This window comes from Pseudomonas sp. S30_BP2TU TE3576, from assembly GCF_050436025.1.
In the GTDB taxonomy this organism is placed as follows: Bacteria; Pseudomonadota; Gammaproteobacteria; order Pseudomonadales; family Pseudomonadaceae; genus Aquipseudomonas.
On record NZ_JBNDLK010000001.1, the window covers coordinates 4,393,365 to 4,624,050 of the forward strand.

A 230,686-nucleotide genomic window follows, 5' to 3' on the forward strand; every position below is an offset into this window, starting at 1 on the left:
ATCCACCAGGGTCTTGGTCTTCTCGCGGGCGTCGTCTTCCGGCAGGTCCTCGCTTTCGACGAAGTCACTGAAGGCCTTGAGCAGGGTGCGGGTTTCACCCGGGCCGTCGACGCCTTCCTGACAGCCGATGAAGTCGCGGAAATACTCCGAAACCTTTTTGCCGTTCTTGCCTTTGATGAACGATATGTACTGCTTGGACTGCTTGTTGTTCTGCCACTCGGAAACATTGATCCGCGCGGCCAGGTGCAACTGGCCAAGGTCGAGGTGGCGGGACGGGGTCACGTCCAGTTCGTCGGTCACTGCCACGCCTTCGCTGTGGTGCAACAGGGCGATGGCCAGGTAGTCGGTCATGCCTTGCTGATAGTGCGCGAACAGTACGTGGCCGCCGACCGACAGGTTCGACTCTTCCATCAGTTTCTGCAGATGTTCGACCGCCACACGGCTGAATGCGGTGAAGTCCTGGCCGCCATCGAGGTACTCCTTCAGCCAGCCGCTGAACGGGAATGCGCCGGACTCCGGATGGAACAGGCCCCAGGCTTTACCCTGTTTGGCGTTATAGCTTTCGTTGAGGTCGGCGAGCATGTTCTCGATGGCCGCGGACTCAGGCAGTTCTTCGTTGCGGGCATGCAGAACTGCGGGTGTGCCGTCGGGTTTTTTGTCGATCAGGTGGACGATGCAATGACGGATCGGCATGGGCTTCTCGGCTGAATGAGGAGAGGAGGGCGTGCTCCCCCGAAAAAGCGCTCAGTGTACCGCAACCACTGGTTTTGGCGCGGTGCGAAGGGCAATTGACGGGCGACCGACGGCGCTTATGCGTTTTTTTCCTGTTTTAGTGCAATAAAGCTGACCAAATGGGTAGCTAGAGGCGGATATTTCCACGTCTGTGTGCTAGCTTTGCCCGGTCTTGCGCGACGTCACTGCGTTAAGCGTGCAGTCAGCATTTGTCAGGTCGAACCAAACCCTGATTTCGGTATCTATAACCCCGATCCCGAGGTTATTTGGCCGAGGGTGCCAGATCCAGAAGATCGGGCTCGATAGCTGACATTGCACTCTGCAATCCATATGAATTTGATAGGGAAGGAACACTAAATGGCTCTTACTAAAGACCAACTGATCGCCGACATCGCTGAAGCTATCGACGCGCCGAAAACCACCGCGCGTAACGCTCTGGACCAACTGGGCCAAATCGTTGCCGATCAGCTGGAAAACGGCGGCGAAATCACTTTGCCAGGTATCGGCAAACTGAAAGTGACTGAGCGCCCTGCCCGTACTGGCCGTAACCCTTCGACTGGCGCTGCCATCGAAATCGCTGCCAAGAAAGTGATCAAGCTGGTTGTGGCCAAAGGCCTGACCGACGCTGTCAACAAGTAAGACTTGTTAAAAAAACCGTGCACCGGAGCGATCCGGGCACGGTTTTTTTGTGCCTGCGATTTAGCGCAAATAACCTGCCGTTCACTGACTCAGCTGCTGCGCGCCCAACGCTCACGCCAGACGTGTTGCTGCGCCTTGGTCTGGAACGTCCAGGCGACGAAGCGGCTCTGTTTCTGGCCCTGACCCATTTCCACCACCTGACTGTCCAGCGCGCCGGCCTTGTTCAGGGCTGCCTGGATTGCCGGCAGGTTCGACGCCTTTGACACCAGCGTGCTGAACCACAGCACTTGTTGTGCCACCTGCACGCTCTCGCTGACCAGTTGCGTGACGAAACGCACCTCCCCGCCCTCACACCACAACTCCGCCGCTTGTCCGCCGAAGTTCAGCACCGGCAGCTTGCGTTTCGGATCCGCTTTGCCCAGCGCGCGCCATTTGCGCGTGCTGCCCCGTGTGGCCTCGTCCAGTGACGCGTGGAACGGCGGGTTGCACATCGTCAGGTCAAAGCGTTCGGCACTCTCCAGCAGGCCTGTGAGGATCTGCTTGGGGTTGCTCTGCTGACGGACCTGTATGGCTTTGTTCAGACCGTTTGACGCAATGATTGCCTTGGCGGCGGCGATGGCGGTCGCATCGATCTCGGAACCGAGAAACTGCCAGCGGTAATCGCTATAACCGATCAGCGGATACACGCAGTTGGCGCCCATGCCGATGTCCAGCACCTTCACGGCGGCGCCACGCGGGATCACACCGTCATTGCCACTGGCCAGCAGGTCGGCGAGGAAGTGCACGTAATCGGCGCGGCCTGGCACCGGCGGGCACAGGTAGTCGGCCGGAATGTCCCAGTGAGCGATGCCATAGAACGACTTGAGCAGCGCCCTGTTGAACACTCGCACGGCTTCCGGGCTGGCGAAGTCGATGCTTTCCTTGCCGTACGGGTTGATGATTACGAATTTCTTCAGTTCCGGGGCGCTTTTGATCAGCGCCGGAAAGTCGTAGCGGCCCTGATGGCGATTGCGCGGGTGCAGGCTGGCCTTCTCACGCGGTGCCGCGGCTTTGGCCGCAGGCGCGGATTCAGGCTTTTTGCGCGCAGGTTTCGGTGTACGGGGGGCGGTCATGGCGGTGGTCGATTCGGGTATGGCTAAAAGTGGCGGGCATTGTCCCACATCTGAGAGTCACACTAATCAACTGTGGGAGCGGGCTTGCTCGCGAAAGCGGACTTTCAGTCGATATTTCTATCGAATGTCATGGCCTCTTCGCGAGCAAGCCCGCTCCCACAGGGGATCTTCATTGGATGTAAGAAAGTGGCAGGCACAAAAAAGGGAGGCCATTACTGGCCTCCCTCTTTCATTGCGAATGGCCGTTACAGGCTGGCAATCCGCGCATGCTGCTCGGCCAGTTTGCCCAAGGCCTGTTCGGCCTCGGCCAGTTTGGCGCGTTCTTTCTCGATGACCTCAGCCGGGGCCTTGTCAACGAAGCCGGCGTTGGACAGCTTGCCGCCGACGCGTTGCACTTCGCCTTGCAGGCGCTGGATTTCCTTGTCCAGGCGCGCCAGTTCCGCACCTTTGTCGATCAAACCGGCCATCGGCACCAGCACTTCCATCTCGCCGACCAGTGCGGTGGCGGACAACGGTGCTTCTTCGCCGGCAGCCAGGACGGTGATCGATTCGAGGCGCGCCAGCTTCTTCAGCAGGGCTTCGTTCTCGCTCAGGCGACGCTGATCCTCGGCGCTGACGTTCTTCAGGAACAGCGGCAGCGGCTTGCCCGGGCCGATGTTCATTTCGCCACGGATGTTACGGGTGCCGAGCATCAGGCCCTTGAGCCATTCGATGTCGTCTTCGGCAGCCTGATCGATGCGTGTTTCGTTGGCCACTGGCCACGGTTGCAGCATGATCGTCTTGCCGTCGATACCGGCCAGCGGCGCGATGCGCTGCCAGATTTCTTCGGTGATGAACGGCATGAACGGGTGCGCCAGGCGCAGGGCGACTTCCAGCACGCGAACCAGGGTGCGACGGGTGCCGCGCTGGCGCTCGACCGGTGCGTTTTCGTCCCACAGCACAGGTTTGGACAGTTCCAGGTACCAGTCGCAATACTGGTTCCAGATGAACTCGTACAGGGCTTGCGCGGCCAGGTCGAAACGGAACTGGTCAAGCTGGCGGGTCACTTCGGCTTCGGTGCGTTGCAGCTGCGAAATAATCCAGCGATCAGCCAGGGACAGTTCATAGGCTTCGCCGTTCTGGCCGCAGTCTTCGCCCTTGTCCAGCACGTAGCGCGCCGCGTTCCAGATCTTGTTGCAGAAGTTGCGGTAGCCTTCGACGCGGCCCATGTCGAACTTGATGTCGCGGCCGGTGGACGCCAGCGAGCAGAAAGTGAAGCGCAGGGCGTCGGTGCCGTAGCTGGCGATGCCTTCGGCGAACTCGTCGCGGGTCTGCTTCTCGATCTTCTTCGCCAGTTTCGGCTGCATCATGCCGGAGGTGCGTTTCTGCACCAGCGCTTCGAGTTCGATGCCGTCGATGATGTCCAGCGGGTCCAGGACGTTGCCCTTGGACTTGGACATTTTCTGGCCCTGGCCATCACGCACCAGGCCGTGAACGTACACAGTCTTGAACGGAACCTGCGGCGTGCCGTCTTCGTTTTTCACCAAGTGCATGGTGAGCATGATCATCCGGGCAACCCAGAAGAAAATGATGTCGAAGCCCGTCACCAGAACGTCGGTGGAGTGGAATTTCTTCAGGAATTCGGTTTTCTCCGGCCAGCCGAGGGTGGAGAACGTCCACAGGCCCGAGCTGAACCAGGTGTCGAGAACGTCGTTGTCCTGTTGCAGGGCAATGTCCGGGCCGAGGTTGTGCCTGGCCCGTACTTCGGCTTCGTCGCGACCGACGTAGACCTTGCCCGACTCGTCGTACCAGGCCGGAATCCGGTGACCCCACCACAGCTGACGGCTGATGCACCAGTCCTGGATGTCGCGCATCCACGAGAAGTACATGTTTTCGTATTGTTTCGGCACGAACTGGATGCGGCCGTCTTCAACGGCAGCAATCGCAGGCTCGGCCAAAGGCTTGGTGGACACATACCACTGGTCGGTCAGCCACGGCTCGATGACGGTACCGGAACGGTCGCCTTTCGGCACTTTCAGGGCGTGGTCGTCAACGCTGACCAACAGACCGGCAGCATCGAACGCGGCCACGATCTGCTTGCGCGCTTCGAAGCGGTCCAGGCCGGCGTATTCGGCCGGGATCTTGCCGTCGATGCTTTCGTTCAGTGTGCCGTCGAGATTGAACACCTGGCACGCAGGAAGAACGGTGGCATTCTTGTCGAAGATGTTCAGCAGCGGCAGGTTGTGGCGCTTGCCGACTTCGTAGTCGTTGAAATCGTGGGCCGGGGTGATTTTCACGCAGCCGGTGCCGAATTCAGGGTCGCAGTAATCGTCGGCGATGATCGGGATGCGGCGGCCAACCAGCGGCAGCTCGACAAATTTGCCGATCAGGGCTTTGTAGCGATCATCGTTCGGGTTCACCGCGACGGCGGAGTCGCCGAGCATGGTTTCCGGGCGAGTGGTCGCGACGATCAGGAAATCGTTGCCTTCAGCAGTCTTGGCGCCGTCGGCCAGCGGGTATTTCAGGTTCCACAGGAAACCTTTCTCGTCGTGGTTTTCCACTTCGAGGTCGGAAATTGCCGTGTGCAGCTTGGTGTCCCAGTTGACCAGGCGCTTGCCACGGTAGATCAGGCCGTCTTCGTGCAGGCGTACGAAGGCTTCTTTCACGGCTTCCGAGAGACCGTCGTCCATGGTGAAGCGCTCGCGGCTCCAATCTACGGACGAACCGAGGCGACGGATCTGGCGGCTGATGTTGCCACCGGACTCATCCTTCCACTCCCAGACTTTCTCGAGAAATTTCTCGCGGCCCAGGTCGTGGCGGCTCTGCCCCTTGGCTTCGAGCTGACGCTCTACCAGCATCTGCGTGGCGATACCGGCGTGGTCGGTGCCCGGCTGCCACAGGGTGTTGCGACCCTGCATGCGGCGGAAACGGATCAGGGCGTCCATGATCGCGTTGTTGAAGCCGTGACCCATGTGCAGGCTGCCGGTGACGTTCGGCGGCGGGATCATGATGGTGTAGGACTCGCCCGCGCCTTGCGGGGCGAAGTAATTCTCTGACTCCCAGGTGTTGTACCAGGAAGTTTCAATGGCGTGCGGCTGGTAGGTCTTATCCATGCGCGGCGGGACCCTATTGGCATTTATTCAGGAAAAGCCGGGAAGTATAGCGGGGATGTGCCGATGCGCGTAGAGCGAGGTGACAATGGGTGGGGGGAAAATTGTGGTTGGTGTTTTGTCAGAGAGGTCCCCTTCGCGGGCAAGCCCGCTCCCACAGGATCAGTGCCGATCACAAAATAGTGGTTCGACAAAAGTCCTGTGGGAGCGGGCTTGCCCGCGAAAGCGATCTGTCAGGCGATCTGATTCAAATCGTTATGCCGCGTCTCTTTCAGGCACAGCACCGCAATCAAACTCAGCACCGCCGCCCCGGACACATACCCGCCGACGTAACTCAAACCACCCATCGCCACCAGTTTCTGTGCAAAGAACGGCGCCGCGGAAGCGCCGACAATACCGCCCAGGTTGTAGGCTGCCGACGCGCCGGTGTAGCGCACGCGGGTCGGAAACAGTTCCGGCAGCAGCGCACCCATTGGCGCAAATGTCACACCCATCAGGAACAGCTCAATGCACAAGAACAGCGCCACGCCCCAGGTCGAGCCTTGGGTCAGCAGCGGTTCCATGACGAAGCCGGACAGGACCGCCAACACGCCACCGATGATCAGCACCGGCTTGCGCCCGTAACGGTCGCTGGCCCAGGCCGACAGCGGGGTGGCGGCCGCCATGAACAGCACGGCGAAGCACAACAGGCCGAGGAAGGTTTCGCGGCTGTAGCCGAGCGTGGTCACACCGTAACTCAGGGAAAACACGGTGGAGATGTAAAACAGCGCGTAGCACACGACCATTGCGCCGGCTCCCAGCAATACGGGCGCCCAGTATTGGCTGAACAGTTCGACCAGCGGGATCTTCACGGGCTCCTGGCGAGCCACGGCGTTGGCAAATACCGGGGTCTCGTGCAGCTTGAGGCGCACATACAGGCCGACTATCACCAGTACGGCGCTGAGCAGGAACGGAATACGCCAGCCCCATGAGCGGAACTGTTCATCGTCCAGCACCACGGCCAGTGTCAGGAACAGGCCGTTCGCAGCCAGGAAGCCAATGGATGGGCCCAACTGCGGGAACATGCCGAACCACGCGCGCTTGCCTTTTGGCGCGTTCTCCGTGGCCAGCAATGCCGCGCCACCCCATTCGCCGCCTAACCCCAGGCCTTGGCCGAAGCGCAGGACGCAAAGCAGGATCGGTGCCCAGGCGCCAATGCTGTCATAACCCGGCAGCACGCCGATCAGCGTGGTGCACACGCCCATCAGCAGTAGCGAGGCGACCAGGGTTGATTTACGACCGATACGGTCGCCAAAGTGGCCGAAAAGGGCCGAACCCAAGGGGCGAGCAAGGAAGGCGATGCCGAACGTGAGAAACGCCGAAAGCATCTGTGCGGTGCCGGATGTCTGTGGAAAGAACACCGGGCCGATCACCAGCGCAGCGGCGGTGGCATAGACATAGAAGTCGTAGAACTCGATGGCGGTACCGATGAAGCTCGCAGTAGCCACGCGGGTGGCGGAGTTTGTCGGTTGCGCAGATGTGGAGTCGCTGTAAGTCGTGCTGGTCGTCATGCGGTTATCCCTGACAGTCATGTGCTCCAGTGGAGCGAATTATTATGGTCGAGAACCCAGGGATGTGGGTGGGGGCACGGTCGCTGTTTCAGGTAGGAACAGTCGTCGGTTTACTGCGGATGTTGCTGATGATCGGGCCGGAAGCTGCGAAGTGCGGGATAAGCACGGGGCCGGCGAGGCTTGGGTAAGCGGTTCGATTATAGGAAGGTGGCTAACGATCGAACAAGTAGCTGGATTGGGCTGTGGCTTTATGTAGCGTCGAATCCTAGATAACCACAGGCATCGAGTTGGTCTGCCAGATCAATACTCGCGTGACACGGTTGTCTTCGGTCTCGAGAATTTCCAGGCGATACCGACCGATCTTCAGGCATACCGCGCTTTCGGGAATGGTTTCCAGCGCCTCGGTGACCAAACCGTTCAGGGTTTTCGGGCCATCGCTTGGCAGGTGCCAGCCGAGGCTCTTGTTCAACTCGCGAATGGACGCGGCGCCGTCGATCACCAGGCGTCCGTCGGCTTGCGGATGAATGTGCGGATTGTCCAGGCTGTGCTGGCTTTCGAACTCGCCGACGATCTCTTCAAGAATGTCTTCCAGCGTGACGATGCCCAGCACTTCGCCGTATTCGTCGACCACCATGCCCAGGCGCCGCTGCTGCTTGTGGAAGTTGAGCAGTTGCAACTGCAGCGGGGTACTTTCCGGCACGAAGTACGGCTCGTGGCTGGCCGCCAGCAACGCTTCCCTGGTCAGGCTTGCATCGGGCAGCAAGTGCAGGATGTGCCGGGTGTTGAGGACGGCTTCGACCTGGTTGATGTCACTGTGGAACACCGGCAGGCGAGTGCGTTTGTTGTGGCGCAATTGTTCGATGATTTCTTCGAGGGGGTCATCGAGATTGATGCCGTCCACATCACTGCGCGGTACCAGGATGTCATTAACCGTGATGTTGTCGAGTGCGTGGATGCCAGGCAGCGGGTGAGGGCGGCTTACGGTTTCCGGCGTATCCTGCCGCTCCGTCAGTGTTTCGTCCTCACTTCGTTGCACCACTTTGGCTTTACGGGCGAACGGTCGTATCACCAACTGACTGATGCTGTTGAGCAGCCATGCCGCGGGATAGATGATTTTCAGCGGCACGCGCAGCAGATTGTTGCCTTGGGCCAGGATCGCATCCGGATAGCGGGCGGCGAGCGCGCGTGGCAAGTAGTCGGAAAACACCAGCAGTATGGCGCCCGCCCCGAGGCAAGCGACCCACGGACCGTTCTCGGCCCAGGTGAAAATTGCCAGCAAAGTGCCGATGACCACCACGAGTGCACGGCAGAGGGTGTTGCAAAAGATCAGGCTGACCAGGGGAAAGCTCAATTTGGCCGGCGGTTTGTCGCTGGAGCGCGTAGCAATGCGCTTGGCCAGTAAATGCTGGTGCGCCGCTTCAATGGCGGTAAACAGGCCCGACCATAAAATCAGCAGGGTCACTACCGCGAGCATTGGCCCTATGGGCAAATCGTCCATTAATGCCGCCCGTCAGATATGCAGGATGTATTCACGTACCAGTTTGCTGCCGAAATACGCCAGCATCAGCAGGCAAAAACCGACCAGGGTCCAGCGAATGGCTTTGTGCCCGCGCCAGCCGAGGCGATTGCGGCCCAAAAGCAGCACGCTGAAAACGACCCAGGCCACGCAGGCCAGCAGGGTTTTGTGCACCAGGTGCTGGGCGAACAGGTTTTCGACGAACAGCCAGCCGGAAATCAGCGACAGCGACAACAGCGACCAGCCGGCCCAGAGGAAGCCGAACAGCAGGCTTTCCATGGTTTGCAGCGGCGGGAAGTTCTTGATCAGCCCGGATGGGTGCTTGTGCTTGAGCTGGTGGTCTTGAACCAGCAGCAGCAAGGCCTGGAACACCGCGATGGTGAACATGCCGTAGGCAAGAATCGAGAGCAGGATGTGGGCGAGGATGCCCGGCTCCTCATCGATGACCTGTACCGTGCCGGCGGGGGCAAAATGCGCCAGCATCACGGTCAAGGCCCCAAGCGGGAACAGCAGGACCAGCAGGTTCTCTACCGGAATCCGCGAGCAGGCCAGCAGGGTCAGTGCGATGACCGCCACGGCAATCAGGCTGGCGGCACTGAAGAAGTCCAGGGCCAGGCCGGTCGGGGTCAGCAGGTGGGTGAGCAGGCTGACGCTGTGGGCCAATACGGCGAGCACGCCGAGCATGACCAGCAGGCGTTTGTTGACCTTGGCGCCGGACGCCAGGCGAATGCCCTGGTAAATGGTCGCAGCGGCATACAAGCAGGCGGCGGCGAGGGTAGTTAGCAAGCTGGGTGACAAGGGGAGCATAAATCCTGTTAGGCAAGCCCGAAAGTCGCTGAGTTTGGCATAGAACCCCCACGACACGAAAGACCACACAACCCGACGGCGAGGTGTCCGCCAGCCACAGTCTTCGCTATAATCCGCGACCTGCCCACGCCGCAGGCTCGCCGAGCACACGTTTAGTCCGGTCCGGGCCGCCATTATCCCGGTCTACACAGGGCCTGAAAGGATCGCGCAATGTTTGAAAACTTAACCGACCGTCTCTCGCAGACGCTGCGCCATGTCACCGGCAAGGCCAAGCTGACTGAAGACAACATCAAAGACACCCTGCGCGAAGTGCGCATGGCGTTGCTCGAAGCCGACGTCGCCCTGCCGGTGGTCAAGGACTTCGTCAATTCGGTCAAGGAACGCGCCGTCGGCACCGAGGTGTCGCGCAGCCTGACGCCGGGCCAGGCCTTCGTGAAGATCGTCCAGGCCGAGCTCGAAAGCCTGATGGGCGCGGCCAACGAAGACCTGAACCTGAGCGCAGTGCCGCCAGCGGTCATCCTTATGGCCGGTTTGCAGGGCGCTGGTAAAACCACCACCGCCGGCAAGCTCGCGCGCTTCCTTAAAGAGCGCAAGAAGAAGTCGGTCATGGTTGTGTCCGCCGACGTGTATCGTCCGGCGGCGATCAAGCAGCTGGAAACCCTGGCCAACGACATCGGTGTGACGTTCTTCCCGTCGGACCTGAGCCAGAAGCCGGTCGACATCGCCAACGCGGCTATTAGGGAAGCAAAACTCAAATTCATCGACGTGGTCATCGTCGATACCGCTGGTCGCCTGCACATCGATGAAGAGATGATGGGCGAGATCAAGGCGCTGCATGCCGCGATCAAACCGGTCGAAACCCTGTTCGTGGTCGACGCCATGACTGGCCAGGACGCCGCCAACACGGCCAAGGCCTTCGGCGATGCATTACCGCTGACCGGTGTGATCCTGACCAAGGTCGACGGCGACGCCCGTGGCGGTGCGGCACTGTCGGTGCGTGCCATCACCGGCAAGCCGATCAAGTTCATCGGTATGGGCGAGAAGAGCGAAGCGCTCGATCCGTTCCACCCTGAACGTATCGCCTCACGCATCCTTGGCATGGGCGATGTGCTCAGCCTGATCGAGCAGGCGGAAGCGACTCTCGACAAGGACAAGGCCGACAAACTGGCCAAGAAGCTGAAGAAGGGCAAGGGCTTCGACCTCGAAGACTTCCGCGATCAGCTGCAACAAATGAAGAACATGGGCGGCCTCGGCGGGCTCATGGACAAGCTGCCGAATATCGGTGGTGTGAATCTGGCGCAGATGGGCAACGCCCAGGGGGCGGCAGAAAAGCAATTCAAGCAGATGGAAGCCATCATCAACTCCATGACCCCGGCCGAGCGCCGTGACCCTGAGATGATCAGCGGTTCGCGCAAACGCCGGATCGCCATGGGTTCCGGCACTCAGGTGCAGGATATCGGTCGCTTGATCAAGCAACACAAGCAGATGCAGAAGATGATGAAGAAATTCTCCGCGAAAGGCGGAATGGCCAAAATGATGCGCGGCATGGGCGGTATGTTGCCCGGCGGCGGCATGCCGAAGATGTAAAGAATCCGCGCAAGAGCTGGCTCTTGCGCCGCCCCACAAGGAAGTGGGATCAACAGCAAACCCGCATCAGGCGGGAGCTGACCGGCCGTTTTCAACGACGGCTCTATAGCAAATCTGCATGGCGGCCGATAGGCGCCGGAAAAAGTCATTTGCAAAAGTCCGGATATTCCTTAGAATATGCGGCCTTTCGGGCACCCATGCCCGCTGTGCATTTAGATTTGCAGCACCGACTACAGGAACGATGTTCACATGCTAACAATCCGTCTTGCCCTTGGCGGCTCCAAAAAGCGCCCGTTTTACCACTTGACCGTAACCGACAGCCGCAACCCGCGCGACGGTTCGCACAAGGAACAGGTTGGCTACTTCAACCCTGTTGCTCGTGGTCAGGAAGTTCGTCTGTCCGTGAACCAAGAGCGCGTAGCCTACTGGCTGAGCGTTGGTGCACAACCTTCTGAGCGCGTTGCTCAGTTGTTGAAGGAATCTGCTAAGGCTGCGGCCTGAGCAATATGAACGCGACGCCAGCTATTGCTGATGATTTGATCGTTATCGGCAAGATTTATTCTGTTCACGGCGTTCGCGGCGAAGTGAAGGTGTACTCCTTTACTGATCCGATTAAAAACCTGCTGGACTACAAAACCTGGACGCTCAAGCGTGACGGTAATGTAAAGCAGGTAGAGCTGGTTAGCGGACGCGGGAATGACAAGTTCCTGGTCGCAAAGCTCAAGGGTCTCGATGATCGCGAAGAAGCTCGTCTTCTGGCCGGTTATGAGATCTGCGTGCCGCGCAACCTGTTCCCTGAACTCACCGACGGCGAGTACTACTGGTACCAGCTGGAAGGTCTCAAGGTCATCGACACGCTCGGACAACTGTTCGGGAAGATCGATCACCTGCTGGAGACCGGCTCGAACGATGTCATGGTGGTCAAGCCTTGCGCTGGCAGCCTGGATGATCGCGAACGCCTGTTGCCCTATACCGAGCAATGCGTGTTGGCTGTCGACCTGGCCGCAGGCGAGATGAAGGTGGACTGGGACGCGGATTTCTAAGCGTGGCTAACTTGCGCGTAGAAGTGATCAGTCTGTTTCCCGAGATGTTCGCCGCCATCAGCGAGTACGGCATCACCAGTCGTGCGGTGAAACAGGGGCTCTTGCAGCTCACCTGTTGGAATCCGCGAGACTACACGACGGATCGACATCACACTGTGGACGATCGCCCGTTTGGCGGTGGTCCGGGCATGGTGATGAAGATCAAGCCCCTGGAAGATGCTCTGGTTCAGGCCAAGGCAGCCGCCGGGGAGGGAGCGAAGGTGATTTACCTGTCCCCCCAAGGCCGTCAGCTGACTCAGTCGGCGGTACGCGAGTTGGCGAATCTGGATGCATTGATCCTGATTGCCGGCCGCTATGAAGGCATTGACGAGCGTTTTATTGATGCTCATGTCGATGAAGAGTGGTCGATTGGCGACTATGTACTGTCTGGCGGCGAGCTGCCGGCGATGGTCCTGATCGATGCGGTTACACGACTGCTGCCTGGAGCTTTAGGGCATGCGGACTCCGCCGAGGAAGATTCCTTTACGGATGGTTTGCTGGATTGCCCGCACTACACCCGCCCGGAGGTGTATGCGGATCAGCGTGTTCCCGACGTATTGCTAAGTGGCAATCACGCGCACATCCGGCGTTGGCGTTTACAGCAGTCCCTTGGTCGGACCTATGAACGACGCGCCGATCTTCTGGAAAGCCGCTCGCTTTCTGGAGAAGAGAAGAAGCTGCTCGAGGAATACATCCGCGAGCGGGACGATAGTTAACAACGTATCGATGGTAGATCAGACGATTTACCTTAGGAGCACAGCATGACTAACAAAATCATCCTTGCACTCGAAGCAGAGCAGATGACCAAAGAGATCCCTACCTTTGCCCCGGGCGACACCATTGTCGTTCAGGTGAAAGTGAAGGAAGGCGACCGTTCGCGTCTGCAAGCGTTCGAAGGTGTTGTTATCGCCAAGCGTAACCGCGGCGTAAACAGTGCATTCACCGTTCGTAAAATCTCCAACGGTGTTGGCGTAGAGCGTACTTTCCAGACCTACTCCCCGCAAATCGACAGCATGGCTGTCAAGCGTCGCGGTGACGTACGTAAAGCCAAGCTGTACTACCTGCGTGACCTGTCGGGTAAAGCAGCTCGCATCAAGGAAAAACTGGCTTAAGTCCAGCTTCCGATGCAGAAAAAAGCAGCCTACGGGCTGCTTTTTTGTTGCTTGCGATTTATGCGTGCGATGGTTTCGCGGGCGTGCGGGCTATGAAAGACTTGCGGTCAGTCTTTCCGCTGCCTGAGTCTTTATGCCCGCCATCGATCATCCCCTGATAGATCAATTCCTCGACGCCCTGTGGCTAGAGAAAGGTCTCTCCGACAATACCCGCGATGCCTATCGCAGCGACCTGGCCCTGTTCAACGGCTGGCTGCAGGAAAAAGGCCTGGAACTGATCAACGCCGGCCGCGAGCTGATCCTCGATCACCTGGCCTGGCGTCTGGAGCAAAACTACAAGCCCCGCTCAACCGCACGGTTTCTTTCCGGCGTACGTGGCTTCTATCGTTATTTGCTGCGGGAAAAGTTGATCGCTGTTGATCCAACGTTACGGGTTGATATGCCGCAGCTCGGCAGGCCATTACCCAAATCCTTGTCTGAGGCAGATGTAGAAGCCTTGCTAAAGGCACCGGACTTGAGTGAAGCCATCGGTCAGCGCGACCGGGCCATGCTTGAAGTGCTGTATGCCTGCGGCTTGCGGGTGACCGAGCTGATCAGCCTCACCCTTGAACAAGTCAATCTGCGTCAAGGCGTGTTGCGCGTGATGGGCAAGGGCAGCAAAGAGCGGCTGGTGCCGATGGGCGAGGAAGCAATTGTCTGGGTCGAGCGCTATATGCGCGATGGGCGTGGTGAGCTGCTTGGTGGGCGTCCCAGCGATGTGCTGTTTCCCAGTCAGCGCGGCGAGCAGATGACCCGCCAGACGTTCTGGCACCGGATCAAGCACCAGGCCAAGGTCGCGGGGATCGGCAAGTCACTGTCGCCGCATACCCTGCGTCATGCGTTCGCCACGCACCTGCTCAACCACGGCGCGGATCTGCGGGTTGTGCAGATGCTGCTGGGGCACAGCGATTTGTCGACCACCCAGATTTATACCCACGTGGCACGCGCACGCTTGCAGGACCTGCACGCCAAACACCATCCACGGGGGTGATTCAGTGCTTCAAATGGAATACGAGCCTGTGGCGAGGGGGCTTGCCCCCGTTGGGTTGCGAAGCAGCCCCCTGCAATCGTTCAGAATCACCGAGTTGTCCGGATTTACGACTGCTGCGCAGCCGAACGGGGGCAAGCCCCCTCGCCACAGGGACCTTATGTGATAGGCTTGGCCAGTTTGCACGATGGGCGATTATGACCCGGTGTTTCGGCACGGGCGTTCTGATCGTCCCATATGTTCGCCTTCAGGAGTTCTCATGCGTCTGACCCAGATTTTCGCCGCCGCAGCCATTGCGTTGGTCAGCACCTTTGCCGTCGCCGATGACGCGGCTGACAAAGCCATTCGTAAAAGCCTGGAAAACCTCCAGCTCGAAGTCCCGGTGGAAAGCATCACCGCCAGCCCGTTGCCAGGTCTGTACGAAGTCAAGCTCAAGGGCAGTCGCGTTCTTTACGCCAGTGCCGACGGTCAGTACGTGGTTCAGGGCTACCTGTTCGACCTCAAGGACGGCAAGCCGGTCAATCTGACCGAGAAGACCGAGCGCCTGGGCATTTCCAAGTTGATCAACGATATTCCGGTCGCTGAAACCGTGGTGTACCCGGCCATTGGCGAAACCAAGTCGCACATCACCGTATTCACCGACACCACCTGCCCGTACTGCCACAAGCTGCACGCCGAAGTGCCTGAGTTGAACAAGCGCGGCATCGAAGTGCGTTACGTGGCGTTCCCGCGTCAGGGCCTGGGTTCGCCGGGTGACGAGCAGCTGCAAGCGGTGTGGTGCTCGAAAGACAAGAAAGCGGCCATGGACAAAATGGTCGACGGCAAGGAAATCAAGGCCGCCAAGTGCGATAACCCGGTTTCCAGGCAGTTCGCTCTCGGCCAGTCGATTGGCGTGAACGGCACACCGGCCATCGTTTTGGCCGACGGTCAGGTCATTCCGGGCTACCAGCCTGCGCCACAAGTCGCCAAACTGGCGCTGGGCGCGAAGTAAATTCGCATCGTCACGGCAAGCCTTGACGATCATGGTCCGGCAGCGACATCGCCGGGTCATTAATAGAGAGCCGCGAGCATGCGGCTGTTTTCACGGCCGGCCTTGAGTCGGCCGTTTTATGGGGAGTTCACAGTGAAACCGGTCAAAGTAGGCATCTGTGGGTTAGGGACCGTCGGTGGCGGTACCTTCAACGTACTTCAGCGCAACGCCGAGGAAATTGCTCGTCGTGCCGGGCGTGGGATCGAAGTGGCACAAATTGCCATGCGCACGCCAAAGCCTCAGTTCCAAACGACCGGTATTGCGATTACCAACGATGTCTTCGAAGTGGCCACGAACCCTGAGATCGACATCGTCATAGAGCTGATGGGCGGCTACACCGTTGCCCGCGAGCTGGTACTCAAGGCCATCGAGAATGGCAAGCATGTGGTCACCGCGAACAAGGCGCTTATTGCTGTTCACGGTAATGAAATTTTCGCCAAGGCACGCGAGAAAGGCGTGATCGTTGCGTTCGAAGCGGCGGTGGCCGGTGGCATTCCGGTGATTAAGGCGATCCGCGAGGGCCTGTCCGCCAACCGCATCAACTGGGTGGCCGGGATCATCAACGGCACCGGCAACTTCATCCTGACGGAAATGCGTGAGAAGGGTCGCACCTTCGAAGACGTGTTGGCCGAAGCCCAGGCTCTGGGTTACGCCGAAGCCGACCCGACCTTCGACGTTGAGGGGATCGACGCTGCTCACAAGCTGACGATCCTGGCGTCCATCGCATTCGGCATCCCGCTGCAATTCGACAAGGCTTATACCGAAGGCATCACCAAGCTGACGACGGCCGACGTAAACTACGCCGAAGCGCTGGGCTACCGCATCAAGCACCTGGGTGTGGCGCGCAGCACCGCGGCCGGTATCGAACTGCGCGTGCACCCGACGCTGATCCCGGCCGACCGCCTGATCGCCAACGTCAACGGCGTGATGAACGCAGTGATGGTCAATGGCGATGCCGCCGGTTCGACCCTGTTCTACGGTGCCGGTGCCGGCATGGAGCCGACCGCTTCGTCGGTGATCGCCGACCTGGTGGACGTGGTCCGTGCCATGACTTCCGACCCGGAAAACCGCGTACCGCACCTGGCGTTCCAGCCGGATTCGCTGTCGGCTCACCCGATCCTGCCGATCGAAGCCTGCGAAAGCGCCTACTACCTGCGTATTCAGGCCAAGGACCATCCGGGCGTATTGGCTCAGGTCGCGAGCATCCTCTCGGAGCGTGGCATCAACATCGAGTCGATCATGCAGAAGGAAGCCGAGGAACACGACGGCCTGGTGCCGATGATCCTGCTGACCCACCGCGTGCTGGAACAGCACATCAACGATGCCATCGCCGCTTTGGAAGCCTTGGCGGGTGTGGTCGGTCCGGTTGTTCGGATCCGTGTCGAGCACCTTAACTAAAACAGCTGCAAGCTATCAGCTCCAAGCGGCAAGCCAGAAGCCAGTGACGCTCAGCTTGCAGCTTGAAGCTTGAAGCTTGAAGCTCAAACCGAAGGTTTGAAAACATGCGCTACATCAGTACCCGCGGCCAGGCACCGGCCCTGAATTTCGAAGACGTCCTGCTGGCAGGTCTTGCCACCGACGGCGGTCTGTACGTCCCGGAAAACCTGCCACGTTTCACCCAGGAAGAAATCGCTTCCTGGGCCGGCCTGCCCTATCACGAGCTGGCTTTCCGCGTTATGCGCCCGTTTGTCACCGGCAGCATTCCAGACGCTGATTTCAAGAAAATCCTCGAAGAAACCTACGGCGTGTTTGCCCACAGTGCCGTTGCGCCGCTGCGTCAGCTGAACGGCAACGAATGGGTGCTGGAGCTGTTCCACGGCCCGACCCTGGCGTTCAAGGACTTCGCCCTGCAATTGCTCGGCCGTCTGCTTGACTACGTGCTGGAAAAGCGCGGCGAGCGCGTGGTGATCGTCGGTGCCACCTCCGGTGACACCGGTTCGGCCGCCATCGAAGGCTGCAAGCATTGCGAAAACGTCGACATCTTCATCCTCCACCCGCACAACCGCGTGTCCGAGGTGCAGCGTCGGCAGATGACCACCATTTTCGGTGAGAACATCCACAACATCGCCATCGAAGGCAACTTCGATGACTGCCAGGAAATGGTCAAGGCGAGCTTCGCCGACCAGGGTTTCCTCAAGGGCACCCGTCTGGTCGCCGTGAACTCGATCAACTGGGCGCGGATCATGGCCCAGATCGTTTACTACTTCCACGCGGCCCTGCAACTGGGCGGCCCGGCACGCTCGGTGTCGTTCTCGGTGCCGACCGGCAACTTTGGCGACATCTTCGCCGGTTACCTGGCGCGCAACATGGGCCTGCCGATCAACCAGTTGATCGTCGCCACCAACCGCAACGACATCCTGCACCGCTTCATGAGCGGCAACCAGTACGTCAAGGAAACCCTGCACGCGACGCTGTCGCCGTCCATGGACATCATGGTGTCGTCGAACTTCGAACGCCTGTTGTTCGACCTGCATGGTCGCAACGGCGCGGCGATTGCCGGCCTGATGGACAGCTTCAAGCAAGGTGGCGGTTTCAGCGTCGAGCAAGAGCGCTGGACCGAAGCCCGCAAGCTGTTCGACTCGCTGGCCGTGGATGACGCGCAAACCTGCGAAACCATCGCTGAAGTCTATGAACAGACCGGTGAAGTGCTGGATCCGCACACGGCCATCGGCGTGAAAGCAGCGCGGGAATGCCGCCGCAGCCTGGACATTCCAATGGTGATTCTGGGCACCGCCCATCCGGTCAAATTCCCGGACGCCGTGGAAAAAGCCGGTGTAGGAAAAGCTCTCGAACTGCCTGCACATCTTTCTGATTTGTTTGAACGAGACGAGCGTTGCACCGTATTGCCAAATGACTTGAAGGCCGTACAGGCCTTTGTCAGTCAGCATGGCAACCGCGGCAAGCCGCTTTAATCGCTCAGAGCTGTCACATTTTGAAGCCCGTCTCCTGACGGGCTTTTTCATTTCTGCATGCACACTTGTCGTGTTATCGCCGCGAAAGGACAGGCGAGTGAATCACCAAGGACGTGGGAATGCTGTTTACAAGTGTGTTCAAACCGGCCATGCGCTGGCTGTTTTTGCTCGGCATCATGGGCATCGCCCAATGGGGCGGCGCGAGTCCTCCAACCATTCAGGAGCGCGGGAAGTCTGTCGCCCGTTCAATGGTCGTGCTGGATGAACAGGAGTTACGCTGGATGGCCAGCCATCCACGGGTCGTTGTCACGGCACTGGAGTATCCGTTGTACCTGTTCAAGGATGAACATGGTCATTGGACGGGTCTGAACAGCGATCTGCTCAAGCGCATCAGTGACATGACGGGCTTGCAGTTCGTTTACCAGGAGTCGTTCTCCACCGATCAGATGCTCGCACACCTGGAAAGAGGCACGGCGGATTTAAGTACCACGCTTTCGATGAATGAAGAACGCAGGGCGCTTCTCGATTTCAGCCATGCGTTCGGCGGTGCAGGCTGGGTCTTTGTCGGGCAGTCGGGGGCGCCGCCGGTGCAGTCGCTGGAGGATCTGGCGAAACGGGTGCTGGTGCTGCCGACCCGACATGCACTGGAAGCGGTGATACGTCGCGATTATCCGTCCATCGAATTGCGCTCGGTTAAAACCTACGCCGAAGCCCGTGCCTGGGTTGAAAGCGGTGAAGCCTACGCCACCATCGAAAACGAAATCGGCGCCCAGCTGTTTCCGTCAGGCCGGCTACAGCTCGGGGCTGTGGTGCCGGGCAAATGGGATGGGGATTATCTGGCGGTGCGCAAAGGCCAGCCGCAGTTGCTGAGCATCCTCAACAAGGCGCTCGAGGCGTTTCCTGAGCAGGAACTGCGCGCCATGCGCCTGAAGTGGCTCGGTGGCACCAGCACGTCACAGGCACATGGCTTCTGGCAGCGATTTGACCAATGGGTTTGCTGGGGCATGTTTGTGGTCAGCCTGTTTGGTCTGTTGTCCCTGCTCTGGAACCGGCGATTGGCGGTGGTGGTCAGGCAACGGGTCGAGGCCCAAAGAAGCCTGCGTGATCAGCTGGCATTCCAGCATGCCCTGATGGATGCCATGCCTGACCCGATGTTTGTTCGTGATCTGCAAGGGCGTTTGATCATGTGCAACAAGAGTTATGAGGACGCCTTGTCGACGCATTTTGACCGGATGCAGGGGCGGCAGTTGATCGAGGTTGATGTCATGCCCAGACAAACCGCGGAACTGCTGCATGCCGAACTCATGGCGCAGTTGAGTACGCGCAGAACGCGCTTTTTCGAGCGTCAGTTGGTGTTCAAGGACGGCGTCAGGGATATCTACCAGTGGACGGTGCCGTTTTACACGGCGGATGGCCAACTACGAGGATTGCTGGGGGGCTGGGCCGATATCGCCCGGCGTACCCGACAAACGTGACGGTTGCGTTTTTTCTCTGTCATGTTCGCCGTGCATGCTCTCTTGACTGACCTGCAGTTTCAGCTGCGGTCAGTATCCAGAACTTTCTTCTCGGGCCAGCGGTCATCTGTTGTAGGCATGCCCCAGGCACGTTGTTTCGGACTATTGAGTGGTGATCGGGATGGAAAGTATCAGTCTGTTGCTCGGTGAGGCGCTGAGCCCGTATCAGGTCACATTGACCCCGTCAGGCAATCGTGGCGAATGCCGGGTGACTCTGAAGAATGCTATCGGCGCGACGGTGGTCGAGCGCGCGTTCAATCAGGCCCAGTTGAATGACAAACGCCTGCTGACGGATGTGGTCGACGGTTTGCATCGCGACGTGCTGATCGCTGAAGGACGCCTGGAGCCTTGTGTCATCGCGGCATTGCGCAATGCTGCCCAGGACAAGCTTCTGGCCAGCCGCAATTGAATGGATTTTTGTGGGAACCTTCCCGCGCCCAGGTCAGTCAGACTTTTTAACAGCAGGATCAAGCATTGTGCTCCGGTGCTTGTAGCTTGCTGCTACTGGTCTCCAAGCAGGCCACGTTTAACCCCGGGTCGTCTCCCCACTTCCCGGGGTTTCTTTTTGCCCGGGATTTGTCATGGTTGCGCCAGATTGTCGAAAAAAGCCTTGGTGTCTTTCAGGTAATCGCTGCGACTCTCCGGATCCAGCCAGGCGGCGTAGGCCTCGTCAAGCGGCTCGCGGGGAAGGGCGCGCAGCACCTGGTTGATCTCGACGATGGCCTGCCGGCCCTTTGGCGTGTCGGTGCAACCGATGTAACCGGACAGGTATTTGCCCGTGCCGCGAATTGGATAGAACTGCAATTCATCCTCGGCGATGCCTTGCAGCGAGGCCTGATAGCGAATTTCCGGGCGATAGCCCAGCAGCAGGTGCAAGCGTCCCAGGCGCTGCATTTGCAACAGGCTGCCCAAGGCGTCGTTGCCGTAATGAGCGGTCAGTGTGTTGGATGGTGCTTGCCTGAGCAGCCCGTCCAGGTATTCGCCGTAATTGCGCTCGGCAATAATCCCCAGTTTTTCGCGGCCGCTGGCGAGCAGCGCTGCCAGGTCGACTTCGCCATCCTTGATAAAGGGTGCCAGCACGTTCTGGTCAATGCGCCGCACGGCCAGGCCATTGCTCATGGCGCGGAAGACTGGAATGGAAAAGGCGATCCACTGTGCCCGTTCCTTGCTCCAGTTCAGCGCCGCGTCGCAGACGAGGGCCGGTTCGTGGAGCATTTGCAGTCCACGCGCGCGATTGACCCTCATCACGCTGTGCTGGTACTGCGGCATGCCGGCAATCAACAGTGGAAGCAGTTGATCGATGACACCCTGGCCCTTTTTCGGCCCGTCGAAAATCGTCAGTGGCGGCAGATCACGCTTGAGCCAGATCAGGTTTTCCTTGGGCTGTGCCAGGGCTGACGGGAGCGGTTCAAGGAGCAAGAGTAAAATCGCCAGCATGCACAGCGGCCATCCGCCGTGCGACGGGTGGTGCCGAATGGGCCATGCAGGCAGGCGCCTCAGTTCAGATGGCTCCATCTTTGCGCAACTGTGCGATCTGCGACGCGTCATAGCCAAGTTCCTGGAGTACCTGCGCGTTGTGCTCACCCAGTTGTGGCCCGACCCATTCACATTCACCGGGGGTCTCTGAGAGTTTCGGCACAATGCCCGGCATCTTGAAGTCCTTGCCATCCGGCAGTTTGGCTTGCAGGAACATTTCTCGCGCCAGGTACTGAGGGTCATTGAACATGTCTTCGGCGCTGAAGATCCGGCTGGCCGGTACCTCGGCCTGATTGAGCTGCGCCAGCACCGTGTCCAGCGGCAACGAGTTGACCCAGCGATCGATGACGCCATAAATCTCGTCGCGTCGGGCATCGCGGCCATCGTTGCTGGCAAGCTGAGGGTCGTTGGCCAGGTCTTCCCGACCAATGATCAGCATGAAGCGTTTGAAAATCGCGTCGCCATTGGCGCCGATCTGCACATGTTTGCCATCGGCACTGGTGTGGATCGAGGACGGGGTGATGCCCGGCATGATATTGCCCGTGCGTTCGCGGATGAAGCCGAACACGTCGAACTCCGGGACCATGCTTTCCATCATCGCGAAGATGGCTTCGTACAGCGCCACGTCCACCACTTGCCCCAGGCCGCCGTTGACCTCGCGATGACGCAGGGCCATCAACGCGCCGATCACGCCCCAGAGCGCGGCAATCGAGTCACCGATGGAAATGCCGGTGCGCACCGGCGGCCGGTCTTCGAAACCGGTGATGTAGCGCAGGCCTCCCATGGATTCACCGACCGCGCCAAAGCCGGGCTGATCTTTCATCGGGCCGGTCTGGCCGAAACCCGACAGCCGCACCATGACCAGTTTCGGGTTCAAGGCGTGCAGGACATCCCAGCCCAGGCCGAGTTTTTCCAGGACGCCGGGGCGAAAGTTTTCGATCAGAATGTCTGCTTCGCCCAGCAGCTGTTTCAGGATCGCCTGACCTTCGGGGTGTTTGAGATTGAGGGTCAGGGATTTTTTATTACGCGCCTGGACGAACCACCACAACGAAGTGCCTTCATACAACTTGCGCCATTTGCGCAATGGATCACCGCCGTCCGGGGATTCGACCTTGATTACGTCGGCACCGAATTCAGCGCAAATGCGCGAGGCAAACGGGCCGGCAATCAAGGTGCCCAATTCAATGACTTTCAGACCGGAAAGCGGTTTGGCGGTGATCGGCATGCGGGATCCTGCAGGACAAGGGTTGAGAGGATAGAGCGTTTTAACATAGCCGACTGTCCGACGCTCCAGCTTGATTGTGTTCTATTCGTGGATTGCCCGTCGCATCGGGTAGACTTGCCGCCTTTCCTCGTATCAAGAAGCCCGTTCATGGCCCAGCCGTCCACGACCTACAAGTTTGAACTGAACCTCACCGACCTCGACCGCAGTGTCTATGAGAGCGTGAAGCAGACCATCGCCCGTCACCCTTCGGAAACCGAAGAACGCATGACCGTACGCCTGCTGGCCTACGCTCTTTGGTACAACGAGCAGCTGTCGTTTGGCCGTGGTCTGTCGGAAGTGGATGAGCCGGCCTTGTGGGAAAAAAGCCTGGATGACCGTGTCCTGCACTGGATCGAAGTCGGCCAGCCCGATGCCGAGCGCCTGACCTGGTGTTCGCGCCGCACTGAACGCACCAGTCTGCTGGCCTATGGCAGCCTGCGCGTGTGGGAAGGCAAAGTGGTGCCGGCGGTGAAAAACCTGAAGAACGTCAACATCGCTGCCGTGCCTCAGGAAGTCCTGGAAACCCTGGCCAAGGACATGCCGCGCGTCATCAAGTGGGACGTGATGATCAGCGAAGGGACGATCTTCGTCACCGACGACCGTGGTCAGCATGAAGTCCAGTTGCAATGGCTGGCCGGTGAGCGCGGCTGATTTTTCGCCGCTCTAGCGCGTCACCCGGTTTTATCCTACGTATTCAAGAGAAGCTCCTGTCACCCCATGCGCATCGAACCTCGCCTGCTGCCCGACACCCCTGCCATTCCTCGGTGATATTCCGCCACTGCTGACCCGCCTGTACGCGGCGCGGGGCGTGCAATCCGAGGCAGAACTGGACAAGAGCCTGGCGCGGCTGATTCCGTTCCAGCAGCTCAAGGGCATTGATGCCGCCGTGGATTTACTGGTGACGGCGCTCGAACAGCGCCAGCGCATTCTGATCGTCGGCGACTTCGATGCCGACGGTGCGACGGCCAGCACCGTGGGCACCCTGGGTTTGCGCCTGTTGGGTGCTGCGCATGTCGATTATCTGGTGCCAAACCGTTTCGACTACGGCTACGGTCTGACCCCGGAAATCGTCGCGGTGGCGCTTGAGCGCCAGCCTCATCTGCTGATCACCGTGGACAATGGCATCTCCAGCGTCGACGGCGTGGTGGCGGCGAAAAAGGCCGGGCTCAAGGTGCTGGTTACCGATCACCACTTGCCCGGCGACGAACTGCCGTTGGCCGATGCCATCGTCAATCCGAACCAGCCGGGTTGCGAGTTCCCGAGCAAGGCGCTGGCCGGTGTCGGGGTGATTTTCTATGTGCTGATGGCCCTGCGCGCACGATTGCGTGAACTGGGCTGGTACGCGAGCAAGCCGCAGCCGAATATCGGCGAACTGCTTGACCTGGTGGCCCTGGGCAGCGTGGCCGACGTGGTGCCGCTGGATGCCAACAACCGGATTCTGGTGCATCAGGGCCTTGAGCGGATTCGCGCCGGACGTGCCCGGCCGGGGATCAAGGCGATCCTCGAAGTGGCCAAGCGCGATCATGCGCGCATCACCTCCACCGACCTGGGCTTCATTGTTGGCCCGCGTCTGAACGCGGCAGGGCGCCTGGATGACATGAGCCTGGGCATCGAGTGTCTGCTCACCGACGATGCGGCGACTGCCCGTGAAATGGCGGCGCAACTGGATGGCATGAACCAGGATCGCAAATCCATCGAGCAAGGCATGCAGCGCGAAGCGCTGGCGCAGCTCAAGGATTTGCCGGTGGAGTCGATGCCGTTCGGCTTGTGCCTGTTCGATCCGGAGTGGCATCAGGGCGTCATCGGTATTCTTGCGTCGCGGATGAAAGAGCGCTATTTCCGCCCGACCATCGCCTTTGCCGATGCCGGAGATGGCCTGCTCAAAGGCTCGGGGCGTTCGGTCCAGGGCTTTCACATCCGCGACGCCTTGAGTGTGGTGGCGGCGCAGCATCCGAACCTGATCACCAAGTACGGTGGTCACGCGATGGCGGCCGGCCTGACGCTGCCGGAAGCGAATTTCCCGTTGTTCGCCGAAGCCTTTGACGCTGAAGTGCGCCGGCAACTGCGCGAAGAAGACCTGACAGGCCGCCTGCTGTCGGACGGCACCCTGGCGGTGGAAGAGTTTCACCTGGAACTGGCCCGTGCCCTGCGGCATGCCGGCCCATGGGGGCAGCACTTCCCGGAGCCGTTGTTTCATGGGGTGTTCCAGTTGGTCGAGCAGCGCGTCGTTGGCGAACGGCACCTTAAAGTCGTGCTGAGAAGTGAGTGTGGTTCGGTGAAACTCGACGGCATTGCCTTCGGGATTGACCGCGACATCTGGCCGAATCCGACCATCAAATGGGTGGAACTGGCCTACAAACTCGATCTCAACGAGTTTCGTGGCAACGAGACGGTTCAACTGATGATTGCCCACATCGAACCGCGATAAGTCAGCTCACTGTATTGCTTTTGTGGCGAGGGGGCTTGCCCCCGTTGGGCTGCGAAGCGGCCCCAAATCTGGTTTAGAATTCCGCAAGGCCAACTGTGCCGAATGGCTTTGTTGCGGCTGCTGCGCAGCCGAACGGGGGCAAGCCCCCTCGCCACAGGTCCTTCATTAACCTGCCATTGAGGTGTTTCAATTCTTGAACCCTCCCTCATTCCCGGTTGTCGACTAGGCTCTAAACACTGCTTGATTGGCCTTGTGACGTCTTGTCGAATTTTTTGCCCGCGGGGGCGGGTGTTGTACCTTTTTCCTGTCACTCGTCGACTTTTCAAACAGAACCTGGAGCCTGCCCACTGATACGAGAGGTGCCCCATGAGTCTGCTGCTTGAACCCTTTACCATTCGCCAATTGACCCTGCCCAACCGCATCGCGGTATCGCCGATGTGCCAGTACTCCTGCGCCGATGGCCTGGCCAATGACTGGCACCTGGTCCACCTCGGCAGCCGCGCTGTCGGCGGGGCAGGGCTGGTGTTTACCGAAGCCACGGCGGTCACCGCCGACGGGCGTATCACCGCTCAAGACCTCGGTCTGTGGAATGATGAGCAGATCGAACCCCTGCAACGCATCACCCGCTTCATCAGCGCCCAGGGCGCCGTTGCCGGCATTCAGCTGGCCCATGCCGGGCGCAAGGCCAGTACCTACCGGCCATGGCTTGGCAAACACGGCAGCGTCAAACCCGACGATGGCGGCTGGGTGCCGGTCGGACCTTCGCCGATTGCGTTCGACCCACAGCACACACAACCCAGACAACTGGATGAGGGCGAGATCGCCAAGGTGATCCAGGCGTTTGTCGATGCGGCAAAGCGCTCTCTGATTGCCGGTTTCAAGGTGGTCGAAGTGCACGCGGCCCATGGTTACCTGCTGCACCAGTTCCTGTCGCCGTTGAGTAACCAGCGTCGCGATCAATATGGCGGTTCGTTCGAAAATCGTATTCGGCTGGTGCTGCAGGTCACCGAAGCGGTGCGTGCGGTATGGCCTGAAGAGTTACCGGTGTTTGTCCGGGTCTCGGCCACCGACTGGGTGGAAGACGGCTGGAACCCTGATGAAACCGTGGAACTGGCGCGCAGCCTGAAAGACCTGGGCGTGGACCTGATCGACGTCTCGTCGGGCGGGACTGCGGCGAATGCCGAGATTCCCACAGGGCCGGGTTATCAGACCCGCTTCGCCGAGCGTGTGCGCAAGGAGTCGGGCATGGCCACCGGCACGGTTGGCATGATCACCGAGCCGGCCCAGGCCGAGCACATCCTGCGTACCTGCCAGGCCGACATTATCTTCCTGGCCCGTGAGTTGTTGCGCGATCCATATTGGGCGCTGCATGCAGATGACGATCTGGGCGGGCACAAGGCCGTGTGGCCGGCGCAATATCAGCGGGCGACCCACCGTGAGCAGCCGATTCACGAATCGGATTTGCGCGACTGAAATCCATCGATACGAAAAAGCCCCTGAATCGTGAGATTCAGGGGCTTTTGTTTATGCCGGTGATCGATCAGGCCGCTTCGATCTTGCTGCGGTTCTGTTCGACCTTGTTCAGGTAATCCTTGAGCTTTTCCTGTTCGGCCAGCGTCGTGAACAAACCGAGCTTGCTACGACGCCAGAGGATGTCGTGGGCGCTGGTGGCCCATTCTTCGCTGCACAAATAGTCGACTTCACGGGTGTAGAGACCGCCGCCGATGTGTTCGCCCAGATCACTGAGGTCCTGTACGCCTTCGAGCATGCGCCAGGTACGGCTGCCGTAGGTGGTGGCCCAACGGCGAGCGATCTCGCTCGGTACCCAGTCGAATCTGTCGCGGATACGCGAGGTCAAGGCTTGCGGGGTGGTCATGTCTTCACCGCCCGGCAGCGTGGCGCTGGCGGTCCAGCTTGGCTTGATGTGCTTGAAGTACGGTGCCAGTTGCGCCAGCGCCGACTCGGCCAGTTTGCGATAGGTGGTGAGTTTGCCGCCGAATACGGACAGCAATGGAGCTTCTTCGCCAGAGCCCGACAGCGCCAGGGTGTAATCGCGGGTCACGGCCGACGGGTTGTCGGATTCGTCGTTGCACAGCGGGCGCACGCCGGAATAGCTGTGCAGGATGTCGTCGCGGCTGATTTGCTTTTTGAAGTGGGCGTTGACCACGTTCAACAGGTAATCGGTTTCGCCGTCGGTAATTGCAACGGCAGCCGGATCGCCGGTGTACTCGCGGTCGGTGGTGCCGATCAGGGTGAAGCGGTTCAGGTACGGAATGGTGAACACGATGCGCTGATCTTCGTTTTGCAGGATGTGCGCGTGTTCGCCTTCGTACAGCTTCGGCACGATCAGGTGGCTGCCCTGGATCAGGCGGATGCCATAAGGCGATTCCATCTTCAGGTCATCGCGAATGAACTTGGCGACCCAAGGCCCGGCCGCGTTGACCAATGCCTTGGCGCGGATCGAAAACAGGCTGCCATCGGCACGTTCCAGATGCAGGTGCCACAGGCCTTTGTTGCGACGGGCGCTGACGCAGCGGGTCTGGGTGTGAACGTGGGCGCCCTTTTCCCGGGCGGCCATGGCGTTCAATACCACCAGGCGTGCGTCGTCGACCCAGCAATCGGAGTATTCGAAACCCTTGGTGATCTCGCTTTTGAGCGCGCTGTCGGGGCCGAACTTCAGGCTCTTCGAACCTTTCAGTTGCTCGCGCTTGCCAAGGTTGTCATAGAGGAACAACCCGGCGCGGATCATCCACGCCGGGCGCAGGTGCGGGCGGTGTGGCAGTACGAAGCGCATTTGCTTGACGATGTGCGGTGCCTTGGCCAACAGCACTTCACGTTCGGCCAGGGCTTCACGCACCAGGCGGAATTCGTAATGTTCGAGGTAGCGCAGGCCACCGTGAATCAGCTTGCTGCTGGCCGACGAGGTATGGCTGGCCAGGTCATCCTTTTCACAAAGGAACACCGATAGGCCGCGACCGGCAGCATCCGCTGCGATCCCCACGCCATTGATCCCGCCACCGATGACGGCGATATCGTAAACCTCGGCGAGAGGGGGCGTAGGCAAGGTGGAAGTGGGCATCGGCTTGGCCTCGGAGTTCTTTGATGTTCTGTATTTGAAATCGAACATTGATGTTCATTTGCGAAAATACTAGCCCATAAAGACGCGCGCAGCCAGTCAGCTTCGATTGAAAATACTCATCGAAGGGCCGTTAAAGGAAAATTTACGAACATTTTGAGAGATGACTGACTTGAGAAGAGCGGAGTTTGAGCGACCGCCATCGCGAGCAAGCTCGCTCCCACAGTGATTGATGGCATACACAAGTTTTGTGACCGACTCAATTCCTTGTGGGAGCGAGCTTGCTCGCGATGGCGGCAGTGCAGGCGCCGTAGATATAGCGGTGAGGTTAAACAACCTCCAGCCGAACCTTGTGCTGGTTCAACAGCTGCGCCAGCGCCGGCGAAGGCTGCTGATCGGTGACCAGGCAATCGACCAGGCTGATGGGCCCCAGGCGAATCATGGCGTTGCGCCCGAACTTGCTGGAGTCGGCCGCGAGGATCACTTGTCGGGCATTGGCGATAATTGCCTGGGATACCCGCACTTCCTGATAATCGAAGTCCAGCAGGCTGCCGTCCTCATCGATACCGCTGATGCCGACCAACGCGAAATCGACCTTGAACTGGTTGATGAAGTCGACGCTGGCCTGACCGACCACGCCACCGTCGCGCCGTACGTTGCCACCGGTCAGCAGCACGTCGAAGTCGTCCTTGGCGCTGAGCATCGAAGCCACATGCAGGTTGTTGGTGATGATCTTCAGGTGACTGTGGTTGAGCAGTGCCCTGGCGATGGATTCGGTCGTGGTGCCGATGTTGATGAACAACGAGGCATGGTCGGGAATCTGCGCGGCAATGGCTTCGCCGATACGCTGTTTTTCATCGCGCATCTGATCGGCGCGCATGGCGTAGGCGGTGTTTTCGACACTGGAGTCATAGGCGGCGCCACCGTGGTAGCGACGCAATAAATTGGCTTCCGCGAGCTGATTGATGTCGCGGCGGATGGTCTGCGGGGTAACAACGAACAGCGTGGCCATTTCCTCGATGCTGACATAGCCGCGTTCGCGGACCAGTTCGAGGATTTGCTGCTGACGGGGAGGCAGATTCATGGGGCGTCCTTTGGGCTGCCGTGCAAAATTTGCCCATGATGCCGCAGGAATCTGCTCCCTACCAGTTACATCCGGATACGAGCCCGTATCCCGGATTATTCAGCCTCGTCTTCAGCCGCCCAATCGCGGGTGCGGCTGACCGCTTTTTTCCACCCTGCGTAGAGTTTTTCCTTCGCCGCTTCATCCAGCGTCGGCTCGAACCGGCGCTCGATCACGGCCTTGCCACGCAACTCTTCCAGGCTGCCCCAGAAGCCACAGGCCAGGCCTGCCAGGTAAGCGGCGCCGAGTGCCGTGGTTTCGCGCATTTGCGGGCGTTCGACCTGGGTGCCGAGGATGTCGGCCTGGAACTGCATGAGGAAGTTATTGGCCACCGCGCCGCCATCCACGCGCAGGGCCTTGAGGCGTTCGCCGGAGTCCTGCTGCATGGCGTCCAGCACGTCGCGGGTCTGGTAGGCAATCGACTCCAGCGCGGCACGAATGATGTGATCCACGCGTACGCCGCGGGTCAGGCCGAACAATGCGCCACGGGCATACGGGTCCCAGTACGGTGCGCCCAGGCCGGTGAAGGCCGGCACCAGGTACACGCCGTTGCTGTCCTTGACCTTGTTGGCGAAGTATTCGGTGTCGTGGGCGTCGTTGATGATTTTCAGCTCGTCACGCAGCCATTGCACAGTGGAGCCGCCGTTGAACACCGCACCTTCCAGCGCGTAGGCCACTTCGCCGCGAGGGCCGCAAGCGATGGTGGTCAGCATGCCATGCTTGGATTTCACCGCTTTGTCACCGGTGTTCATCAGCAGGAAGCAGCCTGTGCCGTAAGTGTTTTTCGCCTGGCCTGGCTCGACGCACATCTGGCCGAACAGAGCGGCTTGCTGGTCACCGGCGATACCGCCGATGGCGATGCCGCTTTTGGTGTGGCCGTAGATTTGCGAGGACGATTTAACTTCCGGGAGCATTTCGCGCGGAATATCCAGCACCTCCAGCATCTTCGCGTCCCACTCCAGGGTGTGGATGTTGAAGAGCATGGTGCGCGAGGCGTTGGTGTAGTCGGTGACGTGGACCTTGCCGCCGGTAAATTTCCAGATCAGCCAGCTGTCGACGGTGCCGAACAGCAGCTCGCCGTTGCGCGCTCGCTCGCGGCTGCCTTCGACGTTATCGAGAATCCACTTGAGCTTGGTGCCGGAGAAGTAGGGGTCGGTGACCAGGCCGGTGGTTTCGCTGATGTATTGCTCGTGACCATCGCGTTTGAGCTGCTGGCAGATCTCGGTGCTGCGTCGGCATTGCCAGACGATGGCGTTATAGATTGGGCGGCCGGTGTTCTTGTCCCACACCACGGTGGTTTCGCGCTGGTTGGTGATACCGATGGCTGCCACCTGGTCGTGGTGCAGGCCGGCTTGTGCCAGGGCCTCGACCATCACGGCGCTTTGGGTGGCGAAGATTTCCATCGGGTCATGCTCGACCCAGCCGGCTTGCGGGTAATGCTGAGCGAACTCCCGTTGGGCGGTGCAGACCACGTTCGCGTCGCGGTCGAAAATGATCGCGCGGGAGCTGGTCGTACCCTGATCGAGGGCAATGATGTAGTTCTTATTCTGTGTGTCGGTCATGTCGATTGCCTTGGCGTGAATAAGGGAGTGAGGTCTGGCGCGCGATCAAAGGGCAGGGGCACGCGCCAACGGTATCAAGAAGTTCTGGGTTTGCCGTCAATAGCAGGTAGTGCGTCCTTTGTAGCAGGTACGGCGCAGGGCAGATGGCGGGCAATCAGCCCGCGATAGGCGGCAGCACCGAGGCAGGCACCGACAATCGGTGCAAAAACAGGAATCAGGAAATACGGAATATCGCGTCCGCCAGTGACGGAAATTTCACCCCAGCCAGCGAAGAAAGTCATCAGTTTAGGGCCGAAGTCCCGCGCCGGGTTCATAGCAAAGCCGGTCAGCGGCCCCATCGAGCTGCCGATCACTGCAATCAGCAGGCCGATCAGCAGCGGTGCCAACGGGCCTTTTGGCAAACCATTGTTGTCGTCGGTCAGGGACATGATCACGCCCATCAGGATGGCCGTAATGATCACCTCGACCAGAAACGCCTGGGCGGTGGTCAGCACAGGATTCGGGAAGGTGGAGAACACGGAGGCCAATTCAAGGCTGGCCTGGGTTCCGCGAACCATATGGTGCGTTTGTTCGAATTCGAAGAATAGATTGCTGTAAAGCGTGTAAACCAACAATGCTCCACAGAAAGCACCTGCCACCTGAGCGAGCATGTAGAAAGGCAATTTACGCTTTTCGAAGTCCGCGAAAATACTCAGGGCAATGCTGACGGCAGGGTTCAGATGTGCCCCGGAAACTCCGGCGGTCAGGTAGATCGCCATGCTGACGCCGACACCCCAGATAATGCTGATTTCCCACAAGCCAAAACTGGCACCCGCGACTTTGAGCGCGGCAACGCAACCCGTACCAAAAAAGATCAGCAGCGCCGTACCCAGAAATTCGGCCATGCATTGGCTCGAGAGCGATGGTTGTTGTAAAGCAGTTGTCATTGAAACCTCGGTTTTTTTTTGTTGTCTGGCGCTTTTTCCATCATGGTCGGAGCGCGTTTTTCAGCGAGGCAGGATCCCCATCCTGATCGCGGTTTACTGCTGGGTGCTACGGTAGGACATTTCGTATAGTTTCAGAAACGAAAAAATATAGACAAGAAACACTACTGTCAAAGGTCGAAAGTGAACCATCGGTCATAAATAAACTATTCGTCGCATGAATGAACGAGTCTTTGGGTGTTGGGAAGGTTGGGTTATGGCGTCATGGATGCGCTGCCCTGGAGCCTTTTAACGATCAATGTCCTAGAATCCGCCGCAGTATTTTTCTTCTGCCGCCCAATCTGGAGCTGCCATGACCCCCGCATTGGATTTGTTGAAAAAGGTTCGAGCCGAACATCGCGTACACAGTTACGAACATGACCCGAAGGCCGCCTCCTACGGGTTGGAAGCCGCGGAGAAACTGGGGCTCGACCCGGCTCAGGTGTTCAAGACCTTGCTGGCGGCCAGCGAAAAGGGCGAGTTGTTGGTGGCGGTGGTGCCGGTTGTCGGCAGCCTGGATTTGAAAGGGCTGGCCCACGCCGCTGGCGTGAAAAAGGTCGAAATGGCCGACCCGGCGGCGGCGCAGCGCTCCACTGGCTATCTGTTGGGCGGGATCAGTCCGCTGGGGCAGAAAAAGCGTTTGCGAACCTTCATTGATAATTCAGCCCAGCCCTTCGCCAGTATTTTTGTCAGTGCGGGCCGGCGCGGACTGGAAGTCGAACTGGCGCCGGCCGTGCTGGCCGAACACACCCAGGCGAAGTTTGCCGATATCGGCCGTACGTGAGCGTCGAAGTGAACGCAGATCTGTATGGTGAAAATCAGCCTGCTCTGTCACTGGTGCCGGTGCGGCCAGCGCGGCATGCTCGGCGGTCTGACAAAGGGAGAAGGTTATGCAGCTGGAGTTTCATCAGGTCGACGCGTTCAGCAATCAGCCATTCAGTGGCAACCCGGCGATGGTCTATCGGCTCGATAGCTGGCTCGCCGATGAGTTGATGCAAAAGATTGCCGCCGAACACAACCTCGCCGAAACGGCGTTTGTCGTACGCGAAGGGCGGGGCTGGCACATCCGCTGGTTTACGCCGACCACCGAGGTGCCATTGTGTGGTCACGCGACGCTGGCCAGTGCCTATGTGTTGTTTGAAATCTATAAAGAACCAGTCGAACGACTGGACTTCACCTGCAAATCCGGACCGCTGAGCGTGACCCGTGAAGGTGGGCGCCTGTGGCTGAATTTCCCGGCGATCATTCCCTCGGAAATCGACGTGACCCTGGATGTCGAGCGTGCCCTCGGCGTTGAAGCTGTCGATGTGCTGGGTTCCAATGAACTGTTTGTGGTGCTGGAGTCCGAGCAAGCGGTGCTCGACTGCAAGCCGGACATGGTCGCCCTGGCGAAACTGCCGTGGTTGGGCGCAATCGTGACGGCGCGTGGCAGCCAGCACGATTTCGTGTCCCGCTATTTCGCGCCAGCGATCGGCATCAACGAAGATCCGGTAACCGGATCGACCCATTGCCTTCTGATTCCGTACTGGTCGCAGCGTTTGGGCAAGTCGAGCTTGACGGCCTGTCAGCGTTCGGCCCGGGGTGGGGAATTGTTCTGCCGACTGGAAGGGGAGCGGGTGAAGATTGGCGGGAATGCGACGCTGGTTGCGCGTGGAACGCTGATGCTGGGCTAACGCAAACCCAATGTGGGAGCGAGCTTGCTCGCGATAGCGGTATTACATTCAACAAGTTTGTTGACTGATCCGACGCCATCGCGAGCAAGCTCGCTCCCACAGGGATTGTGTTGTTTAGTTCGCCGCGCTGTAACGCCGGACACCCGATTCAACCACCGGAATCTGCGCAGCCGTGCTGCCGGACGCCTGGAACAGCACCAGGTGTTCAGCCGCGACACGAATGCCCACATCCGCCCCGACCTGACGATCGACATGGCTGGGGAAGATCGACTCCAGCTGGGCGCCTGTCGGCAGCTGCAAGCGATACAGGGTCGATGCCCCCAGGAACGTCTTGCCGGCGATTCGCGCCTTCAGTGCGCTGTCCGGTGCATAGACGATATCGTCCGGGCGCAACAGCACGTCTACGGCACCGCCTACCGGCCAGGTGTAGGCCCGATTACCGCGCAACTCACCCAGCTCGGTTTGTACCGACTCCGGGCTGCTCAACTGACCACGAATGAAATAGCCCTGGCCGATGAAGCTGGCCACAAACGGTGTCAGTGGTTCGTGGTAGAGGTTGTAGGGCGTATCCCACTGTTCCAGGCGACCTTCCTTGAACACGCCAACGTGGTCGCTGACCGCGAAGGCTTCTTCCTGGTCGTGAGTCACCAGAATCGCGCTGGTGCCACGGGCCTTGAGGATGTCGCGCACTTCATGGCTGAGCTTGCGGCGCAGTTCGCCATCGAGGTTGGAGAACGGCTCGTCGAGCAGCAGCAGTTGTGGTTCCGGCGCCAGTGCGCGGGCCAGGGCGACACGTTGCTGCTGCCCACCTGAAAGCTCGTGAGGAAAGCGCTTGCCGAGGTTCTTCAGGTTGACCAGTTCCAGCAGCTCTTCGGTCACCCGATCCTTTTGCGGATGCTTGCGAATACCGAAGGCGATGTTGTCGGCCACGCTCAAATGCGGAAATAGCGCGTAATCCTGGAACACCATGCCGATACGGCGTTTCTCTGGTGCGAGGGTGAAGCCGGCGCTGGAGATCGTCTCGCCAGCCAACTGGATTTCACCTTCATGCACCGGCTCGAAACCGGCAATCGCCCGCAGCGTTGTGGTTTTACCGCAACCCGAGGAGCCCAGCAGGCAACCGATGTCGCCCGCGTTCAGGTGCAGGTTGAGGTTTTGAACCACTCGCTGGTCCTGATAACCACAAGCGAGGTTGCGCAGGTTAAGCAGTAATGGCTGGCTCATGCGTGGTGGTACGAAGGCGGAACGAGGAATTCGAGCAAGGCCTTTTGCGCGTGCAGACGGTTTTCGGCTTGATCCCAGGCAACCGAGCGTTTGTCATCGAGCAGGTCGACGCTGATTTCTTCGCCGCGGTGCGCCGGCAGGCAGTGCATGAACAATACGTCTTCAGCAGCCAGGTCGAGCAGGGCGCAGTTGACCTGATACGGTGCGAACAGCTGCAGGCGCTTGGCGGTTTCCTCTTCCTGACCCATGGAGGTCCAGACGTCGGTGCTCACCAGGTGTGCACCGCGCACGGCATCTTTCGGGTCGCGAACGATGGTGACCCGATCGCCGGCCTTGGCCAGGAACACCGGGTTGGGTTCGTAGCCTTCCGGGCAGGCTACGCGCAACTGGAAGTCGAACTGGATCGCCGCTTCTATATAGCTGTTGCACATGTTGTTGCCGTCGCCGATCCAGGCCACGGTCTTGCCCTGGATGGAGCCGCGGTGTTCGAGGAAGGTCTGCATGTCTGCCAGCAACTGGCACGGGTGCAGGTCATCGGACAGGCCGTTGATCACCGGCACGCGGGAGTTGGCGGCGAATTCGGTCAGGTTGCTGTGGGCAAAGGTACGAATCATCACCGCGTCGAGCATGCTCGACATGACAATGGCGCAGTCGCCGATCGGTTCGCCACGGCCCAGTTGGGTGTCACGTGGCGACAGGAAGATCGCCTGGCCGCCGAGCTGGATCATGCCGGCCTCGAAAGAGATCCGGGTGCGGGTCGAGGATTTCTCGAAAATCATCCCCAGGACGCGGTTTTTCAGAGGCTCGAACAGTACGCCGCGGTTACGCAGGTCCTTGAGCTCAACGCCTCGACGGATCACGCTGACCAGCTCTTCGGGCGTGCAATCCATCAGGGAGAGAAAGTGCCTTGCGCTCATCATTGACTACCTTTTTGCTACAAACCGCAGATGCTCAAAGCCTTGTTTAACGGAACAACGGGCGAGACCTGCGGCGTAAGCCGCACGGGGCGACGAAATAGGGGAAGGCGCGATCTTATAATTAAATGTCGCGTCTTACCAATAGGGCTACAGTTTTTAGGGAGTTTCAGAGGTGCTACGGGTTTACCGTGGTAGCGCTTTTGAAGCCTGTTTCCTGATAGCAGCGGCTCATTTGTACACCGGCCTCTCGGGGCTTGGCAATCGGGCGGGGCGGCAATGGTGCGCTGACAGTCGGTTTCTGACTTGTCGTTCCAGGTCTTGAGCAGCGTGTCGCCAGCTTGAAATAATCCAGTTACAGGCACCACCCAGGCCGCCTTCGAATTGAACTCCGATATCCATCGGCTGGCCTGATAACCATCGATTCACAAGACGAACATCGCTGGCGCGGTGGCGGGTCTGGCGCCATAGTTTTGTTTCCGCGGCCAACGTTGCCCCGCCCATAACAAGACAGAGACTGGCCATGACCAAGACTCTCCATCATCGTGCGTGCCATTTGTGCGAAGCCATCTGTGGCCTGACCATCGAAACCACCGAGGTCGAAGGCGGTAACGTCCAGATCACATCGATCAAGGGCGACCCCCAGGATACGTTCAGCCGTGGGCACATCTGTCCCAAGGCCGTTGCGTTGCAAGACATTCAGAACGATCCGGATCGCCTGCATCAGCCCATGCAGCGGGTGGGTAATGAGTGGCAGCCCATCGAGTGGGAAGCGGCATTCAATCTGGTCGCCGAACGCCTCGCCGCCATTCAGGAGCATCACGGACAAAATGCCGTGGCGGTCTATCAAGGCAACCCGAGCGTGCACAATTACGGGCTGATGACCCACAGCAATTACTTCCTCGGCCTGCTGAAAACCCGCAACCGGTTTTCCGCCACCTCGGTTGATCAATTGCCCCATCACCTGACCAGTCATTTGATGTACGGCCACGGTTTGCTGCTGCCAATCCCGGACATCGATCACACCGATTTCATGCTGATCCTGGGCGGCAACCCACTGGCTTCAAACGGCAGCATCATGACCGTGCCGGATGTGGAAAAACGCTTGAAGGCGATACAGGCTCGAGGTGGCAAAGTGGTGGTGGTCGATCCGCGCCGTAGTGAAACGGCGGCGATTGCCGATCAGCATCTGTTCGTGCGCCCTGGCGGCGATGCGGCATTGTTGTTCGGCCTGCTCAACACGTTGTTCGCTGAAGGTCTGACTTGCGACAGCCATCTGCCGGTCGACGGTCTGGAGGACGTGCGGGAGGCCGTCGCGCCGTTCACCGCGGAGGCCATGAGCGCCTTGTGCGCCGTACCAGCGGAACAGATCCGCCAATTGGCGCGGGACTTCGCCGCGGCACCGAGTGCAGTCTGCTATGGCCGCATGGGCGTCTCGACCCAGGCCTTCGGTACGCTGTGCCACTGGGTGGTGCAGTTGATCAACCTGGTCACCGGCAACCTCGATCGCGTTGGCGGGGCCTTGTGCACTGAACCGGCGGTGGACCTGGTGGCGACGACTTCGGGCGGGCATTTCAACTTGTGGCAGAGCCGGGTTTCCGGGCGTCCGGAATATGCCGGAGAGCTGCCGGTGTCGGCGCTGGCCGAAGAGATGCTCACCGAAGGGGACGGGCAGGTACGGGCGTTGATCACCGTGGCAGGCAATCCGGTGCTGTCCACGCCCAATGGCCGAAAACTCGAGCAGGCGCTGGACGGGCTGGAGTTCATGGTCAGTATCGACTTGTACATCAATGAAACCACGCGTTACGCCGACCTGATCCTGCCGTCCACGTCGGCGCTGGAAAACGACCATTACGACACGACGTTCAACCTGTTTGCGGTGCGCAACGTCAGTCGTTTCAACCGCGCAATCCTCGCCAAACCCAAGGGGGCACTGCACGACTGGGAGATCTTCGTCGGGCTGGCCAAGGCATTTGCCGCCAGGACCGGCAAAGAGTTGAAGCCGACCATCGCCCCGGCGCAAATGATCGATCGCGGCCTGCGCATGGGGATGTACGGCGACACTTCAGAGCATAAGCTGTCGCTGGCGACTTTGTTCGATCATCCCCATGGTGTCGATCTGGGAGCGCTCAAGCCCAACCTGGCACCACGCCTGAAGACTGCCAATCAACGTATCCAGGCCGCGCCGGCCGCGATTCTCGCTGACCTGACGCGCTTCGCAGCCTTGCAGGCGCCGGCCGCCGACGAGTTGTTGATGATTGGCCGCCGACATGTGCGCAGCAACAACTCATGGATGCATAACTATCATCGGTTGGTGAAGGGCAAGCCACGTCACCAGTTGCTGATGCATCCGGACGATCTGGCCAGTCGCGGACTCAGCGACGGGCAACGTGTGCGGGTCAGTTCACGGGTGGGTGAGATTGAGGTTGAGGTGCTTGGCAGTCTGGATATGATGAAGGGAGTGGTCAGCCTGCCACACGGCTGGGGCCATGCGCGGCCAGGCGTGCAAATGACGATTGCCAGCAGCCAGCCGGGGTCCAGCGCCAACGACCTGACCGACGAATGCCGGATTGACGAGTTGTCGGGAAATGCTGCGCTCAATGGCGTGCCGGTGACCGTGGCGGCGGCTTGAATCAGTCTGACGGAGAGACCGAGCAGGGCGCTCGGCTTTCCGTTACAATGCGCCACCGTGCCGACCCATGAGTCGGAAAGTTCAGCCGAGGTGCTCCATGGATATCATCGAAACGATTAAAGAGCAGATTGCCAACAACACCATTCTGCTTTACATGAAAGGCTCGCCGAATGCCCCGCAGTGCGGCTTCTCCGCGAAAGCCGCGCAGGCCGTGATGGCGTGTGGCGAAAAGTTTGCGTACGTGGACATCCTGCAGAACCCGGAAATCCGCGCCAACCTGCCAAAATACGCCAACTGGCCAACCTTCCCACAGCTGTGGGTTGCCGGTGAGCTGGTCGGCGGTAGCGACATCATGACTGAAATGGCTGCTGACGGTTCGCTGCAGACTCTGATCAAGGACGCCGCCGCCAAGGCCGCTGCTGCCAAGACCGAAGCCTGATTCGCCGTGTGTGGGAGCGGGCTTGCTCGCGAAGAACGATAACGCGGTTTCCAGATAAATCGTGTCGCCTGCTTCGCGAGCAAGCCCGCTCCCACATCAGGATTTCAGGGTAAACCTGAATTCCGGATAACAAAAAGCCCCGCCACTCGAAAGAGGGCGGGGCTTTTTTATTATTGCATCGAGATTGATCGCGTAGACCTTACTCGTCTTCGCCCATCTGCGATTGCAGATAGTTTTCGATACCGATTTTGTCGATCAGGCCCAATTGGGTTTCCAGCCAGTCGATATGTTCTTCTTCGGATTCAAGGATATCTTCAAGCAGTTCACGGCTACCGAAGTCGCCAACGGTTTCGCAATGCGCGATAGCCACTTTCAGGTCGGCATGGCCGGTTTTCTCGATGCGCAGGTCGCACTCGAGCATTTCCTTGGTGTGTTCGCCGATGTGCAGCTTGCCCAGATCCTGGACGTTCGGCAGGCCTTCAAGGAACAGAATGCGCTTGATCAGCTTGTCCGCGTGCTTCATCTCGTCGATGGATTCGTGGTACTCGTGCTTGCCGAGCTTGTTCAGGCCCCAATCTTCATACATGCGTGCATGCAGGAAGTATTGATTGATCGCGACCAGTTCATTGGCGAGGATCTTGTTGAGATGCTGGATGACTGTAACGTCGCCTTTCATGATGGGGTCCTGCCCTGTATTAGCTGTCAATAGAACAGAGTTTGAGCCGGGTATTTAAGGGTGTCAAACCTAAGTTATTGAAACTTAAATGAAAATTAATCGGAATAAGAATGTTTGTGTTCCGCGTCTAGAGCATAACTAGTTGATTTTCAGACATAAAAAAACCGGACATATGTCCGGTTTTTTGAAATTCGATATTTAAGCCGCTGTAAATTCTGCTGGATAAGGAATCGCAGCCTGGGCTGTTTGCAGTTTTGTCAGGGTCTCACGGACTACTTCCTTGGCGAGGCAGGCACATTTACCGCATTGACTGGCAACGCCGGTGGCTACACGGACTTCCTTGTAGCTGCAGCATCCTTCATAGATCGCATCGCGGATTTGACCGTCGGTGACGCCAGTGCAGAGGCAAACATACATAAGGAAGACCGTCGCTGATTGTGACTCAATTGCGATGGATCTTAATGTTAACGAGAATGATTGTCAAAGTGCTTTCGGAGCACTTTTCGTCATAAGGGTGTGTGGCTGACGAACGGTCTGGCGCACAAAGTCAGTGAAGAAAGCCGAGTGCCGATTTTGCCGTCCCGGGAAAAAACAGCTAAGACAGCTCAAACGCGCGGTGTATGATGGCCGGTCTTTTGCGACCGGGGATCGTGTCACAGGGCTGTCGCCTCAGGGTGGCAGGCTGATGCGAACCCTGTTTCTCACGCTATTACACCAGGAGATATCCAATGAGCGTACTCGTAGGCAAACAAGCCCCTGACTTCACCGTACCGGCCGTACTAGGCAATGGCGAGATCGTTGACAGCTTCACCCTGTCTTCGGCGATCAAAGGTAAATATGGCCTGGTGTTCTTCTACCCACTGGACTTCACCTTCGTTTGCCCGTCCGAGCTGATCGCTCTGGACAACCGCATGTCTGAATTCAAGGCACGCAACGTTGAAGTGATCGCTGTTTCGATCGACTCGCACTTTACCCACAACGCATGGCGCAACACTCCAGTGAACAATGGCGGTATCGGCCAGGTTCGCTACACCATGGCTGCCGACATCAAGCAGGACATCATGAAGGCCTACGACGTTCAGTCCGCTGACGGCGTGGCTTTCCGTGGCGCGTTCCTGATCGACGACAAAGGCGTTGTCCGTTCGCAGATCATCAACGACCTGCCGCTGGGTCGTAACATGGAAGAGCTGATCCGTCTGGTCGACGCTCTGCAATTCCACGAAGCGCACGGCGAAGTCTGCCCTGCCAACTGGAAGAAAGGCGACAAAGGCATGAACGCTTCGCCAGAAGGCGTTGCGGCTTACCTGACCGAGCACGCTGCCGCTCTGTAAGGTACGTTCCAGGAATAAAAAAACCGGCCTTCGAGGCCGGTTTTTTATGGGTGGAAATAAATCTGTGACTGAAATCCCTGTAGGAGCGAGCCCGCTCGCGATGGACTCAAGAACACCGCGGGGAACCAGACTGCCCGCGTTATCGTTCACGACCATCGCGAGCAGGCTCGCTCCTACAGAAAGCCATCAGTCGTTGAAATCTTCCCAGCCGCCCATTTGTTTCCAGCGATTGACGATGCCGCAGAACAGGTCTGCCGTCTTCTCGGTGTCATAGCGCGCCGAGTGAGCCTCACGACCGTCGAAGTCGATGTCCGCTGCCTGGCAAGCCTTGGCCAGTACGGTCTGGCCGTACGCGAGGCCTGCGAGCGTTGCGGTATCGAAACTGGAGAACGGATGGAACGGATTGCGCTTCATGTCCAGGCGCGCAACCGCCGCATTCAGGAAACCCAGGTCGAAGCTGCTGTTATGCCCGACCAGGATCGCCCGTTTGCAGCCATTGGCCTTGAGAGCCTTGCGCACGCCACGGAAGATATCGTTCAGGGCGGACTCTTCACTCACGGCCATGCGCAGCGGGTGATCGAGCTTGATCCCGGTGAATTCCAGGGCGGCCGGTTCGATGTTCGCGCCTTCAAACGGCTCGACACGGAAGAAGTAGGTGTGATCCGGGTAGACAAAACCTTTTTCATCCATGGCGATGGTGGTCGCGGCGATTTCCAGCAGGGCATCGGTGGCCGAGTTGAAGCCACCGGTTTCTACGTCGACGACAACCGGCAGGTAACCACGGAACCTGGCAGCCATTGGATGACGAGGGCCGCCTCCGCCGCCATTGCCTTCCAGTTCGTCGTCGAAATGGTCTTCACTCACGCGTGTTCCTCCAGCAGGCGCCAGCGCAGTTTTTCACCGGCGCGCAGCGGGATAACGGTCAGCTCGCCAAATGGCAGGCTGGCAGGGGCGGTCCATTCTTCGCGGACCAGGGTGATGCGATCGGTGTTGGCCGGCAGACCATAGAACCGCGGGCCGTTGAGGCTGGCGAAGGCTTCGAGCTTGTCCAGCGCATTGCGCTGTTCGAAGGCTTCGGCATACATCTCGATGGCCGCATAAGCGGTGTAGCAACCGGCGCAACCGCAGGCCGCTTCCTTGGCGTGCTGGGCGTGGGGCGCCGAGTCGGTGCCGAGGAAGAATTTTTCGCTGCCGCTGGTGGCGGCGTCGAGCAGGGCTTCCTGGTGCGTATTGCGTTTGAGGATCGGCAGGCAATAGAAGTGCGGCCGAATCCCGCCCACCAGCATGTGGTTGCGGTTGTACAGCAGGTGGTGAGCAGTGATGGTCGCGCCTACGTTGGCCGGAGCCGAGTTGACGAACTGCACGGCGTCCGCCGTGGTGATGTGTTCGAAAACCACTTTGAGGGACGGGAAGCGCTCGACCACACGGCGCAGGTGTTCATCGATGAAGATTTTTTCGCGGTCGAACACGTCGACATCGCCACGGGTGACTTCACCGTGAACCAACAACGGCATCCCGACTTCGGCCATGGCCTCGAGTGCAGGGAAGATCTTGTCGATGCTGGTGACGCCAGAATCCGAGTTGGTGGTCGCGCCAGCCGGGTACAGTTTGGCGGCGTGAATGAATCCGCTGGCCTTGGCCTCGCGAATTTCTTCAGGCTGGGTGCGGTCGGTCAGGTACAGAACCATCAGCGGCTGGAACGGGCTGCCGGCCGGGCGGGCAGCGAGAATCCGCTGGCGATAGCCGTCGGCTTCGGCCGCATTGCGCACCGGTGGAACCAGGTTGGGCATGATGATGGCGCGGCCAAAGGTGCGCGCGACATCCGCGACGGTATTGGTCAACACGGCACCATCGCGAAGATGAATATGCCAGTCGTCGGGACGCAGCAGGGTCAGGCGGTCGGACATGAGGGGATTCCAGGCGGGTCAAACTCAAGGGAATGCTACCGGAAAAGACTCTTGCAGGCACTCGCTATCAAGTTTTGCAGGAAGCTTCCGATATCCAACAGGTATGCCGTAAACATGTGTGTGTCGGTCTTTTTGTTGTAGAAGCCAGTGGAGCCTCCCGTGCGCCAGCGTTATTTAGCCTTGCTCAGTGTGTTTGCCAGCCTTCCGGCAATGGCGCTCACTTTCCAGACCCGTCTGGAGAACATTGAGTGGACGGTCGAAGGTGACAAGTTCGAATGCCGTCTGACGCAGCCGATTACCGACTTCGGTTCGGGCGAGTTCGTGCGTCGTGCCGGCGAGCAGGCGACTTTTCGTCTGAAAAGCTACAACCCGATGATCGGCGGCGGTTCGGCGACCTTGCTGGCGGCTGCGGCACCGTGGCAACCGGGGCGTGACGATATCAATCTGGGCACGGTGAGAGTCGGCAGCGGCAACGTGTTGTTCAACAGTTCACAGGTTCAGGCCGGACGCCTGATCAACGGTCTGATGGACGGTCGCAGCCCGGTGGTTCGCCATTCCTCGGGGGATGGCCGGGTCTCGGAAGTGCGCTTGTTGCCGGTCAGGTTCAACAAGGCCTTTGCCGATTACCAGGGTTGCGTGGCCAAATTGTTGCCGCAGAACTTCGAGCAGGTGAAGCAATCCGAAATCGGCTTCCCCGGCGGCGGAATCGAACTCGACAGTGCGGCGAAGGCCAGGCTGCAGGTGATGCTGGAGTACATGAAGGCGGATCCGACGGTCAATCACATCGAGCTCGACGGTCACTCCGACAACAGCGGCAACCGCCTGACCAACCGCGACCTGTCGCGGCGCCGGGCGCTGGCAGTGATGGAGTTCTTCAAGGCCAACGGCATCCAGGAATCGCAAATCACCGTGCGTTTCCATGGCGAGCGTTATCCGTTGGCGCCTAATACCAACAACGTCAACCGCGCGAAGAACCGTCGTGTAGCGGTACGCCTGGAGCGGGGAGCGCCGGCGGAACAAGTCGCCCCGCAAGCGACAAAAGCAGCCGTATCGGCAACTTCCTGACTCTTCGGTCATCGTCGCGCTCTCGACAGAATCTGTCGCTTCGTCGTCATAAGCTGTCGCGCCACTGTAAATTGTTCTGCATGAGCGGTAGACTTCACGGCTTTCCGTAGAACCCCGTGGAGTGATGGCATGGCGGACGTAAACAAGGTCGTTCTGGCGTATTCCGGCGGCCTGGACACTTCGGTGATCCTCAAGTGGCTGCAGGATACTTATAACTGTGAAGTGGTGACCTTCACCGCTGACCTGGGTCAGGGCGAAGAGGTCGAACCTGCACGCGCCAAGGCTCAGGCCATGGGCGTCAAAGAGATCTACATCGACGACTTGCGCGAAGAGTTCGTGCGCGATTTCGTTTTCCCGATGTTCCGCGCCAACACCGTTTACGAAGGCGAGTACCTGCTGGGTACTTCCATCGCTCGTCCGTTGATCGCCAAGCGCCTGATCGAAATCGCCAACGAAACCGGCGCTGACGCCATTTCCCATGGCGCCACCGGTAAAGGCAACGACCAGGTTCGCTTCGAACTCGGTGCGTACGCATTGAAGCCAGGTGTGAAAGTGATTGCTCCGTGGCGTGAATGGGACCTGCTGTCCCGTGAAAAGCTGATGGATTACGCCGATAAGCACGCGATCCCGATCGAGCGTCACGGCAAGAAGAAATCCCCGTACTCCATGGATGCCAACCTGCTGCACATCTCCTATGAAGGCGGCGTGCTGGAAGACACCTGGACCGAGCACGAAGAAGACATGTGGCGCTGGACCGTTTCCCCGGAAAACGCTCCAGACAAGCCGCAGTACCTGGAGCTGACCTACCGCAACGGCGACATCGTCGCGCTGGACGGCGTCGAAATGACTCCGGCCACCGTACTGGCGACCCTGAACCGTATCGGTGGCGAACACGGTATCGGCCGTCTCGACATCGTCGAGAACCGCTACGTGGGCATGAAGTCCCGTGGCTGCTACGAAACCCCAGGCGGCACCATCATGCTGCGTGCCCACCGTGCGATCGAATCGATCACCCTGGACCGCGAAGTGGCTCACCTCAAAGACGAGCTGATGCCCAAGTACGCCAGCCTGATCTACACCGGCTACTGGTGGAGCCCTGAGCGTCTGATGCTGCAACAGATGATCGATGCGTCCCAGGTCAACGTGAACGGCGTTGTGCGCCTGAAGCTGTACAAGGGCAATGTGATCGTCACTGGCCGCAAGTCCGACGACTCGCTGTTCGACGCCAACATCGCTACCTTCGAAGAAGATGGTGGCGCGTACAACCAGGCGGATGCAGCGGGCTTCATCAAGCTCAACGCCCTGCGCATGCGCATTGCGGCGAACAAAGGCCGGAAGCTGTTCTGAGACCTTTGACATCGTGATGGGTGCCTGACCTCGTCCTCGACGAGGTCAGGCACCTGAAAACGGAGTGTGACGCCAGTTACTGCGTTGTCGCGTGATTTCGATTGCGCTGATGATTTCCTGTTTTTCTCCTTCCAATGGTCTGTCCTGGACTACGCATTGTTGTTTGCCGGTTGTCCGGCCTGATCAATGACCGACAACCTGTGCGAGTCCAGATTGTAGGCTACATGAAAGGCGGCACTGCGCTTTCTGGTCTGCCTTGAATGTTTAAGCGCGCTGGCTTTCAGTAAAGTCTCCGAAACGGCACAAGTGACAAACAGAATCACGTACGCCGTTTTTTCCCGTGGCCTCTGGATTTTTTCCAGCAGCGCTCCAAATTCGATCTCCTTGTTCATCCAGCGTGCATCAATGATGTACAGGTCTTTTACAAGTTCCGGTAACTGAAGTCGGTGCTGAACGGAGACGCTGGTTTGCAGACCAATCCCGGTTGGCGGGTCCTGTGCGCCACAGGGCGTCCGGGTTGACTGCCAGTCATTCGTTGACGTTTCCAGTGCGGGGTTTTCAGACGACTTCCCGGAGGCTTTTTTTTCCGACCGCCCTGCATCATCCATGACCTTCATGAAGTGCTTTCCCTTTTCAAAATCGGAAGGCGCATAAAGTGATTTGTAGTTGAAGTTGAGTGTCGCGAAAAAAAGTAAAAGTAAATAAAACGGGAAGCTGATCAGAAACCAGACATAGAGTTCTCTTTCCTCCTGACCAAGGAAGGGTAGGGAAACGGCTGCCGAAGTTTCAGAGAGTGCGGCGAATATCGCGATAATTGTCATTGGGTTGGTAATTCGTTTTCTTATCATGTTCTGTACTCATGCTGGATTATCTTTTCTCGAATGGTTTATGTGGCTGGTTTGGTGTGGTGATTATTGTAGTGATTTTATTGTCTGTTGGTTTCTATAGGTATTTTTATTTGTTTGTTGGGGGGCTTCGATGCTTTGAGTGTTGATGATGTTTTAATGATTGCTCAAAAAATATTATTTGCTGTAAGAGTAGTCGGATACCTTGTGTGTGATATTTCTGGTGTGAATGTTGAGTGCGTAAATATCAGTTACGCTTTAACGGAGTAGAGGCTGATGTTTATCGGGTTACGACTGTTCAGGCGGGCTCTCGGAAAATTTTGGTCGTAAATCGATAGCGGCGACTGCTGGAAGATGCGACACCATGACGCTGATACCGTTTTCAGCTCATTCCGTTCGAGGGTTTTTTGTAGGAGGAATCCGTGTTGTTTGTAAGGAATGTCTCTCGGTGCGGGTGGCTGGAAGGGCCGACATGCCATGGGTGAAACGACTAGGCTATTGTGCGGGCTCTAAAAATTCGAACAGCGAAAATTGGACTTGCCCATGAATAAAGTGCTGATCGTGGATGATCACCCCGTCATTCGTCTTGCGGTACGTATGCTAATGGAGCGTCATGGCTACGAAGTTGTTGCAGAAACCGATAATGGTGTGGATGCACTGCAACTGGCCCGTGAACTTATGCCGGATATTGTTATTCTGGATATCGGGATTCCGAAGCTGGACGGGTTGGAAGTCATCGCGCGTTTGTCTTCGACCTCAATGCCAATGAAAGTGCTGATATTGACTTCCCAGGCGCCGGGGCATTTTTCCATGCGTTGCATGCAATCCGGTGCGGCCGGTTATGTTTGCAAGCAACAAGACCTGACGGAGTTGCTTAGTGCAATAAAGGCCGTGTTGTCAGGCTACAGTTACTTTCCGAATCAAGCCTTGCATACTGTACGTTCCAGTTTGGGGAACGCCAGCGAGGCCGATATGGTTGATCGATTGTCGGGACGGGAAATGATGGTCCTGCAACAGTTGGCCAGAGGTAAGACCAACAAAGAGATTGCCGATGGAATGTTTCTCAGCAATAAAACAGTCAGTACTTACAAGACCCGTCTGTTGCTAAAGCTGAATGCGCGGTCTCTGGTCGATCTGATCGAGCTGGCACAACGCAATGGTCTGGTGTGATGACGTAACTGCTCGACAAGGGGGCATCTACCGGGGTATGGCACTTAGTAAAAAGCCTCCGTTTCGGGAGGCTTTCAGGTGTCATAAGTCAAAATCGTAATCGGCCAATTGCTTTTGCAGTCGGCGCTCCTCCAGCAGGTTGTCGATGGTGCGGCGTTTGCTCAGATTAGTTTTCGCTACTTCAACCACCGGCTCAGCGTCATCGGTTTCGGCGGTGGTGAAGTCGTCTTCTACGTCCAATTGCTCTTTGCCAGTACTCATTTAATTGCTCCAGGCTAAGAAGGCCTTTGGCGCTCCTTATATCGATAATCTCCCGGCGGGTAAAAAAGATTTTTTCAATCGACAATTCAATAAATCCAATAGCGGCTCAATCGTCGGAGGTTTTGTGCTTGTATTCGCACAAGTCCTCGATCCGGCAGCTCCCGCAACGGGGCTTGCGGGCCAGGCAAACGTAGCGGCCGTGAAGGATCAGCCAGTGATGGGAGTCGAGCAGATACTCCTTGGGCACGAACTTCATCAGCTTTTTCTCGACTTCCAGCACATTCTTGCCGGGGGCAATGCCGGTCCGGTTGCTGACCCTGAAAATATGCGTGTCGACGGCCATGGTCAGCTGACGGAATGCCGTATTGAGTACCACATTGGCGGTTTTGCGGCCGACGCCGGGCAGCGCTTCCAGCTCCTCGCGGGTTTGTGGCACTTCACCGGCGTGACGCTCGACCAGCAAGCGGCACGTTTCGATCACGTTTTTCGCTTTGCTGTTGTACAGGCCGATGGTCTTGATGTACTCCGACAATCCTTCCACACCCAAGGCATGGATCGCCGCCGGGGTATTGGCGACCGGGAACAGCCTGGCTGTGGCCTTGTTGACGCCGACATCGGTCGATTGCGCCGAGAGAATCACCGCAATCAGCAATTCGAACGGTGAGGAATAGGCCAGCTCGGTCTTGGGCTCCGGGTTGTCCTCGTGCAGTCTGCGGAAAATTTCCAGACGTTTTGCGGCATTCATGGGCAGTGCGTTTCCTCGAAGGCAATCATTGTGTGGGCGTGGGGTGCCAGGCTTGCCAGGCGGCGATCAGCAGTCCGAGCAGAATGAACCCGCCAGGGACCAATGTGGTCAGGCGCAGGCCGCCATCAGCCATCAGCACCCAGCCTTGCCAGTCAGTTTGCGTTGCGCCGATCAGCCACGATAGGTGATTTGCGAGTGTCCCGTTGCCGATGAGTTCGCGCAGCAGGCCCAGCGTAATCATCAGTGTGGCAAACAGGCTATTGAGTCGCAGGCGTTGGCGCCAACCGTTCTGAAAGAACCCGGTGTGCTCCAGTACGACGCATTGCAGGGCGATCAAGGCGCCATAAAACCCCAGATGCTGCTGCCATTGCAGCGACCAGGCCTGTGCCATGAATTCCGCGCAACTGGTGAGCGTGGCTGCCAACAGCAGGCTGGCCAGCAAGCGGGTCGCCGGGACCAGTCGCGATCGCAGGGCGCCCATGACCAGGCTGAACAACTGGGTCACCACCACGAACATCAGGCACAGGCCAAGGGCACTCACCAGTGAGTGGGTGGCGCCGATCAGCGGCGTCAGCATCAAGGCGTTGCGCAGAGTCGATGAATTATCCATGGGCAGGGTTTCCCAGCAGTTGTTGCCGGTGTTCATCGAAGTAGCGCAAGGCATCGTGGACGGCATTGATCACCGCTCTTGAGGTGATGGTAGCGCCAGCAATCTGATCGAACTGCCCCTGATCCTTTTTCAGCGCCCAGCCACTGTCGCCCGGTTCTGTTCGAGACTTGCCGGAAAAAACCTGAAGCCAGGCATTGGGCCAGTCGGCGATCCGTGCACCCAGTCCTGGTGTTTCCGACTGTTTGAGGGTTTTGACGCCCAGCAACCGGCCATTGGCGTCGATAGCGATCATCAGGTCGATGGCACCGGCGTAGCCAAGGGTTTGACTGCGCAGCAACACTGCGACGGGTTGATCGGCCCGGGTCGCCAGATAACCACCGAGCAAGGTGCTGTTGGTCAGGGCGTTTGATTCGATCGTGATGGGGCGTTCGAGTGGTTGATTGTCGTAGCTGTCTGACGCGATCAGGTCTAGCAGGTTACGGCTGTCGATCAGGCGTTGTTCGGCTGCAATGCGCGGCGCGCTGCCGAGCTGCACGAAGTACGTCATGCCAAGGCCAAGTGCGGCCAAAAGCACCAGAAGCGCGATACTTGATGTCCGGCTCATGGCGCCTCCGGCTGTTGTCTGGCCACCACGAATCGCTCCAGCGCCGGAACGCACAGGTTCATCAACAGCACGGCAAAGGCGATGCCGTCAGGATACCCGCCCCAGGTGCGAATCAGATAAGTCAGGAGCCCGACGCCGACGCCGAACAGCAGCCGCGCGCCAGGGCTTCTGGGGCCGGACACTGGTTCGGTGATGATGAAGAACGCCCCCAACATGGTCGCGCCGGTCAGCAGGTGAAACAACGGCGAGCCATGGGAGTCGGAGCCCGACCCGTTCCAGCACAGCAGGCTGATGATGAACAGGCTGGCCAGCATGCCGACCGGTGCATGCCAGCTGATCACCCTTCGTTGCAGGAGAAACATTCCGCCCGCCAGAAACGCCAGGTTCACCCATTCCATCCCCCGGCCGCCGAAGTGGCCGAATGCCGGGTTGCCGGCAAACAGTTCATCCATGGTCAGGCTTTTGTTGATCCGCAGACTGTCCAGCGCCGTGGCCTGTACCCATGCATCCGGCGTGTTGCCGACACCGAACACTTGGTGCAAGCCACCGAGCAGGTCCATGCCATGGGACGATGGCCAATGGGTCATGGGTTGGGGAAAGGTCACCAGCACCAAGGCAAAGCCGAGCATCGCCGGGTTGAAGGGGTTCGAACCGACGCCGCCATACAGGTGCTTGCCGAAAATCATCGCAAAAGCGGCTGCACTGAGGGTCAGCCACCATGGGCAGTAAGGCGGCAGCGCCAGAGCCAGCAATGTGGCACTGACCAATGCGCTACCGTCACTCAAGGTCGGCCTCAACGGTCGCTTGCGCCATTGCACGACGCTGGCCTCAATGACCAGGGCCGCAGTGGCTGCCAGAGCCAGATTGATCAACACGCCCCAGCCGTACAGCCAGAACGCGGCAAGCACTCCCGGCAGCGTGGCCAGCAGCACCAGCTTCATCGCCTGCTGTAGGCGCTCATCAACTGTTTCAAGGGCTGGCATGGGCGTTCACCTGGCGTTCGGCTTCGCCGAGTGCGCGCTCCAGGGCTTCGATGTGTTCCGCCGGTGCTTCGTTGGCCTGAGCCTTCTTGAGTTCGGCGCGGCGCATGGCCAACTGGATCTTGGCCCGTTTCAGATCGGCATCATTTGACGACACGGCTGCGACCGTCGGTGCGGGAGCGGGTGGGGCAGCGCTTTCCATTTGCGCCAGATTTTGTTCGGCGGCTTCAAACTGTTGTTGCAGGACGATCAACTGCGATTGCTGTTCGAAGGTCGGCGGATGCCCGAAGGCTTTCAGCGATTTGTGCAGTTGCGCGCGACTCATCGCCACATCGATTTTGGCCTTTTTCAGCGCGGCATCGGCATTGGCGGCTTTCTGGGCGCGGACGCGCTCAAGGGCGGCCTGCACCGGGTCGGCGGCCGCCGCAGCAGCAGGCTGTGCGGCACGCTGTCGGGCCTGACGCTCGGCGATTTTCTGTTGCTCCTCGCGCTGCAAGCGGGCATTGCGCTGCTCGAAACGGCGCCGTGCGTGGTCGCGCTTGAGGGTGCGGGCCTGCCGCGCCTGTGGTGTGAGGGCCAGGTCGCCGACAACGGGCAGTACCGTGTCCGGTGGCAGCGGGCGCATTTCGATGCAGTCCACCGGGCACGGTGCCACGCAGAGATCACAACCGGTGCACTCATCAATGATCACCGTGTGCATCAGTTTGGCTGCGCCGACGATGGCATCGACCGGACAGGCCTGAATGCACTTGGTGCAACCAATACACTCGGCTTCGCGGATATAGGCGATCTGTGCAGGTGCCGAGCCGCGAGTGATGTCCGGCTCCAGCACCGGCACCTTCAGCAACTCAGCCAGGGCGGCGATGGTTTCGTTGCCGCCGGGCGGGCACTTGTTGATTGGCTCGCCGTTGGCGATGCCCTCGGCGTATGGCTTGCACCCGGGGTGGCCGCACTTGCCGCATTGGGTTTGCGGCAAGAGTGCGTCGATGAGTTGAATCAGACTCATGTTTTGATCAGTCCGCTGAATCCGAGAAAGGCCACTGCGATCAGACCGGCACCGATCAGGTCGATCGGCAAGCCGCGAAAGGGCAGGGGAACATCGCTGTCGGCCGTGCGTTCACGCAAATCAGTGAACAGGCTCAACACCAGCCAGAAGCCCAGCCCTGCACCGAGGCTCAAGGCTGTGGCGTGAAAGAAGCCCTTGTCATCCTGAGTGTTGAGCAAGGTCACGCCGAGCACGCCTGCATTGCCCAGCAGCAATGGCCAGAGGCCTTCGAACGACAGTGTCGAAAATATCCGCGCCAGTAGCTTCAGCAACGGGTCGATCAGCAGCACGCTCAATGGCAGAAACACAAACAGGCGCAGCGCCGTCAATTGCAGCGGTACCAGCAGCCAGTGGTAGAGCGCATAGCCAAGCATGCCCACGAGCAGCATCAGGCATGTCGTCGCAATGCCCAGGGCATGGACCTGACGGCGCTGGCCAGCCAACAGCGGATCGACGGCCAACGGACAGTGCAACACGAGGTTGTTGATCAGGGCGGCGCTGATAAGCGTAAGCAGGATTTCGGTCATTGATCGTGCCGGCAAGTACAGGGCTTTTTAGTGCAGTTGTCTAAAAAGAGTAGGCATTATCCGGCAAGGCGGGAGGGGGGGCCAGACATGAAAATCCCACAGCCGCACCAGGCACGACTATGGGATCGATTTGCCGCAGGCCTTACTTGATGCGCTGACCCGGCTTGGCGCCGCTGTCAGGGCTGAGCAAGTAGATTTCTGTTCCGCCAGGGCCGGCGGCCATCACCATGCCTTCGGAGACGCCGAACTTCATTTTCCGTGGCTTGAGGTTGGCGATCATCATGGTCAGGCGGCCATTGAGCTTGGACGGATCCGGGTAGGCGCTCTTGATTCCCGAGAACACGTTGCGTTGCTCGTCACCGATGTCCAGGGTCAGGCGCAACAGCTTGTCGGCGCCTTCCACGTGTTCGGCCTTGACGATCAGCGCGACGCGCAAATCGACCGCCGCAAAGGTGTCGAACTCGATTTCCGGCGACAGCGGATCCTTGGCCAGTTCACCGTTGCCGGCAGGTACGGTTTCGCCAGTGTCGGTCTGGCTGGCGGTCAGGTCTTCTTTCGAAGCGTCGGTCATGGCTTGCACTTTGACCGGGTCGATACGGGTCATCAGCGGCTTGAACTCGTTCAACTGGTGGTTGGCGAGCAAGGTCGCGTGGTCGTTCCAGGTCAGCGGCGCGACGTTCAGGAACGCCTCGGCGTCAGCAGCCAGCAATGGCAGGACGGGTTTGAGGAAGATCACCAACTGGCGGAACAGGTTGACGCCGGTGGCGCAGATGGCCTGGACTTCATCCTGCTTGCCTTCCTGTTTGTTCAACGACCACGGAGCCTTGTCGGCGATCCAGGCGTTGGCGCGGTCGGCCAGGCCCATGATCTCGCGCATGGCGCGGGCGAAGTCGCGGGCTTCATAGGCGTCGGCGATGCCTGGCGCGGCGGCCAGGAAGGCTTCGGTCAGCTCGGGCGCGGCGTTGACGTCCACCATCACGCCGGCATTGCCTTTGTGGATGAAGCCGGCGCAACGGCTGGCGATATTGACGACTTTGCCCACCAGGTCGGAGTTGACCTTCTGCACGAAGTCTTCGAGGTTCAGGTCCAGATCGTCGACACCACGGCTCAACTTGGCCGCGTAGTAGTAGCGCAGGTATTCCGGCGACAGGTGATCCAGGTAAGTGCGGGCCTTGATGAACGTGCCGCGGGACTTGGACATTTTCTGGCCGTTGACGGTCAGGTAGCCGTGCACGTTGATCCCGGTCGGCTTGCGGTAGCCGGCGCCTTCGAGCATGGCTGGCCAGAACAGGGCGTGGAAATTGACGATGTCCTTGCCGATGAAGTGGTACAGCTCAGCGGTGGAGTCCTTGCCCCAGAACGCATCGAAGTCCAGCTCCGGCGTGCGGTTACACAGGTTCTTGAAGCTCGCCATGTAGCCGATCGGCGCATCCAGCCACACGTAGAAGTACTTGCCCGGCTCGTCGGGAATTTCGAAACCGAAGTACGGCGCATCGCGGGAGATGTCCCACTGTTGCAGGCCGGCGTCCAGCCATTCGGCAATCTTGTTGGCGACGGCGTCCTGCAGGGTGCCGCTGCGGGTCCAGGTTTGCAGCATTGCCTGGAAGTCCGGCAGCTTGAAGAAGAAGTGCTGGGAATCCTTGAGCACCGGAGTGGCACCGGAGATCGCCGACTTCGGATCTTTCAGGTCGGTTGGCGCGTAGGTCGCGCCGCATTTTTCGCAGTTGTCGCCGTACTGGTCTTCGGTGCCGCATTTCGGGCAGGTGCCCTTGATGAAGCGGTCGGCCAGGAACATTTTCTTTTCCGGGTCGAAATACTGGGTGATCGAGCGCGTGGCGATGTGCCCGGCGTCACGCAGCTTCAGGTAGATCTGGCTCGACAGCTCACGGTTTTCTTCGGCGTGAGTGGAGTGGAAGTTGTCGAAGTCCACCAGGAACTCGGCAAAGTCGGCGCTGTGTTCAGCCTGGACGTTGGCGATCAGTTGTTCCGGGGTGATGCCTTCTTTTTCCGCGCGCAGCATGATCGCCGAACCGTGGGCGTCGTCAGCGCAGACATAGATGCATTGATTGCCGCGGTGCTTCTGGAAGCGCACCCACATATCGGTCTGGATATATTCCAGCATATGGCCGAGGTGAATCGAACCATTGGCATAGGGCAGGGCGCTGGTGACGAGGATCTTGCGTGGCTCGGACATGGGGCTCGGCTACTTGATGAAACGGAGGTCGGCCACTATAAAGCGCTGGCGCATATTTTTCACCCCTGTGGCGAGGGGGCTTGCCCCCGTTGGGCTGCGGAGCGGCCCCTAAACCGGCGAATGTGGTGCATCAGACTCACCGCATTCTCCGGTTTTACGACTGCTACGCAGCCGAACGGGGGCAAGCCCCCTCGCCACAGCAACAAATGATCTGTAAGCATGCCGACTTGGGCGTGGAACAGGTACGATACCCGCTATCTTTTCCAGTCCTGTTTTCGGAGTTGCCCATGAGCGCCGTCAATCGCGCAGCGGTGGAAGCCGTCCTTCGCCAATACACCGACCCTTACCTGAACCAGGACCCGGTCAGCGCCGGGTGCGTGCGCAACATCGACATCCAGGGTGACCGCGTCAGCGTTCAGCTTGAACTGGGTTATGCCGCCGGTCTGTTCAAGAGTGGCTGGGCGCAGATGCTGGAAATGGCCATTCAAGGTCTGGATGGCGTGGCCAGTGCCCGAGTCGAGATCACCAGTGTGATCGCCGCGCACAAGGCCCAGGCGCAGATTCCGGGGCTGGCCAACGTCAAGAACGTGGTGGCCGTGGCGTCCGGCAAGGGCGGCGTGGGCAAATCCACCACGGCGGCCAACCTGGCCCTGGCCCTGGCCCGCGAAGGCGCCAAGGTCGGGATTCTTGATGCGGATATCTATGGCCCGAGCCAGGGCATCATGTTCGGCATCCCGGAGCGCACCCGTCCCGAGGTCAAGGATCAGAAATGGTTCGTGCCGCTCAAGTCCCATGGTGTCGAAGTGATGTCCATGGCGTTCCTCACTGATGACAACACGCCGATGGTCTGGCGTGGTCCGATGGTCTCCGGCGCCTTGCTGCAGCTGGTGACCCAAACCGCGTGGGGCGACCTGGACTACCTGGTCATCGACATGCCGCCAGGCACCGGTGACATCCAGCTGACCCTGGCGCAGAAAGTGCCGGTGGCCGGTGCAGTCATCGTGACCACCCCGCAGGACCTGGCATTGCTGGACGCGCGCAAGGGCGTGGAAATGTTCCGCAAGGTCAACATTCCGGTGCTGGGCGTGGTGGAGAACATGGCCGTGCACATCTGCTCCAACTGCGGGCATGCCGAGCATCTGTTCGGTGAGGGCGGTGGCGTGAAACTGGCCAACCAGTATGGCGTCGAGTTGCTGGCCTCGTTGCCGCTGTCGATGGTCATCCGCGAACAGGCCGATGGCGGCAAGCCAACGGTGATCGCCGAGCCTGACAGCCAGATCGCCATGGTCTACCAGGAACTGGCCCGCCATGTCGGTGCGCGGATTGTGTTGCAGGAAGCTTTGACGCCGGCGATGCCGAACATCAGCATCAGCGACGATTGATGTTCTGAAATGCAATCCCCTGTGGGAGCGGGCTTGCTCGCGAATGCGGTGTGTCATTCAACAGATGGTTGACTGATCTATCGCATTCGCGAGCAAGCCCGCTCCCACAGTTGTTTTGTGTCGGACCTTAGAGGCGCAACCCGCCATCCATTTCCAGAATCCGGCCGGTGTAGTAGTCGTTCTCGAAGATGTAAGCCGCCGAATGGGCGATCTCCTCCGGCTTGCCCATGCGCTTGAGCGGGATCCCGGAGGTCATCTTCTCCAGCGCTTCAGGCTTCATGCCCAGGGTCATTTCGGTTTCGATGAAGCCCGGTGCAATGCCGGCGACACGAATGCCGTAGCGCGCCAGTTCCTTGGCCCAGGTCACGGTCGCCGCCGCGACACCGGCCTTGGCGGCGGAGTAGTTGGTCTGACCGACGTTGCCGGCGCGGGAAATCGAGGAGATATTGATGATCGCGCCGGTGTTTTTCAACTCGACCATTTTCGCCGCGACTTCACGGGTACACAGGAACACGCCGGTCAGGTTGACGTCGATGACTGCCTGCCACTGGGCCAGGCTCATCTTGGTCATTTCGCCATCCTTGACCTTGAGCAGCAGGCCGTCGCGCAGAATCCCGGCATTGTTGATCAATCCATGGATCGCGCCGAAGTCTTCAGCGACCCGGGCAACCATGTGGGTCACTTGCTCTTCGTTGGCCACGTTGCACAGGTAGGCACGGGCTTCTACGCCGTTGGCCTTGCACGCCGCTACGGCGGCGTCGAGTTTTTCCTGGTTCAGGTCCACCAGCGCCAGTTTCGCGCCCTTGCTGGCGAGATACTCAGCCATGGAACGGCCTAAACCCTGGCAACCGCCAGTGATAATGATTACTTTGTCAGTGAGTTGCATTCGCATGCCCCCGGCAGCAGGTCTGAGTGGTTTCCTTGTAGAGAGCCTCTCGATCTGCGCCTGACGTGGTCCGGCTGCACATGAGAACTGCCCCGATGGCGTGCTGGAACTTTCACCAGCAGCTCGTCCGTTTTTATGACGGATTCTATTTAAGGAGTCATAAATTGAGCGTTGAAGCGGCTAAGCATGCACGAGAATTGCTTCTCAAGGAATACCGTGGGGTGCTCTCGACGCACTCCAAATCGATGCCCGGTTTTCCGTTCGGCTCCGTGGTTCCTTACTGTCTGGACGAGCTGGGCCGGCCGCTGATCCTGATCAGCCGCATCGCCCAGCACACTCATAATCTGCAAAAAGATCCGAAGTGCTCGCTTTTTGTCGGCGAGCGTGGCGCCGAAGATGTTCAAGCCGTTGGTCGGCTGACTTACCTGGCGCAAGCGCAGCAGCTCGAAGACGAGGCCGCCATCGAAGCCGCCTCCGAGCGTTATTACCGCTACTTCCCGGAGTCGCAGGGTTATCACAAGGCCCACGATTTCGATTTCTGGGTGCTCAAGCCAGTACGTCACCGTTACATCGGCGGTTTTGGGGCGATTCACTGGGTCAACGACCTGACTCTGGCCAACCCGTTCGCCGGCAAGGCTGAGGTGAGCATGGTCGAGCACATGAACGCCGATCACGCCAAGGCCATCGCCCATTACGTCGATTTGGCCGGGCTGCCGAAAAACGTGCCGGCGCAAATGGCCGGTATCGATGCCGAAGGCATGCACCTGCGGATCGGTCAAAGCCTGTATTGGTTGCCGTTTCAAGCGCCTTGTAATACGCCGACACAAGTCCGGGAAGCCTTGGTTTCTCTGGCCCACGCCGATCATTGGCCGAAAAATGAAGTGGCCGACGCTTGAATTCACGAAACGGCGACGTCATCTAAGGTGAACTGGCAAGGCATTCTTGCGTTGAGGAACCATTTGATGCGCCCTTTTTTGTTGCTCTTTCTGCTGTTCCCGGTGTTGGAGCTGTTCGTATTCGTCAAGGTGGCAGGGTCTATCGGGTTTTTCCCGGCCCTGCTGCTGATCATTCTCGGCTCGATGTTCGGCGTGTTCGTGCTGCGCATCGCCGGCCTGGCCACGGCCCTGCGTGCCCGTGAAAGCCTGAGCCGCGGTGAATTGCCGGCCCAGACCATGCTCGAAGGCCTGATGCTGGCATTGGCCGGTGGCCTGTTGATTCTTCCGGGTTTCATCAGCGATGTGGTCGGCCTGTTCATGCTGCTGCCGTTCAGTCGCCGTCTGCTGGCGGGTAAAATGCGCCAGCGTGCCGAAGAGCAGGCCATGCGTCAGCGAGCGTTCGCCGACGACCTGCAAGCACGCGGCGGTCCTGCCCCGCGCGAGCCACTGGGTCGTGAACCGACCGTGATCGAAGGCGAGTTCGAACATCGCGATACCAAGTAAAACGCACATCCACACGGCACCTTCGGGTGCCGTGTTCGTTTGCGGGGCATCGACCTGAAAATTTTTTCATCGCCGCCCTTGTAATCAGCTTATGCGCCCTTATGTAACGGTCACCGCAAGGTTTCTGGCGAACACGCCAGACAGACTTCCGCGGTTCGCTTGACGAGCCGCAACCGGCGCCGCCGGACTTTGTTAAACCCGCCGGGACTACACCGGCCGATGAAAACCACAATTAGGAGAGATCGACAATGAAGCTTCGTCCTCTGCATGACCGCGTCGTCATCCGTCGCAGCGAAGAAGAAAAGAAAACCGCTGGCGGTATCGTCCTGCCAGGTTCGGCTGCTGAAAAAGCCAACAGCGGCGAAATCCTCGCTGTAGGCACCGGCCGCGTACTGGAAAACGGTGAAGTGCGTGCACTGTCCGTAAAAGTGGGCGACAAGGTTGTGTTCGGTCCTTACTCCGGCAGCAACACTGTGAAAGTCGACGGCGAAGACCTGCTGGTAATGAGCGAGAACGAAATCCTCGCTGTTATCGAAGGCTGATACCCCCGTTCATTTTCCGCTACTACAAAGTATTTAAGGAATATCGATCATGGCTGCTAAAGAAGTTCTGTTTGGCGATTCCGCCCGCAAGAAAATGCTCAAAGGCGTCAACGTCCTGGCTGACGCGGTAAAAGCGACCCTGGGCCCGAAAGGCCGTAACGTGATCATCGAGAAGAGCTTCGGCGCTCCGACCATCACCAAGGACGGCGTTTCCGTCGCCAAAGAAATCGAACTGGAAGACCGTTTCGAAAACATGGGCGCGCAGCTGGTCAAAGACGTTGCCTCCCGTGCCAACGATGACGCTGGTGACGGTACTACCACCGCTACCGTTCTGGCTCAGTCGATCGTCAACGAAGGCCTGAAAGCCGTCGCTGCCGGCATGAACCCGATGGACCTCAAGCGCGGCATCGACAAGGCGACCATCGCCATCGTCAAAGAGCTGAAAAACCTGTCCAAGCCATGCGCTGACACCAAGGCCATCGCTCAGGTTGGTACCATCTCGGCCAACTCCGACAACTCCATCGGCGACATCATTGCCGAAGCCATGGAAAAAGTCGGTAAAGAAGGCGTGATCACCGTTGAAGAAGGCTCGGGCCTGGAAAACGAACTGTCGGTTGTTGAAGGCATGCAGTTCGACCGTGGTTACCTGTCCCCGTACTTCGTCAACAAGCCAGAGACCATGGTCGCTGAGCTGGACGGCCCGCTGATCCTGCTGGTCGACAAAAAGATCTCGAACATCCGCGAAATGCTGCCAGTGCTGGAAGCTGTTGCCAAAGCCGGCCGTCCACTGCTGATCGTGGCCGAAGACGTTGAAGGCGAAGCCCTGGCGACTCTGGTTGTGAACAACATGCGTGGCATCGTCAAAGTCGCAGCCGTCAAGGCTCCAGGCTTCGGCGACCGTCGCAAGGCCATGCTGCAGGACATCGCCGTTCTGACCGGCGGTACCGTTATCTCCGAAGAGATCGGCCTGAGCCTGGAAAGCGCAACCCTGGAAAACCTGGGCAGCGCCAAGCGCGTGACCCTGTCCAAGGAAAACACCATCATCGTTGACGGTGCTGGCGTACACGGCGACATCGAAGCACGCATCACTCAGATCCGTGCTCAGGTTGCCGAAACTTCCTCGGACTACGACCGTGAAAAACTGCAAGAGCGTCTGGCCAAGCTGTCCGGCGGCGTTGCAGTGATCAAGGTTGGCGCTGGTTCCGAAGTTGAAATGAAAGAGAAGAAAGCCCGCGTTGAAGACGCCCTGCACGCTACCCGTGCAGCCGTTGAAGAAGGCGTGGTACCTGGCGGTGGCGTTGCGCTGATCCGCGCTCTGCAAACCCTGAACGATCTGAAAGGCGACAACGCTGATCAGGACGTAGGTATCGCTGTTCTGCGCCGTGCCGTTGAAGCACCGCTGCGTCAGATCGCTGCCAACAGCGGTGACGAGCCAAGCGTTGTGGTCAACGAAGTCAAGAACGGTAAAGGTAACTTCGGTTACAACGCTGCGACTGGCGAATACGGCGACATGATCGAAATGGGTATCCTGGATCCGACCAAGGTCACCCGTTCCGCGCTGCAAGCTGCATCGTCGATCGGCGGTCTGATCCTGACCACCGAAGCCGCTGTTGCTGATGCACCGAAGAAAGACGGCGGTGCTGGCGGCGGTATGCCAGACATGGGCGGTATGGGCGGCATGGGCGGCATGATGTAAGCCAGCCTTACCCCTGTACGAAAAAACCCCGCCTGCGAAAGCCGGCGGGGTTTTTTATTGCCCGGACTTCAATGTTCACATCGATCCATTGTGGGAGCGGGCTTGCTCGCGAAGGCGGGGTGCCAGTCACCCATTTAGTTGTCTGAACCACCGCCTTCGCGAGCAAGCCCGCTCCCACAGGGAGTTGCGTAAATCCTGTGGGAGTGTGGCTTGCCCGCGATGGCGTCAGGTCAGGCGCTGACCGGTTCTGCATTTACCTCGCGATCAGCCTTCAAAGCCGGTCGATACAGAACGTAGTAATACGAGCCCAAGCAAATCAGCCAGCAGAACACCGCCGTCCACACGTTGTGCGAGAAGAAGTGCGCGCCCTGCATCATCCGCCCGATGGAGAACACCGAGCCGAGGGCGAAGGCAAAGACAAACGCTGCACGAGCCATGCGCGGGCGACGGTCACGCAATACGAAAAACAGGGCAAACAGAGTGAAGCCGGTGGCCGCATGGCCGCCGGGCCAGCAACGTCCCGGTTTATCAGTGTGCGGGCGAGGGCTCAACAGTTCGCTGTACGTTTCGTGACCGCCAAATTGCTCAAGGCTCCATGGGCATTGCACCGCGGTCACTGCTTTCATCGGCGTGACAAAGGAAGTCGCCAGGCCGAGGGACAGCACCAGGCAACCCAGTTCGCGCTTGAACGGTTTGAGCCTGGCCATGAAGAACGAAGCGATATAGCCGAAGATGGCGAACACCGAAAATGCAATGACGACCTGCTTGGCGCGGGTATGCAGGATGTTTTCCAGGAAGTAACTGTGCCGTCCGATGAAGTCACCCGCGACCGGGTCGTAGAACAGCTTGGCAAGGTCCATGTCCAGTGAGGTCAGTTCGAGCAACACCAGAATGATCGCCGCAACGGCGGGAACGCCCAGGCACACCCGGAAGTTGAGCGGGCGAGGGGCAGGGCGGACAGCGGTTGATGACATGGTGGATCCTGAACAAAGGAAAAAGCCCCGGGGCATCAGCCCGGGGCGATTTGGTTAACGTTCGCCGACTTGACCGGCACCCTCCTTGGGCGCCTTCCAGCCAAGCAGCTGTTGCTTGAAGCCATAACTGGCGGTTTGGTAATAGGTGATGGCGCGGGTGATCAGCGGGTCATCGGCGGTCGACCGGGACTCGCGACTTTCGGTCAGCGCTGCATCGTGACGACGCAATCCCTGGCGTGGGCTCAAAATCGCCAGGTCCTTGCCGTCGAACAAGCCCAGGTGCTGGTAGTTGCCGATTACTACGCGTGGCGGCAGCGGGTTGTCCTGCAACAGGTTACGGCCAAAGAACGTCGATTCATAATCAAGATTGAGCAACCCGAGCAACGTCGGCGCCAGGTCAATCTGGCTGGCCAATTGTGCAGTTTCCCGAGCTTCGATCAGCTTCGGTGCATAGATGAACAGCGGAATCTGATAGTTGGCGATAGGCAAGTCTTCCTTACCGGCGCTGCCTGCGGTGTGGTCGGCGACAAAGATGAAGATTGTATTGTCAAACCAGGGTTTTTGGCGCGCCTGATCGAGAAACTGACCGATGGCGTAGTCGGTGTATTTCACTGCGCCGTCACGGCCGTTGCCGGACTTGATGTCGATCCGGTTGTCCGGATAGGTATAGGGGCGGTGGTTGGACGTCGTCATCAACTGCAGCAGGAATGGCTGCTGCTTGGCATAGTCGATATCCGCCAGTTTCAGTGTCTGGTTGTAGAGATCCTCGTCAGCCATGCCCCAGGCATTCTTGAAGTGAATCTGCGACTCATCAACGCTGCTCTGGTCCACGACGCGGTAGCCGTTGCCGCTGAAGAACGCATTCATGTTGTCGAAGTAACCGCGGCCGCCATAAACAAACACGCTGTCGTAGCCCACGGCGTTGAGTTGCTGGCCAAGGCTGGCAAAGCCGCTTTCGCGACCCACGCGCTTGACGATCGAGCGACCGGGTGTCGGTGGAATCGCCAGGGTGATGGCTTCCAGGCCGCGGTCGGTGCGGGTGCCGGTGGCGTAGAAGTTATTGAAATACAGGCTCTGCTTGCGCAAGGCATCCAGGTTGGGGGTCAGGTTGCGGGTGTCGCCGTTGCTGCCCATGTACTTGGCGCTGAAGCTTTCAATGGTGACCAGCACGATGTTGGGCTTGCGCAGCGTGCCCGGGTTATCGATTTGCCGGCGGATGTCCTGCGGGTCCTGGCCAACGAAGCGGGCATTGGGCTCGGCAAGTTCGGCGCGAATCTGTTGGGCAACCACTGCCGCCGGCAAAGTGCTGTAGAACTGCGGGTAGTCCAGTTCGTTGTTACGGAACGCGGCGAAGAACTGGTAGGGACCATTGCTCGCCAGTTCGTTCTGATAGGCGTTGCCACCCTGGGCACGCGGGGCATCCTGGCTCAGCAACTGCAGGCTCAGGCTGGCGACGATCAACAAACCGAGTGCATTGAGCAGGCGGCCACGAAACGGCGGCAACGGCGCATCAAGTGCAGCGTTGAAAGCTTTACGCAATACAAGACTCAGGACCACGGACAGCACGGCGAGGATGCTCAGCAGCGTGCCGATCGGGTATGACTCCAGCAGGTTGTTCAGTACTTCATCGGAATACACCAGGTAGTCGACGGCAATGAAGTTGAAGCGAACGCCGAATTCATCCCAGAACAGCCACTCGGCCACTGAGGTGAACAGCATCGCGAACAGACTGACGGTCAGCAGACCTTGCAGAAACCAGCGGTGCCCACGACTGCGCCACAAGGCCGGCGGGCACAGCAACAGGTAGAGGCCCATGGGCAGCGCTGCGTAAGCGATAAAGCCCAGGTCGTAAAGCAGGCCGATGCCGAATACCGACAGGAAGCCGCTTCCGGCCTCATCCAGATGCGTGAGGAGCAGGACTGTTCGAGTCAGAAAAAATATTGCCAGCCAGGTGCCGCTGACCAGCAGCAAAAAGCGCATGGGGGCTGTCTTCAAATAGTCCATTTTCTATATTCCTTATTATCAATCGCGTGACAGTCTTCACCGACCGCTGTAGTCAGCGTGTGAATCGATAGTGAAAAACTTGTCAATCATACTTGTTGGTTGAGCGAATTGATTCATGGACAGCCTTCCCCTAGCCGTGGGCCACACTTGGCCTTAAGCTGCGCGGGCCACGACGGCCGTAACTGTGGACGGAGAGATACCCATGCGAATTCTATTGGTTGAAGACAACCGCGATATCCTGGCCAACCTGGCCGATTACCTGGGGCTCAAAGGCTATACCGTGGATTGCGCGCAGGATGGTCTGTCTGGCCTGCATCTGGCGGCCACCGAGCACTACGATTTGATCGTGCTCGATATCATGCTGCCCGGCATCGATGGCTACACCCTGTGCAAACGCCTGCGCGAGGATGCCCGCCGCGAAACGCCGGTGATCATGCTCACGGCCCGTGACCAACTGGATGACCGTCTGCAAGGCTTCAAGTCCGGCGCCGATGACTACCTGATCAAACCGTTCGCCCTGTCTGAGCTGGCGGCGCGTATCGAAGCGGTCATGCGCCGAACCCAGGGCGGCGGGCGGCGGACCCTGCAGGTCGGCGACCTGAGCTATGACCTCGACACCCTGGAAGTCACTCGTGAAGGCCGGTTGCTGAAACTCAACCCGGTCGGCCTGAAGTTGCTGGCCGTGTTGATGCAGAAAAGCCCTCATGTGCTGCGCCGTGAAATTCTTGAAGAGGCCCTGTGGGGCGATGACTGTCCGGACAGCGACAGCCTGCGCAGCCATGTCCACCAACTGCGCCAGGTAATCGACAAGCCGTTCGCCAAGCCATTGCTGCAAACCGTACACGGTGTGGGGTATCGCTTGGCCGAGGGCCGTGATGGAGTTTAAGCAGAGCCTTGCTCAACGAATCATCATTGCCTTTGCGCTGATGAGCGCACTGGTGGCGGGTGCCTTTGCCATGGGCATCGTGGCGACCGTGCACCTGGTGGAAGAGAAACTGATTTCCGCAGGCCTGGGCGGCGATTTGCAGCGCCTGTTGCTGATGGACAATGTCGCGAACTGGAGCCATCGCCCCGAACCGGACCAATTGTTTTACTTCAGTGGTGGACCGGGCGACTTCCAGTTGCCCAAGGATTTGCGCCACCTGGAGCCGGGTTTCCACGAAGTGTTCCGTGAAAACCTGTCGTACCACGCCATGGTCGAAATCGTCGACGGCCGACGTTACGTGTTGTTGCAGGACCAGAGCGACTTCGAAGAGCGTGAGCGGGTGCTGTTTGCCGTGGTGCTGGTGGGTTTCGTACTGAGCCTGGCGCTGGCGGTGTTTCTCGGCTGGGTCCTGGCACGCAAGGTTATGGCGCCAGTGGTGCGGCTGGCCCGCCAGGTGCGCCATCGCGATCAACTGCTCGGCCTGGCCCCCCCTTTGGCCCCGGACTATGCCGCCGACGAAGTGGGCGAGTTGGCCGTGGCCTTCGACGCCACCCTCGGGCGCTTGCGTCAGGCCTTGACCCGCGAGCGGTTGTTCACCAGCGACGTCAGCCACGAATTGCGTACCCCCCTGATGATATTGGCCAGTTCCTGCGAGTTGTTGCTGGAAAACCCCGGTATCGATCAGCGCGGCCGTGCCCAGGTCGAGCGCATCGCCCGGGCATGTGAAGAAATGCGTGAGCTGGTGCAAACCTTCCTGATGCTGGCCCGTGCCCAGCGCGAAGATGCCAGCATGTCGCCGCAGCAGTCCCTGGGCCAGGTGGCCGAGGACCTGCTCGGTCTGTGGCGCGAGCCCATTGAAAGCAAAGGGTTGAAGCTGATCTTCGAACCGGGCGAGCCTGAGGCCAAGGGCTACAATGCAACGCTGCTGCACGCGGTGATGGGGAACTTGCTGCGCAATGCCTTGCACTACACCGAACAGGGCTTCATCCGCCTGACCCTGACGGGCTCGGGTTTTCTGGTCGAAGACAGTGGTGTGGGCATTCCCGAGGAAAAACGCGAGGCGATGTTCGAACCATTCGTTCGGGGCAGCGAACAGCGCGGGGAGGGTTTGGGCCTGGGGCTTTCACTGGTGCAGCGGATCTGTGAAAACCAGGGCTGGAGCGTCAGCCTGACAACCATGGAACCGAATGGCTGCCGTTTTCAGGTGGAGTTGTCCCGAACGTGATCAGTTGAGTCAGGCGCCCGGCAGCCCCTGTCAATTATGTAAAACCCTGTAATACTTCAGGGCTTTCTACAATGAAATTTTCACATTCGGATCACCTGTCACCAACACCACGAAACCTAAGGTAGTTGCTATCAGAAGTTCAGGAGGCCTGGTGATGGATGGCCCGATCAAGCTCGATTTTTCCGAAAAATACGACGATCAACACGCGCAACGCTATTTGCGCAACCATCAGGATGGTTTCGAACGTCGATTGTCCCATTGGCGTGACGAGCAACTGGCGCGCAAGGCACTGGCCCTGGCTGGCGAACCTGGCCTGGTCCTCGACTTGCCGTGCGGTGCGGGGCGTTTCTGGCCCTTGCTGGCGGAAAAAGCCAACCGCGTGATCATCGGTGCCGATAACTCGGAGTCCATGCTGAAGATCGCAACCCGGGCGCAACCGGCCGACGTGGTGAAACGGGTACAACCCTTGCACACTTCTGTATTCGACATTGCCTTGCCAAACAACGCTGTCGACAGCATTTTTTGCATGCGCTTGCTCCACCACATCGGTGAAGCCGAGCATCGCATGGCTATTTTGCGCGAGTTCGAGCGTGTTTCCCGTGACAGCGTGATCCTGTCGCTGTGGGTCGATGGCAACTTCAAGGCCTGGAAACGCAAGCGTTCGCAGAGAACCCAAGGGCAGAAAGGTTACCAAAACCGGTTTGTGTTACCGGTCGCTACCGTAGAAAAAGAATTTGAGCAGGCGGGTTTCCGCATCCAGGAACAACTGGACTTTTTGCCGCTCTATGCGATGTGGCGAGTTTACGTATTACGCAAGAGGTAACAGGATGGCAGTGCAGTGTGCAGCAGAAACGGAAGTCGCTCCCCAGGACCGCTTCGATTACTTTTGGAATCAGCGCGGTGAATGGGTAGAAGAACCCAACGTCCGTCGCGGAGGGGAAAGCGGCGTTCAACGAGTGATGGGCAGTGACGGTCAGTTGCTCTACGTCAAGCGCCAGACCGGGCATATCCATCGTAGCTGGCAGCACCCTTTCGGTCGACCTACGGTACTGCGCGAGCGTGATGCGCTCACCGGTGTGACCGAGCTTGGCGTACGGGTTCCGCATATCGTTTTCTGTGGCGCACAGCGCGATCCTGTGCACAAATGGCGTGCCCTGCTGGTCACCAAGTCGCTGGATGGTTTCGAGGAAATCGAGCACTGGTACGCCGGTGGCGGTCGCGAACGCCATGGTGAAGCCATAAATGACCGAGTGCTCAAGGACCTGGCTGAAAACCTGGCCCGTATGCACAAGGCCCGTTGGCAGCACGGCTGCATGTACGTCAAGCATGTATTTGTTCGTGTGACGGGTGAGGGCGAGTCGGCCAAGGTCGAAGTTGCCCTGATCGATCTGGAGAAAAGCCGACAGCGCTTGACCGCCTATCGCGCTTCTACCCATGACATGAGGCAATTGCGTCGCCACTCGTCGTTCAGCGAGGCAGACTGGAAAAAGCTCGTCTACTTTTATGAGACGGCGTTTGGCAGCGCTATCAAGGGTTTATAGCGATGAAACTCGAAATTGCACGAGGTTTGTTTCTGGTAGGAGCCTTGGCAGTTGCATCAATCGCGATGGCAGCCTGGGAGCAACCACGCCCCCAGGTTCTCAGCTCGATAAGCGCAGAAGAACATTGTCCGTTGCCGCGGGTTGCGAAGGCATCCGTGGCCACTCAACCCGATCATGATTTGTTACTGTTCATGTTCGGACTTTCTCAGGGATTGAGGCCGCACAGTTGAACCGATTGAAGCCCAAATGAAAGGCCTCGCTGATGCGCGGCCTTTTTTTTTGCCCTGACTTCCAAACATGCACGATTCAATGTGGGAGCGGGCTTGCTCGCGAAAGCGGTGTGTCATTCAACCAGTAAGTTGACTGATCAATCGCCTTCGCGAGCAAGCCCGCTCCCACAGGTTTTTCTGCGTCAGCGCTTATCGGGTTTGGCCAGCACCGTGTAGACGCACGGCAACACGAACAGGGTGAACAACGTGCCGATCGACATGCCCGTCGCGATGACCGTGCCGATGTCGAACCGGCTGACCGCGCCAGCACCGGAGGCGATGATCAATGGCACCATGCCGAACACCATCGCCGCAGTGGTCATCAAGACCGGGCGCAACCGGATGGCCGCTGCTTCCTCTACGGCTTCGCGTGCCGTCAGGCCCTTGTCCTTGCGTAGCTGGTTGGCGAACTCGACGATCAGGATGCCGTGCTTGCTGATCAGCCCGATCAACGTCACCAGCCCGACCTGGGTGTAGATGTTCATGCTCGACCAACCGAGGAACAGCGGAATCAATGCGCCGCAGATAGACAGCGGCACGGTGACCAGGATCACCAGCGGGTCGCGGAAGCTTTCGAACTGGGCCGCCAGCACGAGGAAAATGACCGCCAGTGCCAGGGCAAAGGTGACCCACAGGGCACTGCCCTCCTGAACGTACTGCCTCGATGCGCCAGCGTAGTCGAAGGCAAAACCGGCGGGAGCCTCTTCCCGGGCGATCTGGCGCACGAGGTCGATGGCTTCCCCCATGCTCACCATCGGCACTCCGGACAGGGTGGCCGAGTTGAGTTGCTGGAACTGGTTCAGCTGTCGCGGTCGCGCACGGTCGGTGACAGTGATCAGAGTGGACAGCGCCAACAATTCGCCCTTGTTGTTTTTCACATAGTAATTGTTCAGCCAGTCCGGATTGTCGCGAAACGGCCGCTCGACCTGGGCAATGACCTTATAGCTGCGACCTTCAATAGTGAAACGGTTGATCTCGGCTTCACCCAGCAGGGTCGCCAGGGTTCCCCCCAGATCCTGCATGGAAACCCCCATCTGCGCGGCCTTGGCGCGGTCGATATCCACCACCACTTCCGGCTTGTCGAAGGCCAGGTCAACGTGGACAAAGGCAAACTTGCCGGATTCCTTCGCACGTTTTTTTACCCGGTCGACCACCTGCAGCAGCAATTCGTAATCGTTGGCGGAGTTGATGACGAACTGGAACGGCACCCCTTCGCCGGTACCCGGCAGAGAGGGCAGGTTGAAGCCGAAAATCTGCAACCCCGGGATGCTTCCCAGTTTGGCCTGCACCTCGGGCAGGATCGCCATCTGGGTACGGCTGCGCTCGTTCCATGGCTTGAGCAGGAAACCGCCGATGCCCGATTGCACGCCGTTGAAACCGTTGATCTGGAACGACGAGTAGTACTCGGGAAACGCCTTGAAGATCGAGACGAACTCATCGGTGTAGGTGTTCAGGTAGTCGAGGTTGGTCGGTTGCGGGGCGTTGGCTATCATGAAAATGATGCCCTGGTCCTCATCCGGCGCCAGTTCCGATTGGGTGAATTTGAGAAGGACCGGAATCAGGCACAGCACGATCACGGCAAACACCAGTACCACCGGCCGGGTGTTGAGGGTGCCGTGAAGCATGCTCTGGTAGCGGCGCTTGAGGCTTTCGAAAATCACGTCCAGGCGATGGGCCAGGCCACTGGGGTTCTCGTCGTGGCGCAGCAGAAACGCACACATCATCGGCGACAGGGTCAGGGCGACGATGCCGGAAATCACCACCGCGCCGGCCAGGGTCAGGGCGAACTCCTTGAACAGCGCCCCGGTCAGTCCGGTCAGGAAACCGATCGGCGCATACACCGCCGCCAGGGTGATGGTCATCGAAACCACCGGCATGGCGATTTCCCGGGCGCCTTCAATGGCAGCGTCGAGCGGCGTCTTGCCTTCCTCGATGTGGCGATGAATGTTTTCCACCACCACGATGGCGTCGTCCACCACCAGGCCGATGGCCAATACCATCGCCAGCAGGGTGAGCAGGTTGATCGAGTACCCCATCATCTGCATGAAGAACATGACGCCGATCATCGACAGCGGAATGGTCACCACCGGGATCACCACCGACCGCAGGGCGCCGAGGAACAGGAACACCACCACGATCACGATCAGCACCGCTTCGAACAGGGTTTTCACCACTTCGTCGATCGAGGCCTGGATGAACAGAGTGGCATCGTAGGCGATTTCACCCTTGAGGTTCGGTGGTAGCTGGGCCTCCAGGTCCGGCATGATCTTGCGCACTTCCTTGATCACTTCCAGCGGGTTGGCGCCGGGCGTTGCCTTGATGCCGATGTACACCGAAGGGGTGCCACCGAACGAGCTGATGGTGTCGTAGTTCTCCGCGCCCATTTCCACACGCGCCACATCGCGCAGCAATACACGGCTGTCGCCATCGACCTTGAGCGGAATCTCCCCGAAGGCTTCTGCGGACTTGAGTTCGGTATTGGCGTTGATGCTGGTGACCACGTATTCGCCTTTTACCTCGCCGGCGGCCGAGAGGAAGTTGTACTGGCGCACTGCGTTGGTCACATCGCTGGCACTCAGGCCGAAACCCGCCAGCTTCACCGGGTCCAGCCACAGGCGCATGGCAAAGACCTGGTTACCGAGGATCTCGGCTTCGGCCATGCCAGGCAAGGTCGCCAGTTTGGGCTGGATCACCCGTGACAGGTAATCGGTAATCTGCGGGTTGCTCATTTCCTTGCTGAAGAAGCTCATGTACATCAGCACTGACGCATCGGCAGATTGTTTGCTCAGCACCGGGTCTTCAGCGTCCTGGGGCAGCTGGCTCTTGACCTCGTTGGCCTTGGCCAGCAGTTCGGTAAACAGACGGTCGCTATTGGAGCCGACGCGTGCGTAGATCGAGATCACCGAGAAGTTCTGGCGACTGACCGAGGTCATGTAGTCGATGCCCTCGGCGCTGGCCAGGCTTTGCTGCATCGGTTGGGTGATATAGCCCTGGATGGTCTCGGCGTTGGCCCCGGGGTAGGCGGTTGTCACCGTGATCAGGGCGTTTTCCATTTGTGGGTACTGGCGCAGCGGCAGCTTGCCCCAAGCCTGGAAGCCCAGCAGAACAATCAGCAGGCTGACCACGGTAGCGAGAACCGGGCGGCGGATGAATGGGTCGGTAAAAGCCATGGGGGATTCCTTGATCAGTCCGCGCTTGGCAGGCTGTTCTGCTCGGCCAGGGTCTTGTCGTTACTGATGGCAATGTGTGCGCCGTTATCCAGTTTGAGCTGGCCGGCGGTCACCACTTTCTCGCCTCTCTGCACGCCTTTGGTGATCATCACTTGCCCGTCGCGGCGTTCGCCGGTCTCGACAAAACGCCGTTCGGCGATCAGCACCGGCAGGCCCTTGTCATCCTTTTCCGGGCTGCCGTCTTCGGCCTTCTTTGGTACGGCCACATACACTGAATTGCCGTAGAGCGTGTAGGTAATCGCGCTTTCCGGCACCACGATGCTCGGCTGCGGGTCAGGCAGGAGCACCTGGAGGCTGGCGAACATGCCTGGCATCAACTTGCCATCGGGATTGGCCAGGGTGGCGCGGACCTGCACGTTACGGGTGCTGTTTTCGACTTTAGGGTTGATTGCACTGATGGTGCCGGGGTACTCCTGGGTCGGATACGCCGCGACAATGACCTGCACTGGCTGGCCGAGAGCAATCTTCGGCACCGACTGTTCAGGCACAAAAAAGTCGACATACAGACTGCTGAGGTCTTGCAGGGTGGCGATCATGGTGCCGCTGGCAAGATAGTCGCCAACGTCTACCTGACGAATGCCGATGGTGCCGCTGAACGGCGCGACGATGCGTTTTTTCTCGAGCGCAGCCTTGAGTTGGTTGACCGTGGCCCTGCTCTTTTTCAGCACCGCCGAAAGTCGGTCGAACTCGCCTTTGGAAATGGCCTGGCTGCCGACCAGTTGGCTACCGCGACCGTAATCGAGCTGTGCCAGCCCGAGGTCGGCCAGAGCAGTTTCCAGCAGGGCACTTTCCACGGCGCTGTCGAGGCGCAGGAGTGGTTGACCGGCCTTGACCTTTTGCCCTGACTCGAACTGCAAATCGATGACGGTGCCATCGGTCTCCAGGCTCAGGTCCACGCCTTGCAATGCCTTGAGCGTGCCAACGGTAGGCAGGCGGGCTTGCCATGGGCGTTCGGTGGCGGTGGCCACGGCAACGCTGATGGCCGGTCTGGGTGCAGAGTAGCCTTGAACCATCGTATAGATGGAGAAGGCTTTGTACGCGGCCAGGACCAGCACAATCAGTAGAACAACACCCAACATGAACAGCATGCGGCGACGCAGCATATTCCAGTTCCTTGGAGAAAATCAGGTGAGACAGTGGGGCACATTACCGGGAGTGTAGAGGGTAATCCGACTGCCGTTTTTACAGGTTGTGAGGTATTAGAGAGGTGAAAGCCTGAAAAGATTCGCCGCCTCGAGTCGCGCCTGCGGGATGTATGTCATTCCGATGCAGGCACGGTCCAGGGCGGCGATCTTTACAGTGATTTACGCCATCAGATGCAGATGGTTATCCCAGAGCCCCGCGGGTAGCTCCAGCGGTTTTGCAACCAGGTTTGTCTGGCGGCAGTCGTAGTAGCGGCAGCGCCCTTGACCGGAGGTCACGACAAAACCATCGGCCACGGCGCCGACCCCGGCGCAATCGGGCAGGGGTGCATCCAGGCGTACTTCACCGCTGTCCAGGTCCCAGATGAAAAAGCGGTTGCCACGCGGTGCAGTCAACGCCACCAGACGCAAGTCGCTGTGTACCGCGACGCTGGCGGTGTAATGCCCCATGGCCTGCAACTGGTGCTCGGGCACCGGGAACGCGACGAAAGGCTGACCGGGACGCTTGATCGCCAATAGTTCCGACGACTCGTGGGCCGCGCCCATGAATTGCTGGCTGGCGACGATGGTGCCGTCGCTGGCGATGGCGAGATGGCGCACGCTGTTCATCTGCTGGGCGAGGGTTTCCTTGCTCAGCAGGGTGCCATCACGTTGCATCAGCACCAGGCTCGGCTCCATGGCGTTGAGGTTCATCTCCACCCGGCTTTCGGCTTCGGTGCGAATTCCGCCGTTGGCCACCACCAGGGTTTCGCCATCGGGCATCCACGACACCTGGTGCGGGCCGAGGCCATGGGTGGAAATCTCGCCGCTGTGCACCAGCCGTTCGCCTTCGAATTTATACACGCCGAGCAGGCCGCGACCCGGATCGGTGGTGTCGTTTTCGGTGGCATACAGCCAGTCGCCGCTGTGGTGAATGACCGCGTGACCGTAGAAGTGCCGGTTCGGCTGTGACGCCACGGTTTGCAGGAGCGTGCCGTCGCGCAGGTCGATCAGGTAGCTCTCGGTCCCCGGACGGCGGGCGACAAACAGGGCAATCGGCAGGGTCGGGTGGTTAATGATGTCGTGGCAACGCTGGCCGACCCGAGTGGCGAACACCTGGGTGCCATCCAGTCGATATCCGACAGCGTAATGCTGGCCATCGGTATCGTCCCGTGCCGAAAGCAACAACGGACTCCTGTCCTTTTGCTTGAACAACTTCCAGCCGCCCAGCGTCACCGCACCCAGCAACAAGCTACCTAAAGTCAGAACCTGGCGTCGCAGCATGGACCTCACCCTCATCAGTCACCGTCGTTGGCGTTGAAGCCCAGTTGGATGCCCAACGCCTTGGCCAGATCAGCTTCGTGCAGACGATGTACAACGTTGAGGCTTTCGTACAGGTCGTTGAGCTGCTGACGGCCGGCGTCGTCACCGAGCATTTCGGTCAGCGAGCGCTGGTTGCCGGCGAACAGCTTCAGTGAGGCGGAGTAGGCGGCATCGATCTTCTCGGCCAACGGTTTCTGATCGCTCGGCAACAGGCTGCGCAGGCCTTTGTTATCCACACCTTCCCAGACCGTTTTGGCGGCCGCGAGGCTGGCTTCGAGGCTGGTCAGGGACGACTGGCTACGCCATGCATCGGCCTGGAACGGTTGCGGCACGCCCTTGCTCTGGCGACCCATCGGCGTGCCGAGTTTTTTCTTCAGGGTGTCGATGGCCGTGACTTGCACGCGCAGCAGATCGGCGATCGCTTCGTGGGAGTCCGCGTAGCGCTGGTTCGGGAATTTGCTCATTTGCGCGAGCATACCGTCGGTGTTGTTCCAGGTTTGCAGGATGTCTTCGGCCAATTGCTTCTGGCGTTCACCGATGGCGACCAGCAGCGGGCAGTATTTGCTCTTCTGCTCAGCGTTGGCCACGTCAGGCTTGCTGTCGAACAAAATGTATTCGTAGGCCGAGAGGCCCTGCACCACGACGCTGGACTTGGCCAGTGCGGCGGCATCGATTTGCGGCTGGGCGGTGACCAGTTGCTCGACCTGACGGCCCACCAGGTTTTTCTTGTCCGGCCAGAACTGCACTTGCCACGAACGGTTGCCTTCGGCCAACGGCCCGATCAGCAAGGGTTGCAGTTCGGCCCAGGCTTTTTGCGCGTGGAGGAAATCGGCACGGGCGGTTTCCAGGGTTTCCTTGCCTTCGCAGTAGGCCAGGGCGCTGACCGCCAATTGACGGTCGGCTTCAACCCAGCGGGTGTAGGTTGGCAGGATCACCGACTTGGCAATGGCCGCCGATGTGACCGCTTGCGGGTCCTGGGGCGAGCAGGCGCCCAGAGCGAGGGCGGCAAGGCTGGTGAACAACAATTTGGGACGGAACATGTCGGGCTCCCGCGAGTGGAATGGGTGTTAAAGGGAATTCAGGAACGCCAGCAGCGCAGTGCGTTGCTCGGCATTGAAAGACAACACCTGTTGCTGCGCCGCTGTCGCCTCGCCGCTATGCCAGAGCACGGCCTCGAGCAGGTTGCGGGCGCGGCCGTCGTGCAGGAACTGGGTATGGCCGCTGACCGCCTGTGTCAGGCCGATGCCCCACAACGGCGGGGTCCGCCATTCGCGGCCGCTGGCCTGGAACTCGCTACGGTTATCGGCCAGGCCGTCGCCCATGTCATGCAGCAGCAGATCGCTGTACGGGCGAATCACTTGATTGGCCAGTTCAGGTTCGGCGGCGTTGGCGGCGGTGGTGTATTTCGGTGTGTGACAGGACTGGCAACCGGCCTGATAAAACAGGGTCTTGCCGGCCAGCACTTCAGGGGCGTTAACGTCACGACGGGCCGGTACGGCAAGGTTGCGGCTATAGAACAGCACCAGGCGCAGAATGTTGTCGCTGACTTCCGGCTCGCCATTCGGGCCGTTGCCACTGGGTGCCTGTTTGCAGGCCGTTTGCGCGTCCGTGCAGTCATCAAAGGGTCTCAGGCTGGTCGTGAGGCCCATATCACCCGAAAACGCGTGGACATTTTGCTGATTGAGGTTCGGTTGTCCGGCTTTCCAGCCAAATCTTCCCAACACTGTCTGTTGTTGGGCGTCGTCCCAGACCCGGTTCGGCCGTCCGCTGATGCCTTTGTCCGCCTTGGCCTGCGCTGCGGCGTTGGCCAGGATCGCCTCGTCGGGGATCGATTCGAGCAGGCCCAGGCCAATCATTGGCGGCGCTACACGCGCCGAGAAACGGGTGTCGGGGTGCATCGGGCCGTAGCCCAGCTGGGTGATGTTCAGGCTCGGTTTGCGCAGCTCGATTTCAGTACCGTCGTTGAAGCGAACCGGCACGGGGGTGTAATCGACCCGCACTTTGCCTTCGGGTGCCACACCGGGTACGGCCATGTCCTGGAACTGACCGCCGTAGACGGGCTCAGGCACCACGCCGATCTGCTCGATGACCTTGGCATACGCCGGGGCGTCGGGAATCGACAGGCGCACCAGCATCGACACGGCATTTACGTCGTTGGGCGCTGGCGGGTGGCCGCGGCCGTCCTTGATGTGGCAGCCCTGGCAGGCATTGGCGTTGAACAGTGGACCGAGGCCATCGCGAGCGGTCGTCGTCGATGGGGCGATCACCCAAGGGCTGCGGAAGAAACTGTTGCCGACGCTGAAATCCACGCGCCGTGACGGCGGCAGATTCGCCGAGGGCATGGAAAACGCGTTCTGATCGGTTTTGCGCACCGTCGCACTGCCGCCGGAGCGGGCTTCACCGGGTTCGGCCCGGGTGAATTTCGGGGCGTCATCGCAGGCACTCAGGCCCAGGGCCAGAAACAGTGCGGACAAGCGAAGAGGCAGCGAGGGCATCAGACATCCTGCAAGACGAGCAAAACAAGGGCGCAAAGTCTAACAGGGGGATGGGAATTTGAATAAGAGGAATTATCGTTTGCTTGATGTGGGGCAGGTTATTCGGATGACACTGGACCCTGTGGGAGCGGGCTTGCTCGCGAAGGCGGTGGATCAGTCCCCATGGATGTTGAATGACACACCGCTTTCGCGAGCAAGCCCGCTCCCACATCGATGGTGCTCGGCTCGACAAAAAAGGCGACCCGAAGGTCGCCTTTTTATTCACTCGGCCAGCGTTGATCAGAATTCGTGATCAGCGTTGTCCGGGTTCAGGTCGTTGATGCCCAGTTTGCCAGCGGCGGCTTCGATCGAACCGGTCTGCTTGACCAGGGATGCGATGGCGTCACGCACGATCTGGTTGCCCGCGGTGTTGCCGGCGGCGATCAACTGGTCGTAGTGCTCACCCTTGTTGGCGTGGTCAACCATGACTTGAATCTTGGCTTCGGTAGCGGCCAGGTCGTCTTTCAGCGCGGTGTCGGCGGCCGGGTCGGCCTTGGCCACCAGGGACGACAGGCTGGCGCCGGTCATTTTGCTGCCATCAACACGGGTGTATTCGCCCAGGTACACGTTACGAATGCCCTTGGCATCGTAGAAATGCGAGTTGTGGGTGTTGTCGCTGAAGCAATCCTGTTCGTCTTCCGGGGAGTTGGCTTCCAGGGAAACCTTCATGCGCTCGCCCGCCAGTTCGCCCAGGGACAGGCTGCCCATGCCGAACAGCATTTTGCGCAGGCCGGTTTCAGCCGGTTCCGCTTCCAGGGTGGCGCGGTAGTTGTCGGCCACGTTCGGCTTCCAGTTACCGACCATTTCTTCCAGGTCGCTGACCAGCAATTGGGTCACGGCTTTCAGATAAGTGCGACGGCGATCGTTATGCCCACCGGTAGCACCTTTACCTTCCAGATAGTCCGAAGCCGGACGGTTGCCGGCGCCTGGGCCGGTGCCGTTCAGGTCTTGGCCCCAGAGCAGGAATTCGATGGCGTGGTAGCCGGTGGCAACGTTGGCCTCGGAACCGCCCAGCTCGTTCAGGCTGGCGAGTTTTTCCGGGGTGATGTCTTTGACATCGACCTTGTCTTCGCCGATCTGCACTTCGGTGTTGGCGATGATGTTGGCAGTGGCACCCGGGTTGCCCAGGGCGTGCTCGTAGGATTTGTCGACGTAGTCGATCAGGCCTTCGTCCAGTGGCCAGGAGTTCAGCTGACCTTCCCAGTCGTCAACGATGGTGTTGCCGAAGCGGAACACTTCGCTCTGCAGGTAAGGCACGCGAGCGGCGACCCAGGCAGCCTTGGCGGCTTTCAGGGTGTCGGCGTTCGGCTTGGCGAGGAAGGCGTCTACGGCGGTTTGCAGGGTCTTCGCGGTGGATTCGGCATCGCTGTAAACGGCGAAAACCATGTCGGCGTAATGGGCGACAACGGCTTTGGCGGCGGCTTCGTCGACTTTACCGGCAGCGGCAGGCGCAGCGGCTGGAGCCGCCGCAGTGCTGGCAGCTGGCGCAGGCGCGGCAGCTTTTTCCTGGTCTTTACCTTCGCCGCAACCGGCGAGGGAAATAGCGATGGCCAACAGACTGGCGGTAGCCAGAGGCATACGAATCATGGCGAACATCCTGCTTCGATAAGGGGTGGAGTCGTGCTATGCACACGCAAAACTGCGACATAATGCAAATCTTTCGCATTATGTGTAAAGGGTTGTACCTGGAAATATTTCTTATTCAGCGGGTGGTTTGCGGCAAATCAAAAGATCGCAGCCTTGTAGCAGCTGGCGAAGCCTGCTGCTACAAGGCTGCGTTGTTTCAGAGAATGGCCGCGTTACTGCGTTGGGCCTGCTTGAGGTAAACACCCAGCTCCCGTGCCGGCAACGGCTTGCTGTAGTGATAGCCCTGACCTTCGTGGCAGCCTTCGGAAATGATGTAGGCCTCCTGCTCGGCGGTTTCCACACCTTCGGCAATCACCTGCATGCCCAGGCTCTTGCCCAGCTGGATGATGGCGCGAACGATGGTTGCATCGTCGTCGTCATCGAGCAGGTCCTGGACGAAACTCTTGTCGATCTTGATTTTGTCCAGCGGCAGGCTCTTCAGATAGCTCAAGGATGAATAGCCGGTTCCGAAGTCGTCGATGGCGATCAGCGCGCCGGAGCGGCGCAGGCTGAGCAAGTGCTGGGCCGCGGTGCTGATGTCTTCCATCAGGCCGGTTTCGGTGACTTCCAGCTCCAGGCTGCGTGGTGGCAGGCGGTACATCTGTAGCAGATTGTTGACCACCCGTGGCAGTTCGGCGTGGTGCAATTGAACCGTGGACAGGTTCACCGCCATGCGCAGCTCGGTAAAACCCTGGTCATGCCACTCGCGTAATTGTTTGCAGGCCTGGTCCAGCACCCACTCGCCGATGGCAATGATGGTGCCGTTCTGTTCGGCCAGCGGGATGAACAGGTCCGGTGGCACCATGCCGTGTTCGGGGTGTTGCCAGCGAATCAGGGCTTCGACGCCCACCACACGGTTGTCGCGATAGCTGATCTGCGGCTGGTAGACGAGGTAGAACTGATTGCGGACCAGCGCATCGCGCAGGTCTTTTTCCAGCTCGCGGCGGCGGCGCATTTCGGTGTCGACGCTGGCGATATAGAACTGATAGCGGTTGCGCGAACGGGTCTTGGCCAGCGTCATGGTCTGCTCGGCCTTTTGCAGCAATTTCTCCGTGCTGTCACCGTCCTCGGGGAACAGGGTGATGCCGATGGTGGCGCGCAGGCGGATCTCCTGATGGTCGAGGGCAAACGCCGCTTCCAGGTCATCGAGAATGCTTTGCGCCAGCTCGGCGGCTTCGTAGGGCTGCTCGATATCGGCCTGGACCAGGGCGAACTGGTCGCCACCGAGACGGGCGAGGGCGCCCAGGCGACCGCTATGGCCGCGCAGGCGATCGGCCAGGGCCAGCAGCAACTGGTCGCCGGTCTGGTAGCTGAACTGCTCGTTGATGCCCTTGAAGTCATCGAGGCCGACACACAACACCGCGACCCGGCGCTGCAACTTGCCGGCGTCGATGAGAATCTTGTCCAGTTGCTGCTGCAATTGCTGGCGGTTCGGCAACCCCGTCAGGAAGTCGTACTGGGACATGCGCAACAGGCTGTTTTCCGCTTCGTGGCGCAGGTGGGTATTGCGTTCGATGGATTCGAGCAACTGGTTGGCGGTGTTGATCCAGATACCCAGTTCATTTTTCTCGTGACCCTTGAGCAGCGGAATCTTGTGCTCGCTGGGACGATCCGGATTGATCTCCGTGAGGTGCTCGATGATCCGCGACAGCGGCTTGGTCAGCAGCCAGTGATAGACCAGATACAACACCAGCCCCATGGCGAGCGCGCGCAGTACGCCGGAAATGAAAATGATCACCGAGCTGACAATGAACCCCTGGCCGTAGGTGGCGGTATCGAGGGTGATGCTCAGGTCGCCGTAATACTCGCTGTAAGGCCCGCGACCGACCAGTTGGGTGGTGAAGGTGCGTTCCTTGCCAAGAATCAGGTCGGTCAGCCAGCGGCTGTGGGAGTGCTGCAACTCGCGGGTTTTTTGCGCGAGCATGGCTTCGTTGGGATGGCCAATGGAAGCCTGGCGCACGGCGGCGTCCTGAAACAGGCCTTCGATTACCTGCATGCCCATTTCCCGGTCCAGGCTATAGACAGCCTGGGTCGAGGGGTCGCGAAACATGTCGAGGATGCGCTCGGCATCGCTGGCGACAGCCTGGCGTGTTTTATAGGCATCGAAAACAATCTGTGCGCAGCTCAAGACCACGCCGACGATCAATGCCGACAGGAGCACGACCCGGAGCAACTTCACCGACAAGCTGTTCTTGAGTTCCAGCTTCAAAGGGTTATTCCTTGTTCCGTGCGGGTGGCATCAAATTGCCATGAGTATTGGCAATCCCGTGATGGCAGTCAAAGGGACAATCATCCTTGAGGGATTTTGCCTTTAGCTTGGCCAATTTGCAGTTGTCTTGACGAGTTAGCCTATTAGCACTGTGTCGGTTGTCGAGTCCTTCAACTTGAGGGGCGGGGGTGGAGATATTTTCCTTTTGTTTGATGTTAGTCGTCTGTGGCGGTGGGGCAAGGGGCTCGAGGCTTGTTTCGTTGTTGGAAAATGCCTTGGATTCTGTAGGTTGTTTTGGCGCTTTAACGGAGTACATATCCATTTCTTCGGTAACGGCGGCTTATGGTTTCGCCCTTACGGCGAGTCCCTTTTGGCAAACGCCCCAAAAGGAACCAAAAGGTCTCGCCCCTTACGTACGGCCCCTCGCTGAGGCTCGGGGTTCCTTCGCTCCGGCATTCCTCCGGGGGCATCGCCTCCGGTCGGCTTCGCTTCGACCTCCTCTCGATGTGTTCGACTGCGTCGAACGGCGCTGCGCGCCCACCCCCGGATGAACGCCGGAACGAGGCCTGCCGAGGGGGCGGGTGGATCAAGATCAAGAGCTGCAGGCGAGCTAACGCTCGGCCTGATGAGTGGTGAAGAGCGAAGGTGTACGCCGACCCATTGTAGGAGTGAGCCTGCTCGCGATGGCGGCCTGACAGCCAACCAATTTCTCGCAGATACACGCAATCCCCTGTGGGAGCGGGCTTGCTCGCGAAGGCGGCCTGACAGCCGACCAATCTCCCACGCCTCTAAGCTGATCGTTCCCACGCTCCCGCGTGGGAGTGCTGCCAGGGACGCTCCGCGTTACGTTTTTGCGAGATGGCGCGGTGTAGGAAAGCGCCAGAAGTTTCCCACGCAGTTTTCAGGTTGTCCGTCGGAAGCGGGCTGAATAGCCTTTGGTTGTCGCTGAAAACTCAGCGATCGGGTGTGAGAACCCGGCTACTTATGGTCATCCAGAGCCTGTGCACGCATAATCGCCGCCAGCTATTCCGCTGTCTGTAAATGCGTCATGGCAGCTGTGTGCGGGCAGACTTAGGTCTGGCCCGGGTGTCCATACCGGTTTCTCACCTCGCACATAGCTGCCACCTCTTCACCGCGTGAGAAACGGCAAGTGGTGGCCACAGCGTTAGAGGAATGGTTTTATGGACAAATTAATCCCCGATCCCCCCAGCAGCACCACCAAACCCTACAGCCCCCGCACCATGTTCATGATCGTCCCCGACATGGACACTGAAAGCCTTCTTGCCCACGCCTGTGAATCACTGGCTTCAGCCAATGTCATGGCGAGTGATTTCGCCACCTTCCTGACCGGCCCTCATCGCAACACGGCGCTGGCCATTGCGCAGATCATCATGCTGGCGGAACTGGCGGTGAATCGTGCGTTGGATAACGTCGATCCGCAGGGATAGGTATTCAGTCAGGTTGACCGCGTTATCGTTCTTCGCGAGCAAGCCCGCTCCCACACTGGATCGAGTCGTATACAGATCAAATGTGGGAGCGGGCTTGCTCGCGAAGGGGCCCTGCCGAACGCTGAAAATCCCGGGCAATAAAAAACCCGGCTGAAAAGCCGGGTTTTTTGACTGGCATCGAGCTTAAGCGGTGAAGGTTTTGCCTTCGAACTGCTCAGCCACGAATTTCCAGTTGACCAGGTTCCAGAACGCTTCGACATACTTCGGACGCAGGTTGCGGTAGTCGATGTAGTAAGCGTGTTCCCAGACGTCGCAGGTCAGCAGCGGGGTGTCGCCGTTGGTCAGCGGGTTGCCGGCGCCGATGGTGCTGGCCAGGGCCAGGGAACCGTCAGCCTTCTTCACCAGCCAGCCCCAGCCGGAACCGAAGGTGCCGATGGAAGTCTTGCTGAACTCTTCCTTGAACTTGTCGAACGAACCGAACGCTGCGTTGATGGCTTCAGCCAGTGCGCCGGTTGGTTGACCGCCAGCGTTTGGCGCCAGGCAGTTCCAGTAGAAAGTGTGGTTCCAGACCTGTGCGGCGTTGTTGAAGATACCGCCCGAGGAAGTCTTGACGATTTCTTCCAGGGTCTTGCCTTCGAACTCGGTGCCTGGCACCAGGTTGTTCAGGTTCACGACATAGGTGTTGTGGTGCTTGTCGTGGTGGTATTCTAGGGTTTCCTTGGAAATGTGCGGCTGCAGGGCATCGTGTGCGTACGGCAGCGGCGGCAATTCGAAAGCCATGATGATTCTCCTAATCAGGTCAGTTGCGGTGAGCGCAAGGCCGATCACGGGCGGCCAGACAAGCGCCGGGGAGTTTGTACTCTTTGCGGCGCAGGGAGTCGGATCATAGCACCGGGGGGACGGCATAACCACGCAACAACTGTGTGGAATAGAGGTTCCGCGAATCAGATGGCTGCGATTAACTGCAGCGCTACGGCAAACATCATCACCGCCACCAACAGATCGAGAATTCGCCAGGTACTGGGGCGGGCGAGCCACGGTGCCAGCCATGCCGCACCGAGCGCCAGGGTGAAGAACCACAGCAGCGAGGCACTGGCCGCGCCCACGACATAAGCTCCCGGCTCGGTTTGTTGTGCGCCGAGGGAGCCGATCAGCAAAACGGTGTCCAGATAGACGTGCGGGTTGAGCAGCGTCACCGCCAACGCACTGAGCATGACCGCCCGCAGCGAGCGTACGGTCTGCCCCTCGCCCTGCTCAAGGCTCTGTGTCGAAAAGGCCCGACGCAGTGCCTGGCTGCCGTACCACAACAGAAACGCTGCGCCGCCCCAGCGGGCAATCGCCAACAGCGTCGGATTTTGTGCCAGTACGGTCGCCAGGCCGAACACTCCGGCGGCCACCAACAAGGCATCGCAGGCCACGCACAGCGCCGCCACCGGCAGGTGATGCTCACGCCGCAGGCTTTGCGCCAGGACAAACGCATTCTGGGTCCCGATCGCCATGATCAGGCCGAAGGCCACGAGCAGCCCGTTGACATAACTTTGCCACATGATTTTTTACTCCGCGTTGGCTGCCAGATCCCGCAGCACTTGCAGGGCTCGGTCGGCGTCGGCCTGGCCGACAAACAAATGGTCGTGGTAGTAGCCGGCAATCACGTTGCAGCTGATGCCAGCCTGGCCAAGTGCCGTGGCGAACGCGGCGGTCAGGCCGACCGCTTCGAGGGCCGAATGCACGTTCAAGGTGATCCAGGCGGCGACGTAGTCGAAGCTGAATCCGGCCTTTTCGGCGTAGGAGCGTTCGAGAATAACGGTCAGGCCTTCCTGCTCGCGGAAGCTGCCGACAATCTCCAGACCCGTGGGCAACCTGCCGTCGCGCAGGGTGCAGAACACGTATTCGCCGGCGTTGAGTTGCGGGCTCATGCTGCGCAGCAGTGTTGCCAATGAAGTTTCGCCAGCCATGTGGGTGATCCTTGTTCAAGAGTTCTTGCTGGTCATTGTCGTTGTGAAGGCTGTATAAGAAAAACCAATCTTGCTGATCGCTCATTAGGAAAACTGATGTTCGACTATAAATTGCTTTCTGCCCTCGCGGCCGTGGTTGAGCAGGCCGGTTTTGAGCGGGCAGCCCAGGTGCTGGGCCTGTCGCAATCGGCGATTTCCCAGCGCATCAAGTTGCTGGAAGCGCGGGTTGGCCAGCCGGTGCTGGTACGAGCCACGCCGCCAACACCGACGGAAATCGGTCGGCGGCTGCTCAACCACGTGCAGCAGGTGCGCTTGCTTGAACGGGATTTGCAAAGCCTGGTGCCGGCGCTGGATGAAGAGGGCCTGCCCGAACGCCTGCGGATCGCCCTCAACGCCGACAGCCTGGCCACGTGGTGGGCGCAGGCCGTGGGGGCGTTTTGCGCGGAACAACATCTGTTGATGGATCTGGTGGTCGAAGACCAGACCGTCGGCCTCAAGCGCATGCGCGCCGGTGAAGTGGCGGCCTGCGTCTGTGCCAGCGAGCGCCCGGTGGCGGGGGCGCGCAGTGTGTTGCTGGGGGCCATGCGTTACCGTGCACTGGCCAGCCCGGCCTTTATTGCCCGGCATTTTCCACAAGGCGTACGCGCCGATCAGTTGGCCCGTACCCCGGCGCTGGTGTTTGGCCCGGACGATTTCCTGCAGCATCGGTATCTTGCGTCCCTGGGTGTCGAGGGTGGTTTCGAACACCATTTATGCCCGTCCTCCGAAGGTTTCATTCGGCTGACGGAAGCCGGGCTCGGCTGGGGCCTGGTCCCGGAACTGCAGGTGCGTGAGCAACTGGAAAGGGGCGTATTGCAGGAGTTGCTGCCAGATAAGCCGATCGATGTGCCGCTGTACTGGCATCATTGGCGCAATGGCGGCCAGTTGCTGGGTCTGCTCACCGATCAATTGGTACGCGTATCAAAGCAATGGCTGGTGCCCTTGGAGCAGCAGTAAGCGTCAAGCTGCATGCCGCAAGTGAAGCGCTTGCGCACTCGATTTAACTTGCAGCTCGTAGCTTTAAGCTTGTAGCTGCATCTGTAGGAGCAATTCATGAAGATTCTGGTTACCGGCGCAAGCGGCTTCATCGGCGGGCGCTTTGCGCGCTTTGCCCTGGAGCAGGGCCTGGACGTGCGGGTCAACGGTCGCCGGGCCGAGAGTGTGGAGCATCTGGTACGCCGCGGAGCCGAGTTCATCCAGGGTGACTTGAGCGACCCGGAACTGGCGCGTGGACTGTGTTCGGGCGTCGAGGCCGTGGTGCATTGCGCCGGTGCCGTCGGTTTGTGGGGACGTTATCAGGACTTCCATCAGGGCAACGTCCAGGTCACCGAGAACGTGGTCGAAGCGTGCCTGAAGCAACGGGTTCGGCGGCTGGTGCATTTGTCGTCGCCGTCGATCTACTTCGATGGTCGCGATCACCTGGGCCTGACCGAAGAGCAGGTGCCCAAGCGCTTCAAGCACCCTTACGCCGCCACCAAGTACCTGGCCGAGCAAAAAGTCTTCGGTGCCCAGGAGTTCGGCCTCGAAACCCTGGCCCTGCGCCCGCGTTTCGTCACCGGGGCCGGCGACATGAGCATCTTCCCGCGCCTGTTGAACATGCAGCGCAAGGGGCGCCTGGCAATCATCGGCAACGGCCTGAACAAAGTTGACTTCACCAGCGTGCAAAACCTTAACGAGGCGTTGCTCAGCAGTTTGCTGGCCAGCGGTTCTGCGCTGGGCAAGGCTTACAACATCAGCAACGGCACGCCGGTTCCGTTGTGGGACGTGGTCAATTACGTCATGCGCAACATGGAAGTCCCACAGGTAACCCGCTACCGTTCCTACGGCCTGGCCTACAGCGTGGCGGCGCTCAACGAGGGTGTGTGCAAGATGTGGCCGGGGCGACCCGAACCGACGCTGTCGCGTCTGGGCATGCAGGTCATGAACAAAAATTTCACCCTGGACATCAGCCGCGCCCGGCATTATCTGGATTACGATCCCAAGGTCAGCCTCTGGACGGCGCTCGATGAGTTCTGTGGCTGGTGGAAGGCCCAGGCTAATCGGTGACGCTCGAACAACGACCCCTGACTGAACCGGAAACGGGGCTTCGGGGTCAATGGTTACGGCTGTGGGGTTTATACTGCGCGGCATAAAGCCATTATGTGATTCACTAAGGTTGACTCAATGTCCATGCGAAACGATGCCAACGACGACTTCGACGATGTACCGAGCCTGCGTGCAGACGTTCTCGACGACGATTTTCCGCCCACTGCCCGCACGGTCGTGCATTCGCGCCCGGCGCCGGTGGTGAAGGTCAAGGCGGCGAGCACCGGCCCCCTTTGGGCGTTGGTCGGGGCGCTGGTCATTGCGTTCGCGGTCCTGGCCTGGTGGAGCTTTCAGCAGATTTCCCTGATGGAACAGCAATTGGTGGCGACCCAGGAAAGTTTCGCGCGAATCAGTGAGGAAGCAGCGGGGCGCTTGCAGGATATTTCCGGAAAAGTTGTCGCCAGTCAGACCAACGTCACCACCGACAGCGAAGCCTTGAAGCTACAAATTCGCCAGCTGGAAAACAAACTCCAGGACCAGAGCGCACAGCAACAAGGTGTTGCCGGCCAGGCCTCGGACCTGGACAAGCGCCTGGCACAAATGACCGCGCAAACCACCGAACTGGACAAACGCCTGGCGCAGCTGACTGCCCGGGACACTGAACATCAGGCAGCCAATACGCAGTTGCAGGCCCAGGTCAAAGCCTTGAGTGGTGAATTGGCCACCCTGAAAAGTGCCCCGTCCGACGCGGAAAAACTCGATGCACAGCTGAAAAGCCTGGGCGCCGATATCGTCGCGCTGAAGAAGCAAGGCAACCCGGGCGCGGCCATCGAGCGTCTCGAGCAAGACATGATCGTGCTCAAGAGCCAGCAGGATAACCGTCCGGCCGCCGCACAGGGCTCGACCAACACCGCCGAGTTCGATGCATTCCGCAGCCAGGTCACCCGCAATATCAACACCCTTCAAGCGCAGATCCAGAACCTGCAGCAGCAACTGCGCGCCCGGCAGTAATACGAGCACTTGTGGCGAGGGGCAAGCTCCCTCGCCACACAAGCCTCATTATTGGATCTCCAGTGATTGCAGCGTTTGTGTACACCACAGATCATTGTGGGAGCGAGCTTGCTCGCGATTACAGGCAACACGGTCTGTCTAACGAACCCTGTCCTCGCGCCCGCGCAACAACATATTCGGCATGGCAATCGCCGCCGCCAGCCCCAGCAACGACACCACCGCACTGACCGTCAGCAAGTGCCGGAACGTCAGCAACAACTCGGCGCGCAAGGCGTTCTGCGCGTCGCCCGGTGCGGCGTTCAAGCCGTCCAGCAACACATTCCCCGAACGGCCCTCGGCAATCAGCGACGAGCCGGTCAGGTGCGCGAAGCTTGAATCCTGCAACAGCGCCAGCAGCAGCGCCGACATCAATGCGACGCCGACCGCACCACCCAACGAGCGGAACAGATTGGTGGTGCTGGTGGCCACGCCGATGTCCCGCTGTTCCACCGAATTCTGCGTGCCCACCAACGATGTCGGGAACTGCATGCCCGAGGAAATCCCGCAGAGCAACATGAACAGGCTGCTCACGACGAAGGCCTGCGGCGGGCTGAACGCCATGCCAAGAATCGCAATGGGCATCATTGCGGCACCGGTGAGGATCATCGGTTTGTAGCGTCCGGTCACAGAGGTGCGGCGGCCAGCGAAATACGCACCAATCGGCAACCCCATGGCCAGCGGCAGCAGGTGCAGGGCGGCGCTGCCGGCACCGGCGCCGGTGACGCTCTGGAAGCGCAATGGCATCAATACAATCAGCGAGATGGCCTGGAAACTGGTGAAGAAAATCGTGCACCAGCACAGGATCGCATTGCGGTTGGCGAACAGATGCATAGGCAGCAACGGCTCCCGTGCCCGCCGCTCGTGGGCGACGAACAGCCCCAGCACGAGTACCGCACAAACGAGCAGTGCCAGCACTTCGGCACTGCGCCACGAATGGCCCTGACCGATCTGCGTGATACCCAGCAACAACGCCGTCAGCCCGATGATCATCAGCACGGTGCCCAGATAATCGATGATCGGTTTGCGTTGCGGAATCGGCAGCCCCACCAGCGTGCGACAGGCCACCAGCCAGGCACCCAGGCCCAGCGGCAGGTTGATCAAAAATACCCAGCGCCACGACAGATATTCGGTCATGTAGCCGCCGAGCACCGGGCCGGCCACGCTGGCCACCGCGTACATGCTGCTGAAATAGCCCTGATAACGACCGCGTTCGCGCGGTGGCACGATGTCACCGATGATCGCCTGGCTGACCGAGATCATCCCGCCGGCCCCGATGCCCTGGAAGATCCGCGCCAGTACCAGTTGCTCCATGCTCTGGGCCATGCCGCAGAACACCGACGCCAGGGTGAACAGGCCCATACCGAACAACATCAGTTTGCGCCGCCCGTATAAGTCGCCCAGTTTGCCGTAGATCGGCACCGCCACGGTCATGGCCACCATGTAGCCGGAAATCACCCACGCCAGCAGGCTGACGTCCTTGAATTGCGCGGAAATGGCCGGCATCGAGACGGCGACGATGGTCTGGTCCAGTGCCCCGAGAAAGATCGCCAGCATCAGGGCGATCAGCACACTGCGAATGGCCGGTTTGGGCGTTTCAGGCTGGTGGAGATTGGTCACGGGAAAACCTGTGGGCAGTAATTGACCCGCAAGCAGCAAGGCGAGCGGTAGTGCTCGCCAGTGTAAGTCGGTAGGAAGCTATTCGATAGCCTCGTAAGGAAGCCCGACATAGTTTTCTGCAATGGTTTTGCGACCCGCTTCGGAGTCGATGAAATACTCCAGCTCCGATTCGGCAATGCGCTGGCTGAACGCATCGTGCTCCTCGAAACGGTGCAGCATCGAGGTCATCCACCAGGAAAACCGCTCGGCCTTCCACACCCGGCGCAGGCAGATTTCCGAGTATTTCTCGAGTAAATCAAGGCGATCTTCGCGATAAACCTTGAGCAGGATGTTGAACAGCGTACTCACATCACTGGCCGCCAGGTTCAGGCCCTTGGCGCCGGTGGGCGGGACGATGTGCGCGGCATCGCCGACCAGGAACAGACGGCCGTACTGCATGGGTTCGACCACGAAGCTGCGTAGCGGCGCGATGCTTTTTTCAATGGACGGGCCGGTGACCAGTTTGTCCGCCAGCGCCTGCGGCAATCGCGACTTGAGTTCGTCCCAGAAGCGTTGATCCGACCAGTTGTCGACATGATCGCTGGTGGGCACTTGCAGGTAATAACGGGTGCGTGTCGGCGAGCGCATGCTGCACAACGCAAAACCGCGCTCATGGCGGGCGTAGACCAGTTCATCGTGGACCGGCGGGGTATCGGCCAGAATCCCGAGCCAGCCGAAGGGATAGATCCGTTCGAAGATTTTCAGGCTTTCGGCGGGGATCGATTGCCGCGCCACGCCATGGAAGCCGTCGCAACCGGCGATGTAGTCGCAATCGAGTCGCCAGGTTTCGCCGTCCTTCTCAAAAGTGACAAACGCTTCATCGGTTTTCAGGCCGTGGGGGACGACCTTGTCTGCTTGATAAATCGTCTGTGCGCCGGCTTCCTGACGAGCGGCCATCAGATCGCGGGTGACCTCGGTCTGGCCGTAGATCATCACCGTTTTGCCACCCGTCAGGGCGTGTAGATCGATGTTTACCCGGCGCCCGTCGAGAGCCAGCTCGAAACCGCCATGGACCAGTCCCTCGGCGTCCATGCGCTGACTCACACCGGCCTGACGCAACAGCTCTACCATGCCTTGTTCAAGCACGCCGGCGCGGATTCGGCCGAGTACATAGTCCGGGGACTGACGTTCTAGAATGAGGGTGTCGATGCCGGCGTTGTGCAGCAATTGACCGAGCAACAAGCCTGAAGGGCCGGCACCAATGATGGCGACCTGAGTTTTCAGCGTTTTCATTGTTTTTATGACTCGCAAGCTTCACGCGACCAGGGCCGGTGAATGATTTTTATGGATCGAGTGCTTGCATTTTTCCCTTGCGGGTCTGTCAATTGAAGGTGAAAACTGAGCGGATAGCTGTACATTCTGCCAATCGGTGCGATTATCGCCCGTCATCTATTCCGAGGCCTGGATTGAAGTGATGAACAAGCCTGACCTGCCTTCGATTCCGGTGTTCAAGCTCTACGGTGAAAGCCTGGATTGGCCGACCCCGGACTTGCTGCACTGTGAAACCATTTCCAAACGCAGTCGCGAACATCATTGGGAAATCAAACCCCACCGCCACGCGGACTTGTGCCAGTTGCTCTTCGTATTCAAAGGTCAGGCAGAGCTTGAAATCGAAGGCAAACGTACGCAACTGGTTGAACCGGCGATCCAGATCCTGCCACCGCTATCGGTGCACGGCTTTCGCTTTTCCGAGGACGTGGAAGGGTTTGTCGTGACCCTGGCCGCGCCGCTGATCGCCCACTTGCAGATGCAGTTGGGGCAATCGGTCAATGCCCTGGCCCAAGCCGAAAGTTACCCGGCAGGCAAGGATGCCGAGTACCTCAACAGCCTGTTCAGTGCCTTGCAGAGCGAATACACCAGCCATCAACCGGCGCGGGAAATGCTCATGCATTCGCTGGTCAGTGTGATCGTGGTGTGGGTCAGCCGCCAGGTGATCCAGCGTCGCACCGCCATGGCGCGACCGCAGCGGGCCCGGGAATACCTCAACGGCTTTATTCAACTGGTGGAAGAGACCTATCGCCAGCACGTCAAGGTCGAGGACCTGGCGCACCGGCTGGGGATTTCCGTGTCCCACCTCAACGGCACCTGTCGTGAGCTGGCGGGGCAACCGGCGTTGCAGATCATGCACGAACGGCAATTGCTGGAGGCCAAGCGTTTGCTGACCTACACCAGCATGACCATTTATGAAATGTCCGACGTGTTGGGGTTTTCCGATCCGACCAACTTCACGCGCCTATTCCGACGTCGCGTGGGGATTTCGCCCAAGGCGTTCCGCGACCGCTTGAAGGCCGATCAGGACAACGAAGCCTGACCCCCTTCGTTACCGGAGGGCGTTGAGGGTCGCGTTGTGAGGGATGCAGCGCTCGAAGTTGCAGCTGGCGTATTCACGGGGCAGGTTGCGCAGTTGCTCGACACGCCAGGCGGCAGCGCCATACAACCCGAGCGTGACCGCGCAGGTGATGAAGATCGCGAGGTATCTTCTTGTTCTGATGTTCATGGCGTTGACCTCTGAACGAATACCCTTCGGTATTACTTTGAGCATAGGTCAGCGCCGATGGGTTGCCAGCAATAGCGCGGTATTCAGAACACTGATGCCCCCTGTGGGAGCGGGCTTGCCCGCGAAAGCGGTATTTCATGCGCAAGATTTGCATCGGATGTACCGACCTCTTCGCGAGCAAGCCCGCTCCCACATTTTGATCGGGTTACAGGCCGATATCCCACGCCGGTTCTTGCGGAAATCTCAGTACCAGAAAATCCAGCAGGCTGCGCAATGCGGCCGGCATGTGCTTGCGCGAGGCATACACCGCGTACACGTTCATTTGCCGGGGTTCGGCCGCCGGCAGCAGGCGAATCAACTCGCCGCTGTGAATGTGCACGCCGGCCTGGTACGTGGGCAGCATCGCCACGCCGGCACCGGCAATCGTTGCGCGCAACAGCGTGCTGGCCTCGTTGGCGCTGATGTTGCCCTGCACCGGTACTGAAACCTGTTCGCCATCCTGCTCGAAATGCCAGAGGCTTTTGCCGACGTAGGAATGGGTCAGGCAATTGTGCAGGCTCAGGTCCTCGACCCGTTGCGGCGCCGGGTGCTCGCGCAGGTAAGCGGGGGACGCGCAAATCACCGAGCGACAAACCGTCAGGCGGCGGGCGATCAGGTTCGGGTCCAGGTCGTTGCTGGTGCGGATCGCCAGGTCGATGCGCTCATCCACCAGGTTCACGGTGCGGTCGAGCATCTGCATGTCGATGCTGACGCCGGGGTAACGTTTGACGTAAGCGGCCATGGCATCGGCCAGTTGCGCCTGGCCGAACGAGGTGCTGACGCTGATCCGCAGCAGGCCGCGCGGTGCGTCATCCGGCTCGCTGACGGCGGCTTGCATGTCGCTGGACAAGTCGAGCATTTGCCGGCATCGGGGCAGGATCTCGTTACCGGCGGCGGTCAGGCTTAATTTGCGAGTGGTGCGATGCATCAGCCGCGCGCCGACCCAGTCTTCCAGTTCCGCCAGATACCGCGACACCACCGGCCGGGACAGCTCCAGATGATCGGCAGCGGCCGACTGGCTGCCGAGGTCGACTACCGTGACGAACACGCGCATTGCTTGAAGACGATCCATGATTTGCCCGCTTTCAGAAACAAACTATGTCCAAGCATCGCATTTTTTGTACTGAGTCAGGCAACTAAGCTCTGTTCCATCGCCAAACAAGGCATTCGGACAACGGAGCAACAGATGATCGGTTTCACCACCCTCAAGCGCGTATTACTGGCAAGCGCCGCCCTCGGATTCGCCGCCCATGCAACCGCCTCGACCTTGACGCTGGATGTCTACAACCCCGGCGAAAAAGCCATCTTCCCGGTGACCTCGGTGCTGGTCAGCGGCGAAAAAGAAGCGATCCTGGTGGATGCACAATTCGGCAAGTCCCAGGCAGAACAGGTGGTGGAAAAAATCCGCGCCAGCGGCAAGCAACTGACCACCATCTACATCAGCCACGGCGATCCGGATTACTACTTCGGCCTCGATACCCTGACGGCCGCGTTCCCCAAGGCCAGGGTCCTCGCTTCGCAGCCGACGGTTGACCACATCAAGCAAACCGTCGACGGCAAACTGGCGTTCTGGGGCCCGAAAATGGGGGCCGATGTACCGGCCAAAACCATCGTGCCGAACGTGCTCAAGGGCGACAGCCTGATGCTCGAAGGGCAGAGGTTGCAGGTGGTCGGTCTTGAGGGGCCGCAGCCGGATCGCAGCTTTGTGTGGATTCCGTCGATCAAGGCGGTGGTCGGCGGTGTCGTGGTGGCGCAAAACATCCACGTCTGGATGGCCGACACGCAAACGTCGAAGTCCCATGCCGATTGGCTGACGACGCTGCATTCCATTGAAACCCTGAAACCGCAAACCGTGGTGCCGGGTCATTACCTTGGCGACGGCAACCATGCCCTCGCTGCGGTGCAGTTCACAGCCGATTACATCAAGGCTTTCGACGAAGAAACCGCCAAGGCCAAGGATTCTTCAGCACTGATCGCCGCGATGAAAAAGCGTTTCCCGAGCTTGGGTGACGAAAGCTCCCTGGAGCTGAGCGCCAAAGTCGCCAAGGGCGAGATGAAGTGGGGTGAATGAGTTGATGCTGTGATGCTTTTTTGTGGCGAGGGGGCTTGCCCCCGTTGGAGTGCGAAGCACTCCCCTGCATTCCTTTAGTCACACCCTAAGCACAGGTTTTACGACTGCTGCGCAGCCGAACGGGGGCAAGCCCCCTCGCCACAATAGGCCGCGTTGCTTTTCAAATTTGTCATCCACTGGAGTATGTCATGAGCAAAATCGCAATCATCGGTGCCACCGGTCGTGCCGGTAGCCAACTGCTGGAAGAAGCCCTGCGTCGCGGTCACAGCGTTACCGCCATCGCTCGCAACACGGCGAAAATCGGCCAGCGTGCCGGTGTGGTCAGCAAGAACGTCGACGCCCTCGATGCCGCTGCACTGCAAGCTGCCGTCAAGGGGCATGACGTGGTAATCAGCGCGGCGCATTTCGCCACGCTACCGGCCAGCGCTGTCGTCGGGCCGGTGAAAGAGGCCGGGGTAAAACGCTTGCTGGTAGTGGGCGGTGCCGGTTCGCTGTTGTTGCCTGACGGAACGCGGGTGATCGACAGCAAAGGTTTTCCGGACGCGTACAAAGCCGAAGCCAGCGCCGGTGCCGAGTTCCTGGGGAGCCTGCAACAGGAAAGGGAACTGGACTGGACCTTCCTGTCGCCATCGGCCGAATTTGTCGAAGGCGAGCGCAGCGGGAAATTCCGCATCGGCCAGGATGATTTGCTGGTGAGCAGTGAAGGGCGCAGCTGGATCACATTCGCCGATTATGCGATTGCGCTGTTCGACGAAGTGGAAGCGCCGAAGCATTCGCGGCAGCGCTTTACAGTCGGGTATTGATGGCGTGGCTTAAACCATTCGCGAGCAAGCCCGCTCCCACATGTGATCAACGTCGTACACAAACACTGCGTTCACAAGAGATCTACTGTGGGAGCGGGCTTGCTCGCGAAGCTTTTCAGCGGCTCTGCGCCTGCTCTACCAACCAGCCCATCAACTCGCGCAACTTCGGCGAAGGCCCGGGTTTTTCGGGGAACACCAGGTAATACGCCAGTCCCGTTGTCACCTTCAATTCGAATGGCATGACCAGCCGCCCGGCATTCAGGTCATCGCCGATCAGCGACCAATCGCCAATCGCCACACCCGTTCCCTGGGACGCCATCGACATCGCCAGGTCCAGGGTTTCGAAATGCTGGCCCTTGCCGACATTGGTCAAATGCACATCCGCGGCTTTCAGCCAGGCCTTCCAGTCCCGCTCGTCGCGAGTCGGGTGCAGCAACAGGTGTTGTTGCAGATCGGCCGGATTTTGCAGAGGCATGGGGCCTTCGAGCATCGGTCTGGAACACACCGGCGTGAGTTGTTCATCGAAGAGTTTTTGTGACATCAATGAATCGTCCGGCGGTGCGCCGTACATCACTGCCGCATCGAACTGCTCGCGATGAAAATCCACGCCGTGCTTGACCGTGGTGGTCAGTTCCACCGGCACGTCCGGGCGTTCCTTTTGCCATTGCAACAGACGCGGCAGCAGCCAGCGCATGACGCAGGTCGGTGCCTTGAGCTGCAGGGTTTCGCGCTTCTCGCCGATCTGCTCAACCGCTTCGTCGATCAGGCCGAAAATCTGCTGGACCCGTGGCAGCCATTCCCGTCCCTCGGCTGTCAGGTCCAGGCCTCGGGCCTGGCGGATGAACAACTCATAACCCAGATGGTCTTCCAGCCCGGCGATCTGCCGACTCACCGCGCCCTGGGTGATGTGCAGTTGTTCGGCGGCCCGGGTGAAATTGCAGCACTGCGCGGTAATCAGAAAAGTGTGCAGCGCCGGCAGGGGAGGCAGTCGTTTCATTGGGATCCAAGGTATGACGTGAGGACATGGCTAGTATGACTTTTTATCCATTGTTGCGGCTACGTGTCGCCCGTTCCAATGAGGCTATTCCCGGGCCTGCGAATCCATCATAAACACAGCGCAGGCCCGGCGTCTCAAACGAACAAAAAGGGCAAAGACATGGCGACGTGCGGCGAAGTGTTGGTCAAGTTACTCGAAAACTACGGAGTCGAGCAGGTGTTCGGCATTCCGGGGGTTCATACCGTGGAGCTGTATCGCGGGCTGGCCCGTTCGAGCATCAACCACGTCACGCCGCGCCATGAGCAGGGCGCCGGCTTCATGGCCGACGGCTACGCCCGCACCAGCGGCAAACCGGGTGTGTGCTTCATCATCACCGGCCCTGGCATGACCAACATCACCACCGCCATGGGCCAGGCGTACGCCGATTCGATCCCGATGTTGGTGATCTCCAGCGTGCAATCGCGCAGCCAGTTGGGCGGCGGTCGCGGCAAGCTGCATGAGCTGCCGAACCAGGGCGCACTGTGTGCCGGTGTGGCGGCGTTCTCCCACACCCTGATGTCGGCGTCGGAATTGCCGGGTGTGTTGGCCCGCGCCTTTGCGCTGTTCCAGGCGGGTCGTCCGCGTCCGGTGCACATTGAAATTCCGCTGGACGTTCTGGTTGAAGAAGCCGATGACCTGCTCGCCAGCCTGCCGGTCAATATTGACCGCGCCGGTGCTTCGCCGAGTGCCGTGTCGCGCATGACCGAATTGCTGGCCAACGCCAAGCGTCCGCTGATTCTCGCCGGTGGCGGTGCCATCGACGCGGCGGCCGAGCTGACTGAGCTGGCCGAGCTGCTGGACGCGCCGGTCGCCCTGACCATCAATGCCAAGGGCATGCTCGCCTCCGCCCACCCGCTGCTGATCGGCTCGACCCAGAGCCTGGTCGCCACCCGTGCGCTGGTCGCCGAGGCCGACGTGGTCTTGGCCATCGGCACCGAACTGGCCGAGACCGACTACGACGTGACCTTCGCCGGTGGCTTCGAGATTCCTGGGCAACTGCTGCGCGTGGACATTGACCCGGACCAGACCGTGCGCAACTACCCGCCGCACGTGGCGCTGGTGGCCGACTCGCGCAACGCCGCCCAGGCTTTGCTCAGCGCCTTGTCGCACAAATCCCTGGCCGAACGCCGCAACGATTGGGGCCAGGTACGCGCCGCTCGCCTGCGTGAAGACCTGGCCGCGACCTGGGACGCACCGACCCTGGCCCAGACCCGTTTCCTCGAAACCGTCCTGCACGAACTGCCGAACGCGGTGTTCGTCGGCGATTCGACCCAGCCGGTGTACACCGGCAATCTGACCTTTAACCCTGAGCGCCCGCGTCGCTGGTTCAACTCGTCCACCGGTTACGGCACTCTCGGTTACGCCTTGCCGGCGGCGATTGGCGCCTGGCTCGGCGGCAGCGCTGAAAACGCTGCGCGCCCGCCGGTGGTGTGCCTGATCGGTGACGGCGGCCTGCAATTCACCCTGCCGGAACTGGCCAGCGCCGTCGAAGCGCGTACCCCGGTGATCGTGCTGCTGTGGAATAACCAGGGCTACGAAGAGATCAAGAAATACATGGTCAACCGCGCCATCGAGCCGGTCGGCGTGGACATCTACACCCCGGACTTCATCGGTGTGGCCAAGGCCTTGGGTTGTGCGGCCGAAGCGATCAGCAGTGTCGAGCAACTGCGTGGCGCATTGCGTATGGCCACCGATCGCCAGGGCCCGACCCTGATTGAAATCGACCAGGCCAAGTGGATGCAGGCGGTGTCGCAATGATGCTCCCTACGACACTGGATGGCCTGTACATCAACGGCCAATGGTCGGCCGGTAACGAGCACCTGCGCGTGATCAATCCGGCGACCGAAGCCCTGTTGACCACGGTGAATGGCGGCGATGAGCGCGCTGTTGCTCAAGCCGTGAGCGCGGCGACCCAGGCGTTCGCCGACTGGTCGAAAACCACGGGTGCCGAACGCGCTGCCATCCTGCGCAAAATCGCCGTGGGCGTGCAGGCCAAGCGTGAAAAATTGATGCACTTGCAGTCGAGCAACAACGGCAAGCCGCAATTCGAAGCGGCGATCGACGTCGATGACGTGATCGCCACGTTCGAGTATTACGCCGGTCTGGCCGAAGGGCTGGACGCGAAGCAGGACAGCGCCATCGAACTGCCAACCGATGATTTCAGCGCTCGCCTGCGTCGCGAACCTTGCGGTGTAGTCGGCTTGATCGTGCCGTGGAACTTCCCGATGGTTACCACCGCGTGGAAGCTCGCACCGGCCCTGGCCGCCGGTTGCTGTGTGGTGCTCAAGCCTTCGGAAGTCACGCCGCTGCCAGAGCTGGAACTGGCAACGATCATTGCTCAAGCCGGTTTGCCGGCGGGCGTGTTCAACCTGGTGTGCGGCACCGGCCTGGCCGTTGGCGCGCCATTGTCGGCAGATCCGCGGATCGCGAAAATTTCCTTCACCGGCAGCAACGCCGTTGGCGTGCAGGTCATGCAGCGGGCGGCGGAAACCGTCAAAGGCGTGAGCCTGGAACTGGGCGGCAAATCATCGCTGCTGGTGCTGGCCGATGCCGATCTCGACCTGGCGGTGGAAGTGGCCTGCGGCGGTGGTTTCTTCAACGCCGGGCAGATGTGTTCCGCCACCAGCCGCGTGCTGGTGGCCGATGAGCTGGCCGATGAATTCCTGAGCCGGGTGAAGGCCCGTGCCGAAGCCATTCGTGTGGCCGACCCGTTCGACCCGAACGTGGAAATGGGCGCGCTGGTCAATCAGGCGCAATACCAGCGCGTGCTCGGTCACATCGATCGCGGTTTGAGTGCCGGCGCCAAACTGGTTTGCGGTGGCAATCGCCCAGCCGACCTGCCGCGCGGATATTTTTTGCAGCCGACGGTTTTCACCGAAGTGCCCCTCGACAGTGCGTTGTGGTGTGAAGAGATTTTCGGCCCGGTGATTTGCGTGCGCAGTTTTGCCTCGGAAGCCGAAGCGATTGCCCTGGCCAACGACAGCCAGTTCGGCCTGGTCGCCAGTGTGGTGACGCGCAATGCCGAGACCGCCGACCGCGTCGCCAACGCTTTGCAGGCGGGGCTTGTGTGGATCAACGCACCGCAGGTGATCTTCCCGCAGACCGCCTGGGGCGGCTACAAGCAGAGCAGCATCGGCCGCGAATTGGGGCCGTGGGGCTTGCAGGCTTTCCAGGAAATCAAACACGTGATTCGGGCCGTCTGAAGGCACGAAAAAGGTGAGCGCATGCATCGTGATGAGGCATGCGCTGGCGTCATGGCTTCAATGAGTTTTTATCGATAGTCAGGTGTTTTACACGACCTCAGGATGAACTTGCTGGTTCAGCCAAGCCCCCGAAAATACGAGGGATAACGCTGGTCCGGTCGCGCGGATGCAACAGTTTCGACCTGCCTTATACCTACAAAAACAAAGGGAGTCCGTAATGGGCGAGCATGATCTGAACAGACGTCAATTTATCAAGACCGTGGGCGTAGCCTCGGTTGCAGCGGCAGCCATGAGCATGCCGTTCATCAAGGCCAATGCCAGCGACACACGTTTTGCCGGCAAGACCCTGCGTTTGCTGACCTGGTCCGATGACACCGGCCTGGCTGCACTGCGCAACATCGCCGCGACTTTCGAAGACAAGTACGGCTGCAAGGTCATCGCTGACCGCACCGGCAGTACCTCGGAAATGGTCGCCAAACTCAAGGCCGGCGGTGATCGTCCGCAGTACGACATCATCACTCTGGCAGGCGTCGGCGCCGAAGGTCTGGCCGCCGCCAACCTGCTGGAAAAACCCGACCTCAACCGCATTCCCAACCTGGTCGATGTACCGGAGAAATACCGCACCGGCGCCAACGGTCACGGCATCGGTTACCTGCTGTGGTGCAACAGCCTGGTCTACAGCACCCGCACCCAGAAACAAGCGCCGGACAGCTATGCGGCCCTGTGGGACCCGGAACTGGCCCCGAACATCTTCCTGCCGCCGCCGAACTGGACCGAGGCGATGGACCTGATCATCATCGCCGCCAAACTGGCCGGTGGTGACGAGCACAACATCGAGCCTGGCTTCAAGAAACTCGCCGAGCTGAAAGATCGTGTGGTGACCCTGGGTGAAAACCCGAACCAGATCGCCGAGCTGTTCCGCACCGGTTCCCTGGACATGGGTGGCCTGTACGCGCCAGCCTTCTTCCCGAAACAGATCCGCGATCCGAACTACGGTCTGGGCGCCACCTTCGGCATGAAGGAAGGTTTCTACACCGACCTGATGCTGTCGGTGATGCCGAAGAATCGTCCGGGCGATACCGACATGGCCTACGCCTTCATCAACCACTCTCTGGACCCGCTGGTGCAGGGCAAGATGGCTGAAGACATCTACAACGGCCCGGTCAACGCCAAGGCGATCATCTCCGCCGAAGCGCGCAAGAGCCCGTACATCCTTACGCCGGAGCAGATTGCCGAGAAGGCGATCATGCACGACAACGCCTTCCTGGCGACCGTGCATGACCAATGGATTCGTCGTTACACGGAAATCTTTTCTTCCTGATCGAGTGACGCTCGCAAGCCCTTGAAGCACCACAAATCAAATGTGGGAGCGGGCTTGCTCGCGAATGCGGTGTGACATTCAACATTGATGTCGGCTGACACGGCCCCTTCGCGAGCAAGCCCGCTCCCACATTAGAAACGCTGTGCTTTCAGGTCTTGTGTTTGTCAGCTGCTTTCCATTGACGAGACCCTTGCTATGGAACACCAACCTCTGACTCATCCGTTGAGTGCCGCCCCCGTGCGCGCCGTTCGGGGTGTTTCGCCGACGACGCGCGCCTGGCTTTTTCTCTCGCCGTCGATGCTGTTTCTGGGTGTGCTGATTGCCGCCAGCCTGCTGGTGCTGCGCATGAGCGTGGGCACCAAAGGCGCGGAATGGTCCGGGTTCAGCCTGGCCAGTTACGCCCAGTTGCTGGAACCCTATTACCTCAAATCCCTGATGCTGACCCTGCGCCTGGCGCTGATCAGCGCAGTGATCGCAGTGATTCTGGCGATCCCGGTGGCCTACACCATGTCGCGCCTGACCTCGCCGTTCGTGCGACGGATCTTCCTCGCGGCGGTGTTGCTGCCGTTGCTGGTCAACCTGCTGCTGCAAAGCTACGGCTGGCTGGTGATCCTCGGCCCTGGTGGCATGCTCAACCAGACCCTGATGGGCCTGGGCCTGATCAAGCGCCCGATCATGCTGCTGTACAACCAGAACGGCGTGTTGATGGGCCTGGTGCAAACCGCCTTCCCACTGGCCGTGTTGCCGATTGCCAGCGCCATGCGCGGTGTCGCCCGCAGTTACGAAGAGGCTGCCGCCACCCTCGGCGCCAGTCGCTTCCAGGTGTTCCGCCAGGTGGTATTGCCGATGAGTCTGCCGGGAATCATCACCGGTGCGACCCTGGTGTTCGCCTACAACGCCAGCAGTTTCGTGGTGCCGTTGCTGCTCGGTGGCCGACGCGTGCCGATGCTGGCGGTGATGGTGCATGACCAGATCGCACCACTGATGAACTGGCCCGCCGCGTCCGCCGCCGGTGTGGTGCTGATCGTCACCACCCTCGCGATCATGACCTTGTCCGAATACATCACTGGCCGTCGTCGGCGCATGCTGGAGGCTTCCCAATGAGCACCCTGACCAAGAAGCGTTATGGGCTGTTGCCCGGCGAAACCGGCAAGTTTGCCGGCATCCTTTCGGGCTTCATTCTGCTGCTGGCGGTACTGCCGATCCTGACCATGATCGTCATGTCATTCAGCGGCGCGTCGAACCTCGACTTCCCGCCGAGCAGCTACAGCCTGCAATGGTACAAGGCCGCCTGGCACACCTTCGTGTCGCCGGACGCCAGCGATGTGCTGAGCCTGGGCAAAGCCATGACCACCAGCCTGATGGTGTCCTGCCTGACCATGATTTTCGCGACCATCATCGCAGTGCCGGCAGCCTACGCGCTGACCCGTTGCGAGTTCCGTGGCAAGGCTGTGGCCCTGCAATTGATGTCGTTGCCACTGGTGTTCCCGATGGTGGTATTAGGCCTGGCGTTGCTGCTGGTGTTTGACAGCCTGCCGTTCCAGATGACCACCTCGCGCCTGGTGATTGCCCACGTGATCCTGGCGCTGCCGTTCGTGGTGAAGAACTGCACGGCGGCGATGCTCTCCATCGGCAGCGAAGTCGAAGAGGCTGCGCAAATGCTCGGTGCCTCACCGCTGCGGGCGATTGTCGATGTGGTGGTGCCGTTGATGAAGTCGGGGATCCTGGCGGGCATGCTGCTGGCGTTCATCGTCTCGTTCAACGAATTCACCGTGACCTATTTCCTCTACACCATCGATGTGATGACCGTGCCGATCTGGATGTACAGCCGCACCGTGTCTTCGCTCGACCCAACCGTATTTTCGTTTGCCGTGCTGATCGTGTTGATCGACTTCGTCCTGATCTGGGCGCTCGAAAAACTGGTTGGTGAAGGTGGCGTTTCGTTCTGATTTCTTGAGGTAATTCACATGACTGGTCTGATTCTGGAAAACGTCGAGAAACATTACGGCTCGGCCTGTGCGGTAACCGATGTGAACCTGCATTTGCCCGAGGGCAAACTGGTGTGTTTCCTCGGCCCTTCGGGCTGTGGCAAAACCACCTTGCTGCGCATGATTGCCGGCCTTGAAACCCTGACCGGCGGCGAGATCCGCCTGGACGGCGAAGACATCGGCAACACCCCGGCGCACCTGCGCAACTTCGGCATGGTGTTCCAGTCCCTGGCGCTGTTCCCGCACATGACCGTGGGGGAGAACATCGCCTATCCGTTGAAGCTGCGCGGGGTCAGCAAGGCTGACCAGCAGGCGCGGGTGGTGGAGTTGCTGGAGCTGATCCAGTTGCAGCAAATGATTGATCGTCCGGTGGCCAAGCTGTCCGGCGGGCAACGCCAGCGTGTGGCGATTGCCCGGGCGATTGCCAATCACCCGAAAATTCTTCTGCTGGATGAACCGCTGTCGGCGTTGGACGCCAAGCTGCGTGAGTCGATGCAGGTGGAGATTCGTCAACTGCAACAACGCCTGAACATCACCACCATCATGGTGACCCACGACCAGCGCGAGGCCATGACCATGGCCGATATCGTGGTTGTGCTGGGTGAGCACAAAGTGCAGCAGGTGGGTACGCCGATTGAAATCTACCGGCACCCGGCCAACGAGTTCGTCGCGGACTTCATCGGCTCGGGCAACATCTTCCCGGCCACGGCGCTGGGTAACGGCAAGGTCAGCCTGCCGGGCGGCGATGCGCTGCAAGTGCCGATTTGCAGCAGCATTGTGGTCGGTGAAAAAGTGAAGATGCTGATTCGTCCGGAAGACCTGCAACTGTCCGCACCTCAGGCGACCGCGGGCAACCGTTTGCTGGGCAAGGTGACGTTCGTGCGCGATATCGGCGCGACCATCGAGACCACGGTTGAGTGTTCCGGGGTGTCGTTTACCGCGCTGAGCACGCCGTGTCAGGGCTTTGGCCTGAGTGTTGGGCATCCGGTGTCGGTGACCTTGCCGATGGAGGCTTGCCGGGTACTCGGCGCCTGATCCAGGACTGGTATTGCCTGAACGGGCCTCTTCGCGGGCAAGCCCGCTCCCACATTTGATTTGTGGCGTTCACAAATCCAGTGTGGGAGCGGGCTTGCCCGCGAAGGCGTCCGTAGCTGCACCGAAAATTCCGGATCAGACGCTCAAGCGCAACCGCGCCAGATCCCGTAACGGCGGCGCCCCGAACAACCGGCTGTATTCACGGCTGAACTGCGAGGGGCTTTCATAGCCGACGCGATACCCCGCCGCCGAAGCCTCCAGGCCTTCGGCCAGCATCAACCGCCGCGCTTCCTGCAGGCGCAACTGCTTCTGATACTGCAACGGACTCATCGCCGTCATCGCCTTGAAGCGGTGATGCAGCGTCGACACGCTCAGGTTCACTTCTTTGGCCAGATCATCAATGCGCAACGGCTGTTCAAAATTGCCGTTGAGCCATTTGATCGCCTGGCTGATGCGATGGCTCTGACTGTTGGTGATGGCGATTTCATACAACCGATGCCCTTGCTTGCTGCGCAGCAGTCGATAGAGGATCTCGCGGCGAATCAGCGGCGCCAGCATGGCGATGTCTTTCGGTGTGTCCAGCAAGCGTGCCAGGCGCAGCACGGCGTCGAGCATGGCGGTGTCGAGCCGCTCGACATACAGCCCGCGCCCGGTCGGCCGGGTGGGCACGCCGAGGGGGCCGGCGTCGGCGATCAGTGCGGTGATTTCCGCCGGGTCGATGTCCAGGCGCAAGGCCAGGATCGGTTCTTCGGCCGAGACATCCACCACCCGTCCACTCAGCGGCATCGAGACCGAGACCACCAGGTAGTTCAACGGGTCGTAATTGAAGTACTCGTTGGCCAACTGAACTTCCTTGCGCCCCTGGGCCATGATGCACAGTGCCGGTTGCGCGAGCACCGGGGCAAACTCATGGGACTGGCTGTGGCGCGACATGAACAGTGAGGCGATGGCCGTGGCATAACTGCCATCTTCGGCGGTGTTACGGCGGATGATCGCCGCCAGTTCCGCGCGCTGCTTTTCCATGTCGGTGTCCAGCGGGGCTTGAAAGTGATCGAGCGACGGCATGCGCGGCATCCTCGGCAAGGCATGGAGGGAATGGACAGAGCATAAGTTTGTGCAAGTGGCAGCGGTAGACACATCCTGCCAGATGCTTGCCTGATTCTGCCTGGGGTCGACCGGTGGCGTTGCCACTAGAGCCTTGAGCCTGAAAAACTTGCTTGAAACTCGTATGACAGAACCGTGACAGGGTTTTACCGCTTGTTACAGGCTGTCCATGCAGTTTCGCAGGATTGTGCAATACGCTGGCAGGAATCGACTAACGAGACAGGCGTCGCGGCCCTTAACCTTGGATCCTGTCGCAGCCCGTCCCCCGGCTGCCACGCGACTCCCCGGGAGGGTTGAACATGTCCAAGCAGATCCCCGTCAGTCATATGGCCTTCGTTCGAGCGCGCGCCGGGCGTTCGGCGGAACTCGGTGTGCGCCTCAGCGCCCTGATCGAACCGTCTCGCGCAGCACCGGGCTGCCTGAGCTTTGCCTTGCAGCATTCGCAGTGCGATCCCGAGCTGTGGCTGGTGTCCGGTTTCTGGAGCAATCAACAGGCCATGACTGCGTACTTCAGTACGCCGGCGATGGAGATTTTTGCCGAGCTGGTGCAGGAATTGGTGGTCAACAGCCTGGACTTCCACACCTTCAAGGATGTGTCGGCGACGCAGGCCCTCGGTCAGTCCGGGGCAGCAGTACACAAACTGGCCGGTTGAGGGTTTAATGACAGCATTCTCAACCAGCCAGGATTCGCGACATGGCACGTAAAGCCTTTGATCACTTCGAAGCTGTTTCCGCTGTAGTACCGGGCGAGGGTGGTTACCACGCCGCTATCGCCGTCAAAGCGCTGGATGGTTCCGGCGCCCCGCGGTTTCATAAAGTACTGGAAGGCCAGGTCTTCAAGACTGCCCACGAGGCCGATGATGCGGCCGCCAAAGAGCTGCTCCATCTCAAGGACGTCAAAGAAAACACCGACCTGCTCTGGTAATGACTTCACCGCCCCGGGCGGTACATCTTGAACAAGGCCTCAGGCCCCAGCTGGAAATAATCCGCCGGCCCGCCGCCGCGCAGAATCGGTTCTGCCGCGGCGGTGTCGTATACCCCATCCTTCAATAGCCATTTGGCGATATGCACGGCGACCACTTCGCCGAGGATCAGCCAGGTTGGCACCACATTTCCATCGACGCGCTGCAACTGAATGATCTGCGTGACCTTGCACTCGAAGGACACCGGGCTCTCGGCCACCCGTGGCACCTTAATGACCTTCGAGGCCACGGTCGTCAGCCCGGCCAGTTCGAATTCGTTGACCTCAGGCACGACCATGGCGCTGCTCTGGTTCATCTGTTCCGCCAATGGCCGCGTGGCCAGGTTCCAGGCGAACTCGCCGGTTTGCTCGATGTTGTTCAGGCTGTCTTTGCGCCCGACGCTGGAAAAACCAATGATCGGCGGAATGTAGTTGAAGGCGTTGAAGAAACTGTAGGGCGCCAGGTTCAAGCGGCCCTCGGCATCCTGTGAAGAGATCCAGCCAATGGGGCGTGGGCCGACAATGGCATTGAATGGATCGTGGGGCAGGCCGTGGCCGTTGGCGGGTTCGTAGAAATGGATGTCGTCGGGCATGGAGTGAGTTCCGGAACTTGCGGGAGACGCTCATGGTGCAAGCACGCGGCGCAGATTTCCAGCCGGATTCAGTACTTGAAATGATGAGGTCCAATGTGGGAGCGGGCTTGCTCGCGAAAGCGGTGTGACATTCAACATTGATGTCGGCTGACACGGCCTCTTCGCGAGCAAGCCCGCTCCCACAGGTTTTATGTGAATGCCAGACTTTGTGTTCCCCCCAAAAAGGACTAAGCCCGGCCGAAGCCGGGCTGTGAACTTCCCTCCACATTCAGCCGATAGCTTCTGCGCTACCGGTTTTATCGAAACCATCGGAGGCATAGGTGCCCGAATGGGCGTGTTCGATGGCAGCGCTGGTACCGGCGCCGTAGGAGGCCGAGCCGGTTTTGTCGTAACCGTCAGCTGCAAAGGCATTGGCAGCCAGCACGGAAAGGGTCAGGGCAAGGATCAGTCGGGTTTTCATGACGGGTACTCCAGGTACGTTCGCAATGGAGGCGTTCAGACGCTCTTTCGAGGCCTGTAACGGATATACGTGCGTCCTGTTGTTTTGGATGCACTCGGCTGCAGGGTGCGGCCGGTGAATTAACCGTTGATTATCTTGCTGGCGGGGGAGACGAATGGTGCCCTTCGCGAGGTCGTTCGCGAAGGGCCTTGGCGCTCACCGTTGCAGTGAGCGCCGGTTGGCGATCAGTCGGTGACAATCCGCGAATGCTTGCGGGTGTCTTTCATGGTGACGTACACCAGCAACGACACGGCAATACACGCGGTCACGTACCAGTAGTAACCCGTCTCCATGCCGATGCTCTTGAACCACAGCGCGATGTATTCAGCGGTACCGCCGAAGATCGAGACGGTCAGTGCGTACGGCAGGCCAACGCCCAGGGCGCGGATTTCGGTCGGGAACAGTTCGGCTTTCACCACGGCGTTGATCGAGGTGTAGCCGCTGACGATGATCAGCGCTGCCATGATCAGGAAGAACGCGCCCCACCAGGTCTGGATAGTGTGCAGGGTGGTCAGGATCGGCACGGTGAACAGCGTACCCAGAATGCCGAAGGCAATCAGGATTGGCCGGCGCCCGATTTTATCCGAGAGCCCGCCGACGATCGGTTGCAGGCACATGAACAGGAACAGCGTGGCGGCGGAAATGGTGGTGGAGTCGGAAATGCTCATGCCGACGGTGTTCACCAGGTATTTCTGCATGTAGGTGGTGTAGGTGTAGAACGCCAGGGTGCCGCCCATGGTCAGGCCGACTACGGTCATCAGTTCCTTCGGATGACGCATCAAGGTGCGCATCGCGCTTTCCTTGGCCTTTTCCTTCTTGGTGAACGACTCGGTTTCTTCCATGCCACGACGCAGGTACAACGCCACCACGGCGCACAGCGCGCCAATGGCGAACGGGATGCGCCAGCCCCAGGCGTAGAGCTCTTCGGTGGTCAGCAATTGTTGCAGCACGATCAGTACCGCCAGGGCGATGAGCTGGCCGGAGATCAGGGTCACGTACTGGAAGCTGGAGTAGAAGCCGCGACGTTCCTTGGTCGCCATCTCACTGAGGTAAGTGGCCGAGGTGCCGTATTCGCCACCCACCGACAGGCCTTGCAGCAAACGCGCGAACACCAGCAGGATCGGCGCGCCGATGCCGATGATTTCGTAGCTCGGGCTCAGGGCGATCAGCAGCGAGCCGAAGCACATCAGGTACACCGAGGCCATCAGGGCCTTTTTGCGCCCGACCTTGTCGGCATACAGCCCCATCAGCCAGCCACCGATCGGGCGCATCAGGAAGCCCACGGCGAAGATCGCGGCGGTGTTGAGCAGTTGGGCGGTGGTGTCGCCTTTGGGGAAGAAGGTCTTGGCGAAGTACAGGGAGAATGCGGCGTAGACGTACCAGTCGTACCACTCGACCATGTTGCCAACGGAGCCGCTGAAGATCGATTTGATGCGGCTGGACGTGGTTCTTTCTTTGGCCGGCACGGCAGCCGACCCAAGCGGCAGGGAGTTGGAGTTATCCATTGAAGGATCCTTCGTTTAATTGTTTTTGTGGAGCGCGTTTAAACGCAGCCTGCGAGGGATATAGCAGGAGCTGTGCCAAGGAGGAGAGGGCCGGTTTAGAGGGGGGAGGGAGGTTCGGTGAGCGGAAATCCGCTTGTCTGCGGGTGGGTGGTGAGCGGAAAGTTGCTTGCCGGGAGGGGGATTTGTATTGCCTTTGCCGGCCTCTTCGCGAGCAAGCCCGCTCCCACAGTGGGTCTGTGTACGCCGATCATTGTGGGAGCGGGCTTGCTCGCGAAGAGGCCAGAACAGGCACCGCAAAAAACTCAGTTCTCCTGAAGGAACATCTCCCGGCTCAACCCATGCCGCTGCATCTTTTCATTGAAGGTCCGGCGCGGCAGTTGCAGTTCTTCGAGCACTGCTTTCACATCGCCCTTGTGCCGGGTCAATGCGGCACGCAGGCATTGCGCTTCGAACGCTTCCTGCTGCGCCGCCAGTGACTGGCCGGGCTCGATGCCCAAGGGCTCCGGCTCACCGAGCCCCAATACCTGACGCTCGGCAACGTTCGCCAGTTCGCGCACATTGCCTGGCCAGTCGTGGCTCAATAGATGGCTCAACTGCGGACCGCTCAACGGCGCCAAGGTCCGGCCCAGGCGTTCGGCCGCGTTGCGGGCAAACGACTCGTAGAGCAACGGGATGTCCTCGCGCCGGTCGCGCAACGGCGGCAAACGCAACTCGGCGACGTTCAGACGATAGGCCAGGTCTTCACGAAAACGCCCGGCCCGAGCCTCGTCGAGCAGGTCCGGTTTGGTCGCGGCGATGATGCGCAAATCCACGCGAATGCTCTGGTTCGAACCCAGTCGCTCAAGTTTTTGCTCTTGCAACACCCGCAGCAATTTCACCTGCTGGGCCAAGGGCATGCTTTCGATTTCATCGAGAAACAGCGTGCCGCCGTCGGCGTATTCGAGTTTGCCGATGCGCTTGCCCTGGGCGCCGGTAAACGCACCGCTCTCGTGGCCGAACAGCTCGGCCTCGAACAGTTGCTCGGGGATGGCCGCGCAATTGAGCGCGACAAAGGGCTTGTCGGCTCGCGGCCCAAAGTCATGCAAACAACGCGCAACCAGTTCCTTGCCACTACCGGTTTCTCCGCGAATCAGCACGTTGACCGGCAGGGCTGCCAGGTCCAGCACCTGTCGACGCAGGGTTTGCAGGCCACGGGACACCCCAAGCAGCGTGGCATCCAGTTTGGCGCGGTTATCGGCCTGTTCGTGCAGTGCGCGGTTTTCCAGGACCAGCCGGCGCTTGTCGAGGGCGCGACGCAGGCTGCCGAGCAGGGTTTCCGGGCTGAAGGGTTTTTCGAGGAAATCGTAGGCCCCGTCGCGCATGGCCTCGACCGCCATTGGCACATCGCCGTGGCCGGTCAGCAGAATCACCGGCAAATCGGCATCCCGGCGTTGTACTTCCGCCAGCAGTTCCAGGCCGGTCATGCCGGGCATGCGCACATCGCTGAGAATCACCCCGGCAAAATGCTTCGGCAATTGCGCCAGGCACTCGTCGGCGCGGCTGAACAGCTGCACCTCGAAACCCGACAGGCTCAACCATTGCTCGACGGCACTGCGGATACTGCTTTCGTCGTCGACCACCATCACTGAGTTCAGCATGGTTCATGCACCTCCTGGTCGATGGGCAAGGTCAGGGTAAACACGGCACCTTTGTCATGATTGCCGGCACTCAGGCGCCCGCCGGATTCGTGAACGATGGCAAAGGACACGGCCAGCCCGATGCCCAGTCCTTCGCCCACCGGTTTGGTGGTGAAGAACGGATCGAAGACTTTCGACAGATTTTCCTCGGCAATGCCACCACCGTTGTCGATGACGCTCAGGCGCCACAATTGTTCGTCGGCCTCGAGGCGGATTTCCAGGCGTTTGCAGGGTTTATCCTGCATCGCATCGAGGGCGTTGCGCAGCAGGTTGATCAGCACCTGTTCCAGACGAATCGCATCGCCACGCACCCAGGCCGGACGCGTCAAGTGCAGCACCGTGCTGACCTGTTCGTCGCGCAGCCGGGTGTCGAGCAGTTGCAGCGACTGGTCGACCACCGCTGCCAGGTCCAGGCGTTCGCGCAAACCGCTGGGGCTTTTGCGGGCGAAGGTTTTCAGGTGGCCTGTGAGGGCGGCCATGCGCGTGAGCATTTCATCCACCGGTTTGAGCGCCTTGTAGGCGTCATCGACCCGCCCGTGCTCGAGCAGCAGGCGCAAGGTCGCCAACTGCATGCGCTGGGCGGTGAGCGGCTGGTTGATCTCATGGGCCAGGGCGGCGGACATCTGCCCCAGCGCCGCGAGTTTGGCCGATTGCACCAGGCCTTCCTGGGCGGTGCGCAGGTCGCGGGTACGCTCTTCCACCAGTTGTTCGAGTTCTTCCCGGCTGCGCTGGCGCAGCTTGGCCAAGCGCCAGCGCTGATTGAGAAACAGCAGCAGGAATACCAGGGTCAGCCACAAGCCGGCAGCAGCGAAGGCAGCATTGCGGCTGTCTTCGAAGGCGACCTGCGGGCGCCGCAGCAGGTGCAGGGTCCAGCCCTCGGCACTCAGCGGCAGGGATTCCCACAGGTAATCCGCCTTGCCGTCCGGGCCATCGACCCGAGCCAGGTCGCTGTTGTCGTCGAAGCGCCGCAACGACTGAAACACCAACGGGGTCAGGGGCTGTTTGTCGTACTGGCGGGTGGCCTTGAGTTCGGCATGATCGCTGTCGCCGAGCGGCTTGAGCAGGCGATAGCGCCAGCCCGGCTGGTTGGCGATGAAGATGATCCCGCGCGCATCGCTGACCAACAGCGTGTCGCTGCCCTGACGCCACTCGCGTTCCAGTTCGGGAAACTCCAGTTTCACCACCATGGCGCCGAGGAACTGGTTGTCGTCACCGCTGACTGCGCTGGAGAGGAAGTAGCCGGGAATACCGCTGGTCACGCCCACGGCGTAGAAGCGCCCGGTGCCCTGGGTGCGGGTCTGGCTGAAGTAGGGACGGAAAGCGTAGTTATGGCCGACGTAACTGCTGGGCAGGCGCCAGTTGCTGGCGGCGATCGCCAGGCCATTGCGGTCGAGCAATTCCAGGGTCGAGGAGTCGGCGGCACCGTTGATCTTTTCCAGTTTGCGGTTCAGCGCATCCTGCTGCCCGGGGCTCACCGGCCCCTTGAGCGCCGAGCGCAGTTCCGGGTCCAGCGCCAGCACGGCGGGCAGGGCTCGGTAACGTTCGATCAGGGTATGCAGGGACGTGGCATATAGCGCCAATTGCTGATTGGCGCGGGCGGCGTCTTCGACCATTGACTGGCGCACGGTGTGGCGCATGGCCAGGGTGGCGGCGATGGCGGCACCGGCGATGATCAGCAGGGTGTAGAGCGCCAGGCGCAGGGTTCGGGAGGTCGGCAACATGCGATGAACAACAGGCGGAAATTGGGGGGAGCACCATAGCATGCGAAGGGCGCGTATCACTCGCCGGAACGCATGCGCGGAGACTCCTCCCTTGGCTCATCTCCCGAACACGTTTTTGCGCTGCTGTGCCGGCGGCGGCTCGAACAGATCGTTTTCATCGAACGCGATGGTGTACCAGGTGCGATAGCGCTGTTCGCGGCGCAGCGGTTTTTCTTGCGGCGGGTTGCCCTGCAACATTTTTTTCGCCAGCACGGTGTGGGTCGGCCGACCGGCGGCATCGTAGAACTGCTGATCGTGATAACCGGATTCACGGATCGCCGCATCATTGATGTAACGGTACGCGCTGGCGAAGTACGGCCGATAGATACGCACCGTCTCGCCTTTATTGTTGTACTCGACCCGTTCGCTGACTCGCCAGCGCCGGGCCGCCTGTTCTTCCTTGGGACGGCCGTCTTCGTTGAGGTCCAGCTCGCCTTTGTCGTTCACCACCCAGGCCATACCGGGTTCCACTTCCTGTTTGGCTTGCAGCGCACGCCCGAAACCATCCCAGCAGGCGATGGCCGCGCGGATTTGCAGTTCAGGGTCGCCGGGGTAGCGGTCGGCCTGCAAGGTGACGATGTGCAGCGGTTCCCTATGAGCTTCGTCGACGTATTGCTGAAGTGTTTGCTCATTCGCTGAAGGGTTTTGCAAGCCCTCAAGATGCACGCGGGCGCGGCTGCAGAGGTGGCCGTCGGGTAATACAAAACCTTCGGCGCGGGCCCAGTCCAGCCAGGGTGCGGGAGCTGTCTGTGGAACTTCGCCCATCCAGCTGAAGGGGGCGGAGAACGTGGCCGTGGCAAAGTTGCCGATGGCCCTGTTCTTGTCGGCGATAGCCCCGGCCGGCGTGCGATCCTCGGGTGGCTCGTAGCCGCTGAGAGGGTCGAAACCGACCTCGACCCCCAGCTCGGTGCCGTAGAAACTGGTCACCAGCACTTCGCCGAACGCGTTGTAGCGCGCCTCCTGGGTATTGCGATTAGGGTCCTCGATACCGGCAGGCAGAAACGAACGGTAGTCGACGTCGAGGATGCGCGTGGTGCAACCGTCCGGCAGCGTGACGGCGGTGCTCAGGCACCAGTGGTCGTCATAGGCGACGCTGGTGATGCCATGGCTCTTGGTCTGCTGGAATTTTTCGACGTTATAAAAACCTGTGAGGCTGTGATAGGTAGGGAAACTTTTGCGTACTGACCACAGGTAGTCCTTGGCTTCATTGGAGTTGGCGGGTGGACTTGCTTCAGGCGCAGGCAAGAACAGATCCATGATGTGGTAGCCAACCTCAGGGGATTCGAGTTTCTCCTTGAGGTTGAACGGCATATTGCCGTTTTCGTCCTTGAGCTTGTCATAGGCGCTCAGGGCGGTGGCATCCAGCTCGGCGGTTTCCACGTAGTCGGGCAGGGCGTTGAAGATCAGTTTGTCCGGGTCCAGCAAATTGCCCGTGTCCGGATCCTGATAGCGCTGCAATGACAAACCGGTCAGCACCGCTCTGGCTGACCAGGCCCCACTATCCGCGCTCCAGCCAAGGAAGTTTTCGTGGTTGATGTCGGCGGGCTTGAGTTCGTCTTTTTCCAGAACCAGCGCATTGCCGCGCTGACGACAAGGCAGGCCCAGACGCCAGCCATCAAAGTCTTCCAGGTGGCTGTACTCGGCCTTGGCCTGGGTCAGATACCAGCACTGTTGAGCTTCGTCATGGGCGTCCAGCCACCACCTGTTTTCGTAATCTTCATCGCTTTCGTCACCGGGTGTAGCGACGGCGAAGGGCGGGGTGTCCTTGTCGGTTTTACGCCGGGCGTAGTGCACGACAAAACCGTGGGTCAGGTCGCCGAATTTGTCCCAGTCCAGATTGATCGTGTGTTGGATCAGCGGGTCATCGGCCACTTGCGGTTCGTACTGGTAGGCGATGCTTTCCAGCGCCAGCGGTTGCAGTACGGCGTAAGGATGATGGTTGCCCCTGGGCCGGAGTTCGCGCACCAGAAAGCGGTTCTCTTGCACGGTGTAGGGCACCGCTGTTGCGGGATCATCGTCGGCGGCGAAGACTTCCGTGTGCAGCACCGAGCCACTGAGTGCGCGGGCCATTTCGCGGGCGAGGTCTTCATCGGGATCGATCAGGCGACCCGCCGCATCGTTGAGGTGATACTCGTGCAGCAATGTTGCCTTCAGCGACACTGCGTGCGAATCACCGCGGTAATACCCGTCGTCGCCCATGTCAACGGCACGTCCGGTATGGAACCAGGTCTTGCTGAGGATTGGCGCCGTAAAACCCGGGTTGGCGCGTTCGGCGACTGAGGCTTCGGTATCGGTTTGCAGCAGCAGGCCGAAACCACGGAATTCACGCTCGACGCTGTCGTAAAAACCTTGGCGGTAGCTGAAGTTCTGGGTCAGGCGATTGCCGGTAATTTCATCGAGTTGGGTTTGCTGGCTGACCAGATGCATGGCGAACGGCAGGTGCGACACCGGCGCCTTGCCCGCCGCAATCAGCTCGGCCTTTTCGTCCAGCCATTCCTGGGCCGAACTGCGGTAACCCACACCCGTCACGGTGCCCATGTTGTTGTGGCTGGCATTCACCAGATACGGCTTGGCGCTGACGAAATCGTAACGCCAGTGCCGGGGTTCCATATGCGCAACGGTCAGGATCAGACTGGAACAGCCAAGCCCTTGCAGGTCGGCGATGCTCACCTGGCAGAGGCGGTCGTAACGCACACCTTCGGGCCAAGGCATATCGACTGACACCTGATCGAAGCCATTGCCGCCATGGTTCATGAACACCCGGAAATGGTCGGACTCGAGGTAGATCAGATCAGCGGCACCGGAGCCGTCCAGGTCCGCCAGTCGCACCCGCGAAGCATCGAATTCGGCGTAGTCGAAGGGCAAGGCGCAGAGCACAAAGCCTTTGCCGAATTTGCCATGACCCAGGTTCGGCCAGCATTTGACTTCGTTGTGGCGGATGCGGATCAAGTGCTGCGCACCGCTGCCCAGTGGGTCGCTGAACGCCACCAGTTCAGTCTGGGCATTGCTCAACAGCGGTAGAGAGTCGTCATCGTGAGGAACGTCGGCGCCTTGGCTGAACCCGATTTCACGACGGCTTGAATACAGCCGCACGCTGCGGGGGCCGATCAGTGCCAGATCAGTCAGACCGTTACCGACCAGATCCGCCAGTTGTGCCATCGGATGAAAAAACTCCGTGGGGAATGCATCGTAGGCCACGAAGTTCGACCAAGAGCGGTCGGGATTGAGGGTGAAGAACCCGGACAGACCGGGACGGGCGATTACCCAGTCGAGCTTGCCATCGCCAGTCAGGTCACTCAGGGACTGGCGAATCGGTTTGCTGCTATCGGCCACGGGAATGCCGGGCAATGCCTCCCAGTCGCCATAACTCACGTCGTTGCCACCGGTGGCGGCGCGCAACGGTTCGCGGTAGTACCAGGCCTTGTCACTGCTGAACAGCACCCCTGGCATTCCCTCGCCGTACAAATCCACCAACTGGTAACGCTGACCGTCATTCAGGCCGGGCATCGGGGCAAACGCTGCCCAGCCTGGACGCGCCGGATCGGCTTCGAAGCGGTTGTAGAAGAACTCCATGGGCGGGCGACTTTCCATCTGCCCCTGGTTGTCATACGCCTGAATGTGAGCGGCCGTCAGATGGTTGTAGCCCAAGGGGCTCTGACGGTGTTCGAGCAGCAGGCGCTGGACCAGCACCGGTTCGGTCCCCAGTTCATCGGTAAATTGATGAAACATCAGCACCTGCCGGCACAGTCGCCGGTTACCCAATTCGAAGCCGTAGGCGTAGTTCCAGAACGGGTCGCTGCGGACCTGCCATTCACCGGCGGGCTGGTAGGGCGGTACTTGCGTCAGGTCGGCGCTGCGTTCGCCATAGTCGAACAGCAAGTGGAAATGCCATTGCACATCTTTCCAGCCATTGGCACTCCAGGAGTACAAGTCGGCAGATGCCTGCGCGTTGCCGTAAAGCACTTTGTGCAGGTAACGCTGCGCACGGTAATCGCGAAACTGCGGGGCGGCCGGCGCGTCGGTTTCAGCCTTGTACTCGTACACTATGTGTTCGCCACGCAGGTTGAGACTTTCATCAATGAGCCAGACACCGACGCGGGACTTGTCGTTCGGATCGGCCCGGCGTGAAGCCGCGGTTTTGCCGTAGCAATGCAGGCTGCCGTCCGCGCCGTGGATCAGCCAGAAACCGGCCGGGTTGTCCGCATCGTCAACCCTGGTCCAGTGCTCGATCAGATCGAAAGCACCCTCGACCCGCGGCCAGTAGCGCACGACATGGTGCGTGCCTTGTTGAACGCCGTTGTACTCAGATACCGGTCTGGAGATGAGCTTGCCGTCGTCACTCTTCTCGGGCATCCACACATCACCGCCAGGCCCCACCACCAGATCATTGCCGTCGTACTTTGGCACGCCCTTGGTGGTGCGCAGGGTGATGGCGTTGGTGGTCAGGCGCCAGCCGATGCCGAACGGGCTGTTGCCGACATCGCTGCTGTAGCCCAGGCCCAAGGCCGGGACCATGTCACGGTTGGGGGCTTTGCTGATCGGCAGCGGCAACTCCAGCGATGCCGCACCGCTGGTGCCGACAGCGCCCCAGCCCTTGCCGATGCTCTGGATTGCGCCGCCACCCTTGGGAAGGGCCGGTGCGTTGATTTCGAGAATGCCCTGCTGTTCTGTGGCCATGGATGTGTCCGCCGTGACAGAAATTACATCGAGTGCGTTCAAGCTATCAGCGGTACTGGTTGCTGTAACCTGTCAGATCTGACAGGTCACCCCACATTCTTTGGAACAAACCATGTGCTCGTTCCTGTCTTCGATTACTTTTTGACCGGCATAAAAAAACCGGCCTGTCGTTGCCGACCGGCCGGTTTTCACTGTGCTGTGGTCAGTGCTTACTGCACTTCCACCGCCAGGCTTTCACTGATCTTTTTCTGCCAGATGGCGGGACCGGTGATGTGGACCGACTCGCCCTTGCTGTCGACCGCGACGGTCACCGGCATGTCCTTGACCTCGAACTCGTAGATCGCTTCCATGCCCAGTTCGGCAAACGCCAGCACCTTGGACTTCTTGATCGCCTGGGCGACCAGGTAAGCGGCGCCGCCGACGGCCATCAGGTACACGGCCTTGCTGTCCTTGATCGCTTCGATCGCGGTCGGGCCGCGCTCGGATTTGCCGATCATACCCAGCAAACCGGTCTGCTCGAGGATCTGACGGGTGAACTTGTCCATCCGCGTCGCGGTGGTAGGACCTGCCGGGCCAACCACTTCGTCACCGACCGGATCGACTGGGCCGACGTAGTAGATGAAGCGACCCTTGAGGTCCACCGGCAGGGTTTCGCCCTTGTTCAGCATCTCGACCATGCGCTTGTGCGCAGCATCGCGACCGGTGAGCATCTTGCCGTTGAGCAGGACGGTTTCGCCCGGCTTCCAGCTTTGCACGTCTTCCGGGGTCAGGGTGTCGAGGTTGACGCGACGGGCCGACGGGCCGGCTTCCCAGACGATTTCCGGGTAGGCGTCCAGTGGCGGCGCTTCCAGCGAGGCCGGGCCGGAACCGTCGAGCACGAAGTGTGCGTGACGGGTGGCGGCGCAGTTCGGGATCATGCACACCGGCAGGGACGCGGCGTGGGTCGGGTAGTCCATGATCTTCACGTCGAGCACGGTGGTCAGGCCACCGAGGCCCTGGGCACCGATGCCCAACTGGTTGACCTTCTCGAACAGCTCCAGGCGCATTTCTTCGATGCGGTTCTGCGGGCCACGCGCTTTGAGCTCATGAATGTCGATGGATTCCATCAACACTTCCTTGGCCATGACAGCGGCTTTCTCGGCGGTGCCGCCGATGCCGATGCCGAGCATGCCCGGTGGGCACCAGCCGGCGCCCATTTCCGGGACGGTCTTCAGCACCCAGTCGACGATCGAGTCGGACGGGTTGAGCATGGCCATCTTCGACTTGTTCTCGGAGCCGCCGCCCTTGGCTGCCACGTCCACTTCCACAGTGTTACCCGGAACGATGGAGTAGTGGATGACTGCCGGGGTGTTGTCCTTGGTGTTCTTGCGAGCGCCCGCCGGGTCGGCGAGGATCGAAGCGCGCAGGACGTTTTCCGGCAGGTTGTAGGCGCGACGCACGCCTTCGTTGATCATGTCGTCCAGGCCCATGGTGGCGCCATCCCAGCGCACGTCCATGCCGACACGGACAAACACGGTGACGATACCGGTGTCCTGGCAGATCGGGCGGTGGCCGGTGGCGCACATGCGCGAGTTGATCAGGATTTGCGCCATGGAGTCACGGGCTGCCGGCGATTCTTCGCGCAGGTAGGCCTCGTGCATCGCCTGGATGAAATCCACGGGGTGGTAGTAGGAAATGAATTGCAGGGCGTCGGCAACGCTCTGAATCAGGTCGTCTTGCTTGATCACGGTCATGAGTCGCGCTCCTCTAAAAGACGGGAACATTCAATAAGGTGCTTGCAGCTTGGGTGCATCGGTCGGTTGCAAGCACCTTTCAAGGCACGCCGGGCATGCTGGCGCGACGCTAAAAAGGCGCGGCAGTATAGCGCGCATCAAAGGCCTGCACACGCGCCGGTAGTCAATCGTTGGTCGCATGGAAGCCGCTTCAAGCGGCAAGTTACAAGCGGCAGGCGTGTGGTGATGGCTTTTGTGGCGAGGGGGCTTGCCCCCGTTGGACTGCGGAGCAGTCCCGGAAGCAGGCAACGCGTTGTGTCAGACGGATTACATGCGACGGTTTTACGGCTGCTTCGCAACCGAACGGGGCGGTGCGGCGGTCCGACAAGCCCCCTCGCCACAGAGTCCTGCGATGCTCTTACTATCCATCCCGAAAATTGAATGGTCATTTATCGGCCACGCCACTAAAGTGACATACGGTCTGTAGAGTAGGACGCTCTGTCAGTCTTCTTTCATTTGGTGAGTCAACGATTGACCCAAAACGCCATCCAGCGCCTGTTGCTCAAACGTTTCGCCCTCGCGGCCGGTACCTATGCCCTGGCCTTGCTATTGCTTTGGCTGGCGTTTTTTACCGGTCACTACGACGCGCCGCTTTCCAGTGTCGTCATCGGCAGCACGCTGGTGGTGATTAGCCAGGCCACCCTGTTCGCGGTGTTTTACAGCGGCTGCAACCTGCGCTTCGCCGATCCCAGCCTGACCGAGGCACAAGTGTTGCTCGGGCTGGGATGGCAAACCTGGTTGATCGCCCACCTGGACGAAGCCCGGGGTGCGTTTCTGGTGTTTTACGTCCTGATCCTGCTGTTCGGCCTGTTCCACCTGTCACGCCGGTCTTTTGTACGATGCGCGCTGCTGGTGTTTCTCAGTTTCAGTGCGATCACGCTGTGGGAGGGCTACCACTTCCAGCTGCCCGACCCGGCCATGGCGGTGTTGCAGGTCTGTGTGCTGTTCATCGTGCTGGTGTGGCTGGTGCTGTACGCCAGCCATGTCCAGGCCTCGCGAAAGCGTATGCGCCAGCGGCGTTTTGCGTTGCAGGCGCACCAGGACACTCTGCGGGGAATGATGCGCCAGCTCGAAGGCCTGGTGGCCACCGATGAGCTCACAGGCCTGTTCAATCGCCGGCATTTCCTGCGCCTGGCGTCCCGCGAGCTGAAGGCCATGGAGGCCGGTGTCGTGCATGGCCTGGCGCTGATCGACCTCGACCACTTCAAGCGCATCAACGACCTGCACGGTCATGCCGCTGGCGATCAGGTCCTGCAAGCCTTTGCCGGCGTTGCCACCGCGTGCCTGCGCGACGGTGACGTTCTGGCCCGCTACGGCGGCGAAGAGTTCGTGGTGTTGCTGCCCGACTGCGACGCCGACAGTTTGACTTCGTGCTGCGAGCGGCTGCGCATCGCGTTCACCGATGTCGAGTTGATCGGTCTGAATGTGCGCAACCTCAGCCTGTCCGCCGGCATGACCCTGCTGGAGCTGGGCGACGACCTCGATGACGCCCTGCAACAGGCCGATCAGGCGCTCTATCGCGCCAAGCGTGACGGTCGCAACCGATGCGCGGCGGCGTGGGAGAACATCGATGCCTGAGCTGCAGGTTGGCGAGCGCCACTGGTCGGTGGCGGCGGGCAGCAATCTGCTCGATGCGTTGAATCAGAACGGCGTTGCGGTGCCTTACAGTTGCCGCGCCGGCAGTTGCCATGCGTGCCTGGTGCAATGTGTGCGGGGCCTGCCGAGCGACAGCCGCCCCGATGCCCTGAGTGCACAGCAGCGTGAACAGGGCTGGCGCCTGGCGTGCCAGTGCCAGGTGGTCGAGGACTTGCAAGTGCACGCCTTCGACCCGCAGCTCGATGGCCAGCCGGCCGAGGTCGCCGCGGTCGATTGGCTGAGCACCACGGTGCTGCGCTTGCGGGTCACCCCGCAGCGCTCATTGCGCTATAGCGCCGGCCAGCACCTGGTGTTGTGGACAGGCAACGTGGCGCGACCGTATTCCCTCGCCAGCCTGCCGCAGGAAGACCGTTTTCTGGAGTTCCATCTCGATTGCCGCCAGCCCGGGGAGTTCAGCGATGCAGCCAGGCAAATGCAGATCGGCGATCCGATCCGTCTCGGTGAATTGCGCGGCGGCGCCTTGCATTACGATCCGGACTGGCACGCCCGGCCGTTGTGGTTGATGGCGGCCGGCACCGGGTTGGGGCCATTGTTTGGTGTGCTGCGCGAAGCGCTGCGCCAGGATCACCAGGGCGCCATTCGCGTCATTCACCTGGCCCATGATGCCGATGAACACTATCTGGCCAAACCTCTGCAGGCCATGGCCGCCAGCCGTCCGAACCTGAGTATCGAGCTGTGGACCCCGGCCGGGTTGCCAGCGGATTTGGCGCAACTGCGGCTTGTTTCCCGGCAAACCCTGGCCTTACTCTGCGGAGCCCCCGACAGTGTCGACGCCTTCGCCCGGCGCCTGTACCTGGCGGGATTGCCGCGCAATCAACTGCTGGCCGATGTATTCCTGCCCCGTGGTTGAGCGCTGACTTTTCAGACGCGAGACCTGCCATGACCGATGCCATCCAAGTTGAACGCGAACGCGGCCTGTTGACCCTGCGCCTGAATCGCCCGGACAAGAAAAACGCCCTGACCCGCGCCATGTACAGCCACCTGGCCGAAGCGCTGAAACAGGCTGACAGCGACCCCGAGATCAATGCCGTACTGATCAGCGGCTCTGCCGAGTGCTTCACCGCCGGCAACGACATCGCCGACTTCATCCAGCAACCACCGACCAGCCTCGACAGCCCGGTGTTCCAGTTCATGCTCAACTTGCTCGAATGTCGCAAACCGGTGATCGCAGCGGTCGCCGGTGCAGCGGTGGGCATTGGCACGACGATGCTGCTGCATTGCGATCTGGTCTACGTCAGCCGTGATGCGCGGTTGCGCATGCCGTTCGTCAACCTTGGTTTGTGTCCTGAGTTCGGTTCCAGCCTGATCCTGCCGCGTCTGCTCGGGCAGGCTAAAGCGGCGGAGTTGTTGCTGCTGGGTGAAAGTTTCAGCGGTGAACAGGCGGCTGCGTGGGGCATTGCCAATGAAGCCTTGGGCAGTGGCGAAGAAGCCTTGGCCAAGGCGCGGGAAATGGCGCTGCGCTTTGAGGACTTGCCACCGGAAGCGGTACGCATCAGCAAGCAATTGATGAAAGCGCCGGACCGGGAGCGGTTGCGCAAGGTGATTGAAGAGGAGGGGGCGTTGTTCACCCAGCGGCTGCGGTCGCCGGAGGCATTGGCGGCGTTGACCGGGTTTATCAAGCGGCATTGAGTTTTCGGTGTCTGGGCCGGCCCCTTCGCGAGCAAGCCCGCTCCCACAGGGATTTTGTGGACACCATAAATCCAGTGTGGGAGCGGGCTTGCTCGCGAAGGGGCCGGATCAGGCACAACAAAAAATGGATCAGAATGCAAAAGCCCCGCCATTCACATGGCGGGGCTTTTGTTTTTCAGCAACCGGTCACTCAGACCATCGGGTCGCCAACGTGCAGGATCTTCATGCCGTTGGTGCCGCCGGTGGTGTGATAGCTGTCGCCCTTGGTCAGGATGACCCAGTCGCCTTTCTCGACCACGCCACGCTTGACCAACTCGTCGATCGCCTTCTGGCTGACTTCGTTCGGCGCCAGCGAGGCTGGATCGAACGGGATGGTGTACACGCCACGGAACATCGCCGCGCGAGCCTGGGCTTCGCGGTGCGGGGTGAACGCATAGATCGGCACCGAGGAGCGGATGCGCGACATGATCAGCGGGGTGTAGCCACTTTCGGTCAAGGCGATGATCGCCTTCACGCCCGGGAAGTGGTTGGCGGTGTACATGGTCGCCAGCGCAATGCTCTCGTCGCAGCGCTCGAACTCTTTGCCGATGCGGTGGCTGGAGGTCTTGCTGGTCGGGTGCTTTTCGGCACCGATGCAGATGCGCGCCATGGCCTGAACGGCTTCCAGCGGGTACAGGCCGGCAGCACTTTCGGCCGAGAGCATCACGGCGTCGGTGTAGTCGAGCACGGCGTTGGCTACGTCGGACACTTCGGCGCGGGTTGGCATCGGGTTCTGGATCATCGACTCCATCATCTGGGTCGCGACGATCACCGCCTTGTTGTGGCGGCGTGCGTGCAGAATGATCTTCTTCTGGATGCCCACCAGTTCGGCGTCGCCGATTTCCACACCCAGGTCACCACGGGCAACCATCACCGCGTCGGACGCCTTGATCAGGCCGTCGAGGGTTTCGTCATCGGCCACGGCTTCGGCGCGTTCGATCTTCGCCACCAGCCAGGCAGTGCCGCCGGCTTCGTCGCGCAGTTGACGGGCGTATTCCATGTCGGCGGCGTCACGCGGGAAGGATACCGCGAGGTAGTCGACTTCCATTTCCGCAGCGAGCTTGATGTCGGCCTTGTCTTTTTCAGTCAGGGCCGGAGCAGTCAGGCCGCCACCGCGACGGTTGATGCCTTTGTGGTCGGACAGCGGGCCGCCGATGGTCACGGTGCAGTTCAGTTCGGTGGCGGTGGCGGTATCGACGCGCATCACTACGCGACCGTCGTCGAGCAGCAGCTCGTCGCCCACGCCGCAGTCCTTGACCAGGTCCGGGTAGTCGATGCCGACCACTTGCTGGTTGCCTTCGGTCAGCGGATGGCTGGTGGAGAAGGTGAATTGATCACCGATCTTCAGCTCGATCTTCTTGTTGGCGAATTTGGCGATACGGATTTTCGGGCCTTGCAGGTCACCCAGCAGGGCGACGAAGCGGCCGTGCTTGGCGGCGAGGTCACGCACCAGCTTCGCGCGAGCCTTGTGCTCGTCGGGGGTGCCGTGGGAGAAGTTCAGGCGGGCGACGTCCAGGCCAGCCAGAATCAGCTGTTCGAGAACTTCCGGCGAGTTACTGGCCGGGCCAAGGGTGGCGACGATTTTGGTACGACGGACGGACATGCAAAGACTCCTGAGTTCAAGCGCTGAGTGAGGCTACTATGCTCCGAAGTTGTAGTCATTGTTCGAATGCACTACTTATCGCTTTCTTTATTGAACCCCACAACTTTGCATCCGCAGCCTGAAGATTTCCGACCACGGGTCGATACAGGGTTCAAGACAGGAGATCCCCCATGCGATTCGTGCTCATTGCCGCCCTTGCCCTCAGTGTCACGGGTTGCACCCGTTGGTCGATGAACCATCATTTGAACAATGCCTACAGCGCCTTTGACCGGGGCAATTGCGAGCAGGTGATGCTTGAACTGTCCAAGGTCGAGCGCGACAGCCGCGCGCGGCCTTATGTGTGGCCGGAAGTGTCGATGATGCGCGGCCTGTGCCTGGAGCGGCAGAAGATGTTCATCGACGCGGCCCAGACCTATCAGTTCATCATCGCCTCGTATCCGCAAAGCGAATACGCCTACCGTGCCCACGCACGCCTGGAAACCTTGCAGAGCCTTGGTCACTACCCGACGCGCAGTGCAGCAGCGGCAAAACCGACGCAGTTCTGATGGCGGCAGCCCTCTAATCGCCGCCTCGGCGGCGAGGGGTGAGCTATAGTCGAAGGAACCGGTTTGGAGCCTGATCTCTGGAATCGGGGCAACACCTGTGACCGGCACAAGCAGGACTCTGCGCTACAACGACTGGCGCACCGGGAGCGGGGAGAGCGGGCAACGACACATGCGTACCCGTTCCGAAGCAGTAGTGCGGCTCTGCTTAAGGGCCTTGCATAGCGAAATTGCACATGTTCACCGACCGCCGAATCGAGCGGCATCAACTGCCGTACTTCCTGAAAGTGTTCAACGGTATCACCGGTAAACCCATCGGCTATCTGGGCAATGTCTCCGACGACGGGTTGATGCTGATCAGCCAGCTGCCGATGATGATCGGCGCGGACTTCAATCTGCGCCTGAAAATTCCCGCCAGCGAAGGTGGCCAGCAGATCATCGATTTGCAGGCCTGTTGCCTGTGGTGCCACGAAGACGCAACCCCCCAACATTACGACGCCGGATTCAGCCTGCAACGGGCTCCGCCGGAGTATGGGCAATTGGTGGAGGCGTTGAAGCAGTACTTCAGTTTTCAGACGTTGCCTGCGTCGGCCTGACTTGAAGTGTTGAAAGCTTTGTGAACGAGTCCGTTCCACATATTCGATTACCTGTGTCCATGGTTCCTGTTTTACGGCATCGAGCAGCCAAGAGGCGGACTTGTTCGCGAGGGCGTCAGCACCAACTCCAATTGAAGATCGATATACCGATCGTCTGAACTGTCATTTGTTACAGGTGTTTTTGCGTCGCGAAGGCGGTAGCAATGACACCGTGTAATGACTGGTTGTTCTACGAATGGAGATTGGAAAAATGGCAAACCTTCAAGAAGATCCACGCCCGTTAGTTGATATCAGCCCGCCCGATGTCAACAGCCCTCGTAGCGGCGAGGTTTACCGATCGCCTGTAAGTATCGACATCACGCCGGGAAGCGGAGGGCATTATACCGCGAAGAAGTTCCTGATCGATTTTTACTATGACGGGCCAAAGCTGGAGAAAGACGCCCATTTGGGAAAATTTTCACAAGCGCTATCTCCTGGTCCTCATGAGCTGCATACGCTGGGGAAATGGTTCAACGGCTCGGATAATGAAAATTCCCCATGGGTATTTATCAAATACTTTTATGTATTGACCCCGCCAAAGACGCTCTAGTTTGCAGAAGAACTAGTTAGGAAAGATTCGCTTTCGAACGCGCTGCAATTCTTACCGTTCGTCGTAACTGTCATTTATCACAGGTATTTGGCATTGGGTTCTTCGGGTATATCTGAATCCATCGCTAATGACTGCCGGAGAGTCAGCATGAATCAGGACACTCGCCCTTCACTCCTTTCACAGCTGTTCGACTCGACAGTCGGTCGGGAGCGGATCGCAGAAACGGCGCAAGGCCAGCGCTTCCTCGAAGAGAGCCGTTCAGTCTTGCAGTTGGTGAGGTTGGGGCAACAGGGACTGATGAACACCTTTGAACTCTCCAGCCCTGAGGCAAGTGTTCTGCTGGATAAAGCCAATAGCGTGTTGGTACACCTTGCGCGCCAGTACCGTAACCATCGATTGACCCGCTATACACCGCGAAACCCCTTGCATGAAACCGGTATTCGCTCCTGGGTGGAAGGTCCCGACTATCACCGTTTGTTCAAACTGGCCTGGGGAAATACCACGCCTGTGGGCAGTCTGGATGCCAATGATTCGCCCGCCGCGTACTTCGTGGAGTTGTATCGCAAGGCTCTTGAACTGGAAGAACGAGTGGTAAGTGGCGGGCAGAAAATAAAACTGCAGGATCGGCGTCCTGACCTCGCAACACGTGAAATCAATCCGGAAATGGCCTATCGGATCACCCCGACGGTGGTGCTGGTCAATGAGGTGCTCGATCGCATCATCGAAGATCATGCCGCCGCCTGGGGGCTGGAAAATGAGGTGGTTGATGATCGACTGCTTAACACCCGATACCCAATGACCACGTTGCCGTTCGAGTGGTACCAGGAGCAATGGGACTACGTGCTGAAACAGAACGATCTGTCCCTGGGCGATGTGGTGCGTATTGCGGATCCGGATTCTCCTTATTTCAAGAATCCGGGCGCTCACGGAAGCTGTTCGGATACCGCGATGCGCCAGTCCAGCGGACTTGGCCCGGCCATGCAGGCGATATTGCTGGAGGACCGCTACAGATTTGATGCGGCATCACAGAGCGCTGAGTCGAACCCGTATATAGACCCTCGCACGGGCCGTATTGACGCCGACCCGGAAACCACCAATGCGCAGTTCTTCCAGAACAACTTCGGCGCAAGTTACGCTGATTTGCAGGATGTGGTGAAGTTCTGTACCCACACTTCGATGAATTCAGACACGCTGGCCAGCCTGCTGTCGATTGAGCGTTACGCGCCCACGGTTTCTCCTAACGTGCCAACACTTGCTGTGCCAAAACCCAATATTTTCGGCTCGGTGTTCATCAATGCCGATGGTAATGAACCTGCAATCGGGGTGACCGAATCCGGGACAGACGAAATAGAAAGAAGGCTCGCAAACGCTACGCAGCGCCGATTCGACCTGATCAACCGGATGCTTCGGCTGGCCAGGCGCATTGATTTGCCCTACGAAGAATGCGATCGCCTGGTGGTTGCGGCCATACGCGCCGAACAACGCGCCCCGGTTGGAGATGAGCCCGAAGAATTAACCGCAACTCAACCCTACAAAATCAGCGGCAATACCTTGAGGGCCATCGGTCTTTTCCAGGAGTTTCGTCGCCACTACAACTGTTCGGCGGAAGATTTTGCAGCGCTGATCGACGAAATGAGCGCATTTGGCCGGGGCGAGAGAAAGTCCCAGTTTGATCGTGTGTTCAACGCACAATCATTGTTTGAAACGCCACTTCAGCTCGACGGTGGGGCTTTTGCCATTCACCCGCAAACAGAGATTGATCGACGCACGGTTGACCAGATTTGCAGTGGCCTTGGCATCAATCTGGAAACCTGGCGTTATCTGGCCAGGGTCGTCGCGGAGTGCTATGGCCTGCGCGGCGAACTGACGCGCAGTTTGCCGATTCTTTCGAGCCTGTACCGGGTGGTGCGGCTGGCCTCGTTCTGCGGTATTACTTCCATCGAACTGGCTGCGCTGCTGGAGACCATGAGCCCCAATGGCAGCGATTGGTTACGTGAACTGTTGGGCGCGCCGCGCATCAGCGGTTATCGGACTATTACCAAGGCCGACGTGTTGAATGTGCTGCATGCGGTGCATTCCTGTATCGAATGGTGCCGCGAAAACGATCTGGAGGTGATCTGGCTGGTGCAACACGTGGCACCGGTTGTGGTTCCGGTCTTTGCCTCGGAAGCAGAGCTGACATTGTTGCAGGAACTGCGCAAGCGGCTGGAACCGACCCGGTTGAGTGAGGAGACGCTGCTGGGGGCGGGGGTTCCGCCGCTTGCCGTCAGCCTGGGCAGCGACTGGCTGACGCTTCTGGACCAATTGGTGGATGAGAAGGGATTGGTGCTCAGCGGCCATGCCGTTGACGAAGAGGCTTACGAAACGTTCGCCAAGGGCGAGATCGACGGGGCAGTCGAGTTAGCGCAGATTGATGTCACCCAGGTCGAACGGGTCAAGGCCACGATTCTGGCCATAATGCTGCAAACGCGTGCGGCGCAGAGCGCTGTCGTTCAGGAAAGCCTGTCGGTTTACCTGAACATTGCACAAGACCTGGCACTGGTGGTTTTGCGCTGGGTCGAGTCGGGCGGGGTCTACCTGCTGCTCAACGAAACCATGCGTGTGTTGGGCGCCGGGACGATGGCCCAACCGACCATTGAGCTCGGTGATGACATTCTGAAAGTGCTGGCTCACCTGGTCCGGCGCACTGCGGTGGTGAAAAAACTGGCGCTGAGTTCGGCGATGCTGACCACCCTTACCACCCAGGAGCACTGGCGTTGGTTTGGGCTGCGGCAAATCGAAGAGCTGACCCTCAACTCGTTCTACCTGTTGACCATCTACGGTAGGGCGGTAGTGCACACCGAGGAGCCGGCCGAGAAGCTGCTGGCATACTTGAAACTGGTGAATGACCTTCCCGCTCAACTGACTCCGGAAGACCTGCGCCTGATTCGCGACGCGGCAGCGAGTTCACTGGCGCAGGCGCTCAAGTGGGGTATCAAGGAGGTCCTGGAGTGCGCTAACTACCTGAACTCCGAAAAACCACTGATTCGCGAATTATCCCAACTTGATTTCGTTATTCGTGCACGGGGCTTTGCGGCTAAGACCGGCCTGGATGCCAATGCCATTCTGACGTTGGGTGCGCTCAGTCCGGAGAGTGATGTCGTCAGTTGCCGTCAGGCGGCAGAACATGCCCTGCAATGCTTGTCCGAGTCGGCCATCCAGAGCAAGGCGCTGGAGTTCGGTGAGGTCGGGCAAAGTGTTGCGGGCAGCATGACCGTCTCCCACCAACAGCTGATCTGCAATGCCCCGGGCGAGTATTCAAGAGTCGAGGTGACGTTGCGGGATTTCCAGAACGAGCCTTTGTCCAACATCACCGTGACATGGGAGTGCGAACGCAGCGGCTTGCAGGACCTGGAGTCGATCACAGACCACGAAGGGCGCGCCAGTGTGCGCTTCAAGGCCGGTAGCTGGATGGGCCTGGCCACGGTGGTTGCCCGGTATGGCCTGGGGCAGCGGGTCTACGCGGAGCCGATCTTGATCGACTGTGATGAAGACTCCCTCGACTACCTGCCAGGCGATATCTCCGCACCGCCTTTTGATGAGAAGCTGGCGGGTGATCTCGAATACCTGGAACTGCAAGTCAGGCTGGTGGATCGGTTTGACAATTTTGCCATCGATCGCCCTGTTCGGTGGGGATGTACGGCCGGGCACCTGGACCCGGTGGTGTCTTATACCGACAAGGACGGTTTTGCCCGCACTCGAGTGCGTAGTCGCTCACCCGAAGACAACATCACTGTGACCGCGCAGTACGCGAACAAGGACTTGCTCAAGTTCGAGAACATCAAGTTCGTCGATCGGCCACGTGTTGTTGTGCTGGAGGCGATCTCACCCGCCGTGGCCGGGTTACCCCTGGAGTTGCGTTGCAAAGTCATTGGCCTGGATGGGCGTCCGGTCAAAGATGTGGAAGTCACGTGGCTTCAGGACGCGACGTCGCTTCCATCCAGCGTTACCAATGTGGATGGCGAAGCAACGTGCACTGTCGCCAATATTGCCAAAGGTACATTTGTATTCAAGGCGACTGTCACCGGCGGCAGTATGACGCGTGAAATCGATGTGGCGGGTGACGCGGTGATTAGCGGGCAAGCGGTTGATTACCTGCTGCCCGTGGCAGGTTCTGACCGGCCCAGCCTGCTGTGGGTCGAGGTCAGGGAAGCGGCGAACAACGACGCCCATCCGATTGCGCGCTATCCGATTGTCTGGAAGGTTGTCTATGAGGATGCCCAACCAGGTGATGATCCTCTGCCCGAAGAGCGGGTGGCAACAGATGCCAAAGGCCGCTCGACCTTTCCGTTCCTGGCCGACAAGCCTGGCCGATACACCGTAACGGCCACCGGTGCCAGCGGTTCGAAGACGTTCAATCTTGAAGTAGTCGAACCCCTGAAGTGGAGTATCAAGCTGATCGATACCACTGGCACCCCTGTCGAGGAAACGATTGAGCCGAACACTACGTTCAACTTCATCCGCGGACACAAGTACCGACTGGAGCTCACACCAGAAACCAACCTCGATCTCACAGGCGCACGGGCCGCGTTGGGTTGGAGCGGCGCGTTCTCCGCCAAGGCGATGGGGATGACATTCGCACCATTGACCGGGGCCTACAGCGAGGTGGTCGGCGACACCATGGGCTGGACCATCGATTGCGCGGACCTGCGCAGCGGTGAATTCGAATTGACCTGGTTGTGCAACAGGGTTGACCAGTCTTTGGTGTTGAAGGGGTATTTGGGCACCGAGGAGGCACAATCGGAATGGGGTTTCAAAGGTCATTCCTCTTTAGTAGTCACTAATCCGCTATCGCAAGAAGACGCCTGACTGCGCGCTGGTTACTGCCTGCGCTGAAAAAAACATTGAGGCCGACTTCGCGGTAAGTGCGACTGGGTCATGGCCATGAAAGGAGAGTTGCGATGAACAAACCCGTTATCGGAGCATTGGCAGAGCGCCGTCGTAGTGCATTGGTGGATTACTACCGAAGTCACGTCGCAACCACCCAGGATCAACGTCGTGAGCAGCCTCTCAACCTGACGACCATTGACGACGTTCAACAGTATCTGTTGATGGACACACAGATGACCGCCAAGGTCGATACCTCGCCGCTGGCCGAAGCTATTGCCTGCTTGCAGCGTTATCTGGGGCGAATCTATTCGAAGATGGAGCCCGGCTACAGCGATAAATTTACTGCGGATGAGTTGGAGTACTGGCACAAGCGCTTGTGCAATATCAGCGATTGGGCGGGTTATCAGATGCTTGAGGACTATCCGGAAAACTACATTTCTCCGGGGTTGCGCCTGAAAAAAACCAAGTCGTTTACCGAGCTTGAAAACAACTTGTCCCAGGCCCGTATCAGCGATGCGTCAGTTCAGGCTGCACTCTATGAACACTTGGGCAAGTTCGAGAAAGTTTGCAACTTGAAGTTGATATCCGCGTACATCGATAGCACCGACAAACCATCGACTGAGCCGAACGTACCGACCTTCAAGAACAGCCACTACTACTTTATCGGCCGACAGACGGAGCAGCCTTACTCCTACTTCTGGCGCAAGGTCCGGGTGCACATCAACGAGAAAAACAAGGACCAGGACTACCTCAATCCAGCGGCCTGGAGCGAATGGGAGGAATTGGTGCTGCCTGCCGGGCTCGAGGTGCTGGCGGTGCGCCCGGTGGTGTTCGGTGGGCGGCTGAGCCTTGTGTATATCGAAGGCGAACAAGCCAAGGATGAAAAGGACACGGACGGCAACATCACTAAACCCGGCGCCTGGACCGTGGAGGCAAAGTTGTCGTGGCTGGACTTGAGCGGCATCTGGTCGACGCCGGTCAGCTTGCGCAAGGAAGAGTTCGCCGTTCTGAACAAGGATGCCATACGTTTGGTGGCGGTAACGGTTGCAGGCCCTCGCAAAGACATCGATGACTGGCTGGCCGTAAGTTTCACTTCACTTGGTGTTGCGCCGGCTGCACAAGCCTGGCGCGCTGACACAGCACCAGGGTGGCTGTTTGCTTGTGTGGATGCCTATTCGCAGCCGCAACCGGTCAAGGTCGCTACGTTGCAAAGCTGGTCTGGCGGACGATTCCAAGACCAACGCTCGCTGCAGCACAAAGTAACTCGTGACGAGTATGCGTCGCTGAATCGGGAGCTTCGGGCTCCGGCGAGTGGTGGAACCATCGAGGGCGATCTCAGCGGTACGCTGGGAGTGAATCTTAACTTCAGCAGCCAGTTGGATGACAAAGGCGTCATTCAGAATCGCCTGCAGGTTCAAGGTTTGTGTCAGGCATCAAGAACCGATTTCAATTTGAAAGAAATCGTCCTGCTTTCTCAGCATAAATTTAATAATGCGTTTGCCTTTTTCGAGGTTTCATACGAGGGACCCACATCGGTACTGTTGACCTGCCATCTGCAAACTGCAGCAACTAAAGTCGAGCTGCTGTTCAAGGACATGGAGGAAAAGGAGTCTGTGTTGGGCGTTATCGAGGCCAATGCCTTTTCTGACGCCAATGGCTGGCGGCGGGCGACGCAAGTGATCGACTTGACTCAAGAGCACCTGGAGCAGTTGGCGCTAAGGCGGCCTGACGAAGCGTTTGGTGGTGCCGGTATGTCGATTCGTACCGGCCTCGGTGCGGCCCGATTCAACGATATGGTGAACAAGCTTTCAGTCAACGCAAAACCGCAACACCTCGGCTTCGGCTTGAAACTCTTTGATGGGAATACTCAGCTCGAGGCCCAGAATTTTGCCTTTGATCTGGAGCATTGGTATGCCTCCGGCTGGATTGAATATCCATGGCAGGGCGATCCGGCGGGCAAGACGTTGAGCGTGACCTGGGGTGATGACAACGGTACCCGAGGGCGTGACAAATACGACGTCACCATCTATCAGGCGCCCGCAGCCAGTAGCTTGCCACTGCTCGATACACAGGCTTCGGGTGCACAGTTTCTGGATTTGCAGTCGCTGGGTTTATCCAGATTACGCTGGGTTCGGCTTAATTCGCCGTTTGGGCCGGTACTGAAATCGAAAGTGGCGATGTCGATTGATGAGCTGCTGTCCTGGGAGACCCAGCACAGTCCAGAACCTGCTCCGGAAGGCGCGGTGGGCAGTTATGCATCGGTGCCGATGGATTTCAAAAGTGCCCATGGCATTTTCTATTGGGAACTGTTTTTCCATCTACCGTTCCTGATTGCCCATCGGTTGTGCGAGGAACGCAACTATCTGGAGTCTCAACGCTGGTTTCATTACCTCTTCGACCCACAAAACAAACGTGAAAAAGATATGCCGGTCGAAGAAGGTCACTGGTACTGCCGGCCGTTGCTCGAACCCGGTTATGCCGGTGCCGAAGCCGACAACCTGGTGGACCCGGACGCCATGGCGTACGCCAGCCCGGTCATCTATCGCAAGACCATCTTCATGGGGTACGTGCGCTGCATTCTTGCCCACGCCGACTCCCTGTACCGTCGCTTGACCCGGGACGATCTGGTGGCGGCCAAGTTGTTGTATGAACGGGCACTGGCGCTGCTCGGCCCCAAACCTGATGTCGCCCCCATGAGTCATTGGGTGCCGAAGTCGGTGACAGAAATCCTCAACCCCGGCGCAGCTGGCACCCCCTCGAAACTGGAGCTGTTTGAGCAGTCGATTGAGGTCAATGTCGCTAACCTGCCGGAACGGGTGATGGGAACTGCGCAGTTGGCAGGCCTTGAACTCGATGAATTCCGCCCGGCGACCAACGAGATGCTGCTGGACTTGTGGCGGCATATCGAACAATGCGTGTCGAACATGGCGAATAACCTGACTATCGACGGCAAACCGATGTGGTTACCGTTGTTCGCGCCGCCGACCAATCCACTTGATTTGCTCCGCGCACAGGCCGGTGGCTCATCGGGTGCTTCGCGCAGTGCCGGTGGCTGGTTGAACATTCCGCATTACCGTTTTCGCACGATGTTGGCCTCGTCGCAAAATGCGGTGCAGACCTTGATGCGATTCGGTCAGCAGGTGCTGCAGTTCATGGAGCAACGTGATCGCGGGCAATTGGAGGAGTTGCAACAAAGCCATTTGATTGAGCTGAGTACGTTTGCCGAGGAGATACAGAAAGCGACGATCGATCAGTTGAAGGCAGCAAAAGACGGGTTGGGGAAAAGCAAGGCAGTGCTTCAAAAGCGTGCGAATTATTACAAGGAGCAGCAATCGTCAGGTTTGCTGGCGCTGGAAATCTATAGCGATTACCTGGGAGGAGTAGGCCGGTTACTGGGGGCTGCGGCGTTCATTCCTGAGGTAGCTGCCGGAGTTGCAACACTGGCGGGAAAATTTGGAGCGTGGGGCGGTGCAGTAGGTCTGTTCCCAGCGGCTGTCGTAACGAAAGAGACAGGAGACGCAGGTGCACCCATGCTCAGTGCAGCATCTGTATTAGCAGGATCAGGGGCGCTTACATTTGCGGCATCCGAGGCTCTGCGTCTTACCGCTCACTACAATCGCCGTGCCGCCGAATGGAGTTTTCAAGAACAACAGGCCACCGCAGAAATAGACATTATCGACGAGCAGATCCTCGCCCAGAATCATGCAATTGCTGCCGCCGAGGCCAGTTTGCGCCAAGCCAAAAAGAGCGCCGAGCAGGCCCAGGCGATCTACTCGTTCCACAAAACCCGAACCACTAATGTCGAATTGTATCGCTGGTTGCTGAGCCAGATGGCCACCCACTACTACCAGGCGCATGACGCCGTGGTCGGGCTGTGCCTGAGCGCCCAGGCTTCCTGGCAATACGAAATGGGCGATTACGACACCACCTTCGTGCGCCCCAACGTGTGGATGGACAACTATCACGGCTTGATGGCCGGTGAGTCCATGGCCCTGGACCTATTGCGCATGGAGTCAGCTTTTCTCCATCGTCACGAGCGGCGCCTGGAGTTGGTCAAGACCATTTCCCTGCGTCAACTGTTCGATGCCAATGCCAAGGATGATCCGGCTCAGGATGACTGGGCTGAGGTCCTGAAAAAATTCAAGGACGAGGGAAGCCTGGATTTCGAGTTCCCCCAGAAGCTGTTCGATTGCAACTATCCGGGCCATTACTGCCGACAGATCACCAACCTGGACGTGACTTTGCCGGTGGTGTTGGGGCCTTATCAGGATGTGCAACTTGTCCTCACTCAGGTATCGAGCATCACGGCTGTCAAACCCGTCGTCGCATCACTGGATTACCTCTATGCGCCCGATGCGTCGCGCACGCCACCTGACATCAAACTCAACTTGCGTAACAGCCAGCAAATTGCAGTGTCCACCGGTATCGACGATAGCGGCCAGTACATGATGAGTTTCGGTGATGAGCGCTACCAGCCTTTCGAAGGGACGGGCGCTGTATCGAAGTGGAGACTCGAGTTGCCGATGGGCAAAGAAGACAAGCAAGAGGCTCTGAAGGATAGCCTGACGGACATCATTGTGCGTGTTCGCTACCTTGCCTTCATGGGGAACACTACGTACCGGGAAAAAGTTCTGGACAAACTTAAATCAGTTTCCAAGAGCTGAATGGCTGATCTCTGAGCAGTGCACCGGCATCAGATATTGAGGCCGGACAATACCAACTCCACCATCGGTGAGGCAATTATGAGCGTTAATGAATTGTTTGAAATAAGTAATCAGATTGAAGGAAGAAACCTGATTGAATTTGGAGATTTCAGCGGGGGGTGGCGCGATGTCTGGGCGGTTACTGGGCCTGTCGTTGTGCGTGAGGACAGTGCGACGGGTAAAACCTATTTGCAAATGACCAAGGGGGCTACGGTCACTCAAACCTTCCAGTTACCTGTGCGTCCCGACGAGGATGCAGTTTACTGGTTTTCTTTCGCCTATGAAGTGGTAGGCAACCAACCAAGTAGGGTCACTCTTACGACTGAAGGCGGAGAAGTAGTATTCGACGAGCCTTTCTTAAGCAGAAAAAGCCAAGAGGGCGCCGGGACTTCAGATGATGAAGTTCTGGTGGTTTTAAGGCCTTACGCACCGATTGCCATTGAGGGGCTTTCGAGGTCTGACACAAAGATAGACCTGGTGGTGACCAGTGCTGATAACGGAAATTTAGGTGGTATTAACGTGACGGACTTCAAGATTGATCTGCGCATTGTTCCTTTGGCGTTGAGTGAAATGTGGCTCGATGGTCGATCGATTCCAGTGGCTGTCTAGATTCGATGTGCAAAGATTAAAGCTTTCCGGCTCGCTTCCAGCTCAAATACTCCGTCACCAGCGCTGGCCCCAACTCCCCGGGCCGCACATCCATCACCAGCACTCCATGGGCGTTCAAGCGCTCATGGAGTTCGGCCCGTGCATTCAAGTAATCCACCATCCCGCAATACGCCAGTGCCTCGGGCAAGGTCTGCACAGGTGACTGGCGTAAAGTATCGAGCACGTCTTCGCGCAGGCTCGCCACCAGCACCTGATGCTGCTGGCTCAGGCGATTGACGGCCGAAAGCAATTCATCGTCGTCTTCGTCGTGCAGGTTGGTCACCAAGACTACCAGTGCCCGACGTTTTTGTCGTACCAGCAGTTGCGTTGCCGCCGCTTGATAGTCGGCGCTGCGTTGGGCGCTGTTCAAGTCATAAACGCTGTTGAGCAGTGTGTTGAGATGGCTGGTGCCTTTTACCGGCGCAAGGTAGCGCGGCTGTTCGCTGGCAAAGGTACTCAGGCCCACCGCGTCGCCCTGACGTAGCGCGACGTAGCTGAGCAACAGACAGGCGTTGAGGGCGTGATCGAAGTGCGACAGTTCATCATCCTGGCTGCGCATGTGCCGGCCGCAGTCGAGCATGAGGATGATCTGCTGGTCGCGTTCGTCCTGATACTCCCGGGCAATCGGCGTGCGTTGGCGGGCGGTGGCTTTCCAGTCGATCTGGCGCAGGCTGTCGCCTTCGCGAAATTCCCTTAGCTGGTGAAACTCCAGGCCCAGGCCGCGTCGTTGTCGCTGGCGCACGCCGAGCTGGCTGAGCCAGTTGTCCACCGCCAGCAGTTGGCCGCCGTAGAGGCGAGCGAAGTCGGGGTAGACGCGGGTGTGGTCGGTCACGCTGAGCAGACGTTTGCCGGACCACAGCCCCAATGGGCTCGGCAGGTTGATTTCGCAATGTTCGAAGGTGAAGTGGCCGCGCTTGAGCGGGCGTAGCCGATAGTCGATCCGGCTGTGCTGGCCGGGTTGCAGCTCGACCGTCAGCGGCAGGTTTTCGAAGCTCAGGCCATCCGGTACATGGTCGAAGATCTGAATGTTCAACGGCTGAGGAAAGTCATGCTCGACCTCCAGTCGCACTTCACTCCAGCGACCCAGCGCCAGGCTGCCGGGTATCTGCCGTTGCAGTCGGGGCGAGGGCAGGCGCTTGAGACGAACGGCGTCGAGTATGGCCAGGACGAGCAATGCCAGCAGCAAGCCCCAATTGATTGCCGCAAGGTTCGCAGGAACCGCGAACTCCAGTACTCGCAAAGTGCCCGACACGATGCCGCAGGCCAGCAGGATCAGCAGCCACACCAGCATCAGGCGCGAAGGTTTCACAACCGTGGCGCCGGCACTTGGTCGAGCATCTGCCGGAGCACCTGATCGACGTCCAGCCCTTCGATGTCCAGCTCCGGCGCGATGCGCACACGATGGCGCAGCACGGCCAGCGCGCAACCTTTTATGTCATCCGGGACCACGAACTCACCACCGCGCAGCAGCGCCCGGGCCCGACCGCAGCGCACCAGTGCGATGGACGCGCGTGGCCCGGCGCCGAGGGTCAGGCCGGGCCAGTTGCGGGTGGAGCGGGCCAGGCGCACGGCGTAATCGAGCACCTGATCGTCCAGCGCCAGGTCGCTGGCAATGCGTTGCAGGGCCAGCACATCCCTGGCCTGCAACAGCGTGCGCATGGGTTGGACATCCAGCATGTCGGCCCGGGTCGAGCGGCTGACCTGGCGCACCATGTTCAGCTCTTGCCCGGCGTCGGGGTAATCCATGCGCACCTTGAGCATGAAGCGGTCCAGCTCGGCTTCCGGCAACGGATAAGTGCCTTCCTGCTCGATGGGATTTTGCGTGGCGAGCACCATGAACGGTTGTGCAATCGGCAATGGCCGGCCTTCGAGGGTGACTTGCCGTTCCTGCATGGCTTCGAGCAGCGCCGCCTGGGTTTTCGCCGGGGCGCGGTTGATCTCGTCGGCCAACAACAGATTGGTGAACAGCGGGCCTTTGCGCAGCTTGAATTGCTCGGTCTGCAAGTCGTACACCGCATGCCCGGTGACGTCGCTGGGCATCAGGTCCGGGGTGAACTGAATGCGCGCGAATTCACCGCCGAAGCAACGGGCGAGGGCGCGCACCAGCAAGGTCTTGCCCAGCCCCGGTACGCCTTCAAGCAGTACATGACCACCGGCGATCAACGCCGTCAGCACATCGTCGATAACGTTGTCCTGACCGATCAACGCTTTTTGCAACTCATGGCGTACGGCCTGGGCCAGATGGCTGGCACGCTGACGTTGTTGAGCGGCATGGTCCGATACGTCGGGCTCGATGGGGTCACCCATGGCTGCCGCAGCCCTGCTAACCGTTACATGTGGTTTATCTTCCATAAATCAGTCACTTACCTAATCTGATTGTTTTCACGTACTTTTTACGCGTGGAACGAGTGAGTGACTGCCGATCTGCCTCATTGCAATCCTTGGCAACCCCCTCATTTGAGCGTTCGTCAGAGGTGGAGGTTAGTCGATGACGATCAGAGGGCACGCGATTTCAGAATCGGGAATTTGACCAGGGTGCTTTGTAGGCATGATTGGCAGGGAATGGCCGATTCTGTTGAAAAAGTCGGTTCTTCCAGACGGCCCGCATACCGACCGCTGAAAGCGCCTTTTTGCGCGCCGCTACGCGAAATCCGGGCCGGGGGGAATCCTCGGCTCAATGTAAAGATTTCAATCTCAAGCGCGTACTTTTCTACCGTGGAAACCATGGCCGACTGTTTTCAACAGACTCGGCCGAAAACTGCCGACCATCAAGGGCTGACCCGGAGCCGTCGGCGAACAGAACAATGGCAAATTACTGGCTATGCTTGGTCTGCTGTCGAAGCTGTTCAGGCAGTCCGGCAGGCTGCGCGGAAATGACCCGCAACGTGCCCTATGTCACCCGACTTTTGCTCATCCCGGACATGCAGGCCAAGGTCTGCACGCTCGCCAGAGGCGCAGAACGAGGCTGAGGAAATTGAAAGGAACAGAGCATCTGGCAAAAGTGATGGCCGACGTTCAGTTCTACAATGGAGAGCGAGGCGAATCGTTACCTGAAACGATGATGTCAAACACAACAAATGAAGATGATTTCGTTTTATCGCCGAAATGTTAAGAGACTGCTTCCGAGAGTAAAAGATTTCACCATGAAATTAGCATCGCCAAAGGCATTGCTTAGTGTCGAATAGTTGGTTGGCGTGACGCTTAAGACGTATAGCTTCGGTTGCTACTGGAGATTGTGAAATGGATTTTTTCAGGAACAAAAGCGCCGCAAAGCAAGCCATACCCACCCGTTCAAATAAGCCGCGCTCGACCAAATGGCACCGCATGTACTTTTTTCTTGCGGGATTCGACGTGCTGGTGGTTGTGCTGAGCGTGCTATTGAATCACCTGATCGTCGATACCTATCACCGCTCCATCAAGGCAAACCAGTCGTGGGTCCAACAGCTGTCGAGCTATTCAACGCTGGGCAGCCTGGCTTCCGCAGTCAATGCGCCGGGCAATAATGTGTTCGATACACATAATGTTGAAGCCGAATCGCGGAACATGGATGAAGCCTTGCGCGCCTTCAACGAGCATTTGGCAATGGCCAAAAAACAGTTGGAGGTACGGATCGCCAATGAGGCTGAACACAGTGCAGATATACAAGCCTTTACCCTTGCATTGAAGGATGAGGTGGGTGCAGTTGATGCCGCGATGGTCGAAATGGTGAACGAGGCCTTGCTGATCTTTTCCTACTTCAGGGAGGGGCAGTCGGATAATGCCGGCAAACGCATGGCAACGATGGACAGGAAGTTTGCCCTGTTGCTCGCCTCACTCAGTACCGTGCGGGATCGCGTTGGTCTGATTCAAAGCAAGCTCCTGGAGGAGGAGCTTGAGTCGGTCGAAGAACTGCGCCGGGTCGAATACGCGATCATGGTGTTCGTGCTACTGATGGTCAGTGCGGCCGTTATCTACGGGGGCAAGATCAGGCGCGAAATGGAGTCGCAAGCAGCTGAAAGGGAGGGTTATCTGGCAGTGCTGCGCGAAAGCGAGAAGCAGGCCCGCCAGCAAGCATCGCTGCTGGACAAGGCCCAGGACGCCATTGTCGTTCACGGGATGGATAACCGCATCCTGTACTGGAACAAAAGTGCCGAGCGTCTCTACGGTCTGTCAAAGGAAGAGGCACTCGGCAAATCGGCACAGGAGTTGATCTACCAGGGTAGCGCCGCTTTCAATGCGGCCACTAACAGCCTGATAGAAACGGGTGACTGTGCGGACGAAGTTACAATTCGACGCCGGGATGGCTGCACCATCACGCTCGAAAGTCATCGAACCCTGGTGCGAGACGATGATGGCCAGCCGCAATCCGTTCTGTCGATCAATACTGACATCACCCACCGTAAGACCGCTGAGCAAGAGGTCCAGCGTTTGGCCTTCTACGATCAGTTGACCGGGCTGGCCAACAGGCGGCTCATGTTGGACCGGTTACAGCATCTGCTGGCGGGCAGCTCCCGTAGCCTGCATACGAGCGCGATAATTCTCATTGACCTGGATAACTTCAAGGCACTGAACGACACGCTGGGGCATGACAGAGGCGACATGTTGCTGCAGCAAGTCGCTCTGCGCCTTTGCGGCTGCATACGCGAGAGCGACACCGTGGCTCGCCTGGGCGGAGACGAATTCGTCGTCCTGCTGGATGGCCTTAATGAGAGTCCTCCAGAAGCAGCTATCCAGGCCAAGGCTATTGGCGAAAAAATTCTCAACTCTCTGAACATTTCCTACCAGTTGGATGGCTATGCGCACCACAGCACCCCCAGCCTCGGCATTGCGCTGTTCCAGGGGCGGCTGAGCACAGTGGACGATATTATGAAGCGCGCTGACCTGGCGATGTATCGCGCCAAGGCGGCGGGCCGCAATACCATGCGCTTCTTCGATCCGGAAATGCAGGCGGTTGCCACGGCACGCGCCAGACTGGAAGTAGACTTGCGCCAAGGCTTGCAGGACAAAGAATTCCTTCTTCATTACCAGCCGCAGGTGAATAGTGAGGGCCGTATCATTGGCGCAGAGGCACTGATGAGATGGCAGAATCCTGAGCGCGGAGTCGTGTTTCCAGGCGAGTTCATTCCATTGGCAGAGGAAACGGGGTTGATTCTGCCCTTAGGCCGTTGGGCGCTGCAGGCAGCCTGCACTCAGCTGGTAGCCTGGGCAAAGCATTCGGAAACCGCCCGACTGGGTATGGCTGTGAATGTCAGCGCCCGCCAGTTTCACCATCCGGACTTCGTCGAGGATGTACTGCAAGTACTGAGATACACGGGGGCCGATCCGAAGAAATTGAAACTGGAACTGACCGAAGGCCTGCTGATAGAGGATATGGAAGGTACTGTCGCCAAAATGATCGAGTTGAAAGAGATCGGCATAGGCCTTTCGCTGGATGATTTCGGAACCGGCTACTCGTCACTGTCATACCTCAAGAGCCTTCCGCTGGATCAACTCAAGATCGACCAGTCCTTCATCAGAGATGTGCTGGTTGATCCCAACGACGCCGCCATCGCCTGCGCGATTGTGAGCCTGAGCCAGATATTGGGGCTTTCGGTGATTGCAGAAGGTGTGGAGACAGAAGCTCAGCGCACCTTTCTGGTCAAGCATGGCTGCCAGACCTACCAGGGCTTCCTGTTTTCCCCGCCACTGCCAGCCGAACAATTTGAGGCGTATGTTCACGAAAGATTAATGGCGAGCACTGATTTCCCATGAACCAAGACTAAATCGCCATAACTTCGCAGGTGCCTGGGAATGTCCGCTTTCGGCTGTGGATTCAACCCAATGCGGACGTCATTGGTGACCCCGGCGATGATCAGTTTCTTGCGCCCCGTAGCCTTGACCGCTGAGGCGAAGTTCTCATCGTCCAACATCTCAGGCTATGAGCTCGTAAGGTGTCAGATCATAGGGCGTTCCTCAAGGATTGCAGGTGGGCGACCTGACGGCTGAATTCAACGCTGGAAAGCCGTTGCTTCGGTCGTGGGCTCATGGCCTGGCTGATGGCGCGTGTGGGTTGGCCGGTCAGGCGTGCGAGCACCAGCCATTGTTCGGCAACGCCGAGTTGTTCAAAACCGGGATGGCGACGCCGCACGCGGCGCAGGATGTCTTGCTGCAAGGCTTGCAGCAGGCCGGCCTGACCGTTGCGGCGCAACAGGAAGTCGGCACTGGCACGCAGGTGTTCCTGCAATTGCCGGCGCGCTTTCGGTGCCGGCTCCTGCAACGGCCCCTGACGCACGCCAACGTGCCAGAAACCAAGGCCGATCAAAGCGAGCAACGCGACCAGCGCCTGGGGAAAATTGCGCAGCAGCAAGGTCGGCAGGTTGTCGTGATCGGTATTGAAAATCAGCGTCACGCGGGTATCGGCGGTCAGGTACCAGAGCAGCCAGGCATTGTCGAACTGACCAATGGCCGGGGTTTTCCACAAGTCGGCATCGGTGACCACGGTGATCGAGCCGCGCCCGTGGCTGAGCTGCATCATGTGCGTGGCCCTGGCGCTGTTGGCCCAGGCTTGGGCGAGGTTTTTCGGGTCTTCGAGATGGAACGCGGTATTGAAACCGGCATAGGCCGGGGCGTCTTCGTTTTCCAGATAGAGCTTGGTCAGTAGCGGGAAAGGATCGTCGCCGACATTGGGCGGCGGTTCCTTGAGGTCTTTGCTCAGGGACTGGTGCAGTTGCACCCGATCGAGCAGCAGGTCATTGCTGTGGCCGAGTTTTTCATTCCACAGCGACTCGGCGACGAACAGGAGCCGCCCGCCGGCCCGGGTCCAGTTCATGACCTGGTCGATCTGTCGTGGGGTCATGTTGTTGCGGTTCCCGAGCAACAGCAGGCTGCGTCGACGCGGGTCGAGACTGGGCAGGATGTCGAGGCCATTGGCGTGCTCGACGCTCAGGCCATGCTGGCGCAGGAAGAGCTCCGCCGCCAGATAAGGGTTGGCCCTGGCTTCGGGGGAGGGACCGTGGTCGATTACGGTCTGGTAAGGGATAACCTTGAGGTACAGATAAACGCTCAGCGCGACCACCGACACGGCGATCAACGCCGCGGCTATCGCCCCCCAGCGCCGACTCAACGGGCGGCCCCGGGGCCGAACAATACACGCCAGCCGTTACACAATTGCTGTTGCACCTGATCGGGCGGCAGGCGATGACCATAAGCCATGTTTTGCCAGTGCCCGGTCAGGTTTGTGCTATAGGCCAGCAAGGCCGGTTGCTGTAACAGTTCGACACGCCGAAGAACCTGCCCTTCGGTGTCGGCGGCTTTGAGCGTGATGTTGAAGTCGTGCACCAGGCGGCTGAGCAGGCCGCGATAGAGCAAGCCGAGCGCTTCGCGCGGGTTAGTCTGCCAGAGGCTTTCAGCGCTGGAGGCAATGTCCGCGGGCAGGGACTCGGGCTTGAGGTCCAGGCCGAACGCCTGCTGTGGTAACGGCCGCGGGGCTTTAGCATTCAGTGCCGGTCGTCGGCTGACGAACGCCTGCAACCAGTCGCGATAGCGCCAGATCAACAGACCGATGGCTGCGACGACCGTGCCCCACAGTACGATTTCAATCAGTGTCGCCAAGGCCCCGAAGTGCTGCCCCTCAAACAGCTTCAACAGGGCCTTCAGCCATTGCGGTGTATTGCCGTCGTCCGGGGCTCCGGCGCCCGGTTGGTCTTCGCCCAAACGGTAGCGTGTCACCGTTTCCCGGTTCTTGAAGGGCGGCTGCTCGAGGATTGCCTTGATGTTGTCCCTGGAGGCCTGGCTGCTCAGGGGCTGGCCCAGCAGGCGCGGGCTGTCGGGCGAGATGGCGGGTTCGGCGGCCCACGTGCTGTGTGTGGTCGGCATCAGCACAATCACGGCGATCAACAGGACAGCCCCTGCACTGACGAGACGCTGGCGCATCCGGCGGAACACCAGCTCGATATCCCAGGCCTCCAGAACGGTGCGCCGGTTCAGGTAAAGGCTGAAACCGCAGGCGACATAGACCGGTTCCCAGACCACCAGTACCAAGGCATAAAACGCGTTGGTCAGGTGTTCCAGCCAGCGCCAGTCCTGGGTGGCCGCGGAAATCAGCGACTGCCACCTCCAGTCGAGCGTGACCTGTTGTGGCAGGAGCAGATAGAACAGCACCATCAAGCCGATCCACAACGCACCTTCGAGATGCGCACCGATGATCGTCAGCCATCGCGCCGCGCCACCGTCTCGTTGCAGCAATACGTGCAAACGCTGCTGTCGCGCGTGTCCGTCCAGGCCTTCCAGTTGCATCACCGGCATCAGGAAGCTGCGGTGCAGGCTCAGGCGGCGCCAGGTCAGGCTGGCCAGCAGTTGTGGCTTGAGCAACCGTGGCCATTGATAGAGGGCCTGCTTGAGCGTCGGCGTTTCACCGAATAGGGCTTTGGACAGGATGTACAAGGGCAGGCGTTCGAACGCCGGCTTCAGCCACCAGAAAATGAACACGGCGAGAGAGGGCGAATCCCGGAATCCCCAACTGAGCAGCGCAAAAAACGGCAAGGTGACCATGGCCCAACTGGTCATCAACAGGCGTCGGTGACGCTGGCTCAGAAGCACGCCGAGGTCCATGGCTTCCCAGGTCGGGCGTGGGCGAATCACCACTGTGGCGTCACTCAGGCGCATGGCGATGACGTCCGGCAAACACGAGATAAACCACCACCAGCAACCAGAGCGCCGCGCCGACCAGGTACTTGGTCTGGTGTGACGGGTGAGTCATTGACGACCAGTAGGCTTCGATAAATGCCGCGATCAACAGAAACAGCATGACGCCACAGATCAGCAGCACACTCTTGCGCGCTGCCAGGCGCAAGGCCTCGGCGCGTGGCAGGCGCCCCGGGGCGATCAACGCCCAGCCCAGCTTCAGGCCGGCGGCACCGGCCAGGGCGATGGCGCTGAGTTCGAAAGCGCCGTGGCCGATCACGAATGACCAAAAGGTTTGCCCGTAGCCGATGTAAGTCAGGTGGCCGGCCACTGCACCGATCATCAGACCGTTGAAGATCAGGAAAAACACGCTGCCCAGGCCAAACAGCAAACCGCTGGCGAAGGTCTGAAAGGCAATGCCGATGTTGTGCATGATGTAGTAGCCGAACATCGCCCAGTCCTCACTGGCGGCCCGTTCCGCCGTGCGCCCGAGGTGACCGGCAACGGGGTCGTACAGGCTTTGCATTTCACTGACCTGCCTGGGGGGGATCAGGTTGTAGACCAGGTCCGGGTACAGGTACACCAGCAGCGCGAAACCGGCCATGCTGGCAAAAAACAGCAGGCTGGCGACGAGTACGAAGCGCCACTGTTCGCGCACCAGCCGCGGGAAACCGGCCAGGATGAATGCCAGCACATTGCCCCCCAAATGGCTGCGGTGACGGTAAAGCTGTTGATGCCCGCGCAGCACTTGTTGCTGCAGCGAGTCGATCAGAAAACTGCTGTAGCCGCGCTCCCTGGCCAGTGCCAGGTGTTGGCAGAGGCGTCGGTAGTCCCTCGGGAAATTGCCGGCCCCGGTGGCTTGCCTGTCGTGCTCCAATTGCTCGAGCAGGCGAGCGAACTGTTCCCATTCGGCCTTGTGCCGGTTTTCAAAAAGGCTTTGTTTCATGGCGGCCCCAACAAGCCGCGGGCGATGCCGTTGAGTTCAGTCACCGTCTGCGGGGCCTGGACTTGCAACGGTTGGGCGAGGATCTCGGCGAGTTCATCGACCCGGGCCCTGGAGAGTTCGCCCTGGCGCTCGGCAAAACCGAGAATGGCTCGTTGTTCGGTGAGTGTCAGGGCAAAGGCCGGGCGGCGGGGCTGGGCTTCGGGGAGTTCGGGGCGGGTGTGCGCTTGTTCGCGGTAGATCACCAGGGTCCCGGCGGCGATATCGCCAAGGCGCTTGAATTGAGGATGTTGCAGGCAACTGATGGCTCCGAGGCAGTAGCCGAACGGCAACAGGTCGACAACGCGCAACAGGTTGCGCAGCAGCGACGCGGACCAGCCGACCGGGGTGCCATCGTCATGCACCACTCGTATTCCCATCCATAGCTTGCCCGGCGAGCGTCCGTGGTTGAGGACCTCGAACAGCACCATGTACCACCAGCTCACCACGAACAGCAGGATTGACCCCAGTCCGGCACCCGGTTTGCCGAGCATCGCCAGTGCCATGAACAGCACGCCCAGGACCAGGCCGCGCAAAACAAGATCAATGGCGAACGCCAGCGCACGGACCATCAACCCGGCCGGGCGCAACGGCAGGTCGACGCCCTCCGGCGTTTCGACGTGATACCGCGTATCCAGTGGCGGTGACAGCGGCGCATTCCCTCGCAGTGCTGTGGTCTCGAGCATGGGCAACCTGATGATGTGGCCTGGATCGGGATTGTGTATCCATTCGATGCTAGCAGCCTATTCGAGGGGCGGGGGCGGGGGGAAACGACATAACTGTGTATCGCCTGGTGAGTCGCGCCAGATGCTTGAATGACAAGACTACTGGCCGGGACGGGAGCTGAACGCCTAGACTTTGCCGATCTTCAGTTCAGGAACCGCCCGTGACTTCCATCTTCTGGTACGACTACGAAACCACTGGCATCAATCCCCGTTGCGACCGTCCGTTGCAAATGGCCGGCCTGCGCACTGACTTCGATCTCAATGAAATCGATGAGCCGGTCAATCTTTACTGCCAGCCCAGTGACGACATCCTGCCGCATCCTGCCGCCTGCACGATCACGGGAATCACCCCCGGGCAACTGCAAGCGCAAGGCTTGAGCGAAGCCGATTTCATGACCCGGGTGCATGCCCAGCTCGCAGCGCCGGGCACCTGTGGCGCGGGATATAACACCTTGCGTTTCGACGACGAAATGACCCGCTACAGCCTGTACCGCAACTTTTTCGACCCTTATGCACGGGAGTGGCAGGGCGGCAACAGCCGCTGGGACCTGATCGATGTGGTGCGCGCCGCTTATGCCTTGCGCCCCGATGGCATGCAATGGCCGACGGACGACGAGGGGCGGGTCACGCTCAAACTCGAGCGCCTGACCGCTGCCAATGGCATCGATCATGGCAATGCCCACGAAGCGCTGTCGGACGTTCGCGCGACGATCGCCCTGGCACGCCTGATACGGGAAAAACAGCCAAAGCTGTACGACTGGCTGTTTCAGTTGCGCAGCAAGCAAAAAGTCATGGACCAGATACGCCTGCTGCAACCGCTGGTGCATGTTTCCGGGCGTTTTTCGGCCGCGCGCAGCTATGTGGGGGTGGTGTTGCCGCTGGCCTGGCACCCACGCAACAAGAACGCTCTGATCGTCTGTGATCTGCACCTCGATCCTCAGAGCCTGCTCGACCTGGATGCCGAAAGTTTGCGCCAGCGCTTGTATTCCCGCCGCGAGGAACTGGCCGAAGGTGAGTTGCCGGTGCCGTTGAAACTGATTCACATCAACAAGTGCCCGGTAGTGGCACCGTTGTCGGTACTTCGCAAGGAAGATCAACAGCGCCTGGGGCTGGATATGGCACTGTATCAGCAGCGGGTGTTGCGGCTAAATGACGCGCAGAAAGTTTGGCTGGATAAAATTCTGGCGATTTATGCCCGCGAAGATTTTTCCCCGAACCAGGATCCGGAGCAACAGTTATACGATGGATTTATCGGTGATCGGGATCGGCGATTGTGTGAGCAAGTCAGAACCGTTGACCCGATGCAATTGGCACAAGAGCAGTGGCCTTTCGATGACGAACGTTTGCCTGAATTGCTGTTTCGATATCGCGCACGCAACTTTCCCGACACGTTGAATTCCGAAGAGCACGAGCGCTGGCGAATATTCTGTCAGAAACGTTTGTCAGAACCCGAGTGGGGGGCGCCAAATACCCTTGAAAGTTTTGTAGAGACCGCGGCCCAATTGAGCGTTAGTGCTACTCCGTTTCAGCAGGGGGTGCTCAGTGAGTGGCAGGATTATGTCCAGGGATTGCGCCAGCGTTTGAATCTTTGAAATCGAACATGCCAGGGCATAAATACCGCGCATAAAAAAAACGCCAGCATTTGCTGGCGTTATTTTTTGTCACGGATCCATCTGCGACAAGCTCTGGGGCTTAGCCCAGCAGGGTAGCCCAACCTTCCACCACGTCACCGCCCCACTTGGCTTTCCACTCTTTCAGAGTCTTGTGGTTGCCACCTTTGGTTTCGATGACTTCACCGTTGTGCGGGTTTTTGTATTGTTTAACTTTGCGAGCACGCTTGGTGCCGGTAGTTTTTACTGCAGCGCCACGAGGTGCTTTGGTTTTGGATTCTGGATCCAACAGCGCGATGATGTCACGCAGGGACTTGGAGTATTCGCCCATCAGGGTGCGCAGTTTGCCTTCGAATTCCAGCTCGGTTTGCAGTTTGTCGTCTTGGGACAGGTTCTTCAAACGGGCTTGCAGCTCTTTGATAGCTTCTTCAGTGGCGCGATATTCGTTGATCAAGGACATGTGGACTTACCTTATGTTGTGCGCTGGATGGCAGGTGACAGTGCGGCAATAATAGTCACGGTGTTTCATCAAGTAAACATTTAAGCCAGGTTTATTTAATTTAGTTGCTGTGGTTTCGGCGCACATTGGTAATGCAGTTGTAAGTGTGGTCCGGGTCTGACAGATATACATAAATTAACAAATGACTGGCACCGCTAGAGCATCTGTGCGAACGCGCACTGGCGTTGTCCGACCTGTCGCGCCGACCTTCCGACAGGGCGAAACGTCAACAATACTGCAGTTTTGCTGCGCAATCGCTAGAATGGCGGCCTTTGCGAAGTTCTGGAGTTCCCCCCTCATGCGCACTTTTCGTCTGGTGATTTCTTGCCCGGACCGTGTTGGCATCGTTGCCAAAGTCAGTAACTTTCTGGCATCACACAACGGCTGGATCACTGAAGCGAGCCATCACTCGGACAATCTCAGTGGCTGGTTCTTCATGCGTCACGAAATCCGTGCCGACTCCCTGCCATTTGGTATCGAGGCGTTTCGCGAAGCTTTTGCCCCGATCGCCGAAGAGTTCTCGATGGACTGGCGCATCACTGATACCGCACAAAAGAAACGCGTCGTCCTGATGGCCAGCCGCGAGTCGCACTGCCTGGCCGACTTGCTGCACCGCTGGCACAGCGATGAACTGGACTGCGAAATTTCCTGCGTCATTTCCAACCATGATGACTTGCGCAGCATGGTGGAGTGGCATGGCATTCCGTATTACCACGTCCCGGTCAATCCGCAGGACAAGCAGCCGGCCTTCGCCGAGGTTTCGCGCCTGGTCAAACAGCACGATGCCGAAGTAGTGGTGCTTGCCCGCTACATGCAAATCCTGCCGCCCGAATTGTGCGGTGAATACGCGCACAAGGTCATCAATATTCACCACAGCTTCCTGCCGTCGTTCGTCGGTGCCAAGCCGTATCACCAGGCCTCCCTGCGTGGCGTGAAGCTGATCGGCGCGACCTGCCACTATGTGACCGAAGAGCTGGATGCCGGCCCGATCATCGAGCAGGACGTGGTGCGTGTCAGCCACAGCGACAGCATCGAAGACATGGTGCGTTTCGGCCGTGATGTCGAGAAAATGGTGCTGGCCCGTGGCCTGCGTTATCACCTGGAAGACCGGGTGCTGGTGCACGGCAACAAAACCGTCGTTTTCTGACAGACCGGCGGCACCGTTGAAATTCGAAGGGCCTGGGCGTTCAATCGCTTCAGGCCCTTCGCCGTTTCTGCACTGAGGACATGACCATGGCCGATCCACTGGACAAAGCCACATCCAAGGCTCCCGCCACGCTGGGCGAGGGCTGCCTGAGCCGCTACGACCCGGATGACATGGGGCCTGAAACGGGTACCGAGTTTCCGGATGCCGCGCAGTTGTGGGAACAGTTGCAGCAGGTGCCCGACGACAAACCTAAGCCTGCCTGAGTTTCATCAGCTTCTTCAGCAGCGGCCGGCCCAGCATCAGCAAGAACACCGGGCTACCGACCAGCAAGTAGAAGTAATACGTCACCGCCCGCCAAATCAGAATCGCCGCTGCCGCCGTGGACTTTCCGACCATGGGCGCCAGCAGCGCGGCGGACGTCAGTTCAGCCGCCCCGGCTCCACCGGGCAAAAGGCTGAATTGTCCGGCACTCAGTGCAAGCATCTGGATCAGAAAACACCAGGCCCACTGCAAATCCGCGCCAAGCCCGCGCAACGCCAGGTACAGCACGCTGTAGCGCAGGGCCCAATGCACACAGGTCAGGGCGAATACCTTGAGCAAGGTCTGCACGGGCAACCTCAGGGTGTCGGTAAACGCCGCCAGAAACTGCAGGAGCTTGCGCGCCCAACGCATTCGCGTGGCCGCTTTGACATTGAGTCGGGCGAGCCAGCGGCCGCTCAGGCGAATCAATAAACGGTGATACCGGGCTACCATGACGCAACTGATCAGGCCGCCGAACAGCGAGACGGCGCTGACCATCAGCAACCATTCCATGCGCTGGCTGAGGTGCTGGAACAGTGCGTAAATCAGAATCCCGCTCAGGGCACAGAGGAAAAACAACAAGTCACTCAGTTGGTCCATGGCAAACACTGCGCTGCCCCTGGCCGGGCGCACGCCGTGACGCGCCAGCAAGGCCATGATCGTCAGAGGTCCGCCACTGCCGCCGGGGGTGGCGCAGTAGGCAAATTCGGCGGCCATCACCACACCGAGGCTCCTGAGCCGGCTGACCCGGTCGCATTGATCCCCCAGCAACAGGCGCAAACGCAAGGTGTTCACTGCCCAGCACAGCAGGATCATGCTGAACATGACGAGCAGCCACGGCATTGGAAAACCGTCCAGTCGTGACCAGGTCTCGCTGCCACCCAGCAGTGCCGGAATCAGCAGCGCCGCGAGCAGGCCAACGAGCAACAGCAGTGCGCCACTCACGCGGCACGACCCATGTGGTCGTCATGCAGTGCCAGCCAGTGGGCCTTGGTCATCGGAACTCGTCCGTTATTAAGCAGGCGTTCGAGGGTTTGTAGCCAGTATCGGCGCGAAAACTCATGGCGCATGTCCTCCGGGTGCAGGCCCAGGCGAATCACCGGGGCGTGCTGCCAGCGTCGTTCACGGCGGTCGCTGACGAGCTTCGATACACCCCGGCGCCAGGCACTGCGTGCACTCCAGACCAGCCCCGGCGCTCCGATCGCGGTGAAATCCGGCAAACGGTATAAATGCTGCGAGTCGCTGGTGTAGCTCAGCGGCAATTGGCGCAATGCCTGGCGAGTGCCCGGGCTCATCAGCCAGGCCGGGGCGACGAACCCTTCCAGCGGCCAGTCATGACGGTGGAACATCTCGATGCCCGAACGCAGGCGGGCGAGGGCGTCTTCTCGCGACAAACGGTAAAACTCGCCTTCTTGGGTGTAGACCCGACGCATGAACCAGTCTCGGGGATTACCGGTCATCGGCCCGTCGTCGCAGTGGAAGTAACCGTGCAGCGCCAGTTCGTCACCCCGGGTGACCCGTGCAGAGAGCTGGCGGCGAAATTCCGGATGGGCGGCCAGGTCGTTGTGTTGATGGAAGTCCGGCACCACCAGCCAGGTGATCGGCACGCCACCCAAGGCGTCGACGGCTTGCACAAAAGGCTGGTAATCGGCCCAGGTTGGCGGTGCCACGTCGTGCAGTACCAGTAACAAGCCGGATTTGTTCATGAACTCAACCATTGGCCGTCAGCGGCCATTGGCTGCCGAGCACAGCGTGGTAGTGGCGCAGCAAGCTGCTGACCACCGTGTCCCAGGCGTAGTGCCGTTCGACATGTAATCGAGCGTGTTTGCCCAGCTCTGCGCTGCCCGAGTCAAACAGTTCTCGAACGGCGCTGGCCATCGCGGCGGGGTTGTTCGGTGCGCAGAGCACACCGCAGTCATCGTTGACGATTTCCTCGAAGGCCCCGGCCGCCACGGCCACCACCGGAATGCCGCTGGCCATGGCTTCCAGTAACACCAGGCCGAAAGTTTCCTGATCACCGGCGTGCAACAGTGCATCGGCACTGGCCATCAGGCGGGCAACGTGTGCGGCCGGGCAGAACTGGTCGATCACTGTCACGTTGGGCGGCACGGCCGTGGGCATCGACGAGCCAACCAGCAACAGGTGATAGCGGCGGCCCAGGCGATTCATGCAGTCGAGCAGCACCGGCAGATTCTTTTCCTTGGAACCGCGTCCGGCGAAGATCAAGAGGTAGGTGTTTTCGTCCAGGCCCAACTCGGCTCGCAGCCCGGGGTCTCTGGCATCGGGATTGAAGGTTTGCAGGTCAACGCCGAGTGGTTGCACAAACACATTCCTGACCCCAAGCCCGGTGAGCTTGTCAGCCATGACCCGACTGGGCGCCAGGACCCGGTCGAAGTTGCCGTAGAGCTTGCTGACATAGGCCTCGACGTTGTTGGTCACCCAATTGCCCATGCGGTTGCGGACCAATAGCGGCAGGTCCGAATGATAGAAACCGATGACCGGTACATCGAGTTGGCGCCGTGCATCCAGCGCTGCCCATGCGGTGAGATAGGGGTCGCCGACTTCGATCAGATCGGGTTGCAAGTCTTGCAGGACATTGCGCCAGGGCGCGAGACGCAGAGGAAAGCGATAACCCTTGCCGAAGGGCAGGGCGGGTGCCGGAACCGTGTAGATGCCATCCTGCTCGCTAAAAGACGATCCGGGAATCAGCAAGCTGTGGCGAATGCCCGGTTTGATCCCCAAACGACGGTGTTTGGCATCCAGGTAAGTGCGTACGCCACCGCTGGCAGGGGCGTAGAACATGGTGATGTCAGCGATATGCACGATGAACAATCCTCCGGTCCCGGTACTCCCTTGGTTGACCTATATGAAGGATAGATGTTCGGTTGGGGTTGTGCGGGTGGGGGTGTCAGCGGGGATATGTATCGTTTGACAGGCCCCTTCGCGAGCAAGCCCGCTCCCACAGTGGATCTCGGTCGTACACAAAGTTTGTGTCCACTGAAGATCAAATGTGGGAGCGGGCTTGCTCGCGAAGGGGCCCGAGAGAACAATTAGATCCTGAAGCTACCCACCAACTGCTTCAACCGCGCCGCCTGCTGCTCAAGGTCCGAGCACGCGCGCAACGTCGATTGCAGGTTTTCCACACCTTCCTGGTTCAGCGTGTTGATCTCGGTGATGTCGACGTTGATCGACTCCACCACCGCAGTCTGTTCTTCGGTTGCAGTGGCCACCGACTGGTTCATGCCGTCGATTTCACCGATTCGCAGCGTCACGCTGTTCAGGCGTTCGCCCGCAAGATTGGCGATTTCCACGCTCTCTTGGCTGTGGCGCTGGCTGTCGCTCATGGTGCTGACCGATTCCCGGGCGCCGACTTGCAGCTCCTCGATCATGGTTTGCACCTGTTGCGCCGATTCCTGCGTGCGGTGGGCCAGGTTACGCACCTCGTCCGCCACCACGGCAAAACCGCGACCGGCCTCACCGGCGCGGGCGGCTTCAATCGCGGCGTTGAGGGCCAGCAGGTTGGTTTGCTGGGAAATGCTGGTGATCACTTCCAGAATCTGCCCGATGTTCACGGTTTTGCTGTTCAGCGATTCGATATTGGAACTCGATGCGCTCAGCATGCTCGACAATTGATTCATCGCTGCGATGCTGCGATCCACCACTTGCTGGCCGTCTTCGGCCAGGCCGCGGGCATCGCTGGCCTGGCTCGAGGCCTGTGCCGCATTGCGGGCGATTTCCTGGGCGGCGGCGCCGAGCTGATTGATCGCGGCCGCGACGCTGCTGGTGCGCGAGGCTTGCTGGTCGGAGTTGAACATCGACGAATTGGAAGCGGCTACTACGCGCAACGCCACTTCGTTGACTTGTCCGGTCGCCGAGGACACTTCGCGGATCGAGCCGTGAATGCGCTCCACGAAGCGGTTGAACGCGGTGCCTAGGGTGCCGAATTCGTCGTTGTTCTGAATGGTCAGGCGCTTGGTCAGGTCGCCTTCGCCGTCGGCGATGTCAGCCATGGCGCGGGTCATGACGTGCAAAGGCTGGATCAGGAGGCGAATCAACATGCCGAGCAGGGCGATGATGATGGCCACGGCAATAATCGTCGCAATCACCGCAGAGGTGCGGAATTCGCTGAGCATCGAGTAGGCTTTTTCTTTGTCGACTGACAGACCGATGTACCAGTTGACCGACGACAAACCTTTGATCGGGGTGAAGGTCACGATGCGGGTTTTGCCGTCGACCTGGATTTCGCTCAGTGCGCTACTGATGGCCGGCGTGTCTTGCGGGTAGACATCCTTGAGTGTCTTCATCGCCAGCGCTTTGTCGGGATGTACCAGGATCTTGCCGTCGGAACTGACCAGGAAGGCATAACCCTTGCCGTCGAAATCCAGCGTGCCAAGGCTGTCGGCGATCACCTGCAAACTCAGGTCGCCGCCGACCACGCCGATGTTCTGGCCGTCTTTGATAACGCTGTCGACAATGGAAATCACCAGTTGGCCGGAGGCCAGATCGATGTAAGGCTCGGTTAAAGCCGAACCGCTGCTGCCTTGCGCGCTCTTGTACCAAGGGCGTGCGCGCGGGTCATAGCCATCGGGCATCTTGCTGTCCGGGCGAATGATGAAAGAGCCATCCTTGCTGCCGAGGTAGGCGCCCATGAAGGTCGAGGTCACGGCTTTTTGTACAAGCAGCCTGGAAACGTTGTCTGCCTCGGGATTGAGCGCGACAGTTTGTGACAGGTTTTCAATCAGCAGGCTGCGCCCGTTCAACCAGGTCTGGATATTGTTGGCGGTCACACCGCCCATTTCCTGCAGATAATTTTCCAGGTCTTGGCGAATGGCGTTGCGCTGCAGATAGTCGTTGTACAGCGTGAATGAGGCGAAGGCGGCAATAACAATGAGGGCGGCGGCAAGCAGGATTTTATGGCTGAAACGCAGATTTTTGTTCATGGCTTGGGGTTCCGCTAAGGTCTTAATGTCCAGCGCGTGCTTTTATAAAGGGACGCACGACGGGCAAGGTTGAAAGCAAGTGAATTTTCCGACTCTCCTTAGGGAAACTTCCGATCAGATCGTGTCTGATTGCTTTGTCGTTATCTCTATCGGCCGTGCAGGACTAAAGATTAATCATGGGTGACCAAATGCCTGACTCACTGCAACTCGTTATCGGCGCCGACCTCACAGGGCAACCGATTGCTCAGGCCATGCGCCTGGCGAACCGCCACGGTTTGATCGCGGGCGCGACCGGCACCGGCAAAACCGTCACTTTGCAGCGAATGGCCGAAGCCTTCAGCGATGCCGGCGTGGCGGTGTTCGCCGCCGACATCAAGGGTGACCTGTGCGGTCTCGGCGCCGCGGGCAACCCCCAGGGCAAGATCGCCGAGCGGATTGCCGGGATGCCCTGGCTCAACCACAAGCCTCAGGCCTATCCGGTGACGTTGTGGGACGTACACGGTCAGTCCGGTCATCCATTGCGCACGACCTTGAGTGAAATGGGGCCGTTGTTGCTGGGCAGCCTGCTGGAATTGACCGACAGTCAGCAGTCGGCGCTGTACGCCGCATTCAAGGTGGCAGATCGCGAAGGTTTGTTGTTGCTCGATCTGAAGGATCTGAAGGCGTTGCTCAATCACCTGCGGGACAACCCCCAGTTGCTGGGCGACGATGCGGCATTGATGACCACCGGTTCCAGCCAGGCATTGCTGCGGCGTCTGGCGACGCTGGAGCAACAGGGCGCCGAGGCCCTGTTCGGCGAGCCGGCGCTGCAACTCGAAGATATCCTCCCACCCACTGCAGAGGGGCGTGGGCGCATTCATTTGCTGGATGCCAGTCGTCTGGTGCATGAAGCGCCGAAGGTCTACGCGACGTTCCTGCTGTGGCTGCTGGCCGAGCTGTTCGAGCAACTGCCGGAGCGCGGCGATGCCGACAAGCCTTTGCTGGCGCTGTTCTTCGACGAGGCCCACTTGTTGTTCAACGGTACGCCCCAGGCATTGCGTGACCGTCTGGAGCAAGTCGTGAGGCTGATTCGTTCGAAAGGTGTGGGCGTGTATTTCGTCACGCAGTCGCCGGGTGACTTACCGGATGATGTGCTGGCGCAGTTGGGTTTGCGCATCCAGCATGGCTTGCGTGCATTCACCGCCAAAGAACAGAAGTCCCTGCGCGCAGTGGCCGAAGGCTTCCGGCCGAATCCGGCGTTCGATACGTTGTCAGTATTGACCGAGCTCGGGATCGGTGAGGCGCTGGTCGGTACCTTGCAGGAAAAAGGCACGCCGGAAATGGTCCAGCGGGTTCTGGTGGCGCCGCCGCAATCGCGGATCGGCCCGTTGACCGAAACCGAGCGTAAGGTGTTGATCGCAGGCTCACCGTTCAAAGGGCGTTATGACCAGCCGATCGATCGTGAATCAGCCTATGAAGTGCTGATGGGACGCAAGGGCCTGGCGCCCGAGCCCGAGGCGGAGCAAGGCAAGCAGGAACCGAGTTTCACCGAACAGGCGGGTGAGTTCCTCGGTACAGCGGCAGGCAAGGCGCTGAAATCGGCGATGCAACAGGCGGCGAACCAGCTTGGCCGACAGTTGGTGCGCGGCTTGATGGGCTCATTACTGGGTGGCAGCAAACGCCGCTAGCTTGAGCGAACACAGTCAATGTGGGAGCGGGCTTGCTCGCGAATAGGGCATGTCAGTCAACATTATGTTGTTTGACACACCGCATTCGCGAGCAAGCCCGCTCCCACATTGGTCCAGTGTCAGGATTTGGTCTTGGCGTGCGCCGCCAGTCGCTCCAGCGCTGCCCGCAGATTCGGATCGCTGATCCCGTCGGCCGTGGCCTGGATGGTCGCGGCCGCATCGTCCGACAGATCCATGGTGTGCCCGGTCGCGCCCCGCTGAACGGTAGGCGGCTGCACCTTGAACAGGATTCGCGTCAGGTTGGCAAACTCGTCGAACATTTGCAGTTGCCGTTGCAGGCGCTTCTGCTGGTAGCGCAGGCGGGTTGCCCAATGACCGTCGGTGACAATCAGCAACAAACTGCCTTCGCGCCAGGAAGCCACGTGGCAATGCTCGCGAGCGGCGGGTTGCAATTGGCTTTCGAGCAAACGTTGCAGATGGCCCAGGCGTTGAGCGTGGCCGAGAATGGCTTTCAGCGGTTTGGCTTCGCGTAGTAGAACGGCAGGTACTTTGGCCGTAAGTGGGCGAAATGCCATGATCAGACACCTGAAGTAACAGAGGCGCCATGGTAGCAGAAAGCAGCGGATGCGCCCGCCCATTGCTTTTGTGGGTGCTTTACCCATTAAATCAACAACTAACTTCTGCCTTGAATGGCTTGAAGTTGAGCAAAACGCCCTTATTTTAAGTGAGCCCCGTCAAAGCGCTGTGCCAGCATCGTGGAATATCGCCACTTTCCTCTCCATCGTTTCCGGGTAGAATGCTCGTTCGCATGCGGCCATGAGGGCTGCACGGGCGACTCACGGGGCCGCCCTCCATCCCTTTAGTGTGGAAGATCCTGCCGATATGTTTGCGCCTTTGTTAAAGAAACTTTTTGGAAGCAAGAACGAGCGTGAAGTCAAACGCATGCTCAAGACGGTGCAACTCGTCAATGCCTTCGAAGAGCAAATGGTGGCCCTTTCGGACGATCAATTGCGTGCCAAGACAAACGAGTTCAAGGCCCGCATCGCCAAAGGGGAATCCCTCGACAAAATGCTGCCAGAAGCCTTTGCGGTCGCCCGTGAAGCCGGCAAGCGTGTCATGGGCATGCGCCACTTCGATGTCCAGCTGATCGGCGGCATGACCTTGCATGAAGGCATGATCGCGGAAATGCGCACCGGTGAAGGCAAGACCCTGGTGGCAACACTGGCCGTTTATCTCAACGCGCTGTCCGGCAACGGCGTGCACGTTGTGACGGTGAACGACTACCTGGCCCGCCGTGACGCCAACTGGATGCGCCCGCTGTATGAATTCCTCGGCCTGACGGTCGGCGTGGTCACGCCGTTCCAGCCGCCGGAAGAGAAGCGCGCTGCCTACGCCGCCGACATCACCTACGGCACCAACAACGAATTCGGTTTCGACTACCTGCGCGACAACATGGCGTTCAGCATGGAAGAAAAATTCCAGCGCGAACTCAATTTTGCCGTGATCGACGAAGTCGACTCCATCCTCATCGACGAAGCCCGTACGCCGCTGATCATCTCCGGTCAGGCCGAGGACAGCTCCAAGCTGTACATCGAGGTCAACAAGCTGATCCCGCAGCTGAAGCTGCACGTTGAAGAAGTCGAAGGCGAAGTGACCCAGGCCGGTCACTACACCATCGACGAGAAGACCCGTCAGGTCGAACTCAACGAAGCCGGTCACCAGTACGTCGAAGAAACGCTGACCCGCATCGGCCTGCTGGCTGAAGGCGAGAGCCTGTACTCGGCGCACAACCTGAGCCTGCTGACTCACGTCTACGCCGGCCTGCGTGCGCACAAGCTGTTCCATCGCAACGTCGAATACATCGTGCAGGATGGTCAGGTCGTACTGGTCGACGAGCACACCGGCCGTACCATGCCGGGCCGCCGCTTGTCCGAAGGCCTGCACCAGGCCATCGAAGCCAAGGAAAACCTGAATATCCAGGCCGAAAGCCAGACGCTGGCGTCGACCACCTTCCAGAACTACTTCCGTCTGTACAACAAGCTGTCCGGCATGACCGGTACGGCCGACACCGAAGCGTTCGAGTTCCACCAGATCTATGGCCTGCAGGTGATGGTGATTCCACCGAACAAGCCGCTGGCCCGTAAAGACTACAACGACCTGGTGTTCCTGACCGCCGACGAGAAATACGCGGCAATCGTGGCCGACATCAAGGAGAGCATGGCCGCAGGCCGTCCGGTCCTGGTCGGTACTGCCACCATCGAAACCTCCGAGCACATGTCCAGCCTGCTCGTGAAGGAAGGCATCGAACACAAGGTTCTGAACGCCAAGTTCCACGAAAAGGAAGCCGAGATCATTGCCCAGGCCGGTCGCCCGGGCGCGCTGACCATCGCCACCAACATGGCCGGTCGCGGTACCGACATCCTGTTGGGCGGTAACTGGGAAGTGGAAGTGGCCTCCCTGGAAAACCCGACCCCTGAGCAGATTGCCCAGATCAAGGCCGACTGGCAGAAGCGTCACCAGCAAGTGCTCGAATCGGGCGGTTTGCAGGTGATTGCGTCCGAGCGTCACGAATCGCGCCGTATCGACAACCAGCTGCGTGGTCGTGCCGGTCGTCAGGGCGACGCCGGTTCCAGCCGCTTCTACCTGTCGCTGGAAGACAGCCTGATGCGCATCTTTGCCTCTGACCGGGTGAAGAACTTCATGAAGGCCCTGGGCATGCAGCCTGGCGAAGCGATCGAGCACCGCATGGTGACCAACGCCATCGAAAAGGCCCAGCGCAAGGTTGAAGGCCGTAACTTCGACATTCGCAAGCAACTGCTCGAGTTCGACGACGTCAACAACGAACAGCGTAAAGTGATCTATCACATGCGTAACACGTTGCTGGCCGCCGACAACATCGGTGAGACCATCGCCGACTTCCGTCAAGACGTGCTCAGCGCCACCGTCAGCGCCCACATTCCTCCGCAATCGCTGCCTGAGCAGTGGGACGTGGCCGGTCTGGAAGCTGCGTTGCAGAGCGATTTCGGTGTGACGCTGCCGATCCAGCAGTGGCTCGACGAAGACGATCACCTGTACGAAGAAACCCTGCGCGAGAAGCTCATGAACGAGCTCGTCGCGGCGTACAACGAGAAAGAAGACCAGGCGGGCGCCGAAGCGCTGCGCACCTTCGAGAAACAAATCGTTCTGCGCGTACTGGACGACCTGTGGAAAGATCACCTGTCGACCATGGATCACCTGCGTCACGGTATCCACTTGCGTGGTTATGCCCAGAAGAACCCGAAGCAGGAATACAAGCGCGAGTCGTTCACCCTGTTCTCCGAGTTGCTGGATTCGATCAAGCGCGACTCGATCCGTGTGCTGTCCCACGTTCAGGTTCGCCGCGAAGACCCGATCGAAGAAGAGCAGCGCCTGCGTCAGGAAGCCGAGGCATTGGCCGCTCGCATGCAGTTCCTGCATGAAGAAGCCCCAGGCCTGGAGCATCCGGAAGTGTTGGGTGAAGAGGTCGATGTTGCCCTCGCTGCTGCGCCGGTTCGCAACGAGCAGAAGCTGGGTCGTAACGAGCTGTGCTATTGCGGTTCGGGCAAGAAGTTCAAGCATTGCCACGGGCAGATCCAGTAAAACCCGTTTCAATCGCTGAAATACCCGCGCCGCGACCGGCTTCTGCCGTCGCGGCGTTTTACCATTCGAACCACCGTTTTTCCTGAAACGGTGCTGACATCATCTATTAAGGAGCGCATTCATGGCTGTTGGTCTTGGTCCTTTGCCAACGTTGCACCCGGTTGCCGGTTTTGAACTCGGTATCGCCTCGGCCGGCATCAAGCGCCCGGGGCGCAAGGATGTTGTGGTCATGCGCTGTGTTGAAGGCTCCACGGTTGCCGGCGTGTTCACCCTGAACGCGTTTTGTGCTGCTCCGGTGATCCTGGCCAAGCAGCGCGTACAAGGCCCTGTGCGTTACCTGCTGACCAACACCGGCAATGCCAACGCCGGCACGGGCGAACCTGGCCTGGTCGCCGCCGAGCGCACCTGCGCAAGGTTGGCGGAACTGACCGGTGTCGATGCCAGCCAGGTGCTGCCGTACTCCACCGGTGTGATTGGTGAGCCGCTGCCCGTCGAGAAAATCGAAGGCGCACTTCAGGCGGCCCTCGATGATCTGTCGATCCACAACTGGGAAGCTGCCGCCACCGGCATCATGACCACCGACACCCTGCCAAAAGGTGCCAGCCGCCAGTTCCAGCACGACGGTGTGACCATCACCGTTACCGGCATCAGTAAAGGCGCCGGCATGATTCGCCCGAACATGGCGACCATGCTCGGCTACATCGCCACCGACGCCAAGGTTTCCCGCGACGTGTTGCAAAACCTGATGCTCGATGGCGCCAATAAGTCGTTCAACCGCATCACCATCGATGGTGATACGTCGACCAACGACTGCTGCATGCTGATCGCCACCGGTCAGGCTGCGCTGCCGGAAATCACCCGCGCCGAGGGCGAGTTGTTCGCCAAGTTGAAGCAAGCGGTGTTCGAAGTGTGCATGGACGTGGCCCAGGCCATCGTGCGCGACGGCGAAGGCGCGACCAAATTCGTGACCGTTGAAGTCAACGGCGGCGGTAATCACCAGGAGTGCCTGGACGTCGGTTACACCGTGGCTCACTCGCCACTGATCAAGACCGCCTTGTTTGCTTCCGACCCGAACTGGGGCCGTATCCTGGCCGCTGTTGGCCGTGCCGGTGTGCCTAACCTGGACGTGAGCAAGATCGACGTGTTCCTCGGCGACGTGTGCATTGCCAGCCGTGGCGCGCGCGCGGCGACCTACACCGAAGCCCAGGGCGCGGCGGTGATGCTGCAGGAAGAAATTACCATCCGTATCGAGCTGGGACGTGGCGATTGCAGCGAAACCATCTGGACCACGGACCTGTCCCACGAGTACGTGAAGATCAACGCCGAGTACCGTACGTAAGACCGAGTCGCTCCATTCGCGAGCAAGCCCGCTCCCACATTTGATTTGTGTACACCTCAAACCACTGTGGGAGCGGGCTTGCTCGCGAAGGCTGACGACCAGACGCTAGATATTCTGGCTTGTTACCCTGACGAGAAGGCACCCCGAACATGAGTCTGCACCTGATCATCGGCGACAAACTGCATTCCTCCTGGTCCCTGCGTGGCGCCCTGGCTCTCGATCTGACCGGCGCTGCCTACACCGAAGAGTTGGTCAAACTGAACCAGCCGGACACCCGCGAGCGTCTGCTCAAGCATTCGCCCACCGGCAAGGTCCCGCTGCTGAAAACCGAACACGGCACCATCGCCGACTCCCTGGCGATTGCCGAATACCTGGCAGAACAGTTCCCGGCCGCCGGCCTCTGGCCACAAGACATCGCCAGCCGCGCCCAGGCGCGCTCGGCGTGTGCGCAGATGCACAGCGGGTTTTTCGCCATGCGCGGCAACATGCCGTTTGACCTGAGCCATGACGCCCCGTTGTCGCCAGTCCCGGCTGACGTTCAGGCCGACATCGAACGCATGTCGGCGCTGTGGGCCGAATGCCGTGCTGCCGCGACCGAAACCGGGCCGTACCTGTTTGGCCGTGCAACCCTGGCTGACGTGTTTTTCGCACCGATTGCCGTGCGCTTGCGCACTTATCAGGTGAAGCTGTCTGCAATTGACGAAGCCTACGTTGAAACCCTCTACCAATGGCCGGCTTTCAAGGCCTGGCAGAAGGCCGGACTGGAGGAGTTGGAAAAGTGAAACGTGTCCATGTCGCCGCCGCCGTCATCCGCGATGGCAGTGGCCAAATCCTGATCGCCCGGCGTGCCGACTCACAGCACCAGGGTGGCCTGTGGGAGTTTCCCGGCGGCAAGGTCGAGGCCGACGAGTCGGTCCAGGCTGCGCTGGCCCGCGAGCTTCATGAAGAGTTGGGTATCGTGGTGGGCGCGGCGCGCCCGCTGATCAAGATCCGACATGACTACCCGGACAAGCAGGTGTTGCTGGATGTCTGGGAAGTCTCGTCGTTTACCGGCGAACCCCACGGTGCCGAGGGGCAACCGCTGGCCTGGGTGGCGCCCCGTGACCTCTCGGGTTACGAGTTCCCGGCGGCCAATCAGCCGATCGTCGCGGCCGCGAAGTTGCCTGCCCAGTACCTGATCACGCCGGAAGATCTGGAAGCGCCGGCGTTGCTGCGTGGTATTCAGAAGGCCATTGCCGGCGGCATCAAGCTGATCCAGTTGCGCGCACCGAACGGCTACGATCCTAAGTATCGCGACCTGGCTGTCGATGCGGTGGGTTTGTGTGCCGGCAAAGCGCAGTTGATGATCAAGGGGCCGTTCGAATGGCTCGGCGACTTCCCGTCCGCGGGTTGGCACATTACTGCGGCGCAACTGCGCAAATACGCGGCGGCTGGCCGACCGCTACCGGCATCGCGCTGGCTGGCGGCGTCGTGCCATAACGCGCAAGAGCTGGCGCTGGCCGAACAGATGGGGGTGGATTTCGTGACCCTGTCGCCGGTTCAACCGACCCTGACTCACCCGGACGCCGAGCCGTTGGGTTGGGAGCAAGCGTCTGGCTTGATCGAAGGGTTCAGCAAACCGGTGTTCCTGCTCGGCGGTGTTGGCCCGACGGAGGTCGATAAGGCTTGGGCTGCGGGTGCGCAAGGGGTGGCGGGGATTCGGGCGTTTTGGCCTGAGAGTTAATTCTCTAGCGAGTCTACTGGCCTCATCGCGAGCAAGCTCGCTCCCACAGTGGATTTGTGGAGTACACAAAACCTGGGGGAGCGGGCTTGCTCGCGATGAGGGCCTGACAGGCGCCGGCTAAACCTCAGGTTTCGCAGCCGGCTGCCAAAGAATTTCCGCCACTCCCTGACGCCTGGCAATCAGCCGCGCCGCCACAAACAACAAATCCGACAACCGATTGATATACGCCAGTCCAACCCCGGCCAACGGTTCAATCGCATTCAGTTGCTGGCATCGCCGCTCGGCACCGCGAGCGACGCTACGGCAGACGTGAGCCTGGGCAATCAGCGCCGAACCGCCGGGCAAGATGAAGTTCTCCAGTGGTCCCAATTCTTCATTCCACACATCGATCGCCGCCTCCAGGCGCTCGATTTCTGCTGCATTGAGCGCCTGATAGGCCGGCATTGCCAGCTCACCACCCAGATCAAACAACCGATGCTGGCAGGGAGCCAATACCTCGATCACTTCGTTCAGGCCTGGAAACTGGCCCGCTTGCGCCGCCAACCCGGCCAGCAGCACCCCGACCTGACTGTTCAGCGTATCGACCTCGCCGATTGCTTCAATGCGCGGGTGATCTTTCGGTACGCGACGTCCGTCGCCCAGCCCGGTCTCGCCCTTGTCGCCGGTGCGGGTGTAAATCTTCGACAAACGAAAGCCCATGGTTACCTCGATAGCAGATTGAGTTCTTGCGAGACAGGTGGCGTGCTTGCCAGGGGCAGGCGCAAGGTGAAGCAAGTGCCTTGGCCCGGGGTCGATTGCACTTCCATCTGCCCCTTGTGGTTGTTGGTGATGATGAAATATGACACCGACAGCCCAAGGCCGGTGCCCTGGCCGATTTCCTTGGTCGTGAAGAACGGCTCGAAGGTCCGTTTGCGCACGCTTTCGCTCATGCCGATACCGTTGTCCTCGACCTGAATTTCCGCCCATGGCGGATTGAGCCTGGTGCGCAGAGTGATCCGCCCCGGCTCGCTGTCGTCTTCGCGCTGGTGAATGGCTTGCGCGGCGTTTTTCAACAGGTTGAGCAGCACCTGCTCCAGTTCGTTGGCGGTGCCGGGTACCGGACCCAACGCCGGATCGAACTGACGAATGATGGCCTGGCCCTTGAAGTCGAAGCCGATGGCCAGGTCAAAATCGTTGCTGGCGATCTCCACCGCCTGGTCGATCAGCGCAGGCAAATCGCACGGGGCCATCTGGCGGGTGCTGCGCCGGCTGAAACTGAGCATGTGGGTGACAATTTTCGCCGCCCGGGCACCGGCCTGCTGGATGCCGTCAAGCAACTGTGGCACCTCGCGGATTTGCAGATACTGGTTGACCGTCGCCAGCTCGATTCCGGCTTGTTCAGCCAGTTCAAGGTTCTTCGGCAGATCGGGCGACAGGCGTCGACGAATGTTTTGCACGTTATGCAGGATCGCACCCAGGGGGTTGTTGATCTCGTGGGCCATGCCGGCGGCAAGGCCGCCGACCGAGAGCATTTTCTCCGACTGCACCATCATCTCTTCCAGGGACAGGCGCTGGGTGATGTCGTCGATCCGGATCACCACGCCGCGCCCGGCACCGCCCATCAACGGATAGAAGGTCAGTGCATAGTGGCGGGGCTCTTCATCCTTGAGCCAGGTGACACGTTCGATTTTGGCCACCGTATGTTGTTCGACCGTTTGCTTGAGTTGCGGCAAAAACGGCTTGAGCGGTTCGAAGGCAAGAAAGATCGGCTGGTTCAGGGCTTCGTCGAGGCGTGTGCCGGAGAGGGCGCTGGCCTCCTGGTTCCATTGCGTCACGTAGAGCTGTTCGTCGAGGGCGATCAGTGCCGACGGCATGGAGTCGATGATGCTGTTGAGGTAGTTCTGAAAGCCGGTGAGCTTTTTCTCGATCTTGCTGCGCACCTGGACTTCGAGCTCCAGTTTGCGATTGGTGTGCCGGGTTTCTTCGGCGAGCCCCTGGGCCTGGTCGTAGGCAGCCTGGGAGTCGTCCCTGGCCCGCTTGAGTTGCTGTTCCCGGGCCTCGATCCGCGAAAGCATGGTGTTGAACGCTTCGGCGAGGCTGCCGATTTCATCATGGTTGCCGCGAGAGGCGCGCAGGGAGTAATTCTCTTCGCGGGTCACCTGCCGGGACAGTTCTTCGAGCTGATGGATTGGCCGGGTAATCAGGCGCTTGATCTGACGGGCAATGACCAGCCAGAGCAGCACGCTGAAAATCAGAATCCCCAGGCTGGCCGTCAGGGTCCCGGTGTAGAACGCCATCGGCAATTCACTGCTGGCAACCAGCAGCAAATGCCCCGGTGCGGTTCCGGGGCGGGGCAGGGTGATGATCTGGTTGCTGCGAAACTCGGTAACCTGCCAGTCTTCGATATGCCGGAACCGTTTCGGCAGCTCCAGTTTGTCGCCGCTCTGCAGTTGCGCCAACTGTTCGCCCTTGCCGTCATACAGGACTGCCGCGCGCAGCGGTGAATAACTGTTGAGTTCGTTGAGCAGACGCTCGGCGCTTTGCGGTGAGTCCAGGGCTTCGGACACCAGGCTCGGGTTCGACACCAGTCGGCCGATGGTCTGCAGGGCCTGTGGCGCCATGCTTTCCTGGGAGATGTAGTAGGCGGCGCTGATAAAGGTCAGGTTGGCGACCAGCAGGACAGTGATTAACAGGACCAGCAGGGCGGCCAGCAGTTTCTGGCCGACAGGCAGGTTTTCAAGGCGCTGGCGCAAAGGCATCGGGTTCATCGCTGCAAAGGAACAAGTGGCCAGCGTAGCCGCTGCTCAGTCGCTGGGCAATCCAAGGCTTTGCAGGCGAGCAATCAACCTCGACTCAAGCTGATTGAGGTGAGGCAGGTTCAGTTGATGGCGCCCGGCCAGTTTGCAGGCGTAACCCAACAGGTAGCTGATTTCTGTGCGGCGCTGGCTCGTGACGTCCTGGTGCATCGAGGAATAATTGGCTGCGGTGGCGTGAATCACCCGTTCGACTTCCTGTTGCAGGTTTTCGGCAGCTGCCGGCTGACCGCAACGCTCAAGCAACTCCACCAGTTCGCCACACAGGGTGGCGACTTCGCAGTGATGTTGCTGTAAACCGCCGTTGCGGCAGTCATGCAGCACCGTCAGCGGATTGATCGCACAGTTGAGGGCGAGCTTGCGCCACAGCCTGGTCAGAATCTCCGTGCTCCACTCGTGAGGGATACCGGCAGCGCTCAGGTCATCGAGCCAGATCGGCGCAACCGGATGGCTCGCATCCCCCAGCCAGGTGAAGCCATGCCCGGCAAACACCACGCGCCAGTCGCCATCGCGAAAGGCACCTTCGGTGCTCGACGCATAAATGCAGCGCGCCTGCGGAACCTGTGCCGCCACCGCGTCCTGACTGCCCAGGCCATTTTGCAGCAGGATCAGTTCGGCGCCGGGGGCCAGGCGGGGCGCCAGTCGGGCCACTGCACTTTCGGTATCGTAGGCTTTGCAGGCCACCAACAGGCGGTTGATCGGTTGCGTGCTGTCGGCTGTCTCGGCGGGTACGGCATAGTGTTGCGCCTCGTCGTGTTCTACCAGCGTCAATCCACCGGTCGCCTCGTAGGCTTGCAGTCTCGCGGTGTCCCGCAGGATCAGCCTGACTGGCACGCCGGCCCGTGCCAGGCGTGTCGCCCATAAAGTACCGAGGCTGCCGGCGCCTAGAATATGCCATGTGGTGGACATCAGCTTTTTGCTCTGTTTAAGGCGTGCATCGGCAGCTCGCAGTGAATGATGGGAAAGACCCGTTATAATCAGCGCGGATTTTAACCGCAAGCCAGGCGTGCTCCATCGGTGCGCCTTTATATTTGGAGAGATTACATGCCGTCGTTCGACGTGGTATCCGAACTGGACAAACACGAAGTCACCAACGCGGTCGAGAACGCTGTCAAGGAACTCGATCGTCGTTATGACCTGAAAGGCAAAGGCAGCTTCGAGTTCAAGGAAAAAGACCTGACCGTCAACCTGACCGCAGAAGCGGATTTCCAGCTCGAAGCGATGATTGAGATCCTCAAGCTTGCGCTGGTCAAGCGCAAAATCGACGTGCAGTGCCTTGAGGTCAAGGACGCTTTTGCGTCGGGCAAGCTGATGAAGCAGGACGCCGTCCTCAAGGAAGGCATCGACAAGGAGCTGGCGAAGAAGATCGTCGCTCACGTCAAAGACGCCAAGCTCAAGGTTCAGGCCGCCATCCAGGGTGAGCAAGTGCGCATCACCGGCAAGAAGCGTGACGACTTGCAAGAAGCTATTGCAGTGCTGCGGGCCAAGGAATTCGGTATGCCACTGCAGTTCAACAACTTCCGCGACTGACTTCGAAAGCGGGAACCTCTTGGCATTTGCGACGTCGGAGGCCCAAGCATCGGCAGAAACGATTGAGCCCGTCGCGGTTCGATCTTTCTGCCGCTTTTTTTTACGCGTGCCGGATAACCGGAAAACAGGAGCAAGTAGATGGACTTAAATGCTGAGGTAGACAACCTGGTCAAGGTTTCCCAAACCTGGATCCCGATGATCATGGAATACGGCAGTCGTGTACTGTTGGCGGTCATCACCCTGGCCATCGGCTGGTGGCTGATCAACAAAGTCACGAAAAAGCTTGGCGGCCTGATTGCATTGCGTAACGCCGACCTGGCGCTGCAAGGCTTTATCAGCAGCCTGGCGAACATCATCCTCAAGATCCTGCTGATCGTCAGCGTGGCTTCGATGATTGGTGTGGAAACCACTTCGTTCGTGGCGGCGATTGGTGCGGCGGGTCTGGCCATTGGTCTGGCCTTGCAGGGTAGCCTGGCGAACTTCGCCGGCGGAGTGCTGATTTTGCTGTTCCGTCCATTTCGTATCGGTGACTGGATCGAGGCTCAGGGTGTCGCCGGCACCGTCGACAGCATCCAGATTTTCCATACCGTACTGCGTACCGGTGACAACAAAACCATCATCTTGCCCAACGGTAATCTGTCGAACGGCATTATCACCAACACCAATCGTCAGCCGACCCGCAAGGTCGTGTTTGATGTAGGCGTTGATTACGAAGCGGACTTGCAGAAAGCCCGTGAAGTGTTGCTGGAGTTGGCCAAGGATCCGCGTGTATTGATTGACCCGGCACCTCAGGCAGTCATTTCGACATTGGGTGACAGTTCTATCACTGTTTCTCTGCGTGTCTGGGTGAATACCGCGGATTATTGGGATGTGATGTTCATGTTCAACGAGCTGTCCCGTGATCGTCTGAGGGAGGCCGGCATCGATATTCCATTTCCACAACGGGTTATTCGCGTGGTTCAGGAGTCTGCTGCGCAGTGATTGGTTTTCGGGTCAATGCCTGACTATTCGGTCAGGCATGTTCTGCATGAACCTGATCGTTTAAACACACTGTTGTCACACCAACGAAAAAGGCCCATCCGAAGATGGGCCTTTTTTGATTACCGCGAACTAACTTTCTGCAATTACAGAATGTTGAGCGGGTAGTCGGTGATCAGGCGGAACTCAGAGATATCGCCTTCGCCTTCGTCAGCATTGGCGGTGTGCCATGCTTGACGGATGCGGAACGACAGATCTTTGGCTGGGCCGGATTGAACGACGTACTTGGCTTCCACGTTGGTTTCGTGGTGTTTGCCGTCTGCACCGTACAGACCGGTGTAGGTGCTGTTCGATGGAGTGTTGGTACCGTCGATGTTCCAACCATTCACGTAACGGACCATGAAGCTCAGGCCAGGTACGCCGTACTCGGCCATTTTCAGGTCGTAGCGGGCTTGTACCGACTTCTCGCCAGGGGCGTTGAAGTCAGAGTACTGGATGGAGTTGGCGAGGAAAATCGAGTCGCCACCACGGTTGTTGTCACCCACACCGATGTAGTCGAACGGGGTATCGCCGTTGACCTTCTGGAAGGCCAGGGTCAGGGTGTGTGCTTTCAGGAACGAGTAAGCAGCAGCCAGGGAGTAGGCGGTGTTGCTGATGTCGCCTGCTTTAGCGTTACCGGTATCCTTGGTGTTGTAGATGTTACCGTCGAAGTTGATCGAGTTATCGCCGCCCAGTGCGAGGGTGTAGTTCGCGTTGGCGTAGTACTGGTTCCAGACGTCTTCGAGCTTGGCACCGTAGAGCGATACGCTCAGGTCAGGGTTAATGCCGTACTTGCCACCGAAGTAGTCGATGGAGTTGGCTTGCACGCCAGCGTAGGTAGCCCACAGGCTGCCGTCACGGCCGTTGCTGTCCTGGCTGGTCGCCGAGTAGAAGTGACCGGCTTCGAGGTCGAGGTCTGTAACTTCGCTGCTCTGCAGTTGGATACCGCTGGCAGTTTGGTGAAGGATACGGGAACCGCCTACAGCGAACACCGGAGAGGTGCTTGGCTGCATGTCGCCGATTTTCAGCTCGGTCTTGGAGATGCGGAACTTGGCGGCAGCGCCGGCTTTGCCCTGGTTGTTGTTGACCTGGCCATCATCGTCCACGGACATGTTGCCCGAACCGGCATACTTGTCGGAACCGTCCAGCTTAATGGCCAGTTGGCCCCAGGCTTCAACGCCAACACCGATCAGACCTTGGGTGTAGCCCGAGCTGTACATGCCCTGGATGCCCTGGGTCCAGTCTTTGTCATCGACTGCGCCGTCTTTCTTGTTACGGTTGTAGTAGTAGTTGCGAACCAGCAAGTCGAGTTTGCTGTCTTCAACGAAACCTTTGGCTTCAGCCTGGTCACTTACGAAAGGGGCGGCCGTAGCCAATTGAGTACTGGCTGCTGCTGCAACTGCCAGTGCGATCATGCTCCACTTCATCACGCGCATCGTGATTTGCTCCTTTGGTTTTAGAAGAGTACTGCCGTCCCACCTGTTTTATTATCTGGGCGGCTCTTTCTTTTTGTGTCGGCGCAAACTTATATCACGCCGACAATGTTGGCGATACTTGCGTATCTAACCTTTCGCCTTCTTTACGACCCTGTCGCAAACAGCGTGCTAGATGTCGCAAATTTCCAGCTCCGACGCAACCGGGCTGACAACTTTAATGCTGTTTTCTGAACCTTGGCGTCGGTAAAAAGAGTCCTGGTGAAACGTTTGAATCTCCATCGGGCTACCTTGCCACTGTTTTTTTTGCCTCAAGACCTCCGCTTCCAGCGGGTGTCACTCAGGCGATATTGGGTATCAATGCAACAAGCGTGCACAAATACGGGTTTTGTAGCGGTTTTTTTCTCATTGGCCGTCTGACGCTGTAAAAACCTCATAAATCCGGGGGTTCAAGCACCTTTGGTTTGGGCTTGACGCCTTGCCTGACATCATGTTGTACCGTTCCGGTCGACTGCATGACAAGCAAAAATGTTACCGGTTCACCCCGTCAGTGAGTAAATGGCGGATGTCGAAGCATTCAGCGTAGACCCACTGTGCGGTTTTGGTGCAAAAAATTTTTGGCCTGATACTGAATTCATCCAGGTCGACCGCTTGTTCGAAGCGAACTCCTTGTTGTTAATCAGTCACTTCGGCGTTTTTTGCTGGTCTGTCGGTTCTGTAATGGTGCGCCACGACGAAAAGTGTCTCATCCGGGGGCGGGTTGTCAGCCTTTCGCTGGCGCTTATGGGCTCTGTGTAAGGTTCGCCGTGAAGCGTGCGCCGTTCGCAGGTATGCTGCCGTCCGGTCGCTTGGTGCGCCGTCCCATCAAGATGGGCGCTAAGCTGAAAAATGATGACCCGGCGGGAGTGCGCGCAGTGTTCGCTTTAGATCCACGACTTCAACAAGATACGTTACCGATCGGGGACTTTCCGCTCTGCCGGTTGCTGCTGTCCAACGACTCGAACTATCCCTGGTTCATCCTGGTACCTCGTCGTGAGGATATCAGCGAGATATTTCAGTTGGATGATGCAGACCAGCAGCAGCTTTGGAAGGAGACGACGACGCTTGCGCAACTGCTCAAGGACTCGTTCGATGCGGATAAATTGAATGTTGCGGCGCTGGGCAACGTTGTCAGTCAGTTGCATATGCATGTGATTGTGCGCAAACGCGAAGATGCCGCCTGGCCAGCGCCGGTTTGGGGGAAACATCCGGCAAAACCCTATGGTTCGGAGCAAATCGCCGCCATTCGCGAACGTTTGCGCCTGATTTTGACCGATGATTTTACGTTTCTGGAGGGCTGAACCATGAGCCTGGAAGAACGCGTTACCGATCTGGAAAGCCGCCTGGCGTTTCAGGATGACACCATCCAGGCATTGAATGATGTGCTGGTGGAGCAGCAGAGGGTGGTCGAGCGTCTGCAGCTGCAAATGGAAGCATTGCTCAAACGGCAGGAGGAAATGGTCGGCCAGTTCGGGTCATTCGAAGAGGAAGCGCCACCGCCGCACTATTAAGCAAGGCGCAAGCATAAAAAAACCGCGAACAGCTCGGGCTGTGCGCGGTTTTTTTTAGCCTTGAATCAGCGGCGCGGCAGTGCGGCGATCACATCTTCGGCTTGCAGGCCCTTGTCACGATTCATGACGGAGAACTCCACGCGCTGGCCTTCGACCAGGACACGGTGTCCTTCGCCGCGAATGGCCCGGAAGTGCACGAAAATATCGTCACCGGAGTCGCGGGAAATAAAGCCGAAGCCTTTGGAGGTGTTGAACCACTTGACGGTGCCGGTATCGCGGTTGCTCATGTCGTAGTTTGGCGAGGCAGCGACCGGTGATGACTTGTAGAAACTGATGGCCAGGTGCAGAAAAACAGCAACCACGGCGGCGATCAGGCTGAACAGAACGGCGGGTTGACCGGCGATGACAGGCATCGGTGCGATCAGCGTCAGGGTTTGCAGGACCACAGCCAGAACCAGCAGGGCGCTGACCAGGTTTTGCAGTTGATGGCGCGGGCCTTTGTTCCAGTAAGGGATGACAGGTGCAAGTGTGAGGTTGAGCAGGCCGAAAAAGGCCAGGTACAGAGCATCGGGTTGTTGCAGGTAAGGTAACGCCTCGGACTGCAGGCTAGGGATGAAGGACAGCAGCAAGGCCGCTGCGCCTATCAGTAGATGGACGATTTTCAACATTTTGATTAACTCACGTTAAGGCAGCTCACAAGGAAGAGCTGATGGCGCACGGTTCGCTTCAAGACAATAAAGAGGCGTTGGACACGTACCCGGTATCAGCCTATGCGCCGTACCCGGAAAAATTGGCACTGGCGACACGCCGTCTATTTAACAGCAAAGCTGCAGGCTACTCAAATCAGGGCGTCCGGCGGCTCTTTTTGGAGGGGTTTACCGCAGGTTGCCCGAAGTTCCGGGGCTGCGGTAAGGCGGCTGACTTGCTGTCCAGCGTATGCAGGGGCATGAAAAAAAACGGCGTGGATGCTTCGCGCTCTGCTGGAGCAGTAACACTCGCGTGCGCGGATGACGCCTTCAAGTGTTGTTCGCGCTCTTCTTTCCTACGCCATTCAATACTGTACTTCTGAAGGGGGAGTCACTTCGCTGCGTGGGAAATTGTCCTGAGTAGGACGTTATCCCGAATCTGCCAGCAGTTGTTGGCTTATCCTACGTCCAAGGTCATAAAGTCGTCTGGATATACCTCTGCACCTGCGTTTTTATAAGTCGACAGACAGTTGCTCTTAAAGAAACCAGGATGGCAAAGGAGTGTCAGCGTTATGGTTTATGACAGGCAGGAAGAGGGGCGATACGCTTCGCACAAGGATGTAAGGGTTGATCCATTCGTTCGTGAGTTCGATATGGGGTTGGCCCAGCCTTTGTCTCGCTCCGTACGATTGAATGGCTTCGCCACCTGTTTGCGGCTTGAGCAGGTTTATTGGGATATTTTGGGGGAAATGGCCCGGGTCAATTGTTGCTCGGTCAGTAGCCTGTTATCTCATGTGGACCGCGAAGTTCACTTGCGTCACGGCGGGGTAAGGAATTTCAGCGGATTGGTGCGGGTGGTCTGTGTCGTACACAGTCTCAAGGAAGGGGGGGGGCATCGTCACAGCCTAGTCTGATCGGCGAAAGTAGCAGAGTGTCGGGCTGTGCAGTCTTACGGCTGCACAGGCTGCGTTTAATGGATATAATCCCGCTCTTTGCCGCAAAACCCTGCGTATGCGGTAGCAATCTGATCGCCGAGACAACCCCCATGCCGATGTACGATTATCAATGTGCTTCCTGTGGTCATCAGTTGGAAGCCATTCAAAAGATCAGCGATGCACCGCTGGTCGACTGCCCTGCCTGTCAGGCGCCAGAGCTTAAAAAACTGCTGTCCATGCCGGGCTTCCGCCTCAGCGGCACGGGTTGGTACGAAACCGATTTCAAGACCGGTTCCAAGAAGAACCTGGCCGGCGGCGACAAAGCTGACTAAGGTCTGGAACCTGGGTTGAACCACACGCGTGAGCTCTTGCATCACCTGGCGACTTTTTTAAAGACGGGGCTGTTGCAGGATCTCCAACCGAATTTCGAATTACGAGAAGTGAAAACACGACCATGATGCGCAGCCATTATTGCGGCCAACTGAACGAAAGCCTGGACGGCCAGGAAATTACCCTTTGTGGATGGGTCCACCGTCGCCGTGACCACGGTGGGGTGATTTTCCTCGATATCCGTGATCGTGATGGTCTGGCCCAGGTCGTGTTCGATCCGGACCGCGCTGAAACCTTCGCCGCTGCCGATCGTGTGCGCAGCGAGTACGTCGTGAAGATCACCGGCAAGGTGCGCCTGCGTCCGGCCGGTGCGACCAACGCCAACATGGCGTCGGGCATGATCGAAGTCCTCGGCTATGAGCTGGAAGTACTGAACGAGTCGGAAACCCCGCCGTTCCCGCTGAACGAGTTCTCCGACGTCGGCGAAGAAACCCGCCTGCGCTATCGCTTCCTGGATCTGCGTCGTCCGGAAATGGCCGAGAAGCTGCGTCTGCGTTCGCGCATGACCACCAGCATCCGTCGCTACCTGGACGAGAACGGCTTCCTCGACGTAGAAACGCCGATCCTGACCCGTGCCACCCCTGAAGGTGCTCGCGACTACCTGGTGCCGAGCCGTACTCATGCCGGTTCGTTCTTCGCCTTGCCGCAATCGCCACAGCTGTTCAAGCAGCTGCTGATGGTGGCCGGCTTCGACCGTTACTACCAGATCGCCAAGTGCTTCCGTGACGAAGACCTGCGTGCCGACCGTCAGCCGGAATTCACCCAGATCGACATCGAGACCAGCTTCCTCGATGAAAAAGACATCATGGGCCTCACTGAAGGCATGATCCGCAACCTGTTCAAGGAAGTGCTGGATCTGGAATTCGGTGAGTTCCCGCACATGACCTTTGAAGAGGCCATGCGCCGTTACGGTTCCGACAAGCCGGACCTGCGTAACCCGCTGGAACTGGTTGACGTTGCCGATCAACTCAAGGAAGTCGATTTCAAGGTGTTCAGCGGCCCGGCCAACGACCCGAAATGCCGCATCGCCGCCCTGCGCGTTCCGGGCGGGGCAAGCATGCCGCGCAAGCAGATCGACGATTACACCAAGTTTGTCGGTATCTATGGTGCCAAGGGCCTGGCGTACATCAAGGTCAACGAGCGCGCCAAAGGCGTCGAAGGCCTGCAGTCGCCAATCGTGAAGAACATCCCTGAAGACAACCTCAACGTGATCCTCGATCGCGTGGGTGCGGTCGACGGCGATATCGTGTTCTTCGGCGCCGACAAGGCCAAGATCGTCAGCGAGGCCCTGGGCGCGCTGCGGATCAAGCTCGGCCACGACCTGGAGCTGCTGACCTGCAAGTGGGCACCGATGTGGGTCGTCGACTTCCCGATGTTCGAAGAGAACGACGACGGCAGCTTCAGCGCCTTGCACCACCCGTTCACCGCGCCGAAGTGCACCCCGCAAGAGCTCGAAGCCAACCCGGCTGGCGCTCTGTCCCGTGCCTACGACATGGTGTTGAACGGTACCGAGCTGGGTGGCGGTTCGATCCGTATCCACCGCAAGGAAATGCAACAATCGGTGTTCCGTCTGCTGGGTATCAATGAAGCCGAACAGGAAGAGAAATTCGGCTTCCTGCTCGACGCCCTGAAGTATGGCGCGCCGCCGCACGGTGGTCTGGCCTTCGGTCTGGACCGTCTGGTGATGCTGATGACCGGCGCCCAGTCGATCCGTGAAGTGATCGCCTTCCCGAAAACCCAGAGCGCGGCGGACGTCATGACTCAGGCACCGGGCCAGGTGGATGCCAAGGCATTGCGCGAACTGCACATTCGTCTGCGCGAAACGCCTAAGGCTGAGTAAGGTTGACCTGAAGGCGCATCTTCGGATGCGCCTTTTTTCTATCTATAAAGATTGAAAACGGGTCGGGATTTTTATTTGCCGGCTGGCGCATCATGGCGTGGCGGGCAATGTTTCAAAGAGAATTCGGAGCGAGTTATGGCAGGTCATTCCAAGTGGGCGAACATCAAGCACCGCAAAGAACGTCAGGATGCCAAGAGAGGCAAGATCTTCACCAAATGGATTCGCGAGCTGACCGTCGCTGCCCGTCAGGGTGGCGGTGATCCGGGCTCCAACCCGCGTCTGCGCCTGGCGCTGGACAAGGCCCTTGGTGCGAACATGAGTCGTGACATCATCGATCGTGCCATTGCCCGCGGCACCGGGGCTGCCGATACCGATGATGTGGTCGAATTGACCTACGAGGGCTACGGTCCTGGCGGCGTGGCGGTGATGGTCGAGTGCATGACCGACAACCGCAACCGTACGGCGGCTGCGGTTCGCCATGCCTTCAGCAAGTGCGGCGGCAATCTTGGTACCGATGGCTCGGTAGCGTACCTGTTCGAGCGCAAGGGGCAGATTTCCTTCGCTCAAGGTGTGGATGAAGACGCGTTGATGGAAGCGGCCATGGAGGCCGATGCCGATGACGTGGTGACCAACGAAGACGGTTCCATCGATGTGTTCACCTCGTTTGCCGGTTTCTATTCCGTGCGTAACGCACTGGAAGCGGCGGGTTTCAAAGGTGACGACGCGGAAATCGTCATGTTGCCAACCACCAGCGCCGAGCTCGATCTGGAAGGCGCCGAGAAAGTCCTCAAGCTGATCGACATGCTCGAAGACCTGGATGACGTGCAAAACGTCTATTCCAACGCGGAGATTCCGGAGTCGGTGGCCGCGCAGCTCGGTTAAAGGCGACTAAGATCCAGTGTGGGAGCGGGCTTGCTCGCGAATGCGGACTTGCAGGCAACGTCGTTGCTGAATACTAAGCCGTCTTCGCGAGCAAGCCCGCTCCCACATTTGTTTCATTGAATACAGTGCACTTCCTTAATCTGCAGGCGTTATGACTTTAATTCTTGGTATCGACCCCGGCTCACGCATCACCGGTTATGGCGTGGTTCGTGATACCGGCCGTGGCTGCGAATACGTGGCCTCCGGTTGTATCCGCACCGGTGCCGGCGAGTTGCATGAGCGCCTGCAGATTGTCTATCGCGGTGTGCGGGAGATCATTCAGACCTACGGTCCGGTCACCATGGGCATTGAAAAAGTGTTCATGGCCCGTAACGCCGACTCCGCCCTGAAACTGGGGCAGGCCCGTGGCGCCGCAATCGTGGCGGGGGCGGAAGAGAGTCTGGAAATCGCCGAGTACACGGCGACGCAGGTCAAGCAGGCAGTAGTCGGCACCGGTGCGGCCAACAAGGAGCAGGTGCAGATGATGGTCATGCATATGTTAAAGCTGACCAGCAAACCGCAAATCGATGCTTCGGACGCCCTGGCCATTGCCATCTGCCATGCTCATACCCGTTCCAGCCTGCTGCCCCATGGTTTGGGAGCAGCACGCAGTCGTGGCGGGCGCCTGCGTCTCTGATAGCATCAGCAATCATTTTTATGGGGTGGGGGCGTTTCGCCTGGGTTGTCGGCGGTACTCCCTCGCTCTATCAGTCGCTGGCCCAGAGCTGGCCAACGCTCAAGGATTTGTAATGTGATTGGACGTTTGCGCGGCACCCTGGCTGAGAAGCAGCCACCGCATCTGATTCTGGATGTAAACGGTCTGGGTTATGAGCTTGAAGTGCCCATGACGACTCTTTACCGCTTGCCGTCGGTCGGTGAGCCGCTGACCTTGCACACCCATTTGGTGGTGCGCGAAGACGCGCAGTTACTTTATGGTTTTGTCGGCAAGCGTGAGCGCGACTTTTTTCGTGAATTGATCCGCCTCAATGGCGTCGGGCCGAAGCTGGCGCTGGCCTTGATGTCAAGCCTGGAAGTCGACGAGCTGGTGCGTTGCGTGCAGTCCCAGGACACTTCGGCGCTGACCAAGGTCCCGGGCGTCGGCAAGAAAACCGCTGAGCGCTTGCTGGTGGAACTCAAGGATCGCTTCAAGGCCTGGGAAACCGTACCGGCCATGTTCGCCTTGGTGCCGAACCAGCCGGATGGGCCGGCCCCGGTGAACACTGCCGAAAATGACGCTGTCAGCGCCTTGATCTCCCTGGGCTACAAGCCGCAGGAAGCCAGCAAGGCGGTTTCTGCAATCAAGGATAAAGGTTTGAGCAGCGAAGACATGATCCGCCGTGCCTTGAAGGGAATGATCTAAGTGATTGAAGCTGATCGTCTGATCGCTGCCACGCACAGCCCGCGTGAGCGCGAAGAAGTCCAGGACCGGGCGATTCGCCCGCTCAGCCTGGCCGAGTACATTGGCCAGCCGACCGTTCGCGAGCAGATGGAATTGTTCATTCAGGCTGCCCGCGGTCGTAACGAATCCCTGGATCACACGCTGATCTTCGGGCCGCCGGGCCTGGGCAAGACCACCCTCGCCAACATCATCGCCCAGGAAATGGGCGTATCGATCAAAAGCACCTCGGGGCCGGTGCTGGAGCGACCCGGTGACCTGGCGGCGCTGTTGACCAACCTTGAGCCCCACGATGTGCTGTTTATCGACGAGATCCATCGCCTGTCGCCCATCGTTGAGGAAGTGCTGTACCCGGCCATGGAAGATTTCCAGCTCGACATCATGATCGGTGAGGGGCCGGCCGCACGTTCGATCAAGCTGGATCTGCCGCCGTTTACCCTGGTCGGCGCGACGACGCGGGCGGGGATGCTCACCAACCCGCTGCGCGACCGTTTCGGCATCGTCCAGCGCCTGGAGTTCTATAGCAACGCCGACCTGGCAACCATTGTCGGTCGTTCGGCGAACATCCTCGGTTTGCCGCTCGACCCGGAAGGTGCCTTCGAAATCGCCCGTCGCGCCCGTGGCACGCCACGAATCGCCAACCGACTGCTGCGTCGGGTGCGTGATTTCGCCGAAGTTCGTGCCAAGGGGCATATCACCAAGCCGATTGCCGACCTGGCGCTGAACCTGCTGGACGTCGACGAGCGTGGTTTCGATCACCAGGACCGGCGCCTGTTGCTGACCATGATCGAGAAATTCGACGGCGGGCCAGTCGGGGTCGACAGCCTGGCTGCTGCCATCAGCGAGGAGCGTCACACCATTGAAGACGTGCTGGAGCCTTATCTGATCCAGCAGGGCTACATCATGCGCACGCCACGGGGGCGGGTGGTGACGCGGCATGCCTACCTGCATTTCGGTTTAAACATCCCGTCACGATTGGGCGAAATGCCCGTGGTAGACGAGTTCCTCGATGCCAGTGACGATTAATTAACGTTGCGTGCTGATTTTTTCGGGCAATGTAGGGTCCCAGGACCGTACTTTCGCAAGAAAGCCGCAGAACAATGAAAAACAGTTGCCTGGCCGGATTGGCAACCTGAGGAGTAAGCACTAGAGTATGCGCGCGCAAAACGGGCTTGAGCCTTTCGCACATCGTTGTCGCGTTTATTACGAGGACACCGATGCGGGCGGCATCGTGTATTACGTCAATTACCTCAAGTTTATGGAACGGGCTCGAACCGAACGGCTACGAGATCTGGGCTTTGCCCAATCGCAGCTTGCCGGGGAGGACCTGTTGTTCGTCGTGCATTCCAGCGAAGCGCGCTACCACGCGCCGGCGCGACTGGATGACGAACTGCTGGTAAGCGCTGAAGTAATCGAATTGAACCGTGCCAGCCTGCGCTTTAAACAGCAGGTCAGGCGGGCGACGGATAATGTGCTGCTCTGCGAAGGGCAGTTTCTGGTGGCCTGTGTGCGCACTGAAAGTTTGAAACCCCGGGCCATTCCCGAAGCTCTACGAGCGGCCTTTGCCGACGTGAGCGGCGCGGGTACACACTCAAAGCAGGAGATAAAGCGTGGAAGCTAACGTCGTCGACCATTCCTCCATGTGGAGCCTGGTCAGCAATGCCAGTATCGTGGTGCAACTGGTAATGCTGATCCTGGTAGCCGCATCGGTGACCTCGTGGATCATGATCTTTCAGCGCAGCAACCTGCTGCGCGCCGGTCGACGTGCCCTGGAGAGCTTTGAAGAGCGCTTCTGGTCGGGAATCGACCTGTCCAAGCTCTACCGTCAGGCCGGCAGCAACCCGGACCCTGATTCGGGTGTCGAGCAAATCTTCCGTGCCGGTTTCAAGGAATTCTCCCGTCTGCGCCAGCAGTCAGGCGTTGACCCGGAGGCCGTCATGGAAGGTGTGGCCCGCGCCATGCGCGTTGCCATTTCCCGCGAAGAAGAGAAGCTCGAGCAGAGCCTGCCGTTCCTGGCCACTGTCGGCTCCGTCAGCCCGTACATCGGTCTGTTCGGTACCGTTTGGGGGATCATGAACTCCTTCCGTGGTCTGGCGACCGCCCAGCAAGCGACCCTGGCCACTGTGGCCCCGGGTATCGCCGAAGCACTGATCGCCACGGCCATCGGTCTGTTCGCTGCCATTCCAGCCGTTATCGCTTACAACCGTTTTGCTGCTCGCAGCGAAACCCTGCTGGGCCGCTACTACACCTTCGCCGACGAGTTCCAGGCGATCCTGCACCGCAAAGTGCACACCAGCGAAGAATAAGCAGGTAATTTCCAATGGCTTTAATCGCTCGAGCTCGCAAAAAGCGCAAGCCGGTCGCCGAGATGAACGTGGTGCCTTACATCGACGTGATGTTGGTGCTGCTGGTCATTTTCATGGTGACCGCGCCGATGCTCAATCAGGGCGTGAAAGTTGATCTGCCCAAGGTTTCCAGCGAAGCCTTGCCGCAGGACAACAACACCCAGGTCCTGACCATTTCCATCAAATCCGACAAGACTTATTACTGGAACCTCGGCAGCGAAGTCGACACAGACAAGCAGCAGGACCGGGCCATGACGTTGCCGCAGATGACTGACGCCGTGACCAAGATCATTCGCGTCGGCAATGAAAACGGCAAGCACACCCAAGTCTTCATTCGCGGTGACAAATCCGTCGATTACGGCTCCGTCATGGGCGCCATGGGCGGGTTGCAGAAAGCCGGGGTCGGTAATGTTGGCTTGATCACCGAGGCGCCCTGATGCAGCAACAGCGAGAGCCGTCCGCCTCGGAAAGCTACTTCTGGCCTAGTGTCTGGGCGATTGGCTTGCACGTGCTGGTGTTCGGCATGCTGTTCGTCAGTTTTGCCTTTACCCCGGAACTGCCGCCGGCCAAGCCGATTGTCCAGGCGACCTTGTACCAGCTGAAATCGAAAAGTCGGGCGACCACCCAGACCAATCAGAAGATTGCCGGTGAGGCGCAGAAATCTGCTGCGCGTCAGACCGAAGTCGAGCAGATGGAGCAGAAAAAGGTCGAGCAGGAAGCGGTGAAGGCGGCGGAACAAAAGAAAGAAGAGGCGGCTCAAAAGGCCGAGGAAGCCAAGAAGGCCGATGAGGCCAAGAAAGCGGACGAGGCGAAAAAGGCTGATGAAGCCAAGAAAGCCGACGACGCGAAGAAAGCCGCGGAAGCCAAGAAGGCAGAAGAGAAACAATTGGCTGATATAGCCAAGAAGAAAGCTGAAGAAGAAGCCAAGAAGGCTGCTGAAGAAGAGGCCAAGAAAGCGGCCGCTGAAGAAGCCAAGAAAAAGATCGTCGAAGACGCGAAGAAGAAAGCCGCGGAAGACGCCAAGAAGAAAGCCGAGGCTGAAGAGGCGAAGAAGAAAGTCGCCGAAGAAGCGAAGAAGAAAGCTGCTGCCGATGCTGCGAAGAAGAAATCGCAGGACGCGGCGCGTAAATCCGCCGAAGACAAAAAGGCCCAGGCCCTGGCAGATTTGCTTTCCGATACGCCGCAGCGTCAGCAGGCCTTGGCCGATGAGCAGGGTGACGAAGTCGCCGGCAGTTTCGATGATCTGATTCGTGCGCGTGCAGCGGAAGGCTGGGCTCGTCCACCTTCGGCGCGCAAAGGCATGACGGTCGTATTGCAAATCGGCATGTTGCCGGACGGTACGGTGACTTCGGTCAGCGTGTCCAAGTCCAGTGGCGACGGTCCGTTTGACGCATCGGCTGTTGCAGCGGTCAAGAATATTGGACGTTTGACAGAAATGCAGGGAATGAAGCCGAGTGATTTCGCTCCGTATCGTTCATTCAAGATGACATTCACACCTGAGGATCTAGCCTTGTGAGAAACCTTCTACGAGGAATGCTGGTCGCTATCTGCTGCATGGCAGGGATGGCGATGGCAGATGAGAAAAACATTCTGGTTACCAGCGGCAGCGATCGGGCGACTCCGATCGCCGTTGTGCCGTTCGGCTTCCAGGGCGGTAGCGTGCTGCCGGACGACATGGCGGAAATCATCGGTAACGATCTGCGCAACTCGGGTTACTACTCGCCGCTTCCAAAGCAGAACATGATCAGCCAGCCGAGCCAGGCCAGCGAAATCATCTTCCGTGACTTCAAGGCGCTGGGTGCCCAGTACGTCATGGTCGGCAGCATTGTTCCGGCGGGCGGTCGCCTGCAGGTGCAATACGCACTGTTCAACGTGGCCACCGAGCAGCAAGTGCTGACCGGCAGCGTGTCGGGCGGCGTCGATCAGTTGCGCGACATGGCGCACTACATCTCTGACCAGTCGTTCGAAAAACTCACAGGCATCAAGGGTGCCTTCTCGACTCGTCTGCTGTATGTAACGGCTGAGCGTTTCTCCGAGAACAACACCCGCTACACCCTGCAACGTTCGGACTACGACGGTGCTCGCGCCGTGACTCTGCTGCAATCGCGCGAGCCGATCCTGTCGCCGCGTTTCGCACCGGATGGCAAGCGCATCGCTTATGTCTCCTTCGAGCAGAAGCGTCCGCGTATTTTCATGCAGAACATCGACACCGGCCGCCGTGAGCAGATCACCAACTTCGAAGGCCTGAACGGTGCGCCAGCCTGGTCGCCGGATGGCAATCGCCTGGCGTTCGTGCTGTCGAAAGACGGCAACCCGGACATCTACGTGATGAACCTGGGCTCGCGTCAGATCACCCGCGTCACCAGCGGTCCTGGCATCAACACCGAGCCGTTCTGGGGCAAGGATGGATCGACCATCTACTTCACTTCCGACCGTGGTGGCAAACCGCAGATCTACAAGACCAGCGTGGGTGGTGGCGGTGCCGAGCGTGTGACTTTCGTCGGTAACTACAACGCCAACCCTAAACTGTCGGCTGATGAAAAGACGCTTGTCATGATTCACCGTCAGGATGGTTTCACCAATTTCAAAGTGGCGGCCCAGGATTTGCAACGCGGTAGTGTAAAAATCCTCACTGATAGCACTCTGGACGAGTCGCCCACTGTTGCGCCCAACGGCACCATGGTAATCTACGCCACCCGCCAGCAGGGCCGGGGAGTCTTGATGCTCGTGTCCATCAATGGACGCGTGAGGCTCCCGCTTCCTACCGCACAAGGCGAAGTCAGAGAACCTTCCTGGTCCCCTTACCTGAACTGACGCGGCGCTATACGTTTTACTTAACACACTGGGGTTCATTAGGAGTTTCACGATGGAAATGCTGAAGTTTGGTAAATTTGCTGCGCTGGCTCTCGCCATGGCTGTAGCTGTAGGTTGCTCGTCCAAAGGCGGCGACAATGCCGGTGAAGGCGCGGTAGATCCAAACGCTGGTTACGGCGCAAACACTGGTGCAGTTGACGGCTCCCTGAGCGAAGAAGCTGCACTGCGCGCTATCACCACTTTCTACTTCGAATACGACAGTTCGGACCTGAAGCCAGAAGCCATGCGCGCTCTGGACGTTCACGCCAAAGACCTGAAAGCAAACGGCGCTCGCGTTGTTCTGGAAGGCAACACCGACGAACGTGGTACTCGTGAGTACAACATGGCACTGGGCGAGCGTCGTGCGAAAGCCGTTCAGCGCTACCTGGTACTGCAAGGTGTTTCCCCAGCTCAGCTGGAACTGGTTTCCTACGGCGAAGAGCGTCCAGTTGCTACCGGCAACGACGAGCAGTCCTGGGCTCAAAACCGTCGCGTCGAACTGCGTAAGTAATTTGTCATGCGAACGTGCCGTCGTGCTGTAACTGTTCTGGCTCTCAGCCTTGCACCGCTTGCGGTGTGGGCTGCGGTTCCTGTGGTCGATGACAACTCCGGTTATAACAATAGCGGGAGCAGTTATCCGCCTGCAGGTTACGGTACGAACGGCGCCTATGCCGGGGGAGGGGTTTCGGCCCCTGTCTCGGCACAGGGCGAGCTGTTCAACCAACTGCAATCAATGCAGCAACAGATCGAGCGCCAGCAAGGTGCGATTGAAGTTCTGCAAAATGATGTAGCGCGCATGAAGCAGGAAAACCTGGAGCGATACCAGGATCTTGATCGGCGCATAGGAACCGGCGTTGCACCAGCCGCGACTCCTGAAAATTCTTCCGCCGGTGGTGATTTGAATGCCCCCGGTGCAGCAGCAGGGGCGGCAGCAGGCGCGGCCGCCGCTCAAGCGCCTGCCGCAGGTAGCGAGCCGGCAGATCCGGCGAAGGAAAAGCTCTATTACGATGCTGCCTTCGACCTGATCAAGGCCAAGGACTTCGACAAGGCCAGCCAGGCTTTCTCGGCTTTCCTGCGCAAGTACCCGAACAGCCAGTACGCGGGCAACGCGCAATACTGGCTGGGCGAAGTGAACCTGGCCAAAGGTGATCTGCAAGGTGCAGGTCAGGCGTTTGCCAAGGTTTCGCAGCTGTATCCCAAGCACGCCAAAGTGCCTGATTCGCTGTACAAGCTCGCTGATGTAGAGCGTCGTCTCGGTCATACCGACCGGGTCAAAGGCATTCTGCAGCAGGTTGTGTCCCAATATCCGGGGACATCCGCCGCTCAGTTGGCCCAACGTGATCTGCAGAAAATGTAAGACGGCTTGAGCCGTTTCAAAGAAACCCGCGCTTGTCGCGGGTTTTTTCGTTAGAATTCACCCCCTTTTTCTGAAACACGCTTTTTGGGACTTACGCATTGCCGGGGTTCCTTGAAGTGCCTGACGGAGGCGGACAGCCTGTTTAGCTGTTACGCCCGTGGCGACTATGCAAGACACATTGAGAATCACCGAAGTTTTCTACTCGTTGCAGGGTGAAACTCGGACTGCCGGCCTGCCTACTGTTTTTGTGCGTCTGACCGGTTGCCCGTTGCGTTGCCAATACTGCGACAGCGCCTACGCGTTCACCGGCGGAACCATTCGTACGCTCGACGACATCCTCGAGCAGGTCGCCGGTTTCCGCCCGCGTTACGTCTGTGTCACGGGCGGCGAGCCCCTGGCGCAACCCAACGCCATTCCCTTGCTCAAGCGCTTGTGTGATGCCGGTTACGAAGTGTCACTGGAAACCAGTGGCTCTATCGATATATCGGCGGTAGATTCCCGGGTCAGTCGCGTTGTCGACCTGAAAACCCCTGGTTCGAAGGAAGCACACCGCAATCGCTACGAAAACATTGAGCTGCTCACGCCCAACGACCAGGTGAAGTTTGTCATCTGCTCGCGGGAGGACTATGACTGGTCCGTGTCCAAACTGATCCAGTACGGTCTGGACCAGCGTGCCGGTGAAGTCCTGTTCTCGCCAAGTCACCATGATCTCAATGCCCGGGACCTGGCGGACTGGATAGTGGCGGACAACCTGCCTGTGCGTTTGCAATTGCAGCTGCATAAATATCTTTGGAATGACGAGCCGGGGCGCTGAAATGACTGAACAACTCAATACTGCTGAAAAACGTGCGGTCATCCTGCTGTCCGGTGGCCTGGACTCGGCGACGGTCGTGGCGATGGCTCGCGCCGAAGGCTACAGCTGCTACACCATGAGCTTTGACTACGGTCAGCGCTCTCACGCCGAACTGCATGCCGCGGAACGCGTCGCCCGGGACCTGGGTGTGGTCGAACACAAGGTGATTGGCCTCAACCTGAACGGCATGGGCGGCTCGGCGCTAACCGACAGCAGCATCGATATTCCGGAAGAGTTGGGTGAGGGCATTCCGGTGACTTACGTGCCTGCGCGCAACACGGTGTTCCTGTCCCTCGCACTGGGCTGGGCTGAAGTGCTCGGCGCACGAGACATCTTCATCGGCGTGAATGCAGTGGATTACTCCGGTTACCCGGACTGCCGTCCCGAGTTCATTGAGTCTTTCGAGCGCATGGCCAATCTGGCCACCAAGGCCGGCGTGGAAGGTAATGGTTTCCGCATTCAGGCACCGCTGCAAAACCTCAGCAAGGCGCAGATCGTCCAGGCGGGCGTGAAGCTTGGCGTGGATTATGGTCTGACCGTTTCCTGTTACCAGGCCGACGATAACGGTCGTGCATGCGGCAAGTGCGACAGCTGCCGACTGCGTGCAGAAGGCTTTGCGGCGGCCGGAATCAGCGACCCAACACCTTATTTTTGATTTTTTTCAAAATAGGTGTTGAATAGTCCTTAAAAATCAGTATTATACGCGCCACCACACAGCGGGTCGTTAGCTCAGTTGGTAGAGCAGTTGGCTTTTAACCAATTGGTCGTAGGTTCGAATCCCACACGACCCACCATTTTTGGCGGTTTAGAAAATCCGGAAGGCCCACGAAAGTGAGGATTTCCGGGTTTTTTTTTGCCCGCGATTCAAGTCCGCCTTGCTCCAGGCTGCTGCGCATGACGCAGGTCAGAATCACCTTTTGCATCCGTCGGATATTCTGTAGCCTTGCGCAGCTTCAACGCTGTCCGTGCCTGATGAATACTCACTTTCCCGGCGGTACCCTGAAAGGTACGGAGCCGGGTGTATACTCGACTTTCGCGCGAAAGCGCCTGCAGGTCTTGCGAACATGACGCAAATTTCCGAACGCCTTCTGGTTCAAGCCCACCTCGACGCCAAACAGCCCAAGCCGCTGACCGCCGATGAAGAGGCTTATTACCGTGCTGCCATCGCTGCCGAGCTCAAGGCTCAGGACGCGGTGCTGGTGGCCCACTTCTATTGTGATCCTGTCATTCAGGCGCTCGCCGAAGAGACGGGCGGCTGTGTCTCCGATTCGCTGGAGATGGCCCGTTTCGGCAATGCCCATCCGGCCAAGACCGTGGTCGTCGCCGGCGTGAAGTTCATGGGTGAGACTGCCAAGATCCTCAACCCGGAAAAACGCGTGCTGATGCCGACGCTCGAAGCGACCTGTTCGCTCGACCTGGGTTGCCCGGTGGACGAGTTTTCCGCGTTCTGCGACCAACACCCGGAGCGCACGGTGGTGGTGTATGCCAACACTTCCGCTGCGGTAAAAGCCCGAGCGGATTGGGTGGTGACTTCAAGCTGTGCGCTGGAAATCGTCGAAAGCCTGATGGACAACGGCGAGACCATCATCTGGGGCCCGGACAAGCACCTGGGCACCTACATTCAGCGCCAGACCGGTGCCGACATGCTGTTGTGGGACGGTGCCTGCATCGTTCACGAAGAGTTCAAGTCCAAACAGCTTGAAGACATGAAGGCGCTGTACCCGGATGCGGCGATTCTGGTGCACCCGGAGTCGCCGACCTCGGTGATTGAATTGGCCGATGCCGTTGGTTCCACCAGTCAGTTGATCGCGGCGGCACAGAACCTGCCAAACAAAACGCTGATCGTGGCGACAGACCGTGGCATCTTCTACAAGATGCAGCAGCTGTGCCCGGACAAGGTCTTTATCGAGGCCCCGACGGCGGGTAACGGCGCGGCGTGCCGTAGTTGTGCGCATTGCCCGTGGATGGCCATGAACACGCTTGAGCGGACGCTGAAAGCGTTGAAGGAAGGGGCAAACGAGATCTTTGTCGACCCGGCGCTGATCCCGCAGGCGATTCGCCCGCTCAAGCGTATGCTTGATTTCACCCAGGCGGCGCGGATGAAGCTGGCCGGGAACGCCTGAGGTTTATCAGGCAGGTCGCAAAAATTGTGGGAGCGGGCTTGCTCGCGAAGGCGTAGTGTCAGGCAACATTGATATCGGCTGACACACCGCTTTCGCGAGCAAGCCCGCTCCCACAGTGGTTTCTGCGTCGGGAAATTATTTGGTCTTCTTTGGAATCCGCACGAGCCGGGTATTGGAATACATGTCGTGCCAACTGCGTTTCTGCTTGTCGAACAATGACCAGAGGAAGCCCAGGCCAACACACAGCAGCGAAGCGATCGATACCACAAAACGCAGCAGCGCCTGCCACAGGCTGATGGATGAGCCGTCGGCGTTCTGTACCCGGATGCACCAGACTTGCATGCCCAGGGTCTGACCAGACCATGTCCAGAACTTGGCAAAAAAGCCGAACAGTACGAACAACAGCACCGTCGATAGAAGGGGATCACCGTCCAGCGCGCCGGCTTCGGTCAGGGTGCGCATCCTTTCTTCACCGATGATCGCCATCTGGATCATCTTGTAGATGCCGCTGGTGACGATCAGCAGGGCGGTGCACAGCAGGAAGTCATAGAACATGGCTGCCAGACGACGACCCAGACCAGCGGCAGGAAAGTCGCCCTGGGGAGTAAGCAGGTGTTTCGACATGGCAGGCTCTCGGCGAAAAAAGAAGCCATTTTACGGATTTGCGCGCACAAAAAAGCCCCTGATGTCAGCATCAGGGGCTTTTTCGTAACAGAAGATTAGGCTTCTGCTTGTACTTCGTCAGCCTGCATGCCTTTCTGGCCCTGCACGGCGATGAAAGTCACTTTCTGGCCTTCTTTCAGGCTCTTGAAGCCGTTGCCCTGGATGGCACGGAAATGTACGAACAGATCCGGACCGCTTTCAGGAGTGATAAAACCAAAACCTTTCTCGTCGTTAAACCACTTGACGGTACCGCTCTGACGTTGGGACATTTCTTATTTCCTTTGACGCAAAAAATTGATGACAGTCTCCTTCTCGTGAAAGAGTACTGGGGCTGGTTGCAGGAGAGTAAGAAGACGTCGAACGGGATGTAGCTAACTTGTAGGCTACTGCCCAGGTCACGATTCCAAGCGACCCATGCAAACACAGTGAACAAACTCTACGCCAACTACGGGAGAAAAAACAAGCCCTGTGAAGGCCCCGTATTTCCTCAGGTTGATGGCAAAGTAAGTCCACTCGTAGTGCCTTATACGTTAACGTTGTTCAATCGTTTTCGAACGTTATAAGCAAAGTTCATAATCGAAGCTTAGAGTCAAACAATGCACTACTTTATGGCGGTTGCGTTACACATTAGTGCACTGTAAACGCAACCGCGTTACTTATAGAAACATTCAATCAGCCGCGATAGTAGCGTTGTGGAACAAATGGCATTTTGCTTACAAGCAAAGGCACCTTTTTCCCACGAACAATCGCCCAAACGGGTGTGCCCAGTGCGATGTAAGCGCTGTCGACATAACCCATGGCCAGCGGCCCGCCCAAGGTCGGGCCGAAACCGCCGCTGCAGACGCTACCGATGATGTCGCCGGCTTCGTTGACGATCTCGGCACCTTCGCGCACGGGGGTACGTTCCTGCGGCAGCAGGCCTACGCGTTTACGCTTTACGCCTGCCTGTTGCTGAGCGAATACGGTTTCGGCGCCGGGGAAGCCGCCGGCTCGTGCGCCATCGGCGCGACGTGGCTTGGAGATCGCCCACAGCAGGCTCGCTTCGATCGGGGTGGTGTCGGTGTTCATGTCATGGCCGTACAGGCACAAGCCCGCCTCAAGGCGCAGGGAGTCGCGGGCGCCAAGGCCGATGGCGGCCACTTCCGGTTCGGCCAACAGGGCGCGAGCCAGGGCTTCGGCGTTGGCGGCCGGCACGGAGATTTCGAAGCCGTCTTCACCGGTGTATCCCGAACGGCTGACAAAGCAGTCCACGCCCAGCAGTTTCACTCGAGCGAACTGCATAAAGGTCATCTTGGCCACTTCAGGTGCCAGACGTGCCAGCACAGTGACCGCCGCCGGACCTTGCAGGGCGAGCAGGGCGCGTTCTTCGAACAATGGCTCGATCGTGCACTGATTGCCGATGTGCTTTTGCAGGTGTGCCAGGTCCTGATTCTTACAGGCGGCGTTGACCACCAGGAACAGTTCGTCGTTGCCAAGGTTGGCCACCATCAAATCATCGAGGATGCCGCCCGTCGCATTGGTGAACATCGCGTAGCGCTGCATGCCCACCGGCAGGTCGATGATGTCCACCGGCACCAGGGTTTCCAGGGCCTCGGCCGCGTTGGCACCGGTCAGGCGGATCTGGCCCATGTGCGAGACATCGAACAGCCCGGCCTGGTCGCGGGTGTGCTGGTGTTCTTTCATCACGCCCAGCGGGTATTGCACCGGCATGTCGTAGCCGGCGAACGGCACCATGCGGGCGCCGAGTTCGATGTGCAGTGCGTGCAACGGGGTTTTCAACAGTTGTTCGGTGGACATATTCAGCTCCTGAAGAAGGGTGCAGATGAGTGCACATCAGCACTCGATAATGTTGACCGCCAAACCGCCACGGGCGGTTTCCTTGTATTTGCTTTTCATGTCGGCGCCGGTCTGGCGCATGGTGCGGATAACCTTGTCGAGGGAGACGAAGTGTTGCCCGTCGCCGCGCAGGGCCATGCGTACGGCATTGATGGCCTTGACCGAACCCATGGCATTGCGCTCGATGCAAGGCACTTGCACCAGCCCGCCAATCGGGTCGCAGGTCAGCCCGAGGTTGTGTTCCATGCCGATTTCCGCGGCGTTCTCCACTTGTTGCACGGTGCCGCCAAGGACTTCGCACAAGGCACCGGCAGCCATCGAGCAAGCGACGCCGACTTCGCCCTGACAACCGACTTCGGCGCCGGAGATCGAGGCGTTTTCCTTGTACAGAATGCCGATGGCCGCCGCAGTGAGCAGAAAACGCACCACGCCGTCATCATTCGCGCCGGGAATAAACCGCATGTAGTAATGCAGCACCGCCGGAATGATCCCGGCCGCACCATTGGTGGGCGCCGTGACCACGCGCCCGCCGTTGGCGTTTTCTTCGTTGACGGCCAGGGCGTACAGGTTGACCCAGTCCAGCACCGACAGCGGGTCGCGCAATGACGATTCCGGGTTCTTGCACAATTGCCGATGCAGCGCCGCGGCCCGGCGCTTGACCTTCAGCCCGCCGGGCAGGATGCCTTCATTGCGGCATCCGGCGGCGACGCAGTCCTGCATCACTTGCCAGATTTTCAGCAGGCCGGCGCGGGTTTCCGCTTCCGGACGCCAGGCGCTTTCGTTGGTCAGCATCACCTGGCTGATGGACAGCCCGTATTTGACGCAATGACCGAGAAGATCCTTGGCACTCTTGAACGGAAAGGTCAGGGGCGTGGCGTCTTCGACGATGCGGTCGGCGCCGGCGGCGTCCTCATCGACCACAAAACCGCCGCCGACCGAGTAATACTCGCGGCTGCGGATCTGCAGGCCCGCGGCGTCGAAGGCGCGAAAAATCATGCCGTTGGGGTGATAGGGCAACGGTTTGCGAATCATCGCCAGGTGTTCTTTCTCATTGAACGCAATGCTGTGTTCGCCGAGCAGGTTCAAGCGACCGTTGCCGCGAATTTCTTGCAGACGCGCAGCGACGGTTTCGGTGTCCACGGTGTCCGGGTGTTCGCCCTCCAGGCCGAGCAGCACAGCCTTGTCACTGCCGTGGCCCTTGCCGGTCGCGCCGAGCGAGCCGTACAGCTCGACCTTGACGCAGGTGGTGGCCGTCAGCAGCCCTTCACGGCGCAGGCCTTCGACGAAACGTGCAGCGGCGCGCATCGGACCGACGGTGTGGGAGCTGGAGGGGCCGATGCCAATCTTGAACAGGTCGAACACGCTTAACGACATGGTGGTTCTCCGGTTTCTTGTTATAGGGATAGGCGCAAACAGGGGGGGGCTTGGCGCAGATCCCTGTGGGAGCGGGCTTGCTCGCGAAGGCGGCGTAACAGGCAGCACATTTGGCGGCTGACGCACCGCCTTCGCGAGCAAGCCCGCTCCCACAAGGGGATATGCGGTGTTCTTGAGAGGGGCGAGTAAACCCGCCCCCATATTGGTTTAAGCGTAGCTTTCGATCGACGGGCAGGCGCAGACCAGGTTGCGGTCGCCAAACACGTTGTCGACGCGACCGACCGGCGGCCAGTATTTGCCTTCGATCAGCGACGCAACCGGGTAAACCGCCTGCTCACGGCTGTACGGGTGCGACCACTCGCCGACCAGTTCCCTGGCGGTGTGCGGAGCGTTTTTCAGCGGGTTGTCGTCCTTGTCCAGGGTGCCGTTTTCCACTGCGCGGATTTCTTCGCGAATGCGGATCATGGCGTCGCAGAAGCGGTCCAGTTCTTCCTTGGATTCGCTTTCGGTCGGCTCGATCATCAGCGTGCCGGCTACCGGGAACGACATGGTCGGCGCGTGGAAACCGAAGTCGATCAGGCGCTTGGCGACGTCATCGACGCTGATGCCGCTGCTGTCTTTCAGCGGACGCAGGTCGAGGATGCACTCGTGCGCCACCAGGCCGTTGCTGCCGGTGTACAGCACTGGATAGTGCTCTTCGAGGCGACGGGAGATGTAGTTGGCGTTGAGGATCGCCAGCTGCGAAGCACGCTTGAGACCCGCGCCACCCATCATACGAATGTACATCCAGGTGATTGGCAGGATGCTCGCGCTGCCGAACGGTGCCGCGCAAACGGCGCCTTCCTTGCGCTCCATCTGGGCGTGGCCTGGCAGGAATGGCGCGAGGTGCGATTTCACGCCGATCGGGCCGACACCCGGGCCGCCACCGCCGTGCGGGATGCAGAAGGTCTTGTGCAGGTTCAGGTGCGAAACATCGCCGCCGAACTTGCCCGGGGCACAGAGGCCGACCATGGCGTTCATGTTGGCGCCGTCGATGTACACCTGGCCGCCGTTGTCATGAACGATGCCGCAGATTTCGCGGATGCCTTCTTCGAACACGCCGTGGGTGGACGGGTAGGTGATCATCAGCGCGGCGAGGTGTTCGCGGTGCTCGATCGCCTTGGCGCGCAGGTCTTCGATGTCGACGTTGCCACGGGCATCGCACGCGGTCACGACCACACGCATACCGGCCATCTGAGCGGTGGCCGGGTTGGTGCCGTGGGCCGACGACGGGATCAGGCAGATGTCGCGACGGTCTTCGCCACGGCTCTGGTGGTAGGCACGAATCGCCAAGAGACCTGCGTATTCACCCTGGGAACCGGCGTTCGGTTGCAGCGAAACCGAATCGTAGCCGGTCGCAGCGCACAGCATGGCTTCCAGTTCGTCGGTCAATTGCTGATAACCGGCGCTTTGCTCGGTCGGAGCGAACGGGTGCAGGGCGCCGAACTCGGCCCAGGTCACCGGGATCATTTCGCTGGCGGCGTTGAGCTTCATGGTGCACGAACCCAGCGGGATCATGGTGCGATCCAGCGCCAGGTCTTTGTCCGCCAGTTTGCGCAGGTAACGCATCAGCTCGGTTTCCGAGTGATAACGGTTGAACACCGGGTGGCTGAGGATCGGCGACTGGCGCACCAGCGCGGCCGGGATGGTGCTCTGCACCGAGGCGGCGAGGGCGGCGAAGTCTGGCAGGGCCTTGCCATCGGACAGCAGGCTCCACAGGGTTTCAACGTCGGCCTGAGTGGTGGTTTCGTCCAGGGACAGGCCCAGGCGCTCGCCATCGACCACGCGCAGGTTGATGCGCTGGGCGTGTGCCTTGTCGTGCAAGGCGGCGGTTTGAGCGCCGGTCTTCACGGTCAGGGTGTCGAAGAAGCTCGCTTGCTCGACGTTCAGACCCAATGCGCTCAAGCCTTTGGCCAGGATTGCGGTCAGGTGATGCACGCGATTGGCGATCTGTGTCAGGCCTTTTGGACCGTGGTACACGGCGTACATGCTGGCGATGTTGGCCAGCAGCACTTGCGCGGTGCAGATGTTCGATGTGGCTTTCTCGCGACGGATGTGTTGTTCGCGGGTCTGCATGGCCAAACGCAGGGCCGGGTTGCCGAAACGGTCTACGGAAACACCGACCAGACGGCCCGGCATGTCACGCTTGAACGCATCCTTGGTGGAGAAATACGCCGCGTGCGGACCACCGAAGCCCAGCGGCACGCCGAAGCGCTGTGCGCTACCGATGGCTACGTCGGCACCGAACTCGCCCGGTGCGCTCAGCACGGTCAGGGCCAGCAGGTCGGCAGCCACGGCGACGAGGGCGTTGGCGGCGTGGAAGCGTTCGGTCAGCTCGCGGTAGTCGAACACGTCACCGTTGCTCGCCGGGTATTGCAGCAGGGCGCCGAAGAACGGCGTCACGTCGCTCAGTTCGCGCTCGTCGCCAACCACCACGTCGATGCCCAAAGGCTCGGCACGGGTGCGCAGTACGTCGAGGGTCTGCGGGTGGCAATGCACGGAGGCGAAGAATTGGTGACTGCCCTTGTTCTTGCTCAGGCGTTTGCAGAAGGTCATGGCTTCGGCAGCGGCAGTGGCTTCGTCGAGCAGCGAGGCGTTGGCGATCGGCAGGCCGGTGAGGTCGCTGATCAGGGTCTGGAAGTTCAGCAGCGCTTCGAGACGGCCCTGGGAGATTTCTGGCTGATATGGGGTGTAGGCGGTGTACCAGGCCGGGTTTTCCAGCAGATTGCGCAGGATCGGCGACGGCGTGTGGGTGCCGTAGTAGCCCTGGCCGATGTAGGTCTTGAACAGCTGGTTTTTGCTCGCGATGGACTTGATCAAGGCCAGGGCATCGGCTTCGCTCAAGCCGTCTTCCAGGCCGAGGACGCTGGTGCCCTTGATGCTGTCGGGAATCACACTGGCGCTCAGGGCTTCCAGGGAGTCGAAACCGAGGCTGTTGAGCATGGCTTGCTCGTCGCCGGCACGCGGGCCGATGTGACGGGCGATGAATTCGTTGGCGGTGCTTATGTTTACAACGGCAGGATTGATTTGAGTCATGTCATCGCTCCTCAGGCTTCGGCTTGCGCTTTGATCAGGCGGTCGTAGGCGTCCTGGTCCAGCAGTTGGCCGACAGCGGCGGCGTCGCTTGGTTTGAAACGGAAGAACCAGCCTTCGCCCAGCGGATCTTCGTTGACCAGTTCAGGGCTGCTGTCCAGCGCCGGGTTCACTTCCAGCACTTCGCCGTCCAGCGGCATGTACACGCCGCTTGCAGCCTTTACCGATTCCACGGTGGCGGCTTCGGCGCCTTTGTCGTAGGACTGCAGCTCAGGCAGTTGAACGAACACCACGTCGCCCAGGGCGTCCTGTGCGAAAGCGGTGATGCCAACCGTGACGCTGCCGTCAGCTTCGGTGCGCAGCCATTCGTGATCTTCAGTAAAACGCAACTCGCTCATGGAAACTCCTAAGGGGCCAGACTCGTCTGGTGGACGCGATTGAATGCTTGGGCGATGCCCTGGTGATGGAGAACTACAAAGCAAGAACGCGGCCAATGTTGCTTTTATTGTTATTGATCAATGATTTAGGTGATTTCTACAAACACTGGAACTCAGCCGCTGTAGCGAAATCGATACGGTATATGTCAAGGATAAAAGCCAAGGTGGATCAAAGCCTTGCACAGCCGTGACCGGAGAGGGGTGTAGCGATATCGTTCCGCTGTAGCGCTTTCAGTACAGGTGGAGGTCGTTTTTGGCGTGATTTCATGTCGAACACAAAAAACTGTGGGAGCGAGCTTGCTCGCGATGAGGGCGTGTCAGTCGACATTTTTGTTGAATGTGACTCCGCAATCGCGAGCAAGCTCGCTCCCACAGTTGTTCTGTGTCAGGCCTCAGGCCTTGCCGGGTATGCCGTACTTGCGCAACCGATGGGCAATCGCGGTGTGGGAGGTTTGCAGGCGGGTCGCGAGTTGCCGGGTCGACGGGTAGCTGGTGTAGAGTTTTTCCAGCAGGGTTTTCTCGAATTCGTCCATGGCCTGTTCCAGGCTGTCGACGTCATGGTCGCTCTGGCGCGCCACCGAGGTGCCGGCGATGTCGAGGTCGCCAATGTCCACCAGGCTGCTTTCGCAAATCGCCGCGGCACGGAAGATCACGTTCTGCAATTGCCGCACGTTACCCGGCCAGCGGTTGCCCAGCAGCGCCGGGTAAGTGCCCGGCGCCAGGCGACAGATCGGTCGCTGGATCTGCGCGCAGGCCTGCTGCATGAAGTAGCGGGCCAACAGCAGAATGTCCTGGCCGCGCTCGCGCAGGGGCGGGACTTCGACGTTGAGGACGTTGAGGCGATAGAACAGGTCTTCGCGGAACAGGCCTTCGCTGACCATTTTTTCCAGGTCGCGGTGGGTCGCGCTGAGGATCCGTACGTTGACCTTGACCTCACGGTCACCGCCGACCCGGCGAAAACTGCCGTCGTTGAGGAAGCGCAGCAGCTTGGCCTGCAGGTACGGCGACATCTCGCCGATTTCATCGAGAAACACCGTGCCCTGGTTGGCCAGTTCCATCAACCCCGGTTTGCCGCCGCGTTGTGCACCGGTGAAGGCGCCGGGGGCGTAGCCGAACAGTTCGCTTTCGGCGAGATTCTCCGGTAATGCCGCGCAGTTCAGCGCCAGAAAGGGTGAACTGTGCCGGGCGCTGATGGCGTGGCAGGCACGGGCCACCAGTTCCTTGCCGGTGCCGGTTTCACCCTGGATCAACAGCGGTGCATCGAGGGCCGCCACCCGCTGGGCGCGCGCCTTGAGGGTGCGGATCACCGGGGACTCGCCGAGCAGTGCATCGAAACCTTCGGCGTGATCATGATGCAGTGCGGAGAGGCGTTCGCCGATGCGGTTCGGTTGATACAGGGTCAGCAGGGCGCCGGCGTCGGTGATCGGCGTGGCGTCGAGCAACAAGGTCTGGCCGTTGACGGTGATTTCCCGCAGCGGCAGGCGAAAGCCATGTTCGAGCAAGGCGTCGAGCAAGGCCGGGTCGGCAAACAGGTCGGCCACGCTTTCACCGGCCGGTTCGCGGCCGTACAGGGCGATCAATGCCGGGTTGGCCAGCAGCACCTTGCCGTCGCTGTCCAGCGCCAGCACCGGGTCGGTCATGGCGGCAAGCAACGCGTCGAGCTGCAAGTGCCGGCGCTGGCCGGGCAGGATGTCGACCACTGTCACCGCTTGCACGCCACGCACACTGAACAGGGCATCGCGCAGTTCCTCGAGGACTTGCGGGCTCAGGGTCGGGGCGTCGATATAAACATTGGGCGGGACCATTTCCACCGCGTCCAGGTTCAGATTGCGCCCGCCGAGCAGGGCCAGGACTTCCTGGGTGATACCGACGCGGTCGATGAAGCTGACGTGGATACGCATGGGGCGGTTTCGGGTTCTGCAGTGCGGAGGGTGGCAAGTATGCCTTGGGGCGGGCTAATGGTGAAATCCTGCGCGGACTTCAATAGAGCGAGGATCCCCCCTGTGGGAGCGGGCTTGCTCGCGAAAGCGCTGTATCAGTCACCAACGATGGTGCCTGACACTCCGCTTTCGCGAGCAAGCCCGCTCCCACAGTAGATTGTGGTGAATCCGTTATTCCAGGTGCTCGGGTTTGACCGGGTCGCCCGATTTCATGTTCAGCTGCACACGCACGTCTTCGAACATTTTGTCGTAATGCTTGTGGACCGAACCGATGTTGCTGTGGGTTTTCGGGATGCCGTACTTCTCGGCAATTTTGGTGACGTTGCTGGCGAAGTTGTAGGCCATGTCCTTGGGCAGGAAGAACGACTCGCTCATGTCCTTGCCCTGGATACTGCCGTGCATCCTGAACAGCATCCCTTTGCCTTCCTTGGGATCCTGGGCGACTTCATAGTCGAGGTAGATGTTGTAGCTGACGTCGTCCTTGTTCAGCGCGTGTCGCTCGATGTGCAGGTGACCCGGCTCGAACGTTGCCATTGTTGACTCTCCTTCAAAAGGTCTTGAATCAGGGCAGACCCCAGGCCTGCTCCCGAAGTTTCGTTTACTGATAGCTGATGCCTGGCGCCGCCGTACTGATGCGCGTACCGGCCTTGCCCTGGACGATCGCTTCGATGTCCGCGAGCGAGCCGATCACCGCCACTTTTCCAGTATGGCGGGCGAATTCGCAGGCTGCCTGCACCTTCGGTCCCATGGAGCCGGCGGCGAAACCGAGTTTTTCCATTTCGTCGGGGTGAGCCTGGGCGATGGCTTTCTGCGTGGGTTTGCCAAAGTCGATGAAGGCGGCGTTGACGTCGGTGGCGATCACCAGCAGATCGGCTTCAAGCTGTTCGGCCAGCAGCGCCGAGCACAGGTCTTTGTCGATGACCGCTTCGACGCCTTCGAGTTTGCCGGGCGAGGTATACATGGTCGGAATGCCGCCGCCACCGGCGCAGATCACGATGCTGCTTTTTTCCAGCAGCCATTTGATCGGACGGATTTCGAAGATGCGTTTCGGTTTCGGGCTGGCGACCACGCGGCGGTATTTGTCGCCGTCCGGGGCGATGGCCCAGCCTTTCTCGGCGGCGAGTTTTTCCGCATCGGCCTTGCTGTAGACCGGGCCGATGGGTTTGGTCGGGTTTTTGAAGGCCGGGTCATTGGCGTCGACTTCAACCTGGGTGAGCAGGGTCGCGAAGGGCACTTCGAAGTCCAGCAGGTTACCCAGTTCCTGTTCGATGATGTAGCCGATCATGCCTTCGGTTTCGGCTCCGAGCACGTCCAGCGGGTAAGGGGTGACGGAGGTGTAGGCAGCCGCTTGCAATGACAGCAGGCCGACCTGAGGGCCATTGCCGTGGGCAATGACCAGTTGGTTGCCGGAATGGATCTTGGCGATCTGTTCGGTGGCGATCCGGATGTTGGCGCGCTGGTTGTCAGCGGTCATGGGTTCGCCCCGGCGGAGCAGGGCATTACCGCCCAGAGCAACGACGATACGCATGGTGCAGTCCTTCTAAACAAAGAGGTTGCAAGCAACGCGGCCTTTCTGTGGAACCTGGACCCGTGTGGGAGCGGGCTTGCTCGCGAAAGCGGAGTGTCAGCCGACATCTCTGTTGCCTGATACACCGCTTTCGCGAGCAAGCCCGCTCCCACATTGACCCTTTTCCGTCAGTGGGAGCCGAGTCAGCCGTTAAAGATCAGCCAGCGTTGACACCAGAATCGCCTTGATGGTGTGCATGCGGTTTTCCGCTTGCTCGAAGGCGATGCAGGCTGGCGACTCGAACACGTCATCGGTCACTTCGATGCCATTGCTCAGGTGCGGGTACTGCTCGGCAATCTGTTTGCCGACCTTGGTATCACAGTTGTGGAACGCCGGCAGGCAGTGCATGAACTTGGTGCGCGGGTTGCCGGTGGCTTTCATCAGTTCGGCGTTGACCTGGTACGGCAGCAGTTGCTGGATGCGTTCGGCCCAGGCTTCAACCGGTTCGCCCATCGACACCCAGACGTCGGTGTGGATGAAATCCACGCCCTTGACCGCCGCTTTCGGATCTTCGGTGAGGGTGATGCGGGCGCCGCTTTCTTCCCCGTACTGTTTGCAGCGAGCCACCAGGTCGTCCGCCGGCCACAGGGCTTTTGGCGCGCAGATGCGCACGTCCATGCCGAGTTTGGCGCCGATCAGCAGCAACGAGTTGCCCATGTTGTTACGCGCATCGCCGAGGTAGGCGTAGCTGATTTCGTGGATCGGCTTGTCGGCGTGCTCACGCATGGTCAGCACATCGGCGATCATTTGTGTCGGGTGATACTCGTCGGTCAGGCCGTTGAACACCGGTACGCCGGCGAACTTGGCCAGCTCCTCGACGATTTCCTGCTTGAAGCCACGGTATTCGATGGCGTCATACATGCGCCCGAGCACGCGGGCGGTGTCCTTCATGCTTTCCTTGTGACCGATCTGCGAGGAGTTCGGGTCGATGTAGGTGACATTGGCGCCCTGGTCATAGGCGGCGACTTCGAACGCACAGCGGGTGCGGGTCGAAGTTTTTTCGAAGATCAGCGCGATGTTGTTGCCCTTGAGATGCTGCTGTTCGGTGCCGGTGTACTTGGCACGTTTGAGGTCGCGGGACAGGTCGAGCAGGTAGCGCAATTCGCGAGGGGTGTGGTGTTCCAGACTCAGCAGATTGCGGTTATGAATATTGAACGCCATTTTGGATCTCCTAAGGTGTCGGTTATCCCCTTGGCCCGAACTTGGTAAGCGCGGGCCAAGGCTAATAGGTTAGTAGTCAATCGGATCGCGGATGATCGGGCAGGTCATGCAATGGCCGCCGCCCCGTCCCCGGCCGAGTTCGCCGGCGCTGATGGTGATGACCTCCACCCCGGCCTTGCGCATCAGGGTGTTGGTGTAGGTATTGCGGTCGTAGCCGATGACCACGCCGGGCTCCACGGCTACCACGTTGTTGCCGTCGTCCCACTGCTCGCGTTCGGCGGCGAAGCTGTTGCCGCCGGTTTCCACCACACGCAGGGCCTTGAGGTTGAGGGCCTGGGCCACAGTGTCGAGGAAGTTGGTTTCTTCGCGGCGGATGTCGATGCCACCCGCTTTGCTTTCATCGGGACGCAGGGTGAAGGCGACAATCTGGTTCACCACTTCCGGGAAGATCGTGACGAGGTCGCGATCGCAGAAGCTGAACACGGTGTCCAGGTGCATTGCCGCGCGGGATTTCGGCAGGCCGGCGACGATCACTTTCTCGACGGCTTTGTTTTTGAACAGGTTCACCGCCAATTGGGCAATGGCCTGCCGCGACGAGCGTTCGCCCATGCCGATCAACACCACGCCATTGCCGATCGGCATCACATCACCGCCCTCAAGGGTGGCGTTGCCATGGTCCTTGTCCGGGTCGCCGTACCAGATCTGGAAGTCGGCGTTGGTGAACTCGGGGTGGAACTTGTAGATGGCGGTGGTCAGCAGGGTTTCCTGACGGCGCGCCGGCCAGTACATCGGGTTGAGGGTGACGCCACCGTAGATCCAGCAGGTGGTATCGCGGGTGAACTGGGTGTTGGGCAGCGGCGGCAGAATGAAGCTGGAGTTGCCGAGGAAGTCGCGGAACATCTCGATGGCCTTGCCGCCGAAACTGGTGGGCAAGTCGTCGCCCGAGACGCCGCCGATCAGGAACTCGGCGATCTTGCGCGGCTCCAGGCTACGCAGCCACGAAGTGGTTTCGTTGATCAGGCCCAGGCCCACCGAGTTGGCGGTGATCTTGCGCTCCAGAATCCAGTCCAGGGCTTCGGGGATGGCGACGATGTCCGTCAGCAGGTTGTGCATTTCCAGTACATCGATGTTGCGTTCACGCATCTTGGTGACGAAGTCGAAGTGGTCGCGCTTGGCCTGGGCCACCCACAACACGTCATCGAACAGCAGTTCATCGCAGTTGTTCGGGGTCAGCCGCTGATGGGCAAGCCCTGGGGAGCAAACCATGACTTTGCGCAGTTTGCCGGCTTCGGAATGGACGCCGTACTTAACTTTTACCGTGGTCATTATCGTGTTCCTCCAGATGACAAAACAGGGTAGTTACAGAGTCAAGAAGCCGTCATAGAGGCCGTAGGCCGCCACCACGGCGCCGACGACCACCGCCGCGAAAATCAGCTTCTCGACGTTGGTGAAAACCGGTTTGTTTACTTCAAGCTTAGCCTTGGCAAACAGGATCACGCCGGGGGCGTAGAGCAGGGCGGACAACAGCAGGTATTTGATGCCGCCGGCGTACAGCAGCCAGATCGCGTAGACCAGGGCCACGGCACCGATGACGAGATCCTTCTGCCGCTCGCCCGCCGCGCCTTCGTAGCTTTCGCCACGCACCGCCAGCAGCAACGCGTAGGCTGCCGACCACAGGTACGGCACCAGAATCATCGAGGTGGCGAGGTAGATCAGCGACAGGTAAGTACTGGCCGAGAACAGTGTGATGATCAGGAAGATCTGCACCATGGCGTTGGTCAGCCACAGGGCGTTGACCGGTACATGGTTGGCGTTTTCGCGGCGCAAAAACGCCGGCATGGTGTGGTCCCTGGCAGCGGCGAACATGATCTCCGCGCAGAGCAGCACCCACGACAGCAACGCCCCCAGCAACGAGATGATCAAACCGACGCTGATCAGCACCGCGCCCCAGTGACCGACCACGTGTTCCAGTACGGCGGCCATCGACGGGTTCTGCAACTTGGCCAGTTCCGGCTGGGTCATGATCCCCAGCGACAGCACGTTGACCAGGACTAAAAACAGCAGGACGGTGACGAAGCCGATCACGGTGGCTTTACCCACGTCGCTGCGTTTTTCCGCCCGGGCCGAAAAGATGCTCGCGCCTTCGATGCCGATGAACACCCACACGGTGACCAGCATCATTTTGCGCACCTGGTCCATCACGCTGCCCAGGTCAGGGTTCTTGAGGCCCCAGATGTCGGCGGTGAAGATGTCCAGTTTGAAGGCGAACAACGCGATCAACATGAACAGCACCAGCGGCACAATCTTGGCGACGGTGGTCACCAGGTTGATGAACGCTGCTTCCTTTATTCCTCGCAGTACGAGGAAATGTACGGCCCAGAGCAGCACCGAGGCACCGATCACGGCAGCGGGGGTATTCCCCTCCCCAAATATCGGAAAGAAGTAGCCGAGCGTGCTGAACAGCAAAACGAAGTAGCCAACGTTGCCCAGCCAGGCGCTGATCCAGTACCCCCAGGCGGACGAGAAGCCCATGTAGTCGCCGAACCCGGCCTTGGCGTAGGCGTACACCCCGCCATCAAGATCGGGTTTGCGGTTGGCCAGGGTCTGGAATACGAACGCCAGGGTGAGCATGCCGACGGCGGTGATTGCCCAACCGATCAGAATGGCGCCGACATCCGCGCTGGCGGCCATGTTTTGCGGCAAGGAAAAGATCCCGCCACCAATCATCGAACCGACGACTAATGCAACCAGTGCGCCGAGTTTGAGTTTTCCGGGGGCTTCAGACATTGCATGACTCCAATGCAGGAGAAGAGAGGCAACAGACTAATTCCGTTGGCTATCCAATCAGCTGACTTGGATCATTAAATGAGAGCGTCCCCAGTTTGTTGGCGGAGTGCCATCATTTGCAAGGCGGCTGCTTGTAATGCTTGTTCTAGAGCCTTTTTGTAGATTGTTTCAGTTATTTTGTGTTTTGTTTCGAATTATGACGCTAGTTGGTTTTTCAGAATCCGCCAATCTTCCCCGTGGGTTTTTTGTACAAAATTGATGTATTAGCAAAACGTATACAACAAATGATTATATCGGTGCTTCTAATAGCCGTTTTGTGCAAGTAAAAAGACGCATGTTGGCGTTATCCAATAAACGTTATTACTCTTCAACAGTTTAGTTGACGCTCGTTATGTGACGATCTCGCGGCACTTGTCGCCCCCCGGAGAAATGGAGATGCAACGATGTCGCAATCACCGAGCAAGCTTCGCCTGAGTGCATTGATCGCGTTGGTGGTGGGGTCGATGATTGGCGACGGGATATTTGCCCTGCCGCAAAACATGGCAGCCAGGGCCGATGCCGGGGCGATCCTGTTTGCCAAGGCACGTCATGAGCAGGGCAAACCACTGTTCACGGTAGTCGAGAAAGGCATTTTCACCTGTGTCATCGGTGGTGCGGGGCTGGCGGCCTATGGGTTGTACAGCGGGTTGCTCAGTCTGTGAGGTTGCTGCTGGCGTACCAGCCGCCCTATGACTGGCCGGCGTTGCTGGGGTTCTTGTCGGCGCGGGCGATTGTTGGCCTGGAAACGGTGGTCGAGGGTGTTTACTCGCGCAGCATCGATTTGCATGGCGTTCACGGTACATTTTCGATCCAGCCTGCTGCATCCGATGCACTTGAGCTGACCCTGGATTTTCCTGACCCGGATGCCGTACCTGAAGTTGTCGCAAGGCTGCGGCGGATGTTCGACCTGGATGCCGACTTGTCGACGATTCACCGGCACTTGGCGGTTGATCCGCTGATGGCACGGTTGATTGCTGAGCGCCCCGGGTTGCGAGTGCCGGGGGCGTGGGATGGGCTGGAACTGGCGATCCGTGCGGTGTTGGGGCAGCAGATTACGGTAGCGGCGGCGATCCGGTTGGCGGGGAAGCTGCTGGCGCAATACGGTGTGCCATTGAGTTCACCGCAGCCGGGATTAAGCCATGTGTTTCCCACGGCTGGCGTGCTGGCGGGGGCGGATCTGGCGACGCTGGGCATGCCGAAAAGCCGAGGCCGGACGTTGTCGGGGGTGGCTCAGGCATTACTCGATGACCCGCGGTTGTTCGAGTCCGGGCGGAAGGGGGGCGTAGCGCGGTTGCTGGCCTTGCACGGGGTTGGTGACTGGACGGCGCAGTACATTGCGTTGCGACAGTTGCGGGAGATGGATGGGTTTCCCAATGGCGACGTAGGGCTGATCAATGCGTTGGCAGCGCTGGAGGGTGGGCCGGTAACGGCGCGGCAGCTGTTGTTGCGGGCTGAGGGCTGGCGGCCTTATCGAGGGTATGCGGCGCAGCTTCTTTGGACTTCGTTGAGTCGGGCGGACTGAGTTGATCCGGAATTTGTACCGATAACCCTGACGCCTTCGCGAGCAAGCCCGCTCCCACAGGTGATCGCGACCAAATGTGGGAGCGGGCTTGCCCGCGAAGGCGATCTGACGGTCACCACCACTGCGCGGGATGTGAACCCAGTTCCGTTGCCGGAAGCGCCCAATGCAATGGCGTCGCCGTGATCTTCAAAGGTGCATGCAACCGGTGCGCTGGTCCCCACGGTGTCTGCTCCACGAGCATCGCCTGATCCTGCACATCTTCCGCGCGTAACGCCTCGCCCGTCCCGGGCCCGTGCTCGATCAACAGCTTCGCCGTACGCGCCAACGACAATCGCGCCGAGCCACCTGTACCGTTGCTCAACCGTTGCGTCAACAACCTGATCGCACTGGCCGCCATCAAGTAGCCGGTAGCGTGATCGAGCGCTTGTACCGGGAGCGGTGTCGGTTTGTTGGCACTTTTCCAGCGCATCCCGGCTTCGGCGATGCCACTGCTCATCTGCACCAGGCTGTCGAAGCCCCGACGGTTTTGCCACGGGCCGCTCCAGCCATAGGCGTTGAGACAAACATCAATCAGGCCCGGGTTCAGTTGCCGGCGCTCATGCATGCCCAAGCCAAGTCGCTGCAGAGCATCGGCACGATAGCCGTGGAGCAGAATGTCGGCGTCCTTGAGCAGGTTTTCGAATACGCCGCGGTCGGACTTGTCGTTCAGATCAAGGCGCGCGCAGCGTTTTCCCAAAGTGACTTCCGGCACCACCCCTGGCTCGTTCCAGGTCGGTGGATCGATGCGCAATACATCGGCGCCGAGGCCAGCCAGAAAGCGGCTGGCAATGGGGCCGGCAAGCACCCGGGTCAAATCCAGCACCTTGATGCCAGCCAGTGGTCGGGCCACTGACCCCATCCACGGTTGGCTGCTCTGGCTTGGGTAGTTGGCGAATTGAATCAAGGGTTCGGCATTTACCGCCTGGCCTTGAGGATGGGTTTGCCAATGTTCCCAGGTGCGCATTTCGGCGGCACAGCCACCGGCATCAACCACCGCTTGCTCAAGTTCGCTTTTCGTCCATTGCGCTACTTTGCCGGCCATCGCTGCGCGGTCGGCACAGGCACCGAGTACGCTTTCGGCAGCGGCGCGGTGATGGGGCGCGTTGGTGTGCAGGCGAATCCAGCCATCACAGGTGGCGTAGTCACCGGCGACCGCATCCCACAGCGGTGGAACGCTCCAGCCTGTCGGGCGAATCGAGGTCGCGAACCAGAATGACGCCAGGCGTCGGTCAACTTCAAGGTCGGGCAGGCGCCCGTTTTGTCGGTGCAGCAGTTCGCTGGCGGCCTGGCCGGCGGCGGCAATGCTGGCGCAGGCCAGGTCAGTGACGGCAAACGCCGAGGGCAGGGCGCCGCTGGAGGTGAATGGAATCGGGGTGTGAGGCAAACCGAGTGCGGCTTGAATGGGCGTGAGCAGATCAGTCATCGAAGGCCCTCCGGAGCGAGAGCCTGATCTTAGTCCAAAAGTTTCCAGGTCAGATGAAATCCCTCTGTGGGAGCGGGCTTGCTCGCGAATACGATCCATCATTGAACGATGATGGTGACTGATACACCGCGTTCGCGAGCAAGCCCGCTCCCACATCGGTCGGCGGTGCTTCTTAAACGCGGAACTGATCCATCAACTTCATCTGGTGAGTGGTCAGGGAATTGAGCTGGCTGCTGATTTGCGCCGATTCAGTGGCCTGGCCGGTCAGGGTTTCGGTGACGCTGCGGATCGCCGAGACATTGCGGTTGACCTCTTCGGCCACGGCGCTTTGCTGTTCGGCGGCGCTGGCGATTTGAAGGTTCATGTCGCTGATCACGGTGACCGCGTCGCTGATTTTGCCCAAAGCCTGGACCGCCTGCTGGATCTGCCCGGCGTTGCTGTGGGCCTGGGTCTGGCTTGAATGCATGGTGGCGACCACGCCGCGGGTGCCGGACTGGATGCGCTCGATCACCAGGCGAATTTCTTCCACCGAATCCTGGGTGCGTTTGGCCAGGTTACGGACTTCGTCGGCCACCACCGCAAAGCCGCGACCGCTTTCACCGGCACGGGCGGCCTCGATGGCTGCGTTGAGCGCCAGCAGGTTGGTTTGCTCGGCAATACTGCGGATTACTTCCAGCACCGAACCGATCTGCTCGCTGTTGACCGCCAGGGCTTCGACTTCGGTCACGGCCTTGCTGACCTCCTCGGCCAGTTGATTGATGTCGCGGGTGCTGCGTTCGATGATCGACATGCCGTCGCGGGCCGACTGGTCGGCACCCTTGGCGGCGTTGGCCGCGTTCGAGGCGCTGTTGGCGACATCGTGGGCGGTGGCGCTCATTTCGTTGGACGCCGTGGCGACCTGGTCGATTTCGCGGAACTGCACCTGCATGCCTTCACTGGTCTGGCGGGCAATCTCGGACGACTGATCGGCCGTACCGCGGGCGTCGGTAATGCTTTGCTTGATCTGCGCGATGGTCGGTTGCAGCTTGTCGAGGAAGCGGTTGAACCAGCCTACCAGTTCGCCCAATTCGTCTTTCTTGCTGTAGTGCAGGCGCTGGGTCAGGTCGCCGTCGCCACTGGCAATCGCCTTGAGCATTTCGGCCACACTGTTGATCGGCCGGGTCACGCCCGATGCGGTGAGCCACATCAGCAGCAGACCGAGCAGGCCGGCAATCACCGCCACCGCAAGGGCCTTGATCGTGCCGCTTTGCTGGGCATCGTCGAGCACTGTTTGCAGCTTCACCGAGTCGGCCAGCAGCACTTGTCTGGGCAAGTCGATCACCACGGCCCAAGCCTTGGCATCGGCAATCGGGCTGACCGGGTACACCGCACGGATCAGGTCGCCTTGCTGGAGAATCTTCGGTGCGCCAGCGCTGAGCAGTTGCAGGATGTCCTTGCCATCTGCGCCCAGGGTGTCGCCGATGCTCTTGCCGACTTTCGCCGCATCGACGCTGTAGGCGGCCATTACACCCGTGCCCGAGACGATCAGCATGTGCCCGGCGTTGTTGAACAGTTCACGCTGGGAGCCGACCGCCGCCGCTTGCAGGGCGTCGAGGGCGATGTCGATACCGACCACGCCGATGGACTTGCCATTCTCCAACAGCGGTACGGAAATGCTGGTCATCAACACTTCCTTGCCGCCGACAGTATCGGCGTAGGGGTCGAGCAGACAGGTGCGCTTGCTGTCCCGAGGGCAGGTGTACCAGACGTTGTACGGCGTGCCGCTGAGGTTCAGGGTGGTTTTGGTCATGTCCTCTTCGACCATGATCGTGTTCAGCGACTCACCGCCGGCGCGGCTCCAGTAGGTGGCGTAACGACCGATCTCGTTGGACTGGCGCAAGGCGTCATTGACGAATTCGCTGTCCTTGCCGTCCAGGCCGTTGGGCTCGAACGCCAACCAGATGCCCAGCACCTTGCCGTTGCGCTCGAAGGCGGTTTTCAGGCTCTGGTTCAACTCTTCACGCAGGGCGCCGGGCTCAAGCGAGCGCTTGGCGGCCATGGCGCGCATGTCCTTGATCTGATCCGCCAGGGCGGTCACCACCGTGAGGGTTTCACCGAAGGTCTTCTGCACCCGCACCGCTTGCTCGGCGGCTTTGGCCTGGAGCAGGTCCTGCACACTGGCGGTGAGCATTCTGCTGCTGGAATCGTTGACCAGATCATCGTTCTGATTGGTCTGGTAGATGTTCATGCCGACTATCAAGGCGACTACTCCCAGCAGGCACAGACCGGACAGCAGGACGATTTTCAGGCGGATGGACAGTGAGTCGAACATAGGGCGAACTCGCGAATGGATGAAGTGTTGGCTGCGAGCCGTTGCGGCTCACTCGCTAAATCCATTTAGCGCCATGCAATGCACATCGGCGTGAAGGCCAAGTTACATGAATGGGGTGCCGACGAACGGTATCGGTTGAACGTTTGCGCAGAAAAATGTGCCGAAAATGGGGGTAAAAAGAGGAAAAAACGCGGGGTGAGTTCAGGAGGGTTGCGGCAAGGATTCCGGTCGTGACCAGATCCACAGGTTGCCCAGCCCCATGCCGGCAATCGCCAGGTAGATCGGCCAGCCGTGCTCGAGCATTACCAGCATGAGACCTGCACATAACAACATGCTGACGGTGGCACTGACCTTGGCCCGGCGCGCGATGACCTTGCCGTTGCGCCAGTTATGGAGGATGGGGCCGAACAGCCGGTGGTTTTCCAGCCAGGCACTCAGGCGCGGCGAACTTCGGGTCGCGGCCCAGGCGGCCAGCAGGATGAATTCGGTGGTTGGCAGGCCGGGAATGACGATGGCGATCAGGCCGATGCCCAGGCTGACATAGGCCAACAGGCCGAAGAGGAGGCGGGAGAGTCTGGAAGAGGTGGGCATGGGCTCAAGGCAATACGTGAGGCGGATCGGAATCTGACAGATTTGCTTCGTCCTCTGTGGGAGCGGGCTTGCTCGCGAAAGCGGTGTGTCAGTCAACGTTGATGTTGAGGCTGATGACCCCTTCGCGAGCAAGCCCGCTCCCACGAGGGAAACGCGTGGGGTCAGGCGGCTTCGGTGGCGTAAGCCCGCTGCAGCAACACGGTAAAACGGTTGAACGCGTCGATGGCGCCTTTTTCCACTTCGGTCTCTTCCTGGGCGCTGAACACCAGGCTATCCAGGGTTTTGACGAAGCTTTTCCAGCCTTCAGCGCGGCCACCGGCCGGTTCGCCAAGGTGACGGGCGCCAAAGGTTTCGCTCAGGCCAAGGCCCACGGCACGCTTGATCAGGAACGCGGCACCGAGCTTCGAACCTTCCGACACAAAGATCCAGCCCAGGGCTTCGGCCTTGGTCGGGTGCTTGAGTGCACCGGCGACAGGCGCCGGCACGTCGGTGTCCAGGTCCGCGAGGTCGGCCTTGGCTGCATCGGCACGGCAGCGGGCTGGCAGGTCCGGGACGATGGCGGTCAGTTCGGCATCGTTGTACAGCGAGACCAGTTCCGACTGGAACAGGTACTGTGCCACCACGAAGCGGGCGAAATTGGCCGGGGTTTCAAACGGGGCATGGGCCTTGACCAGGGTATCGAGCTTGCTGTGCGGCTCGTGGGTGATCTGGTTCAAACGTTGCGAACGCAGGTTGGGGCGTTGTTCGGTGGCCTGGGTAGTCATGGCAATTCCTTGGGGGAAAAAAGGCGCTTGGTAACGAGACGAACAAGCAGGCGCCTGACAGTAAAAAATCCTCACCGGGCGGCTTGTTGAAACCGCCCGGCGAGATGAGCGGATCAGATATCCCAGATCACGTTGACCGCAAAGTTGCGACCCGGCTGGGTCAGGCGATCGAGGTTGGCCGGCTGGGTCACCGACGCTTCGCCGACGCTGTCGTAGCCGCGCACGTCATCCCACAGCCAGTATTTCTTGTCGGTCAGGTTGAAGATGCCGCCGTTGACGGTCACGTCGTCGGTCACTTTATAGAAGGCGCTCAGGTCCAGAATGCCGAAGCCCGGGGTCTTGAATTGGGTGCTGGTGCCGTCCGGTGTTTTGAAGCTGGTGCTGTCGACGCGATCTTTCTTCTTCACCAGGGTCCAGCTGAGCAAACCGCCGTAATTGTCCTGGTCGTAACCGAGGCCGAACACGCCGGTCAGCGGGTTGACGCTGTTGAGCGGTTCGCCGCTGTCGTCGTTGCGACCGTAGGCATAGGCCACCGAGCCCTGGGTGTAGAGGCCCTGCGGGGCACCGAAGGCGTCGAGGTTCAGGCGTCCCTTGACCTCGGCACCCTTGATGGTGGCGTGCTTGATGTTGTTGCTCTGGAAGGTGGTCTCGGTGTAGCCGGGGGTGATGGCGTTCTCGTTAATGAAGTCGCGGTATTTGTTGTAGAACACCGCAACGTGAAACGAGCCCTGCTCGAAGTTGCCACGCAAACCGGTTTCGTAGCTTTTGCTTTTTTCCGGTTCCAGGTCCGGATTAGGCGCGACCCGATAGCCGCCGGCGAGGTTTTCGAAACGACCATACAACGCCTTGGCGGTCGGTGTGCGGAAGCCTTCGGCGTATTGGCCGTACCAGGTGTAGTTATCGTTGAAGCTGTAGGTAGTGCCGAATTTCGGCGACAGACGATGCCAGGTCTTGGTGTCGTCGCTCACCGTGCCGTTGTCGCTCTGGTCAGCGGTGGTCAGGAACTCTTCGGTGATGTGCGGCTTGAGCTCGGTGTAGTCGTAGCGTGCACCGGGCATGAAGGTCCAGTTGCCCCAGCTGATCTGATCCTGGGCGAACAGGCTGTAGCTATTGATGGTCGGGTCCGGGAAGTCACTGGCGGGTTTCAGTGTGTCGAGGGCGCTAGGGGCACCAATGACCCGGCAGGCACCGGCCACGGTCAGACAGGTGCCGGTACCGGTACGCAGGCCGGTGACTTTATCCTGCTTGATGGTGGTGCCATAAGTGACGAGGTGTTCGGTGTCGGCGATGGCAAACGACTTGTCAGCCTGGGCATCGAATATCCATTGGCGATCCTTGAAGTTGGTATCGCGGTTACGCAGCACAGTCCGCGAGGGCGCGTAGATTTCTTCGGTGCTCTGGTCGGTCTTGGCGATCTGGTAGTTCAGCGTCCACTTGATGTTGTCTGCCAGCAAGCTGTCCAGGCCGAAGCTGTGTTCCAGGCCAAAGCGTTCGCGGGTGATCGTGTCGTTGCCGGTGCGGGACTTATAGAAGCCGAAACCACGTCCGGCATTGAACGGGCCGCCCACCGCGCTCAATTGATTGGTGTCGCGATCGTCCGTGTAATTCTCGTAGGTCAGGCCCAGGCGTGCGTCGTCGGCGTAGTTCCAGCCCAGTTTGGCCAGCACGCTGGTGGTGCGCACGTCCTGGGGGTTGGCTGCAGTGCGGTTCAGGCCAGTGCCGCCGGTTTCGCCAAAGGACTCTGTTTCATGACCGTTGCGTTGACTGAGATGCAGCAGGCCATCGAACTCGCCGGTGCGGCCGGCGATGGTGCCGGAGGTCAGCCAGCTGTCGTCGGCGGAGCTGTAGCCGGTTTTCAGCCGTGCGCCGACATCCTTGCCCGGTTTGATGATGTCGTCCGGGTCCAGCGTGTAGTAGCTGACGGCGCCGCCAATGGCATTGCTGCCGTACAAAACAGAGGCCGGACCCCGGAGGATTTCCACACGCTTGACGATTTCCGGGTCGACATAGTTGCGGTTGGTCTGGGCATACGGGCCGTTGAAGAAACCGTCGGGCACCTGCACGCCATCGATCTGGGTCAGCACTCGGTCACCATCGATGCCGCGAATGTTGTAACCGGTGATGCCGGCGCGTTGGCCCGAACCGCCCACCGAAACACCGGGTTCATAGCGCACCAGTTCCTTGATGGTATTGACGTTGTTGCGGTCCAGATCCTCGCGTGTGTAGACAGAGACCGTGCTCGGCACGCTGTTCACACTCTGTTCATTACGGGTTGCACTGATGGTCACCTGATCCAGGCTGAGGGCACCGCTGTTGGCGCGCTTTTCCAGAACAATGCTGTTGTTGCCCAGTTTGCGATAGCTCAGGTTGGTCCCCACCAACAGGCGATCCAGGGCTTTTTCCGGTGACAGGGAGCCGCGTACTCCCGGCGAAGCCACGCCTTGCGCCAGCTCCGACGACACACCGACCTGCCAGCCTGTCACGGCAGTAAAGGCATTGAGTGCCAACACCAGTGACTGTTGGGGAATGGCGAACGAGTAATCGCCCATTTTACGAGTCGACGGCTCGGCGGCGGTGGCGGCCATGAGTGGGGCGGCACCGGCCGTCAGGATGGCGGCGGTCAGCAGCGACAGTACGCGGGAGGGTGAAGAGGCTGGGCGGGTGAGGCGAGAGGACATCGATAGCGCTCCGTGTCGCACGAATCTTTATAGGTGCTGATCGGCATGGTTAGATGCGAATCAATTGCATTGGCTATAACGAGACGTACGGGGTTTGGCTATCGAGTAAAAATAATTCTCATTCAGTTCAGGATGACCAGCGCCGGGAATTCCTGGAGCCGTGCCGAGGTGATGTGGGCCAGGGCGCGAACTACGTCCAGCGGCTGGTCGAGGCGATAGTTGCCCGTCACGGCGACATCGGCCAACTGCTCGTTGTTGTTGATGATCCAGCCCGGGTAGTAGCGGCGAAGTTCTGCCAGCACCTGGTTCAACGGGCAGTTTTCAAACACCAGTCGCCCCTGGACCCATGCCAGTTCGGTGGCGGCATCCAGCTTGGCCGGGCGGTCGAAACCGTTGGGGCCGATGCGGATGCTTTCCCCGGCGGACAAGCGCACTCGCGCATCGTCGCGGGTGGCTCGCAAGTCGACATCGCCGCGCTGCACCCGCACCTGTGCCACGCCGTCGAGGTAACGCACGGCAAACGCGGTATCGCGAACGCTGGCCGTGACCGGGCCGGCGTCGATTTCCAGTGGCTGGCTGTGGTTGGCCTGCACTTCGAAAAACGCTTCGCCCTGGTACAGGCGGGCAACCCGTTGTCGATCGTTGATGGTGCTGGAAAACGCCGAATCGGTATTGAGCAGAACCCTGGAGCCGTCCTCCAGTTGCAGACGCTGGCGCTCCCCGACCACGGTCAAGTGGTCAGCTTGCAGGCGCATTGGCAAATTGCTGAAACTGAACATCCCGAGCAGCAGCACGGCGGCGGTGGCCAGCGGTTTCCAGTGCGGACGCAGGCGGGCGAGGACTGTGACTTTCGCGGGACGGGCAGCCAGGCTTTGCGCGCATTGCGCCACTTGCGGGCCGTCCCAGATCGCCTGGGCCTTGGCGAACGCCTGGGCATTCAACGGATCGGCGTCGAGCCATGCGTGGAATTGGCGGCTCTGCTCCTCGTCGGGACTGCCGAGCACGATCAACCAGTCCAGGGCCTGGTCCATCGCGCTTGCGGGATCCTGCGCCAGTGAAGGCTCGGGGGAGCGGTGGTTGTCCGTCACGGTGTTTCCTCGGCGGGGGCTTTTTGAGCAGCAGTTTTAAGCCGCGAGCCGCAAGCTGCAAGCTAAAGTTGGTTTCGGGTTTGACTTGTAGCTTGCCGCTTATAGCTTGCCGCTGCCGTCATTCCTTTCGGCGACACCCATGCAGATCGACATGATCAGTTTGAGTTCTTTCTGCACGGTGCTGAGGGATACGTTCAGCTTGTCGGCGATTTCCTGGTAGCTGTGCCCGTGCAGGCGACTGAGGATGAAAATCCGCTGCTGGCGGGCGCTGAGTTCACTGAGGCTCACGTTCAGGCGCTCCAGCAATTGTTCGGCATGGGCAGCGTCTTCGGCGCTGCTGGTGGGGTCGGCGACGCTGTGCATCACCTCTTGTGGCACGTCGTCGACCATGGTGCGCGAATGGATGCGCCGCGCGCGCAAATGGTCCAGCGCCAGATTGCGCGCCGTCTGGAAGACAAAGGGCTCAAGATGATCGATGGCCCGTTCGCTCAACGCGCGGGTCACCCGCAGATAGGTTTCCTGCAAGAGGTCTTCAGCGGTGCTGTGATTGTTGACCATCCGTTCCAGCGTGCGCAGCAGGGAAGTGCGCTGGGTGAGGAAAACGTGGTTGAAGCGCGACTGACTCACGGGAGGACCTGATCCATTTCGAGCAAATGATAATGCTTATCATCTACTCGAATGGTCAAGTACTGATTTGTGAAGCTTTATGCGCGACCCTGCAAATAGGTCGCGTAATCGGGAATCCGATGGAGGTGTGCCTGATCCATCAGCGGGCTGCTGAGCAAATAGTCGGCGCTGCATTCGTTGCACGCCACCGGGATGTTCCAAACCGCCGCGACCCGCAGCAATGCCTTGATATCCGGGTCGTGGGGCTGGGGTTCGAACGGATCCCAGAAAAACACCAGCATGTCGACCCGCTGTTCGGCAATTTGCGCGCCGAGCTGTTGGTCGCCGCCCAGTGGCCCGCTGATCATGCTGTGCACCGGCAGGCCGAGGCGTTGTTGCAACAACAAGCCCGTGGTGCCGGTGGCGACCAGATCATGCTGGGCCAGTTTGTGTTTTTGCCGTTCGGCCCAGTCCAGCAAGAACACCTTGCAGTGGTCATGGGCGACCAGGGCAATACGCTTGCGCGCTGCCATGGTCTTTTGCGTAAAGCTGATGCCGATCATCGATGGTCGCTCCGGGCTTATTCCGCGTTGCACAGCGCCAGGCAGTTATCGAGCATGCGGTTGGAGAAACCCCACTCGTTGTCATACCACGCCAGTACCTTGAGCAACTTGCCGCTGGATTTGGTGTGGTTGGCGTCGAAAATCGACGATAGCGGGTTGTGGTTGAAGTCGCTGGAGACCAGCGGCAGGGTGTTGTAGCCAAGGATCTTCGAGTGCCGGCTGGCTTCTTTCATCAGCGCATTGACCTCATCGGCCGACGCTTCGCGCTTGAGCTGCACCGTCAGGTCCACCAGCGACACATTGATGACCGGTACGCGCACCGACATGCCGGTCAATTTGCCCGCCAGTTCCGGCAGCACCAGGCCCACCGCTTCGGCGGCACCGGTCTTGCTCGGGATCATGTTCTGGGTGGCCGAACGGGCGCGGTACGGATCGACGTGATAGACGTCGGTCAGGTGCTGGTCGTTGGTGTAGGCATGAATGGTGGTCATCAGGCCACTTTCGATGCCCAGTTCACGATGCAGCACCTGGGCCACCGGGGCCAGGCAGTTGGTGGTGCACGAGGCGTTGGAAATAATCTGGTGCGACTGGCGCAGAATGTCGTGGTTGACCCCGTAAACCACAGTGGCGTCGGCACCTTTGGCGGGAGCCGAGATGATCACTTTGCGCGCGCCGGCCGTAATATGCGCGGCGGCTTTGGCGCGGTCGGTGAACAGACCGGTGCATTCGAATACCACATCAATTTTTTCCGCGGCCCAGGGCAGGTCGGCCGGGTTGCGGATGGCGCTGACCGAAATGCGGTCGCCGTTGACCGTCAGGCTCTCCTGGTCGTGCTGAACATCGGCATCGAACGTGCCATGAACGGTGTCGTACTTGAGTAGATGAGCATTGATCGCGCTGTCGCCCAAATCGTTGATGGCGACAATCTGCAGATCCTGACGGTAGCCCTGGGTATAGAGTGCGCGAAGGACATTACGGCCGATGCGGCCAAAACCATTGATTGCGATTCGAAGAGTCATATTGCAGCGCTACCGTCGTTTTGTTGTTGGAATTACAAGATTATTCGTAAAAAAATAGAAAACAAGCCTTTTTAATGGCAATATTTTGTTCGATCTACAACGAGTGACCTGGATCAACTGGTCCGAATGGTCAAATAAACCGTCTGTCATCCCATCGACACCGGCCTTTGATCAGCATAGACAATCAGGTCGCCACATCCGTTAGCCTGGAGTTCTACACATGCATCCCCGCGTCCTTGAGGTCACTGAACGGCTTATCGCCCGCAGCCGCGCCACGCGTGCGGCCTACCTTGCATTGATCCGCGGTGCGGCCAGCGACGGTCCGATGCGCGGCAAGCTGCAATGCGCCAACTTCGCCCATGGCGTGGCCGGTTGTGGCAGCGACGACAAGCACAGCCTGCGGATGATGAACTCCGCCAACATCGCGATAGTTTCGTCATATAACGACATGCTCTCGGCGCACCAGCCGTACGAAGTCTTTCCGGAACTGATCAAAAAGGCCCTGCGCGAGATCGGCTCCGTCGGCCAGTTCGCCGGTGGCACGCCAGCGATGTGCGATGGCGTGACCCAAGGCGAGCCGGGCATGGAACTGAGCCTGCCGAGCCGCGAAGTGATCGCGCTGTCCACCGCCGTGGCGCTGTCCCACAACATGTTCGACGGCGCGCTGCTGCTCGGCATCTGCGACAAGATCGTGCCGGGCCTGATGATGGGCGCGCTGCGCTTCGGCCATCTGCCGATGATCTTCGTGCCGGGCGGGCCGATGGTGTCGGGCATTTCCAACAAGCAGAAAGCCGACGTGCGCCAGAAGTACGCCGAAGGCAAGGCGACCCGCGAAGAGCTGCTGGAATCGGAAATGAAGTCCTACCACAGCCCTGGCACCTGCACCTTCTACGGCACCGCCAACACCAACCAGTTGCTGATGGAAGTCATGGGCCTGCACCTGCCGGGCGCGTCCTTCGTCAACCCGAACACGCCGTTGCGCGATGCCCTGACCCGCGAAGCGGCGCATCAGGTCACGCGCCTGACCAAGCAGAACGGCGACTTCATGCCAATCGGCGAAATCGTCGACGAGCGTTCGCTGGTCAACTCGATTGTCGCGCTGCACGCCACGGGCGGCTCGACCAACCACACCCTGCACATGCCGGCCATCGCCATGGCGGCGGGCATTCAATTGACCTGGCAAGACATGGCCGACCTCTCCGAGGTGGTGCCGACCCTGAGTCACGTCTACCCGAACGGCAAGGCCGACATCAACCACTTCCAGGCTGCAGGCGGCATGTCGTTCCTGATCCGTGAACTGCTGGAAGCCGGGTTGCTCCACGAAAACGTCAACACCGTGATGGGCCACGGCCTGAGTCGCTACACCCAGGAGCCGTTCCTCGACAATGGCGAACTGGTCTGGCGCGAAGGCGTGACCGACAGCCTCGATGAAAGCATCCTGCGTCCGGTCGCCCGTGCATTCTCGGCGGAAGGTGGCCTGCGGGTGATGGAAGGCAACCTCGGTCGCGGGGTGATGAAAGTCTCCGCCGTCGCCGTGGAGAACCAGATTGTCGAAGCACCGGCCATGGTGTTCCAGGATCAGCAGGACTTGGCCGATGCGTTCAAGGCCGGTTTGCTGGAGAAGGATTTTGTCGCGGTGATGCGCTTCCAGGGCCCGCGCTCCAATGGCATGCCGGAGTTGCACAAGATGACGCCGTTCCTCGGCGTGCTGCAGGATCGCGGCTTCAAGGTCGCACTGGTGACCGACGGACGCATGTCCGGCGCGTCGGGGAAAATTCCGGCGGCCATTCACGTCAGCCCCGAAGCTTATGTCGGTGGCGCTTTGGCGCGGGTGCAAGAGGGCGATATCATCCGCGTCGATGGCGTCAAAGGCACCCTGGAGCTTAAGGTGGACGCCGAAGAATTCGCAGCGCGCACGCCGGCCAAGGGCCTGTTGGGCAACAACATCGGCACCGGTCGCGAGCTGTTCGGTTTCATGCGCATGGCCTTCAGCTCGGCGGAGCAGGGCGCCAGCGCCTTTACTTCTGCCCTGGAGACGCTTAATTGAAACTGGCTTTGGTCGGTGACATCGGTGGGACCAACGCACGTTTCGCGTTGTGGAAAAACCAGCAACTGGAATCGGTCCAGGTGCTGGCGACAGCAGATTTCCCCAGCCCCGAAGAGGCAATCAACCTCTACCTGAATGGCCTGGGGCTGGCGCCGGGTTCGATCGGTTCGGTGTGCCTGTCGGTGGCCGGTCCGGTCAGTGGCGATGAGTTCAAGTTCACCAACAATCACTGGCGCTTGAGCCGCAAGGGTTTCTGCCAGACCTTGCAGGTCAATCAACTGCTGTTGGTCAACGACTTCTCGGCCATGGCCCTGGGCATGACCCGTTTGCAGCCCGGCGAATTTCGCGTGGTCTGCGAAGGCACGCCGGAGCCGTTGCGTCCGGCGGTGGTGATTGGTCCGGGCACAGGCCTGGGCGTCGGCACCTTGCTCGATCTGGGCGAAGGCCGATTCGCTGCGTTGCCGGGGGAGGGCGGTCACGTCGATCTGCCATTGAGCAGCCCGCGTGAAACCCAACTGTGGCAGCACATTTCCGACGAAATCGGCCACGTCAGCGCTGAAACTGCGTTGAGCGGCGGCGGCTTGCCGCGGGTTTATCGGGCGATCTGCGCGGTGGACGGACATGAGCCGGTGCTTGACACCCCGGAAGCCATCACCGCCGCCGGGCTGGCGGGCGACCCGATTGCCGTGGAAGTGCTTGAGCAGTTTTGCTGTTGGCTTGGTCGTGTGGCCGGTAACAACGTGTTGACCACCGGTGCTCGAGGTGGGGTGTTTATCGTTGGCGGGGTGATTCCGCGCTTTGCCGATTTCTTCCTCGAAAGCGGTTTTGCCCGCTGCTTCGCCGACAAGGGCTGCATGAGTGACTACTTCAAGGGGATTCCGGTGTGGCTGGTGACGGCGCCGTATTCGGGGTTGATGGGGGCGGGAGTGGCGCTGGAGCAATCCCTCCCCGCTTGAAATGCACTCTAAATGTGGGAGCGGGCTTGCTCGCGAATGCGGACTGACATTCAACATTAATGTCGACTGACACACCGCTTTCGCGAGCAAGCCCGCTCCCACAGTTGTTCTTCAGTGTTTGTAAAATCGGTGCTTAAGGCATAATCCGCCCAATTCCAACAACAAGGATGCCTTCGAAGTGAGCTCAGTCAACAAGTCGATTTTGTTGGTCGATGACGATCAAGAGATACGCGAGTTGCTGGACACCTACCTGACCCGCGCCGGGTTCCAGGTGCGTGCCACTGCCGATGGTGCCGGTTTTCGCCAGGCGCTGAACGAGGCGCCGGCCGATCTGGTGATCCTTGATGTAATGCTGCCCGACGAGGACGGCTTCAGCCTGTGCCGCTGGATTCGCCAGCACCCACGCCAGGCGCAGGTGCCGATCATCATGCTCACCGCCAGTTCCGACGAAGCCGACCGCGTCATCGGCCTGGAACTGGGCGCCGACGATTATCTGGGCAAGCCATTCAGCCCGCGGGAGTTGCAGGCGCGGATCAAGGCGTTGCTGCGCCGCGCGCAGTTCGGCCAGGAACGTAACGGCGGTGAGGTGCTGGCCTTCGATGACTGGCGCCTGGACATGGTCAGCCATCGGCTGTTTCACATCGACGGCGAAGAGGTGATTCTCTCGGGCGCCGACTTCGCGCTGCTGAAACTGTTCCTCGATCACCCGCAGGAAATCCTCGACCGCGACACCATCGGCAACGCCACCCGTGGCCGGGAATTGATGCCCCTCGATCGCATCGTCGACATGGCGGTCAGCCGTTTGCGCCAGCGCCTGCGCGACACGGAAAAACCGCCACGGCTGATCCGCACCGTGCGTGGCAGCGGCTACCAACTGGCGGCGAGTGTGGTTGCCAGCAATGGCCACTGAGATCCTTCGCAAGCTCGCCGGCAAAATACCGACGCCGCGTTCGCTGCTCGGGCGCATGTTGCTGTTGACCTTGCTGGCGGTGTTGTTCGCCCAGACGCTGTCGAGCGTGATCTGGGTTTCGCAATTGCGCGCCACGCAGCTCGAAGGCCTGGTCACCAGCGCCCGCAGCCTGGCCCATTCGATGACGGCCAGTGTCAGTTATTTCCGTTCGTTGCCGGTGGCGTTCCGGCCCCTGGTGCTCGATCAGTTGCGCAGCATGGGCGGCACCCGGTTCGTGGTGACGCTCAACGACAAACCCCTGGGCATGGAAGTACTGCCCATCACCCCGCGCAAAGAGGCGGTGCTCAAAGCGGTGGACGAAGTGTTGCGCCAGTCCCTCGGCCAGGACACCGACATCTCGGTGACCTTCGTCAGCCCTGAAGACTTGCGTATCTTCAATGGCGGTCTGAAGCTCGATGAGTTGCCGCGCTCCTGGGCGCACTACGCACTGACCCTGGAGCCGGTGAACCCGCCGGTGCTGGTCACGCAGATCCAGATGGCGCCGGGCGAATGGCTGTACATCGCCTCGCTGTTGCCCGAGCCCTACACCAGTCTTGAAGAGCAGGGCCTGCCGGCGCAGCAGGTGTGGTTCATCGTCCTGACCAGCGGCTTTTTGCTGTTGTTCATCGGCCTGCTGGTGCACTGGCAGAGTCGTCCGCTCAAGCGCCTGGCGCGGGCAGCGCGGGATCTGTCGCTGGGAGCCGACGTGGAACCGGTGGCCGAGGGCGGGGGCAGCGAAGTGGTCGAGGTCGGGCGTGCGTTCAACACCATGCGCGAACGCATCAGCCGTTACCTGACGGAGCGCAGCCAGTTGTTCAGCGCGATTTCCCACGACCTGCGCACGCCGATCACCCGCTTGCGCCTGCGGGTTGAATTACTCGAAGACGAAACGCTGCAAACCAAGTTCGGGCGCGATCTGGATGAGCTCGAATTGCTGGTCAAGGGCGCACTGCAATGCGTGAAGGACACCGACATCCACGAGAACATCGAGCCGGTGGACCTCAACCATGTGCTCGATTGTCTGGTGGAACCGTACCTGGGGCCCAACGGCAATGGTCGCGTGACCCAGCAGGGGCGGGCGCTGGCACCGTACCCGGGCAAACCGCTGGCGCTCAAGCGCTGCATCGGCAACCTGATCGACAATGCGTTGAAGTACGGGCAGAACGCGCACCTGCACATCGATGACGATGACAGCGCGTTCATCCTGCATGTCGATGATGAAGGGCCGGGTGTGCCGGAGCAGCGGCTGGAGCAGGTGTTCGAACCGCACTTCCGCCTGGCCGGGCAGCAGCAGGGTTATGGGTTGGGGCTGGGGATTGCCCGCAACATTGCCCATAGTCATGGTGGTGAAGTGAGCTTGCAAAATCTGCGTGAGGGCGGGTTGCGGGTGACCCTGCAATTGCCACGCAGTGTTGACTAGTTAGACCGCGTTATCGTTCTTCGCGAGCAAGCCCGCTCCCACATTGGATTTGTATACGACGCAGCCCCCCTGTGGGAGCGGGCTTGCTCGCGAAGGCGTTAGAAGATTCAACACATCCCTCAAGATAAATGTCACAGCCTGGTGACATAACCCACCCCCTTCGTTACAAGCCGACCTTCGTCCGTTGTTTAGACTGCCCCTCAGTCATAACAACAAAAAAGGTACGCCATGGACACCTTCCAACCGGCCTTCAGCAGTTGGCTGAACTCGCCTGCCCATCAGCAATGGCTCGCCGCCGAAGGCTTGCGCCTGCTGGCGTTCGCCAAGGCTTCGAAGCTGCCTGAAGGCTTCGGCAACCTCGATGAAAAGGGTCGCCTCCCGGCTGATGCGCAAGCCTGGACCATGAACACCGCGCGCATGACCCACAGCTTCGCCATGGCCCATATTCAAGGCTTGCCGGGTTTCGCCGAGCTGGTCGATCACGGTGTTGCGGCCCTGCGCGGGCCACTGCGTGATGCGCTGCATGGCGGCTGGTTCGCAGCCGCCGAACATCGCGATGGCAACACCGACAAGAACGCCTACCTGCATGCCTTCGTCGCGCTGGCCGCCAGTTCTGCGGTGGTCGCGCAGCGTCCCGGTGCACAAGCCTTGCTTGATGATGCGATCGACATCATCGACACCCGTTTCTGGAGCGAAGAAGAAGGGGCGATGCGCGAGTCCTTCAATCGCGACTTCAGTTGCGAAGAAGCCTATCGCGGCGCCAACAGCAACATGCACGCTACCGAAGCCTTCCTCGCCCTGGCCGATGTTACCGATGACAACCGCTGGTTGTGCCGCGCCCAGCGCATCGTGGAACGCGTGATCCATGGCCATGCCGCCGCCAACGACTACCTGGTGATCGAGCATTTCGACCGCACCTGGCAGCCACTGCGTGACTACAACCACGACAATCCGGCCGACGGCTTCCGCCCTTACGGCACCACCCCGGGCCACGGTTTCGAGTGGGCGCGGCTGTTGCTGCACCTCGAAGCTTCGCGGGTGAAAGCCGGGATGCTCACGCCGGGTTGGCTGGTTACCGACGCGCAAAAACTCTTCGAGCACAACTGCCGTTACGGCTGGAACATTGATGGCGCACCGGGGATGGTCTACACCCTCGATTGGGACAACAAAGCGGTGGTCCGTCACCGCCTGCACTGGACCCATTGCGAGGCCAGCGCCGCCGCGAGTGCCTTGCTCAAGCGCACCGGGGACGTGCAGTACGAACACTGGTACCGGCTGTTCTGGGAATTCTGTGACCGTCATTTCATCGACCGCGAAGGCGGCAGCTGGCATCACGAACTCGACCCGCTGAACCGCCCGAGTGCCGATATCTGGCCCGGCAAACCTGACCTTTACCACGCCTGGCAAGCCGTGCTGATTCCGCGCCTGCCCCTGGCACCGAGCATGGCCAGTGCACTGGCGCAGCTGTCCCAGAGCGGTTCTATGTAACCATGCGGTGACATACGCGCATCCCTTCGTTACCTGCGAGGGGATATCTCCTGTTTAAAATCCTATGCAGCGCAAGCAACAGACTTGCATGCATAACAACAAGAAAGGTGCTCCTAGATGAATGCGATTTCTCGCCTCGCTACTGTCATTTCTCTCGCTTCCCTGTCTGCGCTCCCCCTCAGTGTCCTGGCCGCCGAATCCAAAGGTTCCGTTGAAGTCGTTCACTGGTGGACTTCCGGTGGTGAAAAAGCAGCGGTCGATGTCCTGAAGGCTCAAGTCGAAAAAGACGGCTTCACCTGGAAGGACGGTGCAGTCGCCGGTGGTGGCGGTTCCACGGCCATGACCGTACTCAAGAGTCGCGCCGTTGCCGGCAACCCGCCGGGCGTTGCACAGATCAAGGGTCCGGATATCCAGGAGTGGGGCAGCACTGGCCTGCTCAGCACCGACGCGTTGAAAGACGTTTCCAAGGCGGAAAACTGGGATGGCCTGCTGTCGAAAAAAGTTTCCGACACGGTGAAGTACGAAGGTGACTATGTCGCTGTGCCGGTGAACATCCACCGCGTCAACTGGCTGTGGATCAACCCGCAAGTGTTCAAGAAAGCCGGGATCGAAAAAGCCCCGACAACCCTCGAAGAATTCTATGCCGCCGGCGACAAGCTCAAGGCCGCAGGCTTCATCGCGCTCGCCCACGGTGGCCAGCCTTGGCAGGACAGCACCGTGTTTGAAGACGTGGTGCTCTCGGTCATGGGCGCTGACGGTTACAAAAAAGCCCTGGTCGACCTGGACCAGAAAACCCTGTCCGGCCCGCAGATGACCCAGTCGTTCGCCGAGCTGAAAAAGATCACCGGCTACATGGACCCGAACCGTGCCGGTCGTGACTGGAACATCGCCGCCGCCGACGTCATCAATGGCAAGGCCGGCATGCAGATGATGGGTGACTGGGCGAAAAGCGAGTGGACTGCGGCGAAGAAAGTCGCCGGCAAAGACTACCAGTGCGTGGCGTTCCCGGGCACTGAAAAAGCCTTCACCTACAACATCGACTCCCTGGCGGTGTTCAAGCTCAAGGCCGATCGCAAGGGTGACATCGCTGCCCAGCAAGACCTGGCCAAGGTCGCATTGGGTACCGACTTCCAGAAAGTCTTCAGCATGAACAAGGGCTCGATCCCGGTGCGTAACGACATGCTGAACGAAATGGACAAGCTCGGCTTCGACGAGTGCGCCCAGAAGTCGGCGAAGGACTTCATCGCGGACGACAAGACCGGCGGCCTGCAACCGAGCATGGCGCACAACATGGCCACGTCCCTGGCCGTGCAGGGCGCGATCTTCGACGTGGTCACCAACTTCATGAACGACAAGGATGCTGACCCGGCCAAGGCCAGCGCCCAACTGGCATCGGCTGTCAAAGCGGCCCAGTAATCCCTGACACAGCCTGACCCAATGTGGGAGCGGGCTTGCTCGCGAATGCGGACTGACATTCAACATTAATGTCGACTGACACACCGCTTTCGCGAGCAAGCCCGCTCCCACAAGGGATCACCGTGTCGATTCATTTCTCTAAACCTGGATAATCCCGATGAGCTCTGTGGCGATTTTCAGCAAAGCCTCACCGTTCGATGCCCTGCAACGCTGGCTACCCAAGTTGGTACTCGCGCCGAGCATGCTGATCGTGTTGGTAGGTTTCTACGGTTACATCATCTGGACGTTCATTCTGTCCTTCACCAATTCCAGCTTCATGCCGAGCTACAAGTGGGTCGGCCTGCAGCAATACATGCGCCTGATGGACAACGACCGCTGGTGGGTCGCGAGCAAGAACCTCGCGGTGTTCGGCGGCATGTTCATCGGCATCAGCCTGGTGCTGGGCGTGTTCCTCGCCGTGCTGCTGGACCAGCGCATTCGCAAGGAAGGCTTCATCCGCACCATCTACCTGTACCCGATGGCGCTGTCGATGATCGTCACCGGTACCGCATGGAAATGGCTGCTCAACCCCGGCCTGGGCCTGGACAAGATGCTGCGTGACTGGGGCTGGGAAGGCTTTCGTCTCGACTGGCTGGTGGATCAGGATCGCGTCGTCTACTGCCTGGTGATCGCCGCCGTGTGGCAAGCCTCCGGGTTTGTCATGGCGATGTTCCTCGCCGGCCTGCGCGGTGTCGATCAATCGATCATCCGTGCCGCGCAAGTCGATGGCGCGAGCCTGCCGACCATCTACCTGAAGATCGTCCTGCCGAGCCTGCGCCCGGTGTTCTTCAGTGCCTTCATGATCCTGGCGCACATCGCGATCAAGAGCTTCGACCTGGTCGCGGCGATGACCGCGGGCGGTCCGGGTTACTCCTCCGACCTGCCGGCGATGTTCATGTATTCCTTCACTTTCAGCCGTGGCCAGATGGGCATTGGTTCGGCCAGCGCCATGCTGATGCTCGGCGCCGTGCTGACCATCCTCGTGCCGTACCTGTACTCCGAGCTGCGAGGCAAACGCCATGACTAATCAACTCGGAAAATCGGGCATCAGTTTCAGCCGCATCGCGATCTACGCCACCTTGCTGTTGGCAGCGGCGGTGTACCTGATCCCGTTGGTGGTGATGCTGCTGACCAGCTTCAAGTCCCCGGAAGACATCCGCACCGGCAACCTGTTGAGCTGGCCGACCGTGATCGATGGCATCGGCTGGATCAAGGCCTGGGACGTGGTTGGCGGCTACTTCTGGAACTCGGTGAAGATCACCGTGCCGGCGGTTCTGATTTCTACCTTTATCGGCGCAATGAACGGCTACGTACTGTCGATGTGGCGCTTCCGGGGTTCGCAACTGTTCTTCGGCCTGTTGCTGTTCGGCTGCTTCCTGCCGTTCCAGACCGTGTTGCTGCCAGCCTCGTTCACCCTCGGCAAGTTCGGCCTGGCCAACACCACCACCGGCCTGGTGCTGGTGCACGTGGTCTACGGCCTGGCGTTCACCACGTTGTTCTTCCGCAACTACTACGTGAGCATTCCGGATGCGCTGGTCAAGGCCGCAAGGCTCGATGGCGCGGGCTTCTTCACGATCTTCCTGAAGATCCTGCTGCCGATGTCGATCCCGATCGTGATGGTCTGCCTGATCTGGCAGTTCACCCAGATCTGGAATGACTTCCTGTTCGGCGTGGTCTTCGCCAGTGGCGACGCCCAGCCAATTACCGTGGCCCTGAACAACCTGGTCAACACCAGCACCGGGGCCAAGGAATACAACGTTGATATGGCCGCCGCGATGATCGCCGGGCTGCCGACACTGCTGGTCTACATATTCGCTGGCAAGTATTTCCTGCGTGGGCTGACGTCCGGCGCGGTCAAGGGGTAGAAAAATGGCAACTCTCGAATTACGCAACGTCAACAAGACCTACGGCCCCGGCCTGCCGGACACCCTGAAAAACATCGAACTGAAAATCGATGACGGTGAGTTCCTGATCCTGGTCGGCCCGTCGGGCTGCGGCAAGTCGACCTTGATGAACTGCATCGCCGGCCTGGAAACCATCAGCGGCGGCGCAATCCTGGTGGACGATGCCGACATCAGCGGCATGAGCCCCAAGGATCGCGACATCGCCATGGTGTTCCAGTCCTACGCGCTGTACCCGACCATGAGCGTGCGCGACAACATCGCCTTCGGCCTGAAGATTCGCAAAATGCCGACGGCCGAAATCGACGAAGAAGTCGCTCGGGTTTCCAAGCTGTTGCAGATCGAACACCTGCTCAGTCGCAAGCCTGGCCAGCTCTCCGGTGGCCAGCAGCAACGTGTGGCGATGGGCCGTGCACTGGCGCGGCGGCCGAAGATTTATCTGTTCGACGAACCACTGTCCAACCTCGACGCCAAGCTGCGGGTCGAGATGCGCACCGAAATGAAACTGATGCACCAGCGCCTGAAAACCACCACGGTCTACGTGACCCACGACCAGATCGAAGCCATGACCCTGGGCGACAAGGTGGCGGTGATGAAGGACGGGATCATCCAGCAGTTCGGTACGCCGAAAGACATCTACAACAACCCGGCCAACCTGTTCGTGGCGAGCTTCATCGGCTCGCCGCCCATGAACTTCATCCCGCTGCGTCTGCAGCGCAAGGACGGTCGCCTGCTGGCGCTGCTCGACAGCGGCCAGGCCCGTTGCGAATTGCCGCTGGGCATGCAGGACGCCGGTCTTGAAGACCGCGAAGTGATCCTCGGCATGCGCCCTGAACAGATCATTCTGGCCAACGGCGAAGCGAATGGTTTGCCGACCATTCGTGCCGAAGTCCAGGTCACCGAACCGACCGGACCGGACACCCTGGTCTTCGTCAACCTCAACGAGACCAAGGTCTGCTGCCGCCTGGCACCGGACGTGGCGCCGGCGGTGGGCGAGACCCTGACCCTGCAATTCGATCCGGCGAAAGTGCTGTTGTTCGATGCCAAGAGTGGCGAGCGACTGGGGGTTGCCGGCCTGCCGAAAACCGAGGTGCACGCTGATAACGTCGCACAGTTCAAAGGTAGATAGAGATCAATGTGGGAGCGAGCTTGCTCGCGATAGCGGACTGACATTCAACATCGTTGTCACCTGATACACCGCCATCGCGAGCAAGCTCGCTCCCACAGGGGGGATTCGCAATGCGCGGCCTGTCGCGCATTGCACCGGATGTAACCGCGTTAAAAAAAAGAAAAGTTAATAACAATAAAACGAGGATGTAGGGATGAAGATGAAGAACAAGGCCCGGTTGATCTGCCAAGTGTCAGCAGCGGCAGCACTGGTTCTGGCCGGCAATGCGATGGCCGATGAAGCGTTCAGCTCCGATTCAAAGTGGATGACGGGCGACTGGGGTGGCGAGCGTACCAAGCTGATCGAGCAAGGCATCGACATCAAGATGGACTACGTCGGTGAAGTGGGGGCCAACCTCCATGGCGGCTTTAACGACGACAAGACCGCGCGCTACGCCGACCAGTTCGGCCTGGGCGCGGCGCTGGACCTGGAAAAACTGTTCGGCTGGGACAACACCCAGGCCAAGATCCAGCTCACCAACCGTAACGGTGAGAACATCTCCAACGACCGTATCGGCGACCCGCGTGCCGGCACCCTGAGTTCTTCCCAGGAAGTCTTCGGTCGTGGCCATATGGTGCGTCTGACCCAGTTGTGGATTCAGCACCAGTTCTTCGACAACAAACTGGACGTCAAGGCCGGTTACTTCGGTGAAGGTGAAGACTTCAACACCTTCCCGTGCGAATTCCAGAACCTGGCGTTCTGCGGATCCCAAGTGGGTAACTGGGCCACCAATGTCTGGTTCAACTGGCCGGTCAGCCAGGCGGCGATCCGCGTGAAGTACCACATCAACGACGAGCTCTACGCCCAGATTGGCGCGTACAACCAGAACCCGTCGCAACTGGAGCACGGAAACGGCTTCAAGCTCAGCGGCAGCGGTACAGCTGGCACCGTTTTGCCGGTCGAGCTGGTCTGGTCGCCGAAGGTCAACAGCCTGCCGGGCGAATACCGTGTCGGTTACTACAAAAGCACAGCCCCTGCTGATGACGTTCTCAAGGACGACAACGGTCAGGACGCAGCGACCACCGGTAACGCTTTCCGCGTCCACGATAGCAAGCACGGCTACTGGTTCGTCGCGCAGCAGCAACTCACCAGCCACAATGGCGATGCCTCTCGCGGCCTGAATATCGCCGCCAACGCCACCTTCCACGACAAGGACACTAACGTCGTCGACAACTACCAGTCGCTGATGTTTGTGTACAAGGGGCCTTTCGATGCGCGTCCGAAAGATGACGTGGGCATCGGTTTCGCCCGTATCCATGTCAACGATGACGTGAAGAAAAACGCTGAGCTGACTAACGCAGCCAACGGTGTTTCGGACTACAACAATCCGCTGTTCTCACCCATTCGTGAAACCGAATACAACTACGAGCTCAACTATGGTTTCCACGTAACCAACTGGCTGACCGTGCGTCCCAACCTGCAATACATCACACACCCGGGTGGAGTGGATCAAGTCGACAACGCGCTGGTGGCGGGCCTGAAAATTCAGTCGGTGTTCTGACGCGTCTGCGATAAGCTTCTCTCCATGTGCGCATATTTGCGGACAGCCATGGCTGTCCGCTTTTTTTTGCGGGCCGCGCACCCCGGTGACAGATGATTTTCAGGATCGTGGCACATGCTTGAGCATCCGCTACAACGCTTCTTCAAATCCTTGCGCGAGCGTTCCGTATTCGCGTGGGAGCGCTATCAGATGCGCGACGTGCTGGTGATCGATCATCCGCTGTGTCAGGCGGTGTTCAGTCGTCAGGGGGCGCAGTTGTTGCACTTCCAGCCCAAGGGACAAAAGCCTTGGCTGTGGTGCGCGGCGAAGTGGCCACAGGTCGGTGCCATTCGCGGTGGCGTGCCGGTGTGTTGGCCGTGGTATGGCCGGCATCCGAGCGAAAACGCCTGGCCGTCCCATGGCTGGGCCCGGTTGCTCGACTGGAAACTGCTCGACAGCCGCAGTGACGATGATGGCGTGCGTTTACACTGGCAACTGAAGTTGTGCGACTGGCAGGTGGACTTGCGCGCGCACCTGGGGGAGCGCATGGAATTGCGCCTGAGCACCGAGCATCAGGATGACATGCCGTGCCAGTTGAGCCAGGCTTTGCATGCTTACTGGCGTATTGGCGATGTCAGTGAGATAGCGCTATCTGGACTCGAAGGTGCGCAGGGTTACGACCAGTTGAGCCGGCAGGTTTGTCAGCAGGAAGGCGAATTACGCGTGGATGGCGGTTGTCAGCGGGTGTTCCAGCACGACGGTGAATTACAACTCAATGACCATGCCTGGCAGCGGGCGTTGTGCATCGATACGGGTGAAACAGCCGAAACGGTGGTTTGGCATCCCGGTTCACGTCCGCTACTCGGCGTGACCTGGAACGAGATATCCGAATTCGTTTGCGTAGAGGCAGCAAGCGGCGGCACCGACAGCCTGTGCCTTGCACCTGGGGAGCGGGCGCATTTGAGTTTGCAGGCGCGGGTGGGGGGTAATTCAGGATTTGCGGTGTCTTGACTGGCCCCTTCGCGAGCAAGCCCGCTCCCACAGGGGGAATGCATTCCAAATGTGGGAGCGAGCTTGCTCGCGAAGGCGTCCTTTCAAGCAATAAAGATTCAGGATCGGTCAGTTGAACTCGTCACCTACCGGATACCGGCTCGCATTCAAGCTCTCCTTGATCTTGCGCAAGTGCGGCTGGAAATCCACGCCCCGGCGCAACGTCATGCCGGTGGCGAGCACGTCCAGCACGGTCAACTGAATGATCCGCGAAGTCATCGGCATGTAGATGTCGGTGTCCTCCGGCAGCGGAATGTTCAGGCTCAGGGTGCTGGCCTTGGCCAGTGGCGAGTTCTCGGCGGTCAGGCCAAGGACCGAGGCACCGTTTTCCCGGGCGATACGCGCCACTTCCACCAGTTCGCGGGTGCGGCCGGTGTAGGAAATGATCACGAACAGCTCGCCGGTGTGTGCCACCGAAGCAATCATGCGCTGCATCAGCACGTCGGCGTGGGCGGTGACGGCGAGGTTGAAACGGAAAAACTTGTGCTGCGCGTCCAGTGCCACCGGGGCCGAGGCGCCGAGGCCGAAGAAGTGGATCTGCCGCGCCTGGATCAACAGGTCGACAGCGCGGCTGATCAGGTTCGGGTCCAGGGCCTGGCAGGCGCTGTCCAGCGAGGCGATGGCGCTGCCGAAGATCTTCTGGGTATAGGCTTCAGGGTTGTCGTCGGCTTCCACCGCGCGGCTGACATACGCGGCGCCACTGGCCAGGCTTTGTGCCAATTGCAGTTTGAGCTCGGGGTAACCGCTGACGCCGAACGAACGGCAGAAACGGTTGACCGTCGGTTCACTGACCGACGCAGCCTGGGCGAGGGCGGCGATACTGAACCGGGTGGCCTGCTGCGGGTTGAGCAGGATCACCTCGGCGACTTTGCGTTCGGCCTTGTTCAGCTCTTCAAGGCGACTCTGGATTTGTTCCAGTAAATTTCGCACGCGGTCCATATGGGATTCCTTGATTCACCGGCGCCGATAAGCGCGCGGCTAATGCAAAAAGGGCCTTTGGTGAGGCCCGTAACGGTGGCCTATCCTACTGATGGCTCCGATCGACCACCACTCGGAATCTATATTTTGCGAAAATGTTGTGGTTATTACTACATTTTCCCTTGAGTGATGCCTTAAAAAAAGGTATTTGTAGCTTAACTTGATAAAAGAACAAACATCATGCTCTCGATTACGGTTGAACCGTGCACCTTTGCCTTATTCGGCGCCCTTGGCGATCTGGCCTTGCGCAAGCTGTTTCCTGCCCTTTATCAACTCGACGGTGCAGGCCTCTTGCACGAGGACACGCGCATCATCGCGCTGGCCCGTGAGGCTGGCAGCGCGCAGGAACACCTGGCGTTCATCACCTCCGAGCTGCGCCGCTATGTCGGTGCCAAAGAGCTGGACGAAACGGTGGTCGAGCGTTTTCTGGCGCGCCTGAGCTACCTGCACGTCGACTTCCTCAAAACCGAAGATTATGTGGCCCTGGCCGAAGCCTGCGGCAGTGCGCAGCGCGTCATCGCCTACTTTGCCACTCCGGCAGCAGTCTACGGTGCGATCTGCGAGAACCTGGCCAAGGTCGGCCTGGCGGAAAACACCCGTGTGGTGCTTGAGAAACCCATCGGTTCGGACCTGGAGTCCTCGCGCAAGGTCAACGACGCCGTGGCGCAATTCTTCCCGGAGAACCGCACCTACCGCATCGACCATTATCTGGGCAAGGAAACCGTCCAGAACCTGATCGCCCTGCGTTTCGCCAACAGCCTGTTCGAAACCCAGTGGAACCAGAATTACATCTCCCACGTGGAAATCACCGTGGCCGAGAAGGTCGGTATCGAAGGCCGCTGGGGTTACTTCGACAAGGCCGGCCAGCTGCGGGACATGATCCAGAATCACCTGCTGCAACTGCTCTGCCTGATCGCCATGGACCCACCGGCCGACCTGTCCGCCGACAGCATCCGCGACGAAAAGGTCAAAGTGCTCAAGGCCCTGGCGCCGATCAGCCCGGAAGGCCTGACCACGCAAGTAGTGCGCGGCCAGTACATCGCCGGCTACAGCGAAGGCAAAGCGGTACCGGGGTACCTGGAAGAGCCCAACTCCAACACCCAGAGCGATACCGAAACCTTCGTCGCCCTGCGTGCCGACATCCGCAACTGGCGCTGGGCCGGCGTGCCGTTTTACCTGCGTACCGGCAAGCGCATGCCGCAGAAGCTGTCGCAGATCGTCATCCACTTCAAGGAACCGTCGCACTACATCTTCGCTCCCGAGCAGCGCCTGCAAATCAGCAACAAGCTGATTATCCGCCTGCAACCGGACGAAGGCATTTCCTTGCGTGTAATGACCAAAGACCAAGGCCTGGACAAAGGCATGCAGCTGCGCAGCGGTCCGTTGCAGCTGAATTTTTCCGACACCTGGAGCAGTGCACGAATTCCCGATGCCTACGAGCGATTGTTGCTGGAAGTGATGCGCGGCAATCAGAACCTGTTTGTCCGTAAAGATGAAATCGAAGCCGCGTGGAAGTGGTGTGACCAGTTGATCGCCGGGTGGAAAAAATCCGGTGATGCGCCCAAGCCTTATGCAGCCGGGTCCTGGGGACCGATGAGTTCCATTGCTCTGATCACGCGGGACGGGAGGTCGTGGTATGGCGATATCTGATTTGAAACTGCCGCAGGGCGTCAGCGCCCATGCGTTCAAGAGCCCGGTGCTGCTGGCTGAAAGCCTGGCACTGGGCGTGGCGAAAAAACTCAGCGACGCGATCGACGCCCAGGGCACTGCGACCCTGGTGGTCTCCGGTGGTCGCAGCCCGGTGGCGTTTTTCCAGCACCTGGCCAGGCAGACACTGGACTGGTCGAGCGTGGTGATCAGCCTGGCCGATGAGCGCTGGGTGCCGGTCGAACACGCCGACAGCAACGCCGGCCTGATCAAGCGTTACCTGTTGCAAGGTCCGGCGGCCAAGGCGCAGTTCCTGAGCCTGTACAGCGCCAGTGCCAACCTTGAACAGGCGGCCGAGCAGGCCGACCGCTTGCTGTCCGAGCTGCCGGTGATCGACGTCCTGGTGCTTGGCATGGGCGATGACGGCCACACCGCGTCGTTGTTCCCCAACAGCCCGAACCTTGCCGAGGCATTGCAGGCCGACGGTGTCCGTCGTTGCTGGCCGATGCTGGCGCCGACCGTACCGCATCAGCGCCTGACCATGAGCCGCGCATTGCTGGCCTCGGCCAAGCACAAGGTTCTGTCGATTTCCGGTCAGTCCAAGTTGACCACTCTGAGTACCGCACTGGCGGGTGACGATGTCGCCGCAATGCCGGTGCGCGCATTTCTGCAACCTACGTTAGAGATTTACTGGTGCCCATGAGCCAAGGAACAGCCGCTATGACAAACCCATCCCCGACCGTTTCCATGGCGGACAAAGTTGCCCTGATCGACAGCCTCTGCGCAAAAGCGCGGATTCTTCCGGTGATCACCATCGCCCGCGAGCAGGACATTCTGCCGCTGGCTGACGCCCTCGCGGCCGGTGGCCTGACGGCCCTGGAAGTGACCCTGCGTTCGCAATTCGGCCTCAAGGCGATCCAGATTCTGCGCGAGCAGCGCCCGGAGCTGGTGACCGGTGCCGGCACTGTGCTTGATCGCCAGATGCTGGCGGCGGCGGAAGCGGCGGGCTCGCAGTTCATCGTTACACCAGGCATCACCCGTGACCTGCTCGAAGCCAGCGTCGCCAGCCCGATTCCACTGTTGCCGGGTATCAGCAATGCCTCGGGCATCATGGAGGGCTACGGCCTGGGTTACCGTCGCTTCAAGCTGTTCCCGGCGGAAGTCAGCGGCGGCGTCGCGGCCATCAAGGCGTTGGGCGGCCCGTTCGGCGAAGTGAAATTCTGCCCGACCGGCGGCGTTGGCCCGGCCAATATCAAGAGCTACATGGCATTGAAAAACGTCATGTGCGTGGGCGGTAGCTGGATGCTTGATCCGGAGTGGATCAAGAACGGCGACTGGGCCCGCATTCAGGAATGCACCGCCGAGGCCCTGGCGCTGCTGGACTGATCGCTTCACCCGACACTTCGTTGTGTGTTCTACGGCTTTACGGTGCGCTTGGTCGGCGCACCGTTTTTTTTTGCCTGAAGAAAGTTGCCTGGATCGACTCATCCCCCCCTGTGGGAGCGAGCTTGCTCGCGAAGAGGGAGTGTGAGTCGACATCAACGTTACCTGACACGCCGCATTCGCGAGCAAGCCCGCTCCCACACAAAAAAGACATCATGCGATACATAGTTACCGCATACCGAAAGTCGACCGGTGCTAGCCTGCGTTCATCTTATGGAAGAGAGAACGTCATGGAAGACAACACCTTCGCAGTCCCCTCAGCACCGGTTTACCTGCTGTCCCCCGAACAGATTGCCGGCCCGTATTTCCGCAATCCGAAACTGATCCGCAGAAACATCAGCGAAGGTGCCGATGGCATTCCGTTGGTGCTGCGGCTGACCATTGTCGATGCCATGACCGGTGAGCCGGTCCCCGATGCGCTGGTGGACATCTGGCATTGCAATGCGCGGGGCGCCTATTCCGGCTGGAGCAAGAAAAACCCGGATGTCGAGGTCGGTACCGGTGACATTGGCGCAGTCCCGCGAACCGATGACGATACCTACCTGCGCGGCGGGCAGTTCACCGACAAGTCGGGCATCGTGCGCTTCACCACGATCTATCCGGGTTTTTACGCCGGCCGCGCCTTGCACATTCACGTCGCCGTGCGCATCACGGCCGGCAACAATTATCTGCAAGAGCGGCATGTCGCCTGGGTCGGGCAGCTTTACCTGCCTGAGGTGGTCTCGCGCTCGGTACTTTGCACCCCACCGTACAGCGGTCGAGCCGTGCCGGCACGGACCAACGATCAGGACTTTTTTTATACAACCATGGGCGGTGAAGAATCGACCTTGAACGTGCATACCCTGGGGCGGGATTCGGCTGAAGACGGATACTTCGGGCAGATGACCATCGGCATCGACACGTTCGCCGTGTCGTCACAGATCAAGCCCGAGGACTTCGACAAGTACACCGTCTGACGTCAGCCCAGTTCGGTCAGTGCCCTGGTCAGCGTATCCATGTCGTCCGCCGTGGTGGTAAGCCCCGGTGTGATGCGGATGCACGTTCCGCACGCCGCGCCACTGCGCGTCACGGTAAATAGGTTGTACTCATTGAGCAGGCGCTCGACCATGACTTGCTGGTCGGCATGACGGGTAAAGCGCATCGAAGTGATGCCGCAATACAGGCGCGGGTCATCCGGGGTCAGGACTTCGACGCCCGGCAACTGCCGCGCCGCACCGGCCCAGCGGTTGCGCAGATAATTAAGTCGCGCTCCTTTGGCCGCGGCACCGCCCATCGCCCAATGTTCTTCGAGCACCAGCGGCAGGGTCAGCAGTGCCGGGATGTTGGGGGTGCTGTACGAGGTGCGGGCGCGAATGTCAGTGGGCGGAAAATGCATCTCGCCCATGTCCGGGTCGATATCGGCCAGGCGTTCGGGGGCGATGTAGATGAAGCCGAGCGTCAGCGGCGCGCCAATCCACTTGTGCAGGTTGTAGCCAGCGAAGGCGATACCGAGCCCGGTCAGGTCGAATTCGAGCTGGCCGAGGGCATGGGCGCCGTCGAGGATGACATCAATGCCATGTTCTTTCGCGGCAGCTGCAATTGCCTGCACCGGCATCACCAGGCCCGTGCGATGGGTGACGTGGGTCAGCGCCATCAGCTTCAGCCGAGGATGCCGTGCGAAGGCTTCTCGATAGGTATTGAGCAGGCTGTCGAAGGTTGCCGGGTGCGCGTG

General features: G+C 59.6%; 197 protein-coding genes, 1 tRNA gene and 5 pseudogenes (2 of these 203 only partly in view). 106 read left to right on the forward strand and 97 right to left on the reverse strand.

Annotated elements, in window-relative coordinates:
- Positions 1–693 carry the 5' portion of a nucleoid-associated protein YejK gene (gene yejK, locus ABIA48_RS20080; RefSeq protein WP_007990009.1) on the reverse strand. It extends 312 nt beyond the left edge of the window, so the window shows 693 of its 1,005 coding nt (coding positions 1–693); the start codon lies at positions 691–693; its stop codon lies beyond the left edge, outside the window.
- A 396-nt stretch (positions 694–1,089) separates the two neighbouring features.
- Here yejK and ABIA48_RS20085 point away from each other — a divergent pair, with 396 nt between their 5' ends.
- Positions 1,090–1,371, forward strand: a complete 282-nt coding sequence (locus ABIA48_RS20085; protein WP_007905514.1) for an HU family DNA-binding protein — start codon at positions 1,090–1,092, stop codon at positions 1,369–1,371.
- A gap of 89 nt (positions 1,372–1,460) precedes the next feature.
- On the opposite strand, the gene rlmF is transcribed toward ABIA48_RS20085, so the two are convergent.
- From rlmF to ABIA48_RS20110, 5 genes are all read right to left on the reverse strand, one after another.
- Positions 1,461–2,483 (reverse strand): 23S rRNA (adenine(1618)-N(6))-methyltransferase RlmF, encoded by a 1,023-nt coding sequence (rlmF, locus tag ABIA48_RS20090; protein WP_429490832.1) that lies wholly within the window; start codon positions 2,481–2,483, stop codon positions 1,461–1,463.
- Between the two features lie 245 nt (positions 2,484–2,728).
- Complete coding sequence (locus tag ABIA48_RS20095) at positions 2,729–5,575, reverse strand: valine--tRNA ligase (protein WP_429490834.1); 2,847 nt, start codon at positions 5,573–5,575, stop codon at positions 2,729–2,731.
- A gap of 230 nt (positions 5,576–5,805) precedes the next feature.
- Positions 5,806–7,122 carry an MFS transporter gene (locus ABIA48_RS20100; RefSeq protein ID WP_429490836.1) on the reverse strand — a complete coding sequence of 439 codons (1,317 nt, stop codon included), beginning with the start codon at positions 7,120–7,122 and terminating at the stop codon, positions 5,806–5,808.
- A gap of 265 nt (positions 7,123–7,387) precedes the next feature.
- Positions 7,388–8,620 (reverse strand): transporter associated domain-containing protein, encoded by a 1,233-nt coding sequence (locus tag ABIA48_RS20105; RefSeq protein ID WP_429490838.1) that lies wholly within the window; start codon positions 8,618–8,620, stop codon positions 7,388–7,390.
- 12 nt (positions 8,621–8,632) lie between these two features.
- A complete protein-coding gene (locus tag ABIA48_RS20110; protein WP_429490840.1) occupies positions 8,633–9,445 on the reverse strand; it encodes a cytochrome C assembly family protein in 813 nt (270 codons plus the stop codon).
- A 210-nt stretch (positions 9,446–9,655) separates the two neighbouring features.
- Here ABIA48_RS20110 and ffh point away from each other — a divergent pair, with 210 nt between their 5' ends.
- From ffh to ABIA48_RS20165, 11 genes are all read left to right on the forward strand, one after another.
- Positions 9,656–11,032, forward strand: coding sequence for a signal recognition particle protein (gene ffh, locus ABIA48_RS20115; protein ID WP_429490842.1), 1,377 nt, complete (start codon positions 9,656–9,658; stop codon positions 11,030–11,032).
- 249 nt (positions 11,033–11,281) lie between these two features.
- Positions 11,282–11,533: a 30S ribosomal protein S16 gene (rpsP, locus tag ABIA48_RS20120; RefSeq protein WP_007972721.1), complete on the forward strand. Its 252-nt coding sequence runs from the start codon at positions 11,282–11,284 to the stop codon at positions 11,531–11,533.
- Between the two features lie 5 nt (positions 11,534–11,538).
- The gene (rimM, locus tag ABIA48_RS20125; protein ID WP_008053499.1) at positions 11,539–12,075 is read left to right on the forward strand and encodes a ribosome maturation factor RimM; all 537 of its coding nucleotides are present in this window, start codon (positions 11,539–11,541) and stop codon (positions 12,073–12,075) included.
- 2 nt (positions 12,076–12,077) lie between these two features.
- A complete protein-coding gene (gene trmD / locus ABIA48_RS20130; protein WP_007990028.1) occupies positions 12,078–12,830 on the forward strand; it encodes a tRNA (guanosine(37)-N1)-methyltransferase TrmD in 753 nt (250 codons plus the stop codon).
- Between the two features lie 45 nt (positions 12,831–12,875).
- Positions 12,876–13,226 carry a 50S ribosomal protein L19 gene (gene rplS, locus ABIA48_RS20135; protein ID WP_003175895.1) on the forward strand — a complete coding sequence of 117 codons (351 nt, stop codon included), beginning with the start codon at positions 12,876–12,878 and terminating at the stop codon, positions 13,224–13,226.
- 133 nt (positions 13,227–13,359) lie between these two features.
- Positions 13,360–14,256, forward strand: a complete 897-nt coding sequence (gene xerD, locus ABIA48_RS20140; RefSeq protein WP_310054117.1) for a site-specific tyrosine recombinase XerD — start codon at positions 13,360–13,362, stop codon at positions 14,254–14,256.
- Between the two features lie 256 nt (positions 14,257–14,512).
- The gene (dsbC, locus tag ABIA48_RS20145; RefSeq protein ID WP_007998529.1) at positions 14,513–15,244 is read left to right on the forward strand and encodes a bifunctional protein-disulfide isomerase/oxidoreductase DsbC; all 732 of its coding nucleotides are present in this window, start codon (positions 14,513–14,515) and stop codon (positions 15,242–15,244) included.
- A 132-nt stretch (positions 15,245–15,376) separates the two neighbouring features.
- On the forward strand, positions 15,377–16,681 hold the full coding sequence (locus ABIA48_RS20150; protein ID WP_007998527.1) for a homoserine dehydrogenase: 1,305 nt from the start codon (positions 15,377–15,379) through the stop codon (positions 16,679–16,681).
- 104 nt (positions 16,682–16,785) lie between these two features.
- Positions 16,786–18,195: a threonine synthase gene (gene thrC, locus ABIA48_RS20155; protein ID WP_007990037.1), complete on the forward strand. Its 1,410-nt coding sequence runs from the start codon at positions 16,786–16,788 to the stop codon at positions 18,193–18,195.
- 119 nt (positions 18,196–18,314) lie between these two features.
- The gene (locus tag ABIA48_RS20160) at positions 18,315–19,670 is read left to right on the forward strand and encodes a transporter substrate-binding domain-containing protein (RefSeq protein ID WP_429490847.1); all 1,356 of its coding nucleotides are present in this window, start codon (positions 18,315–18,317) and stop codon (positions 19,668–19,670) included.
- Between the two features lie 160 nt (positions 19,671–19,830).
- A complete protein-coding gene (locus ABIA48_RS20165; RefSeq protein WP_429490849.1) occupies positions 19,831–20,118 on the forward strand; it encodes a DUF3509 domain-containing protein in 288 nt (95 codons plus the stop codon).
- A 170-nt stretch (positions 20,119–20,288) separates the two neighbouring features.
- Here ABIA48_RS20165 and ABIA48_RS20170 read toward each other — a convergent pair whose 3' ends face one another.
- Both ABIA48_RS20170 and ABIA48_RS20175 read right to left on the reverse strand, forming a co-directional pair.
- Positions 20,289–21,257: a TIGR02285 family protein gene (locus ABIA48_RS20170; RefSeq protein WP_429490851.1), complete on the reverse strand. Its 969-nt coding sequence runs from the start codon at positions 21,255–21,257 to the stop codon at positions 20,289–20,291.
- The gene (locus tag ABIA48_RS20175) at positions 21,211–22,410 is read right to left on the reverse strand and encodes a CaiB/BaiF CoA transferase family protein (protein WP_310054125.1); all 1,200 of its coding nucleotides are present in this window, start codon (positions 22,408–22,410) and stop codon (positions 21,211–21,213) included. The genes ABIA48_RS20170 and ABIA48_RS20175 overlap by 47 nt, the downstream gene beginning before the upstream one ends.
- 147 nt (positions 22,411–22,557) lie before the next feature.
- Here ABIA48_RS20175 and ABIA48_RS20180 point away from each other — a divergent pair, with 147 nt between their 5' ends.
- From ABIA48_RS20180 to ABIA48_RS20190, 3 genes and pseudogenes are all read left to right on the forward strand, one after another.
- The gene (locus tag ABIA48_RS20180) at positions 22,558–23,100 is read left to right on the forward strand and encodes a YaeQ family protein (RefSeq protein WP_007971297.1); all 543 of its coding nucleotides are present in this window, start codon (positions 22,558–22,560) and stop codon (positions 23,098–23,100) included.
- A gap of 66 nt (positions 23,101–23,166) precedes the next feature.
- Positions 23,167–24,877 (forward strand): annotated as a pseudogene (gene recJ, locus ABIA48_RS20185) (single-stranded-DNA-specific exonuclease RecJ).
- A 366-nt stretch (positions 24,878–25,243) separates the two neighbouring features.
- Positions 25,244–26,350, forward strand: coding sequence for an NADH:flavin oxidoreductase/NADH oxidase (locus tag ABIA48_RS20190; RefSeq protein WP_429490854.1), 1,107 nt, complete (start codon positions 25,244–25,246; stop codon positions 26,348–26,350).
- Positions 26,351–26,417: 67 nt separating this feature from the next.
- Here ABIA48_RS20190 and glpD read toward each other — a convergent pair whose 3' ends face one another.
- From glpD to ABIA48_RS20210, 4 genes are all read right to left on the reverse strand, one after another.
- A complete protein-coding gene (glpD, locus tag ABIA48_RS20195; RefSeq protein ID WP_007985889.1) occupies positions 26,418–27,956 on the reverse strand; it encodes a glycerol-3-phosphate dehydrogenase in 1,539 nt (512 codons plus the stop codon).
- A gap of 325 nt (positions 27,957–28,281) precedes the next feature.
- Positions 28,282–29,037 carry a DeoR/GlpR family transcriptional regulator gene (locus tag ABIA48_RS20200; protein WP_007971301.1) on the reverse strand — a complete coding sequence of 252 codons (756 nt, stop codon included), beginning with the start codon at positions 29,035–29,037 and terminating at the stop codon, positions 28,282–28,284.
- A 95-nt stretch (positions 29,038–29,132) separates the two neighbouring features.
- Positions 29,133–30,638 (reverse strand): glycerol kinase GlpK, encoded by a 1,506-nt coding sequence (gene glpK / locus ABIA48_RS20205; RefSeq protein WP_429490856.1) that lies wholly within the window; start codon positions 30,636–30,638, stop codon positions 29,133–29,135.
- Positions 30,639–30,712: 74 nt separating this feature from the next.
- The gene (locus ABIA48_RS20210) at positions 30,713–31,564 is read right to left on the reverse strand and encodes an MIP/aquaporin family protein (RefSeq protein WP_429490858.1); all 852 of its coding nucleotides are present in this window, start codon (positions 31,562–31,564) and stop codon (positions 30,713–30,715) included.
- A gap of 349 nt (positions 31,565–31,913) precedes the next feature.
- On the opposite strand from ABIA48_RS20210, the gene ybaK reads away from it, so the two are divergent.
- Both ybaK and ABIA48_RS20220 read left to right on the forward strand, forming a co-directional pair.
- Complete coding sequence (ybaK, locus tag ABIA48_RS20215; protein WP_007985882.1) at positions 31,914–32,384, forward strand: Cys-tRNA(Pro) deacylase; 471 nt, start codon at positions 31,914–31,916, stop codon at positions 32,382–32,384.
- Between the two features lie 106 nt (positions 32,385–32,490).
- A complete protein-coding gene (locus ABIA48_RS20220; RefSeq protein WP_429490861.1) occupies positions 32,491–33,273 on the forward strand; it encodes a PhzF family phenazine biosynthesis protein in 783 nt (260 codons plus the stop codon).
- A gap of 114 nt (positions 33,274–33,387) precedes the next feature.
- Here the strand turns inward: ABIA48_RS20220 and ABIA48_RS20225 are convergent, their stop codons facing one another.
- Complete coding sequence (locus ABIA48_RS20225) at positions 33,388–34,497, reverse strand: ABC transporter ATP-binding protein (protein WP_429490863.1); 1,110 nt, start codon at positions 34,495–34,497, stop codon at positions 33,388–33,390.
- Complete coding sequence (gene argF / locus ABIA48_RS20230) at positions 34,494–35,414, reverse strand: ornithine carbamoyltransferase (RefSeq protein ID WP_033052334.1); 921 nt, start codon at positions 35,412–35,414, stop codon at positions 34,494–34,496. The genes ABIA48_RS20225 and argF overlap by 4 nt, the downstream gene beginning before the upstream one ends.
- 520 nt (positions 35,415–35,934) lie before the next feature.
- Here argF and ABIA48_RS20235 point away from each other — a divergent pair.
- Together ABIA48_RS20235 and grxD are read left to right on the forward strand one after the other, a co-directional pair.
- Positions 35,935–38,043, forward strand: a complete 2,109-nt coding sequence (locus ABIA48_RS20235; protein ID WP_429490865.1) for a molybdopterin oxidoreductase family protein — start codon at positions 35,935–35,937, stop codon at positions 38,041–38,043.
- A 97-nt stretch (positions 38,044–38,140) separates the two neighbouring features.
- Complete coding sequence (grxD, locus tag ABIA48_RS20240; RefSeq protein ID WP_429490867.1) at positions 38,141–38,482, forward strand: Grx4 family monothiol glutaredoxin; 342 nt, start codon at positions 38,141–38,143, stop codon at positions 38,480–38,482.
- A 199-nt stretch (positions 38,483–38,681) separates the two neighbouring features.
- On the opposite strand, the gene bfr is transcribed toward grxD, so the two are convergent.
- Together bfr and ABIA48_RS20250 are read right to left on the reverse strand one after the other, a co-directional pair.
- Positions 38,682–39,158 carry a bacterioferritin gene (gene bfr / locus ABIA48_RS20245; RefSeq protein ID WP_007985870.1) on the reverse strand — a complete coding sequence of 159 codons (477 nt, stop codon included), beginning with the start codon at positions 39,156–39,158 and terminating at the stop codon, positions 38,682–38,684.
- Between the two features lie 198 nt (positions 39,159–39,356).
- Positions 39,357–39,575: a bacterioferritin-associated ferredoxin gene (locus ABIA48_RS20250; RefSeq protein ID WP_007985869.1), complete on the reverse strand. Its 219-nt coding sequence runs from the start codon at positions 39,573–39,575 to the stop codon at positions 39,357–39,359.
- 311 nt (positions 39,576–39,886) lie between these two features.
- Between ABIA48_RS20250 and ABIA48_RS20255 the strand changes: the two genes are divergently transcribed.
- A complete protein-coding gene (locus ABIA48_RS20255) occupies positions 39,887–40,489 on the forward strand; it encodes a peroxiredoxin (RefSeq protein WP_007985868.1) in 603 nt (200 codons plus the stop codon).
- A 186-nt stretch (positions 40,490–40,675) separates the two neighbouring features.
- Here the strand turns inward: ABIA48_RS20255 and rnt are convergent, their stop codons facing one another.
- Both rnt and pyrC read right to left on the reverse strand, forming a co-directional pair.
- Positions 40,676–41,353, reverse strand: a complete 678-nt coding sequence (rnt, locus tag ABIA48_RS20260) for a ribonuclease T (RefSeq protein ID WP_429490871.1) — start codon at positions 41,351–41,353, stop codon at positions 40,676–40,678.
- Entirely contained in the window at positions 41,350–42,396 is a 1,047-nt protein-coding gene (pyrC, locus tag ABIA48_RS20265) for a dihydroorotase (RefSeq protein WP_429490873.1), read from the reverse strand. The genes rnt and pyrC overlap by 4 nt, the downstream gene beginning before the upstream one ends.
- A gap of 159 nt (positions 42,397–42,555) precedes the next feature.
- On the opposite strand from pyrC, the gene ABIA48_RS20270 reads away from it, so the two are divergent.
- Entirely contained in the window at positions 42,556–43,461 is a 906-nt protein-coding gene (locus ABIA48_RS20270; protein ID WP_429490875.1) for a flagellar protein MotY, read from the forward strand.
- A gap of 129 nt (positions 43,462–43,590) precedes the next feature.
- The gene (locus ABIA48_RS20275; protein WP_007985864.1) at positions 43,591–44,808 is read left to right on the forward strand and encodes an argininosuccinate synthase; all 1,218 of its coding nucleotides are present in this window, start codon (positions 43,591–43,593) and stop codon (positions 44,806–44,808) included.
- A 149-nt stretch (positions 44,809–44,957) separates the two neighbouring features.
- On the opposite strand, the gene ABIA48_RS20280 is transcribed toward ABIA48_RS20275, so the two are convergent.
- On the reverse strand, positions 44,958–45,656 hold the full coding sequence (locus tag ABIA48_RS20280; protein WP_429490878.1) for a hypothetical protein: 699 nt from the start codon (positions 45,654–45,656) through the stop codon (positions 44,958–44,960).
- A gap of 540 nt (positions 45,657–46,196) precedes the next feature.
- On the opposite strand from ABIA48_RS20280, the gene ABIA48_RS20285 reads away from it, so the two are divergent.
- Positions 46,197–46,823, forward strand: a complete 627-nt coding sequence (locus ABIA48_RS20285) for a response regulator transcription factor (RefSeq protein ID WP_007985861.1) — start codon at positions 46,197–46,199, stop codon at positions 46,821–46,823.
- Positions 46,824–46,904: 81 nt separating this feature from the next.
- On the opposite strand, the gene ABIA48_RS20290 is transcribed toward ABIA48_RS20285, so the two are convergent.
- The 8 genes from ABIA48_RS20290 to metG form a co-directional block, all read right to left on the reverse strand.
- Complete coding sequence (locus tag ABIA48_RS20290) at positions 46,905–47,084, reverse strand: PA3496 family putative envelope integrity protein (RefSeq protein WP_007972325.1); 180 nt, start codon at positions 47,082–47,084, stop codon at positions 46,905–46,907.
- A 106-nt stretch (positions 47,085–47,190) separates the two neighbouring features.
- Positions 47,191–47,829 carry an endonuclease III gene (gene nth, locus ABIA48_RS20295; RefSeq protein WP_204934840.1) on the reverse strand — a complete coding sequence of 213 codons (639 nt, stop codon included), beginning with the start codon at positions 47,827–47,829 and terminating at the stop codon, positions 47,191–47,193.
- A 25-nt stretch (positions 47,830–47,854) separates the two neighbouring features.
- Positions 47,855–48,439 (reverse strand): Rnf-Nqr domain containing protein, encoded by a 585-nt coding sequence (locus ABIA48_RS20300; protein ID WP_429490880.1) that lies wholly within the window; start codon positions 48,437–48,439, stop codon positions 47,855–47,857.
- Positions 48,432–49,043, reverse strand: a complete 612-nt coding sequence (locus tag ABIA48_RS20305) for an RnfABCDGE type electron transport complex subunit G (protein WP_429490881.1) — start codon at positions 49,041–49,043, stop codon at positions 48,432–48,434. The genes ABIA48_RS20300 and ABIA48_RS20305 overlap by 8 nt, the downstream gene beginning before the upstream one ends.
- On the reverse strand, positions 49,040–50,026 hold the full coding sequence (locus ABIA48_RS20310; RefSeq protein ID WP_429490883.1) for an RnfABCDGE type electron transport complex subunit D: 987 nt from the start codon (positions 50,024–50,026) through the stop codon (positions 49,040–49,042). Before ABIA48_RS20310 ends, ABIA48_RS20305 begins: the two co-directional genes overlap by 4 nt.
- On the reverse strand, positions 50,013–51,029 hold the full coding sequence (rsxB, locus tag ABIA48_RS20315) for an electron transport complex subunit RsxB (protein WP_429490885.1): 1,017 nt from the start codon (positions 51,027–51,029) through the stop codon (positions 50,013–50,015). The genes ABIA48_RS20310 and rsxB overlap by 14 nt, the downstream gene beginning before the upstream one ends.
- The gene (locus tag ABIA48_RS20320) at positions 51,026–51,595 is read right to left on the reverse strand and encodes an electron transport complex protein RnfA (RefSeq protein WP_429490887.1); all 570 of its coding nucleotides are present in this window, start codon (positions 51,593–51,595) and stop codon (positions 51,026–51,028) included. The genes rsxB and ABIA48_RS20320 overlap by 4 nt, the downstream gene beginning before the upstream one ends.
- 142 nt (positions 51,596–51,737) lie before the next feature.
- Positions 51,738–53,789 carry a methionine--tRNA ligase gene (gene metG, locus ABIA48_RS20325; protein ID WP_429490889.1) on the reverse strand — a complete coding sequence of 684 codons (2,052 nt, stop codon included), beginning with the start codon at positions 53,787–53,789 and terminating at the stop codon, positions 51,738–51,740.
- Positions 53,790–54,076: 287 nt separating this feature from the next.
- Here metG and apbC point away from each other — a divergent pair, with 287 nt between their 5' ends.
- On the forward strand, positions 54,077–55,171 hold the full coding sequence (apbC, locus tag ABIA48_RS20330) for an iron-sulfur cluster carrier protein ApbC (protein ID WP_007985851.1): 1,095 nt from the start codon (positions 54,077–54,079) through the stop codon (positions 55,169–55,171).
- A 127-nt stretch (positions 55,172–55,298) separates the two neighbouring features.
- On the opposite strand, the gene ABIA48_RS20335 is transcribed toward apbC, so the two are convergent.
- Positions 55,299–56,057 carry an SDR family oxidoreductase gene (locus ABIA48_RS20335; protein WP_429490890.1) on the reverse strand — a complete coding sequence of 253 codons (759 nt, stop codon included), beginning with the start codon at positions 56,055–56,057 and terminating at the stop codon, positions 55,299–55,301.
- A gap of 164 nt (positions 56,058–56,221) precedes the next feature.
- Between ABIA48_RS20335 and ABIA48_RS20340 the strand changes: the two genes are divergently transcribed.
- From ABIA48_RS20340 to groL, 4 genes are all read left to right on the forward strand, one after another.
- Positions 56,222–56,953, forward strand: a complete 732-nt coding sequence (locus ABIA48_RS20340) for a HugZ family protein (RefSeq protein WP_007985849.1) — start codon at positions 56,222–56,224, stop codon at positions 56,951–56,953.
- Between the two features lie 66 nt (positions 56,954–57,019).
- The gene (locus ABIA48_RS20345) at positions 57,020–57,496 is read left to right on the forward strand and encodes an FxsA family protein (RefSeq protein WP_007985848.1); all 477 of its coding nucleotides are present in this window, start codon (positions 57,020–57,022) and stop codon (positions 57,494–57,496) included.
- Between the two features lie 248 nt (positions 57,497–57,744).
- On the forward strand, positions 57,745–58,038 hold the full coding sequence (locus ABIA48_RS20350) for a co-chaperone GroES (RefSeq protein WP_007985847.1): 294 nt from the start codon (positions 57,745–57,747) through the stop codon (positions 58,036–58,038).
- 49 nt (positions 58,039–58,087) lie between these two features.
- Entirely contained in the window at positions 58,088–59,734 is a 1,647-nt protein-coding gene (groL, locus tag ABIA48_RS20355; protein WP_007985845.1) for a chaperonin GroEL, read from the forward strand.
- A 230-nt stretch (positions 59,735–59,964) separates the two neighbouring features.
- On the opposite strand, the gene ABIA48_RS20360 is transcribed toward groL, so the two are convergent.
- A complete protein-coding gene (locus ABIA48_RS20360) occupies positions 59,965–60,708 on the reverse strand; it encodes a phosphatase PAP2 family protein (RefSeq protein ID WP_429490893.1) in 744 nt (247 codons plus the stop codon).
- A gap of 54 nt (positions 60,709–60,762) precedes the next feature.
- Entirely contained in the window at positions 60,763–62,712 is a 1,950-nt protein-coding gene (locus ABIA48_RS20365) for an LTA synthase family protein (RefSeq protein WP_429490895.1), read from the reverse strand.
- 202 nt (positions 62,713–62,914) lie between these two features.
- On the opposite strand from ABIA48_RS20365, the gene colR reads away from it, so the two are divergent.
- From colR to ABIA48_RS20390, 5 genes are all read left to right on the forward strand, one after another.
- Positions 62,915–63,598 (forward strand): two-component system response regulator ColR, encoded by a 684-nt coding sequence (colR, locus tag ABIA48_RS20370; protein WP_007985839.1) that lies wholly within the window; start codon positions 62,915–62,917, stop codon positions 63,596–63,598.
- Positions 63,588–64,862, forward strand: coding sequence for a sensor histidine kinase (locus ABIA48_RS20375; RefSeq protein WP_429490897.1), 1,275 nt, complete (start codon positions 63,588–63,590; stop codon positions 64,860–64,862). The genes colR and ABIA48_RS20375 overlap by 11 nt, the downstream gene beginning before the upstream one ends.
- Before the next feature lie 154 nt (positions 64,863–65,016).
- On the forward strand, positions 65,017–65,685 hold the full coding sequence (locus ABIA48_RS20380; RefSeq protein WP_429490899.1) for a class I SAM-dependent methyltransferase: 669 nt from the start codon (positions 65,017–65,019) through the stop codon (positions 65,683–65,685).
- Between the two features lie 4 nt (positions 65,686–65,689).
- The gene (locus ABIA48_RS20385; RefSeq protein WP_429490901.1) at positions 65,690–66,403 is read left to right on the forward strand and encodes a lipopolysaccharide kinase InaA family protein; all 714 of its coding nucleotides are present in this window, start codon (positions 65,690–65,692) and stop codon (positions 66,401–66,403) included.
- A 2-nt stretch (positions 66,404–66,405) separates the two neighbouring features.
- Complete coding sequence (locus tag ABIA48_RS20390) at positions 66,406–66,633, forward strand: hypothetical protein (protein ID WP_204934826.1); 228 nt, start codon at positions 66,406–66,408, stop codon at positions 66,631–66,633.
- Positions 66,634–66,815: 182 nt separating this feature from the next.
- Here ABIA48_RS20390 and ABIA48_RS20395 read toward each other — a convergent pair whose 3' ends face one another.
- The 7 genes from ABIA48_RS20395 to ABIA48_RS20425 all read right to left on the reverse strand — a co-directional run bounded on the left by ABIA48_RS20395 (position 66,816) and on the right by ABIA48_RS20425 (position 78,715).
- Positions 66,816–69,842, reverse strand: a complete 3,027-nt coding sequence (locus ABIA48_RS20395; RefSeq protein WP_429490903.1) for a multidrug efflux RND transporter permease subunit — start codon at positions 69,840–69,842, stop codon at positions 66,816–66,818.
- A gap of 14 nt (positions 69,843–69,856) precedes the next feature.
- The gene (locus tag ABIA48_RS20400) at positions 69,857–71,005 is read right to left on the reverse strand and encodes an efflux RND transporter periplasmic adaptor subunit (protein WP_429490905.1); all 1,149 of its coding nucleotides are present in this window, start codon (positions 71,003–71,005) and stop codon (positions 69,857–69,859) included.
- A 201-nt stretch (positions 71,006–71,206) separates the two neighbouring features.
- Entirely contained in the window at positions 71,207–72,307 is a 1,101-nt protein-coding gene (locus ABIA48_RS20405; RefSeq protein ID WP_204934458.1) for a DUF1513 domain-containing protein, read from the reverse strand.
- 14 nt (positions 72,308–72,321) lie between these two features.
- Positions 72,322–73,386, reverse strand: coding sequence for an imelysin family protein (locus ABIA48_RS20410; RefSeq protein ID WP_429490907.1), 1,065 nt, complete (start codon positions 73,384–73,386; stop codon positions 72,322–72,324).
- 27 nt (positions 73,387–73,413) lie between these two features.
- Complete coding sequence (locus ABIA48_RS20415) at positions 73,414–74,841, reverse strand: di-heme oxidoredictase family protein (protein WP_429490909.1); 1,428 nt, start codon at positions 74,839–74,841, stop codon at positions 73,414–73,416.
- A gap of 279 nt (positions 74,842–75,120) precedes the next feature.
- Complete coding sequence (locus tag ABIA48_RS20420) at positions 75,121–76,467, reverse strand: imelysin family protein (protein ID WP_429490910.1); 1,347 nt, start codon at positions 76,465–76,467, stop codon at positions 75,121–75,123.
- A 196-nt stretch (positions 76,468–76,663) separates the two neighbouring features.
- Positions 76,664–78,715 carry a putative bifunctional diguanylate cyclase/phosphodiesterase gene (locus ABIA48_RS20425; protein WP_429490912.1) on the reverse strand — a complete coding sequence of 684 codons (2,052 nt, stop codon included), beginning with the start codon at positions 78,713–78,715 and terminating at the stop codon, positions 76,664–76,666.
- A 1,181-nt stretch (positions 78,716–79,896) separates the two neighbouring features.
- Between ABIA48_RS20425 and ABIA48_RS20430 the strand changes: the two genes are divergently transcribed.
- Positions 79,897–80,163, forward strand: a complete 267-nt coding sequence (locus tag ABIA48_RS20430) for a DUF6124 family protein (RefSeq protein ID WP_429490914.1) — start codon at positions 79,897–79,899, stop codon at positions 80,161–80,163.
- 183 nt (positions 80,164–80,346) lie between these two features.
- Here ABIA48_RS20430 and ABIA48_RS20435 read toward each other — a convergent pair whose 3' ends face one another.
- The 3 genes from ABIA48_RS20435 to ABIA48_RS20445 all read right to left on the reverse strand — a co-directional run bounded on the left by ABIA48_RS20435 (position 80,347) and on the right by ABIA48_RS20445 (position 82,118).
- Positions 80,347–80,943, reverse strand: coding sequence for a superoxide dismutase (locus tag ABIA48_RS20435; protein WP_007986065.1), 597 nt, complete (start codon positions 80,941–80,943; stop codon positions 80,347–80,349).
- A gap of 164 nt (positions 80,944–81,107) precedes the next feature.
- Complete coding sequence (locus tag ABIA48_RS20440) at positions 81,108–81,710, reverse strand: LysE/ArgO family amino acid transporter (RefSeq protein WP_116262036.1); 603 nt, start codon at positions 81,708–81,710, stop codon at positions 81,108–81,110.
- 6 nt (positions 81,711–81,716) lie between these two features.
- The gene (locus ABIA48_RS20445; protein ID WP_429490916.1) at positions 81,717–82,118 is read right to left on the reverse strand and encodes an ACT domain-containing protein; all 402 of its coding nucleotides are present in this window, start codon (positions 82,116–82,118) and stop codon (positions 81,717–81,719) included.
- 96 nt (positions 82,119–82,214) lie between these two features.
- On the opposite strand from ABIA48_RS20445, the gene ABIA48_RS20450 reads away from it, so the two are divergent.
- The 3 genes from ABIA48_RS20450 to ABIA48_RS20460 all read left to right on the forward strand — a co-directional run bounded on the left by ABIA48_RS20450 (position 82,215) and on the right by ABIA48_RS20460 (position 85,193).
- Positions 82,215–83,114, forward strand: coding sequence for a LysR family transcriptional regulator ArgP (locus tag ABIA48_RS20450; RefSeq protein WP_007986070.1), 900 nt, complete (start codon positions 82,215–82,217; stop codon positions 83,112–83,114).
- A 96-nt stretch (positions 83,115–83,210) separates the two neighbouring features.
- Positions 83,211–84,203: an NAD-dependent epimerase/dehydratase family protein gene (locus ABIA48_RS20455; protein WP_429490918.1), complete on the forward strand. Its 993-nt coding sequence runs from the start codon at positions 83,211–83,213 to the stop codon at positions 84,201–84,203.
- Between the two features lie 117 nt (positions 84,204–84,320).
- The gene (locus ABIA48_RS20460) at positions 84,321–85,193 is read left to right on the forward strand and encodes an ATPase (RefSeq protein ID WP_429490920.1); all 873 of its coding nucleotides are present in this window, start codon (positions 84,321–84,323) and stop codon (positions 85,191–85,193) included.
- A gap of 138 nt (positions 85,194–85,331) precedes the next feature.
- On the opposite strand, the gene ABIA48_RS20465 is transcribed toward ABIA48_RS20460, so the two are convergent.
- Both ABIA48_RS20465 and pobA read right to left on the reverse strand, forming a co-directional pair.
- Positions 85,332–86,849 carry an MDR family MFS transporter gene (locus tag ABIA48_RS20465; protein WP_429490922.1) on the reverse strand — a complete coding sequence of 506 codons (1,518 nt, stop codon included), beginning with the start codon at positions 86,847–86,849 and terminating at the stop codon, positions 85,332–85,334.
- 78 nt (positions 86,850–86,927) lie between these two features.
- On the reverse strand, positions 86,928–88,112 hold the full coding sequence (pobA, locus tag ABIA48_RS20470; protein WP_429492893.1) for a 4-hydroxybenzoate 3-monooxygenase: 1,185 nt from the start codon (positions 88,110–88,112) through the stop codon (positions 86,928–86,930).
- Positions 88,113–88,302: 190 nt separating this feature from the next.
- On the opposite strand from pobA, the gene ABIA48_RS20475 reads away from it, so the two are divergent.
- The gene (locus ABIA48_RS20475; RefSeq protein ID WP_429490924.1) at positions 88,303–89,199 is read left to right on the forward strand and encodes a helix-turn-helix domain-containing protein; all 897 of its coding nucleotides are present in this window, start codon (positions 88,303–88,305) and stop codon (positions 89,197–89,199) included.
- A 9-nt stretch (positions 89,200–89,208) separates the two neighbouring features.
- Here the strand turns inward: ABIA48_RS20475 and ABIA48_RS20480 are convergent, their stop codons facing one another.
- Both ABIA48_RS20480 and ABIA48_RS20485 read right to left on the reverse strand, forming a co-directional pair.
- The gene (locus ABIA48_RS20480; RefSeq protein WP_007986083.1) at positions 89,209–89,385 is read right to left on the reverse strand and encodes a hypothetical protein; all 177 of its coding nucleotides are present in this window, start codon (positions 89,383–89,385) and stop codon (positions 89,209–89,211) included.
- 205 nt (positions 89,386–89,590) lie between these two features.
- Positions 89,591–90,496 carry a LysR family transcriptional regulator gene (locus ABIA48_RS20485; protein ID WP_429490926.1) on the reverse strand — a complete coding sequence of 302 codons (906 nt, stop codon included), beginning with the start codon at positions 90,494–90,496 and terminating at the stop codon, positions 89,591–89,593.
- A gap of 114 nt (positions 90,497–90,610) precedes the next feature.
- Between ABIA48_RS20485 and ABIA48_RS20490 the strand changes: the two genes are divergently transcribed.
- Together ABIA48_RS20490 and ABIA48_RS20495 are read left to right on the forward strand one after the other, a co-directional pair.
- On the forward strand, positions 90,611–91,495 hold the full coding sequence (locus ABIA48_RS20490) for an MBL fold metallo-hydrolase (protein ID WP_429490928.1): 885 nt from the start codon (positions 90,611–90,613) through the stop codon (positions 91,493–91,495).
- Positions 91,496–91,683: 188 nt separating this feature from the next.
- Positions 91,684–92,298: an NAD(P)-dependent oxidoreductase gene (locus ABIA48_RS20495; RefSeq protein ID WP_429490930.1), complete on the forward strand. Its 615-nt coding sequence runs from the start codon at positions 91,684–91,686 to the stop codon at positions 92,296–92,298.
- Positions 92,299–92,413: 115 nt separating this feature from the next.
- Here the strand turns inward: ABIA48_RS20495 and ABIA48_RS20500 are convergent, their stop codons facing one another.
- A complete protein-coding gene (locus ABIA48_RS20500; RefSeq protein WP_429490931.1) occupies positions 92,414–93,295 on the reverse strand; it encodes a LysR substrate-binding domain-containing protein in 882 nt (293 codons plus the stop codon).
- Between the two features lie 159 nt (positions 93,296–93,454).
- On the opposite strand from ABIA48_RS20500, the gene ABIA48_RS20505 reads away from it, so the two are divergent.
- From ABIA48_RS20505 to ABIA48_RS20530, 6 genes are all read left to right on the forward strand, one after another.
- On the forward strand, positions 93,455–95,092 hold the full coding sequence (locus tag ABIA48_RS20505) for a 5-guanidino-2-oxopentanoate decarboxylase (protein ID WP_429490933.1): 1,638 nt from the start codon (positions 93,455–93,457) through the stop codon (positions 95,090–95,092).
- The gene (locus ABIA48_RS20510) at positions 95,089–96,537 is read left to right on the forward strand and encodes an aldehyde dehydrogenase family protein (protein WP_429490935.1); all 1,449 of its coding nucleotides are present in this window, start codon (positions 95,089–95,091) and stop codon (positions 96,535–96,537) included. Before ABIA48_RS20505 ends, ABIA48_RS20510 begins: the two co-directional genes overlap by 4 nt.
- 217 nt (positions 96,538–96,754) lie before the next feature.
- Positions 96,755–97,858: an ABC transporter substrate-binding protein gene (locus ABIA48_RS20515; protein WP_007986100.1), complete on the forward strand. Its 1,104-nt coding sequence runs from the start codon at positions 96,755–96,757 to the stop codon at positions 97,856–97,858.
- Between the two features lie 195 nt (positions 97,859–98,053).
- Positions 98,054–98,962 carry an ABC transporter permease gene (locus tag ABIA48_RS20520; RefSeq protein ID WP_108228607.1) on the forward strand — a complete coding sequence of 303 codons (909 nt, stop codon included), beginning with the start codon at positions 98,054–98,056 and terminating at the stop codon, positions 98,960–98,962.
- A complete protein-coding gene (locus ABIA48_RS20525) occupies positions 98,959–99,807 on the forward strand; it encodes an ABC transporter permease (protein WP_429490938.1) in 849 nt (282 codons plus the stop codon). The genes ABIA48_RS20520 and ABIA48_RS20525 overlap by 4 nt, the downstream gene beginning before the upstream one ends.
- Before the next feature lie 18 nt (positions 99,808–99,825).
- Positions 99,826–100,881 (forward strand): ABC transporter ATP-binding protein, encoded by a 1,056-nt coding sequence (locus ABIA48_RS20530; RefSeq protein ID WP_429490940.1) that lies wholly within the window; start codon positions 99,826–99,828, stop codon positions 100,879–100,881.
- 135 nt (positions 100,882–101,016) lie between these two features.
- Here the strand turns inward: ABIA48_RS20530 and ABIA48_RS20535 are convergent, their stop codons facing one another.
- Positions 101,017–101,946 (reverse strand): AraC family transcriptional regulator, encoded by a 930-nt coding sequence (locus ABIA48_RS20535; RefSeq protein ID WP_429490942.1) that lies wholly within the window; start codon positions 101,944–101,946, stop codon positions 101,017–101,019.
- A 338-nt stretch (positions 101,947–102,284) separates the two neighbouring features.
- Between ABIA48_RS20535 and ABIA48_RS20540 the strand changes: the two genes are divergently transcribed.
- Positions 102,285–102,638 (forward strand): antibiotic biosynthesis monooxygenase, encoded by a 354-nt coding sequence (locus ABIA48_RS20540; RefSeq protein WP_204934417.1) that lies wholly within the window; start codon positions 102,285–102,287, stop codon positions 102,636–102,638.
- A gap of 41 nt (positions 102,639–102,679) precedes the next feature.
- Positions 102,680–102,910, forward strand: coding sequence for a hypothetical protein (locus ABIA48_RS20545; protein ID WP_429490946.1), 231 nt, complete (start codon positions 102,680–102,682; stop codon positions 102,908–102,910).
- 5 nt (positions 102,911–102,915) lie between these two features.
- Here ABIA48_RS20545 and ABIA48_RS20550 read toward each other — a convergent pair whose 3' ends face one another.
- From ABIA48_RS20550 to ABIA48_RS20580, 7 genes are all read right to left on the reverse strand, one after another.
- Positions 102,916–103,539 carry a flavin reductase family protein gene (locus ABIA48_RS20550; protein ID WP_429490948.1) on the reverse strand — a complete coding sequence of 208 codons (624 nt, stop codon included), beginning with the start codon at positions 103,537–103,539 and terminating at the stop codon, positions 102,916–102,918.
- Between the two features lie 268 nt (positions 103,540–103,807).
- Entirely contained in the window at positions 103,808–103,999 is a 192-nt protein-coding gene (locus tag ABIA48_RS20555) for a hypothetical protein (RefSeq protein WP_057396279.1), read from the reverse strand.
- A gap of 224 nt (positions 104,000–104,223) precedes the next feature.
- Positions 104,224–105,543 carry an MFS transporter gene (locus ABIA48_RS20560; RefSeq protein WP_429490950.1) on the reverse strand — a complete coding sequence of 440 codons (1,320 nt, stop codon included), beginning with the start codon at positions 105,541–105,543 and terminating at the stop codon, positions 104,224–104,226.
- 302 nt (positions 105,544–105,845) lie between these two features.
- Positions 105,846–107,180 carry a sigma-54-dependent transcriptional regulator gene (locus ABIA48_RS20565; protein WP_429490952.1) on the reverse strand — a complete coding sequence of 445 codons (1,335 nt, stop codon included), beginning with the start codon at positions 107,178–107,180 and terminating at the stop codon, positions 105,846–105,848.
- Positions 107,174–108,940, reverse strand: a complete 1,767-nt coding sequence (locus tag ABIA48_RS20570) for an ATP-binding protein (protein ID WP_429490954.1) — start codon at positions 108,938–108,940, stop codon at positions 107,174–107,176. The genes ABIA48_RS20565 and ABIA48_RS20570 overlap by 7 nt, the downstream gene beginning before the upstream one ends.
- A gap of 96 nt (positions 108,941–109,036) precedes the next feature.
- Positions 109,037–113,656, reverse strand: a complete 4,620-nt coding sequence (locus ABIA48_RS20575; protein WP_429490956.1) for a SpvB/TcaC N-terminal domain-containing protein — start codon at positions 113,654–113,656, stop codon at positions 109,037–109,039.
- A 209-nt stretch (positions 113,657–113,865) separates the two neighbouring features.
- Complete coding sequence (locus ABIA48_RS20580) at positions 113,866–115,389, reverse strand: fumarate hydratase (protein WP_007993671.1); 1,524 nt, start codon at positions 115,387–115,389, stop codon at positions 113,866–113,868.
- A 510-nt stretch (positions 115,390–115,899) separates the two neighbouring features.
- Here ABIA48_RS20580 and ABIA48_RS20585 point away from each other — a divergent pair.
- The 3 genes from ABIA48_RS20585 to ABIA48_RS20595 are packed head-to-tail and all read left to right on the forward strand — an operon-like array spanning position 115,900 to position 118,713.
- Positions 115,900–117,006: a GGDEF domain-containing protein gene (locus tag ABIA48_RS20585; RefSeq protein WP_429490958.1), complete on the forward strand. Its 1,107-nt coding sequence runs from the start codon at positions 115,900–115,902 to the stop codon at positions 117,004–117,006.
- Positions 116,999–117,934, forward strand: a complete 936-nt coding sequence (locus ABIA48_RS20590) for an iron-sulfur-binding ferredoxin reductase (protein ID WP_429490960.1) — start codon at positions 116,999–117,001, stop codon at positions 117,932–117,934. The genes ABIA48_RS20585 and ABIA48_RS20590 overlap by 8 nt, the downstream gene beginning before the upstream one ends.
- Positions 117,935–117,963: 29 nt before the next feature.
- A complete protein-coding gene (locus tag ABIA48_RS20595; protein WP_429490962.1) occupies positions 117,964–118,713 on the forward strand; it encodes an enoyl-CoA hydratase-related protein in 750 nt (249 codons plus the stop codon).
- Positions 118,714–118,903: 190 nt separating this feature from the next.
- On the opposite strand, the gene pyk is transcribed toward ABIA48_RS20595, so the two are convergent.
- Positions 118,904–120,355 (reverse strand): pyruvate kinase, encoded by a 1,452-nt coding sequence (pyk, locus tag ABIA48_RS20600; RefSeq protein ID WP_007986125.1) that lies wholly within the window; start codon positions 120,353–120,355, stop codon positions 118,904–118,906.
- 170 nt (positions 120,356–120,525) lie between these two features.
- On the opposite strand from pyk, the gene ABIA48_RS20605 reads away from it, so the two are divergent.
- From ABIA48_RS20605 to ABIA48_RS20630, 6 genes are all read left to right on the forward strand, one after another.
- Positions 120,526–120,900, forward strand: coding sequence for a tetratricopeptide repeat protein (locus ABIA48_RS20605; protein ID WP_429490965.1), 375 nt, complete (start codon positions 120,526–120,528; stop codon positions 120,898–120,900).
- A gap of 233 nt (positions 120,901–121,133) precedes the next feature.
- Positions 121,134–121,493, forward strand: coding sequence for a PilZ domain-containing protein (locus ABIA48_RS20610; protein WP_429490967.1), 360 nt, complete (start codon positions 121,134–121,136; stop codon positions 121,491–121,493).
- 250 nt (positions 121,494–121,743) lie between these two features.
- Positions 121,744–122,082, forward strand: coding sequence for a hypothetical protein (locus ABIA48_RS20615; RefSeq protein ID WP_429490969.1), 339 nt, complete (start codon positions 121,744–121,746; stop codon positions 122,080–122,082).
- 147 nt (positions 122,083–122,229) lie between these two features.
- A complete protein-coding gene (locus ABIA48_RS20620; protein ID WP_429490971.1) occupies positions 122,230–126,930 on the forward strand; it encodes a Tc toxin subunit A in 4,701 nt (1,566 codons plus the stop codon).
- 92 nt (positions 126,931–127,022) lie between these two features.
- On the forward strand, positions 127,023–131,615 hold the full coding sequence (locus ABIA48_RS20625; protein WP_429490973.1) for a neuraminidase-like domain-containing protein: 4,593 nt from the start codon (positions 127,023–127,025) through the stop codon (positions 131,613–131,615).
- A gap of 78 nt (positions 131,616–131,693) precedes the next feature.
- Entirely contained in the window at positions 131,694–132,263 is a 570-nt protein-coding gene (locus ABIA48_RS20630) for a hypothetical protein (protein ID WP_429490974.1), read from the forward strand.
- Positions 132,264–132,279: 16 nt separating this feature from the next.
- Here the strand turns inward: ABIA48_RS20630 and ABIA48_RS20635 are convergent, their stop codons facing one another.
- Complete coding sequence (locus ABIA48_RS20635; protein WP_429490976.1) at positions 132,280–133,611, reverse strand: DUF58 domain-containing protein; 1,332 nt, start codon at positions 133,609–133,611, stop codon at positions 132,280–132,282.
- Positions 133,608–134,609 carry an AAA family ATPase gene (locus tag ABIA48_RS20640; protein ID WP_429490977.1) on the reverse strand — a complete coding sequence of 334 codons (1,002 nt, stop codon included), beginning with the start codon at positions 134,607–134,609 and terminating at the stop codon, positions 133,608–133,610. Before ABIA48_RS20640 ends, ABIA48_RS20635 begins: the two co-directional genes overlap by 4 nt.
- 933 nt (positions 134,610–135,542) lie before the next feature.
- Here ABIA48_RS20640 and ABIA48_RS20645 point away from each other — a divergent pair.
- Entirely contained in the window at positions 135,543–138,032 is a 2,490-nt protein-coding gene (locus ABIA48_RS20645) for a putative bifunctional diguanylate cyclase/phosphodiesterase (RefSeq protein ID WP_429490979.1), read from the forward strand.
- Between the two features lie 74 nt (positions 138,033–138,106).
- Here ABIA48_RS20645 and ABIA48_RS20650 read toward each other — a convergent pair.
- The 5 genes and pseudogenes from ABIA48_RS20650 to ABIA48_RS20670 all read right to left on the reverse strand — a co-directional run.
- Positions 138,107–138,187: pseudogene (locus tag ABIA48_RS20650) on the reverse strand (isochorismatase family protein); the annotation flags it as partial.
- A gap of 32 nt (positions 138,188–138,219) precedes the next feature.
- Complete coding sequence (locus tag ABIA48_RS20655) at positions 138,220–139,383, reverse strand: DUF4350 domain-containing protein (protein ID WP_429490981.1); 1,164 nt, start codon at positions 139,381–139,383, stop codon at positions 138,220–138,222.
- Positions 139,380–140,924, reverse strand: coding sequence for a DUF4129 domain-containing protein (locus ABIA48_RS20660; protein ID WP_429490983.1), 1,545 nt, complete (start codon positions 140,922–140,924; stop codon positions 139,380–139,382). Before ABIA48_RS20660 ends, ABIA48_RS20655 begins: the two co-directional genes overlap by 4 nt.
- Complete coding sequence (locus tag ABIA48_RS20665; protein WP_429490985.1) at positions 140,911–141,888, reverse strand: stage II sporulation protein M; 978 nt, start codon at positions 141,886–141,888, stop codon at positions 140,911–140,913. Before ABIA48_RS20665 ends, ABIA48_RS20660 begins: the two co-directional genes overlap by 14 nt.
- Entirely contained in the window at positions 141,885–142,610 is a 726-nt protein-coding gene (locus tag ABIA48_RS20670; RefSeq protein WP_429490987.1) for an RDD family protein, read from the reverse strand. The genes ABIA48_RS20665 and ABIA48_RS20670 overlap by 4 nt, the downstream gene beginning before the upstream one ends.
- 200 nt (positions 142,611–142,810) lie before the next feature.
- Here ABIA48_RS20670 and sbcB point away from each other — a divergent pair, with 200 nt between their 5' ends.
- On the forward strand, positions 142,811–144,241 hold the full coding sequence (gene sbcB, locus ABIA48_RS20675) for an exodeoxyribonuclease I (RefSeq protein ID WP_310054285.1): 1,431 nt from the start codon (positions 142,811–142,813) through the stop codon (positions 144,239–144,241).
- A gap of 100 nt (positions 144,242–144,341) precedes the next feature.
- Here sbcB and mvaT read toward each other — a convergent pair whose 3' ends face one another.
- The gene (mvaT, locus tag ABIA48_RS20680) at positions 144,342–144,719 is read right to left on the reverse strand and encodes a histone-like nucleoid-structuring protein MvaT (RefSeq protein WP_007986150.1); all 378 of its coding nucleotides are present in this window, start codon (positions 144,717–144,719) and stop codon (positions 144,342–144,344) included.
- A 337-nt stretch (positions 144,720–145,056) separates the two neighbouring features.
- Between mvaT and purU the strand changes: the two genes are divergently transcribed.
- Positions 145,057–145,905, forward strand: coding sequence for a formyltetrahydrofolate deformylase (gene purU / locus ABIA48_RS20685; RefSeq protein ID WP_429490990.1), 849 nt, complete (start codon positions 145,057–145,059; stop codon positions 145,903–145,905).
- Positions 145,906–145,991: 86 nt separating this feature from the next.
- Positions 145,992–146,168 carry a hypothetical protein gene (locus tag ABIA48_RS20690; RefSeq protein ID WP_204930245.1) on the forward strand — a complete coding sequence of 59 codons (177 nt, stop codon included), beginning with the start codon at positions 145,992–145,994 and terminating at the stop codon, positions 146,166–146,168.
- Here the strand turns inward: ABIA48_RS20690 and ABIA48_RS20695 are convergent.
- The 5 genes and pseudogenes from ABIA48_RS20695 to ABIA48_RS20715 all read right to left on the reverse strand — a co-directional run.
- Positions 146,155–147,150 carry a lysylphosphatidylglycerol synthase transmembrane domain-containing protein gene (locus ABIA48_RS20695; protein ID WP_429490992.1) on the reverse strand — a complete coding sequence of 332 codons (996 nt, stop codon included), beginning with the start codon at positions 147,148–147,150 and terminating at the stop codon, positions 146,155–146,157. The two genes, ABIA48_RS20690 and ABIA48_RS20695, sit on opposite strands and share 14 nt — an antisense overlap.
- Entirely contained in the window at positions 147,147–147,923 is a 777-nt protein-coding gene (locus ABIA48_RS20700) for a DUF2334 domain-containing protein (protein WP_429490994.1), read from the reverse strand. The genes ABIA48_RS20695 and ABIA48_RS20700 overlap by 4 nt, the downstream gene beginning before the upstream one ends.
- Positions 147,916–149,028 carry a glycosyltransferase family 4 protein gene (locus ABIA48_RS20705; RefSeq protein ID WP_429490995.1) on the reverse strand — a complete coding sequence of 371 codons (1,113 nt, stop codon included), beginning with the start codon at positions 149,026–149,028 and terminating at the stop codon, positions 147,916–147,918. The genes ABIA48_RS20700 and ABIA48_RS20705 overlap by 8 nt, the downstream gene beginning before the upstream one ends.
- 227 nt (positions 149,029–149,255) lie before the next feature.
- Complete coding sequence (locus ABIA48_RS20710) at positions 149,256–150,020, reverse strand: methyl-accepting chemotaxis protein (protein ID WP_429492895.1); 765 nt, start codon at positions 150,018–150,020, stop codon at positions 149,256–149,258.
- A 93-nt stretch (positions 150,021–150,113) separates the two neighbouring features.
- Positions 150,114–151,145 (reverse strand): annotated as a pseudogene (locus ABIA48_RS20715) (HAMP domain-containing protein); the annotation flags it as partial.
- Between the two features lie 188 nt (positions 151,146–151,333).
- Between ABIA48_RS20715 and ABIA48_RS20720 the strand changes: the two are divergent.
- The gene (locus tag ABIA48_RS20720; protein ID WP_429490997.1) at positions 151,334–152,812 is read left to right on the forward strand and encodes a helicase HerA-like domain-containing protein; all 1,479 of its coding nucleotides are present in this window, start codon (positions 151,334–151,336) and stop codon (positions 152,810–152,812) included.
- 119 nt (positions 152,813–152,931) lie between these two features.
- Here the strand turns inward: ABIA48_RS20720 and ABIA48_RS20725 are convergent, their stop codons facing one another.
- Complete coding sequence (locus tag ABIA48_RS20725; protein ID WP_007990764.1) at positions 152,932–153,387, reverse strand: DUF721 domain-containing protein; 456 nt, start codon at positions 153,385–153,387, stop codon at positions 152,932–152,934.
- Positions 153,388–153,694: 307 nt separating this feature from the next.
- Here ABIA48_RS20725 and secA point away from each other — a divergent pair, with 307 nt between their 5' ends.
- The 4 genes from secA to ABIA48_RS20745 all read left to right on the forward strand — a co-directional run bounded on the left by secA (position 153,695) and on the right by ABIA48_RS20745 (position 159,492).
- The gene (secA, locus tag ABIA48_RS20730; protein WP_429490999.1) at positions 153,695–156,430 is read left to right on the forward strand and encodes a preprotein translocase subunit SecA; all 2,736 of its coding nucleotides are present in this window, start codon (positions 153,695–153,697) and stop codon (positions 156,428–156,430) included.
- A 121-nt stretch (positions 156,431–156,551) separates the two neighbouring features.
- Complete coding sequence (gene argJ, locus ABIA48_RS20735) at positions 156,552–157,769, forward strand: bifunctional glutamate N-acetyltransferase/amino-acid acetyltransferase ArgJ (protein WP_429491001.1); 1,218 nt, start codon at positions 156,552–156,554, stop codon at positions 157,767–157,769.
- Between the two features lie 149 nt (positions 157,770–157,918).
- Positions 157,919–158,551 (forward strand): glutathione S-transferase family protein, encoded by a 633-nt coding sequence (locus tag ABIA48_RS20740; protein ID WP_429491003.1) that lies wholly within the window; start codon positions 157,919–157,921, stop codon positions 158,549–158,551.
- On the forward strand, positions 158,548–159,492 hold the full coding sequence (locus tag ABIA48_RS20745) for a Nudix family hydrolase (RefSeq protein WP_429491005.1): 945 nt from the start codon (positions 158,548–158,550) through the stop codon (positions 159,490–159,492). The genes ABIA48_RS20740 and ABIA48_RS20745 overlap by 4 nt, the downstream gene beginning before the upstream one ends.
- Before the next feature lie 117 nt (positions 159,493–159,609).
- On the opposite strand, the gene ABIA48_RS20750 is transcribed toward ABIA48_RS20745, so the two are convergent.
- From ABIA48_RS20750 to ABIA48_RS20760, 3 genes are read right to left on the reverse strand one after another with little or no spacing between them, the layout of a single operon-like run.
- Entirely contained in the window at positions 159,610–160,191 is a 582-nt protein-coding gene (locus tag ABIA48_RS20750; protein WP_429491007.1) for a cob(I)yrinic acid a,c-diamide adenosyltransferase, read from the reverse strand.
- 2 nt (positions 160,192–160,193) lie between these two features.
- On the reverse strand, positions 160,194–162,230 hold the full coding sequence (locus ABIA48_RS20755) for an ATP-binding protein (protein ID WP_429491009.1): 2,037 nt from the start codon (positions 162,228–162,230) through the stop codon (positions 160,194–160,196).
- Between the two features lie 45 nt (positions 162,231–162,275).
- Positions 162,276–163,193, reverse strand: a complete 918-nt coding sequence (locus ABIA48_RS20760) for a putative 2-dehydropantoate 2-reductase (protein WP_429491010.1) — start codon at positions 163,191–163,193, stop codon at positions 162,276–162,278.
- A gap of 135 nt (positions 163,194–163,328) precedes the next feature.
- Here ABIA48_RS20760 and ABIA48_RS20765 point away from each other — a divergent pair, with 135 nt between their 5' ends.
- Entirely contained in the window at positions 163,329–163,814 is a 486-nt protein-coding gene (locus ABIA48_RS20765; RefSeq protein WP_007990750.1) for a YajQ family cyclic di-GMP-binding protein, read from the forward strand.
- Between the two features lie 138 nt (positions 163,815–163,952).
- Positions 163,953–164,795 carry a mechanosensitive ion channel family protein gene (locus tag ABIA48_RS20770; protein WP_007990748.1) on the forward strand — a complete coding sequence of 281 codons (843 nt, stop codon included), beginning with the start codon at positions 163,953–163,955 and terminating at the stop codon, positions 164,793–164,795.
- A gap of 143 nt (positions 164,796–164,938) precedes the next feature.
- Here ABIA48_RS20770 and ABIA48_RS20775 read toward each other — a convergent pair whose 3' ends face one another.
- Complete coding sequence (locus tag ABIA48_RS20775; protein WP_429491013.1) at positions 164,939–166,267, reverse strand: OprD family porin; 1,329 nt, start codon at positions 166,265–166,267, stop codon at positions 164,939–164,941.
- Between the two features lie 911 nt (positions 166,268–167,178).
- On the opposite strand from ABIA48_RS20775, the gene ABIA48_RS20780 reads away from it, so the two are divergent.
- Together ABIA48_RS20780 and ABIA48_RS20785 are read left to right on the forward strand one after the other, a co-directional pair.
- Positions 167,179–167,604 (forward strand): HIT family protein, encoded by a 426-nt coding sequence (locus tag ABIA48_RS20780; protein WP_429492897.1) that lies wholly within the window; start codon positions 167,179–167,181, stop codon positions 167,602–167,604.
- Positions 167,605–167,607: 3 nt separating this feature from the next.
- On the forward strand, positions 167,608–167,814 hold the full coding sequence (locus ABIA48_RS20785; protein ID WP_429491015.1) for a SlyX family protein: 207 nt from the start codon (positions 167,608–167,610) through the stop codon (positions 167,812–167,814).
- Positions 167,815–167,879: 65 nt separating this feature from the next.
- Here the strand turns inward: ABIA48_RS20785 and ABIA48_RS20790 are convergent, their stop codons facing one another.
- Positions 167,880–168,482 carry a cold-shock protein gene (locus ABIA48_RS20790; protein ID WP_310054318.1) on the reverse strand — a complete coding sequence of 201 codons (603 nt, stop codon included), beginning with the start codon at positions 168,480–168,482 and terminating at the stop codon, positions 167,880–167,882.
- Between the two features lie 41 nt (positions 168,483–168,523).
- Here ABIA48_RS20790 and ABIA48_RS20795 point away from each other — a divergent pair, with 41 nt between their 5' ends.
- From ABIA48_RS20795 to nadA, 19 genes are all read left to right on the forward strand, one after another.
- Positions 168,524–168,883, forward strand: coding sequence for a hypothetical protein (locus ABIA48_RS20795; protein ID WP_429491017.1), 360 nt, complete (start codon positions 168,524–168,526; stop codon positions 168,881–168,883).
- Positions 168,884–169,072: 189 nt separating this feature from the next.
- Positions 169,073–169,414 (forward strand): ribbon-helix-helix domain-containing protein, encoded by a 342-nt coding sequence (locus tag ABIA48_RS20800; protein ID WP_429491019.1) that lies wholly within the window; start codon positions 169,073–169,075, stop codon positions 169,412–169,414.
- Between the two features lie 131 nt (positions 169,415–169,545).
- A complete protein-coding gene (locus tag ABIA48_RS20805) occupies positions 169,546–169,767 on the forward strand; it encodes an FmdB family zinc ribbon protein (protein WP_032829812.1) in 222 nt (73 codons plus the stop codon).
- A 122-nt stretch (positions 169,768–169,889) separates the two neighbouring features.
- Positions 169,890–171,665, forward strand: coding sequence for an aspartate--tRNA ligase (gene aspS, locus ABIA48_RS20810; RefSeq protein WP_429491021.1), 1,776 nt, complete (start codon positions 169,890–169,892; stop codon positions 171,663–171,665).
- 135 nt (positions 171,666–171,800) lie between these two features.
- On the forward strand, positions 171,801–172,547 hold the full coding sequence (locus ABIA48_RS20815) for a YebC/PmpR family DNA-binding transcriptional regulator (protein ID WP_429491023.1): 747 nt from the start codon (positions 171,801–171,803) through the stop codon (positions 172,545–172,547).
- Between the two features lie 151 nt (positions 172,548–172,698).
- Positions 172,699–173,223, forward strand: coding sequence for a crossover junction endodeoxyribonuclease RuvC (gene ruvC / locus ABIA48_RS20820; RefSeq protein WP_007990733.1), 525 nt, complete (start codon positions 172,699–172,701; stop codon positions 173,221–173,223).
- Between the two features lie 114 nt (positions 173,224–173,337).
- Positions 173,338–173,946 (forward strand): Holliday junction branch migration protein RuvA, encoded by a 609-nt coding sequence (gene ruvA / locus ABIA48_RS20825; RefSeq protein ID WP_007990731.1) that lies wholly within the window; start codon positions 173,338–173,340, stop codon positions 173,944–173,946.
- Positions 173,947–175,008 (forward strand): Holliday junction branch migration DNA helicase RuvB, encoded by a 1,062-nt coding sequence (ruvB, locus tag ABIA48_RS20830; protein WP_429491026.1) that lies wholly within the window; start codon positions 173,947–173,949, stop codon positions 175,006–175,008. It abuts the gene before it with no gap.
- Between the two features lie 127 nt (positions 175,009–175,135).
- The gene (gene ybgC, locus ABIA48_RS20835; RefSeq protein ID WP_007990726.1) at positions 175,136–175,603 is read left to right on the forward strand and encodes a tol-pal system-associated acyl-CoA thioesterase; all 468 of its coding nucleotides are present in this window, start codon (positions 175,136–175,138) and stop codon (positions 175,601–175,603) included.
- A complete protein-coding gene (gene tolQ, locus ABIA48_RS20840) occupies positions 175,593–176,288 on the forward strand; it encodes a protein TolQ (RefSeq protein WP_007897030.1) in 696 nt (231 codons plus the stop codon). The genes ybgC and tolQ overlap by 11 nt, the downstream gene beginning before the upstream one ends.
- Positions 176,289–176,311: 23 nt before the next feature.
- Entirely contained in the window at positions 176,312–176,764 is a 453-nt protein-coding gene (tolR, locus tag ABIA48_RS20845; RefSeq protein ID WP_162130292.1) for a protein TolR, read from the forward strand.
- Positions 176,764–177,843: a cell envelope integrity protein TolA gene (tolA, locus tag ABIA48_RS20850; RefSeq protein ID WP_007977318.1), complete on the forward strand. Its 1,080-nt coding sequence runs from the start codon at positions 176,764–176,766 to the stop codon at positions 177,841–177,843. Before tolR ends, tolA begins: the two co-directional genes overlap by 1 nt.
- A 17-nt stretch (positions 177,844–177,860) precedes the next feature.
- Positions 177,861–179,141 (forward strand): Tol-Pal system beta propeller repeat protein TolB, encoded by a 1,281-nt coding sequence (tolB, locus tag ABIA48_RS20855; RefSeq protein WP_429492899.1) that lies wholly within the window; start codon positions 177,861–177,863, stop codon positions 179,139–179,141.
- Positions 179,142–179,193: 52 nt separating this feature from the next.
- Positions 179,194–179,691 carry a peptidoglycan-associated lipoprotein Pal gene (gene pal, locus ABIA48_RS20860; RefSeq protein WP_003178634.1) on the forward strand — a complete coding sequence of 166 codons (498 nt, stop codon included), beginning with the start codon at positions 179,194–179,196 and terminating at the stop codon, positions 179,689–179,691.
- 6 nt (positions 179,692–179,697) lie between these two features.
- Positions 179,698–180,537: a tol-pal system protein YbgF gene (gene ybgF / locus ABIA48_RS20865; RefSeq protein WP_429491029.1), complete on the forward strand. Its 840-nt coding sequence runs from the start codon at positions 179,698–179,700 to the stop codon at positions 180,535–180,537.
- 166 nt (positions 180,538–180,703) lie between these two features.
- Positions 180,704–181,351, forward strand: a complete 648-nt coding sequence (queE, locus tag ABIA48_RS20870) for a 7-carboxy-7-deazaguanine synthase QueE (RefSeq protein WP_007982285.1) — start codon at positions 180,704–180,706, stop codon at positions 181,349–181,351.
- A gap of 1 nt (position 181,352) precedes the next feature.
- The gene (gene queC, locus ABIA48_RS20875) at positions 181,353–182,045 is read left to right on the forward strand and encodes a 7-cyano-7-deazaguanine synthase QueC (protein ID WP_007982287.1); all 693 of its coding nucleotides are present in this window, start codon (positions 181,353–181,355) and stop codon (positions 182,043–182,045) included.
- A 63-nt stretch (positions 182,046–182,108) separates the two neighbouring features.
- A tRNA-Lys gene (locus ABIA48_RS20880) sits at positions 182,109–182,184 on the forward strand.
- Between the two features lie 270 nt (positions 182,185–182,454).
- Complete coding sequence (gene nadA, locus ABIA48_RS20885; RefSeq protein ID WP_007982288.1) at positions 182,455–183,513, forward strand: quinolinate synthase NadA; 1,059 nt, start codon at positions 182,455–182,457, stop codon at positions 183,511–183,513.
- 135 nt (positions 183,514–183,648) lie between these two features.
- Here the strand turns inward: nadA and ABIA48_RS20890 are convergent, their stop codons facing one another.
- The 12 genes from ABIA48_RS20890 to arcD all read right to left on the reverse strand — a co-directional run bounded on the left by ABIA48_RS20890 (position 183,649) and on the right by arcD (position 198,350).
- The gene (locus tag ABIA48_RS20890) at positions 183,649–184,137 is read right to left on the reverse strand and encodes an RDD family protein (protein WP_007982290.1); all 489 of its coding nucleotides are present in this window, start codon (positions 184,135–184,137) and stop codon (positions 183,649–183,651) included.
- Between the two features lie 95 nt (positions 184,138–184,232).
- Positions 184,233–184,445 (reverse strand): cold-shock protein, encoded by a 213-nt coding sequence (locus ABIA48_RS20895; RefSeq protein WP_007977299.1) that lies wholly within the window; start codon positions 184,443–184,445, stop codon positions 184,233–184,235.
- Positions 184,446–184,848: 403 nt separating this feature from the next.
- Positions 184,849–185,973 (reverse strand): glycine cleavage system aminomethyltransferase GcvT, encoded by a 1,125-nt coding sequence (gcvT, locus tag ABIA48_RS20900; protein WP_429491032.1) that lies wholly within the window; start codon positions 185,971–185,973, stop codon positions 184,849–184,851.
- Between the two features lie 36 nt (positions 185,974–186,009).
- Entirely contained in the window at positions 186,010–187,386 is a 1,377-nt protein-coding gene (locus ABIA48_RS20905) for an L-serine ammonia-lyase (protein ID WP_429491034.1), read from the reverse strand.
- 207 nt (positions 187,387–187,593) lie between these two features.
- Positions 187,594–190,461, reverse strand: coding sequence for an aminomethyl-transferring glycine dehydrogenase (gcvP, locus tag ABIA48_RS20910; protein WP_429491036.1), 2,868 nt, complete (start codon positions 190,459–190,461; stop codon positions 187,594–187,596).
- A gap of 11 nt (positions 190,462–190,472) precedes the next feature.
- Positions 190,473–190,856, reverse strand: coding sequence for a glycine cleavage system protein GcvH (gene gcvH / locus ABIA48_RS20915; RefSeq protein ID WP_429491038.1), 384 nt, complete (start codon positions 190,854–190,856; stop codon positions 190,473–190,475).
- A 431-nt stretch (positions 190,857–191,287) separates the two neighbouring features.
- A complete protein-coding gene (locus ABIA48_RS20920; RefSeq protein ID WP_429491039.1) occupies positions 191,288–192,796 on the reverse strand; it encodes a sigma-54-dependent transcriptional regulator in 1,509 nt (502 codons plus the stop codon).
- A 210-nt stretch (positions 192,797–193,006) separates the two neighbouring features.
- Complete coding sequence (locus ABIA48_RS20925) at positions 193,007–193,369, reverse strand: DUF5064 family protein (protein ID WP_429491041.1); 363 nt, start codon at positions 193,367–193,369, stop codon at positions 193,007–193,009.
- Positions 193,370–193,433: 64 nt separating this feature from the next.
- Positions 193,434–194,363, reverse strand: coding sequence for a carbamate kinase (gene arcC / locus ABIA48_RS20930; protein WP_429491042.1), 930 nt, complete (start codon positions 194,361–194,363; stop codon positions 193,434–193,436).
- Positions 194,364–194,552: 189 nt separating this feature from the next.
- The gene (locus ABIA48_RS20935; protein ID WP_007974406.1) at positions 194,553–195,563 is read right to left on the reverse strand and encodes an ornithine carbamoyltransferase; all 1,011 of its coding nucleotides are present in this window, start codon (positions 195,561–195,563) and stop codon (positions 194,553–194,555) included.
- Positions 195,564–195,632: 69 nt separating this feature from the next.
- On the reverse strand, positions 195,633–196,889 hold the full coding sequence (arcA, locus tag ABIA48_RS20940; RefSeq protein ID WP_429491043.1) for an arginine deiminase: 1,257 nt from the start codon (positions 196,887–196,889) through the stop codon (positions 195,633–195,635).
- A 33-nt stretch (positions 196,890–196,922) separates the two neighbouring features.
- The gene (gene arcD, locus ABIA48_RS20945; RefSeq protein ID WP_429491045.1) at positions 196,923–198,350 is read right to left on the reverse strand and encodes an arginine-ornithine antiporter; all 1,428 of its coding nucleotides are present in this window, start codon (positions 198,348–198,350) and stop codon (positions 196,923–196,925) included.
- A gap of 560 nt (positions 198,351–198,910) precedes the next feature.
- Here arcD and ABIA48_RS20950 point away from each other — a divergent pair.
- Together ABIA48_RS20950 and ABIA48_RS20955 are read left to right on the forward strand one after the other, a co-directional pair.
- Positions 198,911–199,051, forward strand: a pseudogene (locus ABIA48_RS20950) (hypothetical protein); the annotation flags it as partial.
- On the forward strand, positions 199,048–199,911 hold the full coding sequence (locus tag ABIA48_RS20955; protein WP_429491046.1) for a DNA-3-methyladenine glycosylase family protein: 864 nt from the start codon (positions 199,048–199,050) through the stop codon (positions 199,909–199,911). The pseudogene ABIA48_RS20950 and the gene ABIA48_RS20955, both read left to right, overlap by 4 nt.
- 112 nt (positions 199,912–200,023) lie before the next feature.
- On the opposite strand, the gene ABIA48_RS20960 is transcribed toward ABIA48_RS20955, so the two are convergent.
- The 10 genes and pseudogenes from ABIA48_RS20960 to gap all read right to left on the reverse strand — a co-directional run bounded on the left by ABIA48_RS20960 (position 200,024) and on the right by gap (position 210,993).
- The gene (locus ABIA48_RS20960; RefSeq protein ID WP_429491048.1) at positions 200,024–201,373 is read right to left on the reverse strand and encodes a CoA transferase; all 1,350 of its coding nucleotides are present in this window, start codon (positions 201,371–201,373) and stop codon (positions 200,024–200,026) included.
- A 172-nt stretch (positions 201,374–201,545) separates the two neighbouring features.
- A complete protein-coding gene (locus ABIA48_RS20965; RefSeq protein ID WP_429492901.1) occupies positions 201,546–202,301 on the reverse strand; it encodes a methyl-accepting chemotaxis protein in 756 nt (251 codons plus the stop codon).
- Between the two features lie 150 nt (positions 202,302–202,451).
- Positions 202,452–203,684: pseudogene (locus ABIA48_RS20970) on the reverse strand (chemotaxis protein); the annotation flags it as partial.
- A gap of 201 nt (positions 203,685–203,885) precedes the next feature.
- On the reverse strand, positions 203,886–204,275 hold the full coding sequence (locus tag ABIA48_RS20975; protein ID WP_429491049.1) for a YbaN family protein: 390 nt from the start codon (positions 204,273–204,275) through the stop codon (positions 203,886–203,888).
- 161 nt (positions 204,276–204,436) lie between these two features.
- A complete protein-coding gene (locus ABIA48_RS20980) occupies positions 204,437–205,039 on the reverse strand; it encodes a biliverdin-producing heme oxygenase (RefSeq protein WP_429491050.1) in 603 nt (200 codons plus the stop codon).
- Between the two features lie 113 nt (positions 205,040–205,152).
- The gene (locus ABIA48_RS20985) at positions 205,153–207,717 is read right to left on the reverse strand and encodes a TonB-dependent receptor (RefSeq protein WP_429491051.1); all 2,565 of its coding nucleotides are present in this window, start codon (positions 207,715–207,717) and stop codon (positions 205,153–205,155) included.
- Between the two features lie 122 nt (positions 207,718–207,839).
- Positions 207,840–208,805, reverse strand: a complete 966-nt coding sequence (locus ABIA48_RS20990; RefSeq protein ID WP_429491052.1) for a FecR family protein — start codon at positions 208,803–208,805, stop codon at positions 207,840–207,842.
- Positions 208,806–208,904: 99 nt separating this feature from the next.
- Entirely contained in the window at positions 208,905–209,432 is a 528-nt protein-coding gene (locus tag ABIA48_RS20995) for an RNA polymerase sigma factor (RefSeq protein ID WP_429491053.1), read from the reverse strand.
- A 77-nt stretch (positions 209,433–209,509) separates the two neighbouring features.
- Positions 209,510–209,974: a methylglyoxal synthase gene (locus ABIA48_RS21000; RefSeq protein WP_204933195.1), complete on the reverse strand. Its 465-nt coding sequence runs from the start codon at positions 209,972–209,974 to the stop codon at positions 209,510–209,512.
- A 17-nt stretch (positions 209,975–209,991) separates the two neighbouring features.
- A complete protein-coding gene (gene gap, locus ABIA48_RS21005; RefSeq protein ID WP_204933197.1) occupies positions 209,992–210,993 on the reverse strand; it encodes a type I glyceraldehyde-3-phosphate dehydrogenase in 1,002 nt (333 codons plus the stop codon).
- A 220-nt stretch (positions 210,994–211,213) separates the two neighbouring features.
- On the opposite strand from gap, the gene edd reads away from it, so the two are divergent.
- The 11 genes from edd (at position 211,214) to ABIA48_RS21060 (ending at position 224,868) form a co-directional block, all read left to right on the forward strand.
- On the forward strand, positions 211,214–213,040 hold the full coding sequence (edd, locus tag ABIA48_RS21010) for a phosphogluconate dehydratase (RefSeq protein WP_204933199.1): 1,827 nt from the start codon (positions 211,214–211,216) through the stop codon (positions 213,038–213,040).
- Entirely contained in the window at positions 213,037–213,996 is a 960-nt protein-coding gene (locus ABIA48_RS21015) for a glucokinase (protein ID WP_429491054.1), read from the forward strand. The genes edd and ABIA48_RS21015 overlap by 4 nt, the downstream gene beginning before the upstream one ends.
- 178 nt (positions 213,997–214,174) lie before the next feature.
- Positions 214,175–214,906, forward strand: a complete 732-nt coding sequence (locus ABIA48_RS21020; RefSeq protein ID WP_429491055.1) for a response regulator — start codon at positions 214,175–214,177, stop codon at positions 214,904–214,906.
- On the forward strand, positions 214,896–216,365 hold the full coding sequence (locus ABIA48_RS21025; protein WP_204933206.1) for an ATP-binding protein: 1,470 nt from the start codon (positions 214,896–214,898) through the stop codon (positions 216,363–216,365). Before ABIA48_RS21020 ends, ABIA48_RS21025 begins: the two co-directional genes overlap by 11 nt.
- Before the next feature lie 228 nt (positions 216,366–216,593).
- Complete coding sequence (locus ABIA48_RS21030) at positions 216,594–217,853, forward strand: AGE family epimerase/isomerase (protein ID WP_429491056.1); 1,260 nt, start codon at positions 216,594–216,596, stop codon at positions 217,851–217,853.
- Positions 217,854–217,970: 117 nt separating this feature from the next.
- Positions 217,971–219,269, forward strand: a complete 1,299-nt coding sequence (locus ABIA48_RS21035; protein ID WP_429491058.1) for an ABC transporter substrate-binding protein — start codon at positions 217,971–217,973, stop codon at positions 219,267–219,269.
- Between the two features lie 157 nt (positions 219,270–219,426).
- Entirely contained in the window at positions 219,427–220,335 is a 909-nt protein-coding gene (locus ABIA48_RS21040; protein ID WP_007990327.1) for a carbohydrate ABC transporter permease, read from the forward strand.
- Positions 220,328–221,173 carry a carbohydrate ABC transporter permease gene (locus ABIA48_RS21045; RefSeq protein ID WP_007974434.1) on the forward strand — a complete coding sequence of 282 codons (846 nt, stop codon included), beginning with the start codon at positions 220,328–220,330 and terminating at the stop codon, positions 221,171–221,173. Before ABIA48_RS21040 ends, ABIA48_RS21045 begins: the two co-directional genes overlap by 8 nt.
- A gap of 4 nt (positions 221,174–221,177) precedes the next feature.
- Complete coding sequence (locus ABIA48_RS21050; protein ID WP_429491059.1) at positions 221,178–222,338, forward strand: ABC transporter ATP-binding protein; 1,161 nt, start codon at positions 221,178–221,180, stop codon at positions 222,336–222,338.
- A gap of 193 nt (positions 222,339–222,531) precedes the next feature.
- Positions 222,532–223,878 (forward strand): carbohydrate porin, encoded by a 1,347-nt coding sequence (locus ABIA48_RS21055; RefSeq protein WP_007990331.1) that lies wholly within the window; start codon positions 222,532–222,534, stop codon positions 223,876–223,878.
- A 114-nt stretch (positions 223,879–223,992) separates the two neighbouring features.
- Complete coding sequence (locus tag ABIA48_RS21060; RefSeq protein ID WP_429491062.1) at positions 223,993–224,868, forward strand: D-hexose-6-phosphate mutarotase; 876 nt, start codon at positions 223,993–223,995, stop codon at positions 224,866–224,868.
- Positions 224,869–224,976: 108 nt separating this feature from the next.
- Here the strand turns inward: ABIA48_RS21060 and ABIA48_RS21065 are convergent, their stop codons facing one another.
- Entirely contained in the window at positions 224,977–225,837 is an 861-nt protein-coding gene (locus ABIA48_RS21065) for a MurR/RpiR family transcriptional regulator (protein WP_169842436.1), read from the reverse strand.
- 228 nt (positions 225,838–226,065) lie between these two features.
- Here ABIA48_RS21065 and zwf point away from each other — a divergent pair, with 228 nt between their 5' ends.
- The 4 genes from zwf (at position 226,066) to ABIA48_RS21085 (ending at position 229,931) form a co-directional block, all read left to right on the forward strand.
- Positions 226,066–227,535 (forward strand): glucose-6-phosphate dehydrogenase, encoded by a 1,470-nt coding sequence (zwf, locus tag ABIA48_RS21070; protein WP_429491063.1) that lies wholly within the window; start codon positions 226,066–226,068, stop codon positions 227,533–227,535.
- Positions 227,522–228,235, forward strand: coding sequence for a 6-phosphogluconolactonase (gene pgl / locus ABIA48_RS21075; protein WP_429491064.1), 714 nt, complete (start codon positions 227,522–227,524; stop codon positions 228,233–228,235). The genes zwf and pgl overlap by 14 nt, the downstream gene beginning before the upstream one ends.
- A gap of 17 nt (positions 228,236–228,252) precedes the next feature.
- Positions 228,253–228,918 carry a bifunctional 4-hydroxy-2-oxoglutarate aldolase/2-dehydro-3-deoxy-phosphogluconate aldolase gene (locus ABIA48_RS21080; RefSeq protein WP_007990338.1) on the forward strand — a complete coding sequence of 222 codons (666 nt, stop codon included), beginning with the start codon at positions 228,253–228,255 and terminating at the stop codon, positions 228,916–228,918.
- 287 nt (positions 228,919–229,205) lie between these two features.
- Complete coding sequence (locus ABIA48_RS21085) at positions 229,206–229,931, forward strand: intradiol ring-cleavage dioxygenase (RefSeq protein WP_429491066.1); 726 nt, start codon at positions 229,206–229,208, stop codon at positions 229,929–229,931.
- Between the two features lie 2 nt (positions 229,932–229,933).
- On the opposite strand, the gene ABIA48_RS21090 is transcribed toward ABIA48_RS21085, so the two are convergent.
- A protein-coding gene (locus tag ABIA48_RS21090) for an aminotransferase class V-fold PLP-dependent enzyme (RefSeq protein WP_429491068.1) crosses the window boundary here: on the reverse strand, positions 229,934–230,686 show its 3' portion. The gene runs 429 nt beyond the window's last position; only the last 753 of its 1,182 coding nucleotides appear in the window; its start codon lies off the right edge, out of view — the gene reads right to left on this strand; the stop codon is at positions 229,934–229,936.

What these genes read in the sequence shown, in the direction of transcription:
- ABIA48_RS20085 (WP_007905514.1), top strand. Translation starts at nt 1,090, where the DNA reads ATGGCTCTTACTAAAGACCAACTGATCGCCGACATCGCTGAAGCTATC.
- rlmF (WP_429490832.1), bottom strand. Translation starts at nt 2,483, where the DNA reads ATGACCGCCCCCCGTACACCGAAACCTGCGCGCAAAAAGCCTGAATCC.
- ABIA48_RS20095 (WP_429490834.1), bottom strand. Translation starts at nt 5,575, where the DNA reads ATGGATAAGACCTACCAGCCGCACGCCATTGAAACTTCCTGGTACAAC.
- ABIA48_RS20100 (WP_429490836.1), bottom strand. Translation starts at nt 7,122, where the DNA reads ATGACGACCAGCACGACTTACAGCGACTCCACATCTGCGCAACCGACA.
- ABIA48_RS20105 (WP_429490838.1), bottom strand. Translation starts at nt 8,620, where the DNA reads ATGGACGATTTGCCCATAGGGCCAATGCTCGCGGTAGTGACCCTGCTG.
- ABIA48_RS20110 (WP_429490840.1), bottom strand. Translation starts at nt 9,445, where the DNA reads ATGCTCCCCTTGTCACCCAGCTTGCTAACTACCCTCGCCGCCGCCTGC.
- ffh (WP_429490842.1), top strand. Translation starts at nt 9,656, where the DNA reads ATGTTTGAAAACTTAACCGACCGTCTCTCGCAGACGCTGCGCCATGTC.
- rpsP (WP_007972721.1), top strand. Translation starts at nt 11,282, where the DNA reads ATGCTAACAATCCGTCTTGCCCTTGGCGGCTCCAAAAAGCGCCCGTTT.
- rimM (WP_008053499.1), top strand. Translation starts at nt 11,539, where the DNA reads ATGAACGCGACGCCAGCTATTGCTGATGATTTGATCGTTATCGGCAAG.
- rplS (WP_003175895.1), top strand. Translation starts at nt 12,876, where the DNA reads ATGACTAACAAAATCATCCTTGCACTCGAAGCAGAGCAGATGACCAAA.
- xerD (WP_310054117.1), top strand. Translation starts at nt 13,360, where the DNA reads ATGCCCGCCATCGATCATCCCCTGATAGATCAATTCCTCGACGCCCTG.
- dsbC (WP_007998529.1), top strand. Translation starts at nt 14,513, where the DNA reads ATGCGTCTGACCCAGATTTTCGCCGCCGCAGCCATTGCGTTGGTCAGC.
- thrC (WP_007990037.1), top strand. Translation starts at nt 16,786, where the DNA reads ATGCGCTACATCAGTACCCGCGGCCAGGCACCGGCCCTGAATTTCGAA.
- ABIA48_RS20160 (WP_429490847.1), top strand. Translation starts at nt 18,315, where the DNA reads ATGCTGTTTACAAGTGTGTTCAAACCGGCCATGCGCTGGCTGTTTTTG.
- ABIA48_RS20165 (WP_429490849.1), top strand. Translation starts at nt 19,831, where the DNA reads ATGGAAAGTATCAGTCTGTTGCTCGGTGAGGCGCTGAGCCCGTATCAG.
- ABIA48_RS20170 (WP_429490851.1), bottom strand. Translation starts at nt 21,257, where the DNA reads ATGACGCGTCGCAGATCGCACAGTTGCGCAAAGATGGAGCCATCTGAA.
- ABIA48_RS20175 (WP_310054125.1), bottom strand. Translation starts at nt 22,410, where the DNA reads ATGCCGATCACCGCCAAACCGCTTTCCGGTCTGAAAGTCATTGAATTG.
- ABIA48_RS20180 (WP_007971297.1), top strand. Translation starts at nt 22,558, where the DNA reads ATGGCCCAGCCGTCCACGACCTACAAGTTTGAACTGAACCTCACCGAC.
- ABIA48_RS20190 (WP_429490854.1), top strand. Translation starts at nt 25,244, where the DNA reads ATGAGTCTGCTGCTTGAACCCTTTACCATTCGCCAATTGACCCTGCCC.
- glpD (WP_007985889.1), bottom strand. Translation starts at nt 27,956, where the DNA reads ATGCCCACTTCCACCTTGCCTACGCCCCCTCTCGCCGAGGTTTACGAT.
- ABIA48_RS20200 (WP_007971301.1), bottom strand. Translation starts at nt 29,037, where the DNA reads ATGAATCTGCCTCCCCGTCAGCAGCAAATCCTCGAACTGGTCCGCGAA.
- glpK (WP_429490856.1), bottom strand. Translation starts at nt 30,638, where the DNA reads ATGACCGACACACAGAATAAGAACTACATCATTGCCCTCGATCAGGGT.
- ABIA48_RS20210 (WP_429490858.1), bottom strand. Translation starts at nt 31,564, where the DNA reads ATGACAACTGCTTTACAACAACCATCGCTCTCGAGCCAATGCATGGCC.
- ybaK (WP_007985882.1), top strand. Translation starts at nt 31,914, where the DNA reads ATGACCCCCGCATTGGATTTGTTGAAAAAGGTTCGAGCCGAACATCGC.
- ABIA48_RS20220 (WP_429490861.1), top strand. Translation starts at nt 32,491, where the DNA reads ATGCAGCTGGAGTTTCATCAGGTCGACGCGTTCAGCAATCAGCCATTC.
- ABIA48_RS20225 (WP_429490863.1), bottom strand. Translation starts at nt 34,497, where the DNA reads ATGAGCCAGCCATTACTGCTTAACCTGCGCAACCTCGCTTGTGGTTAT.
- argF (WP_033052334.1), bottom strand. Translation starts at nt 35,414, where the DNA reads ATGAGCGCAAGGCACTTTCTCTCCCTGATGGATTGCACGCCCGAAGAG.
- ABIA48_RS20235 (WP_429490865.1), top strand. Translation starts at nt 35,935, where the DNA reads ATGACCAAGACTCTCCATCATCGTGCGTGCCATTTGTGCGAAGCCATC.
- grxD (WP_429490867.1), top strand. Translation starts at nt 38,141, where the DNA reads ATGGATATCATCGAAACGATTAAAGAGCAGATTGCCAACAACACCATT.
- bfr (WP_007985870.1), bottom strand. Translation starts at nt 39,158, where the DNA reads ATGAAAGGCGACGTTACAGTCATCCAGCATCTCAACAAGATCCTCGCC.
- ABIA48_RS20250 (WP_007985869.1), bottom strand. Translation starts at nt 39,575, where the DNA reads ATGTATGTTTGCCTCTGCACTGGCGTCACCGACGGTCAAATCCGCGAT.
- ABIA48_RS20255 (WP_007985868.1), top strand. Translation starts at nt 39,887, where the DNA reads ATGAGCGTACTCGTAGGCAAACAAGCCCCTGACTTCACCGTACCGGCC.
- pyrC (WP_429490873.1), bottom strand. Translation starts at nt 42,396, where the DNA reads ATGTCCGACCGCCTGACCCTGCTGCGTCCCGACGACTGGCATATTCAT.
- ABIA48_RS20275 (WP_007985864.1), top strand. Translation starts at nt 43,591, where the DNA reads ATGGCGGACGTAAACAAGGTCGTTCTGGCGTATTCCGGCGGCCTGGAC.
- ABIA48_RS20280 (WP_429490878.1), bottom strand. Translation starts at nt 45,656, where the DNA reads ATGATAAGAAAACGAATTACCAACCCAATGACAATTATCGCGATATTC.
- ABIA48_RS20285 (WP_007985861.1), top strand. Translation starts at nt 46,197, where the DNA reads ATGAATAAAGTGCTGATCGTGGATGATCACCCCGTCATTCGTCTTGCG.
- ABIA48_RS20290 (WP_007972325.1), bottom strand. Translation starts at nt 47,084, where the DNA reads ATGAGTACTGGCAAAGAGCAATTGGACGTAGAAGACGACTTCACCACC.
- nth (WP_204934840.1), bottom strand. Translation starts at nt 47,829, where the DNA reads ATGAATGCCGCAAAACGTCTGGAAATTTTCCGCAGACTGCACGAGGAC.
- ABIA48_RS20300 (WP_429490880.1), bottom strand. Translation starts at nt 48,439, where the DNA reads ATGGATAATTCATCGACTCTGCGCAACGCCTTGATGCTGACGCCGCTG.
- ABIA48_RS20305 (WP_429490881.1), bottom strand. Translation starts at nt 49,043, where the DNA reads ATGAGCCGGACATCAAGTATCGCGCTTCTGGTGCTTTTGGCCGCACTT.
- ABIA48_RS20310 (WP_429490883.1), bottom strand. Translation starts at nt 50,026, where the DNA reads ATGCCAGCCCTTGAAACAGTTGATGAGCGCCTACAGCAGGCGATGAAG.
- rsxB (WP_429490885.1), bottom strand. Translation starts at nt 51,029, where the DNA reads ATGAGTCTGATTCAACTCATCGACGCACTCTTGCCGCAAACCCAATGC.
- ABIA48_RS20320 (WP_429490887.1), bottom strand. Translation starts at nt 51,595, where the DNA reads ATGACCGAAATCCTGCTTACGCTTATCAGCGCCGCCCTGATCAACAAC.
- metG (WP_429490889.1), bottom strand. Translation starts at nt 53,789, where the DNA reads ATGTCCGAGCCACGCAAGATCCTCGTCACCAGCGCCCTGCCCTATGCC.
- apbC (WP_007985851.1), top strand. Translation starts at nt 54,077, where the DNA reads ATGAGCGCCGTCAATCGCGCAGCGGTGGAAGCCGTCCTTCGCCAATAC.
- ABIA48_RS20335 (WP_429490890.1), bottom strand. Translation starts at nt 56,057, where the DNA reads ATGCAACTCACTGACAAAGTAATCATTATCACTGGCGGTTGCCAGGGT.
- ABIA48_RS20345 (WP_007985848.1), top strand. Translation starts at nt 57,020, where the DNA reads ATGCGCCCTTTTTTGTTGCTCTTTCTGCTGTTCCCGGTGTTGGAGCTG.
- ABIA48_RS20350 (WP_007985847.1), top strand. Translation starts at nt 57,745, where the DNA reads ATGAAGCTTCGTCCTCTGCATGACCGCGTCGTCATCCGTCGCAGCGAA.
- groL (WP_007985845.1), top strand. Translation starts at nt 58,088, where the DNA reads ATGGCTGCTAAAGAAGTTCTGTTTGGCGATTCCGCCCGCAAGAAAATG.
- ABIA48_RS20360 (WP_429490893.1), bottom strand. Translation starts at nt 60,708, where the DNA reads ATGTCATCAACCGCTGTCCGCCCTGCCCCTCGCCCGCTCAACTTCCGG.
- ABIA48_RS20365 (WP_429490895.1), bottom strand. Translation starts at nt 62,712, where the DNA reads ATGGACTATTTGAAGACAGCCCCCATGCGCTTTTTGCTGCTGGTCAGC.
- colR (WP_007985839.1), top strand. Translation starts at nt 62,915, where the DNA reads ATGCGAATTCTATTGGTTGAAGACAACCGCGATATCCTGGCCAACCTG.
- ABIA48_RS20375 (WP_429490897.1), top strand. Translation starts at nt 63,588, where the DNA reads ATGGAGTTTAAGCAGAGCCTTGCTCAACGAATCATCATTGCCTTTGCG.
- ABIA48_RS20380 (WP_429490899.1), top strand. Translation starts at nt 65,017, where the DNA reads ATGGATGGCCCGATCAAGCTCGATTTTTCCGAAAAATACGACGATCAA.
- ABIA48_RS20385 (WP_429490901.1), top strand. Translation starts at nt 65,690, where the DNA reads ATGGCAGTGCAGTGTGCAGCAGAAACGGAAGTCGCTCCCCAGGACCGC.
- ABIA48_RS20390 (WP_204934826.1), top strand. Translation starts at nt 66,406, where the DNA reads ATGAAACTCGAAATTGCACGAGGTTTGTTTCTGGTAGGAGCCTTGGCA.
- ABIA48_RS20395 (WP_429490903.1), bottom strand. Translation starts at nt 69,842, where the DNA reads ATGGCTTTTACCGACCCATTCATCCGCCGCCCGGTTCTCGCTACCGTG.
- ABIA48_RS20400 (WP_429490905.1), bottom strand. Translation starts at nt 71,005, where the DNA reads ATGCTGCGTCGCCGCATGCTGTTCATGTTGGGTGTTGTTCTACTGATT.
- ABIA48_RS20405 (WP_204934458.1), bottom strand. Translation starts at nt 72,307, where the DNA reads ATGCTGCGACGCCAGGTTCTGACTTTAGGTAGCTTGTTGCTGGGTGCG.
- ABIA48_RS20410 (WP_429490907.1), bottom strand. Translation starts at nt 73,386, where the DNA reads ATGTTCCGTCCCAAATTGTTGTTCACCAGCCTTGCCGCCCTCGCTCTG.
- ABIA48_RS20415 (WP_429490909.1), bottom strand. Translation starts at nt 74,841, where the DNA reads ATGCCCTCGCTGCCTCTTCGCTTGTCCGCACTGTTTCTGGCCCTGGGC.
- ABIA48_RS20420 (WP_429490910.1), bottom strand. Translation starts at nt 76,467, where the DNA reads ATGATTCGTATGCCTCTGGCTACCGCCAGTCTGTTGGCCATCGCTATT.
- ABIA48_RS20430 (WP_429490914.1), top strand. Translation starts at nt 79,897, where the DNA reads ATGGACAAATTAATCCCCGATCCCCCCAGCAGCACCACCAAACCCTAC.
- ABIA48_RS20435 (WP_007986065.1), bottom strand. Translation starts at nt 80,943, where the DNA reads ATGGCTTTCGAATTGCCGCCGCTGCCGTACGCACACGATGCCCTGCAG.
- ABIA48_RS20440 (WP_116262036.1), bottom strand. Translation starts at nt 81,710, where the DNA reads ATGTGGCAAAGTTATGTCAACGGGCTGCTCGTGGCCTTCGGCCTGATC.
- ABIA48_RS20445 (WP_429490916.1), bottom strand. Translation starts at nt 82,118, where the DNA reads ATGGCTGGCGAAACTTCATTGGCAACACTGCTGCGCAGCATGAGCCCG.
- ABIA48_RS20450 (WP_007986070.1), top strand. Translation starts at nt 82,215, where the DNA reads ATGTTCGACTATAAATTGCTTTCTGCCCTCGCGGCCGTGGTTGAGCAG.
- ABIA48_RS20455 (WP_429490918.1), top strand. Translation starts at nt 83,211, where the DNA reads ATGAAGATTCTGGTTACCGGCGCAAGCGGCTTCATCGGCGGGCGCTTT.
- ABIA48_RS20460 (WP_429490920.1), top strand. Translation starts at nt 84,321, where the DNA reads ATGTCCATGCGAAACGATGCCAACGACGACTTCGACGATGTACCGAGC.
- ABIA48_RS20475 (WP_429490924.1), top strand. Translation starts at nt 88,303, where the DNA reads ATGAACAAGCCTGACCTGCCTTCGATTCCGGTGTTCAAGCTCTACGGT.
- ABIA48_RS20480 (WP_007986083.1), bottom strand. Translation starts at nt 89,385, where the DNA reads ATGAACATCAGAACAAGAAGATACCTCGCGATCTTCATCACCTGCGCG.
- ABIA48_RS20485 (WP_429490926.1), bottom strand. Translation starts at nt 90,496, where the DNA reads ATGGATCGTCTTCAAGCAATGCGCGTGTTCGTCACGGTAGTCGACCTC.
- ABIA48_RS20490 (WP_429490928.1), top strand. Translation starts at nt 90,611, where the DNA reads ATGATCGGTTTCACCACCCTCAAGCGCGTATTACTGGCAAGCGCCGCC.
- ABIA48_RS20495 (WP_429490930.1), top strand. Translation starts at nt 91,684, where the DNA reads ATGAGCAAAATCGCAATCATCGGTGCCACCGGTCGTGCCGGTAGCCAA.
- ABIA48_RS20500 (WP_429490931.1), bottom strand. Translation starts at nt 93,295, where the DNA reads ATGAAACGACTGCCTCCCCTGCCGGCGCTGCACACTTTTCTGATTACC.
- ABIA48_RS20505 (WP_429490933.1), top strand. Translation starts at nt 93,455, where the DNA reads ATGGCGACGTGCGGCGAAGTGTTGGTCAAGTTACTCGAAAACTACGGA.
- ABIA48_RS20510 (WP_429490935.1), top strand. Translation starts at nt 95,089, where the DNA reads ATGATGCTCCCTACGACACTGGATGGCCTGTACATCAACGGCCAATGG.
- ABIA48_RS20515 (WP_007986100.1), top strand. Translation starts at nt 96,755, where the DNA reads ATGGGCGAGCATGATCTGAACAGACGTCAATTTATCAAGACCGTGGGC.
- ABIA48_RS20520 (WP_108228607.1), top strand. Translation starts at nt 98,054, where the DNA reads ATGGAACACCAACCTCTGACTCATCCGTTGAGTGCCGCCCCCGTGCGC.
- ABIA48_RS20525 (WP_429490938.1), top strand. Translation starts at nt 98,959, where the DNA reads ATGAGCACCCTGACCAAGAAGCGTTATGGGCTGTTGCCCGGCGAAACC.
- ABIA48_RS20530 (WP_429490940.1), top strand. Translation starts at nt 99,826, where the DNA reads ATGACTGGTCTGATTCTGGAAAACGTCGAGAAACATTACGGCTCGGCC.
- ABIA48_RS20535 (WP_429490942.1), bottom strand. Translation starts at nt 101,946, where the DNA reads ATGCCGTCGCTCGATCACTTTCAAGCCCCGCTGGACACCGACATGGAA.
- ABIA48_RS20540 (WP_204934417.1), top strand. Translation starts at nt 102,285, where the DNA reads ATGTCCAAGCAGATCCCCGTCAGTCATATGGCCTTCGTTCGAGCGCGC.
- ABIA48_RS20545 (WP_429490946.1), top strand. Translation starts at nt 102,680, where the DNA reads ATGGCACGTAAAGCCTTTGATCACTTCGAAGCTGTTTCCGCTGTAGTA.
- ABIA48_RS20550 (WP_429490948.1), bottom strand. Translation starts at nt 103,539, where the DNA reads ATGCCCGACGACATCCATTTCTACGAACCCGCCAACGGCCACGGCCTG.
- ABIA48_RS20555 (WP_057396279.1), bottom strand. Translation starts at nt 103,999, where the DNA reads ATGAAAACCCGACTGATCCTTGCCCTGACCCTTTCCGTGCTGGCTGCC.
- ABIA48_RS20560 (WP_429490950.1), bottom strand. Translation starts at nt 105,543, where the DNA reads ATGGATAACTCCAACTCCCTGCCGCTTGGGTCGGCTGCCGTGCCGGCC.
- ABIA48_RS20565 (WP_429490952.1), bottom strand. Translation starts at nt 107,180, where the DNA reads ATGCTGAACTCAGTGATGGTGGTCGACGACGAAAGCAGTATCCGCAGT.
- ABIA48_RS20570 (WP_429490954.1), bottom strand. Translation starts at nt 108,940, where the DNA reads ATGTTGCCGACCTCCCGAACCCTGCGCCTGGCGCTCTACACCCTGCTG.
- ABIA48_RS20575 (WP_429490956.1), bottom strand. Translation starts at nt 113,656, where the DNA reads ATGGCCACAGAACAGCAGGGCATTCTCGAAATCAACGCACCGGCCCTT.
- ABIA48_RS20580 (WP_007993671.1), bottom strand. Translation starts at nt 115,389, where the DNA reads ATGACCGTGATCAAGCAAGACGACCTGATTCAGAGCGTTGCCGACGCC.
- ABIA48_RS20590 (WP_429490960.1), top strand. Translation starts at nt 116,999, where the DNA reads ATGCCTGAGCTGCAGGTTGGCGAGCGCCACTGGTCGGTGGCGGCGGGC.
- ABIA48_RS20595 (WP_429490962.1), top strand. Translation starts at nt 117,964, where the DNA reads ATGACCGATGCCATCCAAGTTGAACGCGAACGCGGCCTGTTGACCCTG.
- pyk (WP_007986125.1), bottom strand. Translation starts at nt 120,355, where the DNA reads ATGTCCGTCCGTCGTACCAAAATCGTCGCCACCCTTGGCCCGGCCAGT.
- ABIA48_RS20605 (WP_429490965.1), top strand. Translation starts at nt 120,526, where the DNA reads ATGCGATTCGTGCTCATTGCCGCCCTTGCCCTCAGTGTCACGGGTTGC.
- ABIA48_RS20610 (WP_429490967.1), top strand. Translation starts at nt 121,134, where the DNA reads ATGTTCACCGACCGCCGAATCGAGCGGCATCAACTGCCGTACTTCCTG.
- ABIA48_RS20615 (WP_429490969.1), top strand. Translation starts at nt 121,744, where the DNA reads ATGGCAAACCTTCAAGAAGATCCACGCCCGTTAGTTGATATCAGCCCG.
- ABIA48_RS20620 (WP_429490971.1), top strand. Translation starts at nt 122,230, where the DNA reads ATGAATCAGGACACTCGCCCTTCACTCCTTTCACAGCTGTTCGACTCG.
- ABIA48_RS20625 (WP_429490973.1), top strand. Translation starts at nt 127,023, where the DNA reads ATGAACAAACCCGTTATCGGAGCATTGGCAGAGCGCCGTCGTAGTGCA.
- ABIA48_RS20630 (WP_429490974.1), top strand. Translation starts at nt 131,694, where the DNA reads ATGAGCGTTAATGAATTGTTTGAAATAAGTAATCAGATTGAAGGAAGA.
- ABIA48_RS20640 (WP_429490977.1), bottom strand. Translation starts at nt 134,609, where the DNA reads ATGGGTGACCCCATCGAGCCCGACGTATCGGACCATGCCGCTCAACAA.
- ABIA48_RS20645 (WP_429490979.1), top strand. Translation starts at nt 135,543, where the DNA reads ATGGATTTTTTCAGGAACAAAAGCGCCGCAAAGCAAGCCATACCCACC.
- ABIA48_RS20660 (WP_429490983.1), bottom strand. Translation starts at nt 140,924, where the DNA reads ATGCGCCTGAGTGACGCCACAGTGGTGATTCGCCCACGCCCGACCTGG.
- ABIA48_RS20665 (WP_429490985.1), bottom strand. Translation starts at nt 141,888, where the DNA reads ATGAAACAAAGCCTTTTTGAAAACCGGCACAAGGCCGAATGGGAACAG.
- ABIA48_RS20670 (WP_429490987.1), bottom strand. Translation starts at nt 142,610, where the DNA reads ATGCTCGAGACCACAGCACTGCGAGGGAATGCGCCGCTGTCACCGCCA.
- mvaT (WP_007986150.1), bottom strand. Translation starts at nt 144,719, where the DNA reads ATGTCCTTGATCAACGAATATCGCGCCACTGAAGAAGCTATCAAAGAG.
- purU (WP_429490990.1), top strand. Translation starts at nt 145,057, where the DNA reads ATGCGCACTTTTCGTCTGGTGATTTCTTGCCCGGACCGTGTTGGCATC.
- ABIA48_RS20690 (WP_204930245.1), top strand. Translation starts at nt 145,992, where the DNA reads ATGGCCGATCCACTGGACAAAGCCACATCCAAGGCTCCCGCCACGCTG.
- ABIA48_RS20700 (WP_429490994.1), bottom strand. Translation starts at nt 147,923, where the DNA reads ATGGTTGAGTTCATGAACAAATCCGGCTTGTTACTGGTACTGCACGAC.
- ABIA48_RS20710 (WP_429492895.1), bottom strand. Translation starts at nt 150,020, where the DNA reads ATGTTCAACTCCGACCAGCAAGCCTCGCGCACCAGCAGCGTCGCGGCC.
- ABIA48_RS20720 (WP_429490997.1), top strand. Translation starts at nt 151,334, where the DNA reads ATGCCTGACTCACTGCAACTCGTTATCGGCGCCGACCTCACAGGGCAA.
- ABIA48_RS20725 (WP_007990764.1), bottom strand. Translation starts at nt 153,387, where the DNA reads ATGGCATTTCGCCCACTTACGGCCAAAGTACCTGCCGTTCTACTACGC.
- secA (WP_429490999.1), top strand. Translation starts at nt 153,695, where the DNA reads ATGTTTGCGCCTTTGTTAAAGAAACTTTTTGGAAGCAAGAACGAGCGT.
- argJ (WP_429491001.1), top strand. Translation starts at nt 156,552, where the DNA reads ATGGCTGTTGGTCTTGGTCCTTTGCCAACGTTGCACCCGGTTGCCGGT.
- ABIA48_RS20740 (WP_429491003.1), top strand. Translation starts at nt 157,919, where the DNA reads ATGAGTCTGCACCTGATCATCGGCGACAAACTGCATTCCTCCTGGTCC.
- ABIA48_RS20750 (WP_429491007.1), bottom strand. Translation starts at nt 160,191, where the DNA reads ATGGGCTTTCGTTTGTCGAAGATTTACACCCGCACCGGCGACAAGGGC.
- ABIA48_RS20755 (WP_429491009.1), bottom strand. Translation starts at nt 162,230, where the DNA reads ATGCCTTTGCGCCAGCGCCTTGAAAACCTGCCTGTCGGCCAGAAACTG.
- ABIA48_RS20760 (WP_429491010.1), bottom strand. Translation starts at nt 163,193, where the DNA reads ATGTCCACCACATGGCATATTCTAGGCGCCGGCAGCCTCGGTACTTTA.
- ABIA48_RS20765 (WP_007990750.1), top strand. Translation starts at nt 163,329, where the DNA reads ATGCCGTCGTTCGACGTGGTATCCGAACTGGACAAACACGAAGTCACC.
- ABIA48_RS20770 (WP_007990748.1), top strand. Translation starts at nt 163,953, where the DNA reads ATGGACTTAAATGCTGAGGTAGACAACCTGGTCAAGGTTTCCCAAACC.
- ABIA48_RS20775 (WP_429491013.1), bottom strand. Translation starts at nt 166,267, where the DNA reads ATGCGCGTGATGAAGTGGAGCATGATCGCACTGGCAGTTGCAGCAGCA.
- ABIA48_RS20785 (WP_429491015.1), top strand. Translation starts at nt 167,608, where the DNA reads ATGAGCCTGGAAGAACGCGTTACCGATCTGGAAAGCCGCCTGGCGTTT.
- ABIA48_RS20790 (WP_310054318.1), bottom strand. Translation starts at nt 168,482, where the DNA reads ATGTTGAAAATCGTCCATCTACTGATAGGCGCAGCGGCCTTGCTGCTG.
- ABIA48_RS20795 (WP_429491017.1), top strand. Translation starts at nt 168,524, where the DNA reads ATGGCGCACGGTTCGCTTCAAGACAATAAAGAGGCGTTGGACACGTAC.
- ABIA48_RS20800 (WP_429491019.1), top strand. Translation starts at nt 169,073, where the DNA reads ATGGTTTATGACAGGCAGGAAGAGGGGCGATACGCTTCGCACAAGGAT.
- ABIA48_RS20805 (WP_032829812.1), top strand. Translation starts at nt 169,546, where the DNA reads ATGCCGATGTACGATTATCAATGTGCTTCCTGTGGTCATCAGTTGGAA.
- aspS (WP_429491021.1), top strand. Translation starts at nt 169,890, where the DNA reads ATGATGCGCAGCCATTATTGCGGCCAACTGAACGAAAGCCTGGACGGC.
- ABIA48_RS20815 (WP_429491023.1), top strand. Translation starts at nt 171,801, where the DNA reads ATGGCAGGTCATTCCAAGTGGGCGAACATCAAGCACCGCAAAGAACGT.
- ruvC (WP_007990733.1), top strand. Translation starts at nt 172,699, where the DNA reads ATGACTTTAATTCTTGGTATCGACCCCGGCTCACGCATCACCGGTTAT.
- ybgC (WP_007990726.1), top strand. Translation starts at nt 175,136, where the DNA reads ATGCGCGCGCAAAACGGGCTTGAGCCTTTCGCACATCGTTGTCGCGTT.
- tolA (WP_007977318.1), top strand. Translation starts at nt 176,764, where the DNA reads ATGCAGCAACAGCGAGAGCCGTCCGCCTCGGAAAGCTACTTCTGGCCT.
- tolB (WP_429492899.1), top strand. Translation starts at nt 177,861, where the DNA reads ATGCTGGTCGCTATCTGCTGCATGGCAGGGATGGCGATGGCAGATGAG.
- pal (WP_003178634.1), top strand. Translation starts at nt 179,194, where the DNA reads ATGGAAATGCTGAAGTTTGGTAAATTTGCTGCGCTGGCTCTCGCCATG.
- ybgF (WP_429491029.1), top strand. Translation starts at nt 179,698, where the DNA reads ATGCGAACGTGCCGTCGTGCTGTAACTGTTCTGGCTCTCAGCCTTGCA.
- queE (WP_007982285.1), top strand. Translation starts at nt 180,704, where the DNA reads ATGCAAGACACATTGAGAATCACCGAAGTTTTCTACTCGTTGCAGGGT.
- queC (WP_007982287.1), top strand. Translation starts at nt 181,353, where the DNA reads ATGACTGAACAACTCAATACTGCTGAAAAACGTGCGGTCATCCTGCTG.
- nadA (WP_007982288.1), top strand. Translation starts at nt 182,455, where the DNA reads ATGACGCAAATTTCCGAACGCCTTCTGGTTCAAGCCCACCTCGACGCC.
- ABIA48_RS20890 (WP_007982290.1), bottom strand. Translation starts at nt 184,137, where the DNA reads ATGTCGAAACACCTGCTTACTCCCCAGGGCGACTTTCCTGCCGCTGGT.
- ABIA48_RS20895 (WP_007977299.1), bottom strand. Translation starts at nt 184,445, where the DNA reads ATGTCCCAACGTCAGAGCGGTACCGTCAAGTGGTTTAACGACGAGAAA.
- gcvT (WP_429491032.1), bottom strand. Translation starts at nt 185,973, where the DNA reads ATGTCCACCGAACAACTGTTGAAAACCCCGTTGCACGCACTGCACATC.
- ABIA48_RS20905 (WP_429491034.1), bottom strand. Translation starts at nt 187,386, where the DNA reads ATGTCGTTAAGCGTGTTCGACCTGTTCAAGATTGGCATCGGCCCCTCC.
- gcvP (WP_429491036.1), bottom strand. Translation starts at nt 190,461, where the DNA reads ATGACTCAAATCAATCCTGCCGTTGTAAACATAAGCACCGCCAACGAA.
- gcvH (WP_429491038.1), bottom strand. Translation starts at nt 190,856, where the DNA reads ATGAGCGAGTTGCGTTTTACTGAAGATCACGAATGGCTGCGCACCGAA.
- ABIA48_RS20920 (WP_429491039.1), bottom strand. Translation starts at nt 192,796, where the DNA reads ATGCGTATCCACGTCAGCTTCATCGACCGCGTCGGTATCACCCAGGAA.
- ABIA48_RS20925 (WP_429491041.1), bottom strand. Translation starts at nt 193,369, where the DNA reads ATGGCAACGTTCGAGCCGGGTCACCTGCACATCGAGCGACACGCGCTG.
- arcC (WP_429491042.1), bottom strand. Translation starts at nt 194,363, where the DNA reads ATGCGTATCGTCGTTGCTCTGGGCGGTAATGCCCTGCTCCGCCGGGGC.
- ABIA48_RS20935 (WP_007974406.1), bottom strand. Translation starts at nt 195,563, where the DNA reads ATGGCGTTCAATATTCATAACCGCAATCTGCTGAGTCTGGAACACCAC.
- arcA (WP_429491043.1), bottom strand. Translation starts at nt 196,889, where the DNA reads ATGACCACGGTAAAAGTTAAGTACGGCGTCCATTCCGAAGCCGGCAAA.
- arcD (WP_429491045.1), bottom strand. Translation starts at nt 198,350, where the DNA reads ATGTCTGAAGCCCCCGGAAAACTCAAACTCGGCGCACTGGTTGCATTA.
- ABIA48_RS20960 (WP_429491048.1), bottom strand. Translation starts at nt 201,373, where the DNA reads ATGACTGATCTGCTCACGCCCATTCAAGCCGCACTCGGTTTGCCTCAC.
- ABIA48_RS20965 (WP_429492901.1), bottom strand. Translation starts at nt 202,301, where the DNA reads ATGCAGGTGCAGTTCCGCGAAATCGACCAGGTCGCCACGGCGTCCAAC.
- ABIA48_RS20975 (WP_429491049.1), bottom strand. Translation starts at nt 204,275, where the DNA reads ATGCCCACCTCTTCCAGACTCTCCCGCCTCCTCTTCGGCCTGTTGGCC.
- ABIA48_RS20980 (WP_429491050.1), bottom strand. Translation starts at nt 205,039, where the DNA reads ATGACTACCCAGGCCACCGAACAACGCCCCAACCTGCGTTCGCAACGT.
- ABIA48_RS20985 (WP_429491051.1), bottom strand. Translation starts at nt 207,717, where the DNA reads ATGTCCTCTCGCCTCACCCGCCCAGCCTCTTCACCCTCCCGCGTACTG.
- ABIA48_RS21000 (WP_204933195.1), bottom strand. Translation starts at nt 209,974, where the DNA reads ATGATCGGCATCAGCTTTACGCAAAAGACCATGGCAGCGCGCAAGCGT.
- gap (WP_204933197.1), bottom strand. Translation starts at nt 210,993, where the DNA reads ATGACTCTTCGAATCGCAATCAATGGTTTTGGCCGCATCGGCCGTAAT.
- edd (WP_204933199.1), top strand. Translation starts at nt 211,214, where the DNA reads ATGCATCCCCGCGTCCTTGAGGTCACTGAACGGCTTATCGCCCGCAGC.
- ABIA48_RS21025 (WP_204933206.1), top strand. Translation starts at nt 214,896, where the DNA reads ATGGCCACTGAGATCCTTCGCAAGCTCGCCGGCAAAATACCGACGCCG.
- ABIA48_RS21030 (WP_429491056.1), top strand. Translation starts at nt 216,594, where the DNA reads ATGGACACCTTCCAACCGGCCTTCAGCAGTTGGCTGAACTCGCCTGCC.
- ABIA48_RS21035 (WP_429491058.1), top strand. Translation starts at nt 217,971, where the DNA reads ATGAATGCGATTTCTCGCCTCGCTACTGTCATTTCTCTCGCTTCCCTG.
- ABIA48_RS21040 (WP_007990327.1), top strand. Translation starts at nt 219,427, where the DNA reads ATGAGCTCTGTGGCGATTTTCAGCAAAGCCTCACCGTTCGATGCCCTG.
- ABIA48_RS21045 (WP_007974434.1), top strand. Translation starts at nt 220,328, where the DNA reads ATGACTAATCAACTCGGAAAATCGGGCATCAGTTTCAGCCGCATCGCG.
- ABIA48_RS21050 (WP_429491059.1), top strand. Translation starts at nt 221,178, where the DNA reads ATGGCAACTCTCGAATTACGCAACGTCAACAAGACCTACGGCCCCGGC.
- ABIA48_RS21055 (WP_007990331.1), top strand. Translation starts at nt 222,532, where the DNA reads ATGAAGATGAAGAACAAGGCCCGGTTGATCTGCCAAGTGTCAGCAGCG.
- ABIA48_RS21060 (WP_429491062.1), top strand. Translation starts at nt 223,993, where the DNA reads ATGCTTGAGCATCCGCTACAACGCTTCTTCAAATCCTTGCGCGAGCGT.
- zwf (WP_429491063.1), top strand. Translation starts at nt 226,066, where the DNA reads ATGCTCTCGATTACGGTTGAACCGTGCACCTTTGCCTTATTCGGCGCC.
- pgl (WP_429491064.1), top strand. Translation starts at nt 227,522, where the DNA reads ATGGCGATATCTGATTTGAAACTGCCGCAGGGCGTCAGCGCCCATGCG.
- ABIA48_RS21080 (WP_007990338.1), top strand. Translation starts at nt 228,253, where the DNA reads ATGACAAACCCATCCCCGACCGTTTCCATGGCGGACAAAGTTGCCCTG.
- ABIA48_RS21085 (WP_429491066.1), top strand. Translation starts at nt 229,206, where the DNA reads ATGGAAGACAACACCTTCGCAGTCCCCTCAGCACCGGTTTACCTGCTG.